This window comes from Stenotrophomonas oahuensis, assembly GCF_031834595.1.
Lineage (GTDB): Bacteria > Pseudomonadota > Gammaproteobacteria > Xanthomonadales > Xanthomonadaceae > Stenotrophomonas > Stenotrophomonas oahuensis.
Genome location: NZ_CP115541.1, coordinates 1318671 through 1548867 on the forward strand (window position 1 = coordinate 1318671; position 230197 = coordinate 1548867).

Genomic DNA, 230197 nt, shown 5'->3' on the forward strand with positions numbered 1-230197 from the left:
ACGGGACGATGGCATTGGTACGCAGCGCGTACTCGAGTGCATCGTCGGTGACTTCCGGAACAGTCGAGGCAGCTTCGACACGTGCATGCGGGGGTTCGGCAGCGGTCATGCGATGTGTCTGTGGCATTCCGGACTCGGCGGAAAAGGGGGCGGCAGCGGGAGCGGTGGAATGTTAGCGAACTGACGCTGCAAGCAATGTGCCGTGACAGTTCGCTCAACGCATGTGAGCAATCACGTGTAGACGTTTCGTGTGACGAATTGTCGCATTACGGGTGCGACGGCTTTTCACGCCCTGGAAGTGAAAGTGTGACGGCGTGTGGGACAGAAACCCAGACTCACGCGGATGGTTACCGCTTCCCGCTCAACGCGGCCGCACTAAATGTGATGCACGTCACAATGCAATTGGACAGAAGCGGTTTTTGGATCGTTCAACATTCGCCTGCGTACACTCGGAAACTGCGCAGGAACGCAGCCTCCCGCGGCGTCAGCCACGCAGCACGAACCGCTCCAGCGCCAACGCGACACCGTCCTCGGCGTTGGTCGCGGTCTCATGCAATGCAGTGGCTTTGACCACGTCCACCGCGTTGCCCATTGCCACGCTGGTCCCGGCGAACTGCAGCATGGTCAGGTCGTTCTCCTGGTCGCCGATGGCCATTACCTGGCTGCGGTCGAGGCCCAGGTGCTCGGCCAGCATCCGCAGCCCGGGCCCCTTGCCGGCGCGGTGGTCGAACACTTCCAGGAAGAACGACGCGCTTTTGAGCACGGCAAAGCGCTCGATCAGTTCCGCGGGCAAGCGCTCGATGGCGGCATCCAGCACCGTCGGTTCGTCCACCATCATCAGTTTGATGAAGGACATCGACGGGTCCATCTCATCCACGCTGCGATACGAAAGCGGGACATGCGAGAGGTGTGAATCCACCACCGTGTAATGGCTGATGTCACGATTGGTGGTGTACAGGCGCTTGCCATCCAGCGCCTGGAAGTGCACGCCAAGTTCGCGTGCAACGCGCTCCACATACACGAAGTCGTCGAAGGTCAGCGGGAACTCAGCCACGCGATGGCCATCCCCCAGCCGCTGCACCAGCCCGCCGTTGCAGGCGATGCAGTAGTCCTCCGCGCCGTCGATGCCCAACTCGTCCAGAAAGGGGGCGAGACCTGAAACCGGGCGACCACTGGCCAGCACTACTTTGACGCCCTGCGCTCGAGCGAGGGCGATGGCCTGCTTCACGCGGGGCGTGAGCTGATGGGCCGGATTCAGCAGGGTGCCATCCATGTCGATGGCCACCAGTTCGATTGCCGGCGTACGCAGGCCCATGTCCATCACTTCAACCCTTTCAATTGCAACAGATTCCGGCACTGAAGCCGGGCGCTATTGTAAGCGGTGAGTCGCTGCGCAGCGCTCACCGAACACCACCTCGCCCTGGCACAGCACTTCCATCAGCGGCGCAGGGGAGACGTTGCCGGCCCAGTAATCCGCGATCTGCAGGCGAGCCCTGGCGTAGTCCCACCCGCCATCGATGGCATCCAGCAGGGCGTAGTCCAGCCGGGCCTGGGTGGTGCAGCCGGACAGGTCGACCTTGCACAACACCTCGCCGATGCCGTACTCGCGCTTGAAGGTGGCGGCCTCTTCCAGTGCAGGCGTCGCAAAGAACGATTCCAGGCGGGACAGCTGTTCGGGGAAGTCCTCCGCGCGAACCTGCTCGAAGAGGCTTTCCCAGAACAGCAGCGACAACCGGGCCGATGGCACCCCGTGCAACTGCGGGTGGCGGCTCCCGGCACCGACCAGGGCCAGGCCCAGGGGCGCATCCGGTTGCCGGCGTGCGATATCCAAAGCGTGCTGCATGGCGTGATGCAGACCGTGACGTTGGGGGTCTGCCTTCAGGCCATAGTGGTACTCCGCAGTGGACACAATGCGGTAGTGCGCGTAATGCGCTTGCTCGACCGACTTGTAGCCGAGCTTGATCCGGTGCATCGCCAGCCTCCCTGCATGATGTTGATCCGTAGTCGGTATCGGCGGCCCGCAGGAAAACTTTCGGGGTGCTGGTTCATTATTTGAAGATAATGCTGTAAAACTCCATTTGACGCGGCGAGTTTATGTCCGCCGCGTTGCTTCTGGGGGAATTTTCGAAACATCGACATGCAACAGCCCGTGCCTTCAACGTGATGCACGCCGGGCGGTTTTCACCTGCACGTTCCGTAGACGCAATGTTCTTTCGACTTCCAATTACTCACAGGGGGTATGAGCAATGCTTTCCAGAATCGTGATCATCAGCATGCTGACTTCATTGTGTGGCACCGTCCACGCGCACAAGATCAACCCGCTGCAGGACAAGTACAAGCAAGATTCCAGAGCCATCACCCGGGGAATCTCCGAGCCGGTCCACGAAGAGATCACCCAGCTGGCCCGCGCCTGCCAGCAGGCCCACCCGGGCCCGGTCGCATCGCCCCTGGTGTGCACTGACCGAACAGTGCGCATCAAAACCCCGGAGGGCAACAAGTACGACTCACTGGTACGGGGGGTGTGGTGGAACGACGACCCCAACCAGCTGCTGTTTACCAAGCCATGGAAGTGGCTTGCGTGGATGGATGATGCCGAGAACATCGCACGCAGCAACAGAAACTGGAAAGGGCGCGCGGCCACGATTGATGCGTCCTACTACCTTACCTACCGCAGCCACTACGGCGACCTCCAGTTCATCCATTCGATGGCCTCGGCCAATGGCGAGCCGGCGCGCAGGACGCAACAGAACATCCTGGCCTGGGCCGAGTTCACCTACGCGGCGGCCACCGGCTCACTCGACATGGAAACCACCATCAACACCGCAGCACCACAGCAGCTGCAGCCCTACTTCAGCCAGCAGAGCGGCTGGACCACGAACTACCTGTTTGCGCCACGGTACCGGCTCAAGACGGCCGACCACAACAGGCTGATGGCGGCCGGCTCGCTGCTGCACATGGTTCAGGACTCCTACTCGGCTGCCCACACCCGGCGCGCTTACGACGCCAGCCCGTCCTGCCTCGCCGGGCGTGTGGTGCAGTTCCATTCGTACATCGACCAGGACCCGAAGAAGCATGCAACCGCCGATCGTCGTCAGGCATGGGCAGATCACACGTTCACAGCACAGCAGGACCCGGTGAACGTCAGCGCCACCCTGCTCGCGTACATCGCACAGCGCGCACCATGGGAGACGGTCGAGGCGTACTTGCGCGATACGGTGTTCTGTGTGGACGAGAGCGCCGAGGACGCGGGTGCGGGAGAGTACCTGGTGGTGAGCGCAGAAGGAGCGGTTCCGTGATCCGCGCGGCGGTGTGGCTGTTGGTGGCGCTTTGCCTGTGTGGTTGCGTGAACCGATACCATCGGATCACTGCCGCACCGGCACCGCCAAAAGATGCGCCCATAGGCTCGAATGCGTTCAATGGCATCCTGGATCACTTGGAAAGGGGCTCACTGCATGTGATGCAGATTCACGGCATGGGCAGCCACTCAGCGCAGGAAGACTGCGGTGAAGGATCCGAGAACCTGAACTTGCAGAATGAGATCGCGCTCAAGCTGAAGTACGGGCTGGCTGGCGGAAAGGACGCTGCGATAACGCGCTCCATCGTGAAGGATGGCATGGTGGCAGGAACCTATTCGGTACGCAGATTTGCCGACCCCGATTCTGATCGTAATCATGATCTGTTCTTTTCCTGCATCACATGGGGCGAGACCGGCAAGGTTGTGAAGCGCAAGCTGCTTGAGCTTGAAGACGACTTTACGGAGAAGGCGGAGAACGAGAAGCACCGGGTGTGGATCAACAGCCAAGCCAAGCGCTTCGTCAACGGCAGCTTCGCTGATCCGGTGATCTATCTGGGCGGCATGGGCCCCTACATCCGTGACGTGGTCTGGCAGGGCATTGTGGCGTCCACAAGTCACGTTGCAGCGATGAATGCGAAGAAGTCGCTCACTGCGCTTACTGCTGTAGAGAAGGCGGACGCAATGCGGTCGTTCGGGTCGCAAGGCTACGTGGCCATCATGAGCGACAGCTTGGGCAGTAGAATTGTGTTTGACCTGGTCTGTGAGCAATCAGAAGCACTCTGCCAAGGCACGCCGCTTGCAGCTGTAGGGCCGAAAGCGGAGATGGCCCCATACCAGAAACGGACATTGGCTGCTGGGTCGGCGGACGCATTAGTCCAGTATCAGCTGGAGCACCGGGTGGTCAGCATGTACATGCTGGCGAACCAGCTCCCGCTGCTGGAACTTGCTTACTACATACCGACCGACGATGGGGTACCACTGAACCTGGCGCTGGACCGACTGATGTCGGGAAACCATGGATGCTATCGCCCCCTGCCGGGCTTGCTCGCGCCGTCGGAGGATGCTGCATCCAGCGACACGGCATCCGTTGAGGTAGTGGCGTTCACCGACCCCAACGACGCGCTCAGCTACCACCTGACTGATGCATTCGCTCGACGCTGCGTACCCGTGTATCCGTCCGAGAGCCAGGCCCCACTCCGACTGATCAACGTCACCCTGCCCAACGCGAAGGCGCGGTATCTGTTTGTCTACAGCAACCTGGTCAAGGCGCATTCCAGTGGTTTCAAAGACAATCCCAGGGCCATTGACCTGATGACCTTCGGCCACCACTGACAAGGCAGTACGCAAAAGGGCCGGCCAGGTTTCCCTGGCCGGCCCCCAACACCACACTCTTGGCCCCGTAGGGGCCGGAACATCAGCGGCCCATCGCGACCTTCTGCTGTTCGTCCTGCACCTGGTTCTGCTGGGTGCTGTTGTTGTTGAGCAGCTGCGCGCTGGTCTGCTCCACCGACGGAGCCGGCTGGCCGAGATCCACCGCCGTGCGGAAGCCCGGCGTGGTGCCCATCACGAACGCCTTGCCGTCCTGCACGGTCACGCTGTGCAGCTTCTCCGGCGAATCAATGCCGGCCTGCTTGGCCTGCGCGGTGATGTGCGCTGCAGCTTCGTTGGAGATCGGGCTCGGCAGCTGGCCACGAATGGCGTTGTGCAGCGGCGTGTCCGGGTGACCCTTGTCGCCCAGCAGCGGGCCGGCCGGCTTGGCCTGATCCTGATGCTGTGCCTTCTCCAGTGCGGCGTGGGTCTGCCTGCCGACGATGCCATCGTCACCCAGGCCATGCTGGCGCTGGAAGGCAATGACCGCTTCGCGGGTGTTGTCGCCGAACTTGCCGTCCTCGGCCAGGCGCTTGCCATCGGCATCGCGCACACCCAAGCGGTTGAGTTCCTTCTGCAGTTCGGTGACTTCATCGCTGCGGTCACCCTTGCGCAGGGTACCGGCGGGGGCGTCATGGTCATGGTCGTGCGCATGGCCGTGCTTGCCGGCTGCCTGCACCACGCCCTTGTTCCAGTAGGCCTCCGGATTGATCAGGTTCCCCTTGGGATCTTTCATCTGGTAATGCACGTGCTGGGCATACTGGTTCGGGCCTTCCGGTCCACGACCGCCCATGGTGCCGATCGGGTCACCGGGCTGCACGTGCTGGCCCACTTTGGCGGTCAGCCCCTGCATGTGCAGGATCTGGTGCGAATTGCCGTCGGCATCCTGGATCATCACCGTGCCGTACTTGCCTCCCACCGAGGTGACCACGCCGGCCACCGGCGAATGCACGGTCGGGTGCTGCAGGTTGCGACCACTCTGCCCGCCCACGTAGTTGAAGTCGCTGCCACCATGGGCTTTCTCGCCGCGGTGTTCACCGAAGTGACCGGTGATGTGCGGCTTGACGCCATTTTGCGGCGGCAGCATCACATTCATGGTGTGCTCGTACGAGCGGGTCGGATCGGCCTTGGCCACGGCGGCGGCACCGGCGGCAGCACCAGCGGCGATCGCGGCACCGGCCTGTGCGGCCTGCTGCGGCGTGGCCTGGCTGTGGCCGTGGTTCTGCCCCTGGGTCTGGGCCAGGCGCTGGTTCACGAACTGCTCGTACTCATCCAGATGCGGCGCTACCTTGCGCTGGGAAAGCCCCAGGCCGCCGTAATCGGTGGTCGGGCCATCGTGGTGGTACTTGTAGATGTAGTCTTCGCCCTGGCCACGGCTGCGTGCCAGGTTGCGATTGTCGACGAAGTGGGCGACGAGTGCGTCTGACTGGGCGTCGACGTCAAAGCGGTTGGCGTTGTTCAAACCGTAGTGCTTGCCGGTTTTGTCGATGAACTGACCCAGGCCGGAGGCCGAGGTGGTGCCCGCGGCGGCATCAGGGTTGAAACCGGATTCAACGCGGGCAATCGCCAGCACGTAGGCGGTTTCGCGCGGGGTCAGCCCGGCGTCGCGTGAGGATTCGATCAGCGAGTCGATGACGCGCGACTGTACTTCGGGCGTTGCATCGCCCCATCGGCGCGATTCACCATGCAGGCGACCGTCGTTGTCGCTGATCGGCTCGCGGTAATGGCTCCACGGCTTGATCTGGCTGCTGCGATACTCCGCGCCCTTTGGCTGGATCATATCGGTGTAGATTTCGTTTGGCATGTCTGTGCTATCCATTCTGTGAGAAAGAGGCTTTCCTTAAGGGGTGTTGCTCCTTGTATCGACCAACGGTCGATACCTACCGCGTACTGAGCATCGGTCAGTACCTACCGCACATTTCATTCTTCGATGTAGTCCACCTCCTCCGGATGGGTGATGCCGAGCTTGGTCAGCAGGGCTGCGTACTCGTCGTTGTTCGGGGACTTCTCGTCGCCTTCGTCCTTCAGCGGCGGGTTGCTGTGGGTCAGCGCGGTTCCGTTGGTGTCATACAGATAGAACCACTCGCAGAACGCGCAGCCCTGCTCCACTTCGCCAAACTGCACGACGAAATAGGAAGTGCCCTTCTCATCCTTCACGCAGGCCAGGCCGACCGCGCTGTAGTCGCTCATTTCCGGCGGGTTCTCGAGGGTGCGGCGCTGGCCGTCCTTTTCGAAGTCCATGCGGGTACGGGACGTTTCGTCTTTGGCTGGCAGCACGGTCAGCGACAACCGGGCTCCGTTGCATTCCTTATGCATGCCTTTCTCTTCTTGCGGGGTGGATGAAACGGGGGCCGCAGGCGCGGCGGCGGCCGGTGCGGAAGGGGCTCCGGCCTCGCCACTCGGTGCGCTGCACGCTGCCAGCAGCACAGCCAGCACGGGCACAAGCAAGGTTTTCGACATCACAGGCTCCTTAAATGGATTCGTCCACCTTGCGCACCAACTGCCAGCAGGGCTTCTGTGCGAAGTAGTACGACTGCTGGTCGCTGGTGTTGGGCGTACGGAACTGCACCTTGATGCTGCCGTCAGGCTGCGTTGTGTGGGTGATCTCGCGCGCCTTGCTGCCCGCCGAAGCAGGGTTGGGCATGACCGGCCAGGTCACCTCGGCCAGCGGAATCTGCTGCACAACCTGCGCAGGCTCGGGATCGGCGGTGACATCCACGTACTCGCTGATCAGCGGGTCGGCGGTCGCCTTTTCCTGCAGTGCGATCTCCGCACCGAAATGCGGCAGGAAGGTGTCAAAGTCGGGATAGGGACAGCTGGCCTGGGCATCGGCCGCCACCGGTTCCGCGGGAGCTGCGTCAGCCGGTGCAGTGCCGGTCGTGGCCGCTGGCGCGACTGCTGTGGGTGAGGGGTGGGCAGGAGCTGCCGGCTCGGCGGCGTTGGGCTTGCATCCGGCGAGCAACAGACTCAGCGACAAGGCAACCAGCGTCATGGGACGTAGATGGGACAACGGATCCTCCTGATTCGTGTCGGGGGCACAAACAATCTCTGCGCCGGGGCGCGTAGCATAACGGTGCGCCAATACAATGGCGTTCACGGGCCTCTGACGGTGGCCAGGCAGCCTTCCAAAACGTGATAGACATCACACTTCATTGCAGGTCGAGCGATTCAGCCCCTGCGACACGCGTCGCGGCCTTCTTCAGATTGTCAGGGAATTGACATGCGTATTCTGCAAATTGCATTGCCCGTCTCCGATGTGGCCCAGGTCGGCGCGTACTTCAGCGACATGCTGCAGCTACCGGTCAACGGCGACAGCGTGCAGATCGGATGGACGCAGTTGCAGTTGCGGGCCGCGGGCAGCGACCCGGTGGGCGGCGTGCACCTGGCCTTCAACGTGCCGGCCAATCGTTTTGTCGTGGCGACCGAATGGTTGCTGGCACGCGCGCCCCTGCAGACCAACGCGAAAGGCGAGGCGCATTTCACCTTTGGCGATGCGTGGGCCTCGGAGTCGATCTATTTCGAAGGACCGGACGGGCTGATCCTGGAACTGATCGGCCGGCGAAGGTTGCCCGCGTCCGACCACACCGGCCCCTTCCATGGCAGCGAGCTGACCTGTATCAGCGAAGTCGGGCTGCCCGTTGCGGATGTGTCTGCGCCGCATGCCCTGGCCGCAGCAGCATTGGGGCTGAAGCCTCTCAGCCCACCGACACCGCACTTCGCTGCGCTGGGCGACGACGAGGGGCTGTTGATCGTGGTTGATGCCACACGTGCCTGGTTCCCGGAGCAGAAGGTGCTGCCGAATGCGCGGGGGATCGAGGTCAGGGTGGGTGAGGTATCGCCGGGCGAGCTTGAAGACCGATCGCACGGCTGGCGGGTGCTGTCGCGCTGACCTGCGCAGAGATTGAAAGGCCCCGCCGAAGCGGGGCCCTCACGTACCGCATCTACAGCCAGCAATCACTCTTCTTCGTCCTGCCAGCCCTGCTGCTGGTTCTGGTTGCGCTGCTGCTGTTCCTGCTGCTGTTGCTGCTGCTGGTCGCGACCTCCCTGCTGCTGACCCTTCTGGTTCTGCTGGGAAGTCTGATTACGCTGCTGGCCCATGTCGGTCTCCGGATGCCGCGTGCGGAATGCCGCGGTCGGGGTGACTGTGTGCAGACCGGGGTTAACGTTGTGTGGCAGTTTTCCAACGAATTCGTCAACGCACCGCCACGAGCGACGGCAAGTGCTTGTCGCACATGGCCATCACCCCGTAGTCAGGCGGCTTGTGCCGAAACGTAATGCACTGATGCAACGTCCAGCATGTGACGCGGTCATCTGGATGAACAGGGCGGCCGCGCGTCGCAAACGGACGGCGACTGCGCATCTCGCGGAAACTGGCTCTGGTGCGACTCTACCGCTGCAGCGGAACGCAGTTCTGATCACGCATTGAACGACACGAAATGCCGTTGTTGCGATGTTTCCAGCGCGAACGCAGGCACCATTCGAATGGTGCGTTTTTTCTCTATTGACGCGCTGACACCCGGCACGCATGTTCCGCCGCATGAACGCATTTACCAGCACCCTGCCTCTGGCCGATGTCGCCCACGTGCGCCAGGGCCACGCCTTCCGTGGCGCCATCCCGGCCGTTGTCGACGGGCCGGTCCGTGTCATCCAGCTCAAGAACCTCACCTCGCCAGAGACCCTGTCTGCCGAGGCGCTGCTTCGCACCCGGCTGCCTTCACGCAACCCGCCGCACTACGTGCAGCACCATGACATCCTGCTGGCCAATCGCGGCAGCCGCCCCATCGCCACGCTGCTTTCGCACCCTCCGGAGCAGACCGTCTGCAGCCCGCATCTGTACATCATCCAGGTCACCGCCACCGACCTGCTGTTGCCCGAGTTCCTGGCGTGGCAGCTCAATCATGTGGAGGTGCAGCGGCAGCTGCGCCGGCAATCCGCCGGGTCGCGACAGCACAGTGTGCGCAAATCCGCCATCGAACACCTCCGTCTGCGCATTCCACCGCGCGCGACACAGCAGCGCATCGTCTCCGTCACCCATGCCCTGGAGCGGACGCGCAGCAAGGTCGACGAACTGATGCAGGCCCGCGACGCGGAGATCGCGGCGCTGGCCGAGCGCATGATCCAGGGGCGTGCTGCATGAGCGACGTCATTCTTCGCAGTGCCCGCGCCACGCTGGCCGCCTTGAAGATGGCGCGTCGATGCATGCAGGACCAGGCCGACGAGGAGGCCGCCACCCACCTGCTGCTCCTGCTGGTGCTGCTCAAGGTGGCCAGCGACGCGCAGGCGGATCGTCGTGCCCCCGCCGCCAGGGGTCCGGATGCGCCCGACGTGCCACCTCCGGTGGGCGCACGGGCCCTGGAAGTCGTTCCATCCACGGACTTCGAGCGTCTGGGTCGCGCGCCGCTGGGCGGTCTGGCGATGCGCGTACGCGACGTATTGAATACGTTCTGCCTGGACAACAGGCAGATGCTTGGCGAGGTGGCGGACGTGCTGGATATTGCCTCCGGACTTCCCGGCGACGCGGCCATGTACCGCGTGCTCGAGCGGCTGCGGATACCCGCACTGGACTTCCGCGTGCGCAATGGCCACCAGCGCCCCGATCTTGCCGAGGCCACTGACCAGATCCTGGGGCAGGCACACGGACGTCGGAGCCGGGAAGACGGCCTGCACGTCCCGGACGCGCTGGCCAGCGTCATGGTGGCGCTGCTGGATCCGCGCGACGGTGACCAGGTGTACGACCCATCCTGCCATCATGGCTGCCTGCTTCTCGCCTGCGCACGCTGGGCACAACAGGTCCAATCATCGGCCCGGCTGAGGCTGCATGGCCAGGAGGCGGACCGGCGTCGTTGGGCCATCGCGCGCGTGCGCTTCCTGCTGCACGGCCAGAATGGGAGCGGCCTGGAAGCCACCGACCCACTCACCGATGTGGCGCACCTCTGCAGCGCCCCGCTGCGCAGACACGTGCAGGTCGCACTGTCGCGTCCGCCGCTGAGCCTGAGATGGGACAGTGCGTTGGGGTCCCTCGATATCCTCGGTCGCTTCCAGCACGGTATCGCGCCGCGACAATGGGCACACATGGCGCTGATCCAGCACGTGCATGCCCAGCTGGACCCTCGGGTGGGACGCATGGCCATGGTGGTTCCCAACGGGGTACTGTTCCGCGACGGCGAGGAGGCGAAGATACGTCGTGCCCTGCTCGACGCGAACGAAGTCGACCTCGTCGTCAGCCTGCCCGAGCGTCTGTTCAAAGGCACGGCGATGTCCACCTCGCTGCTGGTGCTGCGCAAGGCACGGCAAGACCCGTCGGTGCTGTTCATTGATACTCGGCCCCTGCTGCAGGCGGCAGGCAAAGGTGCGCGCATGGACGACAGCATCGCCCGCCAGGTCATCCAGCTGTGCCAGCAACGTTGCAACGTGCCCGGGATTGCCGAGGTCGTACCGGTGGCCGAGGTGCTGTCGTCCGGTGCCGTGTTGAACGTGGCCCGTCACGTGCAGGCCGATCCGGATGCGGACTGCATCGACCCGCGCACGCTGCGCGATACCCGCATGCGCCTGCACCTGGAAGCCGAGGCACTGCTGCGGGAACTGGATCGTGAGGTGGAGGCGATGGCACGCGGCATCGAGCTTTAGGGGGAAAGACGACAACCAGGCTCGATTGAAGCTGCATGATCCGGAATGATCCGCAGGGACGCTCACCGGACATCTGCATGAAGGGCCCACGCCACGAAGACGCTGTTCGCCGTTCCGCCCTGGCCTGGCTGAAACGCCTGGGCTGGAATCATCTCTCCTTTGAGCAGTACCGTGCACTCACCGGGCATCCGGACAATGTGCTGCTCGCTGATCGGGTGCGCGCCATTCTGCAGCGCTTCCGTTACGTCCACGAAGGCCGTCCGCTGCCGCTGCCGGAAGACAAGGTCGATGCGATTCTGCGCCAGCTGGCAGATACACATCCCGGCGCACCGTGGCCTGTGGCCAGCGCACGCGCATTGCATATGCTGCACACAGGCATCAGCGTCGAGCTGTCGCTGCCCGATGGCGGCCGTATCACCCACACCCTGCCCCTCATCGACTGGGCACATCCGAACCGCAACCACTGGGACGTAGCGGACGATCTGCGCGGTTGCGGATATTCGCGTGCGGACGGCATCCGCGACCTGGTCTGCTTCGTCAACGGCATTCCGCTGGTAGTGATTGCCTGCGTGGAGCGCGACTCGCACCGTCACTGGGGGCATATGCAACAGGGCGCGCACCATCTGCTGCAATGCCTTCAGCCCAGCGCCCTCGATCCGTTGCCGCGGCAGGCACAGCTGCTCATCAGCCTGGACCGTCGCGGCGGCGCTTACGCGGGTGCCGGCACTCCGGGCCACGCGTGGACCCGCTGGCGGGAGGACGGCTGGAGTGCGGCTGCGGTAGCGCAACGACGCAACCTGCCCGTCGTTCAATACGAGGGTCCGCCCGATGTTCCATTGGCTACGCATGCTGAGGTGATCTGCGGCGTGTTGAGCCACGCCAGACTGCTGCGCCTGCTCCACCGTTATATCCAGTCGTCACCACCCGTGCAACCGAAGTTGGCACGGGCAGCGCAGTTCTTCGCAGTGGAAGCGGCGCTGTGCCATCTGCGACGCGTCGTCCGCTATGGACGCAACAGTGATGCCCAGGTCTGTCTGGCCCCGGGCTGCGGGCTGCAGCGCGCGCGCGAATGGCTGGCTGCTGCGATGTTGGCCGACCTGGGCGATGGTGCCTTCCGCCTGCTGATGCCGGTGCAGCATCCGTCACGCACATTGCCCGCGTGGGTACGCGGCCAGCGCGTCCCCGACCCACCCGCCGGCGCGCGGCAGCTACGCGCCTTCTTCGAAGGACACCAACCCTCGCCGCTGCAGGTTTCCGTGCAGGTACTGCTGCGCTGGGCGGACAGCGCACATTCGGCGACGTCGTCCGGTCGTGGCGTGGTGCTGCTGCTGGACGCCGGGTTCTGGACGCAACCCGGCGCGTCACTGGCTCACCTTCGTGGACGCCTGCCGGAAGCGACATGGCTGACGTTTGCGCCGGTCCCGATCAAGGCCGGTGTGGGCTGTCCGCATCCGGGTACGATCATCTATCAGTATCGCGAACACCAGGCCATCGCTGATGGCGTCGTGGTTCCCGTACTGCAGGGGCGACGCGAGGACGCGGATCTGCTTCAGGATGCCGGCGCAGGCCCGATTGCCCGGCATTTCCAGAGCCGCACTATTGATCTGCAGCGTGACCTGCGTGGCACCGTGCTGGTGGACACGGTTGCACAGGCGGACCAGCTGCAACACGCGTTCATGGAAGATGGGCGACTGAACACACAGGTCAAACACCTGGACGCACGCGGTCACTGTCGTGAGCGTATGCCGGCCATGCCTCCGGCGGATGTGCAGCTCGAGATATGCAGCGGTTCACTGCCCGCTTTGCAGGAAGCCCGGCTCGGTATCGCGTATGTCGAACGCGCGCTTTCCGCCATTGAGCATGCGCGTCTGTTGGGGTTGATCAACCAGCCGCATCCGGACAAGCATGCGGCGCTGCTGGTGCTGGGCCACGCCGCAGCCGCCCATCTGCGCGCTGCCGACACGGCATCGCGGCTTCCGAAGTCCACTCGCCCAGATCCACTGGCGCGGCTCAGTGCGTTGGTACCTGATGCGTCAACTCAGGATTTCAGCGCCTGCGTGGAGCGCGTGATACCGCGCTGGGAAGTCACGTCAATGGGCGAGGACCGCGATGCGCATCGCCAACGCCGGCATCTGCTGCGTCGTCGCGTCACCGATCGGGGCCTGGCCTTGCAGCTCGCCGCGCCGGCAGGACAGGACCGCGACGACGCCGAGGTCGACCAGGCCCGTTGCGAGCTCCGGTTCTATGCACAGGTAGATGAGTTCGCTGCGGTTGTCGCCCTGGAAGACGCGGATTACAGCCGCGAAGACCGGCGCGTGCGGCACTGGTTGCGCGGCGGCGCGCTGGAGGTGCGTGAAGCTCCCGGTGCCTACGCCGCAGCAACCGAAGATGTCCACATCCTGCAGCGCGCCGGGCGCGCCTACGCGGAACTGCGCGCCCACCTTGAACACCCCGGCGAAGAGCCGGGGCGCGTGGAGCCTGCGCGGCGCGAGCTGCAGGGCGTTCTGCGCGACCATCCCGGGGCAGCCGGCCAGGTCACCGCACTGGAGCAGTTCCGCGCACGGCTGCCCGCACTGCTGGGTCATGCCGGGCCGCTGCGGCGCTCGCGCAGTCATCTGCTGCTGGAGGGCATGCTGGGCACCGGCATGGGCGTGGAGGGCCACGCCCCACTGGCCCGGTTGATCGAGGCGACGGTCCGTTCGGGGTTCCCGCTGCTTCCCGACGAACCGCTGCAGTTCCGCCAGCACCTCAGGGCCAGCCTGCGCGGCGTGCTGGAGCGCGAGTTCGGCGCGATGCGCGCCGAACTCATTCTGGATGCGCTGATCAGCCGCGCCCCGCACTGGATCGGCCCGGGTTACGGCATGACCGGTGGCACATAGGTCAGCGTCATGCCCAGCAGCCACAGCAATCCGAGCACCAGCGGGATATGCACCAGCAGCTGGATGAAGGTGAAGCCGACAATATCGCGTGCCTTCAGGCCCAACACGCCGAGCAGCGGCAGCATCCAGAACGGATTGATCAGATTCGGCAGGGCCTCGGCCGCGTTGTACACCTGCACCGCCCAGCCCAGATGGGCGTGCAGCTCATTGGCCGCCTGCATCACGTAGGGCGCTTCGATGATCCACTTGCCACCGCCGGAGGGAACAAAAAAGCCCAGCACCGCCGAGTACACGCCCATGACCAGGGCGAAGGTATCGGTGGTGGCGATGTGCACGAACACGCTGGACAGGCGATGCGCCAGCGTTTCGCCGCCGCTGCCGGCAGCGTGGGTCAGGATCATGGCGATGCCGCCATACAGCGGGAACTGGATCAACACGCCGGTGGTGCTGGGCACCGCCTTGGCCACCGCATTGAGGAAGCTGCGCGGTCGCCAGTGCAGCAGCAGGCCCAACGAAATGAACAGGAAGTTGTAGGTATTGAGGTTGGCAATGGCGGTCACCACCGGCTTGCTGGCGAACTCACTGAACAACCAGCCGAAGGCCAGCAACGACAGCAGCACGGTCAGCAGCGGGCTGTACTCCAGCCATTCGCCGGCACGGGTACGCGCAGGCAGCGGTTCCGGCTCGGCCTGGGCCGCGCCTTCAAAGTCGGCCGCGGTGCGGGCAGTAGCCGGTCCCGGCGCGGTCATCCAGGCAATGATCAGCGACACCACGATCAGCACGGCGGTGAGGGCAATGGACTGCCACAGGAAGATGGTTTCGGTGAAGGGCAGCACACCGGTGATCTCCACCAGCCCCGGCGGCATGCTGGCCGGATTGGCCTGCAGCTGCGCGGCCGAGGAGCTCAGGCCCATGGCCCAGACCGCACCCAGGCCGAGGTAGGCCGAAGCACCTGCTGCGCGGTAGTCCATGCGCAGGTCTTCGCGGCGTGCCAGCGCGCGAACCAGCAGGCCACCAAACACCAGCGAGAAGCCCCAGCTGAGCAGTGACGCCAACATGCTGACCAGGCCGACGTACACCACCGCGCCACGGCCAGTGCGCGGGACTCGCGCGAGCAGGTCGATGAAACGCGCCACCACCGGTGCGGTCGCCACCGCATAGCCACCAATGACCACGAAGGCCATCTGCATGGTGAACGGAATCAGGCTCCAGAAGCCGTCGCCGAACGCTTTGGCGGTGGCCTGCGGGGACGCCCCAAAGCCCAGTGCCGCCACCGCCACGATGACCACGCCCAGCACCGCGAACACGTACGCGTCGGGGAACCATTTCTCCGCCCAGGCCGCCGAACGCAGCGCCGCGCGCGCCATCCAGCCGTCCTGTACCGCTGCCGATGCCGTGTTGGCCATGCCCTACCCTCCCAGGTTTGATTCCCGCGCCAGCGCGACCGCAATGCCGGCAAACACCACCGCGCCCACCCAGTTGTTGTGCAGGAAGGCCTTGAAACAACGGTCGCGGTCGCGGTGCCAGCACAGATGGAACTGATAGACGATGAGCAGCGCGGCGACCGCCAGACCAGCCCAGTACGCCCAGCCGAGCCCACCGCGCAGGCCCACCAGCGCCAGGGTACCGAGGAACAGCGCATACAGAATGCCCTGGATCACCAGGTCCAGATCGCCGAACAGAATGGCGGTGGAATGCGACCCCATCTTCAGGTCGTCATCGCGGTCGACCATGGCGTACCAGGTGTCATACGCGGTGGACCACAGGATGTTGGCCCCGTACAGCAGCCAGCCGATCACCGGCACCTCGCCCTGCACGGCAGCGAACGCCATCGGAATGCCCCAGCCGAAGGCCAGGCCCAGGTAGACCTGCGGCAGGTGGGTGTAGCGCTTCAGGTAGGGGTAGCTGGCGGCCAGGAAAACGCCGATGAAGCTCATGCCGATGGTCAGCGCGTTCATGCTCAGCACCAGCGCGAACGCCACCAGCATCAGGCCGGCGAACAGCAGCAGCGCCTCGCGCCCGCTGACCCGACCACTGGCCAGCGGACGGTCCTTGGTGCGCTTCACGTGCGGGTCGAGCCAGCGGTCGGCGTAGTCGTTGATGACACAACCGGCCGATCGCGTCAGCCAGACCCCGGCGGTGAACACGAACAGGGTCCACAGCGAGGGCATCCCACCGGCGGCCAGCCACAGCGCCCACCAGGTGGGCCACAACAGCAGCAGGGTACCGATCGGGCGATCGGCGCGCATCAGTTTCCAGTACTGGCCCCAACGCGACGGCGGCGCGCCAGCGGGGGCATCAAATCGTTCGTAAGCCATGGTGGCAAGGATACGCCAGCCCACCCGCAGACGGGCTTGCACGGTCCGTTCGTTCAAGGGGGGGCAGACCTGCGCCGCGTTTACCGCTAGAATGCCCCTCCCGCACCGCCACTTGGCGCTGCGATGCCCGCCCCGGCCCTGTGCTGACGGCGTGGCGGTTCTACAACGCGCCCGTAGCTCAGCCGGATAGAGTAGTGGCTTCCGAAGCCATTGGTCGGGGGTTCGAATCCCTCCGGGCGCGCCATTTTTCCTTCGATTGTGACTGCCATCGCCTGCCTGCGAACTGTTTGTGCTGCGCGCGCTCCGCTTGTCGTAGAGCCGGGCTTGCCCAGCTGGCGGTGCACGATCACGACCCAGCCGGGCAGAGCCCGGCTACTGGGACCCGGCGACTGGGTAAACTGCGACGTGACCACATCTTCACGGAATGAATGATGCGCCGTGCAGTGGCCGGGCTTTCCCCCTCGCCATCCAATCTGCATCTGCAGTTTTCGCCCATGCTGCAAGGAGGAAGTAGGCGTGACCTCAGCAAACAGCTACCGCTGGCGGCAGCGCGGCACGATATCGCTGTGGCGCTACCTGGAGAACACACGCAATTATCCCGGTTGGCACTTCAGCGCCGACGATGCCGGGTGTGCGTCGATGCTGGCACTGCTTGATGCCCTTTTACTCGATCCTGCGGGCACCACCCGCACCCTCCAGTTGACGGCTCCGTCGGCGGAGGTGCTGAGCGTGCCCAACAACCGCAGGGCACCGGTAGAGGGTCCTGCTTCGCTCAAGCTGAGTCATGCATTTGATCCGGAGGCGCTTTCCTGGAACCAGGAAGGTGGTCAGCTGGTCCTTGAGATTGGCCAGCAGCGTGCACCGGTGCTCAGGAAGGGCGTTGCTGACGTGGCGGCAGGTAAAGGCGATTACTGCATCACGACGGCTCCGCTTCCGCTTTGGTTCTGGTGGTGGCCGAAGAAGAGGTCGTGAGTCTCCCTCAGCTCCTGAGCGAACGCGGCAGGGTCGGTCGACAGTCGACCGCCGATGGCGGCGATCGGCCGGATAACGCATGACCTGCAGCGAAGGAGCGTCTCCCCGTTCGAAGGTCATGCGTTCCAGCAGCGATGGGTGTTATCGGCAGTCGTCTGTCGAACGACTCTACCGGGCCTTTCGGACGGTCGGAGGCATGCACAGGTTCCCGGCCTTGCGCATGACGAGAGGCATGCGCAGGCCGTGGGGTTATCAATACCGGCCGTCGAAGGCGAAGATCGGCTTGCGTTGCTGCCAGGCCCCCTTGGTGAAGTCCGGGAACTCCAGAGTCTGGAAGCTGTTGGCGATCGACTGCTCCGACAACGGCGTGATCGCACTCCAGGTGACCGCGTCATAGATGTCGATCGGCATCGGCGCACGCGCCTTCAACGCCTCCACGAACGCGTGGATGACGAACCAGTCCATGCCACCGTGGCCCGCGCTCGCTGCCGTGGCGGCGTTCTGCTTCCACAGCGGGTGCTCGTACTTATCCTGGTAGACCTGGAAGTCCTCCCATTTGTGCGGCGGGCTGCGGCCTTCAATGTGGATGGACTGGTTGAGGTCCATCCACAAGCCCTTGGTGCCCTGCACACGGAAGCCCAGCGAGTACGGACGCGGCAGCGACGTGTCGTGCTGCAGCAGGATGGTCTCGCCATTGGCGCAGGCCAGCGTGGTGGTCACGATGTCACCCAGCTTGAACTTCACCTGGGTGCTGGGGTGGGTGGTGCCGCCACTCTTGGCCACGGTGTACTCGTGCAGCCCGCGCGCCTTGCTGGCGAACGCATTGATATGGGTGAAACGGTTGCCACGGTTGATGCCGGTATACATGGCGCACGGACCAATGCCATGGCTGGGATACAGCTCACCATTGCGATTCACCGAATGTGCGGTACGCCACCGTGCTTCCGACCAGCCCTTGGGCCCGAACTCCACGCCACTGTCGTACGGCTGGCTGGGGTCGCCGGAGTTGAACTTCACCCCGCGCAGGTCATGCTGATAGCCGCCCTGCAGGTGCACCAACTCGCCGAACAGGCCCTCGCGCACCATCTGCAGCGCGGCCATCACGTCGCGTCGGTAGCAGACGTTCTCCAGCAGCATGTAAGGCGTGCCGGTCTGCAGCTGGGTGTTCAATACATCCCAATGGTCCTGCAGGGTGATCCCGGCTACCACCTCGCAGCCCACCGCCACCTTGGCCTGCATCGCCGCGATGGCCATCGGCGCGTGATATTCCCACGGCGTGGCAATGATCACACCGTCCAGACCGCGCTGCTCCAGCAGGCGCTTCCAGGCATTGACGTCGCCGTCCTGGCCGTAGGCAGTGGGGGCCGGCTTGCCGGCCTTGGCCACCATGTCCATACCGCGCTTGAGCATGATCGGCTCGATGTCGCACAACGCCACCACCTGCACGTCGTCGCGCCGCACCAGTTCCTTCAGCAGCACCTGGCCGCGCATGCCCGTGCCGATCAGGCCGAGCTTCAATGTGCGTGCCTTCGCCCACGCGGGCGTCTCCGGCAACAGGCTGGTGGCCGCAAGTGCGGCACTGGCCGCGATGAATTCCCTACGCTTCATGAAACATTGCTCCGCTGGTAAGGGTCAGAACCGATAACCGAGCTGCAGACTGTAGCTGCGCCCGTAGATGCTGGCATAGTCACTGGAGTCCCCGGCAAAACCCTGGGGGTCATAGAACGGCAGGCGGTTGAACAGGTTCTTGACCGTGACGCCAAGGGTCCAGTGCTCATCTGGCCGCCAGCCCACGCTCAGGTTGGCGGTCCACCACGACGGCACGCCGCCGCACTGCGCCGGGTTCACCTTCAGCCGACTGGCGGTGCAGGTCTCCGGATTGTTGTCCTCGGCGTCGATCTGGTCATAGGCCCACTTGGTAGTGCCGACGTAGTTGACGAAGAAGCTGGTGGTGACCTGGCGATAGGTCCAGTCGGCATTCAAGGTCGCACGCAGGCGCGGGTTGCCGTAATAGCCGATGGTGTTGCCGTAGTACCAGCGCGAGGTGTCGTCGATGTAGTACTGCTTGCGCCGCGCAATGGTGGCGGCCACACCGATGTTCAGGCTGCCGAAGTCGCCCAGGCTGAAGCGGCTGCGTGCGTCGATGTCGAAACCATCGACCAGGGTGCGGCCCTGGTTCTTGTACTGGCCCACCACGCTGGACACATTGCCGACGCTGTAGCTGGGCAGCGTGCCCGGGCAGACCACGCCGCTGGCCGGATCGGCGCACATCGCGGCCACCGCCTCGACGTTGGCGCGGTCAGCGTCGCTGATCGGGTTGCGGGTCATCGACTGGATGTCTTCGGGCTTGCCGTAGTCCGGCGCGGCAATCTCGTTGCGCCGATAGATGAACCAGTAATCGGCCGACACGCTCAACCAGCTGGCGGGCTCATAGACCAGGCCCAGCGTCGAGATCTTCGCCTTCTCCGGCTTCAGGTCCTGGTTGGGCTGGGTCATGCGCGCCACGGTGCGGCTGCAATCACTGTTGAGCAGCGAATTGCCCAGGTCGACATCGCCGCTGCGTGCCGACTGCCGCAACAGGTTGGCGATGGCATTGGTCTCGTCGCAGCGGATGTCATCCTCGAACCCGCCGAGCTGGGCGAACACGCCGCCGGTGCCGGCCTCGGCCAGGCTTGGCGCGCGGAAGCCCTCCGAGTAGGTACCGCGCAGCAGCAGCTGCGGCAGCACCTGGTACTTCAGGCCGATCTTGGGCGCGAGATTGGCGCTGAAGTTGGGATACTTGTCCACGCGCAGCGCGGCGTCCAGCTCCAGCTTGTCGGTGATCGGGGCCACCGTCTCGGCGAACAGCGCATAGGTGTTGCGCTTGCCGTCAAACCAGGAGCCGCCCTGTTGGGTGATCAGGCCGTTGGCGGCGTCCTCGTTGCCGGGCGTGTAGAACGTCTCGCGGCTGGCGTTGAAACCAAATGCCGCGCGCATCTCGCCAGCGGGCAGCTGGAACAGCGGACCTTCAATCTTGCCGTCCAGGGTGTGCAGGCGCGTCCACGACTGGATGTCGAAGGTGGGGAAGGCCTCGCGGATCAGCGCGGCATTCGCGTCGTTGATCACTCCGAACTGGTAGGCCGGGTTGTCGGAGATGATCACCCGGCCGGTACCCGGCTCGATGCTGTACGGGCCGAAGGCGCGCTCGAAGCCGTCCAGGTTGACGTTGATGGTCTGGTAGGTCACCGAATGTGTGCCGGCGGTCGCAACGGCGGTTTCCCAGTTCCAGTCACCGATGTCGCCGCGCAGGCCGGCCAGCACGCGGTAACTCTGGTCGGTGTTGCGTTGGCCGAAGTGCCCGCTACCGACGTCCTGCAGCAGGTAATTGAGACCCACCACCCCACCCATCAGCGCCTTCAATTCCGGGCTGGCATTGTTGTACACGTTGTTGGGGCCGAGGAAGGGTGTGCGGAACTGATTGACGGTGGTGCCGGTGTTGCGCGAGAACCAGCTGGTGGGGTTGCCGGTTGTGGTGTTGTAGCCGTTCGGGGTACCGGCGTTGGCGCGCAGGTCGATGTCGGTATATGTCGCTTCGGCAAAAGCTTCGGTGCTGTCGCCGATCAGGAAGTGCGAGCTGATGTAGGCCGTGTTGCGCTTGGTTTCCGCGCCGGAATCGATCTCGCGGTTCATCCAGGTTTCCCAGACGCAACGCGTACCGGACGCCTCGGTGATGGCAGTGCTGCAACCCGGTGCGGCTTCCTGGCGGCGCGCGCCGGTCACCGGGTCGAAAGCGAAGTAGGTGCCCGGGTTGAACTCGCCCGGCCGGCTGCCGACGCCCAGGCGCAGGTTGTTGAGGTAGTTCGGGTTGTTGACGTAGTACTGGCTGGGCCGTTTGTCGTAGTAGTCGCTGAGCGGAATGGCGTCGCGGCGGTACAGGTTGACGCTGGCATAGACGTTGTAGCGGTCCGCATCCAGGTCGCCGAACCCGGCGGTGATGCTGGCCTGGTGCTCGCCATAGGAATCGATGCGTGAGGAGGTGTCCGTGGTTATGCTGACTTCCGCCCCCTGGTAGTCACGCTTGGTGATCACATTGATCACACCGGCCACCGCATCGGTGCCGTACACCGCAGACGCACCGTCGGTCAGCACCTCCATGCGCTCAATCGCGGCGGCGGGAATGGCGTCGATGTTGACGAACTGGGTCTGGAAGCCGGCCGGCGCGCCGTAATACGACAGGCGACGGCCATTGAGCAGCACCAGCGTGCCCTGCGCGCCAAGCCCGCGCAGGTTGGCCTGCGAGGCCCCGTCGGAACCGGTGAACAGCGAGCGCGAATCCTGCTGCGCCGGCCGCGCGGCCGGCAGGTTGTCCAGCACCTGCAGCAGCGTGCGCGCGCCCATGTTCTCGATGTCCTGCTTGCGGATCACCTGAACCGGCGAGCTGGTCTCCACATCCGAGCGGCGGATGTTGGAGCCGGTGACCTGGACGCGGCTCAGTTCGGTGGTGCGTTCGTCCGGGCCGCTGTCTGCGGCGTTGTCCTGGGCGAAGGCTGGCGCGGTTCCGATCAGGGCGACGACGAGCGCAAGCGATAAACGGGTGGCGGGGATGCGGCGTTGGCGGTGGCGTACGTTCAACATCTTGGCTCCTCGTGCGGTTTGTTCCGGCAACAGTTGCCCGCACCGCAGCCACGCGGGCTGCAGACGGAGAACGGTGAGGTGGATGAGAAAACGGGGAATGACTCCCTGCGGCCGACTCTAGGGCAGCGTCTCGAAAGATGTCAACAAAGTGAAAGCAAAAAGAAGGAGTTTTTTACGACAAACGAAAGTTGATGCAAAGCACCACTTTCTAAATCGCTTATGAATACGCAGTTTTTCTCTTTTCATACCAAGGCATACGCAAGGAGAAAGAGGCTGCGACCGACAATCGAATCGAAAACTGTGACCGGGCAAACTTATTTAAATCTTTCGATAATTGACATTTCGAAAGAAAACACAGATCGTGAGGTCGTCCAACAGGAAGTACGTATGGAACTGCCCCCACTTTTCGACCTTGCCGCCTGGCAGTCCCGTGGCGGTGCCCACACTGCCGGGGAAATCGTCCAGCAGCCTGCGCTGTGGGCCGCCGTGGCCGACCTGCTCGAAACCGCCCAGCCCTCGCTCGAGGCCTTTCTGGGTTCGGCCCTGTCGCAGCCCGAACAGCGGGTGATCTTCACCGGGGCCGGCAGTTCCGGCTTCATCGCGGAGATGGTCGCTGACGCGATCAACGCGCAATGGCCCGCCGACATCCGTGCCGTTCACACCACCAGCCTGCTGACCCACCCGCAGCTGTATCTGAAGGCCGACCGCCCGACCCTGCTGGTCAGCTTCGGCCGCAGCGGTTCCAGCCCGGAAAGCGTGGCCGTGGTCGAGCAGGTGCAGGCCAGCGTGCCGTCCGCGCGGTTCCTGCACATCACCTGCAATGCCCACGGTGCCTTGGCCCGGCATGGCAGCGGACGGCAGGACACCTGCTCGCTGCTGATGCCGCCGGACAGCTGCGACCAGGCGTTCGCCATGACCAGCAGCCTCAGCTGCATGCTGCTGGCGGCACTGACCGTGTTCGATAAAGCACCCTGGGCAGACCGCGTGGCGCGGCTGCGCACCCTGGCCGACCACGGTCGTGCCGCCCTGCACCAGTGGGATGCCGCCATCGCGGCGCTGGCGCAGTGGCCGTGCGCACGGGTCATCTACCTGGGCAGCGGACCGCTGGAAGCCAGCGCGCGCGAAGCCGCCCTGAAAGTGCTGGAACTGACTGCCGGGCGGGTACTGGCCCTGTCCAACACGCCGTTGGGCTTCCGACATGGGCCCAAGTCCACCCTGGATGGCGACACCCTGGTGGTGATGCTGCGCAGTGCACAACCGCTGGCGCGGCGTTACGAGCAGGATCTTCTGGACGAACTGCGCAGCGACGGCATTGCCGGAAGGGTCATTTCCGTCGGCCCATCCAGCGCAGAAGGTGCCGAAGGCGACTTCGTACTTGAAGCCCCTGATTTTTCCGATAGCTGGCTGGCTCCGCTGTGGCTGCTGATGGCACAGGGCTATGCGCTGCAGCGTTCGGCCGCGATGGGCTACACGCCCGACAACCCCTTCCCCGACGGCACGGTCAACCGCGTGGTACAGGGTGTGACCATTCATTCCCACGGTTGAGCGGACGCGGCGCATGCAGACCTGGTACGGCATCGACATCGGCGGCACCAAGATTGAACTGGCAGCCTGCGACGCGCACGGCGCGGTCCAACACCGCCAGCGCGTGGCCACGCCATGCCATGACTACGCGGCGTTCCTCGACAGCGTGGCCGCACTGGTCGGCCAGGCGGACGAAACGCTGGGCAACCCCTGCCAGGCCATTGGCATCGCCCTGCCCGGGGTGCGCGACGCTGACAGCGGACGCCAGCTCAGCGCCAACGTCCCGGCCCTGACCGGGCGCACGGTGGGCGCGGACCTGCAGGCGCGCCTGCAGCGGCCCCTGGCGCTGGGCAACGACCTGCAGTGCTTTGCGCTCTCCGAAGCGCAGGGCGGCGCGGCCGACGGCTACCCGAGCATGTTCGGGGTGATCCTCGGCACCGGTGCCGGCGGTGGCTATTGCAAGGACGGTCGGCTGGTGCCCGGCAACAACGGCATGGCCGGCGAGTGGGGCCACTGGAGCCTGCCCGCCACGCTACAGCTGCGCCACGACCTGCCGTTGCTGGACTGTGGCTGCGGCCTGCGCGGCTGCCTGGAGCGCTATGTGTCCGGCAGCGGCCTGGCGCTGATCCATGCCCGCCAGGGCGGCGATGCGCTGGACGCACAGCAGGTGGTGGAACGCGCCAACGGCGGCGATGCCGTCGCCCAGCGCGCGTTGGCCATTCACCGCGACCTGCTGGGTTACTGCTTTGCCAGCCTGATCCTGGCACTGGACCCGCACGTGATCGTGCTCGGCGGCGGCTTGTCCAAGCTCGAACCGCTGTATCGCGATCTGCCGGCCGCCATTGCCCCCTACCTGTTTGCGGGTGTGCGGGTGCCGCCGATTCTGCCGCCGGTGTTCGGCGATGCCGGTGGCGCGCGCGGCGCGGCGCTGCTGGCCTGCCAGCAGCATCCGGCGCGCTGATCCCCACACATTCTGATTCCACGACAACCGGAGCCTTGCCATGTCCGCCGTACACGCCTTGATCGCCGCCCATCGCCAGGGCCAGCCCGTCGGGCTGTACAGCGTGTGTTGCAGCAATGAGCAGGTGCTGCGGGCCGCCATGCAGGTGGCGCAGCACTACGGCACCCTGCTGTTGATCGAGGCCACCTCCAACCAGGTGGATCAGTTCGGCGGTTACACCGGCATGACCCCGGCGCAGTATCGCGACTACGTGCATGCACTGGCAGACGAACAGCAGTTCCCGCGGGACCGGCTGGTGCTGGGCGGCGACCACCTGGGCCCGAATGCCTGGCAGAAGGGTCCGGCAGACGTGGCCATGGCCCACGCGCGTGAGCTCATCGCCGCGTACGTGGCTGCCGGCTTCCACAAGATCCACCTGGACTGCAGCATGTCCTGCGCCGATGATCCGACGCCCTTGCCCGATGCGACGGTCGCGACGCGCTCGGCCGAACTGGCGCGGGTCGCCGAACGCACCGCCGCCGAACACGGACTGCCACCTCCGGTGTACGTGATCGGCACGGAAGTGCCCGTGCCGGGCGGGGAATCCTCGCTGGAAGGCGGCCTCGCCGTCACCACGCCGGAGGCGGCGGCCACCACACTGACCATCCATCGCGACGCCTTCGCCACGCCCGACCTGTTGCCGGCCTGGGAACGTGTGCTGGCGATGGTGGTGCAGCCCGGAGTGGATTTCGACCACAGCAGCGTGCATTACTACGACCCGCCGGCAGCGCAGGCGCTTTCGGCGTTCGTCGAGTCGCAGCCGCGCATCGTGTTCGAAGCCCACTCCACCGACTATCAGACCGAAGCGGGGCTGCATGCCCTGGTGCGCGACCACTTCGCCATTCTCAAGGTCGGGCCGGCGGCAACCTATGCGTTCCGCGAAGCGGTGTTCGCGCTGGCGATGATCGAGAACGCGCTGCTGCCAGCAGCGCAGTGCTCGCAGCTGATCGAGGTGCTGGACCGCGTCATGTGCGAGAAGCCGGGCTACTGGCGCAACTACTACACCGGCACCGACGCGGAACAGCAGCGTCTGCGTCGCTACTCACTGAGCGACCGCAGCCGCTACTACTGGGGGGAGCCGGCCGTGCAGGCCGCGCTGGCCACCTTGGTCGAAAACCTCACCCGGCAGCGGCCGCCGCTGATGCTGCTGAGCCAGTTCCTGCCGGAGCAGCGCGCCGCCGTTCAGGCCGGCACGCTCAGCGACGAACCGCTTGCGCTGATCCAGCACAAGGTGGCGCTGCGCCTGGCCGAGTATGCCCGCGCCTGCGGTAGCGAAGGCCCATTCGAAACCTTATCGGCAGCGGGGCTTTCGGAAGAGTAAGCTTCGGCTTTCCTTCTGAAAGGGACTTCACGACCATGCGAAACACACGGCAGCGGCGCCAGCAGATCATGCAGATGCTGGTGGAGCACGGCAGCGTGCAGGTCAGCGAACTGGTGGAGCGCTTCGGGGTGTCGGCGGTGACCATCCGCACCGACCTCACCCACGTGGAAGCGCAGGGATTGGCCACGCGTACCCACGGCGGTGCCACCCTGATGCGCACGCCGCCGCTGGAGCAGGACATCCATGAAAAGGACACGCTCAACCTGCCACTGAAGGACAGCATCGGCGCGCACGCCGCGCAGCAGGTGCGCCCTGGCGACAACATCATCATCGACTCCGGCTCCACCACCATGACCCTGGCGCGGCACTTACGTGCTCACCGCGATGTGACGGTGATGACCAATGGTCTGAACATCGCCTGGGAACTGGCCAACGCCCCCGGCGTGGAACTCATGCTCACCGGTGGCCTGCTGCGCAAGCAGTCGTTGTCGCTGCAGGGCAGCCAGGCCGAAGCCAGCCTCAATACCTACAGTTTTGACACCCTGTTCCTGGGCGTGGATGGCCTGGACCTGCAGTTTGGTCTGACCACCCATCATGAAGCCGAAGCCAGCCTCAACCACCGCATGGTGGAGCGGGCACGGCGGGTGGTGGTGCTGACCGACGCGTCCAAGTTTGGACGGGTCAGCCTGCATCGCATTGCCCGGCTGGAACAGGTCCATACCATCATCACCGACGCCAGCATTGACGCCGAGTATCTGGAAGGGCTGCAACGGCTGGGCATCGAAGTGATCATCGCCGAGACCCCTGCATGACATCAGCATCCGCCTCGCACGCCATCCCGAACTCCCGCGCAGAAGGCCCCCGTTGGCCGGTGCGCTACCTCTTGTTCATTGGCGGCATGGGCGGACTGCTGTACGGCATCGACATCGGCATCATCGCCGGCGCGCTGCCTTATCTGGAGGCCACTGCCACGGCCAGCTGGCACCTCACCAGCCAGCAGCTGGGCTTCGTGGTCGCGGCGGTGCTGCTGGGCAGCGTGCTGTCCTCATTGTTTGCAGGAGCCATCGCCGATCTGATCGGCCGGCGCAATACTCTGGTGCTGGCAGGCGCGCTGTTCACCCTGAGCATTCCGGTGATGGCGCTGTCGGAAGGGTATGCCGCACTGCTGCTGGGGCGGCTGCTGCAGGGCGTCAGTGGCGGTTTGATCGGCGTGGTGGTGCCGCTGTATCTGGCCGAGGTGCTCAGCCCGGAGCGCCGTGGTCGTGGTGCTGGCCTGTTCCAGCTGCTGCTGACCATCGGCCTGGTGCTGGCTGCGGTGATCGGTCTGTACCAGGCGCACGCGGTGGATGCCGCCGCCGAGAGTGTGCGCCATCTGCCCGCAGCCGAGCAGCAACGGCTGCTGTTCGAGGTCAAAGACCACGCGTGGCGCACCATCTTCTGGAGCTGTTTGTTGCCTGGGCTGGTGTTTACCTTCGGCGCACTGTTCATCAGTGAATCCCCACGCTGGCTGGCCCGGCGCGGCCAGCTCGACAAGGCCCGAGCCGCACTGCAGCGCACCGTCGCGCCCAGCGAGGTCGAACCCACGCTGCAGAGCATGCAGGCCCCGGAGCAGACCCAGGCACTGGCCCGTGGCGCGCAGGCGCGCGACCCGTTGCTTAGCCGGCGCTACGTGTGGCCCTTCGTGCTGGCCTGCCTGGTGCTGGCCTTTACCCAGGCCACCGGCATCAATTCGGTGCTGGCCTACGCGGTGAACATTCTCAACCAGGCCGGTCTGCCCGGTGCCGTCGCCAACTGGGCGGATGTGGCGATCAAGCTGCTCAACGCGATCATGACCGTGGTCGCGTTGGTGCTGGTGGACCGCAAGGGTCGCAAGTTCCTGCTGATGCTGGGCACCGGCGGCATCACGGTGGCCCTGCTGTGTGCGGCGCTGCTGTTCGTGCGCGGCGAACAGGGGCGGCTGGACGTACAACCGATCCTGCAGCAGCAGGTAAGCGGCGAAGCCCTGGACCTGACGATGGACGCAGCGCAGTGGGCGCAGCTGGATCGCCAGGCCGGCCCGCAACCGCAGCAGCTGACGGTGTCCTACGCCTACGGTGACTTCAGCAATGTGCGTTCGCTGCGCAGCGACAGCCTCACCGATGGCACGCTGCAGATCCGCCGCGATGATGCGGTGTCGGCCGACAGCGTGATCGGCCGCTTTTTCCGCAGCCTGCACCTGAATCCCTTCCCTGACCCCGCCACGGCCGCCACGGCACCGCTGGTGATCGAACGCGCCAGCATCGGCCCGGTGCCCTCACCCGCCCACGGCTGGCTGGTGGCCGGCTGCATCCTGCTGTTCGTCGCGTTCTTCGCGGTCGGCCCCGGCGTGTGCGTGTGGCTGGCGCTCTCCGAGCTGATGCCCACCCGCATTCGTTCCAACGGCATGAGCATCGCCCTGCTGATCAACCAGTTCGTGTCGACCGTGATCGCCGCGCTGTTCCTGCCCACGGTGGGGCATTACGGCTACGCCAGCATGTTCTTCTTCTGGGCCGGCTGCACGCTGCTGTATTTCCTGGTGGCGGCCTTCTGGCTGCCGGAAACCAAGGGCAAGACACTGGAAGAGATCGAAGCGCGGTTCCGGTAACGCGGGCACTGGCTGGGCACTGCCATGCCACTCCTCCTGGTACCCCGTAGAGCCGGGCTTGCCCGGCTGCTCTTCGCGCTGGCCCGGAACCCTGCGCAGACGCGCATGGCGCGTCTCTACGTGGCCTGGGTCAGCGCAATCGGCTTTTCAGTTCATTACATCAACGTGCAAGTTGCGTCGCGGCCGATCAATCATCGTCTGGATTCAACGGAGCATCTAGGTCAATGTCCACACCGGCTACCAGCTTCTGGAGCGACGCCACCCGTTTTGGATCTGCGCGGGTGACATTGCAGCCTGATTTCATGTCCGCTTCGAGGAAAGCCAGGAACGACGCCAACGCCGGATCATCGTGCTGCTCACCTTTGGTCAGGCGCACTTGGCCATTCGCCGGAACTTCGTGGATTCGATGCATGGACTCTCCTGACGTTTCATGGTGTTCTGGCACAGACCCACAGCGTAGCGCGGCGTAGGCCATGACTGTGTAGCGAGTGCACCGCCGCCTGCAGGGTCGCGCCGGTGGTCATGACGTCATCGACCAGCGTCAGCGCTTTGGGCGGCGCGGAGCGCACTGCGAACGCATCGCGCATGTTCCGCTGGCGGGCCTCCGCCCCCAACTCCGACTGTGCGGCCGTCGCCCGCTGACGCACCAGGCCCTGCCAGAGCGGCAGGCACATTTCCCTGGCCAGCGGCCGCGTCAGTTCCAGCGCCTGATCGTAACCGCGCTTGCGCAAGCGCTTACGGTGCAGCGGCATGGGCAACAGCGGTTCGGTGAGAAACGCCGGCACCCGTCGCAGCATCAACTGGGACAGCAGGCGGCCGGCGGCCAGATCCTGGTGAAACTTGAAGCGCAGGATCAGCTGGTCAACCGGCGGGGCATAGACGAAGGTGGCTGCGGCAGCCGCCTGCAGCGGGGGATCGATCAAGCACGCGCCGCAGCAGACTGCCGGTTCGTTCTCCGGCAACGGCAGCGCGCACACCGGGCAGGCATGATCATTCCACGGCAGCGCAGCGTGGCAGGCGCGGCACAGGTCCAGCCCATCCGCACCGGGCTCGGAGCACACCAGGCAATGCAGCGGCAGGGCCTGCAGCGCAAGCCAGGAAAGAGCACGGGCAAGTGCATGAAACACAGTGGAGTTCCGGGCAGGGAGTGAGACCCAGCGTGCCCACTCCCGCCCCACACCGGCATCAGAGGACGCCGGTTCCGCACGTCATCCGACTACGGATGCTGGCCGGTAATTTCTGCGTACATCTGCTGTGCGTCCTGCATATCCTCCAACCCGTTGACCTGCATCGCCTTGCCGAATGGCCCGCGAATGGTGGCCACGGTCAGCACCCGGTCGCCCACGGTGAAGGCAATGCGCTTGCCCACGCGTGCTTCGGTGGCCGCCAGCATGCGTGTCCCCGCCTCTTCGGTCAGCTCCAGGTTCAGTACCGGCGTTCCGGTGTGTGCATCGGTGTCCAAGGCCACGCTGTGCACATCCGCGGTCACCAGGAAGGGCGGTTCCAACAAGGCGAGCGGATGCCCTTCCGCATCAGTGAGGCGGGTGGATGTCGGCAGGCCCTGCTCGTCCACCTCCCGCATCAGCAGCGTGGCCTGCGGCAGCGGTGCAGCGCCCTGCCTCGCCTCAGGCGTCTGCGTCAATGCGGGAGGGGGGGTGCAGGCGGTGAGCCCACTGGCGGTCAGGAGGGTCGCCAGCATGTAGGTTCGAAGCAATCGCGCGTCCATGTTGAATTAATCCATCACTAAGTCCGTCAGTGATGACTTTATCCAACAAAGGGTTACGACATCACCCTTCCGTAAACCTTAATGACGAACTTAAAGTTGACAGGATTGAATCCACTCCCCACACTCCCGCCCTTTCACCGCAACCGGCAGGCCGCCCATGTCCACCGCCCTCCGCCACGACTGGCAGTCGCAGGAACTGCTGCAGCTGTTCGACCTGCCGTTCCCGGAGCTGCTGTTCCGTGCCGCAGCGGTGCACCGCGAGCACTTCGACCCGGCCCAGGTGCAGGTGTCCACGCTGCTGTCGGTGAAGACCGGCGGCTGCCCCGAGGACTGCGCCTACTGCCCGCAGGCGCAGCGCTACGACACCGGAGTGGCGGCGCAGAAGCTGATGGCCACAGAAGAAGTAGTTGCCCGCGCACGCCAGGCCAAAGCCGCCGGTGCCTCGCGGTTCTGCATGGGCGCGGCGTGGCGTTCGCCCAAGGACCGTGACATCCCGAAGGTGGCCGCGATGATCCGCGAGGTGAAAGCGCTGGGCCTGGAAACCTGCGCCACCCTGGGCATGCTCGACCGGCCCCAGGCCGATGCGCTGCGTGCGGCCGGTCTGGACTACTACAACCACAATCTGGACACCGCGCCGGATTACTACGACAGCATCATCCACACCCGCCAGTACCAGGACCGCCTGGACACGCTCGAACACGTGCGCGACGCGGGCCTGAAGACCTGCTGCGGCGGCATCGTAGGCATGGGCGAGACCCGCCAGCACCGTGCCGGCCTGCTGCTGGCGCTGGCCAACCTGCCCAGCCACCCTGATTCGGTGCCGATCAACCGGCTGGTGCAGGTCGCGGGCACCCCACTGCATGGCAGTGCGGAACTGGACCCGTTCGAGTTCGTGCGCATGATCGCGGTGGCGCGCATCGTGATGCCGCGCTCCATGGTGCGGCTGTCGGCCGGGCGCGAGGCGATGAGCGACGAGCTGCAGGCGCTGTGCTTCCTCGCCGGTGCCAATTCCATCTTCTACGGTGAAAAGCTGCTGACCACCGGCAACCCGGACACCGCCCGCGACCAGGCCCTGTTCGAGCGCCTGGGCCTGCAGCCGATGGGACAGGCGGCCTGAGCTTCCGACCGGGGGTGCGGCGCCCACGCCGCCAACCGGGTACGCTAGCTGCCCTCCCCGACCATGCTTATGACGACCATGGCCCGCCCTGACCTGCAGGAACGACTTCAGTCCCAGCGCAAGCTTCGCCAGGCGCAGGGCCGCATCCGTGTGCGCCGCACCGTGACCCGCCGCGATGGCGTGCGTCTGGAAGTGGACGGGCAGTGGCTGACCGGCTTCTGCAGCAACGACTACCTGGGTCTGTCCCAGCAGTTCGGCGTGGTCAGCGCGCTGCAGGATGCCGCCGCGCGCGAAGGTGCCGGAGCCACGGCTTCGCACCTGATCTGCGGCCACCACGCGCTGCACGAGGCGCTGGAACAGGAAATGGCCGACTGGCTGGGTTACCCGCGTGCCCTGCTGTTCGGCAGCGGCTTCGCCGCCAACCTGGCGGTGCAGCAGGCCCTGCTCAGCGAGGAAGACGACGTCTGTGTGCAGGACCGTCTGAACCACGCCAGCCTGCTTGATGCCACCCGGCTGGCGGGCTGCCGCTTGCGCCGCTACCCGCACCTGGACAGCGAAGGCGCGCTGCGCCAGCTCAAGCACGCGCCGGAAGGCGCGGCGATGCTGGTCACCGATGGTGTATTCAGCATGGACGGCGATATCGCCCCGCTGCGTTCGCTGTCGCTGGTGGCACGCATGCAGGAAGCGCTGCTGTACGTGGACGATGCGCATGGCATCGGCGTGGTCGGCGAACATGGCCGCGGCTGTGTGGCTGACGCTGGCCTGGGCGTGACCGACGTACCGCTGCAGCTGGCCACGCTGGGCAAGGCGTTGGGCAGCAGCGGCGCGGTGGTGCTGGGTGATGATGCGATGATCCAGCATCTGGCCGAGACCGCTCGCCCCTACATCTACACCACGGCGATTTCGCCGGCGCAGGCCGCCGCCTCGCTGGCGGCAGTGAAGCTGGCCCGTCGCGACGACTGGCGGCGCGAGAAGCTGACCGAACTGGTCGGCGTGTTCCGCGCTGGCGCACGTCAGCACGGGCTGGAACTGATGCCGTCGGACACCCCGATCCAGCCGCTGCTGTGCGGCTCGGAAGCCACCGTGGTGGCGCTCTCGGCGGCGCTGGAAACCGCCGGGTTCCTGGTCAGCGCGATCCGTCCACCGACCGTGCCGGAAGGCAAGGCGCGTCTGCGCGTGACGCTGTCGGCGCTGCACACGCCGGTGCAGGTGCGGGCGCTGACCGATGCGATTGCCGACGCGCGCGACAAGGTGCTGCGCCAGCAGTCGCTGGATGCGCTGAGCGCGTGACGCAGGCCGGCTGAGCATGCATATCGAGGTGGTAGGGCGCGGCCCGGCGCTGGTATTGATTCATGGCTGGGCACTGCATGGCGGGGTATTCGCCCCGCTGGTGGAGCGCCTGCAGGACCAGTTTGAACTGCACCTTGTGGACCTGCCCGGCCACGGCTACAGCCGCGAAGATCCCACCGCCCTGCGCCTGCCGCACGTGGTCAACGCCATTGCCGCCGCTACGCCACCCGCGGTGTGGTGCGGCTGGTCGCTGGGCGGGTTGTTCGCCCTGCACGGGGCCGCCGTGGTGCCGAAGGTGCGCGGACTGGTGATGATCGCCGCCACCCCGCGCTTCGTCCGGGGCGAGGACTGGCCGCACGCGGTGGAGCCGGCGGTCTTCGCGCAGTTCGGCCAGGATCTGGCCCAGGACTACCGGGGCACGCTGGAGCGCTTTCTGGCGCTGGACGCGATGGGTTCCGAACATGCCCGTCAGGAGCTGCGCACGCTGCGCGCGGCGCTGGTGGAGCGCGGCGAGCCGGCTCCACGGGCGCTGCAGGAAGGCCTGGCCCTGCTGGAGAACACCGACCTGCGTGGCGCGCTGCCGGCGCTGCGAAAACCCAGTTTGTGGCTGGCTGGCCAGCGTGACCGGCTGGTAAGCGCGCGCGGCATGCAGGCGGCGGCGGACCTGGCCCCGGATGCGCAGGCGCAGGTGATTGCGCATGGGGGACACGCACCGTTCCTCGGGCATGCCGATATCGTGGCCGCCCAGCTGCGACAATTCGTTGTTGAGAGCAGTCGACTGTCGGTCGACTCTACCGGGTAGGACGCTATGGATCTTGGAATTGCTGGCCGCTGGGCCTTGGTGTGTGCGGCCAGCAAGGGGCTGGGTCTGGGTTGCGCGCGCGCACTGGTGCGCGAAGGCGTGAACGTGGTGATTGCCGCACGTGGCGAGGAAGCGCTGGCCCGCGCTGCCGCCGAGCTGAGGGCATTGCCCGGTGCCGGCGAGGTCCGCGCCGTGGTCGCCGACGTCACCACCGAAGCCGGCCGTGCAGCGGCGTTGGCGGCCTGCCCGCAGGTGGACATTCTGGTCAACAACGCCGGTGGCCCGCCAGCCGGCGACTTCCGCCAGTTCGAACGGGCCGACTGGATTGCGGCGCTGGACGCCAACATGCTGAGCCCGATTGAACTGATCCGGGCGACGGTGGACGGGATGATCGAGCGCGGCTTCGGCCGCATCGTCAACATCACCTCATCCTCGGTCAAAGCCCCGATCGACATCCTGGGTCTGTCCAACGGTGCGCGGTCCGGCCTGACCGGCTTCGTCGCCGGCCTGGCGCGGCGCACGGTGGCGCACAACGTGACCATCAACAACCTGCTGCCGGGCCAGTTCGATACCGACCGCCTGCGCGGCAACTTCGCCTACGTCGCGCAGCACCAGGGCGTAGACGCGGGACAGATCGCCGAGCGCAAGCGCACCCATATTCCGGCGGGCCGCTTCGGTAATGCCGATGAATTTGGTGCGGCGTGTGCGTTCCTGTGCAGTGCACAGGCGGGCTATATCACCGGACAGAACCTGCTGATCGACGGCGGGGCGTATCGAGGAACGTTCTGATTGCCGCCGCACGACCAACGGTCGTGCGCTACCGATTCACCGGCACCTTTTTTCGTAGTGAGCTTTCCATGACGTCCAGTTTCGATCCGCATCACGTTCGTCGCGCGTTCTCGCGTGCTGCCCACAGCTATGACGCGGCCGCCGCGCTGCAGCGTGAAGTGGAGAAGCGCCTGCTGGAATCGCTGGACTATCTGGAAAGCCGGCAGCCACAGGTCGTGTTGGACGTGGGTAGCGGGACCGGCCACGCCAGCGCGGCGATGAAAAAGCGCTGGCCGAAAGCACAGGTGATCGCGCTGGACTTGGCCCCGCCGATGCTGGCCGAGGCGAAGAAGCAGGCGGGCTGGTGGAAGCCGTTCTCGCGCGTGTGCGGTGATGCGCAGGCATTGCCGCTGGCTGACCAGAGCGTGGATGTGATTTTCAGCAACCTGTGCCTGCAGTGGGTGGAGGATCTGCCAACGGTGTTTGCCGGTTTCCGCCGCGTGCTCAGGCCCGGTGGCCTGCTGGTGTGCTCGACCTTTGGTCCGGAAACGCTGATCGAGCTGCGCGATGCCTTTGCGGCCGCAGACAGCACGCCGCACGTCAGCCGCTTTGCACCGATCGCGCAGTTCGGCGATGCGTTGATGATGTCCGGTTTCCGCGACCCGGTGCTGGACCGTGATCTGTTCACGCTGACCTATGCGGACATGGATGCACTGATGCGCGAGCTGCGTGCCATTGGTGCAACCAATGCGCGCCAGGATCGACGCCACACGTTGACCGGGCGCGGGCGCTTTGCTGCGGCGCGGGCGGCGTATGAGCCCTTGCGGCGCGAAGATGGAAAGCTGCCCAGCAGCTGGGAAGTGATTTACGCGCATGCGTGGGCCCCGGAGCATGGCGCACCGATCCGCGAGCGTGGGCATGACGTGGCGAGTGTTCCGGTGTCGGCGATTCCGATCCGGCGTAGGACGGATTAACGCCTGGGCGCACGTTCGGACATCCCGATGACACGCATGGCGTGATGCAATTCGTAGGGACACGCCATGCGTGTCCAGACGGTGCCGATCAGGCCCCGGTCGTCACCAGGTCGCGATGGAAGAAGTAGATTTCCTGCACCAGGAACTTCCAGCTGGTATGGAAGCTGCGGAAGCGCGTGCTTGGCGTTGAGGACGCCAGCGCATCGATTCCCAGCTCATGCGCCAGGCGCAGCGCGCGGGCCATGTGCAGCGGGTCGCTGACGATGATCACGCGGTGCAGGCGGCGCTGTTCCATCAGCCGCTGCGCCTCGATCAGATTCTGCCGCGTGGTGCGCGACGCGGTCTCGATCAGGATCGCCTCATCCGGCACACCCTGCTTGATCGCATAGCGGCGCGCCACCTGCGATTCGGAAAAGCGCGCAGCCGTGCCGCCGTAGCCACCGGTGAAGATCAGCAACGGTGCATAGCCCTGGCGGTACAGATCCAGCCCATGGCGGATGCGTTCTTCGAACACCGGCGAAGGTTTTGCGTCATACGCTGCCGCCCCGAGCACGATGATGGCGTCGGCCTTCGCCGCTTGGTCACGCTCGCCCACCCACACGATCCACGCGGTCACGCACAGCAACCACGCCAGCAGTGCGACCAGCAGCCGCCACAACCAGCCCCACAGGCCAACCCGGGCCCGCCGGATCATGCACGCCCCCACGGCAGCGCGCCCAGATCCACATTGCCGCCGGAAAGCACCACGCCTACCCGTTGGCCGGCGAAACGCGCCGGTTCGGCCAGGATGGCCGCGAGCGCAATCGCCGAAGACGGTTCCACCACCTGCTTGAGCACCTGCCAGATCAGGCGCATGGCCTGCACGGTCGCCGCGTCGTCCACGGTAATGACCTCGGCCTGGCCGTGCAGAAGGGCGAAATTGGGGGTACCCAAGGTGCCGCGCAGCCCGTCGCAGATCGTGTCCGGGGTGAAATCCAGCTGCAGCGACCCCGCGGCCAGCGAGCGCGCGGTGTCGGCGGCCCCAGCCGGCTCTGCCAGGATCAGCCGTGCCTGTGGTGCAGCGGCCTGGATCGCCAGCTGGGTACCGGCAGCCAGCCCGCCACCGCCCACCGGCACCACCAGCAGGTCGAACGGTCCGTGGCTGTGCAGCAGCTCCAGCGCGGCGGTGCCCTGCCCGGCCATGACCTGGCGGTCGGCATACGGGTGCACCAGGGTCGCGCCGGTGTCAGCCTGCACCTGCGCGCATAGGGCCTCGCGCGCGGCGATGCTGGGGGCACAGCGCCACAGGGTGGCCCCGTGCCGCTCGATGTTGGCCAGCTTGGTCGCCACCGCGCCTTCGGGCACGACCACGTGGCAGGTGATGCCACGGGTGCGCGCGGCCAGTGCCAGTGCGGCCCCGTGGTTGCCGGAAGAATGGGTGACCACCCCGCGCGCAGCCACGTCTTCGGACAGCGCCCAGACCGCATTGCAGGCCCCACGGAACTTGAACGCCCCGCCCCGTTGCAGGTGCTCGGCCTTGAACGCCAGCCGCGCGCCGGTCATCTGGTCCAGCGCCTGCGACTGCAACACCGGTGTCACATGGGCATGCGGGGCAATGCGCGCAGCGGCGGCGAGCAGATCATCCACGCGGGGCAGGAGTGAATCGTTCATGACGCAAGATTAACGTAACGCCTCGCTGCGCACCGCCTGCGCGCGAGGTGCGACGATGGCCTGCATTCATCCAGAGCGGGCTGAGTTAAGGGCCTATTCAATGCCCCGGCCCGAAGCTGGACCCAGAACCCTTGGGGGGACCCGATCATGAAAATGCGCCTGATGTTCGCCGGTGGCCTGTTGTTGGCCCTGTCCGGCTGCGCCACCTACGACTATGTTGGTGGGGGCGGCGGCGGTGGCAGCGGTTACTACCACGGCGCACCGTCGGTGGAATACCGCTACCCGTACGGCTATCCCTATGGCTACGGCAGCGGCTATTACGGTGGTGGCTACTACAACTACGGCGGCGGCTATTACAACCGCCCGATCTATCGCCCGTACCCGAACTACCGCCCGCCGCACAATCACCGCCCGCCGCCGCGTCCGGACCATGGCAACGGCCCGCCGCCGCCGCGCCCGCCGGATCGTCCGCGTCCGAACTACAACGGCGGTTCGCCGTGGCGGAACATGGACTCGGTCGGCCGCCCGCCGCAATCGCGCCCGGCACCGGCTCCGCAGTCGCGACCGGCCCCGCCGCCGCGTCCCGCGCAGTCGCGCCCGAGCGGCTCGCCCTGGCGGAATATGAATAAGTTGAACCAGCGCACACAAGAGAACTGATTGCCGCTTGATTTTCACCCGCCCGCCAGTTCAATCTACGCAGGCAGTGACCGCCCCGGTCACAAAGTGACAAAAGCGACACGGGGCGTCACATCGAGCTCTACGTCGATATCCGACAGGAACATCTGGATCCCCCCTGTTCCGGCCCTGTCGGATGTCGGCACCTACAAAGCAGAAGGCCCCGCCAATGGCGGGGCCTTTTGTTTTGGTGCAGCTGGGGGAAGTTCCGCCTTAAAAACGGGGCCGACAGTCCCCCGACTGTCGGCCCCTTCGCTTCCCCGGGATGCGCAAGAACCGGCCCCTGTTCCAATTCCGGTTCGTAGCGCTTTTCAGCGCCTGCCACCCTGGGTGCTATTGGGTTATCTGCACTTTGCGTGCCAACTTGAGGGTGGATTTCAGATTTTTTTATGAATGGGGCCCTGCAACCTCCCGAAGCATTCCGCTGTAAAATCAACGCCCTCGCCCTGCTCCAGGGCTGACCTGGGCCGCCAAGGCCCCGTCCGAGCCTTACATGACCGATTCCTTCTACGACTACGACGTCATCGTCATCGGTGGCGGCCATGCCGGCACTGAAGCTGCGCTGGCCGCGGCCCGCACGGGCGTGCGCACGCTGCTGCTGACCCACAACGTGGAAACCATTGGCGCAATGAGCTGCAACCCGGCCATCGGTGGCATCGGCAAGGGCCATCTGGTCAAGGAGATCGACGCGCTGGGTGGAGCCATGGCCCACGCCGCTGACCGCGCGGGCATCCAGTGGCGCACGCTCAATGCCTCCAAGGGGCCGGCGGTGCGCGCCACCCGCTGCCAGGCCGACCGCAACCTGTACCGCATGGCCATCCGTGGCATCGTCGAGGCGCAGGCCAACCTGACCGTGTTCCAGGCGGCCGTGGATGACCTGATCATCGACGGCGACGCCGTGCGTGGCGTCATCACCCAGACCGGCCTGCAGTTCAATGCGCCGGCGGTGGTGCTGACCGCCGGCACCTTCCTGGCTGGCAAGATCCATGTCGGCCAGACCCAGTACGCGGCCGGGCGCATGGGCGACCCACCGGCGACCACGCTGGCCGCGCGCCTGCGCGAGCGCCCGTTCGCCATCGACCGGCTCAAGACCGGCACGCCGCCGCGCATCGACGGGCGCTCGCTGGACTACAGCGTGATGGAAGAGCAGCCCGGCGACGACCCGCGACCGGTGATGTCGTTCCTGGGCGATGTGTCCGAGCACCCGGCGCAGGTGAGCTGCTGGATCACCCATACCAGCGAGCACACCCACGAGATCATCCGCAGCGCCCTGCACCGCAGCCCGCTGTACAGCGGCCAGATCGAAGGCATCGGCCCGCGCTACTGCCCGTCCATTGAAGACAAGGTGGTGCGTTTCGCCGAAAAGGCCAGCCACCAGATATTTGTCGAGCCCGAGGGGCTGGACGTGGTGGAGATCTACCCCAACGGCATTTCCACCTCGCTGCCGTTCGACGTGCAGCTGGCGTTGGTGCGCAGCATCCGCGGTTTCGAGAACGCGCATATCACCCGCCCGGGCTATGCGATCGAGTACGACTTCTTCGACCCGCGCGGCCTGAACAACACGCTGGAAACCAAGGCGGTGTCCGGCCTGTTCTTCGCCGGCCAGATCAACGGCACCACCGGCTATGAGGAGGCCGCCGCACAGGGCCTGCTGGCCGGTCTCAATGCCGCGCGCCGGGTGCGCGATGAGGCCGGCTGGTGCCCGCGCCGCGACGAAGCCTATCTGGGTGTGCTGGTGGATGACCTGATCACCCACGGCACCACCGAGCCCTACCGCATGTTCACCAGCCGCGCCGAATACCGGCTGCAGCTGCGCGAGGACAACGCCGACGTGCGCCTGACCGGCATTGGCCGCGAACTCGGCGTGGTCGACGACCGCCGCTGGAACGCGTTCCAGGCCAAGCAGGACGCGGTGGCCACCGAGTCGGCCCGCCTGAAGGCGCTGTGGGCGACGCCGGGCAACGCACTGGGCCGCGAAGTGGAAGCCACGCTGGGCGTGGCGGTCAGCCGCGAGACCAACGTGCTGGACCTGATCAAGCGCCCGGAGCTGGACTACGCCAAGCTGATGCAGGTGCCGTCATTGGGCCCGGGCGTGGAAGATGCCAAGGTGGCCGAACAGGTGGAGATCGGGGTCAAGTACGCCGGTTATCTGGATCGCCAGCGCGAGGAAATCGAGCGCCAGCAGCGGCACGAGAACACCGCCATCGATGTCGCCTTCGATTACGCCAGCGTGCGTGGGCTGTCGGCCGAGGTGCAGCAGAAGCTGGAGCGCGTGCGTCCGCAGACCATCGGCCAGGCGCAGCGCATCCCCGGCATGACCCCGGCGGCGATCTCCCTGCTGCTGGTGCATCTGGAGCGCGCGCGGCGTTCGCGCGTCGCCTGACGACGCGCGATATATCATGGCAACCTGCCTTTACCGGAACCCGCCATGTCTCCCCTGCGCCCCTTCCTCGACACCTTCCCCACCGTCGGCGAGCGCTGCTACGTGGACCCGGCCTGCACCATCATCGGCGACGTGGTGCTGGGCGAGGATGTCTCGGTATGGCCAGGCTGCGTCGTCCGTGGTGATGTGAACCACGTGCGCATTGGCGCACGCAGCAACATCCAGGACGGCACCATCATCCATGTCAGCCACCACAGCCCGTACAACAAGGCCGGCCACCCGACGCTGATCGGCGAGGGCGTCACCGTGGGCCACGGCACCATCATCCATGCCTGCACCATTGGCGATTACAGCCTGATCGGCATGGGAGCCTGCATTCTGGACGGGGCCACCGTGGCGAAGCATGCCTTTGTCGGGGCTGGTGCAGTGGTCGGCCCGGGCAAGGTGGTGGGCGAAGGCGAGTTGTGGGTGGGCAACCCGGCGCGACCGGCGCGACGCTTGAGCGAGAAGGAAATCGAGTCGCTGCATTACTCGGCGGATCACTACGTGCGGTTGAAGGACAAGTACCTGGGGATGTGACCCGTTCGACGTAGAGCCGGGCTTGCCCGGCTCTACATGGCATGACGCGCGCGGCCAGACGGAGACCGGCGCGACCCGTGGTAAAGTCGGACTCCGACCAGGAAGCTGTCGAGACCCCCCATGCCGTTGGCCGCCGTCCGGAGAGGATTCCGGCACCCCAACTCCAACAGGTGCGCATGAGCGCACGAATGCTGGACACCTACCGTGAAGTGATCACGCCCGAAGGCGTGCCGCTGCACCTGCCGGCAGCCGGTCCGATTCCGCGCGCACTGGCCTGGGCCATCGACTTCGTGATCCGTGCGGCCGGCCTGCTGATGCTCAGCATTCCGCTGGCCTTCCTCGGCGAGTTCGGCCAAGGCATTTATGCCTGCCTGATGTTCCTGACCATGTGGGCCTACACCATCGTGCAGGAAGCCGTCTGGGGCCGAACCCTGGGCAAGCGCGTGCTCGGCCTGCGCGTGGTCGCGCAGGACGGTGCGCCGATCGGCTGGATGGCCTCGATCACCCGCAACCTGCTGCGCACCGTGGACATGCTGCCGTTTGGCTACGCGTTGGGCCTGCTCTCCAGCCTGTTCGACCCGCATGGCCGTCGCCTCGGCGACCTGGTCGCCGGCACCGTGGTGGTGCACGACGTGGTGCAGCCGTTCGCGGCCGCGCTGGCCATCGACACCGTTCTGGCTCCGCCGCAGCCGCTGCAGCCGGCCGAACAGGCCGCCGTGGTGGCCTTCGCCGAGCGTGCGCCGCGCCTGTCCGGTGCGCGCCAGCAGGAGCTGGCCGACATTGCCGGCGAGCTCAGTGGCGGGCACGGGCAGGTCGGCGTACTACGCCTCTACGCCATGGCCAACTGGCTGCTGGGGCGGCGATGAGACAGGAACAGTTCGTCGCGCGTTACCAGGAAGAATGGCAGGCGCTGGAGCGCTGGCTGGCGCTGCGTGGCAGTGCCGGGCCGCGTGCCCGGCGCACGCCCGACCCGGCCCTGTTGAACGATGAAGACATTCCGCAGCGCTACCGGCGGCTGTGCCAGCAGCTGGCGCTGGCCCGCAAGCGCGGCTACAGCCCGCAGCTGGTCGCACGCTTGCAGCAGCTGATGCAGCAGGGCCATGGCCTGCTCTATCGCACCCCGCCGGCACGCTGGCGACGGGCGCTGGAATTCCTGCTGGCCGATTTCCCGCTGCTGGTGCGCAGCCAGGCGCGCAGCATGTGGGTCGCCACGGCGCTGTTCGTGCTGCCGCTGGTTGGCAGCTTCGCGCTGATTCAATGGCACCCGGACGTGATCCACATGCTGATGGACCCGGCCCAGGTCGGCGAGATGGAGCGCATGTACGACCCCAGCGCACCACGCCTGGGCCGCGACAGCGGCACCGACTGGATGATGTTCGGCTACTACATCATGAACAACATCAGCATCGGCCTGCGCACCTTCGCCAGCGGCCTGCTGGCCGGCGTGGGCACGGTGCTGGTCCTGCTGTTCAACGGACTCACCATCGGCGCGGTGGCCGGCCACCTGCAGCACATCGGCCACGGCGACCCGTTCTGGCGCTTCGTCTGCGGGCACGGCTCGTTCGAGCTCACCGCCATTGTGATTGCCGGCGGTGCCGGCCTGCAGCTGGGCATGAAGCTGCTGGCCCCGGGCCGGCGTCGGCGCATCGATGCGCTGGTCGAAGGCGGCGTGATCGGCGCGAAGCTGTGCCTGGGCGTGGCCTTCATGCTGCTGGTGGCGGCCTTCATCGAGGCGTTCTGGTCCTCCATTGCCGAAGTACCGGCGTGGGGCAAGTACAGCGTGGCCGGCGTGTTGTGGACGCTGGTGTTCGTTTGGCTGTGGCGCGGTGGACGCGGGAGCGGCCATGCGCATTGACCAGCTCAACGTCAATCTGCGCGCCCGCTCGGAATGGGAAGCGATGGAGCTGGGCACCGCGCTGGTGCGCCGACATGCCCGCGCGATCTGGCTGCCGCTGCTGTATGTGGGCCTGCCGCTGTTCGCTGGGGTCAACGCGTTGGCCTGGTGGACCGACAGCTTCTTCCTCGCCTGGCTGCTGATGTGGTGGCTGAAGCCGGTATCCGACCGGCTGGCGCTGTATGTGATCTCGCGCGGCGTGTTTGGCGATGAGCCGACGCCTTGGCAGACCCTGCGCGCGCAGCGCCGCTGGGGCTGGAATGGTTTCTGGGGTTACCTGGGCTGGCGTCGTTTCAGCCCGTTCCGCTCGCTGCTGCTGCCGGTGAACCTGCTTGAGGGCAGCGACGCCACCCACCGCGGCCAGCGCCGCCGCGCCATTCTCAGCAGCGCCTTCAGCCATGCCACCCTGTTGACCACGGTCTGCATGGTGTTCGAACTGGTGATCGTGGCCGGGCTAATTGCCTGCATTTTCATGTTCGTCCCGTTCGACCTGCTGTCTGATTCCTGGCGGGCCGCATGGGCGATGGTCACCGAGCTGATGCCGCCGTGGGCCAAGCTGGGGGTGAACTTCTTCTTCTGGTTCGCGGCCACCCTGATCAGCCCGTTCTATGCCGGGGCGGGATTCGCGCTGTACCTCAACCGTCGCACCGAGATGGAAGCGTGGGACGTGGAGATCGCGTTCCGCCGGCTGCGTGATCGCCTGCAGCAGGCGGCCCCGTTGCTGGTGCTGGCACTGGTGCTGGTGTGGCCGCTGGGCGGGCTGCACGCGCAGGAGTCGCCGGAACGGGAACAGGCGCAGCAGTGCGCAGCGCCTGATTCGCACGGCGATGACGACGAAGCCTACGAGGACGAAGAAGAGGACGAAGACAGCGACACGGTTCCCGCGGATGACCCGTCCAACACCGCCGAGGTCATCTTCGGCGGCCCCAGGCCCGACACCGCCGGCTTCCGCCAGGCCGTGCAGCGCGCCTACGAAGATCCGCTGATCACGCCCACGCGCGAGGTCACCACCTGGGAGCCGACCCAGGAGAAAGACAAGGAAAAGAAGGAGAAGGACAAGAAGGACAGCGACGCCAACGCCAACCGCAAGGGCCCAAAGCTGCCGGCGCAGATTGCCGAATGGCTGCTGTGGGGCGTGGTCGGCGTGCTGGTGATCATTCTGCTGGCCACCTCGCCGTGGTGGATCCGCTGGCTGCGTGGCAGCGGCGCGCGCCGTGCGCAGGCCGCCTCCGCGGTACACGAGGAAGCGGTCAGCATTCCCGACGTGGTGCCGCCGGATCCGGCCGCGCGTGCGCGCGACCTGTGGCAGCAGGGACGGCCACGTGCCGCGCTGGCGCTGCTGTACCGCGCCAGCGTGGACAGCATGAGCGAGCGCGCCGACGTGGTGCTGCCCCCCGGTGCCACCGAATCGCAGTGCCTGCGCGCGTCGCGTCGCATGCCGGAAGAAGCCGACCGCACCCTGTTCGCGCGCATCGTGCGGGTGTGGCAGTACGCCGCCTACGCCGGCCGCCTGCCTGAGACCGACGAGTTCGATGAACTGGCCACCACCCTGCAGCAGCAGTTCCGGTGGCGCGCATGAGCAATCGTCTTCGTTGGGCACTGATCACCCTGGCCCTGCTGGTGCTGGGCGTTCCGCTGGCGATCCTGTTCCTGCGCAACCACGAGCGCATCACCCGCACCGAGCACCTGCCGCCGCAGGGCGAGGCTAGTTACAACCCGTTATATGCGCTGGGCAAGGCGCTGCAGGCCGATGGCATCCAGGCGCAGTCATTGGCGCGCGTGGACCTGGGCCGCATGGCGCTGCAACCCGGCGATACCGTGGTGCTGCTCAAGGACAGCGTCGATGTGCCGCCCAGTACGGCGCACGCCCTGCTGGACTGGGTGGGCCGTGGCGGCCATCTGCTGCTGCGCACGCCCCCGACCTTCAAGGACGAAGAAGCTCCCCAGGGCACGCTGCTGGACACGCTTGGGGTGTACAGCGAGTTCTACGAAAGCGCGTGCAAGGCGTTCCACGTGGCCGACGATCCGGGACACAGCGAGTTCTGCCGCGGCCGGCGCTTCGAGCTTGATGACGTGGACGGCGTGCGCGTGGAGCGGCGCTGGGGCGACGACGATGGCCTGGTGTTTGCACGCCTGCGCAAGGGCCAGGGCACGGTCGATGTGGTGTCGGACATGACCTTCATGGAAGGCACGCCGCGCCATTTCGATGCCGAAGACCCAAAGGGCAGCCTGGCCGACGGCCTGCACGACATCTCGCATCGCGACCTCACCCGTTACCTGCTGGCCCCGAACTACGGCAAGGGCACCATGTGGCTGGTATACGGTTCGCGTCCGCCCACGCTGTGGCACCGCATCTTCTACCAGGGCTGGCCGGTGTGGGTACCGCTGCTGCTGGCCCTGCTGGGCTGGCTGTGGCAGCGCGCGCAGCGCATGGGCAGCGTGCTGCCGGCACCGGCCGGCGACCGCCGTTCGTTGCTGGAGCACGTGCGCGCCAGCGGCGAGCACCTGCTGCGGCATGGCAAGACGCCCCTGCTGTACGACGCCGTGCGCCGCGCCTTCCTGGCCCGCCTGCGGCGTCGCGCGCCCACCGCCGCCGCACTCAGCGGCGACGCCCAGGCCCATGCCATCGCCACTTTGCTGCAGTGGCCCGTTTCCCGTGTACAGACCGCGTTGCAGTCGCCGGCGTCCCAGGACACCAAAGCGCTGCGTGAGCGCATCCGCCTGCTGATCCAGATGAGAAACCTGCTATGACCGAGCCGAACACTCCGCCGCCGCTGTCCCCGTCCGCGCCGTCCGGGCAGAACCTGGTCGAGCGCGTGGATGCCATCCGCGAAGCCGTAGGCCGTGCCTTCATTGGCCAGGCCGAAGTGCTGGACCAGATCCTGATCGCACTGCTGGCCGGTGGCCACGTGCTGATCGAGGGCGTGCCCGGGCTGGGCAAGACCCTGCTGGTGCGTGCCCTGGCGCAGGCCCTGGAGCTCGACTACGGCCGCGTGCAGTTCACCCCCGACCTGATGCCCAGCGACGTCAGCGGGCATGCGGTGTACGACCCGAAGTCGGAGAGCTTCAAGATCCGTCGCGGCCCGGTGTTCACCAACCTGCTGCTGGCCGACGAAATCAACCGCGCACCTGCCAAGACCCAGTCGGCGCTGCTGGAGGTGATGCAGGAAGGCCAGGTCACCATTGAAGGCAAGTCGTTCGCACTGACCCCGCCGTTCCTGGCGCTGGCCACGCAGAACCCGGTCGAGCAGGAAGGTACCTATCCGCTGCCGGAAGCCCAGCTGGATCGTTTCCTGTTGAAGGTGCTGATCGACTACCCGCAGCTGGAAGACGAAAAGCGCATGGTCGATGCGATCACCACCGGCCGCAGTGCGTCGGACTTCGACCTGTCGCAGGTGCCGCGCGTGCTCAACGCCGCCGAGGTGGTGGCGCTGCAGCAGGCCACCGCCGCGATCACGGTGGACCCGGAGGTGATCGACTACGCCGTGCGCATCGTCGCGGCCACCCGCCGTTTCCCGGGTATCGCACTCGGTGCCGGTCCGCGCGGCAGCATCGCGCTGGTGCGTGCAGCGCGCGCCCAGGCCGTGCTGTCCGGCCGCGACTTCGTTACCCCGGACGACGTGCGCGAAGTGGCCCGCCCGGCCCTGCGCCACCGCATCGCGCTGGCCCCGGAGCTGCAGATTGAAGGCCAGTCGGCCGACGATGCCTTGGCCGCGCTGCTGGCCAAGGTGGAAGCGCCGCGCAAGTGAGGCCCGCGCCGCTCCTGCTGGCGTTACTGACCCTCTGGGGGCTGTTCGGCCTGGCGGTGGCGTTCGGCTTTGCGCCGACCTGGTCCTGGTGGGCCAGCGCGGGTGGCATCGCGCTGCTGGCACTGGTCGATGCGTTGCGCCTGCGTGCGCAGCCTTCGCCGACAGTGCAACGTGAGCTGCCAGAAGCGCTGGCGTTGAACGTCGAGCGCAAGGTCACTGTGCGCTTGGAATCCAGCCTGCGCCAGCGCGTGGAGCTGTTCGACCTGGTCCCGGGCGAATGGTCGCTGCAGGGCCTGCCGCGCACGCTGGCATTGAAGCCGCTGGTGGCCAGCAGCGTCGAGTATCGATTGACACCCACCGCGCGCGGCCGCTTCACTTTTGAAGGCGTGCATCTGCGCCTGCATGCGCCGTGGCGGCTGTGGCGGCAGCGCCGAATGCTGCCACCGGCACTGACGGTGCGGGTGTATCCCAACTTCGCGCCGCTGACTCGTTTCGCCTTGTTCAGTGCCGAACAGGCCTCGCGGCTGGTCGGCGCGCACCTTAAGCGCCGGCGTGGCGAAGGTACCGACTTCCACCAGATGCGCGAATACCGGCTGGGCGACAGCCTGCGCCAGATCGACTGGAAGGCGACCTCACGCGCGCGCAAGCTGATCTCGCGTGAGTACCAGGATGAGAAAAACCAGCAGCTGGTGCTGATGATCGACACCGGCCGGCGCATGATGGCCAGCGAAGGCGGTCTTTCGCACTTCGACCACGTGCTCAACGCCTCGCTGGTGGTGTCGTACCTGGCGCTGCGCCAGGGCGACGGCGTCGGCCTGTTCGCCACCGGCGGCGACAGCCGCTGGGTGGCTCCGCAGCGTGGCATGGGCGCGATTGATTCACTGCTGCGCGCCAGCTATGACCTGCAGGCGCAGCCCGTGGCCACCGACTATCTGGCCGCCGCCACCGAACTGAGCCTGCGCCAGCGCCGGCGTTCGCTGGTGATGCTGGTCACCAACGTACGTGACGAGGACATCGAAGACCTGCTGGTGGCGGTGCGCCTGCTGCAGCGCCAGCACCTGGTGTGCGTGGCCAGCCTGCGCGAGCGCGAGCTGGACACCGCGCTGGAAGCCGAGGTGGAGACCCTGCAGGATGCCGCCCAGGCCGGTGCGATCGCGCGCTACCTGCAGCAGCGCAGCGATGCGCATGAGGCGCTGCGCAGCCACAAGGTGATGGTGCTGGATGTGACGGCTGATGCATTGCCGGGCGCGTTGGTGGAGCGGTATCTCGCGGTGAAGCGCGACGGGTTGTTGTAACGGCGTACCGACCAACGGTCGGTACCTACCGGTTTCGCGGACCCAAACCGCCCGACGCTCACACCTTGCTCAAATCCCGCACCGCGCCCTTGTCGGCACTGGTCGCCAACAATGCATACGCCTTCAACGCGCCGGTCACTTTGCGCGGCCGCGCCTCGCGCGGCTTCCACCCCAACGCATCCTGTTCAACGCGCCGCGCATCCAAGGTCGCCGCGTCCACCAGCAGATCAATCCGTCGCGCCGGAATATCAATGCGGATGCGGTCACCATCGCGTACCAGCCCGATCGCACCGCCTGCCGCCGCCTCCGGTGAGGCATGCCCGATCGACAACCCTGACGTGCCGCCCGAGAAGCGCCCATCGGTCAGCAACGCACACTGCTTGCCCAGCCCCTTCGACTTCAGGTAACTGGTCGGGTACAGCATCTCCTGCATGCCCGGTCCACCGCGCGGCCCTTCGTAGCGGATCACCACCACATCGCCAGCGACCACTTCGTCGGCCAGAATGCCCTGTACGGCGGCATCCTGGCTTTCAAACACGCGGGCGTTGCCTTCGAACACGTGAATGGATTCATCCACGCCGGCGGTCTTCACCACACAACCATCTTCGGCGAGATTGCCGCGCAGCACCGCCAGCCCGCCTTCGGCCGAGTAGGCATGCGCGACGTCGCGGATGCAGCCATCCACGCGATCCAGATCCAGCGAGGGCCAGCGTGTGGACTGGCTGAAAGCCACCTGGGTGGGAACGCCGGCCGGGCCGGCACTGAAGAATTCATGCACGCGCGCATCGTCGGTGGCGGTCACGTCCCAGCGCGCAATCGCGTCCGCCAAGGTGCGGCTGTGCACCGTAGGCACCTGGTCGTGCAGCAGCCCGCCGCGTGCCAGCGCGCCCAGAATGGCGAACACACCGCCGGCGCGGTGCACGTCTTCCATGTGGTACTTCGGCGTGTTCGGGGCCACCTTGCACAACTGTGGCACGCGGCGCGACAGCGCATCGATGGCATGCAGGTCGAAATTCACCTCGGCTTCCTGCGCCGCGGCCAGCAGGTGCAGGATGGTGTTGGTGGACCCGCCCATGGCGATATCCAGGGTCATCGCGTTCTCGAAGGCGGCATGGGTGGCGATGCCGCGTGGCAAGGCCGTCGGGTCTTCACCGCCGTACCAGCGGTGACACAGCTCCACCACCAGCCGTCCGGCGCGGCGGAACAACTGCTCGCGGTCGGCATGCGTGGCCAGGGTGGAACCGTTGCCCGGCAGCGACAGCCCCAGCGCTTCGGTCAGGCAGTTCATCGAGTTGGCGGTGAACATGCCCGAGCACGAGCCACAGGTCGGGCAGGCGCTGCGTTCGTATTCGGCCACTTTTTCGTCCGGGGCGCTGGCGTCGGCGGCGATCACCATCGCATCCACCAGGTCCAGCTTGTGCTCGGCCAGCTTGGTTTTGCCGGCTTCCATCGGTCCGCCGGACACGAACACCACCGGGATGTTCAGGCGCAGCGCCGCCATCAGCATGCCCGGGGTGATCTTGTCGCAGTTGGAAATGCACACCAGCGCGTCGGCGCAGTGCGCGTTGACCATGTACTCCACAGAGTCGGCGATGATCTCGCGGCTGGGCAGCGAATACAGCATGCCGTCGTGGCCCATGGCGATGCCGTCATCCACCGCGATGGTGTTGAACTCCTTGGCCACACCGCCAACCTGTTCGATCTCGCGCGCCACCAACTGGCCCAGGTCCTTGAGGTGCACGTGGCCGGGCACGAACTGGGTGAACGAGTTGGCGATGGCGATGATCGGCTTGTGGAAGTCGGCGTCGGTCATGCCGGTGGCGCGCCACAGGGCGCGGGCCCCGGCCATGTTGCGGCCGGCGGTGGAGGTGCGGGAGCGGTATTCAGGCATGGGGCTGGCAGCGATCTGGCGGGCCGTACGGCGGGGGTTTTTCCCGATTCTGCCCAAAAAAAAGGGTTGCGTTTGCAACTGCCGGCCCCGCGATTCCTGAAATGCCGTTCACTTTCCGCGCTTTGCTGATTTTGGTTGCAGCCCCTGATAAGGCATCATTGGGGGGTTAACCGAAAAGGGGGGCATGACGCCATGAAACGTTCCAGGACCACCGCGCTGCTGCTGATGAGCGCCGCACCGCTGCTGTTCACCGCCTGCTCCAAGGATGAAGGCGTGCAGGTGCAGGAAGGGCTGTACACCTCGGTGCAGGCCTGCTCCGACGCAACCGGCGACCCGTCGGCGTGCCGTACGGCCTTTGCTGAAGCGCAGAAGCAGTCGGCCGATGCGGCCCCCAAGTACGCCTCGCGTGCAGAATGCGAAGCCGAGTACAACGCAGAACAGTGCGTGGAACAGAAGACCAGCACCGGCCACTCGTTCATCGGGCCGATGATGATGGGCTTCTTCATGTCGCAGATGCTCAACAACCGCGGTGCCGGCCTGGCACAGGCCCCGGCGGCCAGCCCGGCCTACCAGGACAAGGCCAAGGGCTGGGCGCGTCCGGCTCCGGGCGGTACCGGCGGCCTGAACACCGCCAGCGGCATCGGCGCGGGCAAGGCCGGCCTGGCCCCGGTGACCAGCACCCCGAACCGCGCCGTGACCGCCAGCCGTGGCGGCTTTGGCAGCACCAGCAGCAGCCGCAGCAGCTTCGGCGGCTGATCGATGCAGCGCGTGCGTATTGCCGAGCGCAGCCAGTGGCGCGCTCGGGCCGAGGAATCCGGTTTTCGCTTCCACACCATTGATGGCCTGCCGTACTGGGATGAAACCGCGTACTACGCGTTCACCCTGCGCCAGATCGAACAGGACATCGAAGACCCCAGCGCCGAGCTGCATGCGATGGCGCTGGACCTGGTCGATGAGGTGGTGCGCAGCGAACAGCTGATGGACCAGCTGGCCATTCCGCCGGCGTTCCGCGACTGGATCGCCGGCAGCTGGCAGCGTCGCGAGCCGCATCTGTATGGGCGGCTGGACTTCGCCTATGACGGTTCCGGCCCGGCCAAGCTCTATGAGCTCAATTACGACACGCCGACCTCGCTGTTCGAGGCGTCGTTCTTCCAGTGGCAATGGCTGGAAGACCAGCGCAACCAGGGCCGCCTGCCGGCTCATGCCGACCAGTTCAATGCCATCCATGAGGCGCTGGTGGAGCGCTTCGGCGAGCTGTCCGCGCAGCTGCCGCCGCCGCTGTATTTCAGCGCCGTAGGCAGTTCCGAGGAAGACCAGGGCACCGTTTCCTATCTGCGTGACTGCGCGGCGCAGGCCGGGCTGCGTGGCGAGGCGATTTCGATTGAAGACATCGGCCTGTCGGAAGATGGCCGTTTCACCGCGCTGGATGACACCGTCATCGGCAGTCTGTTCAAGCTGTACCCGCTGGAAGACCTGATGAACGAATCGTTCGGTCAGGCGCTGCCGGCATCGGGCGTGCAGCTGCTGGAACCGGCGTGGAAGGCGGTGCTGAGCAACAAGGGCGTGCTGCCGCTGTTGTGGCAGCGCCATCGCGGTCATCCGAACCTGCTGGAAGCGCACTTCGACGATGGCAGCGCGCTGCCGGCCGGCTGGGTGCGCAAGCCGCTGTTCTCGCGTGAGGGGGCCAATATCGCCCTGCACCTGTCCGATGGCAGCTGGCAGGAGAGCGAAGGTCCGTACACCGGCCCGGCGATCCGCCAGGCCGCGCACCCGCTGACTGCATTTGAGGGCGGCTATCCGCTGATCGGCAGCTGGGTCGTGGGCGACCATGCCTGCGGCATGGGTATCCGCGAAGACAACAGCCGGATCACCCGCGACAGCGCCCGCTTCGTGCCGCACGCGATCATCGACGAAGCGCCCACCCGCATCTTCGTCTGAGATGGCGATACGCCGGAATCGCTCATTGCGTCCGGCCCCGGTGGCCGGGCGGCATCTGGACGACGGCCACCGGCTGACCCGCTATGCCGACCGCGTGGCGGTGCATTGCCACCGCTGCGATGCACCCGGCTGGGTGCTGGCGGACTGGCGTCCGTATCACTGGACGGCGCGCTTTCGCTGCGGCAGCTGTGGTGCTGCTCTCGATAGCGCGGCCGGCGATTGGGTGGGGCCCGTGCATTACGGCGGACGTCGTCCATGTGGCTACTGTGGCCATCAGTGGGTGTGTGCGTGTGTGGCGGGCAAGCCGGGTCAGCCTGCCCCCACTGTTGTGTCAGGGCTGTGCCCCCACTGCGGGCGAAGCAGCGAGGTCAGCGTCAGTGGCCAGCGCGTGCGAGAAGGCGAGGCCAACGATCCGCATTTCGGCCTGCCGCTGCTGCTGGTGGAACCTACCCGTGCCGGGGTGCTGTGGGCGTACAACGCCGCGCATCTGCAGGCGCTGCACGAGTACGTGGTCTCGCCGCTGCGCGAGCGCGCCGGGGTCAGCAATGGCTCGATGTTTTCGCGCCTGCCCGGGTGGATGAAGCTGGGACGGAATCGGGCGATGATGCGCAAGGCGATTGAGCGCATGCTGGTGAAGGCCCGTCACGACCAACGGTCGTGACCTACCGGCGACACGATCGTAGAGCCACGCCCTGCGTGGCTGCACCGTGCCGGATTACCCGATCACGCGCTTGAACGGCGGCAACGCATCGATGATGCGTTTGCCGTAACGCCGGCTCAGCAACCGCGAATCCAGAATGATCACGCGGCCGGTATCGGTCGAGGTACGAATCAGGCGCCCGGCGAACTGGGTCAGCGTGCGCAGCGCGTGCGGAATGGCGATCAGGTTGAACGCATTCAACCCCCGGCTTTCCATCCACTCACTCAACGTGGAGGTCTGCGGATCGGTCGGCACCGCGAACGGCACCTGGGTGATCACCACCGTGGTACAGGCTTCACCCGGCAGATCCAGACCTTCACCAAACGAGTTCAACCCGAACAGCACCGAGCCCTCGCCCGCCGCCGTGCGGCGCAGATGCTCATCAATCATCTTCTGCTTGGCGGTCTCGCCCTGCACCAGCACCTGCTTGCGCTGCGCCGCCGGCATCAGTTCGGCGACCTTCTCCATCTTCCAGCGCGACGTGAACAGCACGATGCTGCCCTTGCCCCAATCCAGCTCGCTGACCAGATATTTCGCCACTTCCTTGGGATGACGCTCGCGGTCATCCGGCGTCACCGGGAACGCGGGCACAATCAGCTCGGCCTGGTTGGGCAGGTCGAACGGCGAGGCCAGCGAGACCATTTCGGCCTCCTGCGGAATGCCGTTATCGATCGCCAGGGTCTGGAAATCACCCCCGCCGGTCAGTGTGGCTGAAGTCATCACCACCGAATCCACTTCGTCCCACAGAAGCTTGCGCAGGACATTGGCGGCCGACACCGGCGAGCCGTGCAGGATCAGATCACCATCGCGTGACAGGGTGATCCAACGCGCGGTGGGCGGCTGGCCGTCCTTGTCCTCGCGCCGCCAGGTGGTCCACAGGTTGTGCTGCTGCTCCACCATTTCCAGCGCCATGCCCAGGTTGCGCTGCAGGCGCTCACGCGCGGCGTCTTCCGGCTTGCCCTTGGCCACCTGCGCAGTGGCGGCGTGCGCCCAGTTGAACAACGAGCGGGTGTCGTCGGCCAGCGCTTCGATGTCGGCCATCCAGATGTCCGGCAGGCGGCCATTGGGGGCGCGCCACATCGGCTCCTGGGCGGTTGGATCCGGCTGCCAGCTGCGGTTGATGACATCGTGGAAGGCACGCAGCTGCTTGCTGACCTTGGCCGCGACCTCGATGGCCTCGTTCGGCAGCAGGTTGCCCAGCTTGTCCTTGTCCACCGCGCGATAGGCGGCGGCAATCAGCACCTGCAGGCGACCGGTGCGCTTGGCCATCTCGTCCAGCGCGAGGCTGGCTGCACCCTGGTCGATGGCCACATTGCCGATGTGGTGGCCTTCGTCCAGCACCAGCAGCATGTCCGAGGGCGGCGCGATCAACGGCTGGCCGTTGTCGCTCTCGCCAATGGACAGCGCCGACAGCAGCAGCGCGTGGTTGGTGACCACGATCTGCGCGTCGCGCACGGTGTTGCGCGCACGCAGCACCGCGCATTGCGAGGAATACGCGCACTTGCGCCCGGCGCAGCCGGAGGCGGGAGTGGTGATGCGCGAGCGCAGCGAAGGCGTGATGTTCTCGGGTGCGTTGTCGAGGTCGCCATTCCAGCGCCCTTCGACGAACTCCTTGCTCAGCTTCTGCGCCAGATCCATCTCGATGGGGGCCAGCGGGCGGTCAAACAGCGGCTGTTCGTCCTCGAACATGCCCTCCTGCGCGCCTTCACCGTGCGCTTCAGCCGCGTTACGGGTGCACAGGTAACGGGTGCGGCCTTTGGCCAGCGCCACGGTGGCATCCAGGCCGGTAGCCTTGAGGAAGTTGGGAATGTCCCGTTCCACCAGCTGCGACTGCAGCGCCACGGTGCCGGTGCTGATCACCAGCTTCTTCTTCGTGGCCAGGGCAATCGGCACGCCGGCGGTGAGGTAGCCCAGGCTTTTGCCGACGCCGGTGGGCGCTTCAACCACGCCCACGCCACCGCTTTGCGACAGTGCACGCGAGACCACGCCGATCATCTGGCTCTGCGAACGCCGGGTGCTGAAGCCGGGGGTATTGGCCTGCAGCTTGGCGTAAGCGTCACGGATGACGGTCTTGAGCTCGTCGTTCAGCGCGCGCGGGGCTTCAACTTTTTCGGTCACGCCGGCGGGGTCCTGCCATGATTCATGGCCGGTATTTTCTCACGACCCGACGGCCCGGGGCCGTCGGGATTTGCCGCGATGGTTCAGGTGCGTGACGGAGGCGCGGCCGGCGGCGTGCGGTCGCGCAGCGACCGGGTCATGGCCCAGACCACCAGCACCACCGACAGCGCCATGAGCAGGTTGAGTCCGAAATGGACGAACCCCATCACCATGCCGATCCCGCGCATGGCATCGAAGTTGCCCTGGTAGATCAGCACCTGCGGCACCGCGTTGGCCAGCATGCCGAGCAGGCTGGTGAACGCCATCAGCCCCAGGCCCCACAGCGCCACGGTGCGGATCTGACTGCGCGGGCTGCCCAGCACCCAGACCACCGAGACCGCGACCGCGATCAGGATCGGCAGCCGCATGGCGGCCGAGCTCAGCACCGACAGGAACAGGTCGGCGATGGAGCCGTTCACTCCTCACCCGCCAGCGCGTTCTTCGCCCGCAGCTCGGCGTACACCGGGTCGGTGTCCGGGCGCACTTCGTGCCACTGCTGGAAGCTGGAGGCAGCCTGCTCGACCAGCATGCCCAGGCCGTCAACCATGTTGCGGCAGCTGGCCGCGCGCGCCCAGGCCAGGAAGGCCACGGCGGCATCGCCGTAGTTCAGGTCCACGGCCGTGGTCATGGTGTTGACCAGCGACAACGGCAGTTCGAACTTCGCTTCGCGGTCGCGGCCGGCCGAGGTGGCATTGACGATCAGTTCGAAGTCGCCCAGATCGCGCAGGTCGTCCCAGTAGCGGCTGAGCGCGCGGCCCGGCTCGCCGATGGCGTCGACCAGCTCATCCGCGCGTTCCGGGGTGCGGTTGACCACCACCAGCTCACGGATGCCGGCATCCAGCAGGGCCGGGGCCACGCTGCGCGCCGAACCGCCTGCGCCCAGCAGCAGCACGCGGCGGCCGCGCAGATCCAGCTCGTGGCGGTCAGTCAGGTCGCGAACCAGGCCGACGCCGTCGGTGGTGTCGCCGTGCCAGTAGTCGCCCTTGCGCAGCAGCGTGTTGACCGAGCCGGCCAGCTTGGCGCGCGAGGTGAAGGTCTTGCACAGCGCGAACGCGGTTTCCTTCAGCGGCGCGGTGACATTGGCCCCTGCTCCGCCGCTGGCGGCAAAGCTTTCCAGCGCGGCGGCAAAGCCTTCCGGCGAGGATTCAATGGCGGTGTAGTCCAGCTCGATGCCTTCCTGGCGCGCGAACGCGGCATGGATGTGCGGCGACAGCGAATGGGCGATGGGCTGACCGAAGACGGCGTAACGGGGGCTCATGGGTGTTCTAGACTCCGGAACTGGATTGACTGCAAACCCGGATGGAAGACCGCATGCGACCTCCCACGACATGGCTCGCGCTGAGCCTGAGTTTACTCTTCACGCCCGCAGCGATGGCGCTTTCCGAGTTTGGCATCGAGGGCATGGGCGTGGTGTCGACGAAGGCCAACGAGAGCCAGGCCACGATCAGCCCGGACGGCCAGCGCATCGTCTGGGCCAGCGACCGCCCCGGCGGCAGCGGTGGCTGGGACCTGTGGCAGGCACGACTGGTCGAGGGGCGCTGGCAGGATCCACAGCCGCTGGGCATCAACAGCGCGCGCGATGAGCGCGATCCGGCCTACAGCCCGGACGGGCGCTGGCTGTACTTCGCTTCCGACCGCAGTGGTGGACGTGGTGGGTTTGACCTGTACCGGTCGGCGGTGGCTGCTGACGGCAGCGTGGGCAAGCCTGAGCCACTGGCCGGGCTCAATACCCGTGATGACGAGCGCAGCCCGGCAGTGCGGCCGGATGGGTTGATGCTGCTGTTCGCACGCAATGGGAAGCAGGGCCAGGGTGGGTTTGATCTGTACCGGGCTGATGTGCAGGCGAACGGGTTCGGGGCCGCGCAGGCGTTGCCGAAGCCGTTGAATTCGGCCGCTGACGAACTGGGGGCGACCTGGCTGGACAACCGGGGCGCGCTGGCATTTACCCGGGCGGCGGAGAGTACGTCGCAGGTGTGGGTGGTGGGGTGTGATTACGCGCAGGCCGCTGTGCCGTTGGGGCTGTCGTTCAATACGGCGGATGGGCAGACCGGTTCACCGGTGGTGGACTGGAACAAGCCGGGGGAGATGGTGGTCAGTGGGCAGGCGCGATCGCCGAGGGCGGGTGGGTTGGATCTGTACCGGTTGAAGAAGCCGGCACCCGCCTGCGGGGGTGAAATCACCGCCCGCGCAACAACTCCGCGCGCTGCTGCTCGTACTGTGCCTCGGTGATCTGGCCCTCATCCTTGCGGTGATTCAACGCCGCCAGCTCCGCCTGCACCTCCGGTGCCAGCTGCGCCTCACGCGCCAGCGCCGCCGCGGCCGACGGCTGCTCCGGCGCCCGCCGGGCCGCACGCAGCACGCTGCGGATGATCAGGCCGATCACCACCGCGAACACCGTCACACCGGTGCCCCAGGTCAGCCACTGCACCCATCCCATAGTCTGCTGCATCGTCGTGTTCCTTTCTCAGTTGCCGCGTATTGTCAGCGCTCGCGCAGCCAGCGCGCCACCTGCGGCGCGAAATAGGTCAGCACGCCATCGGCTCCGGCACGCTTGAAACACATCAGGGACTCCATCACGCAGGCACGTTCATCCAGCCAGCCGTTGCCCGCCGCGGCCTTCAGCATCGCGTACTCGCCGCTCACCTGATAGGCGAAGGTCGGCACGCCGAACTGCTGCTTCACCCGGCGCACCAGGTCCAGGTACGGCATGCCCGGCTTGACCATCACCATGTCCGCGCCCTCCTCCAGGTCCAGCGCGATCTCGCGCATGGCTTCGTCGCCGTTGGCCGGGTCCATCTGGTAGGTCTTCTTGTCGGCCTTGCCGAGGCTGGCCGAGCTGCCCACCGCGTCGCGGAACGGGCCGTAGAACGCCGAAGCGTACTTGGCCGAGTAAGCCATGATGCGCACGTTGATGTGGCTGTCGGCATCCAGCGCGCGGCGGATCGCGCCAATGCGGCCATCCATCATGTCCGACGGCGAGATGATGTCCACGCCGGCTTCCGCGTGCGAGATCGACTGCTTGATCAGCGCCTGCACGGTGATGTCATTGAGCACGTAGCCCTTGTCATCGATGATCCCGTCCTGGCCGTGGGTGGTGTACGGGTCGAGGGCCACGTCGGTCATCACCCCCAGTTCGGGGAAACGCGACTTCAGCGCGCGCACCGCACGCTGGGCCAGGCCGTTCTCGTCCCACGCGGCCGCGGCATCCAGCGACTTCCCAGCCGGGTCGATCACCGGGAACAGATCGATCACCGGAATCCCCAGTTCCAGCGCTTCCTCGGCCACCTTCAACAATTCGTCGATGGATAAACGCTCCACGCCCGGCATCGAGGCCACCGGCGCGCGGCCGGACAGCTCATGCACGAACACCGGGTAGATCAGATCGTCGGTGGTCAGCGTGTTTTCGCGCATCAGCCGGCGCGAGAACTCGTCGTGGCGCATGCGGCGGGGGCGGTAATCGGGGTGTGCCATCGGAAAACTCTCCGTAACGGAATACTGGGGTGCGCAGGATTACTGCAGCAGATAACGATGCGGCTGCAGCGGCGCGGGCAGCGGCTGCACGCCCAGGCTGCCGAGCAGGTCGATTTCAATGGTGCGGACCATCGCGTCCAGCGGCAGGTCGTTCGGTTCCAGCCCGAACGGCTCCTCCATTTCCTCGCCCAGCTGGTCCAGCCCGAAGAAGGCATACGCAAGCACCGCCGACACCACCGGGGTGGCCCAGCCCAGCGAACTGGCCAGGCCAAACGGCAGCAGCACGCAGAACATCCAGGCGCAGCGATGCAGCAGCAGGGTGTAGGCGAACGGCAGCGGCGTGGACAGAATGCGCTCGCAGCCGGCCTGGATGCTGGACAGCGCATGCACGCGGGTTTCGAACTGGGCGAACAGGATCGAATCCAGATCCCCCGCACGGTGCGCGACGGCGGCCTCGGCGGTGATCATCGCCAGCAGCTGGTCCGGGGTGTTCTGGCGTTGTGCGAGGCGGGCGTGGCCGGCCTCGTCCACCCACGGCAGCGCGGCCAGGGCGGCGTCGCGGCCACGCAGTTTGGCCGCCAGCGAATGCGCAAAGCCGATGCCCAGGCGCACCATGCGCGCGGCGCGGGCCGGGTCGGCTTCCAGCACGGTGCTGCAGAGGCGGGCCAGGCTGCGCGATTCGTACACCAGCTGACCCCACAGCTTGCGCCCTTCCCACCAGCGGTCGAAGCAGGCGCTGTTGCGGAAGCTGAGGAAGATCGACAGCACCAGGCCCAGCAGGGTGAACGGGGCGACCGAGACACGCTCGATCCCCGGCGGGTGCCAGAGTTCGGCGAAGGCGGCCACGGCGATGGCCAGCACCAGAATGGCCAGCACTTTGGGGGCCACGGCCGGAACAATGGAGCCGCGCAGGATGTACAGCAGCTGCCAGCCGTGGGGACGGGGGCGAATGATCATGGGCGGCCATTCTACGCCTGTGGCTGCGGCGCTTTGACGCCTGCGACGCAGGGTCGCATGTAGAGCCGGGCTTGCCCGGCTCCAGCGGGGCAAGCCCCGCTCTACGGGAGCGTCGCGACCGGTAGGTCACGACCGTTGGTCGTGACGGGCTTTCAGATGACCCCGCCGCCCAACGACAACCGCACGATGCCGACCACCACCACCACCACGTTGAGCAGCAGGCCGGTCCAGGCGCGGCCGCGCTTGCTCGGGTGGGTAAACAGGATGCCCAGCGCGCCGATTACCGCGCCCACCGCCGCGAACGGGATCAGGAACCAGTTGCCCCACCCCAGCAGCGGGATCAGCGCCAGGATCATCCACAACACCGCAAACACACCCCACAGCAGACTGATCAGGCCCATGACACGTTCTCTCCAGAAATGCTGCGCGCACCTTAATGCTTCAGCCGCCACGTGCGCGTGAGGGGCGGGTCGTCCGCCCGGGTTTCACCCGGCCGGTGGTAGGTTGTTGCCAGGTCGTTGGCCGTGATTCAGTGGCCGGCGCGGATGATCCAAGCGCGGGCCGTACCCGGCCCACCAACGGGGGTGAGCCCATGAACATTCGAACCTTGACCGTGCTGGGCGTGCTGCTGGCCGTGGCCGGCTGTGCCAGCACCTCGCGGGTGATGCTGGGCCAGACCCGGCCGCCGACCGACCCGGCACTGGTGCAGATCTATTCCACCCCGCCGCCGGGGTCGCAGGAAATCGCCCAGCTGGAGTCCTCCAGCGCCGTAGGCTTTGGCACCCAGGGCCAGACCGATGCGGCCGTGGCCCGGTTGAAGAAGGAAGCCGCCGCGTTGGGCGCGAACGGCGTGATCCTGATGGGCGTGGGTTCCAGCGGCTCGCCGGTGGGTATGTCGGTGGGTGCCGGCAGCTACGGCTCGCATGTGGGCGGTGGCGTGGGCATCGGTATTCCGACCACGCAGAAGCGCGCGGCCGGGGTGGCGATCTGGGTGCCGCCGGCAGAGCGGTTGCCGGTGCAGACCATTACCCCCGAACGGTGATGGCATGTCACGACCAACGGTCGTGACCCACCACGATTGGCCGGTAGGTCACGACCGTTGGTCGTGACCCACGCGCCCCGTCACCGCGCTTTGTGCTTCGGAATGAACACCTCATTCACCGCCTGCGCCAGCTGGTCCGGCGGCAGCAGGCCCTGATCCAGCAGGAAGTTGTTGAACGCCAGGCGGTCGAACTTCGGCCCCAACGCCAGCTCGGTCTGCATCCGCAGTTCCATGATCCGGGTGTAGCCGTAGAAGTAGCTACCGGCCTGGCCGGGCATGCGCACCATGTAGCGATCCAGTTCCTGCGTGGCCATCGCCTTGGACAGGCCGACTTCCTCGATCAGCATGCGCTCGGCATTGGCACGGTCGATCAAGCCCAGGTTGAGCATCGGGTCCAGCATCGCGCGGGCCGCACGCAGCAGGCGGAACTGCAGCGCGATCAGCTGCCCGTCCAGCGGTTCGTATGGCACCATTTCGGCTTCGGCATACAGCGCCCAGCCTTCCACGTTTACCGAATTGAACGCGAACATGGTGCGGGCCAGCGAGATGCCGCGCTCCACCATCGCAGTGAACTGCAGTTCGTGGCCCGGGCGGCCTTCATGCGCGCTCAGCGTCCACGCCGCCGAACCGAAGTTGAAGTCGTCGTATTGCGCGGAATCATCGCCAGCGGCCGGGTTGCCCAGCGGCAGCACGAAGGTGCCCTGCTGGCCGGTGTTGCCGACCAGCGGTGCCGGCAGGAAGTGCGGAGCCGGCGACGCCGCGCTTTCCGCTTCCGAACCCAGGCGCATCTGCATTGCACGCTGCGGCACATCCACGATCTTCTGTGCGCGGATGATCGGGTCGATCTGGTCGATCACCCCACGGTAGTGGTGTTCCAGCTGGTCGTTGGCGATCTTGTCGCTCTTCAGCGCGCGGATCACCGCGACCACGTCGGTCGGGTCGGCCACCTTCAGGCCCTTGGCCTGCACCACCAGCGGAGCCAGCTGGCGCATCGCCGAGCGGGTTTCCATGAATTCCAGCTGGGCGCGCTGCATCAGCAGCTTCGGATCGATATCGATGCCCACGCGCTTGAGCTGGAATGCGTACAGCGGTTCCGGCAGCTGTGCGTCGGCGCGCGCCTTCGGCAGCACTTCGGCGCGGGTCCAGTCGCGGTACTCGCGCAGCTGGGTGGCGATGGTCTTCAGCGCTTCGTCGGCACCGGCGATCTTGTACTTGCCGAACAGCTTCTCGATGCCGGTGATGTAGGTATCCACGTTCTCCAGCGACTGCTCGACTTCAATCTTCGTCGGCTGCAGCAGGCTCTTGTTGGCCAGCGCCTCTTCATAGCGCTGGCGCGACAGCGTGGTCACCGCGGTGCTGCCCGGAGCGAGCCCGGCGTAGGCCTTCAGACGGTCCAGCGCCTTGGCGCGGCGCGCTTCCGGCACCTGGTCGGAGAGCAGCAGGTTGATGCCGCTGAACACCAGCTGCGGGGTGTCGGTCCACGGCAGCAGGTACTTTTCATTGAGCTCGCTGCCTTCGATGTTCTGGGTGGCGGCGGCAATCATGATCGCCAGGTCCTGGCGCACGTTCGGGTCACGCTCGGTGGCCAGCTTGGCCTGCAGTTCGCTGCGCGCCTTGGCCATCGCGGCGCGGTAGCGCGCGGCGTTGTCCGGGCCGAAGTCAGCGACCTTGTCGTCGTAGCCCGGCACGCCGAAGAAGCCGGTTTCCTCCGGCTGGAACGGGCCCTGCGCGTCCAGCAGGATCTGCGCCAGCTGGTTGCTGCGGGTTACCCAGGCCGGGCTGGCCGGTGCCTTGCTGGCGGCCGGAGCAGCGGCCAGGGCAGCCGGCGGCGCGCTGAGCGCAGCAGGAACGGAAAGGACCAGCGCGACGGCAAGGGCGAGCGGCTTCATGCGGAACTCCGGGGTGGTGGGTGATTGCGAACGTACCGGCTGGGCGGGGGTACGGCAATCGGCCGGAGGTCATGGGGCGGTTCGGCACCGCGATGACGCGCATGGCGCGTCACTACGGAGGCAAGGATGACGTCGTTGCGGACCGGGTGCGCCGATCATGGCGTCGTTGCGGGACGCGCGCGGCGGTCATGTAGTGCCGGGCCATGCCCGGCAGCGCGCGGTCCCGCGCGCGCGCAATCAATCCAACGGCTGCGGCGGGGCCGGCAGGCAGTGATTCTGCTCGCGGCACTCCTGCAGCGCACACACCTTGGCCGCTTCGGCATCATCCAACGCAGTCAGATCAATCGCCTCGGATGTCTCGGTCAGCACATACATGCGCGGGTAATCCCAACGCCCCTCTTCCCGGCGCGCCTCCAGGAACAGCTGGCCCGTCCCCTTGGACCCCTTCAGATCCACCACGAATTCGCTGTACCCCGTGCCGTCAGCGCTGCGCTGCATGTTGCCGCTGGGCAGGTAGCCGTCCTGGATGGGTTCGCCCAGCACATGCCGCAGCTCGATGCTGCAGCGCGCGCGGCGCATCGCCTCCTGGTACGGCTCGCTGCTGCGGCTCCAATGCGACCACTGCGCCAGTGCCAGCCACACCACCCCCACCAGCGCGGCAACGCAGGCCAGCACGCCCAGCGGCATGGCCCAGCGCCAGTGGCGGCTCCACCAGCCGTTGGATGGGGCCTGGGGCAGCGCAGGGGGTGGGGTCATCGGCGTCCTCCTTGAGCCAGGTGAGTGGGCTTACGGGGTCAGGCAGCGACCCAGGAAGTCCTCGGCCAGACGATAACGGTGCAAGGCGTTGCTGCCGGACAAACCGTGCTTCGCCCCCGGGTAGGTCATCAGTTCGAACGGCTGGCCGCGCTTCTGCAACGCGCTCATCAGTTCGGTGGAGTTGGTGAACAGCACGTTGTCGTCAGCCATGCCGTGAATCAGCAGCAGGCGCGAGCGCAGGCCGTCCACATGCGCCAGCACGCGGGCTTCTTCATAGCCCTTCGGGTTGTTGGCCGGCAGGTCCATGTAGCGTTCGGTGTAGTGGGTGTCATACAGGCCCCAGTCGGTGACCGGCGCGCCGGCCACGCCGCAGGCGTACTGGTTCGACGCCTTGGCCAGCAGCATCAAGGTCATGTAGCCACCGTTGGACCAGCCCTGCACGCCAATGCGCGCCGGGTCCACCCACGGCTGCTGCTTCAGCCATTCCACGCCCTTGAGCTGGTCGGCCACTTCCACCGTGCCCTGCACGCCGTACAGCGCACCGCCGAAATCGCGACCGCGACGCGGGGTGCCGCGGTTGTCCAGCGAGAACACCACGTAGCCGCGCTGCGCCAGATACTGGTTGAACAGATGGTCGCCACGGCCGGGCCAGCTGTTGGTCACGGTCTGGCTGGCCGGGCCGCCATACACATACACCGCCACCGGGTAGCGCTTGGACGGGTCGAAGCCGGCCGGCTTGATCAGGCTGTAGTTCAGCTCGGTGCGGCCGTCGGCGGCGGTCAGCGTGCCAAACTCCACCGGGCGCTGCGCATCGAGGTAGCGCGCGTACGGGTGCTGCGGGTCCGCCAGATTGTTTTCCACCAGCGTGGCGATTTTCTCGCCACTGGCACGGTGCAGCGAAATCTGCGGCGGCGTGGTGGTGTTCGACCAGCTGTCCACATACACGCTGGCGTTGCGGGCGAAGCTGGCGGTGTGCATGCCATCAGCCTGCGACAGGCGCTTGATCGCGCCACCGGCCAGCGGCACCGAATAGATCTGGCTTTCGCGGGCCGAGTCCACGCCGGCGCGGAAGTACACGGTGCCGGCGTCTTCATCCACCGCCAGCAGTTCGTCTACCGGCCAGTTGCCGGCGGTCAGCGCGGTGACCGTCTTGCCGTCGGCGGCCACGCGGTACAGATGCTGGAAGCCGGTGCGCTCGGACGACCATACGAAGCCGCCGTCCTTCAGGAAGTGCAGGCTGTTGTGCAGCGGCACCCAGGTTTTGGAGGTTTCGGTGGCCACGGTCTGCTGCTTGCCGCTGGCCAGGTCGGCCTGGATCAGTTCCAGCTTCTTCTGATCGCGCGACTGGCGCTGGAAGGTGAGCTGCTGCGGGCTGCGCCAGTCCACACGTGCCAGGTAGATGTCCGGGTTGGTGCCCAGGTCGACCCAGTTCGGGGTGGCAGCGGCCTTCGGTGCCACCACGCCCAGCTTCACGGTGACGTTGTGGTCGCCGGCCGCCGGGTAGCGCTGCTCGATCATCTCCACGCGGTCGGCATACATTTCGTAGCGCTTCTGCACCGGCACCGGGGATTCGTCGATGCGGGCAAAGGCGATGGCCGAGTCATCGGGGGCCCACCAGTAACCGGTGTGGCGGTCCATTTCTTCGTCAGCGACGAATTCCGCCACGCCGTTGCCGATGGTGTCGCTGCCGTCGCTGGTGAGCTGGATCTGCTTACCGCTGGCCAGGTCGATCACCCACAGGTTGCGGGCACGCACGAAGCTGACGAAGCCGCCCTTCGGCGACAGCTTGGCGTCAGTGGCGAAGCCTTCGCCGTGGGTCAGCTGGCGCACGGCCACCTTGCCCTGCTTGGACAGGTCGTACAGGTACAGCTCGCCACCCAGCGGGAACAGCAGGGTGTGCGCGTCCGGCGACCACTGGTAGTCCACGATGCCGGTCATGGCCGCGATGCGCTGGCGCTCGCGGCGGGCCTTTTCGGCGTCGCTCAGGGTTTCCTCGCCCGGCAGCACCACCTTGGAATCGACCAGCATGCGGGTCTGGCCGCTGGCGATGTCGTAGGTCCACAGGTCCAGCTGGTTGCGGTCGGCCTCCTTGCCCCGCAGGAAGCTCACCTGCGAGCCGTCCGGAGCCACCTTGGGCTTCATCAGGGTCGGGCCCGACAGCGGCAGCGGGCCGGTAATGGCCTCAAGCGTGAGTTTTTCGGCGTGGGCCATCGTGGTGGAGGCAATCATCAGGGCAAGGCTGGCAACAAGGTGGCGCATGGAGGGTTCCGGCGACGTCAGACCCCAATCGTACCGTACCGCCGGGCCTTGCCCGGATATCCTTACCGCTGCCCGAACAGATGCTTGCGCTCTTCCTCGCTCAACGGCTTGCCCGCGTTCGGATTCACTTTCTCCTTCAGCGCATACGCCCGCTGGGTGGCCGGGCGCGCGGCAATTGCCTCATGCCAGCGCTTCAGGTTCGGGAACGCGGCGAAATCCGGCGGCAGCTTGTCGTACGCCCCGATCCACGGGTAGCTGGCCATGTCGGCAATGGTGTATTCATCGCCGGCCAGATACGCGCTCTGCGCCAGGCGCTTGTCCATCACCCCGTGCAGGCGGCGCACCTCGTTGCCGTAGCGCTCGATGGCATAGGGAATCTGCTCCGGCGCATACACGTTGAAATGCCCCATCTGCCCGCTCATCGGGCCCAGTCCCGCCATCTGCCAGAACAGCCACTCCAGCACCGCCACCCGGCCACGGGTGTCAGCCGGCAGGAACTTGCCGGTCTTCTCGGCCAGATACAGCAGGATCGCGCCGGATTCGAACACGCTCTGCGGCGCGCCGCCATCGGTCGGGGCGTGGTCGACCAGTGCCGGCATCTTGTTGTTCGGCGAGATGGCCAGGAATTCGGGCTTGAACTGGTCGCCCGACCCGATGTTCACCGGCTTGATCTGGTACGGCAGGCCCAGCTCTTCCAGCAGCAGGGTGACTTTGTGGCCGTTGGGAGTGGGCCAGTAATACAGGTCGAGCATGACGGCACCTTCGGGTTGGGAAAGGGTGAGTGTATGTCGCAAGCGTCACGGTGCTGTCAGCAGGTTGGGAACAGTTAGTCCTATGGGGTCCTACTCGGGCCTCAGCCGCTAAGGGGACTAAAGGCCACGCGCGTTGGTTTCGTCGGATTCCGATGCCCTGCTTGCGTCGCCGCACTATCTAATGTCGACCGCTGCAGTCTGCGACGCGCTCTCGCCCGAACGCGACACGGGCACCGGTTGAACAGGAGATGGGATGTGCTGATGGACCTCTTTGTGCGGTGGTGGAGAACAGGAACTCGCATTGGCATTCGCATTCACCCGTGCGGACTGCTTCTTGCCGCAGCCTTTGCCGTGACATGTTGGGCCACGCGCCAGGTATCTGTTGACCAGTTCTATCTGGTCGCCGGGCTTCGAGTGGGTGCGCTGCTACTTGTCCCGTCAAGGTATTGGGTGTTCCTCATCCTGGGCGACTATGCACATCTTGCGTACGTCGTTTTTCCGCAGTCGAACGAGCTAGGCCTTGCGTGGTCAATCCTGACACCCGCGTGCATCATGCCCACCATCGCCGTCATCGTGAAGCTGCACCAACCCCTTCTTCAGAACGGGCCGCCCGCTTGGCTGATCTCGCTGGCAGCCATTGCCGCGCTGGCCATCAGCTCAATCAACATCGCAATGGCAGAGCTTCTGTGGCCGGTACCACCTGACATCAGCATCCTGCAGCGCCTTATCCGCTACAGCGTGGGCGACTTTCTCGGCATCCTGACGCTAGCACCCCTCGCATTTGCGTGGAGGCTACGGCACAAACATGCAGCCGAGGTTGGCAGAGTCACGCTGATCAGCGCCGGAGCCGCGGTAGCTATTCCCGCGCTCGGGGTGGCATCAGTGCTTGTCCGTGCCGAACAGCCGTGGCTTTCAAGCAGCCTGCTGTTCGCCATGGGCATGCCGGCAGTACTTCTCACCTGCCTTCACGGCTGGCGGGGCGCTGCTACTGCTGTTTCGCTGCTGAACCTTGTCATCGGCATCAGCATGCCGTCCACAGGGCAGCCATGGTCGTATGACTCAACCACATTCGTAATCCAGCAGATCCTTGCGGTTGTTGGTATCACCCTGCTCTCACTTGGCTCCAGCATCAGCCATCACTTCAACCGGCTTCGCACAGAGGTGATCGCAAGCAGCGAGGTCATCTCGCAGACCAGGAAAGCACATACGGCATCCGAGTTGAGCCTGCGTGAACGAGCAGCAGACATGAACAGAATCGGGGAGGGAATTGATCTCCATCTCAGTGAGACCGCTGACTGGCTCATCCGTCAGGGGCATCCGCGCGTGGCCGAGAATCTGATCAGCACTTCCGCATTCTATTCAAGGAAGTTCCGAGCCCAAGCCAGTCTTGTCTACCCCACAGCATTGGAACATGTGGGCCTTTACCTTGCGCTACAGATCGGCGGCATAAGTGATATCTGGCAGAGTACAGAGCGAATCCTGCAGCCCAGGCTGTTCGGAGATCCGTGTCGTTTGCCTGTTTCGCTTCAGCTCGCCACATATCGTGCCCTGACCGAAGCGGTGTCACTGCTGCTTCAGTGTGAACAGGGTCAGATTCGTGTCAGCGCTCGGTGTGGGCGCACTCGTCTGGGTTCGGGCATTGTGGTTGTGGCTGCCGTCGTTGACCCGGGTCATCGTTTGAGCGACGCCACCATCAAAGCCGTTACGGATCGGCTCGCTGGCAGAGTTCTCAGTCATGGCGGCACCGTAGAGTGCCGCCAAAACCGTATTCGCTTGCTGCTGCGGGATACCTAGGACCCCATCACGGTGATGATGACGGTTCCACCGACCACAGGGAATCCTCTGCTCCCCGATGATGATTAAGCTTGAACTCCGGATTCTCGTAGACGAGGACCCGGCTTGCATCGGCTGGGGGCAGGATGACCCGGTGGGGCAGTGAGATGGGCACTTCGCTAGCGCCCGCTGGGAGTACCCAGAATTCGCCCGCCATTTTTCCGATGACCAGATGAACGCCTCCCGCCACATCGTTGATCTGGATGTACTCCGCTCCGTCACGCTCAAAGCCATAGACGTGCCATTCCGGACTCAAGCTCAGGTCAGGGGCGTCAGGGGAAGAGTTGCCAAGACCAATGCGAACAAACTGAGCCAAGTGATCTTTTCCTGGGCAACACGCAGTTGGAACAGGCATTGAATCTTGAGCAGTCGCGACTTCCGGAGAACTGAAGATCATCAGGACAGTCGCTGCGGACGAGAGAATCGCACCGCGCATGGGCACCTCCAATGAAGGGTTATGGGATATCCGTACAACTTTATGGAGACCCCATAAGAGTCGCTCTGAAGAATCTCTGAGAATCTGGCCAGCCCATACTGGTGATTGTTTCGATAGCTCACCTCCACTTCCAACGGCGAGCGATGGCCCGTCGCACTAATGGGTCGAGTCGACGCCCCAGATCTTCCCGTTCTCGGTCGCGTAGAGTCGCAAGTGGAAATCCGGATTCCGATATACCTCTGAGACTAGGACCGCATCCACTGGCAAAGCGGGGTCGCCGGGCAGAATGACGCGCGCATGCGGATCACCCGCTGGCAGCAGCCAGAACACCCCATCCGCATGGCCGATGATCAGCTGAATCTTCCCGGCGCGGTCGTTTACCTGGAAGTACTCCATCCCGTCACGACTGAAGCCATGCACGTCCCAGTCCGGATGTGCATTCAAAGGCGTAGCCTGCAGTCCGGGATCGCCCAGTCCATTCCGCTGCAGTTGAACGTTTCGATCACCGTCGTCGCCGCAACTGCATCTGGTCTCCATGTCGACGCCCAGGCCATCATTTGCGGCCGCAGTGAATGGCGCTCCGATAAGGAAAGCGGCGAAAACCACCGAAATTTGTCGCTTCAGGGACATATTTACCTCTTTTAGCGTGGTGTGACGGACGCGCATGGGGGAACCTCAGTCCCCCCATCGCGTGTGAAACTGTAGGTGCCGGCCAACACCGTTTCTTTCGTTCGCGTCTGAGATCGGGGGGATTTTGAATCGAGGTTCATGCTGTACCCCCTCCCCTGCCTTGGCACCGTCACCCGCTCCGGGTACCCTTCGGCAACCCCTGCAACCCTATTCAGCCCCATGAGCTCGTCCCCTGCCCGTATCAGCCCGCTTTCGTCCCTGATCTTCGCCTCGCGCTGGCTGCAGCTGCCGCTGTACCTGGGCCTGATCCTGGCGCAGTGCGTCTACGTGTTCCTGTTCGGCAAGGAGCTGTGGCACCTGGTCCACAAGGCCAACAGCATGGGCGAGCAGGAAATCATGCTGCTGGTGCTGGGCCTGATCGACGTGGTGATGATCTCCAACCTGCTGGTGATGGTGATCGTGGGCGGCTACGAGACCTTCGTCTCGCGCCTGCGCCTGGAAAACCACCCGGACCAGCCGGAATGGCTCAGCCACGTCAACGCCAGCGTGCTGAAGGTGAAGCTGGCCCTGTCGATCATCGGCATCTCCTCGATCCACCTGCTGAAGACCTTCATCGGCGCGGGCGCGCTGGATGGCCTGCCGCTGTGCGGCACCCAGGAGTTCTATCAAGCCGTCAGCGCCGTGACCGCCATGGCCGGTCCGGAGGCCGCCAATAGTCTGAAGTGCGCCACCATGACCACCAGCGGCGTGATCTGGCAGACCGTGATCCACGGTGCCTTCATTCTGTCGGCCATCGGTATTGCCTATACCGACAAGCTGATGTCGCACGCGCCGAGCAAGTCGCTGTCGCATTAAGCCCGGTCCGGGTCACGACCAACGGTCGTGACCTACCCGGCAGGTGGTAGGCGACGACCGTTGGTCGTGGCGCGCCGGAATTCCGGCGCAGGCACAGTCACCCACATCAACGCCATGTGATGGTAGATTGAGGCTTCTGGCCGCTGGGCACCGCCCGGTGGCACGGCCCGGCGCGTCGGGAAACGCACCGGGGTCCGGCCGGCCTGCCGTCTCAGGCCTTACGTATCGTCGTTCTTCAAAGGGGAGTTGGATGTCGCACGTCAACACTTTCGCCAAGGCGCGCCTGTGGGTGCCGCTGACCCTGGCGGTGGCTCTGGCCGCCTGCTCGGGCAAGGATGAACCGGCGGCTCCGGCTGCTGGCACCGCGACCGCCCCGGCGGCCGCCCCTGCCGCGGCTCCCGCGCCGGCACCGGCCGTTTCGGCCCAGGTGCAGTCGATGGGCACCGACGACCTGCGCGACTCGGCCAGCAAGGCGCTGCGCGAGAACCGCATGTACGCCCCGGCCGGCGACAACGCCATCGAGTACTACCTTGCGCTGCGTGACAAGACCCCGGACGACGCCTCGGTGAAGAGCGCGCTGACCGACCTGCTGCCCTACACCGTCATCGCCGCCGAGCAGAACCTGACCCGCGAGGACTTCACCGAAGCCCAGCGCCTGGTGGCCCTGGTGGAGAAGGTGGATCCGAACGCACCGGCGCTGGCCCGCCTGAAGCAGGGCGTCACCGGCGGCATGCAGACCGCCCTGAAGCGCACCCAGGAAGAGACCGACAAGGTCAAGAAGGACGCCGAAGCCCGCGCCAAGCAGTTGGCCGACCAGCAGCGCCAGCAGCAGGCGGCCGAAGCCGAAGCGGCCCGTAACATCGCCGCCCAGCAGGACGCTGCCCGCCGTGAAGGCGAGCGCCAGGAAGCCGACCGTGCAGCCGCCGCCCGTCGTGAAGCCGAACAGCGCCAGCAGGCCGCTGCCGCCGCCGCTGCTGCAGCGGCGTCCCGCGCCGCCGCCCCTGCCGCCGCTGCCAACAACCTGCGCCCGGTCAGCACCCCGGCCCCGCGTTACCCCCCGGAAGCCCTGCGCGCAGGTACCTCGGGTGACGTGCTGGTGGAAATCACCGTCGGCACTGACGGCTCGGTGACCAACGCCCGCGTGCTGCGCGCCACCCCGGCCCGCGTGTTCGACCGCGAAGCCCTGAACGCCGTGAAGCGCTGGAAGTTCGAGCCGGTGTCGGCCCCGGTCACCACCCGCCGCACCCTGGCGTTTGCTCCGGGCGGTTGATGGATGGGTCCCGACGGATGATCGGTTGACCCCGGTAGGTACCGACCGTTGGTCGGTACCCTCCAATGAAAAGGCCCGGAGATATCCGGGCCTTTTTTGTTGCGCATCTGGTTCTGATCGCGACACACTCGGTAGTGCCGGCCGCTGGCCGGAACAAGCAGTGCGTAGGCCGGCCAACGGCCGGCACTACCAAATGCAGCCACAGAATTCTGCCCTTATTTGGGCATATTCCACACCTCACTATGTGCCGCAGCACCGGAGGTGGAAAGTGAGCAGGATCATTGAATCACTACGAGAAGATCTGACGACGCTTCATCAAGCAGGTGCGATCAGCAAAGGCACCATGCACCAGTTTGAAACGCTGTTTCCGGCACCGGTCCGTGAGTTCAGTGCGGCTGATATCAAGCAGCTGCGTGAAGCGCTGAACTTCAGCCAGTCGGTGTTTGCGCATCATCTGCATACGACGGCGTCGACGGTTCGCAAGTGGGAACAAGGTGAGACACGGCCTACCGGGCATGCGCTGAAGCTGCTTAATGTCATTGCTGACGAAGGGCTGCAGGCGATTCTTTGAATCGGTAGCGCCGGCCGTTGGCCGGCGTTGCCAGATGCAGCCACGCAGGGCGTGGCTCTACGGGGCGGGTATCGACAGTATCAACGGTCGATACCCACCGCATGGGGGCCGTCAGCCGGAGATCGCCAACCGCTCCTGGTGGTAGCGGCGTACGGCGGCGTACCAGAGGATGGCGGCGAGGCCGAGGCTGGCGGCGAGGTATACGCCCCACATCTGCGGGCTGATCGCTTCGTGGCGGATGATCTTCAGCAGCATCTGGTTCTGCGCCAGGAACGGCACGCCGAACTGCCACAGCTCGCTCTTCAGTGGGTACACCATCAGCGCGTAGCCGGGCAGCATCGGCAGCAGCATCAGCCAGGTCATGTGGCTCTGCGCCTCCTTCATGCTCTTGGACGCGGCTGACAGGAAGGTCAGCAGCGAGGTGCCGATCAGCAGCATCGGCAGCATGATGAACAGCATCTGCAGCATCGGCACGAAGCCCATGTTGAGCTGCCGCGCGGCCGCGCCTGTTCCCAGCTGCGCGCTCAACTTGAATGCCAACAAGGTCAGCAGCAATGACGCCAACCCGACCACACACGCCGCCGCGATCTTGCCGCTCACAATCGCACTGCGCGGGGCCGGCGTGGCCAGCAGCGGCTCCAGCGACTGGCGCTCACGCTCGCCGGCGGTGGTGTCCATCACCAGATAGGCACCGCCCAGGAAGGAGGTGATGGTCAGCAGCACCGGCAGCAGGATGGACAACATCACCCCGCGCTTGGCCTCGGCGGTGGCCAGATCCTGCGTGGCCACATCCAGCGGTCGTGCGACCTGGGCATCCACGCCGCGAGCGAGCAGACGCAGCGCGCCTACCTGCTGGCCGTAGCCGGCCAGCGCGGCCTTCAGGCGTGCGGTCGGCACATCGGCGGCACGACGGGTGCTGTCCTGCACGATCTCCACCAGCGCCGGGCGGCCCTCTTCCCAGTTCTTGCGGAAGTCCGGGCTGATCCGCAGCGCCACATCGATATTCTGGTCGCGGATGGCCGCCGTGAGGTCCTTTGGTGCCTCCACTGCATTCAAACCCTGCGCGGCCAGGAACCGCACCAGGTTCGGCGCGTGCTCGGCCCCGATGGTGGGAATTTCCAGCGGCTTGTCGATCTGGGTCTTGACCCGGGTTTCAGCCAGCTTGCCCATGCCCAGAATCAGAATCGGATACAGCAGCGGCCCCAGCAGCAGGGTCAGTGCCAGCGTGCGGCGGTCGCGGGAAAGGTCGCGCAGTTCCTTGCGCATCACGGTCAACAACGTGGCAAACGCGCTCATGCGTGCAGTCCTTCTTCGCTACCGATGGCCTTGACGAAGGCATCTTCCAGATTCGATTCGCCGGTCTGCGCGCGCAGCTCATCCGCTGTGCCGGCCGCCATCACCGTCCCCTTGGCAATGATCACGATGCGATCGCACAGCGCCGCCACCTCCTGCATGATGTGGCTGGAGAAAATCACGCAGCGGCCCTCGTCGCGCAGCCCGCGCAGGAAGCCACGCAGTGCACGCGTGGTCATCACGTCCAGGCCGTTGGTGGGCTCGTCCAGAATCACGTTGCGCGGGTCGTGCACCAAAGCGCGTGCAATCGCGGTCTTGGTGCGCTGGCCCTGCGAGAAGCCGTCGGTCTGGCGGTCCAGAATGTCTTCCATGTCCAAGGCCTTGGACAGCACCTTGGTGCGCTCGCGGATATCGGCCGCACTCATGCCATGCAGCTGCCCGAAGTAGGCGATGTTCTCGCGCGCGGTGAGGCGCTTGTACACGCCACGCGCGTCCGGCAGCACGCCCAGTCGGCGGCGCACCGCAACCGCGTCTTTGGTGGCGTCCAGGCCGTCCACCAGCACGCGGCCCTGGTCCGGGCTCATCAGCGTGTACAGCATGCGCATGGTGGTGGTCTTGCCCGCACCATTGGGACCGAGCAGGCCGGTGATCTGGCCGTCTTCGGCGTGGAAGCCCACGTTCTGGACCGCCTGGATCAGGCCGGTCTTGGTCTGGAAGGCTTTATGCAGGTTCTCGGCGACGATCATGGTTCCCATCCATTGAACGAGGTGAAGGCCGGCACCGGACTCAGGGAATCCAGGCAGCTCACTTCCAGCGATTTGGCATCGGCGTTGTCCACGAACTGCGCCAGCACGCGCGGCATGCAGCCGGCGTTGAGGGTGCCGTGGCCCTGCCCCTTCGCCACCAGATGGCGGCCGTTGGGCAAGCCCTTCAGCACCTGCTCGGCGTAGCGCGGCGGCGTAACCGGGTCGAGTTCACCACTGAGCAGCAGCACCGGCAGTTCCGTGCGCAGCGGCTGGGTGAAGTCCTTCGGGCGGGTGCCCACGTTCCACGCCGGGCAGGCGGCGAAGAACATGCGCGCCACTTCCGGGCCAAGCAGGGTGTCGCCGGCCGGGGCCGGCTGGTAGCGGTCCGCATCTTCAGCGCAGATCACCGACCACTGCATGCCGCGATTCATCTGCCCGTCCATCGAACGGCCGGCCATGCGGTTGAGCGACATCAGCGGCGCGTAGCGGCCGTGCGCCGCTTCATCGAGCACCACCGGCAGCAGCGAGGACAGTTCCGGCATGTACGAGAACAGGAACGCCAGGCCGGTGACCGTATCGGCAGTGACCTTGTCGCGGTGGGCTTCGTTGGTGCCCGGGTCGCGGTAGTCCACTTCCACCGGCGCGGTGTTCAACGTGGTCATCACGTTGCGCAGCTGGGTGCGGGTGTCCACCGGGAAGCGCCTGGCGCAGGCGGCGTCCTTGCTGCACTGTGCGGATTGCAGCGCGATGGCGTTTTCGAAGGTGTTGGCGAAATCACCGCCCACCACCAGCTCGTTCGGCACCACGCCGTCGATCACCACCGTGCGGGTGTGCTGCGGGAAGCGCGCGGCGTACTGCTGTGCCACGCGGGTGCCGTAGGAACCGCCAATCAGGTTGATCTTGTCCACGCCCATCGCCGCACGCACCGCGTCCAGGTCACCAATCGCCTGGGTGGTGGTGTAGAAGCGGCTGTCAGCGCGCGAGGTCAGGGTGGCGGCGCAACGGCCGGCATACTCGGCCACCACTTCCGGGGTGGCGGAGGCGTTCTCGTCGAACGCCAGCTCCTTGCCGTCCGCATCCAGGCAGGTGAGCGGGTTGGATTTACCGGTACCGCGCTGGTCCACCAGGATGATGTCGCGCTTCTTGCGCACTTCGCGCAGCGCCTGGTTCACCACCGCGGCCACCTCGGTGGCGCTCTGGCCCGGGCCACCGGCCAGGAAGAACACCGGGTCCTGCTTGCCCTCGCCCTGGTTCTCGGTATCCAGCCAGGCGATGTTCAAGCCGATCTTGCGGCCGTTCGGCGCGTCCGGGTTCTCCGCCACCTGCAGGGTGGCGCATTCGGCTTCCACGTTGCTGCTGGCCTGGCTGCTAGTGAGCGTGCAGGGCTTGAAGGTGAGCTGGCCGTACTGGCGCTGGGCCGCCTCGGCGGCGGGCTCCGGCGTGGCCTGGCAGGCGGCCAGCAACAGCAGGGCTGCGCTGGCGGCCAGGGGTCGGGTGGCTGGGTGCATGCGGGTTCACGTCCTTGAGTGAAGTGGTTCAGCATGCCATGACGGAGGGGCGCGGCGGATGTGACAGAGGGCCTGCCCCACTGCTGCCCTGTGGGAAGGCGGCCCTCCCCCCAGAAGCGATTGACGGACGCGCCGCTTGACTTCACCTCACCATGCATCATAATTGCATCACCTACGCATCAGGAGAGCGTCATGGAAACCGCTCTGCGGGTCAATCCAGTCCAGTTCGCCGAGGGCTTTCGCGAGGATTCCATCATTTCGCCCAAGATCTACAGCGAGCGGCTCCATATCAGCGGTATACGCTTGGCGGAACTTGCAGGAGTGCACCGCACGACGGTTCTCCGCGCTCCCGCTTCTGAGAAGCTGCAGGACTTTCTGCGCGACTCGATCAGCGTGCTGACGATGCTCGTAGAGGCCAACGGTGGCGATATGGAACGGGCTATCTACTGGTTCCGCAACGTACCCCTGACCGAGCTGGGCGGAGAGACAGCCGAACGTTATGTATCCGAGGGCAAGGCGCAGGCCATCCGCCGCTACGTCTCGAATCTCTCGGCGGGTGCAACCGGTTGATCTTCACCGCAGTCAAGCTCAACGCCTATCGCGTCCTGACCCCCAAGTGGGCGTATCAGCCGTGTAGCGGCGCGGGCGCGGCAACTGCCGGTGGTCGTTTCAATCGCATAGAACAGTCCGCAGTCTATTTGGCGCTGGAGCCGGAAACCGCCTTGGCCGAATACAGCCAGTCGGAACCCCTGTTTGGACCGGGGACCATCGCATGCTTCCAGATTGAACTTGCACGAGTGGCTGACTTCAGTGCTGGGTATGATCCAGACTGGGACGCGCTGTGGATGGATTGGGATTGTGCCTGGAAGCGCTTGGCATTCATCGACGACATCGAGCCCCCAACGTGGGTCATGGCCGATGAAGTAGTTGCCGGTGAAGCGAGCGGTCTACTGTTCCCGTCAACTAAGCGCCCAGGCGGGACCAATCTGGTCATCTACCCCGATCAACTGCGCGAGGGGGACTCGTTGCAGGTGCACGATCCCGATGGCGCGCTTCCAAGGTCCCAGGACTCCTGGATCCCGGCTGAGTAATATCGTTAGTGCTGCTCGAGTCCCGCTGCGCAACCGCAGCGGGAAGGGCCCTGAGAAACAGTCAGTCGCGAATGCTTAGGTACCAGCGGCCGCCGCGCTTGGCGGTTCTGGCATAGCCTCCAGCGCCTGCACGAACTTGGCGATATTCTCCTGGGTCGCCTGATTCCACAGGTTGATCACCCGCACCTGGGCATTGAACGTCTTGCTTGCGGAGTTGGTCGCAGAAGTCACGATTTCCTTCTCGAACACGACGTCGCCCGACTTACGGTCCACAACGCTGTAAACAGCATCAACGTCGACGGTGTTTGAAAAGCCCGTCGGATTGAACTCAAAGCGCCTGATCTTCGCGTACACGGTCACATTGCGCGAACCGTCATCGCTGAACAAACCGGCTTGGTCCAAAGACGTCTGGATCGCATCGCGCCAGACTGGAGGGAAGGTGGCGTCGAGCATGACCTTGCCAGTCTGAGTAGCGGGATCGGCGATGATCACTGACACCAGCTTCACCTGCATGTCCATCGGCGGCCGGACCGTCCGAGTGATCCCGGTCGGAACCAGGTTGACCTGAGTGGGGGTAGAGACACAGCCCGCCAGAAGCAGACACAGCAAGGGTGCAACCAGATTCTTCATATGTTTCTCAAGATGAGTGATAGACACGGCGAAGCGCCAGCACACGAGGCCTGGAGCAGATTCTCAAGGCGCTGACCTGCCACCGACGCCAATCAACATCGGAGGAGCAGCGGTCCGGGAAACGTGAAACCTGGCGCGGAAAACACCGCTCGATCAGCCACTCCCCAGCGACTGAGTCCGCGCCCGCGACACCCCAGCGGAACGTTAGCCGATGGCCAAGGGGCTGACAAGCGTTGGGCATTCACGCAGAAGGCCCAATCGTTCACGCTGAAAATGGCCACCGCAGATCCAGCCCCTTCTCGTCCCGCACCGCATAGACGCGCTCGTACTCGAACGACAGCACGAAACGGTGCGGGTGCTGCTCTGCAAACAGTTCGATGAACGGGTAGATCTCCGCCATGCTGCTCATCTTGTTGCTGGCGCGGAAGTGGAAGGTCATCGTCAGGCCCACGGTCCAGTTGACCTTCATCCCCTTGGCCAGAACGCGCATTGGGTAGCGGTGCAGGGTCAGGCCGTAGCCGCACTTCGAGCCGGGTAGCAGCCCGCCGGCGATGAGCGGGATGTCCTTTACGCATGCGCCCAGGTCAGTCAGCGTCTGCGTTATCTCTTCCAGCGCTGCGCCCGACTCAATTTCCAAAGCCATCATCAGGCCCATGCCTGAACCTCCTGCTGCCTGTGTGGGTGCGGCCCTGACGGGCGCGGCGGTGCTTGCGCGGCCAGCGTGGGCCGCGCAACGGAATTCGCGATTGAGCATGTTTACGGCAAACCTGTTGGGATGCCGCGTCCTTGCGGGCGGTTGTGTTGGGCGTGCCGTTACCAGTACGCGCGCGGGCGGACCAGATCGACACTCGGGCCGTAGACGCGGTATGCCAGTTCTATGTCGTAGGCATTCTGCAGCTCAAACCAGTACAGCGGTGGGTGACGGAAATGGCGGCCCAACCGAAGCGACAGGTGTGGGTCGATGCCACTGCGGCCCCGCACCACGGCGTCCAGCCGACCCCGGCTTACGTTGAGGCAGCAGGCAAGGTGGCGCACCGAAAGCCGCAGCGGCTTCATATAGTTCGCAAGGAGCACCTTGCCCGGATGCTCGCGGGGCGTGGGGTAGATGATGGTCCTGGAGATGGAGCTCATGGCTGCGCTCCTGCGTTCGAACGCACCCGCCGACCGCGCCGGCGTGGCCGGCTGAAGGCCATCCACGGGGGTGATGCGGCGGCCAGCTCCGCCGCTGGCGAGGGGCGGCCGTCTTCCTTCAGCGCACAGGTGCGCAGCAACAGGTATGACTCCAACAGTTGATTGACCAGTTTGCTGAGGGAACGCCCCTCGTGTTGGGCCGCCGCCTTCAAGGCGGCATGCATCGGCCTGGCAATGCGTATCTGCAACAGAACAAGCTCGCACATGGAATCCTCCCACGATTGGGTAACAAGTGAGTTCAACGAATGGGCAGCGCATAGCGCAGCAACGGCGCGTGGCGGTGCCGATCAGGTGGCCGGGGTTGTGCCCGGCGCTATAAGTCGTGGATGCGCGCGGAGAATGGCAGCGCTAAGTGGCTGAGGGCGCGCGGAAGACGTAATCGAAGGCCTCGAGTGGGCAGCTCGAAGCGATGGGTGAAGGCCCAGAACGCGTACATCACAGACTCCCGGGAAGAGGCCTTTCCCACCATGGGAAAGGCGTCGGGAGGTTAGAGACCGTGTAGCGTGAAACGGCGTGGCTTATTTCCCCCAACATGGGGGGTGTTGTATTCGCCACCTTCCCGACAACGGGACAAACAAATTACACGCTACAGGAGTGCTCTAAGCTCCGGGGCCTACGGTGCCGGAAGTGGAATCGGATGGGAAGTAGGGGAATTCTGCTTTTTTGGCCGTGGCGCGGATGCGCGCCATTGGTGACGTAAGTGACACGAGAATTTGGCGAAATGCGGTGGATTGCGTCGCGGCTGGCTGGGGAATGGCGAAATTCTGGCGCGGTTTCGCGCAACGGCGTTTGGTGACCGTTGTGACAGCGTGGCGCTTTTGACTATCGGTGCGATGCCATGATGCTCAGACGCACGGCGGGCAAGGTCGTCGCGGACCGTGCGGCTGTTCCTTCGGAGTTGAAAGTACCCTCCGATGTGTACGCAAGCTGTGGCTGATCAATGCGCTTGAGGATCAAAGCTGTCTACGAGATCCTGGCCGTTGCATTCTGAGCTCCGCGCGTCTTTCGCCACTGGATCCACGCGATCGCGGCGACGAAGAAGACGCTGCACAGGTAACTGCCTTCCGGCCCCTCCGCGCCACCGGTCAGGGTGTCGGGGCCTTGCGGGCGCAGCGCCACCAGCAGCGCCGGCAAGTGCGCATCGATGCCGGTGACGGGCAGTTCGAAGCCGGTCGCGAGCAACCAGTTCCACCCCGCGTGCCAGCCCATTACGCCCCAGATGTTGCCGGTCCGCAGCGCCCAGGTGCAGGCGAACAGCGAGAAGAGGAACGTGCCGAGCATGACCAGGGGCGGCTGGTGCGGACTGAAATGCAGGAAGCAGAAGACGATCGACACCAGCAGCACTGCTACCGCGACATTGGTCTTGCGAGCCACCACCGACAGCATCCAGCCGCGGAAGATGACTTCCTCCACGCTCGCCTGGAACATGAAACTCAAAAGCAGCAGGCCGATGTGCAGCAGACTGACGGGCGATCGCCAGGCCTGCCCCAGGCCCGTCGCCTGCATGCCGCCAGCCATCCAGATCGCGACTGTGACCAGCGCGATCGTGCCGAATCCTACGGCCAGTCCGTGCAGGAAGGTTTTCAGCGGTGCCGGACCGGTCAGCCCGATACTTGCCAGTGAGCGCCTTTCGACGAAGCGTACCCAGGCAAGCACGGCCGCCAGCGTCGGCGCGAAGCCGATCCACAGCAGCGCATGCAAGCCAGCGAGGCCGATCGGATCGCCGCGCGGCGTCGACCAATGCTGCGACTGCATCCACCCGTCCAGCGCGATCACCGGTACCGCATTGAACAGGATCATCAGGATCGGCGTCAGCCAGGCCCAAGGCAGCCAGCCGCGGGCCGGATCGGGCGAATACAGGGCAACGGGGGTCATGCGGGGCTCGAGGTCGGCGTGATCGCCGCTGCACGTTGCCACCCGCGCGGGGATGTGGCAACCCGTTTGCGACCAAGCCACGGAAGCCGCCGATGAATCACCCGGCTCGCCGACCAAATGGCGCTGAATCGGCGCCGTGGTGTCCGCCAAGCCAAGCTCAACAGCGTGGCCAGGCAACTAAACGAGAGGCCACGCAAGAGCCTGGACTGCCAGACACCGATCGTTGCATTGACCAGTTGAAGCCGGCGTCGAAAGCGGCCATTACCAACGGTCGGCACCTCCGACCTCCCCGAACGTCCACTTTCGGCCAGGAGCGGACACTTGGCCCCAGCGCGCGGGACAGTTAAATAGCGCAGCAAGGCCGCTTGTGACTAGAGGCAGGCCCCAGCGTAATTACAGCCATTGAATAGTAGGATAAGAAGTGCAGCGGGGATGGAGAGGACGCCACCAGTCGCAGCAAGAGCTGCAGCGCGGCGGGCCCCACCAGGAACAACATAAGCAGCTGCCAAGGCTATGAGTACAGGTGTGGCGAGAACCAGCATCCCGCTTGGGTAAACAAGTCTCTCTCGTATCGTCCACGCAAAGGAGTCCGGCCAGTACTGCCCTGCCGGTCCTGGATAGGCAGACGATGCCGCCGCAGACGCGACGATGATGACCAAGGCTACCGCGAGAAGCAAGACAAACGGCCATCGTAGTCGAGGCCAGCGTTGACGCAGATGGAATGCACCTACCACTCCGACGAAGATACTTATGACGATGAGTAACGACACGGCAACGACCAGTTTTTGCATGCCGCTCATAGTTGCACCAACTCCTGATTGGGCGGGGATGCCGACTGGAGCATACCGTCGAATGGCTGCTCGGCGTCGATAGCGGTCTCTAGCACTCTTGGTCGCGTTGTCTGGCACTCGCATGTCTGCTTCCGGCCAGAAGGGGACATTCAAACTCTTGGAACTAAACTGAGCCGCGAAGCGACTTTGGATTGAATGAATTGCTAGGCGGAATCTTTGCCCGTGCCTGCCCTTTTTGCAGCACGCTGCTCGCCCTTTAACCTTCCATCTTGAACCACACGGATCTGATCGGAAACGACCGCGAACCAGTAAGATCCGATCCGAATTTCGGGCAATAGGCCGCTTTTCGCTGCTCTGCACAAATATTCTCTTGCTTCCTTGAAGCTTCGTCGCTGCGCATCACTGGTAGCTAAAGCATCAAGTTTCATTAACTCTGATAGCATAGTCTCTGCGCGTTGACGGACATCTTCTTCTGTCATTGGCTCACTCATTGCGTGATCTACCTGACTACCTAATAGACTGACCCGAGGGCGCGGCGATAAGACTCGCCCACAAAGTACCATTAAATTAGATTTCGCCTTGATGCAACTCGATCTAAGGGCGGCTGGGTCCGGCTAACAAGGCAGCGTACAAACGCCCCCAGTCGTAAGGATTGGTGGCGGCACCATTGGCCACTTTGGGTCGGGTGCTGCCATGCCGATCCCGCGATTGCTTCCGGCCAGTAGCATGCATCTAATCTCAGGAATGATCCTGGATGAGATCCAAGTGTGAGCCCACCTCGACCCGCCCGCCTGCCAACGGGACTGTGACCATTGCCGGTGCTGAAATTGGGATTAACCATCGCAATGCTGGCTGCAATCTCGAAGCACCTAGGTTGAGATACGCGCACCGCAACAGCTGCACCACGCTTAGACGCGCATTGCTGAAGCAGCACTAGCAGCCAGATGATCAACTACGCCACGTCCGTGATCACCTTAACTCCGTGATCAAGCATCGACTGCTTCGCGGCTGCATAATCAGAGCTATTCGATATCAGCAGGGCCATCTTGGTTGCCTGGTTGAAAATCAGATACTGCGGCTCCTGATCCCTGTCCTGCAAGTTCGTGTGCAGTAGTGCCCAGCCCTGGGCACTTCCGTCCCAGAGATACCTGTACTCGTTACTCATCCGACGGGGTTCCTGGTTGAGGCGTGTCCAGATGACTCAATCCAGCCAGTGAGGATCTCCCCTGCAAGATCCAGCCCTGAAAGGAAGTCTGCTTCATCAGCGTCATCACATGAGACAACGATTACCACCCCACCAGCATCCCCCTGGACAACCTCGTCGACTGGAATAGTCATGTCCATGCCCGCCGAGATCGGCAAACTGAGCACGCTACCTCTTTCAACACATGCACCATGAACCCTGCAGTACATGACGAACCGAGTCTCGCCCGCCTCCTGCAGGACCTGAGTCCCATCAACGTGTATCTGTGTCACACCCAGGTCCTCGGCGCTACCAAATGGAAGCTTCATGAACGTCCCCAACTCCACACCTGATGACCCTCATGCTTGTCGGCCAGAGGACGGCCCATTGCCCTCATCCGGCAACGCAAGAAGTTTGGCTCAGCCGAACATTACTTCCCCACGCTCTTCATGAATTCCTCCATGAATAGACGTTTCGGCCGCTTAGCACACGCATCCACTGTCTTCTGCGGCGCAGATGAGAGTTTGCCAATACTGGACATATCAACTCCGCCAACGGTCGTAATCACCGCCGTAGCCATGTTGAATATGTTCATTTCATCCGCAGGCTTGGCGGGAAAGTTGGTTGCGAAGTACGCGAGATCAGTATTGAACTGGGCGCAGGTCTTCAAATGAAGATTGTTCACGCTGTCTTTGTAGAATAGAACCGGCAAGAGAACGGCCTTGGCCACCTTCTGGGGATTTGCCTTAAGGCCTGCCACTACTTTTATCGCAGCCGCATCGAGTTCGGCGGAGCCAGATGGCTCAACGAGGACTGAAGGAGCGAAAGTTCCATCGACACGAACCTCGGTTGAGAATACCGCTTGACCTTGGACTCCCTTGTCTGCCAGCTCTAGTGGATAGTGAGCGGAGCCCGCGATAATCATTACGGGTCGCAAGCGCTCTGGTGCCTCGGCTGATTGCTGACCCGCGGCTACCAGAGGCACGGCCAGCAGAAAGGCAACTACATGCTTTACGTGCATCAACTCCCCCCGAGTTTAAATGCAGACAGGACGTGATCTGGACCTGACGAGGATATCGCGCCAAGGATGCGACCACAATCCATGAAGCCATTGGCCCCTAGTCCGTGCCGGGCCCGTTTCTGAGCTTCCTGTTTGGCAGGCGGTAGGTGATAAGGACGGAGTGATTCTTGATAGGAGCTCGACTGCTCGCCAGCGCCCAGCCGCAGTCACTGACTGGCTTCCTGTCGCGGTTGTGGGCGCGGCACCTAGGTAGGCACACGAAGCGCGGGCTACTTCTTGCGAACAAAAATGTGTTCCCGGTGATACGCCATGTACGTATCAATGCGCTCGTCGCAGATCCGCAACGCCATTTCGGGCCGGATGCCAAGTGCCTGCATCGACTCCACGCTCATTACCGGGGAGATCATGATTGAACCGTCCTTCGCGAACGACACATAGCCCCGATCAAATGCCCTGTCGAGGTTGGGCGTCAGCGGTAATCCGTTGAAACCGTCCAACCGCTCATTGGGGTTCGCACTTTTCCACGGCTTGATGTGGGAAGCGACCAGGAGGCAAGTATCCGGCAACCCGCTTACTGCGCAACTCCCACCCCAGAACCGCAACGTCGCGTTCCGGAAACGCCCTTGGCCACGGCGGCTGAGCATCATCTGCCTGATCTGCGTGTCATCCAGTCCGTAGTCCCGCGCGAGTCGCTGATCGTCAGGCGTTGGCGATTCCATGACTTCGCTGTCGGTCCCATCTCGGGCCTCAACCCATCTCATCTCAAGCATCGCCTGCGCAACTTCTTCCCGAAGCCGCCATTGGCTATTGTTCAGTGCGTCGCGTTCGGAGGTCTGCGCAAGCGCCTGCAGCCAGTCGACGTACTGTCCGTGCTCAAGATCATCCGGGGCGCGGGGCAGCTCGCCAGCAACTTCACGAGCCAACGCGCCATACGCGTCATCCGCAGCCCTGTGATCCGTGTAGCCCAAGGCGCTCGCCAGCTGCACTATCGAGGTCGTCGCGTCAGGCGAGTAGTAATGCGCAACGAGCCAGCGCCGATTGATGTCCGACATCTCGATTCGATAGAACGCATGCCGGTAGTCGTCCGCGGTCAACGGCAAAATTTCGAGCGGCCTGGCACCAATAGGCTTGCCCGTACCATCCACGGCCGCGTCCATAGCGCCTGCCGTGCCGTACAGGCCATAACGCTTGAGTCGATGAACCGGGTCATCCGGTGGGAGCGGCGTTTCCGCATCTAACATGCTTAGGTTGTCGAGGCGGTAGCGCAGATTGAGGATGTGCGGAGCGGGGCCCGTTTCGTCCAACGCCTCTGGACGTCCGCCTGCGGCTGCGACCTCGGCGCGCATGGTGTTGAGCCAGCCAAGCTTTTCATACGCGGCAACCGCCGCCTCTGCAGCCCGGTCATCCAGGCATTCCACATCTCGAATCTCGGCTACCGCGCGCCGATCGCTGGGCGCGGGCATAGTGAACAGTCGAAGGTTGAAAAGCTTACCCTCCCGCAGCAGCTTGGCGCGGCTGTTGTTCACGCCCTGCACGAAGGCATAGCGCCAGCCGTCAAACTGCCATTCGTCTCGGAACAGCCAGTCTTCGTGGCCAAAGCCATTCTCGTTGCGGTATGTATCGCCGGCTTCCTGCACTTCCCCAGCGGTGGCCGGTTTGCGCCAGTGATGGCTGTTATAAGCAAGCCTGGTGACGTAGGTCGTAGCGGCGGACGAGGGCGCGTTATCTGGGTTTGTCGATGCCCGATCCGTATCCTGTGATCCAGTCTTTCCCGTGAGGCCCCCTTCGTTCCGCATCAGCAGACAATCACCCGTTGACAAATCGTATTCCGCAACCGTCCACGCAGCGGGATCAAGCCTCCTGCGCTCTACCTTCGACGACTGCGCGTTCTGTGCCACCAGATCGGCTTGCTCGCCGTCCACCACGATGACCCTGATCGGCGACTGCTTGCGGAACGCCGTCTGCAAGGCCAAATCCAGGGCCCTGGCACGCTTGGCGACAGCCGATCGCCCTGGCAATGATTCGTGCTTCTTGGCGACCTGCCAAAGGTTCAGGCGCTGCCGCACCGACCCATCTGGCTCCATTCGCATATTGTCAAACCACAGGCATGCGACTGACGGCATCCCTTCTTGGTTGAACACCCATTCGTAGCAGTACTTCGGGTTGGATGCCGGATGCTTGCCCGCGTAATTGGCCCAGTCGCTAACATCCAGTCCAGCCTCTGCTACAAGGTCCATCACCAGAGAGCGCTGGGTTGGCCTCAACTCTTCTAGTATCACGATTTCGGGTCCCCTTCGATTCACATAGCTCCGTCCGGGAGATGGCGCGCCCGTCTGCAGACGGAAGCAGGGGGCTGAGGGAATTTCACGCTGATGTCTGGCAACCCGTCAACAAGACATTTCCAATTCAGCCCCTAAGTCATGTGCGGATTGGATGGTATCTCCCTGTAGGCCCAGTCATTGGCGGTAAATCCCCCCAAGTGTGAGCAGGGTCGTCCGTGCCCTTCCACAAGGTCAAAGAATAGAGTGGTAGTTCCCCAGTACCTTGGTGGTTTGAACCAAGCCTTGGCATAGCAGGGTGTCGAGGTAGCGGTCCACTTCCATCGGTGGATTCTTCAGCTGGGCTCGCTGACGCTGTGCCGCCGACACAACTGCTGCCGCATCCAAGTCCAGGAGATTGCCTACGAACTCGTCGGGATGTTGCGATTCAATGCCGTATGGGGCCAGCGCATCTTCCGGAAAATCCTTCTGATTGAACGTCACTATCACGCTTGCCCCGCAGCGAATCGCCGCTGCCAGCACATGCCTGTCGTCTGGGTCGGGCAAGGTTAGTCCGGCGATTAGCTCTGCATAGCCCTCCACCAAACCGTCAGGAATAGCGCGATCCATCAGATCGGACGTCCGGTTGACCTGGTCCTTGGTGAGATCGGGGCGGTTGATCAGCAGATTGCGCTTCCATTCCTCATGGATGTCCTGGCTCCAGCGCGCCCGAAATCTCCCTGACAGGCCAAGCCACATCAGGAAGTCACGCAACGGTGCGGGATAAAGAACGCACGCATCGTAGACAACGGTGAAGGAGGAATGCCTCACTCGTACCCCATTCCCAACTCCTGTGACTGTTGCGCGAGTTCAGCCATCGCCTGCTCGCTGGCTCGCTCGCGTGCTTCCTTGTATTGCATCAGGTCGGAAAACCTCACCCGACGGTGTTTGCCGGTCCGGTGAAATGCCAGCTCTCCCTCTTCAAGCAATTTGACGAAGTGGGGGCGGGATACGTTGAGCAGATCGGCCGCCTCTTGGGTGGTCAGTTCCGCGTGCACAGGCACAACCTTCACCGCGTTGCCATCGGCCAGTTCAGCCAGGATATCCACCAGTAAACGCAGCGCCGAGGTGGGAAGTTCCACTTGGTGCGGCCGCTTCTGGTCGTCAAAGATCTGGATGTGCTGCGTTTCGACCTGGGTGGCCAAGTAGGCTGCCAAGGCACGCCGACCCTGCACGGCCGCCCTCACCTCTCCCTCGGCGGGCAGGCTCAACAGCTTGGATTGGACGGTGGTGGTCATGGTGGCTCCGAGGGTTCGTACACGGCACTACTCTATTCGAAATATTCGCAATTCGCAATAATCGAAATGAGATTGCAGGGGCCGAGGCCAGATATCAGGGGAGCCGCCCGCCCCCGTCGGATTGGGAAAAAGTGTCGTGAGTGGCCTTCACCGCTGCGGCGCAAGACTTCCGAGTGTTACCGCTTGAGGCCCGGGAACGGATCGAATCCAGGAGTGTGGAGGCCGTCTGGAAAGGCCCTCAGGCAGTCCATGATTTCGTGGAAGCGGTCAGGGTTCAACACCACTACGTCGCCTTGCTTGAACCATTGCAGGACCTCGAAGGGCTTCGAGGTCTCCACCCGGCCACCCGCGTGCAGAAGACTGTTCCTCAATTCGCCGTATGTCGGTGAAGAGGCCACAGGTGGCCTCAACGTGGTCATGCAGGACGTCTATGGCCTGCTTCATCTGAGACACCTGCTCGCCGCATCGCTGCATCTGCTGCGGGGTAGGCCGTCCGTGCATTGGGCTTATCCGTAAGGGGGCTCAGGCGAACCCTACCCCCACTGCGGCACGAACTCAACGGAACTCAGGTGTCCTCGGTATCTTTTTCGGCTCTGGTTGAAGAAGTGTTGAAATCGACGCGTGGACGGCGAACGGATGGCCGCCCCATCTCAGCCCGATGTGAGTCCGAGTTCTTTGATTTTGCCCCAAGGCATGATCGTGACGCCGTCGCATTCGCCCGGGAGTACGCCGCTGTAGTCGGCCTTGGCGACAATGCCATGGCCGTTGCTCCCGCGAATTACAGCAGCTCCGCTGTCTCCCGGAGAGCACGCCAGTGATGGACCTTCAACACGTATCCAGGTGCTCGCACAGGGAAGGACTTGGCCGGGTCCGCATGAAACCCCCGGATTCCACTTGAGATCAACCACCTTGCCGCAGCTCCACCCGGATCGAACTCCTCGAAAGCAGAGTTCTTGCCCCTCTTCCGCACTATCCCACATGAGCATAATGCTCCGAGTGTTGTAGTCCGACTGAGAGGTCGCATATACATCTCTGAGTGGCGTATGGGTGCCGGCCGTATGCCATTGCACGTCATGACTTGCATCATCAATGCCGTCAACGTACGTCAACGGCGTGGAGAACTTGCTCGGCTGACCGTAGTTCCCGTAGATCAATGCGTCGGGGCAGTGAGCGGCCGTGGTTATGCCCTTGCGGCCGGTCGCGGTATGCTTCACCGGGAACCCCGTAGTGCAGTAAGAGTTGTTGTTCTGAAGAACGGCACCGCCCATGATGTAGGCTAGGTTCTTCGACTTTGACATGTTCGGCCTGAGAGTGACTGACATGCCCAACACCCGTTCAAGCTTCCTGACAGTCGGTCCCAGCGCCTCAACTTGCTCTTCGTTGCCCTCAATGTGGACGATAAGCAGGTCTTCACCAGGGCGGCCCATGTAGCCCGTGACACCGGGTATCGCGCTGAAGATTAGATCCCTGTGCTTATCGACGATCTCATAGAACTCTTCCTGGGTGCGCCTGTGCCCTGTCTCAATCACGACGCGAGTTGTTCCGCTTTGCGTTCTCAGCGTCCTTCCTTGAACGGGCTCTGAGCCCTTCAGCTGGACCAGGATGTGCTGATCCGGCGATTCTTGAATGGATATGGCGGTCAGTCGCCCTTCGAACTCTCGCCTGAGGTCGGCCATCGGCTGAAGTTTTCTGTCTGAACCGCCAGCCGGTTGATCGCGTCGTCAATGGAGACGTCCGGGTGCTCGGTGACGTAGCTCTTCACGAGCACCTGCATCTCCTCGCCCAGCTCGGAGTAGGCATCAGGCACCTGTGCCCATGCGTTTGTCGAAAAGAGAATGAAGAGTGAACTGCCGAGAAGCTTCCGTTTCATGAATGTATCCGCGTCCTTGTAGGTGGATTCCAGCGCGATTCAATGTCGCTGGAGGGACACGCTAGCAGCCATAGGCGGCCTATGCCGTGACCGCGCGCACAAACGAGGGGTTTTGGTTTTTGATCTTCGGATCCAGGCGCGGCAGCCCGAACCAAAGCAATCAGCTGTGGAAGCTCTTCGCTGGAGGACGACCGTGCTTGCGCTCCACAATGGAGCAATAGCCGCCGCAGAGTGCTCCTGCCAGTACGCCGGCCCCGGGGATGATCCAGTTCCACTTGGGTGCACCGGGGTTGATCAATGCGATCACCACCACGGCCATCGCGCTGGTGAGGAAGCTCGCGCCGGCACCTATAAGAACGCTCTGCAGGAGGTTCAACGTACGTCGAGAAGCCACGAAGGCGAAGAGCAGTCCGGAAGCGACCGCTGGTAGTGCCCCCACAACGTAGCCGCCGATGATGAAGAGAAGGACCATCAGGATCATGCCGGAGCTGAAGATCTCGGACAGCGCTTGTGGATAGTCCAATTCCGCCAAGAGCAGAATGAACATGCAAAGGCCGCCGTTCACCGGACCCAATGCGAAGAAGATGAGTGTGTTGCGCCTCATGGCGTTGGTTTGTCTCATGACCGCGGCTCGGGCTTCAGTTGTGCCGTAAGCCAAGCCCGGAACTCCTGCTCATTGACTGGATTGGAGTGATGCCCCCACTCGTTCCAGAATCGGTCAATCATTGTGGTCCAATCTCGAGCGATCTGGGCGATCGCCGAGTGGCCGCCTACGAACTTGGCGGCTGTGGCGAGTTCAGCGGCACTTCCATATAGCTCCTGGATGGAGCATGCACCATGAAGGTAGCGTTGCCCGCTTTCTAGCATTTCGCGGAACTCTCTGATTTCAGTGACCAAGCATGTCTCCTGCTATGGCTCAGCGCCGTGCTGATCATCATCGGCATCATAGGTGTCCAAGCCAAGGGTAATGCCGCGCTCACCAAGGGCAAGCAAAGCCTTCGCCGAAAGGTACATTCCGTCGTTGCTACTGCCCATGAAAAGGCCACAGAACAGATCAGGCTCGAAGCGTGACAACGAGGCCCATATGGAGAGATCCTGAGTGAGCTGCTCCAGAATTTCGAATATCTGACCTTCCAGGTCCTCGGGCTTTCGTTCGGCCGCCCTGAGCCGCCAGCTTCCGGTCTTGGCAATGCGCTTGATTCCGGAATGCCTCCCTACAAGCTCTTGCCCCCTGTAGTGCGATTCCGTTGGCTTGGCTCCGAGCAAGGCGCTGATTTCATCGGGCACAAGCTCATCGCCGAAGAACCGCAGTGCTGCCATGGAATGATCGAATGCTCCCATTGGACCCCTACCGCCTGTTTAAGGGGCTCCAAGCCCCCCTCCAGGCTAGGACGGTAGCAGAAACAACAAACCCCCTTGCGGGGGGGCGCGGATGCCCTTAGGGATTGCTCCCGTCAAACGACAAAGGCCAGTAACCAATGGTGGCATCTGAACACTTATCGCGCGGTGTCGGAAGCCGGGCAAGCCCGGCTCTACGAGCCATCGCACGGTCTTGGGAGGGTTCTGGGCCAGTTTTGCGGGCCGCTGCCACGTGCCGATTGGGTGCCGGCTCCCCTTACGCCATGATCTTGGGTCACCTAGTCGGACAATGTCCGCCCGGGCGAGGTCAGCTCAAGCAGAGGGCCGCACAGCCGCGGCCCTCTGCTTCATAGCCTGAATGACGCGTGGTGCGTGCCCGCAGTCATTCCAAGGGACGGCGCGACGTTTGCAGTCCGCCGGCGAAGGTGTTCAGCAGGCTGGCGGCGCGCTGGTCTGCAACCGCAAGCTCCGCTTGTGAGAGTTTCAGCGTGCCGATTTGGTCGCCCGCGCGCGAGTCTCCTAACAGGTAGGCCACGCGCAGGTAGGCCGCGCTGTCGACGAGATTGCGGTTGTCGTTGCTGTTCCAGTACGCCTCTGACAGGCCGTAGTAGGCATAGAGGTTGCCCGCAACGGCCTGGTCGTGCAGAAGTAGCGCGCCTGAATGGAACTTACCCGGCTCGAGAGACAGCTTGCTGGCGTAGACCACCTTGGCGCTTGGACTGCCGGCATCAGCCTCAGCCTTGACCTGGCTAAGGGTCAATGCCTTCAGTCGCTGTTGCTCATCTTTGGTGGGGTAGCCGTGCTCAACCAGCCAACGCGCTTCCTCCACAGATCTGGCGCGCAGTGGGTCGGCTCAAGCGCGGCAGCTTGGGTCCGCCGCATTGCATACATAGGCGCGCAGCTTGGCGTCTGAAACATTGGCGGCGTTGGAAACCGAAGTAGTTGCATCTTTAGCCACTACTGGCGCAGTGGGCTCGGAGTTCGATGCCGTCGAGGCTTCACCGGCAGCGACCGCTGGCTTTTCCTCGGATTTTTCGCCGCATGCAGAAAGCAGAAGAACGGAAGCGAGTAACGAGGAAGGCAGGTGGAGCTTCATAGGTCTGGATCCAAATTCTAGTGGGCGTCACACTGGTTCACTTCGTAAGCCTGCCACCAACGGGAGCACTTCGCATCCTCAGTGACGATCCGGATCTTGTTAGCTACTTTGATCCGGCGGGTCAGTCGGAGGTGCACAGCGTGCTCAGCTGGAGTTGCCTGTTAGGCTTTTACCATGTGCCAAAGTGCATGACACAGCTCCCATTGCTCACAAGCCGGATTGAGAATAGATCCGTCAGGCTGCAGTTCTGAGATATTGAATCCCTCTTCAACGTCCTCGTAGTACAGGGCGATGTTGCCTGTTCTGGCCACCACGAAGACGGTCTCGACGGTGCCCAAGCGCTCAATCTTGGCGAGGTAGGGTACGACCTTGCACTGCTCAAAGAATCGTTGCTGCTCGGTTGAGCATTCAGAGAGCTGGCTGACTACGAGTGCTTCCAGTTCTTCTGCTGAAATGGGTTGCCAAGTGTCCATATGGTCCAGTCGACGAAGGTAGCAGAGAAAACAAACCCCCTTGCGGGGGTTTCGCGGATGCCCTTAGGGATTGCTCCCATCAACTGACTAAGGCCTAGAACCAGTGGCGGCATCTGAACACCTGAGGTTGGGCCTCAAGCTCCGTATACATCCAGACGGGTTGATGGTACTTCATTGGCGTTCGCGTGATGGTGGTTGATCCGATTTGGGGTGGAGCGGGCTTGGTGATGCTCGCCCTACCCCGGTGGTTTCAGGGCCGTCGCGCGGGGTGGGAAGCCGGGCAAGCCCGGCTCTACGACGCACCGCGCGGTGTTGGAATACGCATCGCGCGGCGTTGGAAGACGCTTCGTGCGGTGTTGGGGCCGGGCTAGCCCGGCCTTACGAAAGACTGGTTTGCTCAATGTCGCGTTCGACGGGCCTCCGCTGCTTCAGCGATCTCAATGAAGTGCTCCATGAACTCGATGATGATTTCGTCGGGATGCACGTTCCACCTTCTCGCAAGCCGGCGCAGTGCGAACAGCTGCTCTTCTTCGATCAGGAAGTCCATATCCACCAGTTCGCTCACGCGTCGGCCCTCCGCTGTCGCTTGGCCTTGGATGGCAGCGTGTACGAGCCCACCTGGATGTACGGCACGCCGTCCTTGCTCATGCCGTCGGCATCGAGCTCGGGCACTTCGGATGCCTTCACTGGTACCAGCAGGAAGCTCTTCTCGCCCAGGTCCACACGCAGCCATGTGCCCGCGCCCATGCCGGCATCGGCAAGCCATTGGCCTTCCAGATGCATGCAGGGTTCGTCGTAACCCGGTGTGCCGGGGATGTCGGACACCCGCCCCATGGTGACGATGTAGCTGATCTCTCCGGTATCGGCATCGATCTTGATTTCCTGGCCGCCGCGGATGCCGTGGTTGGGGGTGTCGTCCCAGTTGATTGTCATGGTGATTCTCCCGTTGGATGTGTCTTCGCCCGGATGGCGAAGCGAGTGGGAGCGTTGGAGTTTTTGATACGAAGTTCCGACGCTCCGCCGGAACACCCTGCATCAATGCGACGACGTTGGGAATGCGATTTTTTTGCAGTGTGTGTACGGTGTTTCGGTACACCGAATGCGGGTTTGACGTTGTTGGCGCGTTATTTGTTGTATAGCGTGATGTGGGGCACGTTCTGGCGTGTCGTTGGCGTCAAAGTGGTGTCGTTTGCGACGGTTTTTTAATTTTGATGTTTGTTCGCGAATGGGCGAAATATTTTTTGTGCGGCCGGGATGAGTGGCCTATTGCGACAAAGGCTTTGGTGTTGAGCTGTGGTTGGCGGTTCGCCTGCTGGATTCCGAATCTGGGTTCATGAGGTTGCCGGGCATGGCCCGGCACTACAGGTCAGAGCTCGCGGGTGCGATACGTGCACGGCCGCGAGGGTCAGGCATGTCACCGCTTTAGCGGGTCAGCCATTTGCGCAGGCGTCCTCGCGCTTGGTCGGTGGTGTAGTGGCGGCCGGATTCGATGTCTGCGCGGCCGCGCTGGATCTTGGTCAGGACGTGGGCGCGGTAGGTGGCTTCGTTGGTTATCGCCACGCCGGCGTGTTGGTTGGGTGCTGCGGGTGCCGGCCAGCGGCCGGCACTACCGGGGTTGCTGTCGTTCATTTGGGTCCACGGGCGATGTTGGGGTTCATGGGGACCAGGCGAAGCCCGGTGCCAATATCCATGTTGTTCGCCGTTGTGGCCCCCCGGGCGGGGATCGCGAGCGGATTGGGTCCGCGAAGCCACGCAGGGCGTGGCTCTACGGGGTCCCCCGGGGTCACTTGCTGCTGACGTATTTCTCGCGGCGGACCTGGGGGTTGGGCAGGCCGGCTTCTTTCAGGGCCTCGAAGGTGGCGTCCACCATGTCGGGGTTGCCGCACAGGTACGCGATGTCGGTGGCCGGGTTCGGGGCGAATTCGGCCAAGTGCTGCTGGACGTAGCCGTGGCGGACGTCGGGGTGCGAGTTTTCCGGCAGTTCGCGGGATAAGCACGGCACATAGCGGAAATTGGCGTGCTGTTCGGCGAAATTATAGAAATCCTCGCTGTACAGCAGCTCACCGGGGGTGCGGGCGCCCTGCAGCAGCACCACTTCCACCCCGCGCTCGGCCATGGCTTTGGCCAGCAGCGGCAACATGGAGCGGTACGGGGTGACGCCGGTGCCGGTGGCAATCAGCAGGTAGCGGGCGTTGTGGTCGCCGGGCATGAGGCAGAACCGGCCGTACGGGCCGCTGGCCTGCACGTGGCCGCCGATGTCCAGGCCCTCGAACAGGGCCGTGGCGGCCCCGCCGGGTACGAAGCTCACCGCGATATCCACTGCCTCCCCGGCCCCGATGGCGTGGTCGTGGATGGTGGCCAGCGAGTAGCTGCGCTTGGTTTCGGTGCCGTCAGCGTAGTGAAAATGGACCTGGATGAACTGGCCGGGCTGGAAATCCAGCGGCTGGCCGTCATCACGCAGGAACTGGTAGTGGCCGACGGTCGGGGCCAGCATGTGGCGGCCGACCAGCTTGAGGGGGAATTGAACAGGCACGAATTTGGGAAACAGTGTGTAGCCGGGGCAAGCCCTCGGGGGCTTCTATAATAGCGGCTCACCCGCCCCACTCCAGCGCCGCCCTTGGGCGCGAAGGCAAGAGCTTGGCTTCCCAGACAAACAACGCCCCCGCCCTGCGGGTGCGCGACCTCCGCAAAACCTATGACAACGGCACCCAGGCCCTGAAGGGGGTCTCGCTGGACGTGGCCCCGGGCGACTTCTTCGCCCTGCTGGGCCCGAACGGGGCCGGCAAGTCCACCCTGATCGGCATCATCAGCTCGCTGGTGAACCTGAGCGAAGGCCAGGTGGAAGTGTTCGGCAGCGACCTGGTGCGCAACCGCAGCGCCACCATGCGCCTGATCGGGCTGGTGCCGCAGGAAATCAACTTCAACCTGTTCGAAAAGCCCTTCGACATCCTGGTGAACTACGCCGGCTTCTACGGCGTGCCGCGCGAGGAAGCCGAAAAGATGGCCGAGGTTGAACTCAAGCGCGCCCACCTGTGGGAAAAGGCCCAGGTGATGAGCCGCACGCTGTCGGGCGGCATGAAGCGCCGGTTGATGATCGCCCGCGCGATGATGACCCGCCCGCGCCTGCTGATTCTGGATGAGCCCACCGCAGGCGTGGACATCGAGATCCGCCGCGACATGTGGCGGGTGCTGAAGGAGATCAACGCCGCTGGCACGACGATCATCCTGACCACGCATTACCTGGAAGAAGCCGAGCACCTGTGCCGGCACCTGGCCATCATCAACCACGGCCAGATCGTCACCCAGGGCCCGATGCGGGCGCTGCTGGCCAAGCTGGACGTGGAAGGCTTCCTGTTTGACATCGATGGCGACCTGCCGGCGCAACTGCCGGTGATCGAGGGCACCACCATCACCGCCACCGACGCGCACACGCTGGACGTAGACATGCCGCGCGCGATGGATCTGAACCGGGTGTTCGAGGCGCTGAACGCGGCCGGCATCCGGGTGCGCTCGATGCGCACCAAGAGCAACCGTCTGGAGGAGCTGTTCGTGCGGCTTACCGGCAACCAGGAGAACGCGGCATGAGCACCACCCCAAGCCCGGTGATGACCGACGGGCAGCGCAACCGGATCGCGCTGATGACCATCGTGCGCCGCGAAGTGGCGCGCATCCTGCGTATCTGGGGCCAGACCCTGGTGCCGCCGGCGATCACCATGACCCTGTACTTCCTGATCTTCGGCGGGCTGATCGGCTCGCGCGTGGGTGAGATGGGCGGTTACAGCTACATGCAGTTCATCGTGCCGGGCCTGGTGATGATGAGCGTGATCCAGAACAGCTACGGCAACATCAGCTCGTCGTTCTTCGGCGCTAAGTTCGGTCGCCATGTGGAAGAACTGCTGGTGAGCCCGATGCCGAACTGGGTGATCCTGTGGGGTTACGTGGCGGGCGCGGTGCTGCGCGGGCTGATGGTGGGCGTGATCGTGCTGATCATTGCGATGTTCTTCACCCCGGTGCGCATCCCGCACCCGTTGGTGACGCTGACCACGGTGCTGCTGGGCGCAACGATCTTCTCGCTGGCGGGCTTCATCAACGCGGTGTACGCGAAGAAGTTCGACGACGTGGCGATTGTGCCGACCTTCATCCTGACCCCGCTGACCTACCTGGGCGGCGTGTTCTATTCGGTGAAGCTGCTGCCGACCTGGGCGGAAGCGGCAACGCACGCGAACCCGATCTTCTACATGGTGAACGCATTCCGCTACGGCCTGCTGGGCTCGAGCGACGTGCCGCTGTGGGTGGCCTACGCGCTGATGATCGGCTTCGTGGTGGTGCTGAGCGCACTGGCGCTGTGGCTGCTGAAGCGTGGTGTGGGGATGCGGAGCTGATCTGCACCACCTGTTGATGCTGGACATGAAAAAACCGCCTTTCGGCGGTTTTTTCGTCCTAAGCCGTTGGGCCAACTTAATGACGCGACAGAGGATGAGTCGTGGGGCCATGGTACAGCCGCTCAGTTCGATGTCCACCGCCGCCTATCTCGCCGCATGCATTTAGCCATCGAGATGGGCACGGAAAGCCTTTGTTCCCAGTACTTCAGCGCTGTTGGAAGAGGACGCACGGGCGTTTCTTCGCTATGACGCTTTCGGCATACATGCTGTAAACAAAAGGCCCCGACGAATCCGCCGAGGCCAAATGCCGACCAGGAATCCCCGATCCAGTGCTCGTTATAGCAAAATCGGAAGGCGGGGCTCAGCCCTAACGGTTTCGAACAGATTGGTTGACGAAGGAGCTTGCTCACATGCGCATTCTGGTTCTTGGTGCCGGCGGTACCGGCGGTTACTTCGGCGGGCGTTTGGCCCAGGCCGGGGTGGATGTCACCTTCCTGGTGCGGCCCGCCCGCGCGGCGCAGTTGGCCCAGGATGGGCTGGTGATCCGCAGTCCGCTGGGCGATGCGGCCTTTCCGGTGCAGCATGTGACTGCTGATGGATTGGCCGCGCTGGCGGCTGAGAAGCCGTTCGATCTGGTGATGCTGAGCTGCAAGGCATATGACCTGGAAAGCTCGATTGGAGCGATTGCGCCGGCGGTGTCCTCGCGCACCAATGTGCTGCCGATCCTCAACGGGCTGCGTCACTACACCGCGCTGGATGAACGCTTCGGCCGCAATGCGGTGCTGGGTGGGTTGTGCTTCATCAGTGCGACCAAGGCACCGGATGGCGCGGTGCTGCATCTGGCCCCTGCGGCCAAGCTGACGTTTGGCGAGCGCGACAACACCGGGGCGAGTGCGCGGGTGTTGGCGCTGGCGGCGGCCTGTGTGCAGGCCAATGTCGATCATCTGGCCAGCGATGCGATTGGGCAGGAGCAGTGGGTGAAATACAGCTTCCTGACCGCGCTGGCGGCGGGCACCTGTTTGATGCGCGCGGATGTGGGGAGGATTGTGGGCACCGATGAGGGTGAGGCGATCATGCGTGGGCTGTATGCGGAGTGCCTGGCGGTGGCCGAGGCGGCCGGAGAGCCGGTGCCGGAGAAGGCACAGGGGATTGCGCTGGGGGCGCTTACGCAGGCCGGGTCGGCGTTGAAGGCGTCGATGCTGCGCGATCTGGAGGCCGGGCAGCAGGTGGAGGCGATGCAGATTGTGGGGGATATGCGGCTGCGGGCGCGGGAGGCCGGGGTGCTGGCACCGTTGTTGGCGGTGGCGTATGCGCATTTGCAGGCGTATGAGGCGTCGCGCGCGGGGTGATGGGGTTCCCGGTCGAAAAGCGCGGCGCGGTGCGCCGTGTATCGACCAACGGTCGATACCTACCAGATCCCCGTCATGCCGGTAGGTCACGACCGTTGGTCGTGACCGCGTCGGACTAACCGACGTCGAATCAACCGGCGTCGGGCAGCCGGAAGAACGCACGCGTAGCGGCCGTAGCATTCGCCGCCGTCACCACCACATCCTCGCCACGATCGCGCGCCAGCTCTTCCACGATGTGCGACAGGAACATCGGCTCATTCCGCCGATCCTTCGGCATCGGCTTCAACGTACGCGGCAGCAGATACGGCGCGTCGGTTTCAATCATCAATCGATTGGCCGGCACGTGCTTCACCAGCTCGCGCAGGTGCGCGCCGCGGCGCTCGTCGCACAGCCAGCCGGTGATGCCGACGTACCAGTCCTGGTCCAGGTAATCGAACAGATCCTGGCGCTCGCCGGTGAAGCAATGCACCACCGCCGGGCCGAGGCGGCCTTCGAAGTTCTTCATCTGCGCCATGAAATCGGCATGCGCGTCGCGCTGGTGCAGGAACAGCGGTTTGCCGGTCTCGGCAGCCAGCTGCAACTGGCGCTCGAAGGCGCGGTGCTGCGCGGGGCGCGGCGAAAAATCGCGGAAATAGTCCAGCCCGCACTCGCCAACCGCCACTACTTCCGCATGTGCATGCAGCGCGCGCATCTCGGCGTCGCATTCGTCGGTGTATTCCACCGCGTGGTGCGGGTGCACGCCGGCGGTGGCGTACAGGAAACCCGGGTGCTGGCGGGCCAGTTCCAGCGCCATCGGCGAATGCTCGCGGCTGGCCCCGGTGATCACCATCTGCACCACACCGGCCGCGCGTGCGCGCTCCAGCACCGCGTCGCGGTCACGGTCGAAGGAGTCGTGGGTGAGGTTGGCACCGATATCGATCAGCTGCATGGGGCAATTCGCACACTCAGGTAAGCGGCGCATTGTAAAGCACCGCCCTGCCCGTATCCTTGCCGCATGCGTACGCCTGTTTTCCCCATTGCCGAGCAGCTGCCGGCCATTCTGAACGCCCTCGGCAGCCACACCCGCCTGGTGCTGGAAGCCCCGCCCGGCGCGGGCAAGACCACCCAGGTGCCGCTGGCGCTGCTGGACGCGTCGTGGCTGCAGGGGAAGAAGATCATCATGCTGGAGCCGCGCCGGGTGGCGGCGCGCAGTGCGGCGCAGTTCATGGCCCGCCAGCTGGGTGAGGACGTGGGCGAGACGGTGGGCTACCGCATCCGCTTCGAGAACAAGGTATCCGCACGCACCCGGGTGGAAGTGGTTACCGAAGGCATCCTGACCCGCATGCTGCAGGACGACCCACTGCTGGAAGGCGTGGGCGCGCTGCTGTTCGATGAATTCCATGAGCGCCATCTGGCAGCGGACCTTGGGTTGGCACTGTCATTGGACGTGCAGGCGCAGCTGCGGGACGACCTGCGCATTGTGGTGATGTCGGCCACGCTGGATGGCGAGCGGCTGGCGCAGTTTCTGGATGCGCCGCGCATCAGCAGTGCGGGCCGCAGCTATCCGGTGTCGATCAGCCATTTCCCGGCACGGCGCGAGGAGGCGCTGGAGGCGCAGGTGCGGCGCGCGGTGGAACAGGCGCTGCGCGAGCATCCGGGCGATGTGCTGGTGTTCCTGCCCGGGCAGCGTGAGATCAACCGCGCACTGGCGGCGCTGGATTCGGTGCTTCCGGCTGAGGTGCAGCTGCTGCCGCTGCACGGCGAACTGCCGGTAGACCAGCAGAGCCGCGTGCTGCAGCCCGACCCGATCGGGCAGCGCCGGGTGGTGCTGGCCACCAACGTGGCCGAGTCCTCGGTCACCCTGCCGGGGGTGCGGGTGGTGATTGATGCGGGGCTGGCGCGCGAGCCGCGCTATGACCCCAACAGCGGCTTCGCGCGGCTGGACGTGGTGCCGATCGCACAGGCTTCGGCCGACCAGCGCGCCGGCCGTGCCGGGCGCGTGGCCGAGGGCTGGGCGTGGCGGCTGTGGCCGCAGTCGCAGCGGCTGGAGGCACAGCGCCGGCCGGAGATGGCCCAGGTGGAACTGGCCTCGCTGGCGCTGGAGCTGGCCGCCTGGGGCAGCGATGACCTGCGCTTCGTCGACACGCCGCCGGTGGGCGCGCTGGCGGCGGCGCGGGAACTGCTGCAGCGGCTGGGCGCGCTGAGCGATGGCGGCGGCCTCACCGCACTGGGCCGGCGCATGCTGGCGCTGGGCACGCACCCGCGACTGGCGGCGATGCTGCTGTCGGCGGGGGCCGGCACTGAGCAGGCGCTCGCCTGCGACCTCGCTGCGCTGGTGGAAGCGCGCGACCCGCTGCGCCAGGGCGGTGATGCCTTGGCAGCGCGCTGGCGGGCGCTGGCAGCGTTCCGTCAGGGCCGGGCACCGCACGATGCCAATCGCGGTGCGCTGGCCGCCATTGATGCCGCCAGCAAGCAGTGGCGACGCCGGCTGCGCTGCGACACCGCCCCGCCCGGCTCGGTGGAGGCACACCAGCTCGGCGACCTGCTGGCGCATGCCTTCCCGGACCGGATTGCCGCCCGCCATCCCACCGATCCGCTGCGCTACCTGCTGGCCAACGGCCGCAGCGCGCGCCTGTTCGACCCCAGCGACCTGCGCGGCGAGCCGTGGCTGGTGGCGGTGGAACTGCGCTTCGAGGCACGCGATGCACTGCTGCTGCGCGCCGCCCCGGTGGACGAAACCCGCCTGCGCCGCGACTTCCCGCAGCGCTTCGTGCAGGAAGATGTGGTGCGCTGGGACGGCGACAAGCGGGCGCTGGTGGCGCTGCGCGAGACCCGCTTCGACCGCATCGTGCTGGACAGCCGTTCCGCCGGGCGGGTGGATCCGGCACAGGCCGCACAGGCGCTGACCGACGCGGTGCGCGAACTCGGCCTGCAGGCACTGCCGTGGACCGACGGGCTGCGCCAATGGCAAGCGCGAACCGTGGGGCTGCGCCACTGGATGCCGGAACTGGAGCTGCCCGATGTGTCCGACGCGGCGTTGCTGGCGGCGCTGTCCGAGTGGCTGACCCCGGCCTTCAACGGCAAAACCCGGCTGGATGCGCTGGATGAGAGCACGCTGGGCGAAGCGCTGAAGTCGCCGCTGCCGTGGGCACTGCGGCAACGCGTGGACCAGCTGGCTCCGGTACGGATGGCAGTGCCCTCGGGCATGGAGCGGGCCCTTCATTACGCACTGGAGGCAGATGGCGTCACCCCGCAGCCGCCGGTGCTGGCGGTGAAGCTGCAGGAGCTGTTCGGGCTGGCCGACACCCCGCGCATTGCCGACGGCCGCGTGCCGCTGACCCTGCACCTGCTGTCACCCGGCGGGCGGCCGCTGCAGGTGACCCAGGACCTGCGCAACTTCTGGGCCAACACTTATGCGGAAGTCAAAAAGGAAATGAAGGGGCGGTATCCCAAGCATCCGTGGCCGGATGACCCGTGGACCGCCACCGCCACGCATCGCGCCAAGCCGCGCGGGACGTAGATGGCGATTGCCGGGCATGGCCCGGCACTACAGTCAGCATTCAGTCACGATGCGGATAACACGCTCTACACGGCCATCGCGCCACACTGGATTTCGACCCGAGGCAAAGGACCCCACATGAGCAGACTGACCGTGATTACCGACCGCGCCCTGGAGCGCGCCCTGGATTTGGCCAGCAGCGCCGGCGACGGCCTGAAGCATGCAGGCAGCAGCCTGGGCAGCAACCTGCGTCACTTTGGCCCGCAGGCCACCGACTGGATCAAGACCGGTGCCGCGCTGGGTGCAGTGAAGACCGGCGGCAAGGCGGCAGCCAAGGTGGTGCGCCGTAACCCGGCCGCGACCATTGCTGTTGCAGCCGTGGGCGTGGGCCTGCTGGGCTACGCGCTGTACCGCAAGCAGCAGAAGAAGAAGGCTGCGCAGGGCGGTGTGGTCGATGGGCAGGCGCAGCGCATTGCCGCGCGCAATCGTCGCACCAGCACCGTGATTGACGAGCACAGCGATATTGGTAGCGATGCGTGATTGACTGAGCGCGACGACCAACGGTCGTCGCCCACCACGCCGCCGGCATTGCCCGGCGGCGTTTTTGTTTCAGTCGATCTGCCGCCATTGGCCGGGCTGCAGGTCATCCAGACGATGCGGGCCCATGGAAACGCGCACCAGGCGCAGGGTGGGCAGCCCGACGGCGGCGGTCATGCGCCGTACCTGGCGATTGCGCCCCTCGCGCAGGGTGATCGCCAGCCACGCATCGGGCACAGTCTTGCGGAAGCGAACCGGCGGGACGCGCTCCCACAGTGACGGGGCTTCCAGGATCTCCACGCCGGCCGGCAGGGTCGGGCCGTCGTTGAGCTGCACACCGCGGCGCAGGCTCTGCAGGGCCTCATCGGTCACCGTGCCTTCCACCTGCACCCAGTAGGTCTTGGCTTCCTTGTGCTTCGGGTCGGTCAGGCGGTTGGCCAGGCGGCCATCGTCGGTGAGCAGCAGCAGGCCTTCGCTGTCGTAGTCCAGCCGCCCTGCCGCATAGACGTCAGGCGGCAGGCCGAACCCGGCCAGGGTCGCGCGCGGCGGTTGGCTGCGGTCGGTGAACTGGCACAGCACGTTGAAGGGTTTGTTGAAGGCGATGAGCATGCGGCCATTGTCCCATCCCCGCGAGCGACGACCAACGGTCGTCGCCTACCGATGGTCGCCGCACCCGGTAGCGCCCGACCGTTGGTCGGGCGGCTCTACCTAACGCTTCACAAAGCGCAGGGTCATGCGGTCGCTCTCACCAATCGCCTTGTACTTGGCGGCATCGGCGGCGTCATGGTTGTTCGACGGCGGCAGGGTCCACACGCCGTTCGGGTAATCCTTGGTGTCGCGCGGATTGGTGTTGATCTCACTGCTGCCGGCCAGCTCGAAACCGGCGGCCTTGGCCAACGCGATCACCTGCGCCTGACCCACATAGCCACTCTTGTCATCGGCCGGCACATCGGCCTTGGCGCGGTGCTCCACCACGCCCAGCACGCCACCCGGCTTGAGCACGTTGTAGAAGCCCTTGAACATGCCCTCGGCCTGACCCGCGCTGCGCCAGTTGTGCACGTTGCGGAAGGTCAGCACCACATCGGCCGAGCCGGGTGCGCCGAACACCGGGGCCTTCGGGTCGTACTTCACCACCTGGGTCTTGTCGAACAGCGCCGGGGTGTCGGCAAACTTCTTGCTCAGGCTGTCCAGACCACGCTGCTGGTAGTCGCGGCCGCGGCCTTCGGCCACCGCCATCGGGTCGACCACGGCGGCCACGTAAGTGCCCTTGTCGCGCAGCAGCGGGGCCAGGATCTCGGAGTACCAGCCGCCGCCCGGGGTGATTTCGACCACGGTCTTGCCCGGCTCCACGCCGAAGAACGACAGCGTCTGCGCCGGGTGGCGATAGGCATCGCGCTGCACATTGGCCGGGGTGCGGCCCTTGCCGTCAACGGCGGCCTGCACGGCGGGGGTGATGGCCGGCTGCGCGTTGGCACCGGCCGGCTTGATTGCCATGGCAGGGGCGGCCAGCAGCAGCGTGGACACGGTGAACAGGCAGGCACAGCTGAGCGAACGGGCTTTCATCGGCACAACTCCAGTGACGGGATGCGGCGAGACTAGCAGCCCATTGCGTCAAGGTGTTCACAAATCGTTAGTACGGTGGCGTATTGCGGAACACTGTTTTGTGCGGCGTGCCTCGGCGATGTCATCACCTCGCCCGTATGCTGTTCCATTGATTCTCAATGGAGACCTGCCCATGACTGCAGCGCGCGAACTCGGCCGTTCCGGCCTGAAAGTGGCCCCCATCGCGTTCGGCGGCAACGTGTTTGGCTGGGGTGCGGACGAGAAGACCTCGTTCGATCTGCTGGATGCATTCGTTGACGCCGGCTTCAATCTGGTCGACACCGCTGATGCCTACTCGGCCTGGGTTCCGGGCAATCAGGGTGGTGAGTCGGAGACGATTCTAGGCCGCTGGTTCCAGCGCAGCGGCAAGCGCGACAAGGTGGTCCTGGCCACCAAGGTGGCCAAGTGGGCCGAACGCCCCGGGCTTTCCGCCGACAACATCGCGGCTGCGGTGGAGGATTCACTGCGCCGCCTGCAGACCGATGTGATCGACCTGTACCAGGCACACGAAGATGATGAGTCGGTTCCGCTGGAAACCACGTTGGCCGCGTTCGGCCGGTTGATCGAACAGGGCAAGGTGCGTGCGATTGGGGCTTCGAACTACAGTGCCACGCGCCTGCGTGATGCGCTGAAGGTATCAGCGGACTACAAGCTGCCGCGCTATGAAACCCTGCAGCCGGAGTACAACCTGTATGACCGCGCTGGCTATGAGGATGGCCTGGAAGCGGTCGCAAGCGAGCATGGACTCGGCGTGATCAGCTACTACTCGCTGGCCAGCGGCTTCCTTACCGGCAAGTACCGCAGCGCGGATGATGCCGGCAAGAGCGCGTCGCGCGGCAGCAGCGTGGTCGGCAAGTATGTGAACCCGCGCGGGCTGCGCATTCTGGAGGCGCTGGATGATGTGGCCGCTTCGCACAAGGCGACGGCGGCGCAGGTGGCGCTGGCGTGGTTGATTGCGCAACCGACCATCACCGCACCGATTGTGAGTGCTACCAGCGTGGGCCAGCTGCAGGATGTGCTGGCGGCGGCGAAGCTGACGCTGAGTGCGAATGAGTTGGCGCAGTTGGATGCTGCTTCGGCTTGACGTTGTAGGGACGCGCCATGCGCGTCCGCACGGATTCCGAACGATTCGGACGCGCATGGCGCGTCCCTACGGCATCCCCACGCATGAGTGGCACCCCGTGGCAATCGTCATCGGTTGCGTGTAAGGTACGCGCCCATCGCCGCCCTGTGCGGTTCCACCCTTCAACCTGAGGCCCCGATGCACCGCACTTCCTTCGCCATCGCATACCGACTGCCGCGCACGCTGGACGTGCTGCGTGCGCGCGATGCCGCAGGTGCGATGCACCCGGCCACATCCTGATCTTCCTGCGCGGAGATCGGGCTTCCGATCTCCGAGGCACGCCAACGCCCTCGGATGCTGTATCCGGGGGCGTTTTTGTTTGCGTTGGCGTCAAAGGAATGAATCCATGAACACGCAACACACATTTGAACTGCTGCACGCCGAAGGCCCCACGCCCATCAAGGGCTGGGTGCGTGGCGTGCCCGTTGACGAACTTGCCCAGCAGCAGCTGCGCAACATTGCCAACATGCCCTTTGTGGGCCCATGGGTCGCGGTCATGCCTGACGTCCACGTCGGCAAGGGCGCAACTGTGGGCTCGGTGATTCCCACCCGTGGCGCGATCATCCCGGCCGCGGTCGGGGTGGATATCGGCTGCGGCATGGCCGCGGTGCGCACCACGCTGCGCGCCGAAGACCTGCCCGACAATCTGGCCCAGCTGCGCAGCAGCATCGAACGCGCGGTGCCGGTCGGCAACGGCAAGGGTGGCGAGCACCGGCTGTTGCCGGACAGCATCCGCAGCCGGATCGAACGCTCCGTGCTGGTGCAGGGGCTGGATGCGATCAAGCAGCGGCACCGCAAGATCCGCACCGACAAGCTGGCCTGCCAGATCGGTACGCTGGGCGGCGGCAACCACTTCATCGAGATCTGCCTGGACGAAACCGGCGCGGTGTGGGTGATGCTGCACAGCGGTTCACGCGGCACCGGCAACCTGATCGGCACCTACTTCATCGAGCAGGCGCGCGAGCAGCTGGCACGGCGGGTGCTGGGTTTCCATCTGCCGGACAAGGACCTGGCGTTCTTCCTGCAGGGCGAGCCGCTGTTCGACGACTACGTGCAGGCGGTGGGCTGGGCGCAGGACTACGCGCGCGAGAACCGCGAGGCGATGATGGCGCGGGTGCTGGCCGAGATGCGGGTGCGGCTGCCGAAGTTCCAGCTGGAGAAGCTGGCCGTGAACTGCCACCACAACTACGTGCAGAGCGAGACCCACGGCGGCGAGGAACTGCTGGTGACCCGCAAAGGCGCGGTGAGTGCACGTGCCGGCGAGCTGGGGATCATTCCCGGCAGCATGGGCACGCGCAGCTACATCGTGCGGGGCAAGGGCAATGCCGAAAGCTTCCACAGCTGCAGCCACGGTGCCGGCCGGGTGCTCAGCCGCAGCGCGGCGCGGCAGCAGATCACCCTGGCCCAGCACCGCGAGGCCACCGCGCATGTGGAATGCCGAAAGGACGCGGCCGTGATCGACGAGTCGCCAGCGGCGTACAAGTCGATTGATGCGGTGATGGCGGCGCAGAGCGATCTGGTCGAGGTGGTGCACACCTTGCGGCAGGTGGTGTGCATCAAGGGGTGAAGCACCTTCACCCCATCCTGGGGCCACGGTCCTGCTGGTGTTGTTGCTCCAGGGCAACCTGCTGCTCACGCTGCTGGTTGCCCTCCTGCACCCGCGCCACCGTTTCCTGCAATGGTGGCGCTTCCTGCGCCACATCGGTCACCGAACGGAACCCCGGGACTGTCCCGGCAATAAAGATCCGGTCCCCAGCCATCATCACCTTGTCGATCCTGTCGACATCGGCAATCCTGGCCTGCTTGGCATCCAACAACGCCCGCATCACCTGATCGTCGCCGATATGTCCCGGCACATCCTGGCGGATACGCCTGAACATTCCTTGGTCGGCGACTGACAACCCGCTGATTCCGGGTTGCTGTTCCGCCGTGCGCTCCGCAACCGGACTCGATTGGGCCAGATGTGGCGACCGTGCGTCCGTCCATTCCCTGGAATGGGCTTCCAGCGTCATCTTCAATGCCGCTGTGGAATCCACACGCACTGCAGCGGCGTCGGAATATGGATTGGACGCCGCCATCCCCTCAATCTGCCCTCGATCCCCGATTCGTACACGGCTGATCTCCACGCCTTGGCGCTCGCCTTCGGCGAGAAGCGCCGCGGCAATCTTCTCGCTATGCGGACCGGACTTGATCCCTTGCCCCGCTTCTGCGTGATGGACCTGCTGCAGCACCCGCTGGAACTCAGCATTACCGGGATGCCGGGTGTCACTCAGGCCTTCTGGTTGCTTGGCCTCTTGAGGTTCAACAGCCGGACCATCCGCCTGGACTGAGGCCGCCTGCTCCGCCAGCTGCTCAGGCGAGGGCACCACCCGCACCGTCTCAAGCGTGGTCGGCTCGCGCAGCGGATTCCACCGCTCGTCCAGCACCTTCTGCACATGGTCGCGCTGCGCGTCAAAGGCAAGGTCGAGCTCGGCGCGCAGATCGCCCTTGGCATGCTTGTTCCTGAACCAGCTCTCGGATATCCACTCACCGCTTTCCTGCCGAGCGTATCTGCGGCCATCCGAGCCCACCACGCGCTCCGGGTGCCTGAGCGCATCGGCGACAGCTTCTGGCAGCTTGCCCTTGCTGTGTCGCTGCCAATCGTTCTGTTCGTACAGCACTTTGTAATTGGCTGCCAAGGCAGCAGGGCTACGGGCGGCGTTGTCAGCGGTAATCTCGCGCGACTGGGCGTCCAGCTCAATCGCCCGTTCCGGAGAGGCGAAGTCGATTCGTCCACGAAAGCTGCCGTCCGCGCTGATCTCCCGCCGCCAACGACCGGTCTCGGAGTCAGGCACCCAGTCGCCTCGGTACATGCCCCGCTTCTCGTCCGGTTGCGGCTCCACTTTGAAAGGGCTACGCGCATTAGCCACGCCCATAGCCAACTCGGTGACCTTGGTGACCGCCTTGTAGTTCAACTCATCGGCGAGAACCGGACTGGCCTTCATCGGCTCAATCCCTGGCAAGGGCGGCAGATCGCGGGTCCAGCCTTTCTCCGGGTGCTTAGGGTCGGCCGTCCAGTCATTTCCGTCGCTGCCCCGGTGGCTGTAGATGCGATTGCGCTCTATTTCATCGGCAATTTTGTCGCCGCCCACGCCGCCGATAGCTGCCCCCAACGCGCCCCCGCCCAATGCGCCCCAAGGACCGAGGGTGCCGCCAACCCGCGCACCCACCTGAAAGCCCGTCCAGGCCATGCCAGCCGTGGTGGTGGTACGGGTAATCGACGCCTGGGCTGCGGCCAGATTGCTTTCATTGCGCAACTGCGTGTAATCGCGGGCGGCGTCGGCCACCTCCAGGGTGGTCACCACAGCGGCGGCGGTGTTGCCGAGGACGCGAACGCGGCTGGTCTGCTCTGCCGTGGCAGCCCGAGCTTGTTCTGCTGCTTCGATACCGCGAAGTGTTGCCGCGCTCTCCTCCACCTTGAGGTTGGGATCGCCAATTAGGACGCCCGCGACGCGTGCGCTGACGTGCTCCGGACCCAGGGGCTTGGCTGCGTGCGGCAAGCCATCCGCCTGGACCAGATGGTCCGGCGCAAGCCGGGCATTCACGCCCCCCGGCGTAGAACGATCCACTTTTCTGTCCAACTTGTACAGCAGCAGCCCTTCTTCAGAACGGTGCACCACGTTGAGGCGTGGATCGGAAGGTTCGTATACCTTCTCCAGCAACGGCGCATCGGGACGCAAGGCGTTGCAGTAGTCCACCATAAGGTTGCAACTACGCCGGGCCAGCCCGTCGCGAATGTAGCTACCTCCGATGTCCGAATGGGCACCGGCGACCTGCACATTGAGGAAGCGCCCGTCCTCGGACAGGCCCGGCGCAATGATCTGATCACTGGGAAATTTTGCGCGGACTTCGTCCAGCGCGGTGATCTGGAAGCCCGACACCACCGAGGGAGCGAGACGGCGGTCGAATCGCTCAGGTACGCCCGTTGCCACGGGGTCGAAGAGACCGACTGCTTGAGGGGTGAGACCCGGCGGAACAAGGTGACGCGTATAGATCGACCGCCCGTCGGGCCCAATCGCTTCGCTGCTTGGATCAACTATTCCACGTTCGTGCAGAAGATTGGTGAATCCAGCGGCTTGGCTTGCCCCTCGACTGAATCCAATTCCAACTACCCGGATGCTTACCTCCGGATCTGCCTTCTGCCACTTTGCAGCTTTGTTCACCAGGTCGGTGTACATTTCCTCCAGCCGCTGCTGGTAGGTTTAGCCCAATGCGCCATCCGCAACACGCGACAGTGGATTGCTTTGCGTACCGGGACCGGCAAGATATCGAACATGTATCTGCCCATCGCGCTCCGACAGAGCCTTTAGCTGATCGTCGATCCTGGCAACATTGGTCGCATGAAGTGGGTCAAGATGCTTGTCGTTTCCAGTCCCGTCAAACGCCGCGATATAGATTCTCTCGTGCGGATTTGTGGGGTCCCCGAGCTGCGGCACCCTAAATTCTGCGAGCGCTTCTTGGGCCTTGTGATAGCTACGAAGGTGGGCATCATCGGCGGGATAGAACGATACATTGTCGTCTATGGCCGTAACACCCTGCAGGCTTTTGTCGTTCATTGTCGCGATCCTTGCGCTGGATTCAGTAGGTGTGCGTCCAGACCAGAATCAAGTCGTCCCGACTTCCGCTTGACGGGCATCCCGGAGCCTGCGGCTCGTCCGTAAATACCAACGCTCGCGTGTAAACGCTTATTGTTCTGTCATTTACTTCCATCAGCACATCTACGGATAGTGGATTGACAGCTTTGGCTGCAAGCCAGCTCTCCAGGACGGCGTTTCTTGGAACGTTATGGCGAACGAGGCGGTCTTTGAACAGTTCGCCAATGTCCACACTTGCCTGATGCTCGAATCCGTCCAGCGAAGTCCACTCGACCTCAGCCGGAGATGCGAACTCATATCCACCGTCGTGGCCGGCAGACCACGAATCTCTCCAGTCGTCACTTGGGGGAGCGCCAGATGGTGTCTCCAGATGCAAGCGGGTAAAGCAGTAGTTGTTGTAGATGACCTTGCATCGCAGCGTGTTGTAGCAACGCACGCCAAAGTCGTAGTGGCGGAACTTCAACGGCCACGGATCGGAAGGAGGCTTCGGCGAAGTCAGGCCAAACATGAGCAGATTTCCTCTTTCCTTGATGAGCGCGCTCGTCATCCTACTGGCGGGCCGGCCGCCTCGCTATCAGAAAAGTCCCAGATGCGGCCTTTGATCCGACCCAATAGGGACGCGCCATGCGCGTCCCAGCGCGGTGATTCACCCCGCCCTATCCTCGGAAATCAGGGCGTGGTGCAGGCCTACGCCGGCTCTGACACCCTCCGCCATCGCAAGCGTGATGTTGCCCATCGTGGTCGCATCACCGGCCGCATAGACCCCGGGCACGCTGGTCTGCTTCTGCGCGTCCACGGTCAGCAGCACGCCTACCGGGCTGTCTTCCAACGCACACCCCAACTGCTCGGCCAGCGGCGACGCCATGTGCTGGCGCGCAGTCAAGAACAGCGCGCGGATGTCGATGCGACGACCATCGGCCAGCACGGCGGCACTCAGTTGCGGGGCCTCACCCTCCAATGATGCGACGGGCGTGGTTTCCAGAGTGACACCGCGTCGCTGCAGGATCGCGAGCTCATCCACGTCGATCTCCGCCCCCTGGGTAAAGAACGTCACCTGCCCCCAATCGGCCAGCACGCTGGCCATCTTCGGCGACATCGCATGTCCACCCAGCAACCCGATGGAACCGCCACCAATCTCATAGCCATGGCAGTACGGGCAATGCACCACACTGCTACCCCAGCGCTCGGCCAAGCCGGGCAACTCGGGCAGCTCATCACGCACACCAGTCGCCAGCAGCACCTTGCGCGTCGCCCAGGTCTCACCACCTTCAGTACGTAGGGCAAAGCCATCCGGCGTGGCGTGCCCGTCCACGACGGTGTCGTTGCTCCAGCGCACAGTGGGGTAATCCAGCAGCTGCGCCTTGGCCTGCTTCAGCAGTTCGCTGCCGGCAATGCCGTCCAACCCGAGCACGCCGTGCGAATGCGCGGCGAAGCGGTTGCGCGGTAATCCGGCATCCACCACCAGCACATTGCGGCGGGCGCGGGCGAGGATCAGGCCGGCAGAAAGACCGGCAAAACTGCCGCCGACGATGATGGCATCAAAGGTCATGGGAACCTCCTGAGGTGTGTTTGGCGAGATGCACGGCGAAGTCCGCGCCGAGGGTGGCGAGCGTGGTCGCCTGCAGACGGGTTTCCAGCAGCGCCTGCGCCTGCCGGTAGCTGTCGTCGAGGGCGTCGTTGACCACCTGCATCACCGGGCAGCCCCGGCCGCCTTCGCGCACTTCGGTGTGCAGCAGCGTGGGCGAACCGAGCGCGCGGTACACGTCCAGCAGGGTGATCTGCGCGGGGGCGCGGGCGAGCTGGCTGCCGCCTCCGTGGCCGCGCACGGTCTGCACGATGCCGCCCTTGCCGAGCTGCGCCAGCAGGCGGCGGATCACCACCGGGTGGGTGGGCAGGCAGGTGGCCAGCTGCTCGGAGGTGCGCGGACCGGATTGGCCGACCAGGTGGGCGACGATGTGCAGGGCGTCGGAGAACTGGTTGTTGGATTTCATGTAACTACGATAGTTACATTTTGAGTGGGTGTCTAGGTCCGGGCTGCGTTTGGGTTATCCGTGGTTGCCGGCCAGCGTTATGCCCGCCGTCCTGGCGGGCACCCTTCGGGCCGTCGCTGCGCGACGTTGCGAACGGCTCCTGCCGTTCGCTTCGGCACTACCGTTCTACATTTATCTGTAATGGAAATGTAACTAGACGCTCACTCGCGTGAACGGGACAGGAAATGTGATTAATGTCTCACTTCAGGAGGGGCCGAAGCTGTCCGATATCGGGCCGCCCCTCTCCCATTTTGCAGTGCCGACATGTCAAAGCCCTCCCCTTCCGCGCCCACGCGCGCCTTCAGCCTGCAGTTCAAGCTGCTGGGTGCCCTCTCCGTTGGCCTGGCCGTGGTGGTGTTGTGCGCCGTGGCGGGTCTGGGCTCTGCCTGGTTGAACCTTTCGACCACCATTCCGCCGGAAGTGGCGCGTAATGCGCAGGCCGAAGCGCTGCAGCGCGAGTTCCGCATGCAGGTGCAGGAGTGGAAGAACGTGCTGCTGCGCGGCAGCGATGAGGCGCTGCGGACCAAGCACCTGAGCGCCTTTGATGCGCAGGGCGAAAAGGCCCGGGCGCTGGCACAGGGACTGGCCGAAGGCACCGACGCGGAAACCGTGCAGCTGGCGAAGGCCTTCATCGGCCAGCACACCACGCTGGAGAAGGACTACCACGGCGCACTGGAGGCCTTTGCCGCCAGCGGTTACAACCCACAGGAAGGCGACACCCTGGTGCGCGGCAAGGACCGGGCGTTGGGCACCACGCTGGATGCGCTGGGCGCGCGCACTGCGATCGTTTCCGAAACGGCAGTCAAGGCCCGCTCGGAGCAGGCGCGACGCATGCTGGTGATCTGCGCGGTGCTGACCGCCGCTGCTGCGGTGGTATTGATGGTGCTGCTGGGCGCGTGGCTGCGTCGTGCGGTTATCGCCCCCGTGGTGGCTGTGGAAGCGGCGGCGCGCGCGGTGGCCCGTGGCGAGCTGGATCACCACGTACAGGTGCGCAGCCGCGACGAGATCGGTCGCCTGGGCACAGCAATGATGGACGTGACCCGCACCCTGAAGGAGGTACTGGCTTCGCAGGCGCATATGGCGCAGCGCCATGAGGCCGGTGAGATCAGCTACCGCATGGACGCGAGCGCGTTCGCCGGTGGCTACGGGCAGATGGTGCGCGACACGAATGCCCTGGTGGATGCGCACGTGCAGGTGCAGTTGCAGGCGATCCAGATCATGGGCCGCTATGCGGTGGGCGACCTGGCGCAGGACATGCAGCGCCTGCCGGGCGAGCAGGCGGTGATCACCGAATCGCTGGATACGGTGAAGCGCAACCTCGGTGCGATCAATGCCGAGATCAAGCGGCTGGCCCAGGCGGCGTCGCTGGGCGACTTCAGTCTGCGCGGCGATGCGGCCGGGTTCCAGCACGACTTCCGCGACATGGTGGTGGGTCTGAACCAGTTGATGGACACTACCGAGCGCGACCTGGGCGAACTGTCAGGCGTGTTGCAGGCGATTGCGCGCGGCGATCTCAGCGCGCGAATGCAGGGCCAGTTCCACGGGGTGTTTGCGCGCATGCGCGACGATGTCACTGCCACCAGTGAACAGTTGACCGACATCGTCGGTGGTATCAAGCAGTCGGCACAGGCGATCCAGACTGCTGCCGGCGAGATTGCCGCCGGCAATGCCGATCTTTCGCAGCGTACCGAGCAGCAGGCGGCGAACCTCGAGGAAACCGCCGCGTCGATGGAAGAGCTCACCTCCACCGTGCGCCAGAACGCAGATCACGCGCGCCAGGCCAACCAGTTGGCGATTGGCGCGCACAGCGTGGCCAGCGAAGGCGGCGCGGTGGTGGGCAAGGTGGTGGACACCATGCGTGCGATCGAGTCGTCGTCGCAGCGCATCGCCGACATCATCAGTGTGATTGATGGCATTGCCTTCCAGACCAACATCCTGGCCTTGAACGCAGCGGTGGAAGCGGCACGCGCGGGTGAGCAGGGGCGCGGCTTTGCCGTGGTGGCCTCGGAAGTGCGCACCCTGGCGCAGCGTTCGGCGGCGGCGGCGAAGGAGATCAAGGGGCTGATCGATACCTCCGTGCAGGACGTGGCCGGTGGCGCGACGCTGGTGCAGCAGGCCGGTGAAACCATGCGCGAGATCGTGGACAGCGTGCAGCGGGTGACCGACATCATGGCCGAGATTTCGGCGGCGTCGCAGGAACAGTCGGCCGGCATCGAGCAGGTCAATCAGACTGTGGTGCACATGGATGAGGCGACGCAGCAGAATGCGGCGCTGGTGGAAGAGGCGTCGGCGGCCGCGCGCAGCATGGAGGAGCAGGCGCTGGCGTTGAATGACGCGGTGGATGTGTTTGTGTTGGCCGGTGCGCCGGGGTTGGCGCGCGCGGCGTAGGTTCCGAAGGCCGGCCGTTGGCCGGCCCAGGCGGTCCGTCAGCGGACGAATGCCGGGCCGGTCATGCCCGCTGCCAGGTGGTCGAGGAAGCTGGTGATCCGCGCACTCACCGCCGTGTTGCGGTAATACACCGCATGAATCGGCTGCCGCACTTCCACGGTCAACGCCGGCAGCACCTGCACAAGAGTGCCGGCGTCGCGGTCGCGCTGGGTCATGAAGTCACTCAGGCAGACGATGCCTGCCCCTGCCTGCGCCAGCCGCAGCAGGGTTTCGCCGCTGGATACCGAGACCTCCGGCTTGATGTGCAGCAAGGCATCGGTGCGCCCGGGTAGCGGCCAGTGGTTGAGTGAATCGGGCTCGCCGAAGCCCAGCAGTGCGTGCTGCTGCAGGTCCTCCACCCGTTTCGGGGTGCCGTTTGCCTTCAGATACGCCGGGCTGGCCAGCACCCGTAAACGGCTGTGGCCCAGCGGTCGGGCATGCAGAGTGGAATCGGCCAGCGGGCCGATACGGATGGCCACATCAGTGCGGCGCTCGAGCAGATCGATGTAGCGCTCGCTGCTGTTGATCTCCAGCGCGACGTCAGGGAAACGCTCGCGGTAGCTGGCCACCAGCGGGGCGATCACATGCAGTACGAACGGGGTGGCCGCATCCACGCGCAGGCGGCCGGCGGGACGCTCGCGACGGGCGGCGATCTGTTCTTCGGCGGCTTCAACCGAGGCGACGATGGCGCGGGCCTGCTCCAGGAAGGCGCTGCCCTCTTCGGTGAGTTGCAGGCGGCGGGTGGTGCGGGTAAGCAGCGTGGTGCCGAGCTTTTCTTCCAGCCGGGCAAGCGCGCGGCTGACGCCGGAGGTGGTCTGGCCCAGGGTCTCGGCGGCGGCGGTGATCGAGCCGCTGTCGATGACAGCGATGAAGGCCTGCATTTCGTCGAGGGTGGTTTTCACGGGGTGCATTATTGCGCGCAGATCAATAGTGATTGGCGTGAAGACCGCTTTTTCCGCAACAGTCGGGCGCGCAGACTGCGCAGCCTCATCCCTCACCGGTCCCTTCCCATGTCTCGTGGCATTCCCTTGGCCTTATTGGCGCTCACGCTGGGTGCGTACGCCATTGGCACCACCGAATTCGTCATTGTCGGGCTGATTCCCACCATCGCCGCCGACCTCGGCGTCACCTTGCCGTCAGCCGGACTGCTGGTCTCGCTGTATGCGCTGGGCGTGGCAGTCGGCGCGCCGGTGCTGACCGCGCTCACCGGCCGGGTGCCGCGTAAAACCCTGCTGGTGGCGCTGATGCTGCTGTTCACCGTGGGCAACCTGATTGCCTGGATGGCCCCCACCTACGGCTCGCTGATCGTGGCGCGGGTGCTGACCGGGCTGGCCCACGGCGTGTTCTTCTCGATTGGCTCGATCATCGCCACCTCGGTGGTGCCGAAGGAAAAAGCCGCCAGCGCAATCGCGATCATGTTCACCGGGCTGACCGTGGCGTTGGTCACCGGGGTGCCGCTGGGTACCTTCATCGGCCAGCACCTGGGCTGGCGTGCCACCTTCCTTGCGGTGGCGGCGCTGGGTGTGATCGCCCTGCTGGGCAGCCTGCTGTTCGTGCCGCGCAACCTGCAGCGCAGCGAGCCGGCCACCTTTGGCCAGCAGCTGGCGGTGCTGGCGCAGCCGCGCCTGCTGCTGGTGTATGCGATCACCGCGCTGGGCTATGGCGGCACCTTCCTGTCGTTTACTTACCTGGCCTCGATCCTGCAGGACGTGACCGGCTTCTCCGCCAATGCGGTGAGCGGGGTGCTGCTGGTGTATGGCGTGTCGGTAGCCATCGGCAACCTGTGGGGTGGTCGTCAGGCCGACCGCCGCGGTCCGATTCCGGCGCTGATGCTGATCTTCAGCCTGCTGGCACTGGTGCTGCTGGCGCTGACCTTCACCGCGCACTCCACGGTGCTGGTGCTGCTGACGGTGCTGGCGCTGGGCGCCGTGGCGTTCGGCAATGTGCCGGGGCTGCAGGTGTATGTGGTGAAGCAGGCGCAGCGCTTCGCGCCGCAGGCCGCGGATGTGGCTTCGGGGCTGAACATTGCGGCGTTCAACGTGGGTATTGCGATGGGCGCTTCGCTGGGCGGCCTGGTGGTGGACCACCTCGGCCTGATGCATACGCCGTGGCTGGGTGCGCTGGTGGTGCTGGGTGCGCTGGGCCTGACTGCGCTGAGTGGGCGGCTGGATCGCCGCGATGGCGTGGCGGATCGGGCTGAGGGCATTGCCGTAACGGCGCATTGAGTAGTGTTGGTTTTCACGGAGCGGGGCGAGCCCCGCTCTACGTTCCCCACGTTGGAGTTTTTTTATGAGTATTCCTGCATTTGGTCTGGGTACCTTCCGTTTGAAGGACCAGGTGGTTATTGATTCGGTCCGCAATGCGCTGGACGTGGGCTACCGCGCCATCGACACTGCGCAGATCTATGGCAATGAAGCCGAGGTAGGGCAGGCGCTGGCTGAGTCCGGCGTGTCGCGCCAGGACGTGTTCCTGACCACCAAGATCTGGATCAGCAACTTCCGTCGCGAAGCGCTGCGGGCCAGCCTGCAGGAGAGTCTGGCCAAGCTGCGCACCGACGTGGTCGACCTGACCCTGATCCATTGGCCGTCGCCGAAGGACGAGGTGCCGATGGTCGAGTATCTGGGTGCCCTGGCACAGGCGCAGGCCGATGGCCTGACCCGACAGATCGGCATCTCCAACTTCACCATCGACCTGACCCGTCAGGCGGTGGAGATTCTGGGGGCCGATGCCATCGCCACCAACCAGATCGAGGTGCACCCGTACCTGCAGAACCGGGCGCTGATCGCCTACCTGCGCGAACAGGGCATCCATGTCACCGCGTACATGAGCCTGGCCTACGGCGAAGTGCTGAAGGAGCCGGTGATGCAGGCCATCGCCGAGCGCCACGGCGCGACCCCGGCGCAGGTGGCGCTGGCCTGGGCGCTGCAGCAGGGCTATGCGGTGATTCCGTCTTCGACCAAGCGGGAAAACCTGGCGGCCAATCTGAAGGCCGCTGAGGTAAAGCTGGATGACGAGGACATGGCGCGGATTGCGACGCTGGATCGCGGGCACCGGCTGGCGAACCCGGAGGGGATCGCGCCGGCGTGGGATTGAGCTGAAATGTTCACTGTTCCGCACACAAACGCGTTTTGTGTGTGGAGTGGTGAACATTCGGTAGTGACGCGCCATGCGCGTCATCGCGGTGTCTGGTATGTCGTAGCCGGGCAAGCCCGGCTCTACGTGAGCCAGGTGCGCATGGCGGCGTTGACGGTTTCAGGCTGTTCCATCGGGGCCAGGTGGCCGCAGTCGGGAATGATCTGCAGCGTCGAATGTGGTGCCAGCGCATGCATCTCTTCGCTGATTGCCGGCGATGTGATGCGGTCGTTGGCACCGCAGAGGATCAGCAGCGGATCTCGATAGGTGGCCAGCACATCGTGCCCGTCCACCCGTTCCAGCGCGCTCTGGCGCAGGAATACCTCCGCGCCGAGCCGCGCGGTCATGTCGCGCACACGCTGCACCAGCACGTAGTCATCCAGCCGTGAGGCATCAATGTAACTGCGCATCAGCGTGTCGCCGAAGCCGTGGAACTTGCCTGGCAGGCGCACGCTGGCCTGCTGGCTGCGGCGCTGGGCAGCACGCTCGGGGGAATCAGCGTGGATCGAGGTGTCGATCAAGGCCAGGCGCAACACCCGTTCGGGCGCGGTGCGCAGGATCTGCTGGGCGACGAAGCCACCGAGTGAGAAGCCGGCGAGAGCGAACTGGGCCGGGGCCTGGGCCAGTACGTCATCAACCACGGCCTGCATGGTTTCACCGCGGGTCTGGTCGCCTACGGTGCAGCTGGCGATGTCGGAGAGTGCGGCGATCTGCTCGCGCCAGAGTTCGGCGTCGTTGAGCAGGCCCGGGAGCAGAAGCAGGGGGATTCTGTCAGTCATGCGACGTATTGTCGCGCCGTTTGACGGCCACCGGAATGTCGCTGATGGCTCTATGTGTTGCGTGGCGTACGCGCTACGGTCTGGTGATCCCCATTGGAGAGAGCTGACATGCGATTGCCTGACAACGCGTCTGCGCCGGTGAACGACAGCCCCTCAGGAAGTCGCAATCCGGTCCCCACGCCCGCGTTCGCACCCGCGCTGCCATTGAGCAGCATCGAGCAGAAGGAACTCAGCTACTTCAGGGACCTCGGCCGTCGTGACCAGGAGATCATCAGCCAGCGATTCCCCAGCTGTACCACCCGCCTTCGGGCGCTCGGTGCGCAGCTGGAGAGCATCCGCAATGCGGGGTTCGGTTCGCGTTGCCGGGTCGGTGGTGTTTCGCTGGACGCGCTGTTCGTGGAGGGTGCTGATGAGCTTGCGCGAGGGAGTGCGCTTGTGCAGGCGCTGCCCGAGGTTGCAAGCCCGATGGCGGGTTGGGCGTATGCGGTGCTGCTACGCAATGCCAGCGTGCCCGGGCATGAAGAAGAACGAGCGACGCTGGGTGCCGCTGCGGCGTGGATAACCCTGGTGACGGCACCGGAGGACGTTCAACGGTAGCGTCGGTCGATAGACGACGGCTGGTGATGGTGATCGGCACGGTGACGCATGACGTTGTTCGAGGTCATGCGTTACAGCTCACCGCCGATCACGCCTGCGGAATTGGGGCCTCGCCATCCACCTTCACCGACTGCACCGGCAACGTCACCACCATCACGGTGGCGTCGTCCGGGTCGAGCTTGGTGGTGAAGCCCAGGCTCTGGCACATCGCCAGCATGGTGCTGTTCTCGCGCAGCACCTGGCCTTCGACCACGTTCAAGCCCAGCCACTGCGCGTACTCGATCATGATGGTCATCAACCGCCAGCCGATGCCGTGGCCCTTCAAATCGGAACGGATCAGGATGCCGTACTCGCCCCGGTCATAGTCCGCATCGGCATGCAGGCGCACCGCGCCGAGCATGTCGCCCGTGCGCGGATCAATTGCCACCAGGGCGATGGAGCGCGCGTAGTCGAGCTGGGTCAGCCGTGCGATGAACTCATGGCTGAAGTGCTTCACCGACTGGAAGAAGCGCAGGCGCAGGTCTTCATCCGTTACGCGGGCGAAGAAGGCGCGGAACAAGGCATCGTCTTCCGGGCGCACCGGGCGCACAAACGCAGCGGCCCCATCCGACAGGGTGAGATGGCGCTCCCATTCCTTGGGATACGGGAACACCGCGAAACGGGGATGGCCACGGCCCTTGTGCATGCGCCGCGACGGCGCGATGGCAACGCGCGCATCCAGGGCCAGCACACCATCGCGGTCGGACAGCAGCGGGTTGATGTCCAGGGTGCGCACTTCGGGAATGTCTGCGGCCAGCTGCGCCAGTTTGACCAGGATCAGCGCGACCGCGCGCTCATCCGCAGCGGGTACGTCCCGGTAGGCCTTGAGGATGCGCGACACGCGGGTGCGCCCGATCAGCTCATGCGCCAGTCGCAGGTCCAGTGGCGGCAAGGCAAGCGCCTTGTCGTCGATGACTTCCACGGCGGTACCACCGCGCCCGAACACCACCACCGGACCAAAAGTAGGGTCGTCGGCGATACCGGCAATCAGCTCGCGTGCCTTCGGCCGCACTACGGTGGGCTGCACCAGCACGCCGTCGATGCGCGCGTTCGGGCGCAGGGTGCGTGCCCGTTCCAGAATGGAGGTAGCGGCGGCATGCACGGCCTGCAGCGTGCCCAGGTTCAAGCGCACACCATCCACATCGGACTTGTGCGGAATACCGGCCGACAGAATCTTCACTGCGACCGTCGCGCCCTGCTCCAGCAGCGGCTGGGCGAGGTCCATCGCTTCGTGTGGGTCGGCGGCCTGCATCACTGGCGCAGAGGGGATGCCGTAGGCGCTGAGCAGCTGATGGGTGGCAATCGGATCCAGCCACTGCTGCCCGGCCGCCAGGGCGTCCTCCACCAGCGCGCGCGCCGCGGCGGTATCCACCACGAAGTCTTCCGGCAGACTGGGCGGGGATTCCATCAACGCCGCCTGCGCGTCGCGGTAGCGCACCAGATGCTGGAAGCCGCGCACGGCCTCGGCTTCGGTGGGATACGTCGGCACGCGCGCCGCATTGAGCGTGGCGGTGGCGCGGTCGTCGTTGCCCAGCCACACCGCGAACACGGGCTTGTCGCGCTGGTGGCGCGGACGCAGGCCGAGTGTGCGGGTCAGCGCCTGCGCAGCGTCGGCCGACGAGGTGAACGCAGTGGGTACGTTGACCACCAGTACCGCGTCGTTCTCGCTGTCGTTCATCAGTGCTTCGATGGCGGCGGCATAGCGGTCACCGTCCGCGTCGACCACGATGTCGACCGGATTGGCGCGCGACCAGCCCTGCGGCAGCACGGTGTCGAGCTGGGTCACGGTGGACGGGGAGAGCTCGGCCAGCTGGCCACGCAGGGCGCGCAGCTGATCCACCGCCAGCCGCCCTACCCCGCCACCGTTGCTCAGAATGGCCAGGCGACGGCCGGGGAAGGTGCCGAGCCGGCCCAGGGTTTCAGCGGCGGTGAACAGTTCGTCCAGCGCGCTCACCCGCAGCAGGCCGGCGCGGTTGAACGCGGCCCCGTACACGTCATCGGAACTGGCCAGCGCCTGCACGTGGGTGTCGGCGTCGGGATTGATGCGGATATGGCGGCCGGATTTGACCACCACCACCGGCTTGGCGCGGGCGGCCGCACGCGCGGCCGACATGAACTTGCGCGCGTCGCGGATGTGTTCCACGTACAGCAGGATGGCGCGGGTGCGGTAGTCGGTGGCGAAGTAGTCCAGCAGGTCGCCGAAATCCACGTCCAGTGCATCGCCGAGTGAGACCACGGCGGAGAACCCAACCGAGCGATCCACGCCCCACTCCACCAGCGCGGCGGCAATCGCGCTGGATTCGGAGATCAGGGCCAGGTCGCCGGCCTGCGGGAAATGCGCGGCAATGCTGGCATTGAGCCGCGCGTGCGGGGCGATCACGCCCAGGCAGTGCGGGCCGAGAATGCGCAGCCCCTTGGCCCGGGCCGCAGTTTCCACCTGCTCGCCCAGCGAGCCGGGGCCGTGGCCGAGCTGGGCGGTCAGGATGATGGCCGCCGACACGCCCAGTTCGGCGGCGGTGGCCACTACCTGCGGGACGATCTGCGCGGGGGCGGTGATCACCACCAGCTCCGGCACCCAGTCCAGGTCTTTGAGCCGCTTGACCGTGCGGATGCCGTCAATCTCGCCGTAGCGCGGGTTGACCCAGGCGACCTTGCCGGGGAAGCCGGTGCCGCGCAGGTTGCGCATCACCGCGCGCCCGGCGGAGCGTTCGCGTGGGCTGCCGCCGATGACGGCGACCGATTGCGGGCGGAAGACCGATTGCAGGTGGTAGATGCTCATGGCCTTACGTTACACGGGTAGCCGTGACGTGAGGGATGATCTGGCGCAATCCGGACGATGTTGGACCGCGCGGACACGCATGGCGTGTCCCTACGGGTCGAGCGACCCCGGGTCGTAGTGACACGCCATGCGTGTCAACGCCATGATCCTGCGCACGTACATTCGCCATGCGTGCCCACGCGCACCATCACAACAACGTGCCGCTCAAAATCATCGCGGCAATGCTGAAATAGATGACCAACCCGGTCACATCCACCAATGTCGCCACGAACGGGGCCGACGCACTGGCCGGGTCGAACCCCAGCCGCTTCAGCACGAACGGCAGCATCGAACCGGACAACGACCCGAACGTCACAATCCCCACCAGCGCTGCACCAATGGTCAGGGCCAGCAGCTGCCAGTGCTCGCCGTAATCATGCAGGCCCAGCAGCTGCCAGGACACGATGCGGATCATCGCCAGCACGCCGAGGATGGCCCCCAGGGTCATGCCGGTCGGCAGTTCACGCAGCGCGACGCGCCACCAGTCGCGCAGGCGCAACTCGCGCAGCGCCAGGCTGCGGATCAGCAGCGAGGTGGCCTGCGAACCGGAATTGCCGCCCGAACTCATGATCAAGGGAATGAACAGGGTCAACACCACGGCGCGGGCCAGCTCTTCCTCGTAGTGCTGCATGGCGCTGGCGGTGAGCATTTCGCCGAGGAACAGCACGCTCAACCAGCCGGCGCGCTTGCGCAGCATCTCGAAGAAGCCGATCTGCATGTACGGCTTGTCCAGAGCCTCCATGCCACCGAACTTGTGCGCGTCCTCGGTGGACTCCTCGATCAGCGCGTCCAGCACGTCATCCACGGTGACGATGCCGAGCACATGCTGTGCGTCGTCCACCACCGGAATGGCCAGCAGGTCATGGCGGCGGATCAGCCGCGCCACTTCTTCCTGGTCCAGCAGTGGGTGAACCGACACCGGTGCGTTGACCTGCGCTACTTCCAGGATCGATTCCTCGGGCAGCCCAGTGATCAGCCGGCGCATGGTCACCACCTGCTGCAGGGCCTGGCTGTGCGGGTCGAGCACGTAGATGGCGTAGACGGTCTCGCGGGTGCGCTCCACTTCGCGGATGTGCTGCAGGGTGCGGCCGACGGTCCAGGTGGACGGCACGCTGACGAATTCGGTGGTCATCAGCGCGCCGGCGGTGTGCGCCGGGTAGCTGAGCAGCTGCTGGATCGCACGCCGGGCGTCGGCGCTGAGCAGCGGGATCAGGCGGGCGCGCTCGTCTTCGTCCAGCTCATGGACGATGTCGGTGGCGCGGTCGTCGGCCATCAGGCCCAGCAGGGCGGCGGCGCGGGCTTCGGGCAGGGCAGCGACCAGCTCGCCGCTGCGGGCCAGTTCGGGTTGTTCGAGCATCTTGACCGCGCGCGGCAACGGCAGCGCGGCCAGAGTGTCGGCGGCACGGGTCAGTTCAAGCGTGTTGAGGTATTCCACCGCGTCGGCGGTGTTGAAGTCCTGCAGGGGTGCGCTCAGGGCGGCATCGGCCACCGGACGCAGGAGGTCTTTCTGGTTCATGGGTTCGCCTTTGGATCGCGATGCGCGACGCCAACGCTGGCGAACCGTCCCGTGTCAGGCGGTCGCCATCGCTGGCGTCGAGCAAGGTCGAGGTCTACTGTCGCTGGACATGGGTTGGGTTTCCGGATGGGTTTATTCGCTGGAGGCGGCGCGTTGCGCCGTCACCCGACCAACGGTCGGGTGCTACCGGAACACGGCGAGCACCTGACATTGGGCGACGACAGTGCGGAGCATCGGTAGCAGCCGACCGTTGGTCGGCTGGCACCGCGCAGCGGTGTGCCTGCAGCGGCCGGCAGTCTGGACCTGTGCAGGACCCGGGTCAACCCCCAACCAGGCCCCTGTTGGGACACGGTTGAAGGTCGTTGACGCCCCCGGCCGCATAATGGGCGCGCGGCAACGGGCCGAGGTTCGGATCCACAGGTTTCCTCATGCATAGCGGTGCCCTCGAACTGGCCCTGGTCCTGCTGCTGGCGGCGGTGATCGCCGTGCCGGTGTTCAAGAAGTTCGGCCTGGGCGCGGTGCTGGGCTACCTTGCCGCCGGCGTGGTGCTGGGTCCTGACGGGCTGGGCTTCGTGCAGGACGCCGACCGCATTCTGGGCGCGGCCGAGATCGGCGTGGTGATGCTGCTGTTCGTGATCGGCCTGGAGCTTTCGCCGTCGCGCCTGAAGGTGATGCGGCGTTCGGTGTTCGGGGCCGGCGCGGCGCAGGTGGCGCTGTGCGCGGTGGTGCTGGGCAGCCTGCTGTTGCTGGACCACTTCCAGTGGAAGAGCGCGCTGATCGTCGGCATTGCATTGGCCCTTTCTTCAACGGCGGTCGGGCTGCAGCTGCTGTCCGAGCACAAGGCGCTGAACACCGATTACGGGCGACTGGGCTTTGCCATCCTGCTGTTCCAGGACCTGATCGCCATTCCGCTGCTGGCGGCCATTCCCCTGCTGGGCGGGGCGAAGAACCAGACCCTGCACTGGAGCGACGTGGCGGTGGCGCTGGGCGCACTGGCCGTGGTCATCCTGTGTGGGCGGCCGGTGTTGCGCCGGCTGTTCAACATCATTGCGCGCACCCGCAGCCCCGAAGTGTTCACCGCCATGGCCCTGCTGGTGGTTCTGGGCACCGCGTGGTTCATGCAGGAGGCCGGGCTGAGCCCCAGCCTGGGGGCGTTCCTGGCTGGGGTGCTGTTGTCTGATTCGGAGTTCCGGCACGAGCTGGAATCGCAGATTGAACCCTTCAAGGGTCTGCTGCTGGGTCTGTTCTTCATTGCCGTGGGCATGGGCATCGACCTGGACCGGGTGGTGGCCGAACCCGGGCTGGTGGCAATCGGCGTGGTCGCGCTGCTGGTGGTGAAGTTCGGCCTGCTGTTTGCCATCGGCAAAGTGGCGAAGCTGAGCACCCGGCATGCGGTGATGCTGGGCAGCGTGCTGTGGCTGGGCGGCGAGTTCGCTTTCGTAGTGTTCAACGAAGCGCAGCGCGTGCATCTGCTGGGCGCGGCCAACCATGACCGGCTGGTGGCGGTGGTGGGGCTTTCGATGGCGCTCACCCCGCTGCTGATGCTGGCGTTGCTGCGGCTGCTGGGCAGCGAGCACAAGGCCGGCGATGCGCGCCCGGCCGATGCGGTGGACACCGACGGCACCCAGCCGAAAGTGCTGATTGCCGGCATGGGCCGCTTCGGCCAGGTGGTGGCGCGCCTGCTGACCGCGCAGAAAATTCCGTTCGTGGCGCTGGAGTCCAACCCGGACACGGTGTCGGACCTGCGCCGCTTCGGCAACAAGCTGTACTACGGCGACCCGACCCGGCCGGAGATGCTGCGTGCCTCCGGCGGCGAGCATATCCGCGTGTTCGTGATCACCCTGGACGACCCGGATGCGAACATGCGGGCGACCCGACTGATCCGGCGCATGTACCCGCAAGCGGTGGTGCTGGCGCGCGCCCGCAACCGCCAGCATGCATGGCGGCTGATGGACATGTCCGCCGAGCCGTTCCGCGAAGTATTCGGCACCAGCCTGGAGCTGAGCGAGCGCCTGCTGGTGGCGCTGGGTCTTTCCGCCGACACCGCACGCAGCCACGTGCAGCGCTTCCGCGAGCATGACGAGAAACTGCTGCGCGACCAGTACCTGGTGTATGACGATGAAGCGGCGGTGATCCAGACCTCACGCGACGCGCGGGCCGATCTGATGCGCCTGTTCGAGGCGGATGCCGGTCGCGACGCGAACACGTCAGAAGACGACGACAGATCGCGGGGGTGAGACGCAGGTAATGCAGGGTCTGCAAGGTGACGTGCGTCACGTATGCAAGATTTCTGTAACTTGTTTTAGGAACATCGTCAGAGACTCGCGGGGCCACTCCCCCACCGTGAGCTCCCCCTGATGCCCATCCTGACCAGCGCCTCGCTGCCGCGGCCGTTGTCGCGCGCGTCCTCCACATCCCTGCCCGCGCCACCGCCTCGGCCGATGCGATCCGTGTCGCTGCCGGCCCCACAGTCGATCAGCAATCCGCCCACTTCGCGCGCGTCTGCGCCTGAGCCGGAATCACCTTACATAAAGGCGCATGCCCTGCTGAGCTCACCGCTGCAGGATGGCCCCCCTGTGCAGCAGGCCTTGGCCGGACTGATGCGCGGCGACCGGCCGGGCGACGATGTCGTGCGCCTGTTGGCCCTCGCCCACCTGCCATGGGGCCGGGCACACGCCGCGCTGTTTGGCGACGACTGCCCGTTGGCACCGCACACGCTGGTGCTGATGCTGCATGCGTTGTTCCCCATCAGCAACGAGCAAGGCCAGCGGCTGCTGCCGCTGCTGCGCGAGCACGCGCTGTCCCGCAGCCTGGCGCAATGGACCACGCTGTTGTGCAAACCCCGCCACGAGCACCAGGGCGCGCTGAAGCTGCGTGCAGTGGACGACGCCGGTGATCTGGATGCCATCACGTCGCAGCTGGACGAGATGCTGCCCGCGGCGAGAATGAACGAGGGGCAGGCCGCGCTGGCACTGCTGCACACCTTGCTGCCGAAGTGGTCCGGCAAGCAGCAGCGCGAAGTGTATGCGCTGTGGCGCGACGACCGCACGGGCTGGTCGCTGGCCGATGCTGCGCTACGTGCGCGCGATCTGCAGGAAAAGTTGCCTGCGCGCCCGGCTGCCGACGTACTGCAGGCACTGGAAGCCGAACGCAAGCGGGATCGGCCACCCGCAGCCGCGCCGGGCAGCGTGGCCGACGCCGTGGTCGGGTTGTTGAACCTGTTGCTCGGGGAAAATCCGCTGGCAGCCGCCGACCGCACTCTGTCATTCGGAGCGCGGCTGTCGGGGGGCACCTGGTTGCCGAACTTCGCACCTCACGGCCCCGTTGTGCAGCAGCGTACGGGGCTGCCGCTGGTATCAGCGGCAACCACGCCGCGCGGACTGGTCTCCATGCGCCTGAGGGACCTGGACCAGCGCCTGCAGGAGCAGGCGCTGCGCAAGGACTACTACACGGGCCAGATGCAGCAGATGGTGGCTTGGCAGCTTTCCAGGCCCACGGAGGTGTCTGCGCCGGCCTCCACCGCGCGGCGGCCCGCCTCCGCGCCACCGGTGCAACGCAACAGCACCGGTAACGCATCGAATGCCGATGCATCGGAGCTGTTCGCAGTGCCGGACGATCTGCACTCACCCGGGCGGCTGACCCCACTGGGCGCGCGCCCGTCGATGCAGGGGTTGTCCACGCCGCGTGCGTCGGGTGTGGACGCTGCGCCGCTGCAACCGCTGGCACCGGCGGTTAACAGCACCACGCCGCCGCCCAGCGCGGACGAGCAGATGATCAACAAGGAAATCGAAAGGATCGAAACCCAGCTTCCGCAGTGGCTGAAGGATGCACCGCTGGGCGAGCGCAACTACCTGCAGACGCTGAGCGATCTGCACGGTGCGTGGGAAGACGTATGGATTACGCTGATTTCCGGGGTGGACTCGCTGGAGACCTATACCCACGACGCGCTGGCCAAGGCTTTGAACGCCACCGGTTCCGGCCAGGGCTTCGACCCCGCTACCGTGAATGTGACGGTCACCGAACGCCGCTGGCCAGACCCGGAGTTTCCCGGTGCCTTCCTGGATGCCCCGGTGGTATGGCCAGTCCCGCCGGGCGGCATCGAGCCGGTGCTGACCGAGCGCACGGTGTCGCTGGTCGAGTTCGCGATCGGCAACATCGCACAGCGCTGGCTGCTGGGCCCGGACCACGACGTGTCGATGGAACGTCATATCAACGGCAGCACGCGAGCGCTGAGCGAGAAGGAGGTCACAGCTGTAGTTGACCTCGTTCGTAGGCTGGATGTGGGCAGCACCTACCCGGACTACCTGCGTGACATCCTGCTGTGGCCGCTGTCGCCGCTGGCAGGCCCGTTGCGCCAGGCCTGGGTGCACAGCAACGGGCTGCTGCTGGAAGCAGCCCTGCAGGCGGCGCGGCTGCAGGGCTCCACATTCCCAAAGGACTACTACACCTATCTTGACCCGATCAGCGGGCACGATCTGGCGTCGCGCATGCTCGAGCATGTGCTGCAACATCCGGACGAGCGCACGCGGCCGGAACTGGAGACGTACACGCCCTACGTGCACGCGCTCAAGATCGGCTACGCCGATTCAGCGTTGGGCACGCTGCTGGGCGGTACCGGTGCCTGCCGGGTCAATGGGGTGTGGGTGGTGGAGATGGATGCGCCGGATCGCGGGGTCACCTCCGTCGTGGTGGTCACGCCAGGCGCTCCGGACGGGAAGATCATCCGGGTGTACGACGACATGCAGGCCGCGAAGTCCGATCCGTACTGGCGCACCGATGCCGGCTATGGCTATCTGAAGGAACGCATGTCGCACGAAGACCAGGTGCGCGCGGACGGACTGGCCTTCGGCGACGACCCGGTAAAGAGCCGCATGCCACGACACCCCGGCCGCTTCACCGCAGAGAAGGTGCAGCTGGAGCGCATCCACGGCGACTTCCTGCACGAAGCGTTCGAGTACATGGCGCACACCATGATCCGTGACGGCGCGTCAGCGTCAACCACCACCGCCGAGGTCGACTGGTCGGCAGCACTGTCGTCCAGCTTCGATGTTGCGTTGACGCTTGACGATGTGACCAGCCCACTGCCACTGGGCAAGCTGCTGGGCAAGCTGAAGCTGCTGCTGAAGCCGGGGCGCTGGTTCGATGCAGGTACCTCCACGATCAAAGCGGGGCAGAGCCTGCAGCGCGGCAAGGACATCACCGGGCGCAAGTCGCCATTCTCGCGCATCGTGAAGTTGAACGACGGCCGCATTGGCGTGCTGGCCGGCCCACCCGGCCCCCCCGCCAGCGCTCCGAACTGGGCACAACTGGACCAACTGCAGGATCGCAGCCGCACGCTGGTGCACCCCCCGGCGCGGCAACTGAGTCTTCCCGACGAGCGCGAACTGCGACGCAGGGAAGTGCGCGAACTGGACCGCCTGAAGGAAGAGCTGACTGCGCTGAAGGGTGCCTACAGCGGCCCGTACGAGTTCGACATCAACAGCCACCGCGAAACCTGGTGGCCCTACATGGACCGCGTGCCGGAGCTGTCGGGTCTGAACGATGCCGAGCGCTCGCAGTACGTGGCGTATCTGCTCAGCCAGCGCGAAGCGAGCGCGGTCAGCAGCATGCTGCGCAGCTTGAGTACGGTAGGCGTTCAGAAGGCCAGCCTCCCCTTCCGCGCGATGCACGGGCGCGCGATTGCACTGGTGGAGGGCGGCCGGGCGGGGTCCTCAACGGCGGTGCAGCCTGCACCCGGACCGGCTCCGGGCAGCAGCCTCACCAGCCCGACCAAGAAGCTTTCAGACGGAACGGGGAGCGGATCACCGAAGAAGCCGCGTCTGTCGCAGCCACTGCAGGACGCCGGCGGCTCGGTGCCGCCTCCCTCCGATTTCCGGTTCGAAGTGGTGCCTCGCGACCAATGGCCACCGTCGCTTTTCCACTACACGACGCGGGCGAACTACAACAAGATCATGAGCGACGGCGGCATCAACCCCAGCGATGTGGATCCCATGGGGAAAGCCGGCAAGGGCCCGGCACCGCGGATCGTATACGTCACCCCACTGGTACCCGAACTGGGTCGCACGCAACTGGAGCCCCGGCTGTTCGGCAGGAGTTCGCATGGGTCCAGGAGCGACAAGCTCGAGTGTGCGATCGAGATGAAAACAGAGCACTTCTCGTTCGACACCGTGGTGACCCGATACACCGGTACGCACAGCGACGTCTGGACAGTGGGCCCGCCCGGAGGCGGCTATATCCCGCTACGCGTTGCGGAAGGCGAGTCGTCGGTTCTGGTGAAACCTGTGCCCGGAAGCGAAATCGTCCCGTGGTAACCCCACGCAACGCGGCGGTGGGCCGGTGCCGATGGCGCCGCTCCATCGGCCCTGCCGGCTTCGCCGGGGGTAGAGTCGGTCGCAAGACGACTGCAGACCTCAATGATCGCCCCTTTAACGCATTGACCCCACCAATCCCATGACCCATCCCCCGGAGACCCCCATACATGTTCCGTAGCGTCGGACCCAAACCAGCACCCGCAGTGCGCTCAACCACACCGTCGCCACAGAACGCGTCACACGACGAGAACAACAACCTCCGCCGCCGCGCACCAGATACGGTCGGTAACGGCGTTGTCAGAGACGACTTCCTCGAATCGTTTCCACCCAAACGCGCCAAGCGCGCCGCAGACTCCATCAAAAGCGCATGGAAGGACCACCTGAAGCACGTGGCCAACACCAACCAGGAGAGGCATTTCGAGGAGTACCGCAGCACCCACGAGGATTACCGGACACTGGCCTATGAACCCGAGAATACGGACGTCTATCCCCTCCGCAAGTTGGAACAGGACAAATGGGTGTTCTTCTGCTCGATCGCCAAGCGTCCGACCCTGCGCTACCCGATCGTTGAAATGCCTGTGGAGAGCGAGAAAGCCGTCACCGTGCAAGGTCGATTCAAGGACCTGCAGACCCTCGACGACAAATATGTCGCACTGCGCCCGGTGGCTGATGGCACCTTCATGCATCGCGACGAGAAGCGGCTTGATCCGTTGCGCGCCACCGCCTCGCTGGTGTTCAGCGCGGTCATCAATGAAAAGCTGATCATCGCGCGCAACGCCGGCACCACTCTGTTCGACTATCTTGCCAAAGGAGGCCAGCTGCCGATGATCGTGTTCCAGGCACTGGTGCAGGACGTGGATCGCCTGCATGCACTGGACGTGCGCGGCGGTGCATTCGTGCGCGATATCAAACTGGAGAACACCTGCATACGGCTGCCGGCCGGTGAGCCGTTGCCTTCAGGTCCGCTGCCGTCCGCGCGTCTGATCGACTTCGAGGACGACGTGCTGTTTGGTGATGAGCTGCTGCAACTGAGACCCGAGCACGCGCGCGGCACGCGCGAATGCCAGACCAATGCGTTGATGCAGGACCTGTACGCAGGCCCTGGCGCAGGGCGTAGCGCGGCGGCGAATGCGCTTGATCTGTATGCGCTGTTGCTGATGGTGGTGGCAGCCACCGCTCCGCCCGGTTCGGACCTGCAGCGCGCGGCGCTGTGCGAGCATCGTCAGATTCCGGCGCTGGATGTTCATCCGGGTGCGATGCATGACGGAAACGCGGACTTGTTCAGGCCGTGGCTTGAAGCAAATGTGCAAGCCAAGCATGCGGAGGATATTCTCCATCTGCTCACCAATCCGGCGGTGTTTGCACGCAAGCATCCAGAGCGCCTCACGCTGGCACCGATGCTGCGCTTCGCAGAATCAACAACGCCATCGTCCTGCGCACGTAGCAATTCGTAGTGACGCGCCATGCGCGTCAACCGCGCAAAGCGCGGCACAAGCATCCGAAGCCTGCATCCACGGTATTGCGAACCATTGACCAACGTTTGGAGTTGGCCGAAGACATGTATCAGGCGTTCATGCACACAGAACGAAGTGCGGACGGGCATGGCCCGTCCCTACGCGGTCATGTTCAATCAGCCGTTTACGCGGTCATGTTCAATCAACCGTTATCGCGCAGGAACCGGGCCATCGACGAAACGCCCGGGACGCGCGGTTCGAACTCACCGGCGACGTCGATGAAGCCACGCATCACCGCGATCTCGCGCGGGCTGCGGTTCAGCGCGTCGCGCACGTCCGGGTCAGCCCCGGCGCGCAGCAGACGCTGCACCAGCAGCGGCAGGCCGTGCAGCGCAGCCAGGTGCAGCGGCCCGAAACCGCGCGGGTCGCGCGCCTCCAGCGACACGTCTTCATCGAGAAGGCGCTCTACCGCCGCCAACACCACCTGCTCGTCGCATGCGGTACCGGGTTCGGCGCGTGCGCCGAGCAGCAACAGCAACGGCGTCACCGAACCCGCCGCCGGCTGGTCCGGCTCGGCACCAGACAGCAACAACGTGTCCAGCAGGGCGAGCAGGCGCGAACGGTCGCGGGCGCTGAAGCCGTACAGCGCGGCGCAGTGCAGCGGGCCGAGCTGCTGCGCGTCGCCGGCGTGCACGTTGGCACCGGCGGTGAGCAGGCGCGCGGCAATGTCCGGCAGCCCCAGCGCCGAGGCGAGCATCAGCACGGTGACACCGCCCGGCAGGCGATATTCCAGTTCGGCCCCGGCATCCAGCAGCGCCGAAACGATGTCGGTCTGGCGCATGCTGACCGCAGCAGACAGCGGCGTGGCCCCACTGGCAGCGGCATGCTGCGGATTCGCTCCGCGCGCCAGCAGCAGGTCGACCACGGCCAGGTGTCCACCGCCGGCCGCGCGCAGAAGCGCGGTGCAGCCTTGTGCGTCCACCACGTCCACGGCGAAACCGAGATCGATCAGGCGGCGTACGGCATCGGCATCTCCGACCATGGCCGCCGACGGCAGGTCGGCGTCGCGCAGCGCACGGCGTGGCAGCTGCCACACGCGCCAGTCCAGCCAATCGGCGAGGTCGCGGCGGCCGATCGACAGCGCCACGCCCAACGGAGTCTGGCCATCGGCAGCACGTGCTTCCGGCGAGGCACCGTGTTGCACTAGCAGCTTCAAGGAGCCTTCGCGGGCCAGTGCGGTGGCCAGGTGCAGCGCGGTCATGCCGTGGCTGTCGCGTGCCTCGCGATCCACGCCCAGCGTGAGCAGGGCCTGCTGCAGGCGCAGCCAGCCCAGCCGCACCGCCAGCGACAACGGCGGGTCACCGGCTGGCGACGGCGCGAACGGATCCGCCCCGCGTTCCAGCAGTTCCAGGGCCAGCTGTTCCAACCCGCGCGAGGCGTGGTCGTGCTGCGCGCAGGCGGCCAGCAGGCGTGACAGTCCACCGGCTCCCGCGGGCGACACACCGCGGCGCAACAGCGCCTGCAGCGACGGCACAGCGTCGGTGCCACGCGACAGCAGGGCGAACATCGGGGTGTCGCCGCAGGCGTCGAGCACATCCGGCGTAGCCCCTTGGGCCAGCAGCCATTCCACCGACTGCGGATCCAGCGCCAGCTCGGGCTCGTGCAGCAGTCCGCCGAGTTCATCGGCACTGCATAGCCGTGCCAGTGCGGTCATGCCGTCGTAGTTGCCAAAGCCCAGCGCTTCGCGCAGCAGGTCCAGCGGCGGGCGGTCGGGCAGCAGCGGCGCATCGGGGGTTTCGGCGTCAGCCGCAGCGGAGCCCAGGCCATCGCTCACCGCGGCCGGCAACGGATAGCTGCGGTCGAGCAGCGAGACGATCGCCCAGCGCCCGGCCGCCGCGGCAATGTCGACCGCGCGGCGACCCTGCGGGTCGGTGACGTCGGCGGCGATGCCCAGTTCCAGCAGGCGGCGCACCAGCAGCGGCGATGCGCCTTCGGCCATGCAGGCCAGCAGCACCGCATTGCGGCCTTCCACATCGACCGCATGCAGATCGGGTTTGTGCGGCAGCAGGTGCTCAATCACACCGGCGCGGCCAGCACGCGCGGCTTCCAGCCACGGGGTGCGCGACAGCGCGTCGCGCGCTTCCAGATTGGCGCCGGCGGTAAGCAGCACATCGATGATGTCGACGTGGCCAGCCAGTGCGGCCTCGTGCAGCGCACTGCGACGCTGGCGGTCGCGCGCGTCGGCGCGGGCCTTGTGCTTCAGCAGCAGCTGCACGCCGGCGGGGTCGTCTTCTTCGGTACCGGCGGCAGCCAGCAGCACCGGGGTGCCGTCTGCCGGTTCGGTGCGCGCCCCGCGTTCCAGCAGGAAACGAGCGAGTCGCCAGTTACCGACCTGGCAGGCCACCGCCAGCGGCGACCAGCCTTCCTGGTTCAGCGCATCCACTTCGGCGGCGGCGTCGCGCAGCAGCGCGGCCACGCCCGGGTCGGAACTGCGCGCGGCATGATGCAGCGGGGTGTTGCCTTCGGCATCGGCAGCGCGCGAATCGGCCCCGTTGGCGAGCAGGGTCATCACCGCTTCGGGGCGGCCGTGCCAGCTGTCACGGGTGGCGGCCAGCAGCGGGGTCATGCCCTTATGCGGCGTATTGAGGTCGGCACCGCGCGCGATCAACTCGCGCAGCAGGCGCAGGTCGGGTAACACAGCGGCCAGCACCACCAGGCTGCGCTGGTCGCGCCAGCTGGGATCGGGCAACGCGCGCGGGTCGGCCCCGGCGGCCAGCAGTTGCAGCGCGCGGTCAACACGGCCGCTGCGCGCGGCCTCGAACAGCGCCGGCAGAGTTTCGTGCTGGGCCATCGGTTCCAGCGGCTGGCTGTCCTGCACGGCCGCCGCTTCGAACAGGTCGCGGGCCGGCACCGGCGTGGCCACTGCGGACAGCGTTTCAGCCGGAGTCACCCGCTGCAGCGCGAAGTGCGCCAGCGGGGAGCCGACCAGCAGCAGCGCCACCAGTAGCCAGCGCAGGCCATCGGAAACCAGGCCCGGCCATGCCGGCAGCACGATCAGGGCGCACAGCGCCACCACCAGCCCGGCCACCAGCAGGCCACGCCATGCGCTGAGGTCGCGCCCGGCCAGGCTGCGCCAATGCCGCGACAGGCTGCCGTCGCTGCGCTCGATCTCGTTCCACAACGGCCAGGTGCGCCACACGCCCAGCAGTGCGGCGCTGACCGCCACGCTCAGGCCGAGCACCGCCGCCAGGCTGCCGCTGTCGTGCAGGGCACCCAACGGCCAGGCCACCAGCAGTGCCAGTGCCACGGCACCGACGCCCCACAGGGCGGCCAAGGCAGGCACGTCCTGCTTCCAGAGCACGGCAGGCTTGGGCAGGGTGCGGCTGCGTCGCCACCAGGAGATGCCCAGCGCAAACGCCGGCTGCGCCAGGGTGGCGGCAATCGCGGCGACAACGCCGCCAAAGACCGCGCCCAGCGACAGCACGCCACCTGCGGCAAAGGCGGCGGCAATGGCACGGCGGTAGCGCGGATCAGTCATCACGCCGCCGGGGAACCTTCACCGGCGCAACCGGCGGCGGTGGCATCTGCAGGTGGAAGCCGCGCTCGGCCAGATTGGCGCGCACGGCATCGACGTCGGCCAGGGCCAGACGGCGTTCGGGGGTCAAGGCGACTTCAAGCACGAATGACAGCGGGCCCAGCGTGGCCATCAGCGCGTCGGGAACGGCGCTGAAGTCATCGCGGACGGCGAGGTAGACGTACGTGTCCTGCTTGCGTTGGCTTTTGTAGACGTAGGCTTGCATGCCCGCGGGGCGTGGCCCTGGGAAATAGTTCGATGATTGTGGAGTAAAGCACGCAAGGGCGAAAGCCGGCCGCCGTGATTGCGTGCCGGAATTTCGCCCTGCGTCAGATTCAGGTTCATCAATGTCGCGGCGGTGTTCAGGTGCCGCGTAATGGAGCCGGGCGAGCCCGGCCCTACGTCAACGGGCGCGACGCTTGGGTTCGGCGGCCGGCTTGGCAGCTGCGCCCACCTTGGCGTAGGTGCCCTTCAGGGCAACACCGGCCAGAATGGCACCGGCGTAGCATTCGTAGTCGGTGGTGCTCTTGAATTCGTTCTTCTTGTAGTAGCTGACGATGTCGACCACGGCGTTGGCACCGCGCGACTTGGCACCATCCTGCAGAGCCTTCAGCGCCGACAGGGCAACCCAGCGGCAGGCTTCTTCGTCGCTCTTGTTGGCAGCGTTGGTCTTCTTGTTGGTGACATCTTCGCCCAGGCGCTGCAGGACGTTGACCTTCTGGCCGGCCAGGTAGAACTTCACGCTGCCGTCGATGCCGGCGTCGCGGGCAGTCTGGGAATCCACCAGCTCCTGCAGCGACTGGTGCACCGGGGTGTCACGGGCCTGTGCGGTGCTGGCAAGGGCGAACAGGGCAACACCGGCGATCAAAGCAAAACGACGCATACAACTTTCTCCTTGTTGTTGGGGGGAACGCTTCAGTTGGGCCAGCGACGGAAGATCAACGAGGTGTTGATGCCGCCGAAGGCGAAGTTGTTGCTCATCACGTACTCGGGGTGCAGCACGCGCCCTTCGCCACGGATGTAATCGAGCTCGCCGCAGCGCGGGTCGACCTGGTCCAGGTTGAGGGTCGGGGCAAACCAGCCTTCGCGCATCATCTCGATGGTGACCCAGGCTTCAAACGCACCGCAGGCCCCGAGCATGTGGCCGACGTAGCTCTTCAGCGAGCTGATCGGCATGTTCGGCCCGAACACCTGGGTGGTGGCCTGGGTTTCGGCGATGTCGCCGTGGTCGGTAGCGGTGCCGTGGGCATTCACGTAACCGATCTGTTCGGGCTGGAGGCCGGCATCTTCCAGCGCCAGGCGCATGGCCTGGGCCATGGTCTCGCTGGTTGGCTGGGTGACGTGCTGGCCGTCGCTGTTGGTGCCGTAGCCGACCAGTTCGGCGAGGATCGGCGCACCGCGCTCGAGCGCGTGCTCCAGGTCTTCCAGGATCAGCGTGCCGGCACCTTCGCCCAGCACCAGGCCATCGCGGTCAGCGGCGAACGGGCTGGGCGCGGTCTTGGGGGCGTCGTTCTTCACGCTGGTGGCGAACAAGGTGTCGAACACCGCCGCTGCGGTGGCGTCGAGCTGTTCGGCACCGCCGCTGACCATCACCGTCTGCTTGCCGCTGCGGATCGCCTCATAGCCGGCACCGACGCCCTGGCTGCCCGAGGTACAGGCGCTGGACGTGGTGTACACCCGCCCGGTGAGCCCGAAGAACACGCCGATGTTCACCGGCGAGGTGTGGCTCATCATCTTCAGGTAGGTGGTGGCGCTGATGCCTTCGGTGGTGTTCTCGTTGAGCATGCGCCCGAATTCGGCGGTGGCCTCGTGGCTACCCGAAGACGAGCCGTAGGCCACGCCGGTGCGCCCGCTGCGCAGGATCGGATGGCCGAGCAGGCCGGCCGCTTCCAGCGCCAGTTCGGTGGCACGCACCGACATCACCGCGACCTTGCCCATGCTGCGGGTGGTCTTGCGGTTGTAATGCGGCGGCAGCTCATAGTCTTCGGCCGGCGCGGCCAGGCGGGTGTTGAGGCCGTCGTAGACCTCCCAGCCGGGGATGTACTGCACCGCGTTCTCGCGGGCGTGCAGGCGGGCACGGATGCTGGGCCAGTCATGCCCCAGCGGGCTGATGGCGGCAGCACCGGTCACCACCACGCGGCGTTCAATCCGGCTCATCAGACCATGCCTCCGTTGACCGAAATGACCTGGCGGGTGATGTAACCGGCCGGTTCGGAGAGCAGGAAGGCCACGGTGGCCGCCACTTCCTCGGGCTGGCCGAGGCGGCCGGCGGGAATCAGCTTCAGCGCGTGGTCGACGATTTCCTCGTTGATCATGTCGGTCTCGATCAGGCCGGGGGCAACGCAGTTGACCGTGATGGCACGGCTGGCCAGTTCCAGCGCCAGCGCCTTGGTCGCGCCGATGATGCCGGCCTTGGCCGCGCTGTAGTTGGTCTGGCCGCGGTTGCCGACCAGACCGGACACCGACGACAGGGTGACAATGCGGCCGGGCTTGCGCCGGCGCACCATCGGCATCACCACCGGGTGCAGCACGTTGTAGAAGCTGTCCAGGTTGGTGTGCACCACCGCATCCCAGTCCTCGGCGGTCATCGCCGGGAACGCGCCATCGCGGGCGATGCCGGCATTGCAGACCACCCCGTAGTAAGCGCCATGCGCTTCGATGTCGGCTTCCAGCGTGGCGCGCGCGGTGTCGCGGTCGGCCACGTCGAAGGCCAGCACGCGGGCCTTCCGGCCCAGCGCCTGGATCTCAGCGGCCACGGCCTGCGCCTCTTCAATGCGGCTGCGGCAATGCACCACCACGTCGAAGCCGTCGCGCGCGATGCGCAGCGCCACGGCACGGCCGATACCCCGGCTGGCACCGGTGACCAGCACGGTCAAATTCCCTGTCATACCTCTCCACTCTCCAGATAGGCCATCGCATCGAGGGGTTCGTACACCGATACGTTGGCAACGGCCAATTCTTCATCGCCGGCCAGAATCCGGCAGGCGAACATTCCGAGCCCATTTTCGCCCATCAGCTCGCAATTTGCCTCTACCCGCAGGCAAACGCCGGCCGGGAAGGCCGGCCGATGCGCGGTGTAACGGCGGGTGCCGAGCAGAAAGCCGATGGACGGCTCCCGCCCTTCCTGGCGGGCACGGCACCCGGCCCAGGCGGCAATGGCCTGCGCCATGTATTCCACCCCCACCCAGGCCGGCACGCCGTCAGGCGTCGAGAACAGCCCACTGACCGGCACGTCCACTTCCACCGTGATCGATTCCGGTCCCCAGGCAACCACGCGGTCGATCAGGCGCATGCTGTCCTTGTGCGGCAGCACGCTGTCGATGTCGTCAGGCAGCCACATGCTCAACTCCGCGCCAGGGCCAGCACGGCATTGCTGCCGCCGAAGGCGAACGAATGGCTGAGCACGTGCTGCAGCGGGCGCTGCGCCCGCGAACCCGGGCTGACCAGGGCCAGCGGCGGCAGCGCCTCATCGGCCTGGCCGTCCCAGAAGTGCGCCGGCAGGCACTGTTCCGGGTTCTCCGCCAGGGTCAGCCAGCACAGCGCGGCCTCGATCGCCCCCGATGCGCCCAGCGTATGGCCGGTCAGCGGCTTGGTGGAACTGGCGGGCACCTGCCCGCCCAGCACGGTGGCCACGGCCAGGCTTTCCATGGCGTCGTTGTGACCGGTGGCGGTGCCGTGGAGGTTCACGTAGTCGATCTGTTCCGGGGCCAGCCCGGCACGCTGCAGCGCCTGCTGCATGGCGTCGATGGCCCCCTTGGCCTGCGGGTCGGGTGCCGACATGTGGTGCGCGTCGGAGGATTCACCCCAGCCGGACAGGCGCACCGGGCCGGGCTCGCGGGTCATCAGGAACAGGGCCGCGCCCTCGCCGATGTTGATGCCGTTGCGGTGGCGCGAGAACGGGTTGCAGCGCGCCGCCGAGACCGATTCCAGCGCACTGAACCCGGCCACGGTGAAACGGCACAGCGAATCGGCACCGCCGGCCACCACCGCATCCACCACCCCGGCGCGCAGCAGGCGCGCGGCCGACATCAGCGCCTTGGCGCTGGAGGAACACGCGGTGGAGATCGTCCAGGCCGGGCCACGGCTGTCGATCTGTTCACGCACGAAGCGGGCGCTGGTGCCCATTTCCTGCTGCGCGTAGTGGAAGTCATCCGGCCAGCGGCCTTCGTCGGCCTGCATGCGCAGGGCGTTTTCCGACTCGCCGATGCCCGAGGTGCTGGTGCCGACGATGACGGCCACGCGTTCGGCGCCGTAGCGCGCCACCGCGGCATCGACCGCCGGGCGGATCTGCTCCAGCGCGGCAGCGAGCAGCCCGTTGTTGCGTCCGCGCAGTTCCACCGGCAGCGCCGACAGGTCCGGCAACGGCGTGTGCACTTCGCCCAGCGCCAGCGTGCGGCCAGCGATCAGGGTGTCGTTCTCGTGCAGGCCGCCGGGCTGGTCGGCGAACAGGCCGGCGCGGGTCTGCGCATGGCCGGAGCCGAGCGCACTGACCACGCCGAGTTCATTCAGGAATACCGCGCTGCTCACAATGCTGCCTGCCCCATATCCAACGATTCGATCACCAGTTCATAGCCTTCGGCGAGGTTGCGCAGGCGTACCCGGCCATCCGGCAGGGTGTCGCGCTCCAGCCAGGTTTCGCCGTTCTGCTGCAGACGGCGGATGCCATCTGTCTCATCCAGCATCCACCCGGCCGGCAGTACTGCCCGGATGGCATCGGCCGGCCACAATGAAAACTGAAGGTCGTCCAGCACGCGCTCGCCGCGCACCAGTGGCGGCAGCCACGGCGCACGGGTCTGCTGCAGCTGCCTGCCATCCCAGACCATACGCACGCCGGTCTGACCCATGGCCTGCACCGCCAGACGGACTTCGTCGTGGTCGGCTTCAAGCAGTGCATCGAGGGTGCGCTCATGGCTGCCGAAGCGGAACTGCAGGCGCTGCTGCAGCTGCAGCGGTGCCGGCAGCGCCGACGGGGCCAGCTGCAGGGTGGGCAACTGCACCTTGGGCGCAGGCATGCGGGTGCTGGCACAGGCGGCCAGCCCCACGCACAGCAACAGGGCCAGGATCAGCCGGTGCACAGTTCCTCCAGCACACGCAGGCGGCGGCCGCTGTCATCGGCCACATACGGGTTCTTGGTATCCCAGGCGTAGCCGGCCAGGATCGAGGAGATCATGCGGCGTACGTCGGGCTGCTGTTCGGGGTGGTAGATGATCTTCTGGAAGCCACCGGCATACCAGGCTTCGACGAAGCGGCGGAAGGTCTTCACACCCGCGCGCAGCGGGATCGCGAAGTTGGCTTCCCAGTCCACCGTCTCACCGGCGTGTTCGCGCGCCAGGCAGTCGCTGGCCAGCTGCGCCGACTTGAACGCGATGGTGACGCCCGAGGAGAACACCGGGTCGAGGAATTCACCCGCGTTGCCGAGCAGCGCGTAGCCTTCGCCCCACAGCGAGCTGACATTGGCCGAATAGCCGGTAATGGTGCGCACCGGCAGCACCGCCCATTCGGCGTTCCTCAACAGGCGGGTGAGGTTGGGATCTTCGCCGACGATGGCCTGCAGCTTATACAGGTCGGTACCGGAATACTTTTCGAAGAAGCTCGGTTCGGCCACCACGCCCAGCGAGCAGCAGCCGTTGGAGAAGGGAATGGTCCAGTACCACACGTCCACGTGTTCGGGATGGGTGGTGATCAGGATCTTGTTACGGTCAAAGCCGGCATCGGCCGGAATGTGGTCGCGCACGTGGCAGAAGATCGCGCCACGCACCGGGAAGTTCGACGGCGATTCCAGGTTCAGCAGGCGCGGCAGCAGACGGGCGAAACCGCTGGCGTCGAGGATGAAGCCGGCTTCGATGGTGTATTCGCTGCCATCCGGGCGGCGCACCTGCACGCGCGCCGGGCGACCGGGCTGCACGGACAGCACTTCATCGCCGAAGCGCAGTGTCGTGCCCATGCGCTCGGCACCGCGCGCCAGCACGTTGTCGAAGTCGGCACGCTGCACCTGGTAGGTGGTGCCCCAGCCGGGCGAGAACTTCTCGCGGAAGTCGAACTCGGTGCTGCGCTCGCCGCGCACGAAGGCCGCGCCGTTCTTGTACTGGAAGCCAGCCTGGACCACGTCCTGCAGCAGCCCGGCCTGCTCGATGTATTCCATGCTCTGCGGCAGCAGGCTTTCGCCGATGGAGAAGCGCGGGAACTGCTGACGCTCGAGCATCAGCACCTGGCGGCCCTGCTTGCGCAGCATCGCGGCGGCGACCGAACCGGCCGGACCGGCCCCGATGATCAGGATTTCAGTACGTTCCACCGTATCGGTGGATTCAACAGGTGCGTCATTCACAGCAGCGTTCATCGATACATCCTTGGATCAGCAGCGTGGAGGAGAGGGTGTGTGCTTAGTGTGGAGCGTCATGCGGCGGCGGTCTGAACAGCGGTGAGATCAGCCAGACCAGGCCGATGCCGAACAGCAGGGTGAGCCCGAACGCGCGCAGCGCCGGCGTCGCCGACAGGCCGAGCAGGCCGAACGACAGCCAAGTGCTGGCCGCGCCGACACACACCGCCAGCCAGGCACTGGCATCGCCGCGGTGTTCGATCAGGAAGATGCCGTAGTCAATCCCCATGCCCAGCAGCAGCATCAAGGCCAGCACGTTGAACAACTGCAGCGGCTGCCCGAACAGGCCAAGCAGGCCCAGCGTCAGCGCGCCGGCGACCAGGGTCGGGGCGAACACCCGCCAGGCCTGCGCGCGGTAGCGCCAGTACAGCACCGCGAACACCAGCACGATGCCGACCAGCAGCAGCACGCTCATCAGCTTGCGGTAGTGCTTGAGCAGCTTGGAGAAATCGGCGGTGCGGTCGACCCAGCGCACGCCGTCGATGCCCTGGGTCTGCGCTTCCAGCAGGGTCAGCGCATCGGCACGCGACAGGTCATCCACCATCACCACCGAGGCCATGCCCTGCCCCACCGTGCCCAGCCACAGATGGCGGAACGGCATTGCCACCGGCGAGTCGAGGAAGGCTTGGGCCTGCAGGTCCTGCGCGGCGTAATCCGGACGCGGCAGGGTTTCGCCGACCGCGTCGCCGACCTGGGCCAGCACCCGTGGCTCGATCGCGCCGGTGAGCGCGGCATCGGCCTGCTGACGCTGCACCGACGGCAGCCACTCGCTGATCGCGCGGTAGCCGCCGATCTGCTTGTTCGCGGCCAGCACGCGCAGGCGATCCACCAGGGCTTCTTCGCGTTGCAGCACCTGTTCGGCGCTGTCGCCCTGCACCAGGTAGAACTGCGCCGGGCTGGGCAGCCCGAGCATCTGGCTGATGCGGATCTGCTGGTTGATCAGGTCCATCGGCGAGGACTGCAGGCTGCGCAGGTCGTCGTTGGGCTGCAGGCGCAGCATGCCGACCGCGGCGATGAACGCCACCGCACCCAGGAACAGGCCGACCGGGCGGCGGCCCTGCAGGCGCGGCCAACGCTCCAGGGTGGACCCCAGCCAACGGGCAAAGCGCGTGGTGCGGATCTCGCCGCCGTCCAGCCACGGGAACCAGAAGATGACGGTCAGGAAGGCCGCGGCCAGCCCGACCACCGAGAACAGCGCCATCTGGCGCAGCCCCGGGAACGGAGCGAGGCCCAGTGCGAGATAGGCCAGCGCACTGGTCAGCAGCGCCAGCCACAGGCCGGGCAGCAGGTGGCGCAGCAGCTTCCAGCGCCGGTCAGCCGGTTCGGCCTGGCGCGAGGCGAACCAGTGGATGCCGTAGTCCTCGGCCACGCCGACCAGCGAGGCACCGAACACCAGGGTAAGCACGTGCACCTTGCCGAACACCAGCACGGTGACCGCCAGCGCCACGCCACAGCCGATCAGCAGCGATGCGCCGACCAGCAGGATCGGGCGCAGCGAGCGGAACGCCAGCCACACCAGCAGCAGCACCGCGGCCAGCGAGCCCCAGCCGATGGTGTTGATTTCCCAGTTGGCCTGTACCGCAGCGGCTTCGGCATGCAGCGGCACGCCGGCGCGCAGCACCTCCAGGCCGGGGGCCTTCTGGGTCGCTGCGGCGGCGGCCTGGTCCAGCAGCAGGTCGATATGACGTTCGCCGTCGAGCTGGAACGCCGAGCCGGTGGTTTCGAACTGCAGGATGGCCCAGTGCTTGCCGTCGGCCTCGAGCAGGCCGTCGTCGCCCATTTGCAGGCCGGCCCCCTGTGCACGTTCCTGCCACCACTGCGGCCACAGCGACAGCGGGTCCTGGCCCCAGTCGGTGAGACGCGGTGCGCCCATCGGACCGTACAGCGCGGCCAGTGCGGACTGCGCCAGGGTGTCGGCGGGTTCGGACTGCAGGCGCTGGCGCTGTTCAGTGGTGAGCAGACGGTCGCGGTACGGGGCGTAGAACGCGCGGGCCTGGTCGAACCAGCCTTCGATGGTGCCGGCTTCCTTCAGCGGGGCAGAGCCCCGCTCTACGTTGGCCGCGTCACCATCCGGCGTGATGGTGCTGCGGAACGCGGCCTCGGCGGCCTTGGTCTGCGCCGCATCGCTGCTGCCCAGCAGCACCACGATCTGGCGCGCGTTGACGTCGGCGATACGCCGGGTGACATCGGACAGCAGACGGTCGTGCGCGTCCTGCGGCAACAGCGCGAGGATGTCGGTATCAATCCGCGATTCGCTCTTCCACAGCTGCCACTGCTGCACGGCCAGCCCGACCAGCACCAGCAGCCAGGCAATCGCCAGCCAGCGCCACAGGCGCTGCAGGCGGCCACCGGCGTGGAACGCGTCCTTCAACGACTCATTCAAACTTGCCGCCCTCTTCCGCGCTCAACGCCGCAGGGGTTTCGCTCATGCTGGCGAAGTGGATGCGGGTGACGTCCTGGTTGGCTTCGGTGATCTCCACCTCGCGCACGTAGCGGTCGCCACTGAGCTTCAGGCCGGTGAACACCTTGCCCAGCATCGCCGAGCGCGGGCTCAGCTGCATTTTCCAGCCGTTGTTGGGCAGTGCGTCCACTTTCACCGTGAACTGGGCCGACAGTGCCTGCGCGTCACCGCTCATCAGCGCGAACATGATCGCGTTGACCGATCGCATCGCCGGCTGCTGCTTGGCGTCGAGTTCGACACGGGTGCTGCCGTCGCTCTGGCGGCTCAGGATGCGATCACGGGTGACCACCACTTCCGACGGGAACGGCTTGAGCGTGGTCCAGATCACACCGTGGTCCTGGGCCAGCACGAAACGACCCTGCGAACGCAGCGGGTTCTTGAAACCGGTGACCTGCTTTTCCTGGGTGAAGTCACCGCGCAGCACGCCGACCTTGGCCACGCGCTGCTTGACCAGATCGACATCGGCCGCAGCCGCCACGGGTGCGAACACGGACAGCAGGATCAGCACGCCCAGCGTGCGCCACAGACGGCTCATTGCACTTCCACTCCCAGACGGTCCCACAGCACGGACGGGCACAGGTACAGCATTTCGTTGGTGGCCGCGTCGACCGCGACCTGGATGGTGTGGGCGCGGGTCAGCACCTGGTCGCTGCCGGCGTCGCGGATCTCATAGACGATCTTCAGCCGGTTTTCCCATTCGGTGATGGTGGCGCGCACCACCAGCTGCTGGCCGTACAGCAGCGGCCGGATGTACTTCACCCGCGCATCGACCACCGGCCACAGGTAGCCGGACTCACGCATCTGCGGGTAGTCGTAGTCGTAGCGCTGCAGCAGGGCGCAGCGCGCGACTTCGAAATACTTGAAGTAGTTGCCGTGCCACACCACGTGCATGGGATCGCAGTCGTGGAAGGTGGGTGACAGGGCGACGTCAAAGCTCAGATCAGGCAGGGTCATACAGGCTCCAGCGTTGGCCGCGGATGTCCTCCAGCAGGCCACGCAGTTCTCCATCCAGCGCACGGTCTTCCTCGACCAGCGCGATACGTGCGGCAAGATCCTGATACATCGTTTCCAGCTCGCCATGCAGCGTGGCGTTCATGCCCTTGCGCTGGCGCAGGGCGATGCCCTGGCGGGCGGCAATCAGCATGCCGGCCACAACCTGTTCGGTCAGCTCGATCACGCGCAGGCAGTCGCGCGCGGCGATGGTGCCCATGCTGACCTTGTCCTGGTTGTGGCATTCGGTGGAACGCGAGAACACCGAGGCCGGCATGGTCTGCTTGAGCGCTTCGGCGGTCCACGCCGAGACGCTGATCTGCAGGGCCTTCAGGCCATGGTTGATCGGCGCGCGCTCACCGGTGCTGCCGGACAGGTTGGCCGGCAGGCCGTGGTTGTAACGGGCATCCACCACCAGCGCCAGCTGACGGTCGAGCAGGTCGGCCAGGTTGGCGATGGTGTTCTTCAGCGCGTCCATCGCAAAGGCGATGTGGCCGCCGTAGAAGTGGCCGCCATGCAGGATGCGCTCGCCGTCGGCATCGATCAGCGGGTTGTCGTTGGCGCTGTTGAGTTCGGTTTCGATCAGCTGGCGCAGGAACGGCAGCGCGTCCTGGACCACGCCGATGACGTGCGGCGCGCAGCGCAGCGAGTAACGGTCCTGCAGGCGCTGCTCGTTGCGCGGCGGACGGTCGCTGTGCAGGTCCTGGCGCAAGCGCGCGGCGATCTGCATCTGGCCCGGGTGCGGTTTGGCGGCGAACAGCATTTCATCGAAGTGGTGCGCGTTGCCGTCGCTGGCCAGCACGTTGAACGCGGTCAGGCGCGTGGCCAGCCTGGTCAGGTAGTCGGCGCGGTCGTACGCCAGGCAGGCGAGCGCGGTCATCACCGCGGTGCCGTTCATGATTGCCAGTCCTTCCTTGGGACGCAGCCGCAGCGGCGTCATGCCGATCTCGGCCAGTACCTCGGCCGCCGGTCGGCGCGCCCCCTGGTACATCACCTCGCGCTCGCCGCACAGCACGGCGGCCACGTAGGACAGCGGCGTGAGGTCACCGCTGGCCCCGACCGAGCCTTCGGCCGGAATCAGCGGCAGCACGTCATGGCGCAGCAGCGTGGCCAACCCCTGCAGCAGCGGATGGCTGACGCCCGACATGCCACGCACCAGCGAGGCCAGGCGTGCCGCAACCACGGCGCGGGTTTCGGTTTCGTCCAGATACCGGCCCAGGCCACAGCCATGGTAGGTGAACAGGTGGTGCGGCAGCTCGGCCACCAGCGCCGGCGGAATGTTCACCGTGCACGAGTCGCCGTAGCCGGTGGTGACGCCGTAGATGACGCCGTCCTCGCGCAGCAGGCGGTCGAGGAAATCCGCGCCGCGCTGGATGCGGTCCACGAACTCGGGCGTGTCGCTGACCATCGCATCGGCCTGGCGGCGCGACAGCGCCACCACGTCTTCAATGCACAGCGGCGCATCGCCGAAGCGCAGGGTCGGGCGGTCCGCGCTGCGGCGGGAATGGTCGAGCTGGGCGTTACTTTCCATGCGATGCCTGATCCCAGAAGGGGAAGAAGTTGAACCAATCAAGAGGAGCCTGGATGACCTGGGTCTCCAGCCATGCGGCGAACTGTTCGGCCTGGGCGGTCAGTGCGGCATCGCGCGAACCGCGCGGCAGCACGATACGGTCACTGAAGTGCTCGAAGCGCACCCGGTAGCCTTCGCCTTCGTGCAGGCAGGCCATGGTGTACACCGGGCAGGCCAGCGCGGCGGCCAGCACGTAGGCCCCGATCGGGAACTGCGCGGTATGGCCGAGGAACGACGCCGGCACGGTGCGGCCGCCACGCAGGGGCACACGGTCGCCGACGATGGCCACGAAGCCGCCGGCTTCCACGCGGCGCTGCAGCTCCACTGCGGTGGCCGGACCCATGTCGGTGACCTGCATCAGCTCGACCTGGGCCAGCGGGTCCAGGCGCTGCATCAGGCGATTGAAACGCTGCGCGTGCGCGGTGTGCACCAGCACGGTGATGTGGAAGCCCGGCACCTGCTCGGCCAGGACCTGGCACAGTTCGAGGCAGCCGATATGCGCGGTGAGAATCAGCCCCCCTTCGCGGCGCGCGATCTTCTCCAGCATCAGGTCGCGTTGCAGGTGGATGCGCTCGGGCGGGTAACGGCCACCAAGGCCCAGCAGCTTGTCCAGCAGGGTGTCGGCGAAGCTGGCGAAGTGCTTCAGGCTGTGCCAGCGGCCGGGCGCACGGCCGAGCACGCCGGCGTGCGCCTGCAGGCGCTGCAAGTACTGCAGCGAGGAACGCCGCGCCACCGCATTGGACAACCAGTGGCACAGCACCACCGGGTACACGCACAGCCGGAACGGCCAGCGCCCGAACCAGCGGTGCACGCCGCACAGGAACAGCACGCCAGCAGCCGAGGTGGTTTCACCCAGCTCGGCCCAGTGCGGCGCAGCGCGGTCGGCGGGCGCGTTCATGCCGGGCGTCCGGCCAACCGCCGCCACAGCAGGCGCGGCGCGCGCGGCAGCATGCCGAAGAACAGGCGGGTGTGCATGCAGCTGATGCGGACGTTGTCACGCCACACATCGAAGTGGGACACGCCGTCGCTGGGATAGGTGACGCGGGTGGGTTGGCTGATCACCTGCACGCCGCGCCAGAACAGCCGGACCAGGACTTCGGTATCGAAATCCATGCGCCGGCCGATGGTTTCCTCCGCGGCCAGCCGGTTGACCGGTGCCAACGGATAGACCCGGAACCCGCACATGGAATCCCGGATCTGCAGTGACAGGGTGTTGATCCAGACCCAGATATGGGTGGCGTAACGGCCATACAGGCGCGCCCTCGGCACGCTGGCGTCATAGGCGGGAATGCCGCAGATGACCGCGTCTGGATGCGCCTGGGCCAAGGCCACGAATACCGGAATGTCGCCGGTGGTGTGCTGGCCGTCGGCATCGATCTGCAGGACGTGCGAGTAACCGCGTTGGGCGGCCTGTGCAAAGCCGGCCAGCATTGCCCCGCCTTTGCCCTGGTTGATCTCCAGCCGGTGCAACGCGACCTGGCCTGGATGTTGCGCGGCCAGCGCACGAAGCGCCTGCGCGCAGCCGTCGTGCGACCCGTCATCGACCAGCAGACACGGCAGGCCGCTGGCCAACACGCCCTGCACCACCGCGCCGATGGCGTGCTCGTGGTCGTACACCGGAATCACCACCACCGGCGAAAATGCGACCTCACGCATCCGCGAACACCACCCGACCGCTGGCATGCACGCCATGATCGGAGACATAACGGAAGCTCATCACCGACTTCTCGGCATCCCAGCCCAGGGTGAGCTGCAGCACATCGCCGGGGCGGGCCACATGCTGGAACTTCAGCGCGTCCATGCGCGCGAAGCGCGGCGGCATGGCAAATACTTCACGCCCGTAATGGATGGCCCAGTCCAGCTGAACCACGCCGGGCAGAATCTTCGCCTGCGGGAAATGTCCATCGAAGGCGATCAGATCGGCGTCCAGCGGCAGGTGCAGCGTTGCCGCCTGCGCATCACGCTGCTGCCACTGCGCCACCGGCATCAGCGGGCGGAACAACGCGGCCAGCGCGGCGGCGGTGGTCTTGCCCTGTGCGTTGAACGGCAGTTCGTCGACGAACCGCCAACGGCGCGGACGGGTTACCGCATCATGGCTGCTCGCCAGATGGATACTGAGCCGCTGTGCCTGCTGACGCCGCTGGGTGTCGGTCCAGTGCGCGGCACCGGGCGGATTAGGCACCACCACGGCAGCGAGCTGCTCGCGTGCACCCGGCAGCACCAGCACGCGCACGTCCTGCACGTCGGGGTGGGCACGCAGCTGTTGTTCCAGCGCGTCCAGAGACACCCGGCGCTCTTCGATCTTGACGATGCGGTCGGCGCGTCCCTGCAGGCGGAAGCTGTTGCCGGTGTCGGCCTGGACCCGGTCCTGGGTCTGCCACCAGTCGCTATCGGCCAGATGCGGCGAACGCACGGCCAGCGCGCCGTCCTGGATCTGCCATTCCACGCCCGGCAGCGGATGCCATTGCGGCTGCTCGGCGCTCCACTGGCGCCAGGCAATGCCGCCGGTCTCGCTGCTGCCGAACACCTCGGTCGGGGCCACGCCGAGCAGCGCGCGCACCTGCAGGGCAGCATCGCTGGGCAGCGGACCGCCGGACGAAAACACCGCGCGCAGGCGACCACCCAGGGCCTGCCAGTCCAGCTGTTCCGGCAGGCGCTTGAGGTGCGCCGGCGTCGCCACCAGCAGCGCGTCGTGCTGCGCCAGCGCGGTGACCAGGTCTTCATGGAAGAAGCGGCGCGGCTGGATCACGCGGCCTGCCGACAGCGGCCACAGCACGCGGAACAGCAGGCCATAGATGTGCTGGTGCGAGACCGTGCCATGCACCTGCGCGCCGTCCAGCCGTGCGCCAAAGGCGGCCTGCAGCGCGTCGACTTCAGCGGTAAGCTGCTGCAGGCGCTTGTGGATCGCGGTGGGTGCGCCGGTGCTGCCGGAGGTGAACACCACCAGCTCCAGCTCAGCGACATCCAGAGGCTGCAGCGTGAGGTCGGCCGCGATCTCGGCGTCGGCCTGCAACGGGGCTTCGCCGGCGGGCAGGTCACCGGCGAAGCCCTGCACCTGCGGGCGCAGCGCGTCGAGCGTGGCAGGCAGGTTGTCGCCGCCCAGGACCACCCGCTTGCCGGCGTGCCAGGCCCCGAGCAGCGCCGCGGCAAAGGCCAGGGTGTCATCGAAATACAGCGCCCAGTCCTGGCCGGGGGCACGCGCGAACGCCTGCTGCCAGCGCAGCACCTGCTGGCGGAACTGCGGGTGGGTCACCGGCGTGCCATCGGCGGCAATACCGACGATGCGCTCCGGGCGCGGCTGCAGCACCAGCTGCGACAAAGCGATCCACTCAGCCATGCGCGTGCGCCGCCTTCACCCGCCGCCGCACCAGCCACTCACTGCCAAACAGGACACCCATCATCACGTACGCCAACAATCCGTTGTAGAGCGCCCAGACCTGGTTGGAGGCCCAGAACGCGGTCATCAGGGCCAGCGCCCCGTTCAAGACAAAAAAGCCGCACCACACCTGGGTGACGCGGCGGGTATAGACCACGGCGAACGGCGGCAGTTCCGGCTCGGTGAGCCGTGCCAGCCGTTCCACGGCGGTAGGGGGGAAACGCAGGCTGGTGGCGAAGATCACCAGCATCACGGCATTGACCAGCGCCGGGTACAGCTTCAGCGGCAGGGCCTGGTTGAAGGCAGTGGCCAGCAGGGCCAGCAGCCCCGCGCCAGCGGCGGCCACCCACCACACCGGCTGGCGGGTGGTCAGCGCGCGCAGCGCGGCCAGCGCGAACAGCAGTAACGCCATCCAGCGTGGCTCGAAGCGGCCCAGCGCGAAGTACACCACCAGCGGGTACGCCAGCGACAGCACTGCAAACGCTGCAACACGCAGCCGAACCATGGCCGGACCTCTGCGACGACCGTCAGGCGGCCGCTTGTCCGGGCATCAGCCCGTGCACCACATCAACGATGTCCTGCACGGTACGCACCGACTTGAAGGCTTCCGGCTGCAGGTTACGGCCGAGCAGCGGCTTGAGCTGCACGATCAGGTCCACGGCATCGATGCTGTCGATGTCGAGGTCGTCGTACAGGCGGGCTTCGGGCGTGATGCGCACCGGTTCGATCTCAAAGCTGTCCTTGAGGATCTTGACGATACGGTCGAAAAGTTCGTTCTTGGTCATGGCAAATCCTGACGCACCATTACGACGGCTGGCGTGCGGCGACAAACTCGCTCAACGCGCGCACGCTGGAAAAATGACGACGGGTTTCTTCCGAATCCGCAGACAGGCTGACGCCATACTTCTTCTGCAGGGCAAGACCCAGTTCAAGCGCATCGATGGAGTCCAACCCCAGCCCTTCCACAAACAGGGGGGCCTGGGAATCGATGTCTTCCGGAGCGATGTCTTCCAATGAAAGCGATGAAATGATCAATTCCTTGATCTCGTGCTCAAGTGCCTGCACGGCTTGTTTCTCCAGCGAAGTCAAAGTAATGGGCAAGGTGATCGGTCACGCGCCGGGCCGCCAAGGCATCCCCCCTGGACGAATCGCCGGCCTCGGTCAGGAAGGGAGCGATCGAAATATCTTCCCCGACTTCCAGCTGAACGTGAAAACGACGTGATGGCACACGATACCATTTCTGGCCCTTGGTCAGTGTAGGCGGGGTACAGGTAATCCGCACCGGGGTGATGTCCAGCTGACCCCGCACGGCGATGTTGGCCGCCCCCCTCTGCAGCTTCAGCGGCTGGCCCGGCACGGTCCGGGTGCCCTCCGGGAAGATCACCAGGTTGCCGCCCCGGCGCACCGCCGCGATGCAGTCATCGACCAGCCCCGCCCCGTCGCTGTTGGCCACATAGCCGGCGGCACGGACCGGGCCGCGCATGAACGGGTTGCAGGCGACCGCGTGTTTGACCACGCAGTCAGCATTGGGCAGCTGCGAGATCAGCAGCACCACATCAATCAGCGTGGGGTGGTTGGCCAGGATCAGCAGGCCGTCACGCTTAAGACGTTCATGTCCGTGAATTTCATAGGTCATCACGCCCAGCCAGCGCATCAGGTTGACGTGACTGGCAAAGCTGAACTGCACCAGCCGTCGGGCCAGGGCGCGCCGGCGCTGGTGGTGGCGGATCAGGAACAGCAGCGGGAACAGCAGGCCGCCCAGCAGCAGCCCGCCGATCCCGAAGGCGGCGAAGCTGATACCGGTGCCGACCACGCGCCAGGCGTGGTTGAGGCGGGCAGCCAACGGCTCAGCCATGGCGCTGCCAGATCCACGGCTGGCCATCGGCCTGGAACACCAGCGCCGGGTCGCCGGCCAGCAGGAAGCGCATCAGCTCCAGGCTGTGCGGCAACGCGCCGGCCGGGGAGTCGGGAACCGCACCGGCACCGCTCCAGCCCAGCGACAGCCGGGTCCCCGGGCGATCGGCACGGGCCAGCCGCCAGCACCAGGCGAAGTACGGGTCGGGTTCGTCGGCGAAGCTGGCATATACCGCCGGCAGCGGCGACTCATAGGTCACCACGCGCACTTCCTCGGCTCCGTCGGCGAGCAGCCCGAAGGCCTCCACGCAGGCAGCCTCGACCGTCGCGCGACCACCGGCCAGGGCCAGGTAGTTGCCGCGCTGGCCACGGGCGATGGAGTACAGCGCGGCCACCGCGTTGTGCACCGACAGGCCAAACGCCGTGGGCGACATCGCCGCGTCCTGGCGCAGGGTGTCGAGCAGTTCCATGGAACGGGCCACGTCGCCATGGCGCGAGGCGAACACCAGCGGCACCTGGCCGCCGTCGTCGGGCTGCTCGCACCAGCAGGCGGCCTGGATCGCCATGCGCCCCAGCCGTTCGATACGGCGGCGCTGCATGGGCGGCACTTCCGGCAGCGCCGGGGTGTCGTCACCGACCGGCAGGTGCGGCGCGGCGGCCCACTGCTGCCAGTCCGATTTCGTGGTCAGGCCCGGTGCCCAGGCCGACCAATCCACAACAGAAAACTCAATCATTCACAGCAACACTCGTGATGGGCACCTGGAAGCACGAGCCACACGGGCGATACGGGTCGGCTCCCCCATTCCAGCCGATCCGTACCTGTCATCCGACATCGTGCGGCGCGCAACGCACGCCGCCAAAGGAGCGCACGCTATCATGACACCTTCAGCACTGGCAGCTTTCACAATCTGAAATGAGCAGCACGATCCACAGCGCAGCGGCCGCACCGGCCTTGATCTCATCGCCGGCCCCCGCGTCGTTCCGTGCCCGCTATGCCCCTGCCCATGAACGCGATGCCGCGTTTGCCGACCCGCAGACGCTGGCGGTGTTTGGCTTCGGCACCGCTCACACCACCTGCGCTGACCCGCGCTGGCTGCAGGTGCCGCTGGACGAGCACGGCCCCGCGCAGATCGAGATCTGGCAGGGGGCGGCCCCGGTTCAAACCGGGGTGGACGGCACGGTGCGCTGGTCGCATGACGGCAGTGTGCTGTTTGGTGCGATCGAAATAGAAGAACCCGGTTCCGATATTGAAGCGGCCGCGGCAGATGCCTACGCCACGTTGAGTACATTCCTTACAAAGTGCGGCTTCCCGCACCTGCTGCGGATGTGGAACTACCTGGATGCGGTGACCGAGGGCGAGGGCGATGCCGAGCGCTACCGGCGCTTCTGCGTGGGCCGCGTGCGCGGGCTGCAGTCGCTGGACGAAGCCGCGTTGCCGGCGGCGACCTGCATTGGCCGTTTCGACGGCGTGCGCCGCCTGCAGGTGTACTGGCTGAGCGCGCGCGAGGCCGGCACCCCGCTGGAGAACCCGCGCCAGGTCAGCGCCTTCCGTTACCCGCGCCAGTACGGCCCGCAGTCGCCCAGCTTCTCGCGGGCGCTGCTGCCGCCGGCCGCGACCGGCCTGCCGCTGCTGCAGTCGGGCACCGCGGCGATTGTCGGGCATGTCTCGCAGCACACCGGGTCCTGGCAGGAACAGCTGGAAGAGACGCTGACCAACCTGCAGAGCCTGGTGGACACCGCGCGGGTGCAGCGTCCGGACCTGCCGGCGCAGCTGGGTGCGGGATCGGTGCTCAAGGTCTATGTGCGCGACGCGGTCAACCTGGCGGCAGTGGCCGCGCGGATGGCGCAGCTGCCGGGATCACCGCCGCATGTGGTGCTGCACGCCGAGGTCTGCCGGGCCGAGCTGCTGGTCGAGATCGAAGGCATGCACGGCTGACACCGTGTGACGACCAACGGTCGTCACCTACCGGATTCCCGATGACATCGCGCGACCGACGACGGTAGATGACGACCGTTGGTCGTCATCAATGATATCCAGTACCGGCGGTGACTTTTCCCCGGAACACCCGGTACGACCACGCCGTATAGCCCAGGATCACCGGCAGCAGCACCACCAGCCCGACCAGGCTGAAGCCCAGTGAGGACGCCGGCGCGGCGGCCTGCCACAGGGTCAGGCTGGGTGGCAGCAGGTACGGCCACATGCCCAGCACCAGGCCGACGAAGCCCAGCACGAACAAGGCCAGTGTCAGCAGGAACGGCGGCAGGTCACGACGCGGATGGACCGCGCTGCGCCACAGTGCCACCGCGACCGCCAGGGTCAGCAGCGGCACCGGTGACAACCACCAGAAATTGCCGTCGGCAAACCAGCGCTCCATCACCCGCGACTGCAGGAACGGCAGCCAGGTGCTGACCAGCCCCATGAACGCGACCACCGCCACCACCAGCGGGCGGGTCAGCGTGCGCGCCACTGCCTGCTCGCGCCCCTCGGTCTTCAGAATCAACCAGGTGCTGCCCAGCAGCGCATAGCCGAATACCACCGCCACGCCGGTCAGCATCGAGAACGGGCTGAACCAGCCGAACGCCCCGCCCACATAGCGACCGTCGACCAGGTCCAACCCCTGCACCAGCGCGCCCAGGATCACGCCCTGCGCAAACGCCGCCAGCAGCGAACCCAGCCCGAACGCCACGCTCCACAGCCGCCGCGAACGGTGCGCCTTGAAGCGGAATTCAAATGCCACTCCACGGAACACCAGCGCCACCACCAGCAGCAGCACCGGCAGATACAGCGCCGACAGCAGCGCCGCGTACGCCTTCGGGAATGCGGCCATCAGCCCGGCTCCGCCGAGCACCAGCCAGGTTTCATTGCCGTCCCAGATAGGTGCGGCGGTGTTCATCATCACATCCAGCTGTTCCTCGCTTTCGGCCATCGGCGCAAGGATGCCGATGCCCAGCACGAAGCCGTCCAGCACCACGTACATCAGCACACCAAAGCCGATCACCGCGAACCACGCCACCGGCAGCCAGGTTGTCATCTCCATCTCAGCGACCCTCCAGCGGTTCATCGGTGCCCGACAGCGGACGCGCCGGGGTGTGGCTGCCGTCCTCGATGGGCGGCTGGTGGTCGTGCGGCTTCGGTCCGGTGCGGATGATCTTGACCAGGTACCAGATGCCCCAGCCGAACACGAAGGCGTAGCCGACAATGTAGATGCCCAGCGACAACGCGGTCATCCACGCGCTCTGCGGCCCGACCGCGTCGGCGGTGCGCAGCACCCCGTACACCACCCAGGGCTGGCGGCCCATCTCGGTGACGAACCAGCCGGACACGAGGGCGATGAAGCCGCCGGGCAGCATCCAGTTCCAGCCACGCAGCAGCCACGGTGACGTCAGCAGCCTGCCGCGCCACCACTGGAAGGCCGAAACCCAGGCCAGCAGCAGCATCAGCGTGCCCAGCCCGACCATGATGCGGAACGCGAAGAACACCGGCAGCACCGGCGGCCGCTCGCTAACCGGGACCGAGGTCAGCGGATCAAACGTGCCGTCCAGCGAGTGGGTCAGGATCAGGCTGCCCAGGCGCGGAATGGCGATCTCGAAGTCGTTGCGCTCTTCCTTCTGGTTGGGCACCGCGAACACCACCAGCGGCACGCCCTCGCCTTCGCCTTCTGCATGCCAGTGCGCTTCCACCGCCGCGATCTTCATCGGCTGATGCTTGAGCGTGTTCAGGCCATGCATGTCGCCGACGAAGATCTGCACCGGCACGGTCAGCGCGGCAAACGCCACCGCCGCCAGCAGCATGGTGCGCCCGGCTTCCACATGGGTGCCGCGGCGCAGGTACCACGCGCCGATGCCGCCGATCACGAAGCAGGTGGTGATGAACGAGCCCAGCGCCATGTGCGCCAGGCGGTACGGGAAGGACGGGTTGAATACCACCTGCCACCAGTTCAGCGGGTGCACGATGCCGTCCACAAGCTCGAAACCGGACGGGGTCTGCAGCCAGCTGTTGGACGACAGGATCCAGAAGGTGGAGAACAGCGTGCCCAGCGCCACCATGCAGGTGGAGAAGAAATGCAGCCTGGGCGAGACCTTGCCCCAGCCGAACATCATCACGCCAAGGAAGCTGGCTTCCAGGAAGAACGCGGTCAGCACCTCGTAGGTGAGCAGTGGGCCGATCACGCTGCCGGCCACTTCGCTGAGGCGCGGCCAGTTGGTGCCGAACTGGAAGGCCATGACGATGCCGCTGACCACGCCCATGCCGAACGACACCGCGAAGATCTTCTGCCAGAAGAAGTACAGCTCGCGCCAGACCGGCTTGCCGGTGCGCAGCCATTGGCCCTCGACGAACGCCAGCCAGCTGGCGGTGCCGATGGTGAAGGCGGGGAACAGCACATGGAAACTGATGACGAATCCGAACTGGATCCGCGACAACAACAACGCGTCCACGGGACGCCTCCGGCGGGGGTGGTGGGGAATCCAGACCAGTTTGGGTGGAGTTCCGTGAAAGCGACATGCGACCCGGTGACGCGCTGCATCAAACGGTCGCAGGCGGGTATCGACCAACGGTCGATACCTACCGGGTTCGCTGCAATGGGTAGGTATCGACCGTTGGTCGATACCCGCCGTGGCCATGACCTTTGCCCCCCGCTCGCAGCCCTTGTGGCTGCTACCCTTGGCGGGTTTTTTTCCTTCACGGTGCTGCCCGCAATGCCCAGAACGCTGCCCTTGTCCCTGCTGCTGCTCGCCGCCCTTGGCGGTACGGCCCACGCGGCACCGACGCCGATCACCATTGAACAGGCCATGGCCGACCCGGACTGGATCGGTCCGCCGGTGGACAGCGCCTGGTGGTCGTGGAACAGCCAGCAGGTGGAGTACACCCTGAAGCGCAATGGCAGCCCGGTGCGCGATACCTTCCGCCAGCCGGTGGCCGGCGGCGCGGCGGTGCAGGTGGCCGACGACCAGCGCGGCACCCTGGACGTAGACACCCCGGTCTATGACAGCAGCCGCCAGCGCAGTGCCTTCGTGCGCAATGGCGACGTGTTCCTGCGCGACCTGCGCAGTGGCGCGCTGACCCAGCTCACCCGCAGCACCGAAAAGTCGAGCAACGTCGGCTTCGCCCGCGACGGCGGAGTGATCTGGCGCACCGGCCAGAACTGGTTCCACTGGACCGCCGCCGCCGGCGTGCAGCAGGTAGCCAGCCTGAAGGCCGACAAGAACCCCGACGACGCACCCAAGGCCGACGTGCTGCGCGAGCAGCAGCTGCGCACCCTGGCCACGCTGCGCAACGACCGCGCCCAGCGCGACGCGCTGAAGGCCCAGGAAGCCAGCTGGCGCAAGGCCGACAACACCCGCGCGCCGGGCCCGGTGTATCTGGGCGCGGACGTGGAGATCGTCGACAGCGCACTGTCGCCGGACCTGCGCAGCCTGGTGGTGGTGACCAAGCCGAAGAGCTTCGACGAAGGCCGCGGCGGCAAGATGCCCAAGTACGTGACCGAATCGGGCTACGAGGAGTTCGAGGACACCCGCACCCGGGTGGGCCGCAACGATCCCGAGCCGAACAGCCTGTGGCTGGTCGACACCGTGGCCGGCACGGTCAAGCCGCTCTCGCTGGACGGCCTGCCGGGCATCGGCACCGACCCGCTGGCCGCGCTGCGCAAGGCCGCCGGCAAGGACGCACTGAAGGGCAACCGTTCGCTGCAGGTGCTGGGTGGCCCCGGCGCGCCGGGCGTGCGCTGGAGCGCCGACGGCCAGCAGGCCGCGATCATGCTGCGTGCCAATGACAACAAGGACCGCTGGATTGCCAGCCTGAACCCGGCCAGCGGCAAGCTGGAGAACCGCCACCGCCTGACCGACGCGGCCTGGATCAACTGGGGCTTCAACGACTTCGGCTGGACCAGCGACAACAAGACCCTGTGGCTGCTGTCGGAAGAGTCCGGCTATTCGCACCTGTACACCCAGCAGGGCACGGCCAAGCCGCAGGCGCTGACCAGCGGCAAGTGGGAGACCTCGATGCCGGTGCCCAGCGCCGACGGCCGTGGCTTCTACGTGCTGTGCAACCAGCAGAGCCCGGGTGATTACGAGGTGTGCGCGGTGGACACCGCCAGCCGCCAGGTGCGCGAGCTGACCAGCCTCAACGGCGTGGAAGACTTCTCGCTGTCGCCGGACGGCAGCCAGCTGCTGGTCCGCTACTCCGGTGCCTACCTGCCGGCGCAGCTGGCGGTGGTGCCGACCGCCGGTGGCCAGGCCAAGGTGCTGACCGACACCCGCAGCGCCGAGTTCAAGGCGCGTGAGTGGATCCAGCCCAAGCTGGTGCAGGTACCGTCGAAGCACGGTGCTGGCGTGGTCTGGGCCAAGTACTACGGCCCGGAGAAGCTGGAGCCGGGCAAGAAGTACCCGATCGCCATGTTCGTGCACGGTGCCGGCTACCTGCAGAACGTGCACCAGCGTTACCCGGCCTACTTCCGCGAGCAGATGTTCCACAACCTGCTGGTGCAGAAGGGCTACGTGGTGCTGGACATGGACTACCGCGGCAGCGAGGGCTATGGCCGCGACTGGCGTACCGCGATCTACCGCAACATGGGCCACCCGGAGCTGGAGGATTACCAGGACGGCCTGGAATGGCTGGTGGCCAACCAGCAGGGCGACCGTGACCATGCCGGCATCTACGGCGGCTCGTACGGCGGCTTCATGACCTTCATGGCGCTGTTCCGTGCCCCGGGCACGTTCAAGGCCGGTGCCGCGCTGCGCCCGGTGGTGGACTGGCACCAGTACAACCACGGCTACACGTCCAACATCCTCAACACCCCGGACATCGACCCGGAGGCGTACCGCAAGTCGTCGCCGATTGAGTACGCCGAGGGCCTGCAGGACAACCTGCTGATCGCCCACGGGATGATGGATGACAACGTGTTCTTCCAGGACTCGGTGAACCTGACCCAGAAGCTGATCGAGCTGCACAAGGACAACTGGAGCATCGCGCCGTACCCGCTGGAACGTCACGGCTACGTGCGTGCCGATTCCTGGCTGGACCAGTACAAGCGCATTCTGAAGCTGTTCGAGACCACGCTGAAATAATTGCGGGCGCAGGATCATGGCTTTGACACGCATGGCGTGTCACTACGATCCTGGGTCGATTGCCCCTATGCTGTCTGCGGCCGCCTTGTGCGGCCGCAGGCTTTTTGGGCCTGCCCTTCCCCGCTCACCCCAGGACACCGGATGTCGACTGTTCCGCCCCCGCTGCAGCCCAAGGTGGCCCCGCGCGCCACGCATACCCCCGATGGGGCTCCCAAATTCCTTTCGCCGCTGGCCAAGTCGATCCTGGTGGTGTGCATCATCTCGGCGGTCTGCTGGGCCGGCGGCGCACTGGTGGCCCTGTTCCTGCATCAGTGGGACGACCTGCAGAGGTTCGTCGCCGAAACAGACCTGTCATGGATGCCACCATCCCTGCGCTGGTTCGGGCGGCACGCGGTGGCCATCAACCTGGCCATGCTGGCGGTCTGCGTGGCCGGTGCGGTCGCCTGCTGGGGCATGCTGCGCCGGTTGAAATGGGCGCTGCAGCTGTTCATCGTGCTGCTGGTGCTGACCGCGCTGCTGAACTTCTACGGTGCCTGGGTGGTGGATGACATCTTCCGCCAGCTGGTCCTGCACCTGCCGGCGGCGGTGGACGACATGGACCAGGGCGAGCTGCGCCGGGAACTGCAGGTGCAGCGTTTCCTGTACACCGGCATGGCACTGGCAACCGCGCTGGCGTTCGCGGTGCTGCACGGCTGGCTGCTGGTGCGGCTGGGCCGGCCGGATGTGAAGCGCTGGTTCGCGAAGGCGTGACGCAGCCGGGCAGCGCCCGGCTCTACTAGAATGTCGGCATGAACGAATTCGAGCGCGTCCGTCAGTACCTCACCGACCTGCAGGACCGTATCTGTGCGGCCATCGAGGCCGCCGACGGCCAGGCCCGGTTCGCCGAAGACCTGTGGCAGCGCGCCGAGGGCGGCGGTGGCCGGACCCGCATCCTGCGCGATGGCGCGGTGTTCGAGCAAGCCGGGATCGGCTTCTCCGACGTCTGCGGCACCCGCCTGCCGCCTTCGGCCTCGGCCAACCGGCCGGAATTGGCTGGCGCGTCCTGGCGCGCCACCGGGGTATCGCTGGTGTTCCACCCGCGCAACCCCTACCTGCCCACCACCCATGCCAACGTGCGCTACTTTCGCGCCGAGCGCGATGGCGTGGAAGTGGCCTCGTGGTTTGGTGGCGGTTTCGACCTGACCCCGTTCTACCCCTTCGACGAAGACGTGCAGCACTGGCACCAGACCGCCTTTGACCTGTGCGCGCCGTTCGGCCCGGAGCGCTACCCGGCGCACAAGCGCTGGTGCGACGAGTACTTCTTCCTGCGCCACCGCAATGAAACCCGCGGCGTGGGCGGGTTGTTCTTCGATGACCTGCACGGCGACTTCGAGCGCGACTTCGCTTACCTGCGCGCGGTGGGCGACGGCTTCCTGGACGCCTATCTGCCCATCGTGGAGCGGCGCAAGGATGCGGCATTCGGCGAGCGCGAGCGCGAATTCCAGCTGTACCGCCGCGGCCGCTATGTGGAATTCAACCTGGTGTACGACCGCGGCACGTTGTTCGGCCTGCAGAGCGGCGGCCGCAGCGAGAGCATCCTGATGAGCCTGCCCCCGCGCGTGCGCTGGGAGTATGGCTTCACCCCGGAACCGGGCAGCGCCGAAGCGGCGCTGGCCGATTACCTGGTGCCACGGGAGTGGCTAGGCAGCGCTGGTTAATGCCGGGATGAGACAGCGCTGATGCCCTGCGAGGACGTCAGCTGCTGCAGTTTGCCTTCCAGCTTGCGCATGCGCTTGAGATGCGCGTTGATCAACTGCTCCCGTTCCTTCAACAGTGCGGCTTTCTGCTTCTGGAGCTTGGCGAGTGCCTTCTCGGCACGGCGAACCTTCAGGGTCGCTTCCGGCACAGGATTGTCGTCGACATGAAGCCCACCGCTGATTGAGAACAAGGTCGGTGCAGAGGCATGGTCCTGTTGCACGGCCTGCAGTTCTCGCTGGCCGTGCAGGGTCTGCTCAGCCACTTCCAGCTCGGCCTCCATGCGCGCACCCTCTTCGGCAAGCATCGCCAGCTTCCGGTTCAACTCCTGCATGGTCGCGTGCGGCAGCGTGCCGGTAGCGCCGTGCTGTGGGCGCAGGTCGCCGTGGCTGAGCGTTCCTTGGGGTCGCTCCGGGTAGATCGTGCCCGATGGCGGGAGAGGTGACGCGTAGTTGTTCAACTGCGCGATTCTCAGCCCCAGACGTGGCGGAGACGTCGCAAGAGACGACGAACCGGAGGTCGAAGGCGAACTGGACAATGATGAAGGGGACGAGCCTGACGGAGAGCAGGCGATGGCCTCCCAGTATGGGGGAGGCAAGTCAATCGGGGCAGCAATGGGAGCGACGGGCATGAGCAAAGACATCCTGTTCGGCGCAGGGCCTGGAACAGGCACCCGCAGATACCTCATTGCAGCCACCCTCTGTGTTCAGCGCTTGCAGATTTCGATCACGTCTTCGCCGCATCGCCCGCAGACTTCGGCACGATGGTGATATGCCCGTTGATCTCCAGCAGGGCCAACGCGACGTCCTCGATTCGCAAGCAGCCTTGTTGGCGCATGGCCGCCTCCAGATCCGCCTGGGTGACCAGTTCGCGTTTGAGCACGGAAGGCAGCAACTGGCCATCGCGGGCGATCAGCACCGGCTCGCCTTCCACCAGGGTTTCGATCCGCCGGCTGCGCGTGGTCAACCAGCCGACGCCGTAGTTGAGCAGGATCAGCGTGGCTGCCAGCAGCAGGCCGCCGCCCAACGAGGTGTCCTGGCCCAGCAGGGCGTTCTGCACCGCGTTGCCGAGCAGGACGATCAGCAGCACGTCGAACGGGGTGATCTGGCCCAGCGCGCGCTTGCCGGACAGGCGCACCATGCCCAGCACCACGGTGTACACCACTACCGCGCGCAGGATGAATTCCCACCACGGCATGGCCAGGTTGAACAGGTCGGTCATGGGGGCCTCCGCCAGATACGAGTGGCGGGAGGATGAGGGGGAGCGGGGTGACGGGGGGATGAGGGCGGATCCGTAGGTACCACGCCCTGCGTGGTACGACCGCACGTAGCGCGTCATCGGTATCCGGACGCCCAAAATAAAAAGCCCCGCCGACCAGGGGGAGGTCAGCGGGGCCGGGGAACGGGCGCTTGGGGAGGAGCCCCCGTTCCGAGATCTGCTCCAGGGGATGGGAGAGATCCACAACAGGCGTTGCGCCTGTCGAGGTCTATAAAAGCACCTCGAACATTGATAGTTCGTGAAGGAAGCCCATTAATTCTTGGGAAAATTCAGAAAGATTCATCATCGAGTCAGATTCTGGCCTTCCACTGAACCAATTCAGCCATTTTCACGTCAAATGCGTCTCAATGCGCCTCGTCCCAGTTATCGCCGACCCCCGCATCCACCACCAGAGGCACCCGCAACTGCGCCGCAGACGACATCAGTTCCACCACCTGCGAACGCAAGGTTTCCAGAAACTCGCTTTCGGTTTCGAATACCAGTTCGTCGTGCACCTGCAGAATCATCCGCGCACGCCCGCCCTGCCCGGCCAGCCAGTCGTCCACCTTCACCATGGCCCGCTTGATGATGTCCGCGGCAGTGCCCTGCATCGGCGCGTTGATCGCGGCGCGCTCGGCCCCGGCCCGCAGGCCCTGGTTGCGGGCGTGAATGTCGTTCAGATACAGCCGGCGCCCTTCCAGAGTTTCCACATAGCCCTGGTCGCGGGCCTGCTGGCGCATGCGCTCCATGAAGTCACGCACGCCCGGATAGCGTCTGAAGTACAGCGCCACATAATCCTGGGCCTGGCCGCGGTCGATGCCGAGGTTCTTGGCCAGGCCGAACGCGCTCATGCCGTACATCAGGCCGAAGTTGATCGCCTTGGCGGCGCGGCGCTCGTTCGGGGTGACCTCGTCCAGCGCGCGGCTGAACACCTCGGCCGCGGTGGCCCGGTGCACGTCCACGCCCTGCTCGAAGGCCCGCACCAGGCCGGGGTCTTCAGACAGGTGGGCCATGATCCGCAGCTCGATCTGCGAATAGTCGCAGGCCAGCAGCTTGTGCCCCGGCGGGGCCACGAAGGCGCGGCGGATGCGACGGCCGTCGTCGGTGCGGATCGGGATGTTCTGCAGGTTCGGGTCGGACGAGGACAGCCGGCCGGTGGCCGCGCCGGCCTGGTGGTAGCTGGTATGGACCCGGCCGGTGACCGGATTGACCATCTCCGGCAACTTGTCGGTGTAGGTGCTGCGCAGCTTGGCCAGGCCCCGGTACTCCAGGATCACCCGCGGCAGCTCGTGCTGGTCGGCAATCGCCTCCAGCGCTTCTTCATTGGTGCTGGGCTGGCCCTTGGGGGTCTTCACCAGCGCCGGCAGCTTCAGCTCGTCGAACAGCACCGCCTGCAGCTGCTTGGGCGAGTCCAGGCTGAAGGTGTGCCCGGCCAGCTCGGTGGCCTTCTGCTGGGCAGCCAGCATGCGCGCGCCCAGGTCCTGGCTCTGCCGGCGCAGCTCGGCTGCGTCGATGTACACGCCGTTGGCCTCGATCCGGGCCAGCACCGGCACCAGCGGCATCTCGATGTTGCGGTACACGTTGTCCAGCGCCGGCACGGCCAGCAGCTGCGGGCCCAGCACGCGGTGCAGACGCAGGGTGATGTCGGCGTCTTCGGCGGCGTAGCGGGCGGCTTCGTCCAGCCCGACCTGCGAGAACGGAATCTGCTTGGCTCCCTTGCCGGCCACGTCCTCGAACTTGATTGTGTTGTAGCCGAGGTAGCGCATCGCCAGCGAGTCCATGTCGTGGCGGGTGGCGGTGGAGTTGAGCACGAAGCTCTCAAGCATGGTGTCGTCGTGGTACCCCTGCACGTTCACGCCGTGCCGGCGAAGCACATGCAGGTCGTACTTGCCGTGCTGGCCGAGCTTCTTCTTCGCCGGGTTCTCCAGCACCGGGCGGAGTGCGTCCAGCACCTGCTGCATGGGCAGCTGGGACGGCGCGCCGGGGTAGTTGTGGCCGACCGGAATATAGGCCGCCTTGCCCGGCTCCACGGCGACGCTGATGCCGACCAGGTTGGCCTGCATCGCGTCCAGGGCGTCAGTCTCGGTATCGAAGGCAATCAGCTCGGCGGCGTCCAGCCGGGCCACCCAGGCCTGCAGCTGTTCGGTGGTCAGCACGGTCTCGTACTCGCCCGGCGCGGCCAGTGACGGGTCCAACGCGGCCGGGGCGCTGTCATCGCTGCTGCGGGCAAAGCCGGCGGCGGTGCCGCGCAGGCTCACCGGGGCGTCGCTGGCAGCGGCCGGAGCCGGTGCGGCTCCGCCCAGCTCCTTCAGCGCCTGGGTAAAGCCATAGCGCAGGTACAGCTCGCTCAACACCGGCACATCCGGCTCGCGCAGGCCCAGCTGCTGCGGGCCGGCATCCAGCTCCACGTTGGTGCGGATGGTGACCAGCTCGCGATTGAGCGGCAGGCGCTCCAGCGCGGCGCGCAGGTTCTCGCCGATCTTGCCCTTCATGGTCGGCGCGGCAGCCATCACCCCATCCAGGGTCTGGTACTCGGCCAGCCACTTGGCGGCGGTCTTGGGCCCGCACTTCTCAACCCCGGGCACGTTGTCCACGGTGTCGCCCATCAGCGCCAGCAGGTCGACGATCTGGTCGGCGCGCACGCCGAACTTGTCCATCACTGTCGCATCCGAGTCCATCCGGCTGCCGGTCATGGTGTTGACCAGCTCGATGCCGGGACGGACCAGCTGGGCGAAGTCCTTGTCACCGGTGGAGATGGTCACCTGCAGGCCCTGCTGCTGGCCCTGCAGGGCCAGGGTGCCGATGACATCGTCGGCTTCCACGCCGGGCACGCGCAGGATGGTCAGGCCCAGCGCCTCGACGATGCGGCACATCGGCTCGACCTGCGGGCGCAGGTCGTCGGGCATCGGCGGGCGGTTGGCCTTGTAGTCGGCATACAGGTCGTCGCGGAAGGTCTTGCCGGGCGCATCGACCACGAACGCCACGTATTCAGGGCGTTCCTTCAGGGTGGCACGCAGCATGTTGACCACGCCGAACAGAGCGCCGGTGGGCTCACCGGCAGCATTGGACAGCGGCGGAAGCGCATGGAACGCGCGATACAGGTAACTGGACCCGTCAATCAGGACTAATCTGCTCATGCGACGATTCTACGCACCCGGCCGGTGACATTCGCGGCACCGGCGTCACAAGGCATGGGGCATAATCAGGACTCCCCGCCTCTGGAGCCTGTGCCGATGAAGATCCTGCTGCTGGCCGCCGTGCTTGCGCTGGCTGGATGTGCCTCCACCGGCGGTGCCGGAATGCCCCCGGTTGATGTCAGTGGCGCGGATGTCTCCAAGCGCAGCCTGGACAACGGTGACACCATCGAAGAGTACCGGGTCAGCGGCCAGCTGCGCATGGTCAAGGTCACCCCCGCGCGCGGCGCACCGTATTACATGTACGACGGCAATGGCGACGGCAAGCTGGACAGCAACCGCGACGGCGTATCGCCGGTGTACTGGAAGCTCTACAGCTGGTAAGGCGGCGCGCAGTACGTAATGACTACCTCTGAACGACGCAAGCCGCTTGACCCTGCCCTTCTGCGCGAAGGCCTGACCCCGGAACAGCTCAAGTCAGTGGAAACACTGGAGCATTTCGGCTGGTCGCTGCGCTTCGTGCGCCGGCCGCTGTTCCGCGACCCGATTCCGGTGCTGTATGACAGCACCGGCAGCAAGTACGTGGTGTTGAACGCCGACGGCACGCTGGACGAGTCGCAGACGTTGAAGATCCGACCGTAACGCGGTTACCGGATCACCAACACCGGAATCGTGCTGCGCGCCAGCACCTCGGCGGTCTGGCTGCCCAGCAGCACCCGGGTCACGCCGCGGCGGCCGTGCGAGGTCATCACGATCAGGTCGCTGCTGCGCTCGGTGGCGGTATCAATGATGCCGTCGGCCGCATACTTGTCGAGTACGTGCACGGTGTTGACGGCCAGCCCCTGCGCGGTGGCGGTCGCCTTGGCGGGGTCCAGGATCTCCTGCGCGCTCTTTTCACGGTCGGCCTTGTACTCCGGGCTGTTCATGTAGCCCACGCTCCAGCCCATGGCGTCGTACATGCCCACCGCCCACGGCTCGGATACGGTCACGATATCCACTTCGGCACCCAGGTCCTTGGCCAGTTCCAGGCCCTTGTCCAGGCCTTTGGCCGCCAGTTCCGAACCGTCGGTGGCAATAAGAATGCGCTTGTACATGGCGGGCTCCGTGCAATGAGGTGGGGACCACCATTGCACACCCGGTGTGCAGGGACCGCCTTGAGCCGGATCAATTGGCTGGCCCGGACCCTCAACGCCGGTGCAGGCCGCGTCGGTTTGTGACCGCCATCACCACCAGGGTGGTGGCGGCCGACGTGGCCCAGAACGACCAGCCCAGCGCCATCGGTGCGCCGGGCACGCAGCGCAGACCCACCAGGTCCACGCTGCCGCCGCTGCCCAGGCAGCTGGCCACGTGTTCGAACAGGGCCAGTACCGGTGCTGCCCAGCCCGCCGACAGCGTCAGCGCGACCAGCACAGCCAGCAGATACGGAATTCCCTTGTTCATATGCACGCTCCCAGCGGACAGCGTCCGACTCTGGGCGCGCGGCCAGGGGGGTTCAAGCGGGATGCGACGAAGCGGGGGTTTTAGGGGATGAGTTCAGGGAACCGCGTGCCGGGCGGTTTCCCGCCCGGCTACCCGTGGACCTCGACGCGCCAACCGGCGTCGGCCTGTTCCCATTCAAATTCCACCGGCAGGAATTTTTCGATCAAGCGGGCGTTGCTGGTCAGATGGTCGCTGATGACATGCGTGGTGAAGGCACCACCGCCGGCCAGCGCCATCGGCAGCAACAGCTGGTCGCTCAGGTGCTCGCCCACGCAGGCACCGCCGTCCAGGTACTGCTGCACCTCATCGGCCAGGCGTGCTCCGACCTGCTCGGCACTGATGCCGCGCTCGCCATGGCCGGTGAACACTTCCACCTGCGCGCCATGACGCACGCGCACCTGCGCCACATTGCCCGGGCCGATGGCCGGGCGCAGCGACTGCACGTGGCGCGGGTGCGCATCCACGCCCAGGCGGTCGGCCAGTACCTGCAGCTCGCGCAGGCCGATGCTGCCGGACAGGCCCGACATCAGCACGCCCGCCTCCACGCTCAACGGCATGCCACGGGTTTCCAGCGCGCACGGCTGCAGCGCAGCACAGGGCTTCACCTGCACCTCGAAGCGGCCACCGCCGGCCGGGTAGAACCCATGCTGCTGCAGCGCGAACGTGGTCTGCACGCCCATCTGCGCCAGCGCCGGCAGGTAGCTTTCGGCAATGAAGTCCGCGCTGGGGGCCAGCGGGTTGTGGGTGCCCCCTTCCAGTTGCAGCGTGGACGGCAGCGTCGCCTGCCACAACGCCGGCAGCACGGTCTGCAGCACAAGCGTCGCCGAACCGGCACTGCCGGTGGCGAAGTGGTAGTCGCCGCCACGCACTGTGCCGGGCTCGAAGCGCAGTCCGGTCGCCCCGAGCGCGGCACCGTGCACCTGTGCCTGGCCGACGCTGGCTGCCGCATTCACTGCGGTCAGATGCTGGCGCATCAGCCCCGGGCGACGACGGCGGCCGCGGATGTTGCTCATGCTGAAGCCAATGCCAGTGCACAGACTCAAGGTCAGCGCCGAGCGCAACAGCTGGCCGCCGCCCTCGGTGCCGTCCAGTTCAATCATCTCCATGTCGTTGTTCCTCCTGCCTGTTGCCGTGCGCGGCGCAGTTTACGCAGCGCACGTGTTGCTTCATCCCTTCACACACACCACCTGACGCAGCGTGTGCACGATTTCCACCAGGTCGCGCTGGGCCTCCATCACCGCTTCAATCGGCTTATAGGCGGCCGGCGACTCGTCCACCACCTCCGCGTCCTTGCGGCATTCCACGTGCGCGGTGGCCTTGGCGTGCTCGTCGACCGTGATCAACTTGCGCGCCTGGGTTCGACTCATCACACGCCCTGCGCCGTGGCTGCAGCTGTTGAAGCTGTCGGCATTGCCTAGGCCTCGCACGATGAAGCTCTTGGCCCCCATGCTGCCCGGAATGATGCCCAGCTCGCCCTTGCGTGCGCTCACCGCGCCCTTTCGGGTCACGAACACGTCCTTGCCGAAGTGGTGCTCACGGCTGACGTAGTTGTGGTGGCAGTTCACCGCCTCGGCCGCGGCCTCGAACGGCTTGCTGATCACCTTGCGTGCAGCCTCGACCACGTGGCGCATCATGATCTCGCGGTTGAGGCGGGCGTAGCGCTGTGCCCAGTCCACCGCGAACACATAGTCGCCGTAGTGCTCGCTGCCTTCCGGCAGGTAGGCAAGATCCTGGTCCGGCAGGTTGATCATCCAGCGACGCATGTCCTGCTTGGCCAGCTCGATGAAGTGGTTGCCGATGGCGTTACCCACCCCGCGCGAGCCGGAGTGCAGCATGAACCACACGCGGTCCTCCTGGTCCAGGCACACTTCGACGAAGTGGTTGCCGGTACCCAGGGTGCCCAGGTGCTTGAGGTTGTTGGTGTTCTTCAGGCGCGGGTGACGCTGGCAGATCAGCTCGAAGTCGGCCACCAGCTGCGACCAGCCTTCAATTGCCAGCTCCGGCGGGGCGTTCCACGCGCCCTTGTCACGCGGTCCGACGGTACGGCCATGCGGCACCGCGCGCTCGATCGCGCTGCGCAGCTCGGCCAGGTTGTCGGGCAGGTCGCTGGCGACCAGGGTGGTGCGCGCGGCGATCATGCCGCAGCCGATATCCACGCCCACTGCCGCCGGCACGATCGCGCCGATGGTCGGCACCACCGAGCCCACCGTGGCCCCCTTGCCCAGGTGCACGTCGGGCATCACCGCGATCCAGCGATGGATGAAGGGCAGCTTGGCAATGTTCTGCAGCTGTTCGCGCACGGCGTCTTCCAGCGGCACGCCGCGGGTCCAGAGCTTGATCGGCGCAGCGCCCGGCTGCTGGATGACGTCGTAGTTGTTGGTGTGGGTGTTGCACATGGCGTGTTTCCTTCTGCCAGAAATCAAAAAAGGTGCGGTGACAAGGGAGGTGGAACGTACGTCCGCTCATGCCGACGCAGACAACCGGGATTTGAACCCGACCCCGAAGGGCTCTACGAAAGATGTAGTTCCACCGGCATTCGCCGCAAAACAAAAAAGGTGCCGGAGATGCGACAAGGGTGAGGGAACATTCCTGCTCTAACCACTGAGCTACCGTCGTGCTGCCACGACGAGCGGGAGTCGAACCCGCGACACGGAGCGTAATAGGCTGTAGTTCCCCCGGCATTCGCACTGCCGACGTTGAAGCTGAAATTTCTGGGCCTTGCCCGGCTGGCCCCATTGCCAGCCGGGCGTTCCCGTGGCGACGTCCTGTCGCCTTACAAAGCCAGGTCCTGGATGCGCTGCACCCAGCCTGCCCCGTCATCCGATCCGCTGGCGACCTGCCCGAGCAGGTCGAACACCGCATCGCTGAAGCCGCCGATGTGCAGCACGTCCTCGCGCTGCACGGTCTGGCTGCTGGTGTACGGCTGCAGGTCGATACACACCAGCCGTGCCTGCGGGCAACGCTGCTTCAGCGTCTCCCACTCGCGCATCGTGGCGGTACCGTTACCACCGCAGGTGTCGCGCCAGCTCTCGTTGTCCGACACCAGCACCAGCAGGTCCACCTGCGCGCGCTTGGCGTTGAGGTACTTCAGCGGCGAACTCACCGCCGTGCCACCGCCGTTGATCGCCAGCTGGCGCGCCAGGGTCATCACGCTGTCGCGCGGGTTGACCCGGATGGGCCGGACCTCGGTGTCGAACGGCAACACCTGGGCCTGCGGCTGGCCGCGCAGTACGCAGGCGGCGATCAGCGCGGCCACGTCCACGCAGCGGGCTGCGGTGGTGGCACCCTTGCGGTAGCCGGTCACCGGCGATTGCATCGAGCCCGACACGTCCACCGCCACCACCACCCGGCCCTGCAGCACCGGTACCGACGCGGTCGCCACTTCCATGGCATCCTGCAACGCCTCCAGAATCGGCAGCGGCAGCTCGCTGGCGGCGTAGTACGCCGTCATCAGCTGGTACGGCAGCACCCGCGCCCGGCGGATCTGGGCCGGATCCCGCAGTTTGGCGGCGACCGCCTGCACCATCGCCTCGTCACCGAACACGCCGTGGCGTGCGAAGGTGTTGAGGTTCATGCGCAGCTGCTGCCACGATGCATTGCGGGCCAGCGCCGACCACTGCGCCACATCCAGCGACAACGTGCTGAAGTACTGGAACGGCAGGTCGGGCGGCGTGCCCACCGGTGCCTGCTTGAAGGCTTCATACGCCTGCAGCAGGGCCGGCAGCTTGGCGGCCTCATACGGACGGCCGACGATCCACGCATACAGCGCCTCGCGTCCGGCATCGGCCGGCTTCGGGTGCACCATGCGGATCACGTCCGCCAGCGACGGCTGCTGGCCGATGGCCGCACGCACCAGCGTTTCCGCTGAAGCCTGCTGCACCCACTGCCGCACCAGCCGCTTCGGCAGCGAGCCCAGCGAGCGCCGACCGACCTGGCCGCTGCGCATGATCTGCACGAACGTGCGCAGCTGGCGGCCGTTGTCGACCACCTTCGGAAAGGCCCGGGAGAAGGCGTCCAGATCCCGCAGACTGAGCAGCGCCAGCAGCAGCACCGGCATGTCCTTCATATGCGCCTTCTGGCGTGCATACACCGCAACCCGTGCCACAAAACCCGGCTCGACCTGCTCACTCAGCGCCAGCACCTGCTCAAGCTGACTGGTGGCGTCACTGTAGAAGGTGCTGTTGAGGCAGCCGGTGCCAGCAAACAGCGCCAGCGCAGCACGCGGGTCGCGGCGATAGGCCAGGCCACCGGCTTCATTGACGGTGGTCGCCGGCGGCAGCACTGCGCTGCGCATCCGTGAGAAGAGGGAAAGGTTGGCCATGTGCTTCGTCCTTGGCGGGAACAGCCCGCGTCGTGTCTTGCTGGGAATAGAGCAATGGCCGTGCCAACTTTCGCGAATTCAATCTATCTCTATGATTTTATAGAATTTCCACAGATGTACTGGCCAGAAGCGGGTCTTCTAGACTTGCTTTTGTATATAGTGTTCGCGCCTGATTTATATGGATGTATACATGGACAAGCGGCAAGTGGTGTTCGGCATGCTCGGTACCCAACTCGATACCGGCTCGGGTCCCAAACGCTGGGAAAAGTGGCGCCCCACGGTCGCCCTGGGCATGCACGAGGACTTCGTGCCGGACCGGGTGGAGCTGCTGCTGGACGAGCGCCGCTTCGGCAAGCTGGCTACGCAGGTCTGCGAGGACCTGGTGCAGATGGCACCGGACACCGTGGTGCACCGCCACGACGTGTACATGGCGGATCCCTGGGAGTTCGAGGGGGTCTATGCCTGCCTGCATGACTTCCTGGCCGCGTACCCGTTCGCGCCGGACGAGGAGGATTACTACATCCACATCACCACCGGCACGCACGTGAGCCAGATCTGCTGGTTCCTGCTGACCGAAAGCCGCCACTTCCCCGGCCGCCTGCTGCAGACCTCGCCGCCGCGCAAGCAGGACAGCGACCAGGCCGGCACCTATGCACTGATCGACCTGGACCTTTCGCGCTACGACCGCATAGCACAGCGCTTCGCCCAGCAGCAGCTGCAGGACCGCGACCTGCTCAAGAGCGGCATTGCCACCCGCAACGCGGCATTCAACCGGATGATCGAGCAGATCGAGATCGTCGCCACGCGGTCACGCGCGCCGATGCTGTTGACCGGCCCCACCGGTGCCGGCAAGAGCCATCTGGCCCGGCGCGTGTTCGACCTGAAGAAGCTCAAGCACCAGCTGCCGGGTCGCTTCGTGGAGGTGAACTGCGCCACCCTGCGTGGCGATGGTGCGATGAGCACGCTGTTCGGGCACACCAAGGGCGCGTATACCGGGGCTGCCAGCGACCGTGCCGGCCTGCTGCGGTCGGCGCATCAGGGGCTGCTGTTCCTGGACGAGATTGGCGAGCTGGGCCTGGACGAACAGGCGATGCTGCTGCGGGCACTGGAGGACAAGCGGTTCCTTCCGGTGGGCAGTGACCGCGAGGTGGAGAGCGACTTCCAACTGATAGCCGGCACCAACCGCGACCTGCAGGAGGCGGTGCGTGCCGGGCGGTTCCGCGAGGATCTGCTGGCGCGCTTGAACCTGTGGACCTACCAGCTGCCTGGGCTGGCGCAACGGCGCGAGGATATCGAGCCGAACCTGGCGTTTGAGCTGGAGCGCTTCTCGCGTGAACAGCACCAGCAGGTGCGGTTCAATGCGGAAGCGCGGGCCCGTTACCTTTCATTCGCGACCGGCGCAGACGCAGCGTGGGCCGGCAACTTCCGCGACCTGGGGGCGTCAGTGATGCGGCTGGCGACGCTGGCCAATGCAGGACGTATCCAGACCGAAGGCGTGGAGGAAGAGATCGGGCGGCTGCGGCAGCAGTGGGCGGGTGGTGTGATGCCCTCGCCGCTGGATGCATTGCTGGGCGATGCTGTGCAGGAGCTCGACCGGTTTGATCGGGTGCAGCTGGAAGAAGTGGTGCGGGTGTGCGCGCAGGCGAAGTCGTTGTCGGCGGCCGGGCGTGAGCTGTTTGCGGTGTCACGGACCCAGCGCGCCAGCACCAATGATGCGGACCGGTTGCGCAAATATCTGGCACGGTTCGGATTGGATTGGGAGCAGGTGCGCGGCGCACGGAGTTGACGGTGCACGTGGGGACGCGCATGGCGCGTCTCTACACGATACGGTGATCGGCACGGTAACGCATGACCTGCAACGGAGAACCGCCTCTCCGTTCAAAGGTCCGTCGTTAAAGCAGCGATCGCTACTATCGGCGGTCGTCTATCGACCGACCCTACCCGGCCGCAGTTCGCGTTCCAGTGACGTGGGCGTTCCCGGCGGGATGCGCTCCGTGTTGCCCTGCGCGGTCAGAATGATGCGATGCCCTTGGTACTCGATATCCATCGGCGTGCCTTCGCTGAAGCCAACATCGCGCAGCCAGGTGCCACGCAGGATCAGGCATGAGGCCGCGCTCTTTTTCCTTCCGGCTTTTGGCTTGCGCTTCTTTCGCTTCGACATGGCAGCCCCTTCGGTTGAAGGGGCAAAGCCTGTAACGCTCGCCGTGGGAAACACATAGGCCAAAACGACAGTTACCGCGACGAATTTTGATTGTGTGACCGCTGCACGGTCAGCGCGCGGACAAATCGTGCCGCGCGCGACAACTCAGGCCGTACGCACCACGCGTGCACCCTGGCACAGCGGGTAGGTCGCGACCAGCTCGGCGATGCGTTCGTTCAACACATCGAAGCTGCTGCCGTACAGGTACAGCGCCGTTTCGGTCGGACCCTGCCACCAGCTGCACACTTCGCCCACGCCTTCGATGCTGGCCACGATCTTCTCGAACAGCTCGTTGGAGTCGTACTGTTCGTACACCTCGTCCGGCAGGTCGGTGCCGTTGAGGTACAGGCCCAGGCCTTCGGTGACGCCGAACGCTTCGTCGGGCGCGCCAGCACGCTGCACCACCGAGCCCTTCGGTGCGCCCAGCTGGTCCATGAGCGCCAGGACCTTGGGCAGGTCGTCGGCGCTGTTCAGGGCGACTTCGATGTCACCGTATTCGACTTCGCCGTCATCCGTGAGTGCGGTGCCGCCGCCGGTGATCTCGCCCAGCGATGCGCCTTCCAGCAGGCCCTCAAGCGGGTCCTCGAACAGCACGTGGCGGTGCTCGGGCTGCAGGCGGGCGTTGAGTTTCAGGGTGATCAAGAGCAGGGTGTCGGTCACGGGGGCGGTCCGGTGGTGGTCGGCGGTCATTGTACGTCGGGGGAGTTTGCGGATCGTGTGGCTACGCGGAGCGTGGGGCGTGGCGGCTCGGGGCACTCGGGGCACTCGGGGCACTCGGGGCACTCGGGGCACTCGGGGCACATGGTAGGGTCGCACGACAGTCGACCGCCGATGGCGATGATGATTGCTGGAAGGCATGACCTTTGAACGCGAGCGCGCTTCTGCGTTTTGGGGTCATGCGTTACCGTGCCGATCACCGTTATCGGCCGTCGTCTGTCGACCGACGCTACCAACAGCAACATCGCGGTTGTTCATCGCGGCGTCCGATGTACCAATAGCAGCATCCCGATTGCCCGACGCGGTATACCGGACTTCTATGCCGCGCGGGTCAGCGCAGGTACGGCGTCACCCTGCGCTTCAACAGCTCCACCAGAACCGGGTCCATGAAGTCGTAATCGTCCGGGATGTCCAGGCAGATGACGCGCTTGCCGTTCAACCACTGCCGGTACCGGCTGGACAGCCGGTTGCGGTGGGCGCGCTCCATCACGAAGATCAGGTCCGCCCACTGCAGCAGCTCCGGGCTGACCGGCACGTCGGCGTCGGCCAGCAGGCCGGCCGAGGCGGTTTCAATGCCCGGCCAGTCGGCGAACACCTGCTCAGCCGTGGGGCTGCGCAGGCGGTTCTGGCTGCAGAGGAACAGGACGTTACGGGTCACAGGACCGTCAGATTGGCGTAGGCCATCACCAGCCACTTGCTACCAGCTTCGGCGAACTCCACCTGCACGCGCGCGTGCGCGCCGCTGCCTTCGTAGTCGGTGACCATGCCTTCGCCGAAGCGGGCGTGGGTGACCATGGCCCCCAGCTTCAACGGCGGCGCTTCGATGGCGGCATGGCCCATTACCCGGTTGGCCCCCAGCGAAGCCGGACGGGCCACCTGCACCTTCGGCCTCACTTCGTTGAGCAGCTCGCGCGGGATCTCGCGCAGGAAGCGCGAGGGCACGTTGTAGTTGTCCTGGCCGTGGATGCGGCGCGACTCGGCGTAACTGAGCACCAGCTTCTGCCGCGCGCGGGTGATGCCCACGTAGGCCAGGCGGCGCTCCTCCTCCAGCCGCCCGCTCTCCTCCAGCGAACGAGCGCTGGGGAATAGTCCGTCTTCCATGCCGGCCAGGAACACCAGCGGGAACTCCAGGCCCTTGGCCGAATGCAGGGTCATCAGCTGCACGCCCTCCTCGCCCGCCTGGGCCTGGCCGTCGCCCGCCTCCAACGACGCGTAGGACAGGAACGCGACCAGCTCGCTCATGGTCTCGCCGGATTCCTCGATGTCGTCCTCGCGGCGAACAAAGCGCGACGCCACCGAGATCAGTTCGTCCAGGTTGTCCGAACGCGATTCGGAATCCAGAGAATTGCGACTTTCCTTGGCCCAGTGATCACGCAGGCCCGAACGCAGCAGTACATGGTCGATGCGCTCGGCCAGGGTCATCTCACCGGCTTCGTGCTGCAGCTGGTTGACCAGGGTGAGGAACCCAGCCAGCGCGTTGCGGGCGCGGGCGGCCAGCTCGTTGCCCTGCGCGGTGAGCATGGTGGCTTCCCACAGCGAGATCGCCTGGCTGCGGGCCAGCCGGCGCACTTCGTCCAGGGTGCGGTCGCCAATGCCGCGCGTCGGCGTGTTCACCGCGCGCTCGAAGGCGGCGTCGTCATCGCGGTTGGTCATCAAGCGCAGGTAAGCCAGCGCGTCCTTGATTTCGGCGCGCTCGAAGAAGCGCATGCCGCCATACACACGGTACGGCACCTGCTCGGAGATCAGCGCTTCTTCAAACGCGCGCGACTGCGCGTTGCTGCGGTACAGAACGGCGGCGTCGGCATAGCTGCCGCCGTCTCGCACCCACTGGCGCGCTCGCTCGACCACGTAACGCGCTTCGTCCATTTCGTTGTACGCCGCGTACAGGTCGATCGGCTCGCCGTCGCCGCTGTCGGTCCACAGTTCCTTGCCGATGCGGTCGGGGTTGTGTGCGATCACCGCATTGGCCGCGCCGAGGATGTTGGCGGTGGAACGGTAGTTCTGCTCCAGGCGCACGGTCTGCGCGCCGGGGAAGTCTTTCAGGAAGCGCTGGACGTTCTCCACCTTGGCACCACGCCAGCCGTAGATGGCCTGGTCGTCGTCGCCGACCACGAAGACGTGGCCGCTGTCGCCGGCCAGCACGCGCACGAAGGCGTACTGGATGGCATTGGTGTCCTGGAACTCGTCCACCAGAATCTCGCGGAAGCGTGAACGGTAGTGCGCCAGCAACGCCGGGTTGTCGCGCAGCAGCTCATGCGCGCGGAGCAGCAGCTCGGCGAAATCCACCAGCCCGGCGCGGTCGCAGCGCTCCTGGTAGGCCGCGTAGGCCTGGCGCATGGTCTCCAGCCAGTGGTCGCTGGGCTCGGGCTGGATGTGCTGCGGGCGGCGGCCTTCGTCTTTCTGCTCGTTGATCCACCAGGCAATCTGCTTGGGCGGGTACTTGCCGTCGTCGATTTCCAGCTGCTGCACCACGCGCTTGACCAGTCGCAGCTGGTCGTCCGAATCCAGCACCTGGAAGCTGTCGGGCAGCTTGGCTTCAGCGAAATGCAGGCGCAGCAGGCGGTGGGCCAGGCCGTGGAAGGTGCCGATCCACATGCCGCGGCTGCCGTGCGGCAGCTGCGCGTCGATGCGGTGGCGCATTTCACCGGCGGCCTTGTTGGTGAAGGTGACCGCGAAAATGCCATGGGTAGGCACGCCGAAGACTTCATGCAGCCAGGCGATGCGGTGGGTCAGTACGCGGGTCTTGCCGGAACCGGCACCGGCCAACACCAGATGGTGGCCGGGCGGGGCGGACACGGCCTCGCGCTGGGCGGGGTTGAGCCCGTCGAGCAGGTGGGAGACATCCATGCGGCCATTTTACCCCGGCCGGTGGCGCACCGGGGCAGCGCACGCAACGGGTTCAGGCAATTGCGGCACGCGCGGCCTGTTGCGCCTGCACCCGCAGCTCCGGAATCGCCAGGCTTTCCCACAGGGTACCGATGCGCAGGCTGCCGACCAACCACAGCCCCGGCTGCGGCGCACCGTGAGCATCGTGCAGCTGGCCGCTGTCAGGATCGGCATCCAGCCCCAGCCCATGCGGACCTGGGCGCGCATGGCCTTCGGCCAGCAACTGCTGCAGCAGCGGGTTGCGCAGGCCGAGCGCGCGGGTTTCCACCCCGGTGGCGTTGATCAACGCACCGACGTTGAAGGGCGGCGTACCGCGCCCGTGCACCTGAAGATTGGCGTCCTGGACCAGCACGGCATCCAGCCGCGCGCGATGGCGCTGCAGCTGGCCACTGCGCTCCACCGCCATCAGCTGGTCGTGCACGGACTCGGCGATGCGATGCCGGTGTACGTCCCAGTAGCGCACCACGTGGCGCAGGAAACGACGCTGGTCGGCCTCCTCCAGGCTGCGCCACAGCGCCTGCCCCAGCGGACGGATACGGTCCATCACGGCCTGCCACGGCAGGCCTTGCGCCTGCGCGATGCGCACGTGCTCGCGCAGCTGGCGCATGCGTGCGCGCAGCGGCAGCTGCAGCAGGGGCTGTGGGTCGAAGTCGGCAGTGCCGCCGTGCGCGTGCGGCAAGGGCAGCAGTGCATGACGTGACAACACATGAATGCGGCCGCGATGGCCCGCCGCCAGCAGCGAGACCACGCAGTCGGCCATGCTCAGGCCGGTGCCGATGATGGCGAGGTCCTGGTCGCCGGCGAGCATCCGCACACCGTCATAGTCCCAGGCGTCCACCACCTTGCCGGGGGGCAAGGCGTTGCCTGCGGGCAATGGCAGCGGGCGCATGCTGTTGCCGCAGGCCAGTACCACCTGTGTGGCCTGCCAGTTTGCGCCTTCCGCCTGTTGGAACCGATGCCCGCCGGACTGCGGCTGCAACGACACAACGGCATCGTGGACGACCTGCAGGGTGCCGGCGCTGGCGGCGGCCGCTTCGGCCAGGCGTTGCTGCAGGTAATCGGCGTAATCCAGGCGTGGCACGTACTGCTCGGCCAGCGTGGCCTCGGGTGCTTCACGGCGCGCGAGGAGGTGGTCGAGGAAATCACCGGGCTGCTCGGGAAACCCGCTCATCTTGCCGGCGGGCACATTCAGCAGGTGCTCGGGCCATGGCGTGGCATACGCGATGCCCTGGGCCACGGCGGATGCAGGCTCGAACAAGGCGATGCGCTGGCCGGGTGCTGCGGCGCGCAGCGCGTTGATCGCGGTGAGCACGCCGGCCGCACCGCCGCCGATGATGGCCAGGTCCACCTGGCGGGAAGGCTGGATTTCCGTCATGCCGGCATTGTAGGCCATGCGCGGCAGCGCTCCCTGACTGCCACCTGCGCTACATCAGCGCATCGGCGAGGCGTGCGATGCCTTCGCGCGAACGCTTCCATGCGGGGCGCTCGCGCCAGGTGCGCAGGTCCAGCTGGATGGCGTGCTTGAGGTAATCGTCTTCGATATGGACGAGCTGGCGCACCATCCGTGCGTCATAGCAGAGCAGGCCGATTTCGGCATTCAGCGCGAACGAACGGATGTCGAGGTTGATGGAGCCGAGCAGCGCGATGTCGTCATCCACAGTGAGGTGCTTGGCATGCAGGAAATGCGGCTTGTACAGCGCGATGCGCACGCCACAGCGCAGCAGTTCGTCGTAATACGCTTCCTGGGCCCAGGCGGTCAGCCGCTGGTTGTTGCTGGCCGACAGAATCAACTGCACGTTGACGCCGGAGAGCGCAGCAATGCGCAGGGCGCTGAGGGTGGCTTCGTCGGGCACGAAATACGGGGTGACCAGCACGATGCGGCGGCGGGCCAGGTGAATGAGTGCGTTCACCGCGTCGCGAGCATTGCTATAGGGATACGCCGGGCCACTGGGCAGCAGCTGGGTGGGCATGTCGGCGGCGCACACCGGCACGCTGGCCATCACGTCGAGGCGCTGTCCGGTTTCGATGTACCAGTCGCTGGCGAACACGGCTTCGAGGTGGGCCACCGCGGGACCCCGCACACGGGCAACCAGTTCACGGTTGGAGAAGCCGGGCACGAAGCCGGCCTGAGCCAGGTTCTGCGAGCCGACATAGGCCACCTTGTTGTCGATGACGGCGATCTTGCGATGATTGCGCAGGTCCATCCGGCCACTGCGCCGCCAGCGCAGGCCGCCGGGCAGCATGGCGCGCACGTCCACACCGACGGCCTGCAGCCGATGACGGTAGCGGCGCAGACCGCGCTTGGCCCCGACCGCGTCCAGCAGCAGGCGGCAATGCACGCCGCGCGCCGCGGCACGCTGCAGGGCATCGGCGACGGCTTCGCCGACGGCGTCGTCGAACATCAGGTAATACAGCAGGTGCACGCGTTCGCGGGCCTGGTCGATATCGGCAAGCAGGGCCTGCAGGGAGTGGTCGTAGTCGGTGTGCAGCTCAACGGCGTTGCCGTGCACGGGCATGAAGTCGCCCTGGCGCTCGACCAGCGGGACCACTTCAGCAATGGCGGTGTCTTTGGGCGGGTTCCAGCGCAGCAGGCGCTGCAGGCCCTGTTCCTCGCGGATGACCTGGGAGGCCTCGGCCTGGCGCTGCACGCGCTGGCGCGACAGCCAGGGGTGGCCGAACAACAGGTAGGCGGGCAAGCCGAGCAGCGGCACGAAGCCGACCAGCAGCAACCAGCTGCGGGCAGCCCCGGGCGTGGTGCGGGTCGGAATCCAGAACAGCGCGGCCAGCCGGATCAGCCAGTCGAGCAGCAGCAGCCATGAGCCCAGCACCCATTCGAACAGCATTGTGTCGCCCGCCTGGAGGTGGAGCCAGTGTGCCATGGACGATGTGATGGAAAACCGCCCAACAAAAAACCCGCCTTGCGGCGGGTTTTTCGCGGGGATCGGGTAATCCGGGTGGATTACTTGATCTTGCCTTCCTTGTACGGGACGTGCTTACGCACGACCGGATCGTACTTGGAGAATTCCATCTTCCCCGGGGTGTTCTTCTTGTTCTTGTCGGTGGTGTAGAAGTGACCGGTACCGGCGGTCGAAATCATACGGACCTTATCGCGCTTGCCTGCCATGATCGTTTACTCCTCAGACCTTTTCGCCGCGCGAACGCAGCTCAGCCAGAACGGAATCAATGCCGTTCTTGTCGATGGTGCGCAGTGCATGCGCGGAAACACGAAGCTTCACCCAGCGGTTTTCGCTGGCAACCCAGAAGCGACGCTCGTGCAGGTTCGGCAGGAAACGACGACGAGTCTTGTTGTTGGCGTGCGAGACGTTGTTACCCGTCTGCACTCCCTTGCCGGACACCTGGCATTTACGGGACATTGCGCACCTCGATAGTAGTCATTGTCAGCCCATAGCCCGGGCGACGGCGGCCTCGGCGGTGACCCGCCACACGTCAAGAGAATCAAAGGGTTACGCTGTCGAAGGCGAGCCGGAGGACGTGTTCCCGGCCGCCAGCCAGGTCGAAACCGGGCACAGCGAGCCGCGCATTATGCACGGCAACGCCGGGCAGCGCAAGGGGTTATCCACAGGGGAAGGCTGAATGTGGATACTCGAACTTCCCCACATCGGAGCCGCCAATGCGATTGCTGTTCGTGACCTACGGGACCGAAGGCGACACCCGGCCGCTGGTGATGTTGTGCCACGGGCTGATGCAGGCGGGGCACGCGGTGATGCTGCTGGCCGAGGGCGGCACGCTGGAATCGGCGCGGGTGCTGGGGGTTCCGCATGCGGCGCTGGAGGGCGACATCCATGACGAGGTGGTGGCGCTGGTGTCACGTGGGAATGATCTGGGTGCAGCGGCGCGTGGGTTGGCGCGGATGGCGGCGCGCCATGTGCCGGCGTGGATGCGGCAGGCGGATGCGGCGGCGTTGGGGTGCGACGCGGTGCTGACCGGCGGGCTGGCTGCGTTTGTGGGCATGAGCGTGGCGGAGCGACATGGCATTCCGGTGATCGGGCTGGGGATGATTCCGCTGACCCCTACCCGGCTGTTTCCCACGCCGTTTCTGCCGCGCCTGCGCTTGCCCGGCCTGTTGAACCGGTGGAGCTACAGCGCGGTGAACCATGCGGTGTGGCGGACCTTCAAACGGCCGATCAATGAAGCGCGCCAGGCGATGGGCATGACGGCGCGACGTTCGCTGTGGGGGGATGTGCCGATGTTGTATGGCATCTCGCCCAGCCTGTTGCCGCAGCCGGCGGACTGGCCGGCCGATCATCATGTGTGTGGGCAGTGGCGTGCGCCGGATATGGGGTGGCAGCCAGATGCGGCGCTGCAGGCGTTTCTGGATGCGGGCCCTGCCCCGGTCTATCTGGGCTTCGGCAGCATGACCGGGTTTGATCGGGAGCAGGTGCTGCCTGCGTTGCTGCGTGCATTGGAGCCGCGTCGGGTGTTGTTGTCGCCGGGATGGGCGGGTTTGCCTGACATGCCTTTGCCGCCTTCGGTGTTCGTGGTGGGGTCGGTGCCGCATGAGGCGTTGTTTCCGCGTTGTGCTTTTGTCATCCATCACGGAGGGAGTGGGACGACGCACTCGGCGTGTCGTGCTGGGGTGCCGTCGTTGGTGATGCCGTTTGCGGCGGATCAGTTTTTCTGGGCTGGGCGGTTGCGGGATGTGGGCGTGGCACCGGAGGCGTTGTCGGTGAAGCGATTGGAAGTGGCTTCGCTTGCGCGCGCAATCAGGTCTGTGGAGTTGGCGCAGACGCGGGAGCGGGCGGTGGTGCTGGGGCGGGCGATGGCGGGGGAGGATGGGGTGGCGACGGCGGTGGAACACGTTGAACGGTTGATTCGTTGACGTGTTTCGCACCTCGAGGGTCACGACCAACGGTCGTGACCTACCGTGTTGACCCGAATTCAAGGTTGGCGGTGGAGCCAGCGGTAGAGGACCGGCAGTACCAGCAGGGTGAGCAGCGTGGAGGACACGATGCCACCGATGACGACTGTGGCCAACGGGCGCTGTACCTCGGAACCGGCACCGACGTTGAAGGCCATCGGCACGAAGCCGAGTGAGGCGACCAGCGCGGTCATCAGCACCGGGCGCAGGCGGCCGAGTGCGCCTTCGCGTACGGCGTCGTTCAGGGCAAGGCCGTTGTCACGCAGGCTGCGTACGAAGCTGATCATCACCAGGCCATTGAGCACCGCCACGCCGGACAGCGCGATGAAGCCTACCCCGGCGGAGATCGACAACGGAATGCCGCGTGCGGCCAACGCGAGCACACCACCGGTGAGCGCCAGTGGCACGCCGCTGAACACGATGGCGGCGTCCTTGACCGAGCCGAACGCCCAGAACAGCAGCGCGAAGATCAGCAGCAACGTCACCGGCACCACGACAGCCAGGCGCTGGCTGGCGGAGATCAGCTGTTCGAAGCTGCCGCCGTACTCCAGCCAGTAGCCGTTGGGCACCTGCACGTTCTGGTTGATGGCCTGCTGCAACTCGCTGACGAAACTGCCCAGGTCGCGGTCGCGCACGTTGGCGGTGACCACGATGCGGCGCTTGCCGTTCTCGCGGTTGATCTGGTTCGGGCCTTCGCTGTTGGTCAGGGCAGCCAGCTCACGCAGCGGAACGGTGCGGGCACTGCCGCTGGTCCAGTTGTCGGCGCGGCTGGATTCATCCGCATCGCCACCGGCCAGCGCCGCATCCAGCGACACCGGCAGATCAGCCAGCGCGGCCGGGTCCTGCCGCAGGGCTTCGGGCAGGCGCACCACAATGTCGAAGCGGCGGTCGCCCTCGAACAGCTGCCCGGCGACCTGTCCGCCCACTGCCGTGGCGACGGTGGACTGCACCTGCCCGGGATTCAACCCATAGCCCGCCAGCGCAGCACGGTTGGGGGTGACCGTCAGCAGCGGCAGCCCACTGGTTTCCTCCACGCGCACGTCCGCCGCGCCGGGCACCTGACTGGCCACGCTGGCAATGCGCCTACCCACCGACAACAGGGTGTCGAGGTCATCGCCGAACACCATCACCGCCACGTCAGCGCGCACGCCGGAGATGAGTTCATTGGTGCGCATCTGGATCGGCTGGGTGAACTCGTAGTTGTTGCCGGGCAGCTGCTCGACGGCATTTTCGAGTTCAGCCAGCAGCACCGCGCGCGGTTTGCGCGGATCGGGCCAGTCCTTGCGGGGTTTCATCATGATGAAGGTGTCGGCCACCGAGGGCGGCATCGGATCGGAGGCGACTTCCGGCGTGCCAATCTTGGAGAACACCTTGCTCACTTCCGGAAACTGCACCAGCCGGTTCTCGATCAGCGTCTGCATCTGCACCGACTGGGTCAGGCTGGTGCCGGGAATACGCATGGCATGCATGGCGACATCGCCCTCGTCCAGGTTCGGCACGAACTCGCTGCCAAGGCGGGCGGCGAGCAGGCCGCAGGCCACCACCAGCACCGCTGCGCCACCGACCATCCAGCGTCCACGCCGCAGCGAGAAGTCCAGCGCGGGCGCGTAGCGGGTCCGCACCCACGCCATCAGCCGGTTCTCCTTCTCCTGCACGCGGCCGCCGAGGAACAGCGCGATCGCGGCCGGCACGAAGGTCAAGGCCAGCACCATCGCACCGGTGAGCGCCAGCACCACGGTAATGGCCATGGGGTGGAACATTTTTCCTTCCACGCCACTGAGCGCGAAGATCGGCAGGTACACCGCGGTGATGATGCCCAGCCCGAACAGACTGGGGCGGATCACCTCGGCGGTGGCACTGGCGGTCTCAGCGAAGCGTTCGGCCACGGTCATGTCGCGCCCGAGCGCGTGCTGGCGCTCACCGAAGCGACGCAGGCAGTTCTCGATGATGATCACCGCACCATCGACGATCAGCCCGAAGTCCAACGCGCCCAAGCTCATCAGGTTGGCGGATACCCCGCCTCGGGCCATGCCGGTGAGGGTGAACAGCATCGCCAGCGGAATCACTGCCGCGGTAATCAATGCCGCGCGGAAATTCCCCAGCAGCAGGAACAGCACCACGATCACCAGCAGCGCACCTTCGACCAGGTTCTTCGCCACGGTCTGGACGGTGCGGTCGACCAGCGCGGTGCGATCGTAGCTGGCGGTGACGGTCACCCCTTCAGGCAGGCTGCGTTGGGCCTGCTGCAGCCGCGCGGCGGCGGCCTGGGCGACCTCGCGGCTGTTGGCCCCGATCAGCATCACCACGGTGCCCATCACCACTTCATGCCCGTTCTGGGTGGCCGCGCCACTGCGCAGTTCAGGACCGTCCTTGACCTCGGCCACGTCGTGCACGTGAATCGGCACGCCTTCGCGACGGGCCAGCACGATGTTGCCGATCTCCTCCAGGTTGGCTACCTGGCCGGGGATGCGCACCAGGAACTGCTGGCCGTTGCGCTCGATGTAACCGGCACCGACATTCTGGTTGTTGGTTTCAACCGCCTGCGCAACATCCTCCAGCGTGAAACCCAGCGCGCGCAGACGGGCCGGATCCGGCGTGATGTGGACCTGACGCTGGAAGCCGCCGATGGTGTTGACCCCGGTTACCCCGGGCACATTGCGCAGCTGCGGACGAATCACCCAATCCTGCAGGGTGCGCAGGTCGGTGGCGGTGTAGGGGGTGCCATCGGGTTTGCGCGCCTTGGGATCGGCGTCGATGGTGTACATGAAGATCTCACCGAGGCCGGTGGCAATCGGCCCCAGCTGCGGATCCAGACCCACCGGAATCTGCGATTTCACCTGCTGCAGGCGTTCGGCCACCTGCTGCCGGGCAAAGTAGATATCGGTGCCGTCCTCGAACACCACGGTGACCTGGGACAGGCCGTAGCGCGACAACGAGCGCACCTGCTCCATCCGCGGCAGGCCGGCCATCACCGTTTCCACCGCATAGGTGATGCGCTGCTCGGCCTCCAGTGGCGAGTAACCCGGCGCAGCAGTGTTGATCTGCACCTGCACGTTGGTGATGTCAGGGGTGGCGTCGATCGGCAGCCGGGTGAAGCTCCAGATGCCCACCGCGATCAACGCCAGGGTGAGCGTCATCATCAACCAGCGGTGCGCGATGGACGCGCCGATGATGCGTTCCAGCAACGGCAGGCGGTCAGTGCTCATGCGCGGCCCCCGCCTTGCCAATGTCGGCCTTGATCACGTAGCTCTGTTCGACCACGACCTCTTCGCCGACGCTGAGACCTTCCAGCACCTCGGCCTTCTGCGCGTCGCGAGCACCCAGCTTCACCGGGCGCGAGGTATAGGTGTCGCCAGTGCGCACGAACACGACGTACTGGCCGTCCAGGGTCTGCACGGCAGTGAGCGGCACCACCTTGGCGGCGGCGGTGGTCGCCACCACGATGCGCGCCTTCACCGCCGCACCGGGGCGCCACAGGCCGTCGTCATTGCGCAGCGATGCGCGGGCAACGGTGCTCTGGCTGGCGGTGGCGGTACCGGGCAACACCCGCTCCAGCGTGGTGGCCTGGGCGACGTCGTCGGTCATGCGCGACACGGTCACCGGCACGCCCGCGGTGATGTGCTGGGTGTCATTGCCGAAGATATGCAGGTCCACCCACAGCGTGGACAGGTCACCAATCTCGAACAGCGGCGTGCCCTCGCCTGCCACACCGCCGACCTGCGCCTGCCGTGCCAGCACCACGCCGCTGATCGGCGCGCTTACGGTGTACGTGGACAGGCTCAGGTTGCTGTCGATGCTGGCCAGCACCTGCCCAGCCCTGACGCTGTCGCCGACGTTGGCGCGCAGCGTGCGGATCGGGCCGGGGAAGCGCGCCATTACCTGGGCGACGCGGCCGTCGACCGGGGTCAGCAGGCCCTGTACGTCGTGTTCGTCAGCGATGGTGCCGGCGGTCACCGCAGCGACGCGGATGCCGGCCTGCTCGGCCATGGCGGCAGAAATGGTCGTGCGCTGCGGTCCTTCATCGTCGTGGGTGTCGCCGTGTCCGTCGGACCCCGCTGCTTCGCCCGGCGCATGGTCATGATCGGCTTCGGTGTCGGTCGTGGCTGCGGACGATGCGTCGTTGCCGCATCCACTGAGGGCGAGCACGGCCAGCAGCACGGCGGCGGCCAGAACGGTGCGGAAGGTGAAAGCAATCATGGGCGGTCCTCCGTGGACACTGCAGCCGGTATGGGGGTGGTGTCGCTGACAAGCAGGCTCTGCCCGGTCAGGCGCTGGATCTCGATCAGGCCGGTCTGCGCAGCAATCGCGGCGTCCAGCTGGCGTTGCCGCGCTTCGATGCGCAGCGCCTGCAGTTGCGCCCACTCCATGTAGCTCACCGCGCCTGCCCGCCATGCGGTTTCGGCGGCTTTTTCGGCGCGTTGCAGTTGCGGCAGCACGTCGCGCGCCAGTCGCGTGACTTCCAGCCGCGCGGTCTGGTAGCGCCCATGGGCTTCGGCCAGAGTGGCGTACAACTGCATTTCGCGCGCCTGGCGTTCAATGCCGGTCAGCGCGCGCTCGGCTTCGGCCGCACGGATCTCCGGCTCGGCGCGACGCACACCACCCAGCGGCAGGCTGAAGCCGGCGACCAGCGAGGTGTCACGGCTTTCGCGGTTGTTGCGCACACCCACCTGCCAGTTGAAGTCCGGCCTGGCCTGGGTCCGCGCCAACTGCAGTTGCGCGTCACGGATGCGGCCTTCCCCGGCGAGAACGGCCAGCTCCGGCGTACCCTGCAGCAGGTCAGTCAATACGGTCAGATCCTGCAAGGCGGGCAGCTGAAGCGGGTTGCCACTGACAGTATCGAAGTCGGCTTGGCGTTGCTGCCACAGCGCGGCCAGTGCGACCTTGGCGGACTGCGCCATCTGCAGCGCGCGGTCGCGGTCCAGTTCGGCCTGGGCCAGTTGTGCCTGTGCGGTCAGCAGCACCGATTCGGGCGAAGCACCCGCCTGCAGACGCAGGCGCGCAGCGGCCACAGCACGTCGTCGCTGCTCGATGTCGGTGCGGGCGATCTCCAACTGCTGCCCGGCCTGGGTCACCGCCAGATAGCGGCGGGCGACCTCGGCCATCAGGTCCAGCCGGGCGATTTCGCGCTGCGGGGCCAGCGCATCCAGATTGGCCTGGGCCAGGGTGCGACGAGCATCCAGCTTGCCCCCGCGCTCCAGCACCCCGGCCAGGCTGACCGTGAGTTCGGCAGCATCGAGGCCGCGCGCGGCCCCGGTGCCCAGCGCGTTCTCCAGCTCAACGCCGAAGGTGAGCGGTGGCCGCAGCGTGGCCGCGTCGCGTCGGGCTTCCAGTACCGGGCGCTGTGCGTCGACCAGGCGCAGGTCGGGGTGCTGGCGGGCGACGCGGGCGATGGCGTCGTCGAGGGTCAGCGCGGGCGCGGGTGCACCGGGAACAGTGCGTTCGGCGCTGTGCTCAACAGAAATGGCGGGCGGCGTGCCCTGCGCATAGGCGCACGGCACGAACGCCAAGGCCGCAAAGGCGGCCACGTGCGTCCACATGGGGTTCTCCAGATAGCAGAAAGGTTCAGCGAACGCGGCACTGAGCCGCGTGGCGTCAACCGGCTATCGGGGGGCGCAGCAGATTTTCCGGCGGCTGCGAACGCAGCGCATCGTCCAGACCCGCCGGAACCGCATGCGCGGGAGCCGGCGGCAGCTGCCAGTTGGGCGCGGCAAAGGCGAGCATGCCGCCCTGCCCGTGGCAATGACCACAGTGCACCAGCGCATGCAGCAGCCGGCCACCGGTATCGTCGTCGCCATGCCCGTCATCGTGGTCCGGTTCCGACGCGGGATGCGACACCGGGGGGTGATCTGCATGCGACAGCGCATGCAGATCACCCAGTGCCGACGCCAGCGCGCCACCGGCGGTACCCAGCAGCATCACCGCCAGCAGAAACAGGCGGAGCGGCAACGGGCAGCGGTGGCGCAGGCGGGACAGCATGGCCGGCAGGGTAGCGGCCGCCGTGGTCGTTACACAATCGCAGGGGCGGGCGCGCTTCATACGGGGGTGCCGCGCGGGACCTCTTCCAGGCGGCTGGCCAGGGCCTGACGCAGATGATCGAGATCGCGGAACTCATGCGGCGCAGCTGAGCGGCTGTCGGAACCGGCCTCCTCGGTGGATTGCAGACGGATGCCACCCGCCTCCGTCGGCACAATGCGGTGAGCGACGAGGCCGCGTCCGGCGGACCGGCGCACCAGCAGCTGCTCACCGCTGTCGAGTTCCACCAGTCGGTAGGTACCCACGCGCGACAGCGCGGCCCTGCAGCCGGCAATGGCGGCGCGCAGCTGACGCGCCGCCTGTGCCTGCTCGGCGCTGCAGGGTTCGGGTGTGCTGAGCAGGCCGCCCCTGCCCTGCGTGGGGACCTTGAGCAGGTAGTCACACTGCATTTCGCCGCTGTGGGTCAATGGCCCAGGTGGAATCGAGCGGCCCGGATCGAAGCCGGCTCGCAGCTGGGTGCTTTCGCCGGGATCGGCATCTTCCACACGCAGAGCGGGAATGCCCAGCCTCGGCCCCACCCCGGCAATGCCGTTGGTGCTGCCGGCATAGCCGTTGCTGAGCAATGCGACCCAGCGGCGCACGCCCTGCAGATGCTCCCGCTGGCGCTGGTCATGGATGATGCGCTGCGCCGCCACATGACTGATCACCCGCACACGCAGGTCGGCGGCGGATTCATGTGGACTGTCCAGCTCGTCGGCAGCGCCTTTCAGGTGGTAGCTGGTCATCTGGTCCAACGCCACCACGCGCACCCCCGCACGGCTGGCCGCATCCAGCACGGCCGCATAGGTGCTGCCCCCCTGCGTGTCGGTCATGTGGCCACTGTCGATCTGGCGCATGAAGTGCTGCAGGGGCTCCGGTGGGTGACCCGTGCGGTGCAGTGTGTCCAGATGCTTCTGATGAAGGTCGTACTGCAGCTGGTCCAGGTACAGCGTATCGACGCCGAGCGAACGCAGCACCGCCATGTTCTGGATCAGTAGCTGCTTGCTGGCACGACCGGCATTGGCTTCCGCCACGATCAGCCCCGGACGGGTGGTGAGCAGGCGGCAAAGTACGTCGGCCGGGTGCTGACAGCCCTCCAGGGTCGGCGCGGTCATGCCGTGCGCGGGTGCGGCCACCGGCATGGCGCGCACATCGGCCAGCAGGGCCGTGCGCATGCGGTAGAACAGCGCCTGTGCGTGCTGCTCTGAAGAACCGGCACGGAGCAGGTAATCGGGGTCAAGCGCGCGCCGCGAGTCGCGCAGCAGACCCAGGAGGACGCGCGCCTCTTTGGGCGGTATGAGAAAGCGAGCGGTGGGGTCTGGCGTGGGCGTGACCGCAGCGGCGGCAGGCATTTCCCCGTTGCGGACCGATTGCAGCTGCGGCTGGCCTTCAGCCGTCGGTAGTCCAGGCAGGGCTTCGCGCGGCGCGCTGACCCATATGCGCTGTCGCAGCGCGCTCAGGGCATCCAGCATGTTCACTACTCCTTGGGATGACGCGCGCCCAGCGTGGCGCGCGTCCCCAACCATAGTGATCCGCATCCATCAGAGTGCGAACTGGCTTCCAGTATCGACAGAATCAATCGATTCCGATGCCAAAGCCGACATCACGGCGCGCGTCGTTCGGCAATGAACGCCTGGATCTGCTGTTCCAGCACCGGCAGCGGCACCGAACCCTGCTTCAACACGGCGTCGTGGAAGGCCTTGACGTCGAAGCGGTCGCCCAGATCCTTTTCGGCCTGCGCGCGCAGCCGCACAATGGCGATCTCGCCCAGCTTGTAGCTCAACGCCTGGCCCGGCCAGGAAATGTAGCGGTCCACTTCGGTGGTGACTTCATGCTCGCTCAGCGCGGTGTGGTCGCGCAGGTAGGCCAGGGCCTGCTCACGCGTCCAGCCCTTGTGGTGCACACCGGTGTCGATCACCAGGCGCGCGGCGCGCCACATCTCATAGGTGAGCCGGCCGAAATCTTCATAGGGCGTTTCATAGATACCCATTTCCACGCCGAGCTTCTCGCTGTACAGGCCCCAGCCTTCGCCATAGGCGGAAATGTAGGCGTTGCGGCGGAACTCGGGTTGTTCGCCCTGCTCGGCGGCCAGCGCACCCTGCAGTGCATGGCCCGGGTCGGACTCGTGCAGGGTCAATGCGGGCAGGTTGTACAGCGGACGGGCCGGCAGGTTGTAGGTGTTCAGCCAGTAGGTGCCCATGCCGCCGCGCCCCGCAGTCCAGAACGGGGCGATGTCCGGCGGCACCGGCACGATGGTGAAACGGGCGCGCGGCAGCGTCATGTACTTGCCGATCTGTCCATCAATGCGCTTGGAAATCCACGCCGCGCGGTACAGCAGCTCGTTGGGCGTCTTGGCATAGAACTGCGGATCGGTACGCAGGAAGGTCAGGAACTCGGCGAAGCTGCCCTTGAAGCCCACCTGCTGGATGATGGTGTTCATCTCGGCCTGGATGCGCGCCACTTCCTTCAGGCCGATCTCGTGGATCTGCTGCGGGGTGAGATCAAGCGTGGTGTATTCGTGGATCTGCTGCTGGTAGTAGGCCTTGCCATCCGGCAGCGCTTCGGCGGCCAAGGTGGTACGGGCCTGCGGCACGTATTCGTTGAGGAAGAAGGTGCGCAGCTTGCCGAAGGCGGGCACCACGCTGCTGCTGATGGCCTGGCGCGCCTGCGCCTGCAGCTGCGCCTGTTCGGCAGCGGGAATGCTGGCCGGCAGTTTCTTGAAGGGTGCGTATAGCGGCGATTCGGTCGGATCCTTCAGGTCGGCGACCATGCTGATCGCCACTTCGCGACCATCCAGCACGGCGCGCGGCACGCTGAAGCCACGCTTCAAGCCGGCCCGCATGTTGTCGGTCTGCTGGCCGAAATAGCGCGGCACATCATTCAGGCGCGCGATGTAGTTTTGATAGTCCTTGGCGGACTTCATTTCGCGGCGCGCCATGAACGACAGGTTGGACCAGAACGACGAGTCCGAGTTGAACGGCATCTCGTAGCCACGCAGGCGTACTTCGGCGGCCAGGTTGAAGACCTGGTCGCGGTAGATCGCGTAGTTGACCTGGTTGGTCGGCGACAGCGCCTTGACGTCCACCTTGTCCAGCTGGGCCAGCACGTCGTCCCAGACCTTCAAGCGCGCCTGCTGGGCGGCGGCACCGACGTCGGGCATGCGGGTGGCCTGGGCCGGGCCGTCGCCATCCTCGCTGGCTTCGCCGCCACCGGCCTGGCGCCAGGCCCATTCCTTCTCGTAGATGGCACGGAACGCGGCGTCAGCCGGTGATTCGGTGGCCACGCTGGCCGGCGCGGAAGGCGTGGCGGGCGGTGCGGCGTAGGCGGCGGCCGGCAGGGACAGGGCGAGCAGCAGGGCAACAGACAGACGGGTATTCACGCAGACGGGTTCCCGGGGAAGGCGAACTCCGATCATGGCACCCCGGGTTCAGCGTGGCATGTATCGAACGTTGGGGGTCAATGTTCGGCGCGATCGCGCTTCCAGCCGCGATGCTTGATGTCCAGGTGCAGGCTGTACAAGGCGGTGAAGGCCGGGAACAGGTTCTGCAGCACGCCCACCGAGTCCTGCTTGGCCGAGAACAGGAAGTAGCTCAGGGTCATCAGGCTGCCGACCACGCTCATGTACCAGAACAGCCGCGGGATGACCGGCTTGCCGGCACGGCGCGAGGCAATGAACTGCACCAGCCAGCGCCCGCCGAACATCAGCGCGCCGGTGTAGCCGATCAGCTTCCAGCCGGTGACATGCAGGCCGGTCCAGAACAGCCAGGTGATCGGTTGGTCCAGCCAATGCAGTTCCATCAGCGTTCTTCCACGGCGGTACGACGGCTGCGGGTGATCAGCCAGGCCACCCCGCGCAGGTCACGGATGCCGACCAGGGCGCGGCCGAGGTTGTTGTACTTGGAGACACCGGCGGTGCGATGGCGGTGATTGACCGGCACGCTCACGGTCTGCCAGCCGGCACGTTGCATCAGCGCGGGCAGGTAGCGGTGCATGTGGTCGAAGTACGGCAGGTCGAGGAAGGCAGCGCGCTCGAACAGCTTGATGCCGCAGCCGGTATCGGGTGTGTCGTCGCGCAGCATGCGGGCACGGATGGCGTTGGCCCATTTGCTGGCCCAGCGTTTGCTGCCGCTGTCCTGGCGGTTGACCCGCCAGCCGGCGAACAGCTTGACCGCCGGCTGCGCGGCATCGCGCGCAACCAGCAGGCGCGGAATGTCGGCCGGGTCGTTCTGCCCGTCGCCGTCGAGGGTGGCAATCCACGGCGCACGCGCGGCCTTGACCCCGGTGCGCACCGCGGTGCTCTGCCCGCTCTGGGTGACATGATGCAGAACCCGCAGTTCGGGGGTGGTCGCCTTGAGCGCGGTGAGCACGGCCAGGGTGTCATCGCGGGAGTGGTCGTCGACGTAGACGATCTCGTACGCCACGCGGCCGCGCAGGGCGGCGGTGATCTCTTCGATCAGAGGCTGGACGTTGTCGCGTTCGTTGAAGACCGGGACGACGACCGACAGCTGGGGTTCGCTCATGATCGTGTCCTGGAGATGGGTTCGCGGCCGTTGAAGGTCCGCGCATTCTCCGTAGGCAACGTTATCCGAAGATGAATACCCGAGCGGGAATCAGGCGCGGTCGCCGAAATAATCGCGGCACCAGTCGACCACGGGCGGCAATCCGCGCTCGATGGGCGTGGCCGGTTCATAGCCAAAAGCGTCATGCGCACGACGCGTGTCGGCCATGGTGCGGACCATGTCGCCGGGCTGCATCGGCTTGTAGACCTTGTGCGCCGGGCGTCCGGCGGCGGCCTCGATGATGCCGATGAACTGCTCCAGCTCGATCGGAGTGTGGTTGCCGAGATTGAAGACACGGTGCGGAACGTCCTCGCTGGACGGATGCGCCAGCGCGCCGAGGATACCGCTCACGATGTCGGAAACGTGTGTGAAATCGCGCTGCATCTTCCCGTCGTTGAAGACCTCGATCGGCCGGCCGGCCAGCACCGCGCGCGAGAACAGCAACGGGGCCATGTCCGGGCGACCCCAGGGCCCGTACACGGTGAAGAAGCGCAGGCCGGTGGCACGCAGCCCATACAGCTGGGCATAGGTGTAGGCCATCAGTTCGTTGGCGGCCTTGGTCGCCGCGTACAGCGAGCGCGGGCGGTCAATGCGCTGGTCTTCGGAGAACGGCGGGGTGGCCGAGTCGCCATACACGGAGCTGCTGGAGGCATACACCAGGTGCTGCACGCCACGGTGGCGGCACAGCTCGAGCATGTTGACGAACCCGGCCAGGTTGCTGTCCACGTAGGCGTGCGGGTTCTGCAGGGAGTAGCGCACACCGGCCTGGGCGGCCAGGTGGATCACCGCGGTGGGCTGCACCTCTTCAAACAGCGCGGCCAGCCCCTCACGGTCGGTCAGGTCCAGCGCGCGGATATCCACATCCGGGCACAGCGCGGCCACGCGGTCGCGCTTGATCTGCGGGTCGTAGTAATCGTTGTAGTTGTCCAGCCCGACTACGGGCTGGCCCCGCTCGACCAGCGCCCGGCAGGTGTTGGCACCAATGAAGCCGGCAGCACCGGTAACGAGGATGGTCATGGGGTGGTGTCCTACGTCGGGTGGTAGGTCACGACCGTTGGTCGTGACACCGGGAGGGGTCAGCCCTTCCGCGCGCGCAGCTTTTCCAGCACGCCGTCCAGGGTATCCAGGTCGGTGTAGTGGATGATCAGCTTGCCCTTGCCACCACGGCCGTGGTTGATCGCCACGCGTGCGCCGAGCGATTCTGACAGTTCGGTTTCCAGCGAGGCGATGTCGGCCTGCGGGGCACCCGGGCTGGGCTTCTTGCGCAGGTTGCCGGGCACCTTGCCGGCGGCAAACTGCTGGGCGCGGTGTTCAACCTCACGCACCGACCAGCCCTGGTCAGCCGCCTCCTGGGCAAGCTTGCTGGCCAGTTCCGGAGCCAGGGTCAGTAATGCGCGGGCGTGACCCATTTCCAGGCGGCGGCTTTCCAGCAGCACCCGGATGGCGACCGGCAGTTCCAGCAGGCGCAGCAGGTTGGACACCGCCGCGCGCGAACGGCCGACGGCCTGTGCAGCTTCGGCATGGGTCAGGGTGAATTCGGAGATCAGACGCTGCAGCGCTTCGGCCTCTTCCAGCGGGTTGAGGTCTTCGCGCTGGATGTTCTCGATCAGCGCCATCGCAATGACGGTGCGGTCTTCCAGCTCGCGCACCACCACCGGCACTTCGTCCAGCCCGGCCAGCTGCGAGGCGCGCCAGCGGCGTTCACCGGCGACGATCTCGTAGCTGTCAGCCGCCAGCTGGCGCACCAGTATCGGCTGGATCACGCCCTGTGCCTTGATCGACTCGGCCAGCTCGTCGAGCTTGGTCGGGTCCATCTCGCGGCGCGGCTGGTACTTGCCGGGCTGCAGCTGCTTCACCGGCAGCTTGCGCAGCACCTCACCCGGAAGCGGTTCGACCACGGCCGTGGCCTGCTGCACCTGGGTCACCGCGCCCTTGGGCCCGAGCAGGGCGTCGAGGCCACGGCCGAGGCCGCGTTTCTTGCCGAGGGCGGGCTTGCTGGTCATCAGGCGGTCTCCATGGCCGTGCCGGCCGTGTTGCGTTGGTGGTTGCGGCGGATGATCTCGCCGGCCAACCCGAGGTAGGCGACGCCGCCGCGCGAGGCGCGGTCGTAGCCGACGATGCTCTGCCCATGGCTGGGCGCTTCGGCCAGGCGCACGTTGCGCGGCACGATGGTGCGGAACACGCGATCACCGAAGTGGTCGGTGAGCTCGGCCGAGACGGCATTGGCCAGGTTGTTGCGCACGTCGAACATGGTGCGCAGCACGCCTTCGATTTCCAGCGTGGGATTGAGACTGGCACGCAGCGCTTCGATGGTTTCCACCAGCGCGCTCAGGCCTTCCAGCGCGTAGTACTCGCACTGCATCGGCACGATCACCGAATCGGCAGCGGCCAGGGCATTCAGGGTCAGCAGCGACAGTGCCGGCGGGCAGTCGATCAGGATGAAGTCGTACTGGTCGCGGATTGGAGCCAAGGCACGCTTGAGGCGCTGCTCGCGCTCGCCCTGGTCCATCAGCTGGATCTCGGCGGCGGTCAGGTCGATGTTGCCCGGCAGCAGGTCGTAGCCTTCCGGCGCAGTGACCCGCACCTGTTCGGCGGTGACTTCACCCAGCAGCAGGTCGCAGGTGGACGCGACCACTTCGCGCTTGTCCACGCCACTGCCCATGGTTGCGTTGCCCTGCGAATCGAGGTCGACCAGCAGCACGCGCTTGGGCGCAGCAGCCAGGGCAGCGGCCAGATTGACGGCGGTCGTGGTCTTGCCGACGCCACCTTTCTGGTTGGCGATGGCGATGATGCGGGCCATGCGGGTGAGCCTCATCGGCAGGGAGTGGGACTGGTCATTATGCGTATAAGGGGCGTGTCATGCACTGTGAGATGCGCCGGAAGGGCTTTGCGACCCGCCCGACGGCGGCTCACGGACCGGCCACCACGACCAGGTGACGCTCGCCGGTCAGGCCCGGCACATGCAGCGGCAGCACGGTTTCCACGGTCCAGCCGGCCGGCAGCTGGGCGATCTCATCGTGGGGGTAAACGCCTTTCATGGCCAGCAGCCGGCCACCGGGGCGCAGCAGGTGCCCTCCGACCTCGATGATGCCGGCCAGGGTGTCCATGGCGCGCGCGGTCAGGTTGTCATATGCGCCCGGTTCGTCCAGCGCCTCGGCGCGCGATTCGGCCACGCGGGCATTGGTCAGCCCGAGCTGGCGCACGGCCTCGCGCATGAAGCGCGCCTTCTTGCCGTTGCTTTCCACCAGGGTGACCTGCAGCTGCGGGCGGGCGATGGCCAGTGGAATGCCGGGCAGCCCGGGACCGGTGCCGAGGTCGGCCAGGGTGCCGCGCTCCAGGTGCGGCTGCATCGCCAGCGAGTCGAGCAGGTGGCGGGTGACCATCTCCAGCGGGTCGCGGATGGCGGTCAGGTTGTAGGTCTTGTTCCAGCGGTTGAGCAGGGTCAGGTACTGCAGCAACGGCGCGGCCAGGGCGGCGTCAAGCTGCATCGCGGCCAGGCCACGCGCAAGCGCGTCGGCCACGCCGGGGGAAAGAATGTGTGCGGTCATGCCGGCATTATCGCAGGGATTGCCCGGATGCCGGCCGCGCTCAGCGCGCGTACCAGGCCAGCGCGGCGCGGAAGTCCGGAGCAGCCTGCCACTCGTGCAGGTGCCAGCGGCTGGCCGGGCCCAGTTCCGGGTCGCACCAGGCCAGATGCAGGGTTCCATCGGCCGCCGCTGCCAACTGCAGCCGGTGCAGGCCGAACGAGATGCCCTGCCCCTGCGCCTTGAGCAGGGCTTCCTTGGCGCACCAGACCCGGAAGAACCAGTGGTTCAGGCCGGCGTCGTCCAGACCGAGCAGCCATTCGACCTCGGCCGGATGGAAGAAGCGTTCGGTGATTTCGCGCATGCGCGGGCGGGGTCGCAGCGGCTCCAGGTCCACGCCCAGCCTGACCCCTTCGCCCAGCGCCACCAGCAGCAGGCCGTGGCTGTGGCTCCAGCCGGTGCCGAGGTGGGCCAGACGGCCGTCCAGTTCCGGCCGGCCGCGCTCGTCGCGCAGCAGCGGCAGGTCTTCCGGCTGGCCGCCCAGCTGTTCGGCCAGCAGGACGCGCGCCTGCGGCTCGCCGCGGGTGCCGTGTACGTGCGGCAGCTTCCAGACCGTGACCGGGCCGAAGCGCCACGGCCCTTCGAGAGTGGCCGGCAAGCTCATGCGAATGCGTTGTGGGTGCGATTGCACGGCAACTTCACGGCATCTGCCGTCAACTTGCGCCGTCGCACCGACAAACCGGGAGTCAAGATCATGGGCATCATCATCTGGCTGATCGTGGGTGGCGTGGTGGGCTGGCTGGCCAGCATCATCATGCGCCGCGATGCACAGCAGGGCATCATCCTCAACATCGTGGTCGGCATTGTCGGCGCATTGCTCGCCGGCTGGCTGTTCGGCGGTGGCATCAACGAAGCGATCACCATCCGCACGTTCCTGTTCTCATTGATCGGCGCGGTGATCCTGCTGGCCATAGTGAATCTCTTCACCAGAAAGAGCATCCGGTAGGTAACGACCGTTGGTCGTTACGCCGATCACGCACCTCTTGGACCCGGCTCACCGCCGGGTCTTTTCATTTCAACCCAACTGCACCCATGCCGGCGCATGATCGCTCGGCCGGTCCCAGGTACGCGGCTCGCGATCGATCCCGGCCGCCACCGCACGCGCCTTGAGCGCGTCGGACACCAGGGTCAGATCAATGCGCAGACCCAGATTGCGGCGGAAACCCGCAGCCCGGTAATCCCACCAGCTGAACACCCCGTCCTCATCGTTGTGCAGACGGAAGGCATCATGCAGACCCAGCTGCTGCAGCTTGTGCAGCGCACCGCGCTCGGCGGTGGAAGTGAGAATGTGGTTCTCGTTCCACACCAGCGGGTCGTGGGTATCGCGGCCTTCCGGGGCAATGTTGAAGTCGCCCATCACGATCAGCTCCGGGTACTTCTTCAGTTCGTCGGCCACCCAGGCATGCACGGCTTCCAGCCAGCGCAGCTTGTACTCGTACTTGTCGGTGCCGACGTCCTGGCCGTTGACCACGTACAGGTTGATGATGCGTACGCCGTTGACGGTGCCGGCAATGGCGCGCTTCTGCTCATCTTCGAAGCCGGGAATACCGATCTGCACATCCTGCGCCGGCTCGCGCGACAGCAGCGCCACCCCGTTGTAGGTCTTCTGCCCGGCAAACACGCTGCGGTAGCCGAGCCCGGCCAGTACGGCGTCGGGGAACTTGTGGTCTTCCATCTTCGTTTCCTGGATGCCGACGACATCCGGGGCGAAGGTGGTAAGCCACTGTTCCAGGTGCGGCAGGCGCACGTTGAGCGAATTGACGTTCCAGGAGGCGATTTTCATGGGGGCATTCTACCGGTAGTGCCGGCCGCTGGCCGGCATCCGCATGGTGCCGGCAATGCAAGGAGCCGGCCAGCGGCCCGCACTACCACTCAGCTTTTAGTGCGCCGCTTCCTGTCGATCATCGCCTGCGCGTCGTCCACTACCTGCTGGTGCGGCAGAGTCGGTTGGCCATCGGCCAGGGCTTCCTGCACTTTGGCGCGGAACCACTTGTCATGGGCTTCCGGGTCCGCCGTGAGTCCTGCCGGCAGCCCGCCTTCCTTGATGATGCGGGTGAGTAAAATCCGCACCGCATCGGAAACGGTCAGGCCGACGTTGGCCAGCATTTCGGTGGCGTCAGCCTTCAGCTTCTCATCCACTCGGATATGCAGCATGGAGGTCTGGGCGGCCATCGTGGTTTTCCGGTGCAGGTATTGGGTCAGACTGTATCTCATTTGAGATACAGTCAAGTCCCGACTTGTTCCGATGAGCGGATTACCGCACCAGCAGCTTCAGCAGCCCGGCGATCTTCGAATACGGCGGCTTCAGCCGGTCGCTGGCGGCCCAGCGCGACTGGTACAGGATCGGCAGCAGCTTGCTCATGGCGTCGAAGCCCGCCCGGCCGTGGTACGCGCCCATTCCACTGGGCCCGACCCCGCCGAACGGCAGGCCGTTGATGGCGAAGTGCAGCAGCGTGTCGTTGACGGTGACGCCACCGGCCACCACCTGCCCCAAGACTTGCTCGACCGGTTCGCGGCGTTCGCTGAACACGTACAAGGCCAGCGGGCGGTCGCGGGTCTGGATGTCGGAAATGGCTGCCTCCAGGTCCGGGTAGGCGCAGACCGGCAGGATCGGCCCGAAGATTTCCTCACGCATCAGATCCAGGTCGGCGGGCGGGTCCAGCACCACGGTGGGGGCGATCAGTCGTTCGCGATCTGCGCGGTCGCGATCAATGTGGGCCAGCTCCAGCACGGGCACGCCGCGTTCGCGCGCTTGAGCAAGGTATCCCTGCAGGCGCTGGTACTGGCCTTCATTGATGATGCGGGTGTAGTCGGAGGGATCGCGGAAGTCGCCGTAACGCGCCTGCACCTGAGTTTGCAGCTGCTGCACCAGCTGACGCTGGCGGCGGCTGTCGATCAGCACGTAATCCGGCGCGATGCAGGTCTGGCCGGCGTTGAACCACTTGCCGGTCGCCAGCCGCGAAGCGGCCTTGTCCAGCGGGTAGTCGCTGCAGACGATGGCCGGGGATTTGCCGCCCAGCTCCAGGGTCAGCGGAGTGAGGTTCGGCGCGGCGGCCGCCATCACCTTGCGACCGACCGCCGTGGAGCCGGTGAACACCAGATGGTCGAGCGTTGCGCCAGCAACCGCGGCGGCGAGTGCGGCGTCGCCCTGCACCACCGCCACGCGTTCGGGCGGGAACACGTCGGCCAGCAGTGACTGCAGGAAGGCGCTGGTGCGTGGGGTGTGTTCGGAAGGTTTGAGCAGCACGTGGTTGCCGGCGGCGATGGCGGTGGCCAGCGGTATCAGGGCGAGGTTCACCGGGTAGTTCCAGGGCGAGATCACCCCGATTACGCCCAGTGGGACCGGACGCAGCTGCGCCTTGGCCGGCCAGAACCGCCAGCCGACCCCGACTCGCCGCGGCTTTGCGTAGCTGCGCAGAAGCTGGAGCAGGTGGTCGATCTCGCCCAGCACGGTCATGCCGTCGGCGATCAGCGATTCGTGGTGGGAGCGATGGCCGAAGTCGGCGGCGATGGCTTCGGCCATTTCCGGAAGGCGCGCTTTGAGTGCGGTGCGCAGTGTCAGCAGGTCGGTGCGGCGCTGGTCGAGTGACGGGCGATTGGCCTGCCACGCCTGGCGCAGGGTGGCGACGAGGGCGGGAAGCGCGTCAGGAGGGGTGGTGGCGTCGGTCATGGGCGGAATATAGCAATGCGCGTGTCAGGGTCCGCGAAGCCACGCAGGGCGTGGCTCTACGGTCAGGAGCCAGCGTAGAGCCACGCCCTGCGTGGCTTCGGGAAACCCGAACGAGGAAGGGCCGTGGTTCGCACCACGGCCCTTCGTTCTTCCATCACCGATCGTTCTTACTTGGTGATATCCACATCCTTGGTTTCCTTCAGGAACAGGCCACCCACCACCACCGTCATCAGCGCGATGATGATCGGGTACCACAGGCCGTAGTACAGGTTGCCGGTGCCGGCCACCAGCGCGAACGAGATCGCCGGCAGGAAGCCACCGAACCAGCCGTTACCGATATGGTACGGCAGCGACATCGAGGTGTAGCGAATGCGGGTCGGGAACAGTTCGACCAGGTAGGCGGCAATCGGGCCGTACACCATGGTCACGTACAGCACCAGGATCCACAGCATCAGAATCGTGCCGGGGATGTTGATACGGGCACCATCCGCCTTGGACGGATAGCCGGCACTGGTCAGCGCGGTCTTCAGCTCGGCACCGAACGCATCGGCCTTGGCCTTGCCTTCTTCCTTGGTCAGGCCGGCGGCCTCGTACGAGGTGACGCTGGCGCTGCCCACATTCACCATCGCCAGCGAACCGGCGGCGGCAGGCTGCACGTCATACGGCACACCGGCCTTGGTCAGCGCGGCGGTGGCCACGTCGCAGGAGCTGGTGAACTTGCGCAGGCCGACCGGATCGAACTGGAACGAACAGGTGGACGGATCAGCGACGACCAGCGCCGGCGAAGACGAACGCGCTTCTTCGATGGCCGGGTTGGCGAAGTGGGTCAGGCCCTTGAAGATCGGAATGTAGGTGACGGCCGCCAGCAGACAGCCGGCCAGGATGATCTTCTTGCGACCGATGCGGTCGGACAGCCAGCCGAAGAAGATGAAGAACGGCACGCCCAGCGCGAGTGCAGCGGCAATCAGCAGGTACGACGTGGTGGCTTCCACCTTCAGCATGCTGCTCAGGAAGAACAGCGCGTAGAACTGACCGCCGTACCACACCACCGCCTGACCAGCGGCCGCACCCAGCAGCACCAGCAGCATCAGCTTCAGGTTGCCGCCCTTGAGGCTGTCACGGAACGGGGTCTTGGAGCCCTTGCCTTCGGCCTTCATCTGCTGGAACAGCGGCGATTCGCTCAGCTGCAGACGGATCCACACCGAGATGCCCAGCAGCACGATCGAGACCAGGAACGGAATGCGCCAGCCCCAGGCTTCGAAAGCTTCGTTGCCCAGGAAGTAACGGCAGGCCAGGATGATCAGCAGCGACATGAACAGGCCGAGCGTGGCCGTGCACTGGATGAAGCTGGTGTACAGGCCGCGCTTGTCGTCCGGCGCATGCTCGGCCACGTAGGTGGCGGCACCGCCGTATTCACCGCCCATGGCCAGGCCCTGGGCCAGACGCAGGATGATCAGGATCACCGGTGCGGCGAAGCCGATCGAGGCGTAGTTGGGCAGCACACCGACCAGGAAGGTCGAGATGCCCATGATCAGGATGGTGACCAGGAAGGTGTACTTGCGGCCGATGCGGTCGCCGAGGCTGCCGAAGAAGGCCGCGCCGAACGGACGCACGAAGAAGCCGGCGGCGAAGGCCAGCAGGGCGAAGATCATGCCCGTGGTTTCGTTGACGCCACTGAAGAACTGCTTGGCGATGATCGCGGCAAGCGAGCCGTAAAGGAAGAAGTCATACCACTCGAACACCGTGCCGAGGCTCGATGCAAAAATGACTTTCTTGTGGCCCTTGGTCAGGGACCCCGCGGAATCGTGCGCGGTTGTAGGTGTGCTGGTCATGAGACGCTTCCCCTCCGAAGCATGGTGGTGTGCCGGCGTTACGCCGGCATTTTTTTGTAATGCCGGGTCTTGCCCGGCAAACACTTAGAAACTGTATTTCGTAGTGAACTGCACGCGGTTGATGTCGCCCTTGCGGCCGTCCTCAATCTCGCGCACGCCATACATGTACTCCGCACCGATATCGACCTTGGGCATCGGCGTGTAGAAGATGTTGCCGCGGATGCTCTGCACGCTCTTGGTCACCAGCGGGCCGAGGGTTCCGTCGTTGTCGTAGTCACTGCGGGCGTAGATCAGATTGGTACGCAGCTTCGGGGTGAAGGCGTGCCGCCAACCGACATAACCGGCCAGCACACCCGTGGGGTTGAGTTCGTCGCTCGCCACCTCGTAGGCGGTATCCGCGGTGACGCCCAGACCGACATAGCGGGCGATGCCTTCGCCGCCGCTGATCTGGTAATGCAGCGTGTCACTGTCGGCCATCACCCACTTGCCGCCCAGAGTCAGGCCGCCGCCGATCTTGTCGGCGTCCGCGCCAGTGGCTTGGTTGTCCACTTTCAGCTGGCGCACGATGGCACCGACACCGAAGGTGCCCCAGTCGCCCTTCCAGCCATAACGCGCGGTCAGGTCCGGCAGGCTGCCGCGGTCGGAGTTGCTGGACGCATTGGTCCATGCCCCGGTGACGGGATTGCGGGTGCCGGTCAACACCGTGGTTTCCGGGTTTTCCAGCGCGATGCTGAAGCCGCCGTTGGTGTAGCGGATCTGGGTCTGGCGCACGAACAGCACGCCGTCGGTGGGACCGACGAAGTCGGCTGCTTCCGGCAGCGACGCCGCGTCCATGAAGTTCGACCAGGTTTGACCGGCCAGCCACTTGTTCCAGTACATGTAGGCGTGGCGCAGGGTCACACCGTAGGTATTGGTGGCGGTCTGGTTGCCCAGCGAGTTGCCAAAGAAGTCCATCTCGAAGAACGCACCGGCCTTGTTGCCCGATTCGCTCACGTTGTCGATGCCCAGGTTGAAGCGCGAGAACTTGGCGTGGGCGTTGAAGTCCACGTCCGACTTCTCGCCACTGCCGCCAGCACCGGCGACCGGGGTCTGACCGGGCAGGTACAGCGCGCGACCGGTGGCGTCGTCGGCCAGCTGACCGTCGCCGGTCTGGGTGGCGAGGAAATCGGCCTTGATGAAGCCGCCAATTTTGACCGTGGTGCCCGGCGCTGCGCCCGGCGTAATGGTGGTGACCTGGATCGGCTGCTTGCCGGCCGGTACTGCCGGCTTCTGCTCGGCCTGGACCGTGCGCACGGCGGTGACGTCCTGCTGGGTCTGGGTGATCTGGGTCTGCTGCTGTTGCTGCGAAGACAGCAGCAGCTGCACCTGGCGCTCCAGTTCAGCAACGCGTGCCTCCAGTGCCTGCTCTTTGGCGGTCTGTGCGAACGCCATGCCGGGCGCAACCAGAGCGACCAGCAAGCAGGTCGCCAGGGGTTTGCGCACGGTCTTCAACATACGGGTACTCATGTTGCCCTCTCTCCCGGGTGGCAAAGTGATCGCCGCGTGTGGGGTCACGGTCGAGCCGAGCGTGCGGCCGGCTGACGCACCCTGGCTATTCGCCATTGGTCGAAGGCAGGAGGTCGCCAGGAGCCTTGCCCCGCCTGGCATGTGGTGTTTTACGACCAAGGTCTAAGCGCCGGGGTAACGCGGGGTGCGGTGGATGCGGCAAACTGAGAGGGAACATTCGCGGGTTATGCTGCAAACGCACAACCCAAGTCCACGTGCAAGTGAGGGTGCCATGGCTGATCTTTACCCCGTCAAGGCGGACGTTGCCGCCAAGGCGCGCATTGACAAGAACACCTACCAGCAGCTCTACAAAGAGTCGGTGGAGAACCCGGACGCGTTCTGGGGCAAGGCCGCGCAGCGGCTGGACTGGTACACCGCGCCGAAGACGATCAAGAACGTCAGCTACCAGCTGGACGATTTCCGCATCAAGTGGTTCGAAGATGGCGAGCTCAACGCCAGCGTGAACTGCCTCGACCGGCATCTGGACGCGCGCGGCGACAAGATCGCGCTGCTGTTCGAACCGGACAGCCCGGACGCACCGGCCAAGGGCGTGACCTACCGCGAGCTGTACGAGCGCACCTGCCGCCTGGCCAACGCGCTGCGCAGCCTCGGCGTGAAGAAGGGCGACCGGGTCACCATCTACCTGCCGATGATCGTCGACGCCGCCGTCGCCATGCTGGCCTGCGCGCGCATCGGCGCGATCCACTCGGTGGTGTTTGGCGGCTTTGCGCCGAACTCGATTGCCGACCGCGTGATCGACTGCGGCAGCAAGCTGATCATCACCGCCGACGAAGGTCTGCGCGGCGGCCGCAAGATTCCGCTGAAGGCCAACGTCGATGCAGCGCTGAAGATTCCGGGCACCACCACCGTGGAAACGGTGCTGGTGGTGCGCCATACCGGCGGCGCGGTGGACATGCAGGCTCCGCGCGACCGCTGGTTCCACGATGTGGTCGACCCGCAGCCGGCACAGTGCGAGCCGGAACGCATGAACGCGGAAGATCCGCTGTTCATCCTGTACACCTCCGGTTCGACCGGCAAGCCGAAGGGCGTGCTGCACACCACCGGCGGCTACCTGCTGTATGCGGCCTACACGCACGAGTCGGTGTTCGACCTGCGCGAGGACGACATTTACTGGTGCACTGCCGACGTGGGCTGGGTTACCGGCCACAGCTACATCGTGTACGGTCCGCTGGCCAACGGCGCGACCTCGCTGATGTTCGAAGGCGTGCCGAACTATCCGGATACGTCGCGCTTCTGGCAGGTGATCGACAAGCACCAGGTCACCATTTTCTACACCGCCCCGACCGCGATCCGCGCGTTGATGCGCGAAGGCGAAGCCCCGGTGAAGCGCACCTCGCGCAGCTCGCTGCGCCTGCTCGGCAGCGTTGGCGAGCCGATCAATCCGGAAGCCTGGCGCTGGTACTACGAGGTGGTCGGCGACAGCCGCTGCCCGATCGTGGACACCTGGTGGCAGACCGAAACCGGCGGCATCCTGATTTCGCCGCTGCCGGGCGCAATCGACCTCAAGCCGGGTTCGGCCACGCTGCCGTTCTTTGGCGTGCAGCCGGCGCTGGTGAACGCCGAGGGTGAGATCCAGGAAGGGGCCACCGAAGGCAACCTGATCATCCGCGACTCCTGGCCGGGCCAGATGCGCAGCGTGTACGGTGACCACCAGCGTTTCATCGACACCTACTTCCGCACCTACCCGGGCAGCTACTTCACCGGTGACGGCTGCCGTCGCGATGAGGATGGCTATTACTGGATCACTGGTCGCGTCGACGACGTGATCAACGTCTCCGGCCACCGCATCGGCACCGCCGAAGTGGAAAGCGCGCTGGTCTCGCACCCGAAGGTCGCCGAAGCGGCCGTGGTCGGCTTCCCGCACGACATCAAGGGCCAGGGCATCTATGCCTATGTGACCCTGGTGGCCGATGAAGCCCCGAGCGACGAGCTGCACAAGGAGCTGGTGGCGTGGGTGCGCAAGGAGATCGGGCCGATTGCCGCGCCCGATCACCTGCAGTGGGCCCCCGGCCTGCCGAAGACGCGCTCGGGCAAGATCATGCGCCGCATTCTGCGCAAGATCGCCGAGAACGCTCCGGACCAGCTCGGCGACACCTCGACCCTGGCCGATCCGTCGGTGGTGGCGTCGCTGGTGGAAGAACGCAAGGTCAAGTGAGACAGGCTCCCCCACATGCCTACCTTGTTGATTGCCGATGACCACCCGCTGTTCCGCGAAGCCTTGCGCGGCGCGGTGCAGCGGGTGATTCCCGGCGTTGAACTGTACGAAGCCGACAGCGTGGAAGCGCTGTACCACCTGGCTGACGAACACAACGACGCCGACCTGGTCCTGATGGATCTGAACATGCCCGGCGCGCAGGGCTTCAACGCGCTGGTGCACATGCGCGCCCTGCATCCGCACCTGCCGGTGGTGGTGGTGTCCGCACGCGAGGAGCCTACCGTCATGCGGCGGGCGCTCGACCACGGCGCGTTCGGCTTCATTCCGAAGTCGGCCGATTCGGACACGATCGGCCACGCGCTGGGGACCATCCTGGATGGCGAAACCTGGGCTCCGCCGGAAGCGCACAGCGTGCCGGAGACCGGGCACGAGGAGCGCCTAGTCGGGCAGCGTCTGCGCGAACTCACCCCGCAGCAGTTCCGGGTGCTGCAGATGCTCGGCGCGGGGCGGTTGAACAAACAGATTGCGTACGACCTCAACGTCTCCGAAGCCACGATCAAGGCGCATGTGACCGCGATTCTGCGCAAGCTGGGGGTGACCAACCGCACCCAGGCGGTGCTGATGGCCGGCAAGCTGACGCTGGATGATGAGCCGCTGGTGCTGCCGCCCGAAGAGGACTGACGTAGAGCGGGGCTTGCCCCGCTGCTTTTTCGCGCGGTGTTGGGTGTGCGTGGTTGCCGGGCATGGCCCGGCACTACGTCGGGCGATGATGCATTTGCGTGGTTGCCGGCCAGCGGCCGGCAGTACCGATATAGCCGACGCTATACATTGCAGCATGCCCTGCGCAATTCACCCGTTACGGCCGTGAGCGCCGTTCGCGGTGCTAAGCTTCGCGTCCCCTTGGGGAGTAGCCTGTTTCCTGCGAAGGAAACGCCCGTATCAACATACTCGGCCAATGCGCCGTGGTGCGGGCAGCCTGTGATGGTTGGCGAGACCAGCGGTCCGCGTGCGCAACGTCAGGTTGGGCGCGAACGTGGATCGTTGTCCGTCTCATGCCCGACCTGCCACGTGACCCGATGTCCCCCGTTTCGATGTTGTTGATCGGCTTTGCCATGTCCACCGATGCCTTCGCTGCGGCGATCGGCAAAGGCGCGGCCATGCGCAGGCCGCGGTTCGTCGACGCCCTGCGCGCCGGCCTGATCTTTGGCGTGATCGAGGCGGTCACCCCGGTGATCGGCTGGTTGCTGGGCCGTGCGGCGTCGTCCTACGTGGAAGCGTTCGACCACTGGATTGCCTTCGTGCTGCTGGGTGCGCTGGGTGTCCACATGATCATCAACGGGGTGAAACCCGAGGGAGACGACGCCGACGAAGACCCGGACAAGCACCACGGCTTCTGGCACCTGGCGATGACCGGCTTCGCCACCAGCATCGACGCAATGGCGGTCGGCGTGGGCCTGGCCTTCCTGAACGTGCATATCGGGGTGATGGCGGCGGTGATCGGGCTGTGCACGCTGGTCATGGTCACCACCGGGATCATGCTCGGCCGGGCGCTGGGCCAGCTGGTCGGCAAGCGCGCCGAGATCGTCGGTGGCGTGATTCTGATCCTCGTCGGATCAACCATTCTGTATGAACATCTGAGCGCCGCAGGCGGCTAACGACGCGGACCGTGCGGGTCGACGATGTCGACCAGTTCGTGTCCACCCGGAATGCGTCGGTGCAGCAGCCGCCACGCATTACGCCCCGGGCAGCGACGCCCGCCCATATGCAGGTCGCTGGCCAGGTATTCCTCGCCCTGGTAGGTGATCAGGTGGCCGCAGGGTCGGTGGGCGGCCAGATCCTGCTCAATCCGCTCCAGTTCCCGCCAGGTGCGACATTCGGACGGTAACGCCGCCAACTTGGCACGCAGCAGCGGCCCTCGCTGTATGACCAGCGCATCGCCCGACGACGGCACCGCAGCTTCCGGTAACGAAGCCGGTCGCCCGGCGCGCGCGCAGGACGCACGTGGACAGCGACGACGGACCGCGTGCACAAGGGGTCCTGGTGCAAACGTCTGGGTTGTCTGGCCGGGTGGAAGCTCCGCCGGCAGCACCTGCCATTCGCCGTCGCGCACTTCAGTGGTGAAGGCACGTGCGTCGGACAGCCGCTCATTGGCCAGATCCACGCGCAGATAGGGGCAGCGCATCTGGCGTAAAGCGGTCCCGGCACCCACGCCCTCCTGGTTCATGGCCTGGGCAATGTCACCTTGATGGCGCGTGTTTGTGGCCACCAGATAGCAGGCATGGGCGTTGCGTTTGCTGAGCAGCACGATGCCGCGATCCGCGCAGTGGGTCAGATAGAAATGACGAATGACCTCGCCGATCAGTCGATTGGGAGCCAGATCGCGCAGCACGCAGTATTCGTTGAAGCGTTCGGTCATCCGTGCGAAGTCAGCCTCCAGCTTGCCGGACAGCCGCTGCAGCGCCAGCTCATCGTCGACGCTGGTTCCCGCCCGGCGCAGCAGCGCCTGCACCGCAGGGTAATCGGCAAATGCGCGAACCTGCGCGTGATGCGCGCGCAGACGTGCCTCCTGTTCGTCCATGCCCTGCAGCACGCTGGCCCAGCCCACCCCGAGCATGCTGCCGAAGGTGGCACCCGGCAGCATGTTGGACATCCCTTGCAGCGCCGCCGCCATGCCGCCTCCGACCGCCGCGCCCAGCGCGGCGGCGGTCGGCAGCGCCCAGTCGGACTGCAACGGCATGTTGAGGACGGCGCGATACGGAATGGAAAGCACGCGGGCTCCAGGCGACGGGGTCTGGTCGCGGAGCATAGGCAGAGTGCTGCCGGATTGAACTGAGACGACTCCGAATCAGCCGGCCAGTCGCGAATGGGCGGTGAGGAACGCCCGCAGCGACGCGGGCTTGATCGGCTTGGTCAGCAGCCGGTAGCCGCGCTCGCGGGCCATCCGCTTGAGTTCATCGCGACCGTCGGCGGTGAGCAACGCGCCAGGAATGTCGCGCCCGGCCTTCTCACGCAACGCCACCAGTGCGTCCAGGCCGTCCAGACGATCATGCAGGTGATAGTCCACCAGCATCACGTCCGGCGAGGACGTCACCTGATCGAGCGCCTGGTCAACGGTGCTGGCGGTAATCACGTCAACCTGCCAGCGCCCGAGCAGCGCGCGCATGCCGTCCAGAATTTCCTGGTCGTTGTCGACGCACAACACGCGCATGCCGGCCAGCGAATCGGTACGCTGCGGGCGCTCTGCGGCGGCCGGCGCTGGGGCCGGCAACTGCGGGGTGGGTGCACGTGGCAGCAGGATCGAGAACATGCTGCCACTGCCGACCCGGCTGCGGGCGTTGAGCTGGTGATCGAGCAGACGCGAGATGCGCTGGCAGATCGACAACCCCAGCCCCAACCCCTGTTCGCCCCAGTCGAAGGGCTGCTGGTAGCGATGGAACTCGTCGAAAATCTGCTGCATGTGGTGTTCGGGGATGCCCGGGCCGGTGTCCCAGACCTGCAGCTCGATGCTGTCACCGCGGTGCCGCACGGCCATGACGATGCGGCCCTGGCGGGTATAGCGTAGCGCATTGGCGAGGAAATTCTGCAGCACACGGCGCAGCAGGCGGCGATCACTGCGTACCCAGGCCGGGCGCGCGAACAGGTCCAGGCGCAGGCCACGTCCGGCGGCGACCGGCGAATACTGCGCCGCCAATTCGCGCATCAGCAGGCTGACATCAAACTCCCCCACCACCGGATGCAGGCCACCGGCTTCCAGGCGCGACACGTCCAGCAGCCCGTCCAGCAGTTCCTCGGCTGCGCGCAGTGACGCGTCCACGCGCTCGGCCAGGTGGCGCTGCTCGTCGTTGTTGTGGTGGCTGTCGCGCAATGCCGAGGCAAACAGTCGCGCCGCGTTGAGTGGCTGCAGCACGTCATGGCTGATCGCCGCAAGGAACCGGGTCTTGGACTGCTGGGCGACTTCGGCTTCATGCGAGCGTTCGGCGACACGCTGTTCCAACGTCTCGTTGGCTTCCAGCAGGGCTTTTTCGGCGTGCTTGTAGTCGGTGATGTCGTTGTAGCTGGTCACATAGCCACCGCCCGGCAGCGCCTGGCCGCGCATTTCGATGACCTTGCCGTCGCTGCGGGTGCGCTCGAAGATGTGCGGCGAACCGGCCCGCATGTAGCCGATGCGGCGGTTGATCTGCAGTTCGATGTCGCCCTCGCCCAGCTCGCCACGCTCGGCGTTGTAGCGGATCAGGTCGGCCACCGGCCGGCCCACGTACAGCATGCCGTCGGGGTAGCCGAACATCTGCTGGTAGCGCCGGTTCCAGGCCGTCAGCCGCATTTCCGGGTCAACCACGCTGACCCCGGCGCTGATGTTCTCCAGCGTGGTGGAGAGAATCTCGCGATTGAAGCGCAGCTCCTGTCCGGCTTCGTCCAGCACCGCGACCACTTCGCCCAGGTCCATGCCCGAGCCGCGCAACAGGCTGGTCAGCAGCAGACGTGCCGATGCTGCGCCAATCGATGCGGCCAGCAGGCGTTCGGTGAACTGCACCCAGGCGCGGTCTGCTGGTGCCGAGGCCTGCAGGTCGCGGTCCATCGACTGCGCCTGTTCGAAGAAGGCGCGCCGGGCGTGGCGCTCGCCCACCACCCGCGAGGCCAGCGCCAGCAGGTCCCCCACGTGCACATGGCCAGGCCAGGCACCGGCCACCGACGGACGTTCGGCATAGGGGTCGAGGAACGGCGCGGCGCGCAGGCGTTCATCGACACCCGGGCGCCAGCGCACCGAACCCAGCACCATCGCCGCGACGTTGATCAGCAATGACCAGAACGTACCGTGGGTCAGCGGGTCCCAGCCGCTCATGCCGAACAGGCGCTGCGGCTGCAGCCAGGTCAGGCCGAAGGGACCGGCGGTGAGCCAGGCCGGGTCGGTCCAGCCGGCATGGGTCAGCGCCGGCAGCAGCAGGGTATAGATCCAGGTGCCGAAGCCCAGCACGATGCCGGCTTCCACACCGCGACGGCTGGCCCCGCGCCAGTACAGCCCGCCGATCAGGCCCGGCGCGAACTGCGCCACGGCGGCAAAGGCCATCAGCCCATAGGAGGCCAGGGTGCTGTCATTGCTGCTGCCGCGGTAGTAGCTGTAGGCCGCGAAGGCCAGCATCAGAATCGCCAGGCGGCGGATCCACAACACCCGCGAGGCGACCTCCGCCGCTTCGCGGTGGTCGCCACTGCGGCGCAGCAGCACCGGCATCACCAGGTCGTTGCTGACCATGGTGGCCAGGGCGATGGAAGTGACGATGACCATGCCGGTCGCCGCCGAGAAACCGCCCACATAGGCCACCAGCGCCAGCAGGCGGCGGCCTTCGGCCAAGGGCAGGGCCAGCACCATGCTGTCGTCGGCGACCGTACCACCGTTGCCAAACAGCGAGACGCCGGCGGTGGCGATGGGAATCACCATCGCGGAGATGATGATCAGGTAGCCGCCGAACATCCAACGCGCACGCCGCACATCGCCGACATCGGCGCACTCCACCACCGCCACGTGAAACTGGCGTGGCAGGCAGATGATGGCCAGAAAGCCCAGCAGAGTCTGCGAGATAAAGCCGACCGGGGGCAGGCCGGTGAACAGCGTATGCGCGCCGCGCACCACTGCTTCGCCACGGTCATTGAGCCAGAGGAAGGCAAACAGTCCCACCGCCACCATCGCGATCAGCTTGATCATCGACTCGAAGGCAATGGCCAGCATCATGCCGTGGTGGTGCTCGGTGGCATCGATCTGGCGGGTGCCGAACAAAGTAGCGAACAGCGCCATCAGCAGCGCCACATACAACGCCGGGTCTTCGAAATAGCCGGTGGGACCGTGGTGCCCGGTCAGCACTTCCAGGCTCATCGCCACCGCTTTGTACTGCAGCGCCAGGTACGGCACGATGCCGATCAGCGCGATGCCGGCGACCAGCGCGGCCAGCCGCCGCGAACGGCCGAAGCGCGAGGAGATGAAGTCGGCGATGGAGACCACGTTCTGGCTGCGCGCGATCAGCGCCAGGCGCTCGATGATGCGCCAGCCGAACAGCAGCATCAGCAGCGGGCCGAGGTAGATCGGCAGGTAGCCAATGCCGTTGCGCACCGCCGTGCCGACCGCACCGTAGAAGGTCCACGACGAGCAGTACACCGCCAACGCCAGGCTGTAGACCACCGGGCGCAGCCACGGGCGATCCGGGTACATCGGCCGCCGGTCGCCCCACCACGCCACGCCGAACAACAGCGCGGCGTAGGCCACCGAGACCAGCAGCAGAATCCAGCTTGAGACCAAGGGCCGTGTTCCCGGAGCAGACGTGGCCCCAGTGTAGTGGGTTATGTCGCAACTGGCTCTTGTAGAGGTTCCACGCTTGGCCGAGCGTGTGGGGCCACCCTCGCAGAAGGACGTACGACATGGATCCGGCTACCGCTGCAGACCCTTCCACGTGGATTCCGCTCACCGTGCCTCAGGGCACCTCCACGCCCGCGGCCAGCCTGCGGCAGGCCGCGCGTCAGCTCAGCACGATTGAAAACGCGACGTTGTACGTGGGCGGCAATGTCACCCTGACCCGCACGCGGGTATCCCGGCAGCGGGAGGAACGCGTGGACGAGCACAAGCATCTTCGACGTGAGGTGCGGCGCGAACTGGGCTTGTTGAAGCCCTCCCAGACCTACCCGCGCCCTGATCGCGAGCGGATCGCCACGCTGATCGCCGACAAGGTCATGCAGCGGGTCCCGCTGGGTACGCGCGCGCCGACGGAACTTCGGCTGATGTACCTGGAACCGACCATCGGCACGCTGTCCGGCCGCCTGGTGGATGGCATCGCCTTCAAGGTCGCCGCCTGGTGGCTGGACGCGCTGCCGCCCTTGCGCCCGCTCACGCCCGAACCCGGTCCAGGCTGGTATCCGCACAATCCACTGGGCGACACCCGTCCGGAACTGGACCTGGAACGCGCGCCGCTCCACGTCAGTGGCAGGCGGCTGCTGGACGACCTGCGCGGACTCAGCGTTACGCCGCTGCCGGCCCGATCGATCGCGACGGCAACCGCAGGTGCACCTGGGTGCCCTGCCCCGCCTGGCTGTGCACCTGCACCGAGCCGCCGGCAGCGTTGATCAGGCGCACGGTTACCGCCAGCCCCAGGCCGGTGCCCTGCCCGATCGGCTTGGTGGTGAAGAACGGCTCCAGGCAACGCGCTCGCACCTCTTCGCTCATGCCCACGCCGGTGTCTTCCACCCGCAGCAGCAACTGGTCCCCTTCGGCCGGTTGCAGCGCCAAGGTGAAGCGGCCACCTTCGGGCATGGCCTGCTGGGCGTTGACGGCGAGGCTGAGCAGAATCGATTCCAGCTGCGCCGGGTCGAAATGGATCAGGCGCTGCACGCCGCCGGTGTCCACCTGCACGTCCACGCCGCGCGGAAACATCTGCTCCAGCAGCGGAGTGAGGCCGTTGACGGTGGCGGCCGCATCCAGCAGTTGCGGCCGCGCGGCCTCCAGGCGGCTGAAGTCCATCAGCCGGCGGCTGACCGCGCTGGCCCGGCGCACCGCCGCATCCGCTCCGTTCAACGCGGCTTGCTGCGGTTCGCCCTGGCTGCGCCCGGCCTTGGCCACATACATCTGGATCAGCCCCAGCAGATGGTTGAAGTCGTGCGCGATGCCACTGGCGAGGCGGCCCACGTTCTCCATCTTCATCGCGTGCACCAGCTGGTCGCGGGCGCGCTCGCGCTCCTGGATCTCCACCTGCAGCTCGTCGCGCTTGCGCGCCAGCTCCTGGCTGCGCTGCTGTGCCATCTGCAGACTTTCACGCAGCCCGGTCACGCTGTGATGCAGCAGCCAGGCGGTGAGCAGCACGCCGAACAGGCCCACGCCGAGGTCGGTGCCCACCAGCTGCAGGCGGTCACCGCGGAACATCGCCCCGGACGCATCCACCCAGGCTCCCAGCAGCTGCAGGCCACACAGCGCTGCCGCCGCCCAGCTCAGGGTGCGGTGGCCCAGCACGGCGGCGACCAGCAGCATCGGCACGATCTGTCCCAGCTGCAGCCGCATCAGCGCCGCCAGACCCCAGTAGCCATAGGCCAGCATCAGCAGCGGCAGTTGCGCCAGCACGAAGGTGGTAGCCGCGCGCACGCTGCGCCCGGCATGGTGTTCCACCAGGCAGAGCGCACACAGCAGCACCTGCAGCACCGCCATGGCCGGCACCATCCGGTCCAACCCTGGCCCGGTGCGGTATGCCAGCCAGCCAGCGAACACCACGTGGTACAGCGCCACCAGCAGCAACAGCCCACGCAGCAGGGTGTCGGTGCGGCGGCCGAGCCCCGTGGGAGCAGGCGCAGCGGGATCGTGATGCGGCGGTACAGGCATGCGGTTCAGCAAGTCCCCGCCGGGAGGGCCGGCGGCTGGGGGTAACGCAGGTATAGTAGCCATCGACCCGGGGAAGTCGCAGTTTTCATGTTCATCAAGCCGTTCATCCGGCGCGTGTCACCCGCGCTGGTCTGTCTGTTGGCGCTCAGCGCCGCACCGGTGCACGCGCAACGCGCGGGCGAAGGCACGCCATTGGCCGCGCAGGTGGAGCAGTGCCAGGCCACCCTCAGCAGCGCGCCGCAGACCTCGCTGCAGCTGGCGCAGACGCTGTTGGCCCAGCCCAATCTGCCGACCTCGGTGGAGATCAGCGCGGTGGGCTGCCTCGGCTTCGCGCTGCGCCAGCAGGGCCAGCTGGACCAGACCACCGACCTGCCCGCACGCCTGCTGGCGGCCGCACAGCGCGCCGACGCCAGCACCGATGACCGCATGCGTGCGCAGTCGCTGGCCGCGCACCTGCTGCTGTGGCAGGGCAAGCAGGCAGAGGCGCTCACCCTGGTCAGCGAATTTCTGGACGAAGCCGTGCAGCAACGCGACGTGCAGGGCCAGATTGCGTCACTGATGATGATCTCGATGATCCGCGGTGAGGCCATGGGCGACGCGGCCGGCGCACTGACCTACCTGCGCAAGGCCACCGAGCTGACCGACCATCTGCGCCGGCCGCCTACACCGGGCGATCTGGTCGTCTACTACAACTACGGCTACGCCCTGCTGCTGCTGCAGCGCTACGACGAGGCGGCGGCGGCCTTCAAGCGCGCCGAAGCGGTCGGGGTGCGCCTGAGCGGGCAGGACCTGATGATGCAACGCATGGCAAGCCACCGCGCCGAGATCGCGCGGGTGCGTGGAGAACTCGATGCGGCCGAATTCGGCCTGCGCGGGGCGTTGGCCTGGCAGGCCGCGCAGGACCCACAGGGGCAGGTAGTCACCCTGCAGCGCCTGGCGCTGGTGAAGCTGGACCAGGAAGATGCGCGGGCCGCCAAGCCACTGGCGGAGCAGGCGCTGGCACTGGCCAAGCGTGGACACTTCGACGAAGAGGTACGCCAGGGGCTGGAGCTGCTGGGCGACATCCATCTGCTGCTGGGCGAGCGCGCCAAGGCTGTGGCGCTGTCGCGCGAAGCGCGGCAGCTGGACCAGCGCCGGGCCCAGGACAAGGCACTGGCGCAGTTGGCGCAGCTGCAAGCCACCGCCGAACGCAGCATCAACCCGACCCAGGTCAACGCCGTGCAGGATCTGGAGCGGTTGCGGGTGATCCGCAACGCCACGGTGGTGGCGCTGGCCCTGGTGCTGGGCATCGCCCTGGTGATGGTGGGCCGTCTGCGCCGGCAGCGGCAGCAGCTGACCACTCTGATCAGTACCGACAGCCTGACCGGCCTGCCCAACCGGCGCGAAGCCGAGCGACTGCTGGAGAGCGAGATGCCCACCTTTGCCAGCACGCGCCGCACGGCCATGCTGCTGGTGGAAATTGACGACTTCAAATCACTCAATGACCAGCACGGCCAGGCCGCCGGCGACACCGTCCTGCGCGCGGCGGCGAGCTGCCTGCGCGCCGCCTGCGACCGCCACGACGTGGTGGCACGCTGGGGTGGTGCCGGTTTCCTGGTGGCTCGCCACGATACCCAGGCACAGGCCGCGCAAGCCCTTGCCAGCCACCTGTGCCTGCAGATCGAACGGATGGTGGTCGAGCTGGCACCCGGCCAGCACATCACGGTAACGGCCAGCATCGGGCTGGCGCCGCTGCCGCTGTTTGCGGATACATCGGCGGTGCTGGAGGACAGCCTGCGCGCGTCTGACCGCGCCCTGCAGAGCGCGCGCCGCAGTGGCCAGAACGCCTGGGCCAGCCTGTGGGGCGAACGCGCAGGGCAGGACGTGGACCTGTATGCCCTGCTGCACGACCCGGCCGATGCGATGGCGCGCGGCTGGCTGTCGTTGTCCGGCAGCCGACCGATGTCGTGGACGCCGGCCCGCTACTAGCGGGCCACCTCGAAGCGCACTTCCACCCGGCGGTTGGGCAACAGGCATTCCAGCAGCGCCGCACGCGGCGCAATACCCGCACACTGCTGCACCTGCTGGGTGTCGCCGCGATACTCGTAACGCACCTTGGCCGGGTCGATGCCGCGACCGATCAGCAGCTCGCGCACCGTCTTCGCGCGCCGTTCGGACAGCGCCTGGTTGGCATCGAAGCCGCGACCCTGCATGCGGTCGGCATGGCCGACCAGCGCCACCGACTGCAGCTGCAGATTTTCACTGGCAATGCTGGCCAAGGCGCGGTCAATGCTTTCCAGCGAATAGGTGCGGATGTCGCGGTAGCCGTCGCGGTCAAATTCGAACAGCACGTTGGCGACCAGCGGGCCCGGCGCGGCGCTGACCGCTGCCGGTGCTGCGGCGCACTGGCGTGCTGCTGCCTCGGCATCGTTGACCAGTTCTTCGGCAATCTGGATGTACGGCTTGGAATGCCGCCACTGCTGCTGGTTGAATTCGTTGCCGGCATGCACCAGTTCCACTTCACCGCAGGCCACCTGCTGCTGCGCACACATGAAGCCGGGGCTGCCGTGTACAACGCGCAGGCGCTGCCACAGGTCATCGCGCAGGTATTTGGCGTTGTTCACCAGCGGGGTGTCGGTGGGCATCGGCTGCACGCCCTGCTCCATGCCGTTGATCAGCTTTTCCGATTCGGTCAGCGCAAGCTGCGGGAAATCGCTGCGGTCATTGCGGCTGTACTCGTGGAACGACACATCCAGCCAGCACTGGGCCTTGGCCAGGTGGTAGTCGCGGATCGGGCGGCCGCCGTCGTTCAGCGCCTGGATGCGGCCCTGGGTGGCCTCATACGCGCTGTGGTCGGCATGGATCGCCTGGTCGCTGATGCGCTGCTGCTGGGGAGCCAGCTGGGTCTGCTGGGCAGACGCAGTGGCGGCCACGCCGGCAAACAGGGCCACGCTCAAGGTGGTGCGGGCATAACGGGTCATGCGGTTGAAGTCATTCATCAGGGCATCCTCAGCGGGCCGGGTCGCGGTAGCGGACGGGGTCCGGCCGGAACAGGTCTTCGTCGAACTTGAAGCGCAGGCGCAGGAACACGCCCTGCTGGGTGTATTCGTAACCGTTGAGGTCACGGTCGCCGGCAAAGCCGGTCCAGTTGTAGCCGGCCGACAGCCACAGGTTCTGGCGCAGCAGGCGGCCGATCTCCAGGCCGTAGGCGTACTGGTTGGCACCGGACTGGCCACGGAAGGTGGAACCGAGCACGCCGATGTCCCAGTTCTCGGTGATGTCGTACACCACGCGCGCGGAGAACAGCATGGCGCGGAAGCGGCTGTTGACGCGTGCACCGTCGCTGTAGGCGAACTGGTCCTGCTGCCACTTGCCGGCCACGCGCCCGGTCATCCACCACGCCCGCGAGGGATGCCAGTCGGCATGGGTGGAGACGATGTGCGCGCGGGTGCGCACGTCCTGGCTGCTGCCATCGACAATGCCACCATCGACCAGGGTCAGGCCGCTCTCGTCGCGCTCCAGCTTGTACTCATAGCGGGCCAGCGCGTTGATCCGGTTGCGGTCGGTGTCGCGGTACGCCACGCCCAGCTGGAAGCGGTTCTGCAGCACGTCGCCGCGCGCGTCATAGCGCGTGCTCAGCAGGTAGTTGCGGCCCAGCAGGGTCCAGTCGCGACTGAGCTTGCGCGCCAGCATGAACTGCACCAGCGTGGTGTCGAACGCTTCGTTGGTCTCGGTGTCCGGCACGTCGTCGGAGATCCGGTGCTCGACACGGAACGCTCCCCGCCACAACGGGTTGGCGCTGTAGTCCAGGCCCAGCGCCAGACCGGTGCTGTCACCGGTGCTGCCGTCAATCACCTTGACGTGCTCGGCCGAGCTGCTCAGGCGCAGGCCCTGGGCGATGTCCCAGGTATTGCGGATGCCCGATGCGGTCTGTACGTCACGGCCGCTGATCGCATCGCGCAGGCGGTACTCGCTGAAGGTCTGGGTGTCGCGCAGGTAGCTGCTGTCGATACCGAACACCAGTGCGTCGGCCTCGCGGTCGGTGGTGGTGATGCCATAGGCGCTGGTCAGGCCGGTCTGCTTCTCATAACGGCCATACAGGCGGCTGCGTTCGAATACCTGGTAGTCCAGGCCGGCCGCCAGGCGGCGACGGTCCTCGCCGCTGACGCTGTTCTCCACTTCAGCGCCGGCGCTGAAGCGGTCGGTCAGGCGATAGCCCAGGCCGATGCGGGCACTGTCCGATTCCAGCTCGGTGCCCACCGGCAGGTCACTGGTGAGCGGGCTGCCACTGCTGCTGCCGTTGATCACCATCAGCCCGGTGGCCGGGTCCAGCGCCTGCTGGCCGTAACCGAGTGCGCCGCCGCCGGAGCCGGTGGCGAAACCACCGGTCAGCCCGCCGGCATTGCCGAACGGCACACCGGACGACCACGGCGAGGTGACGCCGATGGTTTCGCGGATGCTGCGTACGCCCAGGTCCACGGTCAGGCGCTCGGTGGCGGCCACGCGCACGCCGGCACCGCCAGCATCACGCTCGCCGCCGTCCGGGTTGCGGTCTTCGCTGCGCAGGCCTTCCAGGTACAGTTCCAGACGCGGGCCGACGCGATAGCTCAGTTGCGCGTTGTACTCGCCGCGGCCACCGTACAACGGTGCCGCCGGGTTGTTGAAGGCCGGGTCGGTGCGGGCGGCGAACAGGCGTGCGTCGAACTGCTTGGCACTGTGCGCGAATTCCACCCGCCACGCGTCGCCTTCCACTTCACCGCTGATGTCCTTCAGCCCTTCCGAGGTCACCTGATTGATCGTGTTGGTGTTCACTTCGCTGCGGGTGCGCGCGAACTCGGCCACCAGCAGCGTGTTGTCACCAAAGCGATAGCTGGCGTTGGCGCTGCCCATGCGGAAGGCCGCATACGGGTTGCGGTCTTCCACCGCCGCCGCGCCGACTTCCATGCGTTCGGTCAGCTTGACCTGCGCATCAGCCCCGCCGACCCAGAACTTCTCGGTGTCCTGGTCCAGTTCATAGGTGATGCGCAGCGATACCGGGTTGAGGTCGCTGTCGAACGCCGGCAGGAATTGATTGAGCAGGATGCGCCCGGAGAACGGTTCGAAGCTGTAATCCACCAGCCGTGCCAGCGCGCGCACCGACACGATGCGGGTCGGCTGGTTGCGGTCGCGGGTGATCACTTCCACGCGCTCGCTGCCTTCCAGCACCGCGTTGTTGCGCAGCGCGTACGGGCCGCTGCCCTGGCTGCGGAATTCCTCGATCACCTGGCGCAGCGAATCCTGCATCGCAAACACATTGCTGCGCACGCGCTCGCTTTCGAAGTGCCAGCCCAGGCCGGTCGCGGTGCGGTTGTAAGTGCCCAGGCTGCGCTGCGGAATCGCGCCGCTGCCACCGATACCGGTCGCCGTCGCCAGCGTGTCGCCGGTCTGGAAGTCGCCGTACAGCAGGTAGCTGCGCTTGTTGTCGATGCGCACGTACAGGCGTTCGGCCGAGCGCGCATCAAAGCCGCGCAGCGAGCTGTCGCCGTACACCGGGTAGAACTCCTCGGGCTGGATGTCGCGCAGCAGACGGCCACGCGTGTCCTTGTCCGAATCGTAGGCAGCGGTGAGCAGGTACTCACCCTTGATCCGGCCCTTGACGAAGAACGCAGTGCGCGCGGCGGCATTGGCCTTGCCGTTGTTGAACTGACGTTCCCAGCGGCGGATGTCACGGTCGAAGGCATCGTGGTTTTCCACCGGCGCAATCGCGCTGGCATTGCCGCGACGACGGAAGTTGATGATGCCTTCGACCAGACCCGTGGCCAGCAGCTCGCGCATTTCCGGCAGGAAGCCGATGCTGCCCTGTGCGGTCTGGTCGCCGGCGGTCACCCGCAGCAGCACGTCCTGCGGATCATGCGGCGCAATCAGTTCGAACTCGGCGCTGCCATCGACCACCTGCAGCTGCACACCCGGGGTGACCTTGTCGGCATCCAGTGCACCGGGGCCGAACTCATCGGTGCGCGAGCCCGGCAGACGGATGCGGCCGCCGCTGTTCTCGATGGTGATCCAGGTGGTGCCGGTCAACGGGCGTTCGTTGCCATCCAGCAGCTGCACGCGCACGTGCACGGCGCTCTGGCCGTCGGCCGGCACGCCGTCGCGGTCGAGTTCGACCACGATGCGGTCAAGCACGTCGCTGCGTGCGGCCAGCGCGCGCGGCGCGGCGTCCACGCTGACCGGGCTGCGCGGATACAAAGTGCTGGCATCACCCAGCACCGGGGTAAAGCGACCGGGGGTGCCGGTGCTCTGGGCGAGCGCGGGTACGGCAGCCAGCGCGCAGGCGAGCAGGCTCAGGCGCGGCAGGCCGCGCATCAGGGCAGCACGGTTCATGGCTGGCCCTCCGTCGCCGCATCCTGGGCAGGCGGAAGTTCTCTGGGTTGCACGATCGGTCTCTGGTTGGCCGTGTCGGTGGCCTGCTGCGGGGCACGCGCCGGCTTGCTTTCAAAGCGCAGCGCGCCCTGGCCCGGTTCGGTCTCCGGCGCGCTGACTTCACCCTGGGTGCGGCGGGCCTTGACCTGCTCCAGCACCGGGTTGGCACAGCTGCCTTCAATGAAGTCGGCACGATGCAGCTCACCGTTCTTCAGGTCGAGGAACAGGCTGTCGGCATCGCCGAGGTTGCGGTTGCTGCTGGTGGTCAGGCGCGCACCACGCGGCAGCGTGCTGGCGTCGACCTTCAGGGTGTGGCTCTGCGGCGGCAGGCCGCAGAAGCTGTACTTGCCTTCCGAGTCGCTGATCACCCAGGTGCCGTCCGAGAAGTACATGCGCACGCCCGGAATGCCCAGCTCTTCGCGGTCCTGCACGTGGTTGTTGTTGCAGTCCACGAACACCTTGCCGAGCACGCAGGCCTGTTCGGTGAACACGCCACCGGTGACGCGCACGCGGTACTCGGCGCGGTTGGAGGCCAGCGCGCCGGGCAGCGGGGTGATCCCGACCGGGTCGATACAGCCACCGGCAATGGAACAGCCGTGGGCCTGCGCGCGGTTGACGCCGTCACCCTGCTGCGCACCCACGCCGACACGCACGCGGTAGGTCAGCACGATCTGTCCACCGACGCTGATCGGACCGACGCCGAAGCCGAGCAGCGGACCTGGCTTGCCGGACGGATCCGTCACCGCACGACCATCGGCACGCGCGGTGCCGTCGATGTAGGTGAAGCCACGCGGCAGCCGGTCGATCACATTCACCGACTGCAGCGCACTGCCGGCGGTCTGGCGGATGGTGATGGTGTACTGCACGGTGTCACCGATTTCCGCGGTCTGGCGGTCGCCGGTCTTGCTGATCATCAGCCCGGTGGCCACCGCCGTATCCAGCGGCAGGTGGTTGTGCACGATGGCGGCCGTGGCCGAACCGGCGAACAGGTTCAGGTAGTACTGGGTCGCAGTACCGACTGCACCGGTCGGCGCTTCGCTGTTGGGCTGCACGACGTGGTTGGCCCCGGCCGAACCGGCCGGCGACAGCGCACCGCTCTGCGGCGGGATCATCGTCGACACGAACTGGTAGCCACCTGGCGGGGTCACCACCAGCTGGAACTCGCAACGGGCCGGCGCAGCCGGGCCAAAGGCGAACTGATAGAAGCCTTCGTTGCCCACGGTCATGGCGATGCTGCTGCCTTCAATGCGATAGCCACCGCCGCTGCCGTTGAGGATGCTGGTGGCGGGGTCGAAGCCGCTGCACATCCCCACCGGGCTCAGGGTCACCACCGCGCCTGGCACCACGTCACGGGTGGTGGCGTCGTACACCACGCCCGATGGGTCCACCGGCAGGCTCTGCTGGGCCAGGTGCTGGCCGGCGGCCAACACCACTTCCAGCTGGCTCACACCGTTGTCGCTGGTGCGGCAGGCACTGACGCCGCCGCGCGCGATCGCGCCATCGGCATCGCAGGCGGTCTGCACGCCGTTGGCGGTTTCACGGGTGACCGGGAACGGCCACAGCACGTTCGAGCGCGGGTCGCGGAAGCGGATGTTCCACTTCACGCCCGGCAGCACGTCACCGAAGCGATAGCTGCCGTCGGCGGCGGTGACCGTGCTGGCCACGATCTCGCCGCTGGCGGCGTCGACCAGTTCGACGATCCACGACGACAGGCGCTGGTCGGCACCGTCGAGCAGTTGGTCATCGTTGCCGACGTCGTACCACACGGTGCCACCGACCGAGGCGGCCAGCTGCACCTGGTTGGGCACGCGGCAGGCGTTCTGGGTGATCGCCGGGTCGCACGCCGGCAACTGGCTGACGTCGCCTTCGAACGCACCGCGCTCGGTGCTGCTGGGGCTGTGCGGGCCGTCTTCGCCGCCGCCTTCAACCAGCACAGCGTTGTTGACGGTGCCGGCATTGGCGGCTTCCGCGCTGACCATCACGCGCACGCTGAGCTCGTCAGTGGAGATGCTGTTGGCGGCGATGACACGGCTGCTGCGGCAGCTGAAGCGGGTTGCGCCGACAGCGCCTTGGCACTGCCAGCCATTGCCGGCCGGGGTTTCCAGCAGGGTCAGGCCGGCCGGCAGGCGGTCGTGCACGTCATAGGCCGCCAGGGTTTCGCGCGGACCGATGTTGCGCACCTGGATCACGTACGTGGCCGGGTGGTTGACGGTGAAGAGCGTGCCGGTGGCGCGCTTGCTGACCACCAGGTCCGGGGTATCGGCCACTTCGCCGAAGTTGTTGTGCACGGACTGCATGCCGGCCGCGAGCACGATCTGGCTGATCGTGGAGGGCACGGTGGCGCGGTCGCTGGCCACGCCCAGCGGCGTGCCCTGCACGCTGCCAGCGGTGGTGACGCCGTTGGTGGTGTAGGCCGGCTGGTCCGGCTCGGTCAGCACGTAGGTGCCCGGGCGCAGATCCGCAAAGCGGTATTCGCCCTGGGCATCGGTACGCACGCTCAGCGACACCGGGGTGCCGGCGTCGTCGGTGCCGGTCAGGACCACGGCGACATCGGCGATGCCGGTCTCGTCGCTGTCGATCAGGCCGTTTTCGTTGTTGTCGTAGTACACGCGGCCGCTGATCAGCGCGATCGGCAGTTCGCCGAAGTTGTAGCCGGTGGCGGCTTCATTGGCGGCCAGCACCACGGCGGTGATCGCCGACGGGGTGGTCACCGCACCGGTGGCGGTGCCGCCGCGATTGCCGGCGACGGTCTGCCCGTTGAGGGTGTCGGTCGGCTGGGTCGGCTCGGTCACCGCATAGGTGCCCGGCAGCAGGCCCGTGAAGGCGTAGGTGCCATCAGCGTCGGTGGTGGTGGTGCGGTTGACTGCCAGCCCGTTGCGGTCGGTACCGCTGAGCACGAGCTCCACGCCCGCCAGACCGGTTTCGGTCGGGTCGATGACGCCGTCGTTGTCCAGGTCCAGCCAGACCCGTCCGGCCAGCGAGCTGCCATTCGGGTTTTCGCCGAAGTTGAAGGCCACGCCATCCACACCGGCCCCGAGGTCGATGTGCGAGATGCGGTCGGTGGTCTCCGCATCCGGGCCGCCGGGTGCGGCCGCAGCGGTGCCGACCACGCACTGGCCGGTCACGCAAGCAGTGCCGCCGATGGTGCCCGGGTTCACCGCCGTCGGGCGGTTGGTGTAGGCACCGGTCGGCAGCGGCTGACGCAGCGTGTACACCATGTGCGGGTCCAGGTCGCTGAAGCGGTACTGGCCGTTGGCATCGGTCTGGGTGGTGGCCACCACGGCACCGGTGACGGCATCCAGCAGGTCCACCGTGGCCGACGCAATGGCGCTGTCGGTCCCCGGCGTGCGTGCGTTGTTGAAGTCCAGGTCCAGGTAGACGTAGCCGCTGAGGTTGGGGCGACGGACTTCTGGGAAGTTGTAGTTGTTGGCAATCGCGCCCTGACTGCCCAGGGTGCCGCCCGGCACCGCGCGGTCGGGCGTCAGCACCGCCACATAGCGGCTGTTCGGGGTGCCGGCTTCGTAGCTGGCCGGATCGAAGCTGGCCGCATCGGTGCCGCTGGTCGGCGGTGCAATCAGGCCATTGGCGTAACCGGCCGGCTGGATTTCCAGCACGGTGTAGCCGGCCGCGTCCGACGGGCCCAGGTTGCTGAAGCGATAGCCGCCGTCTGCCGCGGTGGTGGTGGTCAGGTTGACCGCCAGGCCGTAGGCGTCGGTACCGCTGAGCTGGATCGTGACCCCGGCAATGCCGGCTTCACCGGCCTGCGGAATGCCGCCGTTGCTGCCGCTCTGGTCCGAGTCGACGAACACCTTGCCGCCCAGCGACAGGTTGGTCACCGCCAGCGGCACGGTCACGCTGTCGTTGTCCGGGTTTTCGTCCACCTGTTCGGTGACGATGCGCACCTGGTTGTTGGACGTCCCGCGCGGCGCGGTGCTGCCCGCCGGCAGCTGCGGCCACTGCGCCGGCACCAGGATGCGGACGCGGCCCGGGTTGCCGGTTGCGTGGGTCACGTCACCCACTTCACAGGTGATGGTGCGGTCGTTCACCGCACAGGTGCCGGTGCCGTCCGGGGTGGCTCCGGCGTAGACCGGACCCGCCTTCTGCCAGGTCACCGTACCGGTCACCTGCACGCCCGCGGGCAGCGTGTCGGTCAGCACCGTACCGGTGCCGCGAAGCTGCGAGGTGGCGCTGCGGTCACGCGACAGGCTCTGGCCCGGACCATTGTTGGTGCCGGTGAGCACGTACCAGAACGGCTGGCGCACGCTGACCGTGTCGACGCTGGCCGGCAGCGCGGTGGTGGGATCAGCAGCCGGCAGCTGGGTGACCATGGTCTTGGCCACGCCCATGTCCGAGCGCATGAAGATGCTGGTGGTTTCGGTGGTGCTGTTGTCGAGCTGGTTGCCGTCAGCGGCGATCAGATCGGTGCCCACGCGGGTTTCCGCCGAGTGCGCCAGCGCGGTGTTGCGCACTGTGTCGCCACCGCCGCCCGGCGCGCTGTCGTAGCGGTAGCGCAGGAACAGCTCACTGGTGGCACCGGCGGCGACCGTGCCGCTTTCATCGGTGCCACTGAAGCCGGTACCCGGCATCGGGCAGTCCAGCACCAGCGGTGTACTGCCGTCGCCGGTGATCGGATTGCCGCCGCTGACCACGGTGCACGCGGCCACATTGAAGGCACCGGTCGCCGTCGGCGATGCGCCGAGGAAGCTGACCGTGCGGCCCGCCGGCACCACGAAGCTGTCGCGGATGCGGGTGTCGCTGGACAGCGACGGCCCCTGGTTGGTGACGCTGACCTTGTAGGTGATGTGGTTGTTGGCCGGGACGTTCGGGTCGTAACCCAGCGGATCGATGCCACCGGTAAAGCCCTGGTCGTTCTTCTGCACCAGAAGGTCGACACGGCCTTCGCTGAAGGTCAGCGTGGCGCTCCTGGTGTCATCAGCGGTGGTGGCGACCTGGTTGTAGTTCCAGCTGCCGTTGGCGTCGCTGCCGGTGGCCCCGTTCGGGAAGCGGAAGCCGGCCACGTTCTCGAACACGCGCCCGGTGTTGGTCGCGTTGACGTTGGGACGGATGCTCAGGTTGACGGTATCCACACCGCCATTGGAGGCCAGCACCACCGCCGGACAGACCAGGGTCAGCGTGCGCGGGTTGTTCGTATCGGTGTTGCGGAACGAGGTGCCGCCCGCCGTGCCCACCGAGGCGATACCGGATTCGGCTTCGGTGAAGCTGCAGGCCTGGTTGTTGGACGCCAGCCGTGCACTGACCAGCACGAAGCCGCTGTCGCCAGCCGGCAGGGTGAAGGTGTCGGTGAACACCACCTGCGGCACCTGCGACGGACCCGTGTTGCGGTACTGGATGCGGTACTCGGAGACCACGCCGGCACGGCCGTCGCTGGCACCGGTGGTGATCACCTTTTCCACCGTCTGCAGGTTGCCCACGCGCTCGACGCTGAGCCAGTCGGTGGCCGAATTGTCGTTCCAGTCGACTTCGCCGACCGAACCGGCAATGGCCCCGTTGATGGCGACGCCGACGCGGTTGCAGTGGAAGTGACCACTGCCCGGCACGGTGTTGTTGGCCACACACGCGCTGTTGGCCGCGGTACCGGTGGTCTTGCCGGCGCTGTCCGCCAGGAAGCCGGGCGTGTTGGTGCTGTTGCGCAGGCGCACGCGGATCTGCGCGCTGCCGTTGCGGGCCAGCACGGCCGTGCCGGATTCACAGATCACTGTGGTGTTTGCCAGACGGCAGCTGTTGGCTGCCCAGCCGGCCGGCGGGGTGATCTCGGCCTGGGTGATGCCGGTGACGAAGCCGGGAATCGGATCATTGACCACCACGCCGGTGGTGTCGGCACCCGCGTTGCTGACTGTGATCAGGTACTCGGCCCAGGTTTCGGCCACGCCGACCACCTTGTCCGCACCGCTCTGGGTGCTGGCGACCTTGGTCACCGACAGGTTGGCCGCTTCGGTGGTGGCGCGCAGACCGGTGCCCACGCAGTCGTTGGTGGTGATCTTGTCCTGGTTGATGCCGCCTTCGGTCTGCGGTTCCAGCGAGGCCGGGCCGCCGGCCGGGGTCGAACCGCCGGTGCAGGCGTTGTTGGTCAGCATGCCGGCCGCGCGGGCGCGGGTGGTCAGCACCAGGGTGGCGAAGGCGTTGCTGTTGTTGGTACCGGTGGCCACCGCGACCGGATAGGTGCCGGTGTAATCGCAGGTCACCACCTGGCGGGTGCCGGGGGTGTAGGCCGCAGGCGCGGCCACGCAACTGAACGGACCGCTCACCCGGCCGATGTATTCCTCGCCGTCGGCGAGCACGTCGACGATCTGCACGCTGCCGGTGATGCGCGCCGGACCGTTGTTCCACAGCCGCAGCGTGGAGGTCATGTTGCTGGCGGCGGTGTTGCCGATGGTGACGACTTCGCTGCCTTCGTTGCTGCCGATCTTGGTCTTGCTCAGACGCAGGTCGGCACCGTCGGCGAGCACGCTCAGCGTGGCGTTTGCGGTGTTGTTGTTGGTGCCGTTGCTGGCGTCGTTCGGGTCCGGCGTCTGCGACGAGGCGATGGTCGCGGTGGAGGTCGCCGTACCCGGGGTGGAAGCAGCGGTGGCGCGGATCTGCAGGACTTCAGTGGCACCGCTGTTCATCGTGCCGGTGCGGGCGCAGCTGTAGGTGGTGGCGGTGCTGCTGGTGCAGCTCCAGCCGGCCGCCAGCGACTGCGTGCCCAGCCAGGTGAAGCCGGTGGGCAGCGCGCCGGTCAGGGCCACGCCGGTCGACGGCTCCGGGCCCAGGTTGTTGGCGGTCAGAGTGAAGGTGACCACGCCATCGGTCGGGGCCGGGGCCGGCGATGCGGACATCGCCAGGGTCAGGTCGGCACCGGTGGTGACCAGGGTGTCGACGGTGGCGGTGTCGTTGTCTGGACGCGGATCGGGCGTACCGGTGGCGGCGACGCGGGCGGAATTGGTCACCGCACCGCTGGACACATTGGCCTTGGCGTTGAAGCGGAAGGTGACCGCACCGTTGTTGGCCAGCGATCCGGCATAGGTCGCCGTGGCCGTGCCGTAGTTGAAGGTCCAGCCCGTGCCAGCGAAGCTGCCGGCCACCGCGGTGAAGCCGTTGGGCAGGGTGTCGATCACCCGGAAGTTGGTGGAAGTGCTGGGGCCGAGGTTGCGCACCGACACGGTGTAGGTGACCACGCCACCGCCGATCACGGTACCGGGGCTGCCGGTCATGCCGATCTGCAGGTCGGCCGCGGCGGTCAGCGTGGTGCGTTGTTCCAGGCGGTTGTTGCTGGGGTTGCTGTCGCCGGCGAAGAACGGATCGGCATCGGTCAGGCTGGCCACCGGCGTGGACGACGCCGGCAGACCGGCCTGGCTTCCCACCGCAGCGCGCGTTTCCACCGTGCCCGGGTTGACGCCCTGGGTATCGACCTTGAGCTGGAAGCTGCGCGCGCCATTGGCCGGGAAGCTGGCGAAGCGGCAGACGATGCGGGTGGTGGTCTCGGCCGTGCACTCGGCCGGCAGCTGGGTGCTGCGGGTGCCGGTGGGCAGGTCGAAGATCGCGGCCACGTTGCTGGCCGCCACGGTGTCGCTGTTGGACAGGGTGACGTCGTAGACCACGATCGCCCCGACCGGGGCCGGGTCGCTACTGGTATTGCCCGAGGCGGTGCCATCGCTGCGCAGCCAGCCGCTGGTGGAGTCGGAGAGCTGGCTGACGCTCAGGTTGGCGGCAAGCGCACCCGGGGCAAGCCCCGCGCACAGCAACAGCACCAGCGCCTTTGCCTGCCTGCGCGCAGCACCCGGCCACGACGTCCATGACGATGCGATGCCGGCCACGGCATCGACCCGATCCTGCTGCTTGTCCACGCGTTTTCCCCTGTAGCGACAAAGCCTCGGCACCGCACGGGCAAAGCCGGCGGACGGTGCGAGGCGTCATGCGTGGTCGTCGGCGACGGCCACGCGGCCACGACCGGACGGTCGCAGGCGCCGGGGATTTTGGTTAGGGTTTCGTGAAAACGCACTGCCAGCGGCTCACGCAGCCTCACTGTGGCTCACCGCGTCGCCGCGAAGAGCAGCCGGGCAAGCCCGGCTCTACGTGCTTGCGTCGATGATCCGGCGTGCGGCGTTACGTCGGCAATGCTGCATGCCGCGTAGAGCCGGGCTTGCCCGGCTGCCGTTGGCGGCAATCAGGCCGCGCCGTCCGTCCACAAATAGCCGGCACCGCGCAGCGCGCGCACCGGCAGAACCAGTCCTGTCGCGCTCTGCACGCGGCTACGCAGTCGGTGCACCAGCACGTCCAGACGGTGCGGGTCGAAATCCCACGGGGTATCGGTAACCGCCGCAATCAGCGTTTCGCGCTCGACCGGCGCACTGGACGCCACCATCAGCGCGCGCAGGAAGCCGCGCTCGGCCCCGGTCAAGGCCAGCTGCTTGCCGTTCGGAGCCTGCAGATTCCAGCCGTCGCTCTGAAGCTGCCAGCTGGGCGCGGACGGCGCAGTGCCACCGGTTGCCGAAGGTGCGCCCCGATGCAGCCGGCGGCGCAGGCTGACCAGCGCCGCCGCCAGCAGGTCGCCGGCGACCGGCTTGACCAGATAGACGTCTGCGCCCAGTGCCAGCCCGTGCGTCATGTCGTGGGTACTGCCGCGGCCGGTGAGCATGACGATGCCGATGTCCGCCATGCCGCGCAGATGACGCGCGACCGCATAGCCGTCTTCGCCGGGCAGGCCGATGTCGAGCACCACGATATCGCAGCGCTCCACGGCCAGATGCCGGTACAGCGCCTCGGCACTCTCCAGTCCGCGCACCTGCGCGCCGCGCCAGCGCAGCTCGTCCACGCTCAAAGCCAGCAGTTCCGGGTCGTCCTCGACCACCCAGACGTGCAGGCCCTCCAATGTCGTCTGCGGGGCCGCGGGATCGCCGCGACCGTCTTCCTTCACTGCCACCCGGTACCCGTCACATCTTCTTGATTCCGGAGCCAGTCTGCCCCGGTTTCGCGTCAAATGCACCCCGGGGGGTCCCCGACCATGGTCGGGGGCGTATCAAACGCCCGGCGCGATGTGCCGCCACCCGACCAACGGTCGGGTGCTACCGGGACCGGTAGCGCGCGACCGTTGGTCGTGCGATGGCCGCAGGCCAGGCCGTTATTCGGCCGGAACGCCCATTTCCTTAAGCAGCTCGGGGGCCGGGTAGACCTTGGCCAGCAGCCAGCGCAGGTAGCGCATGTCCACGTGCACGGCGCGCTTGAAGCGCGGGTCGAACCACCAGCTGGCGCTGACCGACTCCCAGTTGCTGTCGAAGTTGAGCCCGATCAGCTCACCCCGCGCATTCAGCACCGGCGAACCGGAATTGCCGCCGGTGGTGTCCAGGTTGGTCAGGAAGTTGACCGTCTGGGTCTTCAGCACCGGGTCGGCGGTGCTGCCGAAGTCACCCTTGGCAATCGCCGCCAGCAGCGGCTTGGGCGCGTCGAACGGGTAGGCGTTGGTGTTCTTCTCGACAATGCCGGCGACGGTGGTGACCGGGTCGAAATGCACCGCATCGCGCGGCGACAGGGCTTCCACCTTGCCGTAGCTGATGCGCAGGGTGCGGTTCGCATCCGGGTACACCGCGCGGCCCTGCTTGGCCCGCCAGGCAAACAGCGCCTGCATGTAGGCCGGGCGCAGGCGCAGCTGCTCGCCCTCGCGCTGCTTGCGCTGGTCTTCCAGGCGCAGCTGCGCGGCCACCAGCGGGCCGGCCAGGTCGATCAGCGGATCCGCAGCGAGGGCCTTGCCTTCCTTCGCCGCCGCGAAGCGGCTCAGGCGCTGCGCTTCATCGCCCAGCGCGGTGCCGGCGTACAGCGTGTCCAGCGCCTTGGCCAGCGCCGCCGGAGTGCGGCCGAAGGATGCGTCGAACTCGGGCACGCGCTGCGCATCGGGCAGCTGCTGGTAGCGGGTCAGCAGGTTGGTCAGCAGCGCCTTCTCCACCGCTGGCGCGTAGCGGCGCTGGACCTGCTTGAGGGTGCCCTCGATCAGCGCCTGGTCGCGCTGCTGGTAGCCGGTTTCGCGTTCGGCGTCGGGCTTGGCCGACTCGATGCGCAGGCGCTCCAGCATCAGCGCCGAACGCAGCAGCTGGCTCTGGCTGGCGGCCAGGTCCAGCAGCAGGTCGCGCTCGCCGACCGAGGCACCCTGCGACAGCGACGCGAACAGGGCCTGGATGTCGCTCTGGTACTGCGCGTCGGTGGCCTGCAGCATGGCCGCTTCATCGCTGGCGCGCTGGGCCTTGGCATCGCTGCGCAGCAGGCCTTCCAGCTCACCGGCGGCGCGCTTGCGGTTGTTCTTCAGCGACTGCAGCTGCGAGGCATAGCGGGTGCGCGCCTGCGCATCCTTGGCGGTGGCCGTCTCGATGGTGTCGATCATCTGCTGGAACACGTCGACCCGGCGCGGCAGTACCGCGTCGATCTGGCCGGCGAATTCGGCGGCGGTGCGGTGGCGGTAGGTGATGCCGGGGTAGCCGGCCAGCATGGCGTAATCGCCGGTCTTCGGGCCATCCAGGGCCATCTTCAGGTGCGCCGGCGGCTGGTACGGCACATTGTCCGGGCTGTAGGCGGCGGGCTTGCCGTCCTTGCCGACGTAGGCGCGCAGCAGGGTGAAGTCGCCGGTGTGGCGCGGCCACATGAAGTTGTCGATCTCATCGCCGTAGTTGCCGATCGCGCGCGGCGGTGCATACACCAGGCGCACATCGCTCAGTTCCAGCTGGCGGATGCGGTAGAAGTCGGTGCCGTAGTACATGTCGGCGATGCTGCAACGCACGTGGCCGGCGCTTTCGCACTCGGCCACCAGGCGCTTGCTGGCCTTGTCCACCGCGTCGAAATAGGCACGGCCGGTCTTGCCACGTGCCTCGCCCAGCACCTCGTCGGTGACCTTGTCGAAGCCGGTGGTGACCAGCACGCGGAAATCCGGATTGGCCGGGCGTTCGTCGCTGCGGCCGCTGGCGATGAAGCCGTTGTCGATCAGGTTGTGCTCGGGCGAGCTGTTGTACTGGATCACGCCCATCGCCACATGGTGATTGGTCAGCAGCAGGCCATCGGCGGACACAAACGAGCCGGTGCCGCCGCCGGCACGGACCACCGCGCTCAGCGGCGGTGCGGTCACGTTGGCCAGGTCGGCCGGGTTGCCCTTGAAACCCGCCGCCTTCAGCGGCTTGGCCAGCTCGGGCAGCTGGGTCGGCATCCACATGCCTTCGTCGGCGTGGGCGCTGGCGGCCAGGGTCAGGCCCAGGGCCAGGGCGGTGGAGAGGGCAGTGCGTGCGGACATCGGCATTTCCGGCAGTACGAAACAGCCCGGGACCATAGCCGCTGGGGGGTGTGGGGGCAACGGCCAATGGTCAGGGGCGTCAGGGGCTGGCTAGAATCACCCTTCGAGCAAGGGGGATTGCAGATGATCGTAGGGATAGATCTCGGTACCACGCATTCGTTGATCGGCGTGCACCGGGCCCAGGGAGGGGAGCTGTTCCCCAATGCACATGGCGACCTGCTGACCCCGTCGGTGGTCAGCCTGGACGGCGATACCGTGCTGGTCGGCAAGGCCGCGCAGGAGCGGCTGGTCAGCCACCCGCAGCACACCGTGGCGCACTTCAAGCGCTGGATGGGCAGCGACCGCGAGGTCCGCCTGGGCGGCCGCGCGTTCCGCGCCGAGGAGCTGTCCGCACTGGTGCTGCGCTCGCTGCTGGCCGATGCCGAAGCCGCGCTGGGGCAGAAGATCGAGGAAGCGGTGATCAGCGTGCCGGCGTACTTCTCCGACGCGCAGCGCAAGGCCACCCGCGCCGCCGGCGAGCTGGCCGGCATCCGGGTCGAGCGCCTGATCAACGAACCCACCGCCGCCGCGCTCGCCTACGGGCTGCAGCAGCGCGACGAGGAGGGCCGGGTGCTGGTGCTGGACCTGGGCGGCGGTACCTTCGACGTGTCGATCCTGGAATTGTTCGAGGGCGTGATCGAAGTGCACGCCAGTGCCGGCGACAACTTCCTCGGCGGCGAGGACTTCCTGCAGGTGCTGGTGGATGCCTTCCACACCGACCAGGGCCTGGACAGCAAGGCACTGGCGGCACCGGAACAGGCCCAGCTGCTGCGCCGCCTGGAGCAGTTCAAGCGCGAGCTTAGTTCGCAGGGCGACTGCACGCTGCAGATGACCCTGGCCAACCGCGAGTTCAACTGGACGCTGGACGAAGCGCGTTACGCACAACTGTGCGAGCCGCTGCTGCAGCGCATGCGCGGCCCGATTGAACGCGCCATCCGTGACGCGCGGATCAAGCCGGAAGCACTGGATGACATCGTGCTGGTGGGTGGCGCGGTGCGCATGCCGATGATCAGCCGCCTGGTCACGCGCATGTTCGGCCGCCTGCCGTTACGCCACATCCACCCCGACCAGGCGATCGCGCTGGGCGCGACCGTGGCCGCCGGCCTGAAGAGCCGCGACCAGACCCTGGAAGAGATCGTGCTGACCGACGTGTGCCCGTACACGCTGGGCACCCAGGTCTCGCGGCGCGGCCCGGATGGCGGCGAGCGCGCCGGCTATTTCCACCCGATCATCCAGCGCAACAGCGTGGTGCCGGTAAGCCGTGAGGATCGGTTCTTCCCGGTCCGCGACGACCAGCGCGAAGTGGTCATCGACGTCTACCAGGGCGAGAGCCCGACCGTGGACAAGAACATCAAGCTGGGTGAACTGCGTATTCCGCTGGCACGTGGCAAGGCCTCCGAGAAGGGCCTGACCACGCGCTTCACCTACGACGTGAACGGTCTGCTGCAGGTGGAAGTCACCGAGGATGCCAGCGGCAAGCGCTATGAGCTGGTGCTGGAACAGAACCCGGGGCTGCTGTCGCCGGAGGAAATCCAGTCGCGCCTGCAGGCGCTGCAGGGGTTGAAGATCCACCCCCGCGACGTGCAGCAGAACGTGGCCGTGCTGGCGCGTGCCGAGCGGCTGTATGAAGAGTTCATTGATCAGCGCGAACTGGTCCAGCACTGGCTGCAGCAGTTCCGCCATGTACTGGACAGCCAGGACCTGGCACGCATCGAGAAGCACCGCGGCGAGCTGCTGGAGGCGATGGACGCGCTGGAACGCGACGCGTGAGCTGGGGCCACGCCGAACTGGAGCTGGACGAGGACGCCGACGAACGCGCGGTAAAGCGCGCGTATGCCAAGCGGCTGCGTACCACGCGGCCGGATGAGGATCCGGCAGGGTTCCAGCAGCTGCATGAGGCGTATCAGGCGGCGCTGGCCTACGCGAAGTATCGGGGGCAGTGGGACGAGGACGACGGCGAGCAGGACGACAGCGAGAACGCTGATGACGCTGCGCCTGCCCCGCCGGCCATGGACGTACTCCCAGTTGAGTTGCCTGAGCCACAGGCACCGGCAGCAGAACGTGTGGCTTCGGCCCCGTTCGTCGCCGGGCTGCGTCCGCTCGAACCGGAGTCCGACGAACTGAGGCAGCACGACCCGGTACTACCGGTCGGTACTGATCCCGTGCCCACCG

Annotated in this window: 198 protein-coding genes, 1 tRNA gene, 2 pseudogenes and 1 riboswitch (2 of these 202 only partly in view); of the genes and pseudogenes, 68 read left to right on the top strand and 133 right to left on the bottom strand. The window is 66.1% G+C overall.

Annotated features, from left to right (window positions below; translation table 11 throughout):
- The 3 genes from PDM29_RS05770 to PDM29_RS05780 all read right to left on the bottom strand — a co-directional run.
- Window positions 1–109 carry the 5' end (the start) of a sensor domain-containing phosphodiesterase gene (locus tag PDM29_RS05770; protein ID WP_311192917.1) on the bottom strand. It extends 1487 nt beyond the left edge of the window, so only the first 109 of its 1596 coding nucleotides appear in the window; it begins with the start codon at window positions 107–109; its stop codon lies off the left edge, out of view.
- Window positions 110–484: 375 nt separating this feature from the next.
- Window positions 485–1321: a sugar-phosphatase gene (gene yidA, locus PDM29_RS05775; RefSeq protein ID WP_311192918.1), complete on the bottom strand. Its 837-nt coding sequence runs from the start codon at window positions 1319–1321 to the stop codon at window positions 485–487.
- A gap of 48 nt (window positions 1322–1369) precedes the next feature.
- Window positions 1370–1972 (bottom strand): hypothetical protein, encoded by a 603-nt coding sequence (locus PDM29_RS05780; protein WP_311192919.1) that lies wholly within the window; start codon window positions 1970–1972, stop codon window positions 1370–1372.
- Window positions 1973–2273: 301 nt separating this feature from the next.
- Between PDM29_RS05780 and PDM29_RS05785 the strand changes: the two genes are divergently transcribed.
- Together PDM29_RS05785 and PDM29_RS05790 are read left to right on the top strand one after the other, a co-directional pair.
- Complete coding sequence (locus PDM29_RS05785) at window positions 2274–3296, top strand: hypothetical protein (protein WP_311192920.1); 1023 nt, start codon at window positions 2274–2276, stop codon at window positions 3294–3296.
- Complete coding sequence (locus PDM29_RS05790) at window positions 3293–4627, top strand: hypothetical protein (RefSeq protein ID WP_311192921.1); 1335 nt, start codon at window positions 3293–3295, stop codon at window positions 4625–4627. The genes PDM29_RS05785 and PDM29_RS05790 overlap by 4 nt, the downstream gene beginning before the upstream one ends.
- A gap of 82 nt (window positions 4628–4709) precedes the next feature.
- Here PDM29_RS05790 and PDM29_RS05795 read toward each other — a convergent pair whose 3' ends face one another.
- From PDM29_RS05795 to PDM29_RS05805, 3 genes are all read right to left on the bottom strand, one after another.
- On the bottom strand, window positions 4710–6467 hold the full coding sequence (locus PDM29_RS05795) for a peptidoglycan-binding protein (RefSeq protein WP_311192922.1): 1758 nt from the start codon (window positions 6465–6467) through the stop codon (window positions 4710–4712).
- Between the two features lie 116 nt (window positions 6468–6583).
- The gene (locus PDM29_RS05800) at window positions 6584–7123 is read right to left on the bottom strand and encodes a hypothetical protein (RefSeq protein WP_311192923.1); all 540 of its coding nucleotides are present in this window, start codon (window positions 7121–7123) and stop codon (window positions 6584–6586) included.
- A gap of 10 nt (window positions 7124–7133) precedes the next feature.
- Window positions 7134–7655, bottom strand: coding sequence for a hypothetical protein (locus tag PDM29_RS05805; protein ID WP_311192924.1), 522 nt, complete (start codon window positions 7653–7655; stop codon window positions 7134–7136).
- Between the two features lie 228 nt (window positions 7656–7883).
- Here PDM29_RS05805 and PDM29_RS05810 point away from each other — a divergent pair, with 228 nt between their 5' ends.
- Window positions 7884–8552: a VOC family protein gene (locus tag PDM29_RS05810; protein WP_311192925.1), complete on the top strand. Its 669-nt coding sequence runs from the start codon at window positions 7884–7886 to the stop codon at window positions 8550–8552.
- Window positions 8553–8617: 65 nt separating this feature from the next.
- Here the strand turns inward: PDM29_RS05810 and PDM29_RS05815 are convergent, their stop codons facing one another.
- Window positions 8618–8761 carry a hypothetical protein gene (locus PDM29_RS05815; RefSeq protein ID WP_311192926.1) on the bottom strand — a complete coding sequence of 48 codons (144 nt, stop codon included), beginning with the start codon at window positions 8759–8761 and terminating at the stop codon, window positions 8618–8620.
- Between the two features lie 439 nt (window positions 8762–9200).
- Between PDM29_RS05815 and PDM29_RS05820 the strand changes: the two genes are divergently transcribed.
- The 3 genes from PDM29_RS05820 to PDM29_RS05830 all read left to right on the top strand — a co-directional run bounded on the left by PDM29_RS05820 (window position 9201) and on the right by PDM29_RS05830 (window position 14169).
- On the top strand, window positions 9201–9800 hold the full coding sequence (locus PDM29_RS05820) for a restriction endonuclease subunit S (RefSeq protein WP_311192927.1): 600 nt from the start codon (window positions 9201–9203) through the stop codon (window positions 9798–9800).
- Window positions 9797–11290, top strand: a complete 1494-nt coding sequence (locus tag PDM29_RS05825) for an HsdM family class I SAM-dependent methyltransferase (RefSeq protein WP_311192928.1) — start codon at window positions 9797–9799, stop codon at window positions 11288–11290. The genes PDM29_RS05820 and PDM29_RS05825 overlap by 4 nt, the downstream gene beginning before the upstream one ends.
- Window positions 11291–11367: 77 nt before the next feature.
- Window positions 11368–14169, top strand: a complete 2802-nt coding sequence (locus PDM29_RS05830) for a type I restriction endonuclease (protein ID WP_311192929.1) — start codon at window positions 11368–11370, stop codon at window positions 14167–14169.
- Here PDM29_RS05830 and PDM29_RS05835 read toward each other — a convergent pair.
- A complete protein-coding gene (locus PDM29_RS05835) occupies window positions 14145–15536 on the bottom strand; it encodes a short-chain fatty acid transporter (protein WP_425508746.1) in 1392 nt (463 codons plus the stop codon). The genes PDM29_RS05830 and PDM29_RS05835 overlap by 25 nt on opposite strands.
- 42 nt (window positions 15537–15578) lie before the next feature.
- Window positions 15579–16529 carry a 4-hydroxybenzoate octaprenyltransferase gene (ubiA, locus tag PDM29_RS05840; protein ID WP_311192931.1) on the bottom strand — a complete coding sequence of 317 codons (951 nt, stop codon included), beginning with the start codon at window positions 16527–16529 and terminating at the stop codon, window positions 15579–15581.
- A gap of 125 nt (window positions 16530–16654) precedes the next feature.
- On the opposite strand from ubiA, the gene PDM29_RS05845 reads away from it, so the two are divergent.
- Together PDM29_RS05845 and PDM29_RS05850 are read left to right on the top strand one after the other, a co-directional pair.
- Window positions 16655–16731 (top strand) — tRNA-Arg (locus PDM29_RS05845).
- A gap of 272 nt (window positions 16732–17003) precedes the next feature.
- The gene (locus PDM29_RS05850; RefSeq protein WP_311192932.1) at window positions 17004–17459 is read left to right on the top strand and encodes a hypothetical protein; all 456 of its coding nucleotides are present in this window, start codon (window positions 17004–17006) and stop codon (window positions 17457–17459) included.
- 252 nt (window positions 17460–17711) lie between these two features.
- Here PDM29_RS05850 and PDM29_RS05855 read toward each other — a convergent pair whose 3' ends face one another.
- Entirely contained in the window at window positions 17712–19067 is a 1356-nt protein-coding gene (locus PDM29_RS05855) for a Gfo/Idh/MocA family protein (protein WP_311192933.1), read from the bottom strand.
- Window positions 19068–19091: 24 nt separating this feature from the next.
- Window positions 19092–22073, bottom strand: coding sequence for a TonB-dependent receptor domain-containing protein (locus PDM29_RS05860; protein ID WP_311192934.1), 2982 nt, complete (start codon window positions 22071–22073; stop codon window positions 19092–19094).
- A gap of 387 nt (window positions 22074–22460) precedes the next feature.
- Here PDM29_RS05860 and PDM29_RS05865 point away from each other — a divergent pair, with 387 nt between their 5' ends.
- From PDM29_RS05865 to PDM29_RS05885, 5 genes are read left to right on the top strand one after another with little or no spacing between them, the layout of a single operon-like run.
- Window positions 22461–23618 (top strand): SIS domain-containing protein, encoded by a 1158-nt coding sequence (locus PDM29_RS05865; RefSeq protein ID WP_311192935.1) that lies wholly within the window; start codon window positions 22461–22463, stop codon window positions 23616–23618.
- A 13-nt stretch (window positions 23619–23631) separates the two neighbouring features.
- A complete protein-coding gene (locus PDM29_RS05870) occupies window positions 23632–24558 on the top strand; it encodes an ROK family protein (RefSeq protein ID WP_311192936.1) in 927 nt (308 codons plus the stop codon).
- Window positions 24559–24598: 40 nt separating this feature from the next.
- Complete coding sequence (locus PDM29_RS05875; protein ID WP_311192937.1) at window positions 24599–25918, top strand: D-tagatose-bisphosphate aldolase, class II, non-catalytic subunit; 1320 nt, start codon at window positions 24599–24601, stop codon at window positions 25916–25918.
- A 35-nt stretch (window positions 25919–25953) separates the two neighbouring features.
- The gene (locus tag PDM29_RS05880) at window positions 25954–26730 is read left to right on the top strand and encodes a DeoR family transcriptional regulator (protein ID WP_311192938.1); all 777 of its coding nucleotides are present in this window, start codon (window positions 25954–25956) and stop codon (window positions 26728–26730) included.
- A complete protein-coding gene (locus PDM29_RS05885) occupies window positions 26727–28541 on the top strand; it encodes an MFS transporter (RefSeq protein ID WP_311192939.1) in 1815 nt (604 codons plus the stop codon). Before PDM29_RS05880 ends, PDM29_RS05885 begins: the two co-directional genes overlap by 4 nt.
- Before the next feature lie 187 nt (window positions 28542–28728).
- Here PDM29_RS05885 and PDM29_RS05890 read toward each other — a convergent pair whose 3' ends face one another.
- The 3 genes from PDM29_RS05890 to PDM29_RS05900 form a co-directional block, all read right to left on the bottom strand.
- Entirely contained in the window at window positions 28729–28953 is a 225-nt protein-coding gene (locus PDM29_RS05890) for a type II toxin-antitoxin system PrlF family antitoxin (RefSeq protein ID WP_311192940.1), read from the bottom strand.
- 16 nt (window positions 28954–28969) lie between these two features.
- The gene (locus PDM29_RS05895) at window positions 28970–29668 is read right to left on the bottom strand and encodes a ComFC family protein (RefSeq protein ID WP_311192941.1); all 699 of its coding nucleotides are present in this window, start codon (window positions 29666–29668) and stop codon (window positions 28970–28972) included.
- A gap of 89 nt (window positions 29669–29757) precedes the next feature.
- The gene (locus PDM29_RS05900; protein WP_311192942.1) at window positions 29758–30267 is read right to left on the bottom strand and encodes a SecDF P1 head subdomain-containing protein; all 510 of its coding nucleotides are present in this window, start codon (window positions 30265–30267) and stop codon (window positions 29758–29760) included.
- 157 nt (window positions 30268–30424) lie between these two features.
- Between PDM29_RS05900 and bioB the strand changes: the two are divergent.
- From bioB to bioC, 5 genes and pseudogenes are all read left to right on the top strand, one after another.
- Window positions 30425–31369: pseudogene (gene bioB / locus PDM29_RS05905) on the top strand (biotin synthase BioB); the annotation flags it as partial.
- A gap of 93 nt (window positions 31370–31462) precedes the next feature.
- Window positions 31463–32674, top strand: coding sequence for an 8-amino-7-oxononanoate synthase (gene bioF / locus PDM29_RS05910; RefSeq protein WP_311192943.1), 1212 nt, complete (start codon window positions 31463–31465; stop codon window positions 32672–32674).
- A gap of 16 nt (window positions 32675–32690) precedes the next feature.
- A complete protein-coding gene (bioH, locus tag PDM29_RS05915; protein WP_311192944.1) occupies window positions 32691–33476 on the top strand; it encodes a pimeloyl-ACP methyl ester esterase BioH in 786 nt (261 codons plus the stop codon).
- Window positions 33477–33482: 6 nt separating this feature from the next.
- Window positions 33483–34265 carry an SDR family oxidoreductase gene (locus tag PDM29_RS05920; RefSeq protein WP_311192945.1) on the top strand — a complete coding sequence of 261 codons (783 nt, stop codon included), beginning with the start codon at window positions 33483–33485 and terminating at the stop codon, window positions 34263–34265.
- 68 nt (window positions 34266–34333) lie between these two features.
- Window positions 34334–35218 (top strand): malonyl-ACP O-methyltransferase BioC, encoded by an 885-nt coding sequence (gene bioC / locus PDM29_RS05925; protein ID WP_311192946.1) that lies wholly within the window; start codon window positions 34334–34336, stop codon window positions 35216–35218.
- An 88-nt stretch (window positions 35219–35306) separates the two neighbouring features.
- Here bioC and PDM29_RS05930 read toward each other — a convergent pair whose 3' ends face one another.
- Entirely contained in the window at window positions 35307–35912 is a 606-nt protein-coding gene (locus PDM29_RS05930; protein ID WP_425508721.1) for a YdcF family protein, read from the bottom strand.
- Window positions 35909–36868 carry a pyridoxal-phosphate dependent enzyme gene (locus PDM29_RS05935; protein WP_311192948.1) on the bottom strand — a complete coding sequence of 320 codons (960 nt, stop codon included), beginning with the start codon at window positions 36866–36868 and terminating at the stop codon, window positions 35909–35911. Before PDM29_RS05935 ends, PDM29_RS05930 begins: the two co-directional genes overlap by 4 nt.
- Before the next feature lie 147 nt (window positions 36869–37015).
- Between PDM29_RS05935 and PDM29_RS05940 the strand changes: the two genes are divergently transcribed.
- The 9 genes from PDM29_RS05940 (at window position 37016) to PDM29_RS05980 (ending at window position 47443) form a co-directional block, all read left to right on the top strand.
- Window positions 37016–37525 (top strand): hypothetical protein, encoded by a 510-nt coding sequence (locus PDM29_RS05940; protein ID WP_311192949.1) that lies wholly within the window; start codon window positions 37016–37018, stop codon window positions 37523–37525.
- 511 nt (window positions 37526–38036) lie between these two features.
- Window positions 38037–39926, top strand: a complete 1890-nt coding sequence (gene mnmG / locus PDM29_RS05945; protein WP_311192950.1) for a tRNA uridine-5-carboxymethylaminomethyl(34) synthesis enzyme MnmG — start codon at window positions 38037–38039, stop codon at window positions 39924–39926.
- A gap of 45 nt (window positions 39927–39971) precedes the next feature.
- On the top strand, window positions 39972–40505 hold the full coding sequence (locus tag PDM29_RS05950; protein WP_311192951.1) for a gamma carbonic anhydrase family protein: 534 nt from the start codon (window positions 39972–39974) through the stop codon (window positions 40503–40505).
- Between the two features lie 176 nt (window positions 40506–40681).
- Window positions 40682–41371, top strand: coding sequence for an RDD family protein (locus tag PDM29_RS05955; protein ID WP_311192952.1), 690 nt, complete (start codon window positions 40682–40684; stop codon window positions 41369–41371).
- Window positions 41368–42360 carry a stage II sporulation protein M gene (locus PDM29_RS05960; RefSeq protein WP_311192953.1) on the top strand — a complete coding sequence of 331 codons (993 nt, stop codon included), beginning with the start codon at window positions 41368–41370 and terminating at the stop codon, window positions 42358–42360. The genes PDM29_RS05955 and PDM29_RS05960 overlap by 4 nt, the downstream gene beginning before the upstream one ends.
- The gene (locus tag PDM29_RS05965; protein WP_311192954.1) at window positions 42350–43978 is read left to right on the top strand and encodes a DUF4129 domain-containing protein; all 1629 of its coding nucleotides are present in this window, start codon (window positions 42350–42352) and stop codon (window positions 43976–43978) included. The genes PDM29_RS05960 and PDM29_RS05965 overlap by 11 nt, the downstream gene beginning before the upstream one ends.
- Window positions 43975–45150, top strand: a complete 1176-nt coding sequence (locus PDM29_RS05970) for a DUF4350 domain-containing protein (RefSeq protein ID WP_311192955.1) — start codon at window positions 43975–43977, stop codon at window positions 45148–45150. The genes PDM29_RS05965 and PDM29_RS05970 overlap by 4 nt, the downstream gene beginning before the upstream one ends.
- Window positions 45147–46148: an AAA family ATPase gene (locus PDM29_RS05975; protein ID WP_311192956.1), complete on the top strand. Its 1002-nt coding sequence runs from the start codon at window positions 45147–45149 to the stop codon at window positions 46146–46148. Before PDM29_RS05970 ends, PDM29_RS05975 begins: the two co-directional genes overlap by 4 nt.
- On the top strand, window positions 46145–47443 hold the full coding sequence (locus PDM29_RS05980) for a DUF58 domain-containing protein (RefSeq protein ID WP_311192957.1): 1299 nt from the start codon (window positions 46145–46147) through the stop codon (window positions 47441–47443). The genes PDM29_RS05975 and PDM29_RS05980 overlap by 4 nt, the downstream gene beginning before the upstream one ends.
- A gap of 58 nt (window positions 47444–47501) precedes the next feature.
- Here the strand turns inward: PDM29_RS05980 and ilvD are convergent, their stop codons facing one another.
- A complete protein-coding gene (gene ilvD, locus PDM29_RS05985; RefSeq protein WP_311192958.1) occupies window positions 47502–49334 on the bottom strand; it encodes a dihydroxy-acid dehydratase in 1833 nt (610 codons plus the stop codon).
- A gap of 192 nt (window positions 49335–49526) precedes the next feature.
- Here ilvD and PDM29_RS05990 point away from each other — a divergent pair, with 192 nt between their 5' ends.
- The 3 genes from PDM29_RS05990 to PDM29_RS06000 are packed head-to-tail and all read left to right on the top strand — an operon-like array spanning window position 49527 to window position 51933.
- A complete protein-coding gene (locus PDM29_RS05990) occupies window positions 49527–50090 on the top strand; it encodes a DUF1190 domain-containing protein (RefSeq protein ID WP_311192959.1) in 564 nt (187 codons plus the stop codon).
- A gap of 3 nt (window positions 50091–50093) precedes the next feature.
- Window positions 50094–51272 carry a glutathionylspermidine synthase family protein gene (locus PDM29_RS05995; RefSeq protein ID WP_311192960.1) on the top strand — a complete coding sequence of 393 codons (1179 nt, stop codon included), beginning with the start codon at window positions 50094–50096 and terminating at the stop codon, window positions 51270–51272.
- 25 nt (window positions 51273–51297) lie between these two features.
- A complete protein-coding gene (locus tag PDM29_RS06000) occupies window positions 51298–51933 on the top strand; it encodes a hypothetical protein (RefSeq protein WP_311192961.1) in 636 nt (211 codons plus the stop codon).
- Window positions 51934–51987: 54 nt separating this feature from the next.
- On the opposite strand, the gene dinG is transcribed toward PDM29_RS06000, so the two are convergent.
- From dinG to aroE, 3 genes are all read right to left on the bottom strand, one after another.
- A complete protein-coding gene (gene dinG / locus PDM29_RS06005; protein WP_311192962.1) occupies window positions 51988–54090 on the bottom strand; it encodes an ATP-dependent DNA helicase DinG in 2103 nt (700 codons plus the stop codon).
- A gap of 83 nt (window positions 54091–54173) precedes the next feature.
- Window positions 54174–54548, bottom strand: a complete 375-nt coding sequence (locus PDM29_RS06010; RefSeq protein WP_311192963.1) for a hypothetical protein — start codon at window positions 54546–54548, stop codon at window positions 54174–54176.
- Entirely contained in the window at window positions 54545–55387 is an 843-nt protein-coding gene (aroE, locus tag PDM29_RS06015; protein ID WP_311192964.1) for a shikimate dehydrogenase, read from the bottom strand. Before aroE ends, PDM29_RS06010 begins: the two co-directional genes overlap by 4 nt.
- Window positions 55388–55440: 53 nt before the next feature.
- Between aroE and PDM29_RS06020 the strand changes: the two genes are divergently transcribed.
- Window positions 55441–56358: a TolB family protein gene (locus PDM29_RS06020; protein WP_311193728.1), complete on the top strand. Its 918-nt coding sequence runs from the start codon at window positions 55441–55443 to the stop codon at window positions 56356–56358.
- On the opposite strand, the gene PDM29_RS06025 is transcribed toward PDM29_RS06020, so the two are convergent.
- The 4 genes from PDM29_RS06025 to PDM29_RS06040 form a co-directional block, all read right to left on the bottom strand.
- The gene (locus PDM29_RS06025; RefSeq protein WP_311192965.1) at window positions 56306–56578 is read right to left on the bottom strand and encodes an SHOCT domain-containing protein; all 273 of its coding nucleotides are present in this window, start codon (window positions 56576–56578) and stop codon (window positions 56306–56308) included. The two genes, PDM29_RS06020 and PDM29_RS06025, sit on opposite strands and share 53 nt — an antisense overlap.
- Before the next feature lie 32 nt (window positions 56579–56610).
- The gene (gene hemB, locus PDM29_RS06030; RefSeq protein WP_311192966.1) at window positions 56611–57600 is read right to left on the bottom strand and encodes a porphobilinogen synthase; all 990 of its coding nucleotides are present in this window, start codon (window positions 57598–57600) and stop codon (window positions 56611–56613) included.
- Window positions 57601–57639: 39 nt separating this feature from the next.
- The gene (locus PDM29_RS06035) at window positions 57640–58557 is read right to left on the bottom strand and encodes a bestrophin family protein (protein WP_311192967.1); all 918 of its coding nucleotides are present in this window, start codon (window positions 58555–58557) and stop codon (window positions 57640–57642) included.
- Between the two features lie 152 nt (window positions 58558–58709).
- Complete coding sequence (locus tag PDM29_RS06040) at window positions 58710–58958, bottom strand: hypothetical protein (RefSeq protein WP_311192968.1); 249 nt, start codon at window positions 58956–58958, stop codon at window positions 58710–58712.
- Window positions 58959–59149: 191 nt separating this feature from the next.
- On the opposite strand from PDM29_RS06040, the gene PDM29_RS06045 reads away from it, so the two are divergent.
- Entirely contained in the window at window positions 59150–59599 is a 450-nt protein-coding gene (locus PDM29_RS06045; RefSeq protein ID WP_311192969.1) for a hypothetical protein, read from the top strand.
- A gap of 80 nt (window positions 59600–59679) precedes the next feature.
- Here the strand turns inward: PDM29_RS06045 and PDM29_RS06050 are convergent, their stop codons facing one another.
- The 4 genes from PDM29_RS06050 to PDM29_RS06065 all read right to left on the bottom strand — a co-directional run bounded on the left by PDM29_RS06050 (window position 59680) and on the right by PDM29_RS06065 (window position 65255).
- On the bottom strand, window positions 59680–61488 hold the full coding sequence (locus PDM29_RS06050; RefSeq protein ID WP_311192970.1) for a DUF885 domain-containing protein: 1809 nt from the start codon (window positions 61486–61488) through the stop codon (window positions 59680–59682).
- Between the two features lie 237 nt (window positions 61489–61725).
- Window positions 61726–62244 (bottom strand): cytochrome c oxidase assembly factor Coa1 family protein, encoded by a 519-nt coding sequence (locus tag PDM29_RS06055; RefSeq protein WP_311192971.1) that lies wholly within the window; start codon window positions 62242–62244, stop codon window positions 61726–61728.
- 30 nt (window positions 62245–62274) lie between these two features.
- Window positions 62275–64503, bottom strand: coding sequence for a S9 family peptidase (locus PDM29_RS06060; RefSeq protein ID WP_311192972.1), 2229 nt, complete (start codon window positions 64501–64503; stop codon window positions 62275–62277).
- Between the two features lie 62 nt (window positions 64504–64565).
- Window positions 64566–65255 carry a glutathione binding-like protein gene (locus PDM29_RS06065; RefSeq protein ID WP_311192973.1) on the bottom strand — a complete coding sequence of 230 codons (690 nt, stop codon included), beginning with the start codon at window positions 65253–65255 and terminating at the stop codon, window positions 64566–64568.
- A gap of 261 nt (window positions 65256–65516) precedes the next feature.
- Between PDM29_RS06065 and PDM29_RS06070 the strand changes: the two genes are divergently transcribed.
- Window positions 65517–67049, top strand: a complete 1533-nt coding sequence (locus PDM29_RS06070; protein ID WP_311193729.1) for an MASE1 domain-containing protein — start codon at window positions 65517–65519, stop codon at window positions 67047–67049.
- 7 nt (window positions 67050–67056) lie between these two features.
- Here the strand turns inward: PDM29_RS06070 and PDM29_RS06075 are convergent, their stop codons facing one another.
- Together PDM29_RS06075 and PDM29_RS06080 are read right to left on the bottom strand one after the other, a co-directional pair.
- Window positions 67057–67524 (bottom strand): hypothetical protein, encoded by a 468-nt coding sequence (locus PDM29_RS06075; RefSeq protein WP_311192974.1) that lies wholly within the window; start codon window positions 67522–67524, stop codon window positions 67057–67059.
- Window positions 67525–67680: 156 nt separating this feature from the next.
- A complete protein-coding gene (locus PDM29_RS06080) occupies window positions 67681–68190 on the bottom strand; it encodes a hypothetical protein (RefSeq protein ID WP_311192975.1) in 510 nt (169 codons plus the stop codon).
- A 183-nt stretch (window positions 68191–68373) separates the two neighbouring features.
- On the opposite strand from PDM29_RS06080, the gene PDM29_RS06085 reads away from it, so the two are divergent.
- The 3 genes from PDM29_RS06085 to PDM29_RS06095 all read left to right on the top strand — a co-directional run bounded on the left by PDM29_RS06085 (window position 68374) and on the right by PDM29_RS06095 (window position 70850).
- Complete coding sequence (locus tag PDM29_RS06085) at window positions 68374–69009, top strand: TIGR00645 family protein (protein ID WP_311192976.1); 636 nt, start codon at window positions 68374–68376, stop codon at window positions 69007–69009.
- A gap of 250 nt (window positions 69010–69259) precedes the next feature.
- Window positions 69260–70279 carry an energy transducer TonB gene (locus tag PDM29_RS06090; protein WP_311192977.1) on the top strand — a complete coding sequence of 340 codons (1020 nt, stop codon included), beginning with the start codon at window positions 69260–69262 and terminating at the stop codon, window positions 70277–70279.
- Window positions 70280–70547: 268 nt separating this feature from the next.
- Window positions 70548–70850, top strand: coding sequence for a helix-turn-helix domain-containing protein (locus tag PDM29_RS06095; protein WP_311192978.1), 303 nt, complete (start codon window positions 70548–70550; stop codon window positions 70848–70850).
- 111 nt (window positions 70851–70961) lie between these two features.
- Here PDM29_RS06095 and PDM29_RS06100 read toward each other — a convergent pair whose 3' ends face one another.
- Genes PDM29_RS06100 through PDM29_RS06110 form a run of 3 tightly spaced genes read right to left on the bottom strand, consistent with a single transcriptional unit; the run spans window position 70962 to window position 74397 of the window.
- Window positions 70962–72146, bottom strand: coding sequence for an ABC transporter permease (locus PDM29_RS06100; protein WP_311192979.1), 1185 nt, complete (start codon window positions 72144–72146; stop codon window positions 70962–70964).
- Window positions 72143–72889, bottom strand: a complete 747-nt coding sequence (locus PDM29_RS06105; RefSeq protein ID WP_311192980.1) for an ABC transporter ATP-binding protein — start codon at window positions 72887–72889, stop codon at window positions 72143–72145. Before PDM29_RS06105 ends, PDM29_RS06100 begins: the two co-directional genes overlap by 4 nt.
- Window positions 72886–74397, bottom strand: a complete 1512-nt coding sequence (locus PDM29_RS06110; RefSeq protein WP_311192981.1) for an alpha/beta hydrolase — start codon at window positions 74395–74397, stop codon at window positions 72886–72888. Before PDM29_RS06110 ends, PDM29_RS06105 begins: the two co-directional genes overlap by 4 nt.
- A gap of 192 nt (window positions 74398–74589) precedes the next feature.
- Between PDM29_RS06110 and PDM29_RS06115 the strand changes: the two genes are divergently transcribed.
- Together PDM29_RS06115 and PDM29_RS06120 are read left to right on the top strand one after the other, a co-directional pair.
- Window positions 74590–74967, top strand: coding sequence for an antitoxin Xre/MbcA/ParS toxin-binding domain-containing protein (locus PDM29_RS06115; RefSeq protein WP_311192982.1), 378 nt, complete (start codon window positions 74590–74592; stop codon window positions 74965–74967).
- Window positions 74964–75488, top strand: a complete 525-nt coding sequence (locus PDM29_RS06120) for an RES family NAD+ phosphorylase (RefSeq protein WP_311192983.1) — start codon at window positions 74964–74966, stop codon at window positions 75486–75488. The genes PDM29_RS06115 and PDM29_RS06120 overlap by 4 nt, the downstream gene beginning before the upstream one ends.
- A 75-nt stretch (window positions 75489–75563) precedes the next feature.
- Here PDM29_RS06120 and PDM29_RS06125 read toward each other — a convergent pair whose 3' ends face one another.
- The 23 genes from PDM29_RS06125 to PDM29_RS06235 form a co-directional block, all read right to left on the bottom strand.
- Window positions 75564–76118 carry a hypothetical protein gene (locus tag PDM29_RS06125; protein ID WP_311192984.1) on the bottom strand — a complete coding sequence of 185 codons (555 nt, stop codon included), beginning with the start codon at window positions 76116–76118 and terminating at the stop codon, window positions 75564–75566.
- A gap of 262 nt (window positions 76119–76380) precedes the next feature.
- Entirely contained in the window at window positions 76381–76773 is a 393-nt protein-coding gene (locus tag PDM29_RS06130) for a hypothetical protein (RefSeq protein WP_311192985.1), read from the bottom strand.
- A gap of 158 nt (window positions 76774–76931) precedes the next feature.
- A complete protein-coding gene (locus PDM29_RS06135; RefSeq protein ID WP_311192986.1) occupies window positions 76932–77249 on the bottom strand; it encodes a HigA family addiction module antitoxin in 318 nt (105 codons plus the stop codon).
- A gap of 1023 nt (window positions 77250–78272) precedes the next feature.
- On the bottom strand, window positions 78273–79184 hold the full coding sequence (locus tag PDM29_RS06140) for a CPBP family intramembrane glutamic endopeptidase (RefSeq protein ID WP_311192987.1): 912 nt from the start codon (window positions 79182–79184) through the stop codon (window positions 78273–78275).
- 994 nt (window positions 79185–80178) lie between these two features.
- Window positions 80179–80454 carry a hypothetical protein gene (locus tag PDM29_RS06145; protein WP_311192988.1) on the bottom strand — a complete coding sequence of 92 codons (276 nt, stop codon included), beginning with the start codon at window positions 80452–80454 and terminating at the stop codon, window positions 80179–80181.
- Window positions 80455–80927: 473 nt separating this feature from the next.
- On the bottom strand, window positions 80928–81140 hold the full coding sequence (locus PDM29_RS06150) for a hypothetical protein (protein ID WP_311192989.1): 213 nt from the start codon (window positions 81138–81140) through the stop codon (window positions 80928–80930).
- Window positions 81137–81487, bottom strand: coding sequence for a hypothetical protein (locus PDM29_RS06155; protein ID WP_311192990.1), 351 nt, complete (start codon window positions 81485–81487; stop codon window positions 81137–81139). The genes PDM29_RS06150 and PDM29_RS06155 overlap by 4 nt, the downstream gene beginning before the upstream one ends.
- 101 nt (window positions 81488–81588) lie before the next feature.
- Window positions 81589–82179, bottom strand: a complete 591-nt coding sequence (locus PDM29_RS06160; protein ID WP_311192991.1) for a TonB family protein — start codon at window positions 82177–82179, stop codon at window positions 81589–81591.
- A gap of 269 nt (window positions 82180–82448) precedes the next feature.
- Entirely contained in the window at window positions 82449–84416 is a 1968-nt protein-coding gene (locus PDM29_RS06165) for an HNH endonuclease (protein ID WP_311192992.1), read from the bottom strand.
- A gap of 276 nt (window positions 84417–84692) precedes the next feature.
- Entirely contained in the window at window positions 84693–85268 is a 576-nt protein-coding gene (locus PDM29_RS06170; RefSeq protein ID WP_311192993.1) for a PIN domain-containing protein, read from the bottom strand.
- The gene (locus PDM29_RS06175; RefSeq protein ID WP_311192994.1) at window positions 85265–85735 is read right to left on the bottom strand and encodes a helix-turn-helix domain-containing protein; all 471 of its coding nucleotides are present in this window, start codon (window positions 85733–85735) and stop codon (window positions 85265–85267) included. The genes PDM29_RS06170 and PDM29_RS06175 overlap by 4 nt, the downstream gene beginning before the upstream one ends.
- Window positions 85736–86385: 650 nt before the next feature.
- Complete coding sequence (locus tag PDM29_RS06180; RefSeq protein WP_311192995.1) at window positions 86386–87411, bottom strand: chymotrypsin family serine protease; 1026 nt, start codon at window positions 87409–87411, stop codon at window positions 86386–86388.
- The gene (locus PDM29_RS06185; RefSeq protein ID WP_311192996.1) at window positions 87375–87605 is read right to left on the bottom strand and encodes a hypothetical protein; all 231 of its coding nucleotides are present in this window, start codon (window positions 87603–87605) and stop codon (window positions 87375–87377) included. The genes PDM29_RS06180 and PDM29_RS06185 overlap by 37 nt, the downstream gene beginning before the upstream one ends.
- A gap of 160 nt (window positions 87606–87765) precedes the next feature.
- Window positions 87766–88227, bottom strand: coding sequence for a hypothetical protein (locus tag PDM29_RS06190; RefSeq protein ID WP_311192997.1), 462 nt, complete (start codon window positions 88225–88227; stop codon window positions 87766–87768).
- Complete coding sequence (locus PDM29_RS06195) at window positions 88224–88502, bottom strand: hypothetical protein (protein WP_311192998.1); 279 nt, start codon at window positions 88500–88502, stop codon at window positions 88224–88226. The genes PDM29_RS06190 and PDM29_RS06195 overlap by 4 nt, the downstream gene beginning before the upstream one ends.
- A gap of 12 nt (window positions 88503–88514) precedes the next feature.
- Entirely contained in the window at window positions 88515–88946 is a 432-nt protein-coding gene (locus tag PDM29_RS06200) for a DUF4279 domain-containing protein (RefSeq protein WP_311192999.1), read from the bottom strand.
- A 400-nt stretch (window positions 88947–89346) separates the two neighbouring features.
- The gene (locus PDM29_RS06205; protein WP_311193000.1) at window positions 89347–89793 is read right to left on the bottom strand and encodes a hypothetical protein; all 447 of its coding nucleotides are present in this window, start codon (window positions 89791–89793) and stop codon (window positions 89347–89349) included.
- A 24-nt stretch (window positions 89794–89817) separates the two neighbouring features.
- Window positions 89818–90060 (bottom strand): hypothetical protein, encoded by a 243-nt coding sequence (locus PDM29_RS06210; protein WP_311193001.1) that lies wholly within the window; start codon window positions 90058–90060, stop codon window positions 89818–89820.
- Window positions 90061–90221: 161 nt separating this feature from the next.
- On the bottom strand, window positions 90222–90533 hold the full coding sequence (locus tag PDM29_RS06215; RefSeq protein ID WP_311193002.1) for a hypothetical protein: 312 nt from the start codon (window positions 90531–90533) through the stop codon (window positions 90222–90224).
- Window positions 90534–90930: 397 nt separating this feature from the next.
- Window positions 90931–91098: a hypothetical protein gene (locus PDM29_RS06220; protein WP_311193003.1), complete on the bottom strand. Its 168-nt coding sequence runs from the start codon at window positions 91096–91098 to the stop codon at window positions 90931–90933.
- A complete protein-coding gene (locus PDM29_RS06225) occupies window positions 91095–91466 on the bottom strand; it encodes a hypothetical protein (protein WP_260341558.1) in 372 nt (123 codons plus the stop codon). The genes PDM29_RS06220 and PDM29_RS06225 overlap by 4 nt, the downstream gene beginning before the upstream one ends.
- Before the next feature lie 489 nt (window positions 91467–91955).
- A complete protein-coding gene (locus tag PDM29_RS06230) occupies window positions 91956–92162 on the bottom strand; it encodes a hypothetical protein (protein ID WP_311193004.1) in 207 nt (68 codons plus the stop codon).
- Window positions 92163–92316: 154 nt separating this feature from the next.
- Window positions 92317–93066, bottom strand: coding sequence for a ferredoxin--NADP reductase (locus PDM29_RS06235; protein WP_311193005.1), 750 nt, complete (start codon window positions 93064–93066; stop codon window positions 92317–92319).
- Window positions 93067–93170: 104 nt separating this feature from the next.
- Here PDM29_RS06235 and PDM29_RS06240 point away from each other — a divergent pair, with 104 nt between their 5' ends.
- The 3 genes from PDM29_RS06240 (at window position 93171) to panE (ending at window position 96264) form a co-directional block, all read left to right on the top strand.
- Complete coding sequence (locus tag PDM29_RS06240; RefSeq protein WP_311193006.1) at window positions 93171–94118, top strand: ABC transporter ATP-binding protein; 948 nt, start codon at window positions 93171–93173, stop codon at window positions 94116–94118.
- The gene (locus PDM29_RS06245) at window positions 94115–94915 is read left to right on the top strand and encodes an ABC transporter permease (protein WP_282298163.1); all 801 of its coding nucleotides are present in this window, start codon (window positions 94115–94117) and stop codon (window positions 94913–94915) included. Before PDM29_RS06240 ends, PDM29_RS06245 begins: the two co-directional genes overlap by 4 nt.
- 410 nt (window positions 94916–95325) lie before the next feature.
- Complete coding sequence (gene panE / locus PDM29_RS06250; RefSeq protein ID WP_311193007.1) at window positions 95326–96264, top strand: 2-dehydropantoate 2-reductase; 939 nt, start codon at window positions 95326–95328, stop codon at window positions 96262–96264.
- 130 nt (window positions 96265–96394) lie between these two features.
- Here the strand turns inward: panE and PDM29_RS06255 are convergent, their stop codons facing one another.
- Window positions 96395–97192, bottom strand: a complete 798-nt coding sequence (locus PDM29_RS06255) for a TatD family hydrolase (protein ID WP_311193008.1) — start codon at window positions 97190–97192, stop codon at window positions 96395–96397.
- Between the two features lie 66 nt (window positions 97193–97258).
- On the opposite strand from PDM29_RS06255, the gene hrpB reads away from it, so the two are divergent.
- Window positions 97259–99763: an ATP-dependent helicase HrpB gene (gene hrpB / locus PDM29_RS06260; protein ID WP_311193009.1), complete on the top strand. Its 2505-nt coding sequence runs from the start codon at window positions 97259–97261 to the stop codon at window positions 99761–99763.
- A 117-nt stretch (window positions 99764–99880) separates the two neighbouring features.
- Complete coding sequence (locus PDM29_RS06265) at window positions 99881–100282, top strand: hypothetical protein (protein ID WP_282298437.1); 402 nt, start codon at window positions 99881–99883, stop codon at window positions 100280–100282.
- 69 nt (window positions 100283–100351) lie between these two features.
- On the opposite strand, the gene PDM29_RS06270 is transcribed toward PDM29_RS06265, so the two are convergent.
- Window positions 100352–100888 (bottom strand): pseudouridine synthase, encoded by a 537-nt coding sequence (locus tag PDM29_RS06270; protein WP_311193010.1) that lies wholly within the window; start codon window positions 100886–100888, stop codon window positions 100352–100354.
- Window positions 100889–100987: 99 nt separating this feature from the next.
- Window positions 100988–101842, bottom strand: coding sequence for a class I SAM-dependent methyltransferase (locus PDM29_RS06275; RefSeq protein WP_311193011.1), 855 nt, complete (start codon window positions 101840–101842; stop codon window positions 100988–100990).
- Window positions 101843–102014: 172 nt separating this feature from the next.
- Here PDM29_RS06275 and PDM29_RS06280 point away from each other — a divergent pair, with 172 nt between their 5' ends.
- Together PDM29_RS06280 and PDM29_RS06285 are read left to right on the top strand one after the other, a co-directional pair.
- Entirely contained in the window at window positions 102015–102965 is a 951-nt protein-coding gene (locus PDM29_RS06280; RefSeq protein WP_311193012.1) for an aldo/keto reductase, read from the top strand.
- A gap of 385 nt (window positions 102966–103350) precedes the next feature.
- A complete protein-coding gene (locus PDM29_RS06285; RefSeq protein WP_311193013.1) occupies window positions 103351–104571 on the top strand; it encodes an RtcB family protein in 1221 nt (406 codons plus the stop codon).
- Window positions 104572–104578: 7 nt separating this feature from the next.
- On the opposite strand, the gene PDM29_RS06290 is transcribed toward PDM29_RS06285, so the two are convergent.
- From PDM29_RS06290 to PDM29_RS06310, 5 genes are all read right to left on the bottom strand, one after another.
- Window positions 104579–107221: an XVIPCD domain-containing protein gene (locus PDM29_RS06290; protein ID WP_343237513.1), complete on the bottom strand. Its 2643-nt coding sequence runs from the start codon at window positions 107219–107221 to the stop codon at window positions 104579–104581.
- A gap of 24 nt (window positions 107222–107245) precedes the next feature.
- Complete coding sequence (locus PDM29_RS06295; protein ID WP_311193014.1) at window positions 107246–107599, bottom strand: DUF2235 domain-containing protein; 354 nt, start codon at window positions 107597–107599, stop codon at window positions 107246–107248.
- A gap of 22 nt (window positions 107600–107621) precedes the next feature.
- A complete protein-coding gene (locus tag PDM29_RS06300; RefSeq protein WP_311193015.1) occupies window positions 107622–108146 on the bottom strand; it encodes a hypothetical protein in 525 nt (174 codons plus the stop codon).
- A 138-nt stretch (window positions 108147–108284) separates the two neighbouring features.
- Entirely contained in the window at window positions 108285–109187 is a 903-nt protein-coding gene (locus PDM29_RS06305; protein WP_311193016.1) for an NAD(P)/FAD-dependent oxidoreductase, read from the bottom strand.
- Window positions 109177–109629 carry an Rrf2 family transcriptional regulator gene (locus tag PDM29_RS06310; protein WP_311193017.1) on the bottom strand — a complete coding sequence of 151 codons (453 nt, stop codon included), beginning with the start codon at window positions 109627–109629 and terminating at the stop codon, window positions 109177–109179. The genes PDM29_RS06305 and PDM29_RS06310 overlap by 11 nt, the downstream gene beginning before the upstream one ends.
- Window positions 109630–109932: 303 nt before the next feature.
- Here PDM29_RS06310 and PDM29_RS06315 point away from each other — a divergent pair, with 303 nt between their 5' ends.
- Window positions 109933–112056, top strand: a complete 2124-nt coding sequence (locus PDM29_RS06315) for a methyl-accepting chemotaxis protein (RefSeq protein WP_311193018.1) — start codon at window positions 109933–109935, stop codon at window positions 112054–112056.
- 38 nt (window positions 112057–112094) lie between these two features.
- On the opposite strand, the gene PDM29_RS06320 is transcribed toward PDM29_RS06315, so the two are convergent.
- Window positions 112095–112997: a LysR substrate-binding domain-containing protein gene (locus PDM29_RS06320; RefSeq protein WP_311193019.1), complete on the bottom strand. Its 903-nt coding sequence runs from the start codon at window positions 112995–112997 to the stop codon at window positions 112095–112097.
- A 108-nt stretch (window positions 112998–113105) separates the two neighbouring features.
- Between PDM29_RS06320 and PDM29_RS06325 the strand changes: the two genes are divergently transcribed.
- Both PDM29_RS06325 and dkgB read left to right on the top strand, forming a co-directional pair.
- Window positions 113106–114320 carry an MFS transporter gene (locus tag PDM29_RS06325; RefSeq protein WP_311193020.1) on the top strand — a complete coding sequence of 405 codons (1215 nt, stop codon included), beginning with the start codon at window positions 113106–113108 and terminating at the stop codon, window positions 114318–114320.
- A 64-nt stretch (window positions 114321–114384) separates the two neighbouring features.
- Window positions 114385–115188 carry a 2,5-didehydrogluconate reductase DkgB gene (dkgB, locus tag PDM29_RS06330; protein WP_311193021.1) on the top strand — a complete coding sequence of 268 codons (804 nt, stop codon included), beginning with the start codon at window positions 114385–114387 and terminating at the stop codon, window positions 115186–115188.
- 122 nt (window positions 115189–115310) lie between these two features.
- Here the strand turns inward: dkgB and PDM29_RS06335 are convergent, their stop codons facing one another.
- Window positions 115311–116006 carry an alpha/beta fold hydrolase gene (locus PDM29_RS06335; protein ID WP_311193022.1) on the bottom strand — a complete coding sequence of 232 codons (696 nt, stop codon included), beginning with the start codon at window positions 116004–116006 and terminating at the stop codon, window positions 115311–115313.
- Between the two features lie 108 nt (window positions 116007–116114).
- On the opposite strand from PDM29_RS06335, the gene PDM29_RS06340 reads away from it, so the two are divergent.
- Window positions 116115–116603, top strand: coding sequence for a hypothetical protein (locus PDM29_RS06340; protein WP_311193023.1), 489 nt, complete (start codon window positions 116115–116117; stop codon window positions 116601–116603).
- Between the two features lie 88 nt (window positions 116604–116691).
- On the opposite strand, the gene PDM29_RS06345 is transcribed toward PDM29_RS06340, so the two are convergent.
- Complete coding sequence (locus tag PDM29_RS06345) at window positions 116692–119421, bottom strand: bifunctional acetate--CoA ligase family protein/GNAT family N-acetyltransferase (RefSeq protein ID WP_311193024.1); 2730 nt, start codon at window positions 119419–119421, stop codon at window positions 116692–116694.
- Window positions 119422–119608: 187 nt separating this feature from the next.
- Complete coding sequence (gene mgtE, locus PDM29_RS06350) at window positions 119609–120976, bottom strand: magnesium transporter (RefSeq protein WP_311193025.1); 1368 nt, start codon at window positions 120974–120976, stop codon at window positions 119609–119611.
- Between the two features lie 428 nt (window positions 120977–121404).
- On the opposite strand from mgtE, the gene PDM29_RS06355 reads away from it, so the two are divergent.
- The 3 genes from PDM29_RS06355 (at window position 121405) to PDM29_RS06365 (ending at window position 128741) form a co-directional block, all read left to right on the top strand.
- Entirely contained in the window at window positions 121405–123213 is a 1809-nt protein-coding gene (locus PDM29_RS06355; RefSeq protein ID WP_311193026.1) for a monovalent cation:proton antiporter-2 (CPA2) family protein, read from the top strand.
- Between the two features lie 120 nt (window positions 123214–123333).
- A complete protein-coding gene (locus PDM29_RS06360) occupies window positions 123334–127287 on the top strand; it encodes a dermonecrotic toxin domain-containing protein (RefSeq protein ID WP_311193027.1) in 3954 nt (1317 codons plus the stop codon).
- 167 nt (window positions 127288–127454) lie between these two features.
- Complete coding sequence (locus PDM29_RS06365) at window positions 127455–128741, top strand: protein kinase family protein (RefSeq protein ID WP_311193028.1); 1287 nt, start codon at window positions 127455–127457, stop codon at window positions 128739–128741.
- Between the two features lie 202 nt (window positions 128742–128943).
- Here the strand turns inward: PDM29_RS06365 and PDM29_RS06370 are convergent, their stop codons facing one another.
- The 21 genes from PDM29_RS06370 to PDM29_RS06470 all read right to left on the bottom strand — a co-directional run bounded on the left by PDM29_RS06370 (window position 128944) and on the right by PDM29_RS06470 (window position 149676).
- On the bottom strand, window positions 128944–132279 hold the full coding sequence (locus PDM29_RS06370; RefSeq protein ID WP_311193029.1) for an ankyrin repeat domain-containing protein: 3336 nt from the start codon (window positions 132277–132279) through the stop codon (window positions 128944–128946).
- On the bottom strand, window positions 132272–132541 hold the full coding sequence (locus tag PDM29_RS06375) for a YcgL domain-containing protein (protein WP_260341531.1): 270 nt from the start codon (window positions 132539–132541) through the stop codon (window positions 132272–132274). Before PDM29_RS06375 ends, PDM29_RS06370 begins: the two co-directional genes overlap by 8 nt.
- 177 nt (window positions 132542–132718) lie before the next feature.
- Window positions 132719–133198: an excinuclease gene (locus tag PDM29_RS06380; protein WP_260341530.1), complete on the bottom strand. Its 480-nt coding sequence runs from the start codon at window positions 133196–133198 to the stop codon at window positions 132719–132721.
- Between the two features lie 32 nt (window positions 133199–133230).
- Window positions 133231–134472, bottom strand: coding sequence for a beta-ketoacyl-ACP synthase (locus PDM29_RS06385; RefSeq protein ID WP_311193030.1), 1242 nt, complete (start codon window positions 134470–134472; stop codon window positions 133231–133233).
- Window positions 134472–135203: a 3-oxoacyl-ACP reductase FabG gene (gene fabG, locus PDM29_RS06390; RefSeq protein ID WP_311193031.1), complete on the bottom strand. Its 732-nt coding sequence runs from the start codon at window positions 135201–135203 to the stop codon at window positions 134472–134474. The genes PDM29_RS06385 and fabG overlap by 1 nt, the downstream gene beginning before the upstream one ends.
- Entirely contained in the window at window positions 135200–135655 is a 456-nt protein-coding gene (locus PDM29_RS06395) for a hotdog family protein (protein ID WP_311193032.1), read from the bottom strand. Before PDM29_RS06395 ends, fabG begins: the two co-directional genes overlap by 4 nt.
- 2 nt (window positions 135656–135657) lie before the next feature.
- Window positions 135658–136845: a beta-ketoacyl-[acyl-carrier-protein] synthase family protein gene (locus PDM29_RS06400; protein WP_425508747.1), complete on the bottom strand. Its 1188-nt coding sequence runs from the start codon at window positions 136843–136845 to the stop codon at window positions 135658–135660.
- Entirely contained in the window at window positions 136839–137390 is a 552-nt protein-coding gene (locus PDM29_RS06405) for a DUF3261 domain-containing protein (RefSeq protein ID WP_311193034.1), read from the bottom strand. The genes PDM29_RS06400 and PDM29_RS06405 overlap by 7 nt, the downstream gene beginning before the upstream one ends.
- A complete protein-coding gene (locus PDM29_RS06410) occupies window positions 137378–138652 on the bottom strand; it encodes an NAD(P)/FAD-dependent oxidoreductase (protein ID WP_311193035.1) in 1275 nt (424 codons plus the stop codon). Before PDM29_RS06410 ends, PDM29_RS06405 begins: the two co-directional genes overlap by 13 nt.
- Window positions 138653–138695: 43 nt before the next feature.
- A complete protein-coding gene (locus PDM29_RS06415) occupies window positions 138696–141074 on the bottom strand; it encodes an MMPL family transporter (protein ID WP_311193036.1) in 2379 nt (792 codons plus the stop codon).
- The gene (locus tag PDM29_RS06420; RefSeq protein WP_311193037.1) at window positions 141067–141687 is read right to left on the bottom strand and encodes an outer membrane lipoprotein carrier protein LolA; all 621 of its coding nucleotides are present in this window, start codon (window positions 141685–141687) and stop codon (window positions 141067–141069) included. Before PDM29_RS06420 ends, PDM29_RS06415 begins: the two co-directional genes overlap by 8 nt.
- A complete protein-coding gene (locus PDM29_RS06425) occupies window positions 141684–142106 on the bottom strand; it encodes an acyl-CoA thioesterase (protein WP_311193038.1) in 423 nt (140 codons plus the stop codon). Before PDM29_RS06425 ends, PDM29_RS06420 begins: the two co-directional genes overlap by 4 nt.
- Entirely contained in the window at window positions 142093–143673 is a 1581-nt protein-coding gene (locus PDM29_RS06430) for an HAL/PAL/TAL family ammonia-lyase (RefSeq protein WP_311193039.1), read from the bottom strand. The genes PDM29_RS06425 and PDM29_RS06430 overlap by 14 nt, the downstream gene beginning before the upstream one ends.
- Entirely contained in the window at window positions 143663–144610 is a 948-nt protein-coding gene (locus PDM29_RS06435; RefSeq protein ID WP_311193040.1) for a lysophospholipid acyltransferase family protein, read from the bottom strand. Before PDM29_RS06435 ends, PDM29_RS06430 begins: the two co-directional genes overlap by 11 nt.
- Complete coding sequence (locus PDM29_RS06440; RefSeq protein WP_311193041.1) at window positions 144607–145368, bottom strand: glycosyltransferase family 2 protein; 762 nt, start codon at window positions 145366–145368, stop codon at window positions 144607–144609. The genes PDM29_RS06435 and PDM29_RS06440 overlap by 4 nt, the downstream gene beginning before the upstream one ends.
- Window positions 145361–147049, bottom strand: coding sequence for an ApeI family dehydratase (locus tag PDM29_RS06445; protein ID WP_311193042.1), 1689 nt, complete (start codon window positions 147047–147049; stop codon window positions 145361–145363). Before PDM29_RS06445 ends, PDM29_RS06440 begins: the two co-directional genes overlap by 8 nt.
- Window positions 147042–147593 (bottom strand): COG4648 family protein, encoded by a 552-nt coding sequence (locus PDM29_RS06450; protein WP_311193043.1) that lies wholly within the window; start codon window positions 147591–147593, stop codon window positions 147042–147044. Before PDM29_RS06450 ends, PDM29_RS06445 begins: the two co-directional genes overlap by 8 nt.
- Window positions 147594–147615: 22 nt before the next feature.
- The gene (locus tag PDM29_RS06455) at window positions 147616–147873 is read right to left on the bottom strand and encodes an acyl carrier protein (RefSeq protein ID WP_125360898.1); all 258 of its coding nucleotides are present in this window, start codon (window positions 147871–147873) and stop codon (window positions 147616–147618) included.
- A 19-nt stretch (window positions 147874–147892) separates the two neighbouring features.
- The gene (locus PDM29_RS06460; RefSeq protein ID WP_311193044.1) at window positions 147893–148153 is read right to left on the bottom strand and encodes a phosphopantetheine-binding protein; all 261 of its coding nucleotides are present in this window, start codon (window positions 148151–148153) and stop codon (window positions 147893–147895) included.
- Complete coding sequence (locus tag PDM29_RS06465) at window positions 148140–148943, bottom strand: lysophospholipid acyltransferase family protein (RefSeq protein ID WP_311193045.1); 804 nt, start codon at window positions 148941–148943, stop codon at window positions 148140–148142. The genes PDM29_RS06460 and PDM29_RS06465 overlap by 14 nt, the downstream gene beginning before the upstream one ends.
- Entirely contained in the window at window positions 148936–149676 is a 741-nt protein-coding gene (locus PDM29_RS06470) for a beta-ketoacyl synthase chain length factor (protein ID WP_311193046.1), read from the bottom strand. Before PDM29_RS06470 ends, PDM29_RS06465 begins: the two co-directional genes overlap by 8 nt.
- Before the next feature lie 179 nt (window positions 149677–149855).
- On the opposite strand from PDM29_RS06470, the gene PDM29_RS06475 reads away from it, so the two are divergent.
- Window positions 149856–150878: a chorismate transformation FkbO/Hyg5 family protein gene (locus PDM29_RS06475; protein WP_311193047.1), complete on the top strand. Its 1023-nt coding sequence runs from the start codon at window positions 149856–149858 to the stop codon at window positions 150876–150878.
- A gap of 88 nt (window positions 150879–150966) precedes the next feature.
- Here PDM29_RS06475 and cydB read toward each other — a convergent pair whose 3' ends face one another.
- Both cydB and PDM29_RS06485 read right to left on the bottom strand, forming a co-directional pair.
- A complete protein-coding gene (gene cydB, locus PDM29_RS06480) occupies window positions 150967–151980 on the bottom strand; it encodes a cytochrome d ubiquinol oxidase subunit II (protein WP_311193048.1) in 1014 nt (337 codons plus the stop codon).
- Window position 151981: 1 nt separating this feature from the next.
- The gene (locus PDM29_RS06485; RefSeq protein ID WP_311193049.1) at window positions 151982–153379 is read right to left on the bottom strand and encodes a cytochrome ubiquinol oxidase subunit I; all 1398 of its coding nucleotides are present in this window, start codon (window positions 153377–153379) and stop codon (window positions 151982–151984) included.
- Between the two features lie 261 nt (window positions 153380–153640).
- On the opposite strand from PDM29_RS06485, the gene PDM29_RS06490 reads away from it, so the two are divergent.
- From PDM29_RS06490 to hemF, 3 genes are all read left to right on the top strand, one after another.
- Window positions 153641–156007: a S9 family peptidase gene (locus tag PDM29_RS06490; RefSeq protein WP_311193050.1), complete on the top strand. Its 2367-nt coding sequence runs from the start codon at window positions 153641–153643 to the stop codon at window positions 156005–156007.
- Between the two features lie 141 nt (window positions 156008–156148).
- Window positions 156149–156757 (top strand): hypothetical protein, encoded by a 609-nt coding sequence (locus tag PDM29_RS06495; protein ID WP_311193051.1) that lies wholly within the window; start codon window positions 156149–156151, stop codon window positions 156755–156757.
- A 38-nt stretch (window positions 156758–156795) separates the two neighbouring features.
- The gene (gene hemF / locus PDM29_RS06500) at window positions 156796–157704 is read left to right on the top strand and encodes an oxygen-dependent coproporphyrinogen oxidase (protein WP_311193052.1); all 909 of its coding nucleotides are present in this window, start codon (window positions 156796–156798) and stop codon (window positions 157702–157704) included.
- Here the strand turns inward: hemF and PDM29_RS06505 are convergent.
- The 3 genes from PDM29_RS06505 to polA form a co-directional block, all read right to left on the bottom strand.
- A complete protein-coding gene (locus PDM29_RS06505; protein WP_311193053.1) occupies window positions 157701–158201 on the bottom strand; it encodes a hypothetical protein in 501 nt (166 codons plus the stop codon). The two genes, hemF and PDM29_RS06505, sit on opposite strands and share 4 nt — an antisense overlap.
- A 266-nt stretch (window positions 158202–158467) precedes the next feature.
- Complete coding sequence (locus PDM29_RS06510) at window positions 158468–158962, bottom strand: DUF421 domain-containing protein (RefSeq protein ID WP_311193054.1); 495 nt, start codon at window positions 158960–158962, stop codon at window positions 158468–158470.
- Between the two features lie 401 nt (window positions 158963–159363).
- Complete coding sequence (polA, locus tag PDM29_RS06515; protein WP_311193055.1) at window positions 159364–162135, bottom strand: DNA polymerase I; 2772 nt, start codon at window positions 162133–162135, stop codon at window positions 159364–159366.
- A gap of 96 nt (window positions 162136–162231) precedes the next feature.
- Here polA and PDM29_RS06520 point away from each other — a divergent pair, with 96 nt between their 5' ends.
- Together PDM29_RS06520 and PDM29_RS06525 are read left to right on the top strand one after the other, a co-directional pair.
- Entirely contained in the window at window positions 162232–162516 is a 285-nt protein-coding gene (locus tag PDM29_RS06520) for a DUF2782 domain-containing protein (RefSeq protein ID WP_311193056.1), read from the top strand.
- Between the two features lie 18 nt (window positions 162517–162534).
- Window positions 162535–162774: a hypothetical protein gene (locus PDM29_RS06525; RefSeq protein WP_311193057.1), complete on the top strand. Its 240-nt coding sequence runs from the start codon at window positions 162535–162537 to the stop codon at window positions 162772–162774.
- Window positions 162775–162779: 5 nt separating this feature from the next.
- On the opposite strand, the gene PDM29_RS06530 is transcribed toward PDM29_RS06525, so the two are convergent.
- From PDM29_RS06530 to PDM29_RS06550, 5 genes are all read right to left on the bottom strand, one after another.
- Window positions 162780–163226, bottom strand: coding sequence for a universal stress protein (locus PDM29_RS06530; protein ID WP_311193058.1), 447 nt, complete (start codon window positions 163224–163226; stop codon window positions 162780–162782).
- A gap of 91 nt (window positions 163227–163317) precedes the next feature.
- Window positions 163318–163572: a hypothetical protein gene (locus PDM29_RS06535; RefSeq protein ID WP_311193059.1), complete on the bottom strand. Its 255-nt coding sequence runs from the start codon at window positions 163570–163572 to the stop codon at window positions 163318–163320.
- A gap of 128 nt (window positions 163573–163700) precedes the next feature.
- Window positions 163701–164717 (bottom strand): RNA 3'-terminal phosphate cyclase, encoded by a 1017-nt coding sequence (rtcA, locus tag PDM29_RS06540; protein ID WP_311193060.1) that lies wholly within the window; start codon window positions 164715–164717, stop codon window positions 163701–163703.
- 60 nt (window positions 164718–164777) lie between these two features.
- Entirely contained in the window at window positions 164778–166007 is a 1230-nt protein-coding gene (locus PDM29_RS06545; protein WP_311193061.1) for an RtcB family protein, read from the bottom strand.
- A gap of 377 nt (window positions 166008–166384) precedes the next feature.
- Window positions 166385–167932, bottom strand: a complete 1548-nt coding sequence (locus PDM29_RS06550; protein WP_311193062.1) for a vWA domain-containing protein — start codon at window positions 167930–167932, stop codon at window positions 166385–166387.
- Window positions 167933–168122: 190 nt separating this feature from the next.
- Between PDM29_RS06550 and rtcR the strand changes: the two are divergent.
- A pseudogene (rtcR, locus tag PDM29_RS06555) lies at window positions 168123–169643 on the top strand (RNA repair transcriptional activator RtcR); the annotation flags it as partial.
- Window positions 169644–169856: 213 nt separating this feature from the next.
- On the opposite strand, the gene PDM29_RS06560 reads toward rtcR, so the two are convergent.
- From PDM29_RS06560 to rpmB, 8 genes are all read right to left on the bottom strand, one after another.
- Window positions 169857–170093, bottom strand: a complete 237-nt coding sequence (locus PDM29_RS06560) for a SymE family type I addiction module toxin (protein ID WP_311193064.1) — start codon at window positions 170091–170093, stop codon at window positions 169857–169859.
- Between the two features lie 144 nt (window positions 170094–170237).
- Entirely contained in the window at window positions 170238–170792 is a 555-nt protein-coding gene (locus PDM29_RS06565; RefSeq protein ID WP_311193065.1) for a hypothetical protein, read from the bottom strand.
- A gap of 388 nt (window positions 170793–171180) precedes the next feature.
- Complete coding sequence (locus PDM29_RS06570; protein WP_311193066.1) at window positions 171181–171507, bottom strand: low molecular weight protein tyrosine phosphatase family protein; 327 nt, start codon at window positions 171505–171507, stop codon at window positions 171181–171183.
- Window positions 171504–173696, bottom strand: coding sequence for a DNA helicase II (uvrD, locus tag PDM29_RS06575; protein ID WP_311193067.1), 2193 nt, complete (start codon window positions 173694–173696; stop codon window positions 171504–171506). Before uvrD ends, PDM29_RS06570 begins: the two co-directional genes overlap by 4 nt.
- Window positions 173697–173748: 52 nt before the next feature.
- Complete coding sequence (locus PDM29_RS06580; RefSeq protein WP_311193068.1) at window positions 173749–175128, bottom strand: FAD/NAD(P)-binding protein; 1380 nt, start codon at window positions 175126–175128, stop codon at window positions 173749–173751.
- Between the two features lie 31 nt (window positions 175129–175159).
- Window positions 175160–176578 (bottom strand): cardiolipin synthase, encoded by a 1419-nt coding sequence (gene cls / locus PDM29_RS06585; RefSeq protein ID WP_311193069.1) that lies wholly within the window; start codon window positions 176576–176578, stop codon window positions 175160–175162.
- 116 nt (window positions 176579–176694) lie between these two features.
- Window positions 176695–176862 carry a 50S ribosomal protein L33 gene (rpmG, locus tag PDM29_RS06590; protein ID WP_170272460.1) on the bottom strand — a complete coding sequence of 56 codons (168 nt, stop codon included), beginning with the start codon at window positions 176860–176862 and terminating at the stop codon, window positions 176695–176697.
- A gap of 10 nt (window positions 176863–176872) precedes the next feature.
- Window positions 176873–177109: a 50S ribosomal protein L28 gene (gene rpmB / locus PDM29_RS06595; protein ID WP_125362384.1), complete on the bottom strand. Its 237-nt coding sequence runs from the start codon at window positions 177107–177109 to the stop codon at window positions 176873–176875.
- Between the two features lie 257 nt (window positions 177110–177366).
- On the opposite strand from rpmB, the gene PDM29_RS06600 reads away from it, so the two are divergent.
- Complete coding sequence (locus PDM29_RS06600) at window positions 177367–178575, top strand: glycosyltransferase (protein WP_311193070.1); 1209 nt, start codon at window positions 177367–177369, stop codon at window positions 178573–178575.
- Window positions 178576–178634: 59 nt separating this feature from the next.
- Here PDM29_RS06600 and PDM29_RS06605 read toward each other — a convergent pair whose 3' ends face one another.
- From PDM29_RS06605 to PDM29_RS06665, 13 genes are all read right to left on the bottom strand, one after another.
- Entirely contained in the window at window positions 178635–181820 is a 3186-nt protein-coding gene (locus PDM29_RS06605; protein ID WP_425508722.1) for an efflux RND transporter permease subunit, read from the bottom strand.
- Window positions 181810–182811 carry an efflux RND transporter periplasmic adaptor subunit gene (locus tag PDM29_RS06610; protein WP_311193071.1) on the bottom strand — a complete coding sequence of 334 codons (1002 nt, stop codon included), beginning with the start codon at window positions 182809–182811 and terminating at the stop codon, window positions 181810–181812. The genes PDM29_RS06605 and PDM29_RS06610 overlap by 11 nt, the downstream gene beginning before the upstream one ends.
- A complete protein-coding gene (locus tag PDM29_RS06615) occupies window positions 182808–184151 on the bottom strand; it encodes a TolC family protein (protein ID WP_311193072.1) in 1344 nt (447 codons plus the stop codon). Before PDM29_RS06615 ends, PDM29_RS06610 begins: the two co-directional genes overlap by 4 nt.
- Before the next feature lie 55 nt (window positions 184152–184206).
- Window positions 184207–184650: a hypothetical protein gene (locus PDM29_RS06620; RefSeq protein WP_311193073.1), complete on the bottom strand. Its 444-nt coding sequence runs from the start codon at window positions 184648–184650 to the stop codon at window positions 184207–184209.
- Window positions 184647–186098, bottom strand: a complete 1452-nt coding sequence (locus PDM29_RS06625; protein ID WP_311193074.1) for a membrane-targeted effector domain-containing toxin — start codon at window positions 186096–186098, stop codon at window positions 184647–184649. The genes PDM29_RS06620 and PDM29_RS06625 overlap by 4 nt, the downstream gene beginning before the upstream one ends.
- A gap of 131 nt (window positions 186099–186229) precedes the next feature.
- Complete coding sequence (locus PDM29_RS06630; protein WP_311193075.1) at window positions 186230–188041, bottom strand: DUF885 domain-containing protein; 1812 nt, start codon at window positions 188039–188041, stop codon at window positions 186230–186232.
- A gap of 41 nt (window positions 188042–188082) precedes the next feature.
- On the bottom strand, window positions 188083–188424 hold the full coding sequence (locus PDM29_RS06635) for a lipid-A-disaccharide synthase N-terminal domain-containing protein (RefSeq protein WP_282297052.1): 342 nt from the start codon (window positions 188422–188424) through the stop codon (window positions 188083–188085).
- Entirely contained in the window at window positions 188424–189146 is a 723-nt protein-coding gene (locus PDM29_RS06640) for a glycosyltransferase family 2 protein (RefSeq protein ID WP_311193076.1), read from the bottom strand. Before PDM29_RS06640 ends, PDM29_RS06635 begins: the two co-directional genes overlap by 1 nt.
- A gap of 90 nt (window positions 189147–189236) precedes the next feature.
- Entirely contained in the window at window positions 189237–190202 is a 966-nt protein-coding gene (locus tag PDM29_RS06645; protein ID WP_311193077.1) for an NAD-dependent epimerase/dehydratase family protein, read from the bottom strand.
- A 59-nt stretch (window positions 190203–190261) separates the two neighbouring features.
- Window positions 190262–191188: a ParB/RepB/Spo0J family partition protein gene (locus PDM29_RS06650; RefSeq protein WP_311193078.1), complete on the bottom strand. Its 927-nt coding sequence runs from the start codon at window positions 191186–191188 to the stop codon at window positions 190262–190264.
- A complete protein-coding gene (locus PDM29_RS06655; protein ID WP_311193079.1) occupies window positions 191188–191985 on the bottom strand; it encodes a ParA family protein in 798 nt (265 codons plus the stop codon). Before PDM29_RS06655 ends, PDM29_RS06650 begins: the two co-directional genes overlap by 1 nt.
- Before the next feature lie 109 nt (window positions 191986–192094).
- The gene (gene rsmG / locus PDM29_RS06660; protein WP_311193080.1) at window positions 192095–192733 is read right to left on the bottom strand and encodes a 16S rRNA (guanine(527)-N(7))-methyltransferase RsmG; all 639 of its coding nucleotides are present in this window, start codon (window positions 192731–192733) and stop codon (window positions 192095–192097) included.
- A gap of 40 nt (window positions 192734–192773) precedes the next feature.
- A complete protein-coding gene (locus PDM29_RS06665) occupies window positions 192774–193373 on the bottom strand; it encodes a 4'-phosphopantetheinyl transferase family protein (protein ID WP_311193081.1) in 600 nt (199 codons plus the stop codon).
- A gap of 90 nt (window positions 193374–193463) precedes the next feature.
- Between PDM29_RS06665 and PDM29_RS06670 the strand changes: the two genes are divergently transcribed.
- Window positions 193464–193715, top strand: coding sequence for a GlsB/YeaQ/YmgE family stress response membrane protein (locus PDM29_RS06670; RefSeq protein WP_311193732.1), 252 nt, complete (start codon window positions 193464–193466; stop codon window positions 193713–193715).
- Between the two features lie 69 nt (window positions 193716–193784).
- Here PDM29_RS06670 and xth read toward each other — a convergent pair whose 3' ends face one another.
- The 5 genes from xth to PDM29_RS06695 all read right to left on the bottom strand — a co-directional run bounded on the left by xth (window position 193785) and on the right by PDM29_RS06695 (window position 199777).
- The gene (xth, locus tag PDM29_RS06675) at window positions 193785–194552 is read right to left on the bottom strand and encodes an exodeoxyribonuclease III (protein WP_311193082.1); all 768 of its coding nucleotides are present in this window, start codon (window positions 194550–194552) and stop codon (window positions 193785–193787) included.
- 89 nt (window positions 194553–194641) lie between these two features.
- Window positions 194642–194941: a type II toxin-antitoxin system RelB/DinJ family antitoxin gene (locus tag PDM29_RS06680; RefSeq protein WP_311193083.1), complete on the bottom strand. Its 300-nt coding sequence runs from the start codon at window positions 194939–194941 to the stop codon at window positions 194642–194644.
- 82 nt (window positions 194942–195023) lie between these two features.
- A complete protein-coding gene (locus PDM29_RS06685; RefSeq protein WP_311193084.1) occupies window positions 195024–196439 on the bottom strand; it encodes a coniferyl aldehyde dehydrogenase in 1416 nt (471 codons plus the stop codon).
- Window positions 196440–196606: 167 nt separating this feature from the next.
- Window positions 196607–198271 (bottom strand): MFS transporter, encoded by a 1665-nt coding sequence (locus PDM29_RS06690; RefSeq protein WP_311193085.1) that lies wholly within the window; start codon window positions 198269–198271, stop codon window positions 196607–196609.
- An 84-nt stretch (window positions 198272–198355) separates the two neighbouring features.
- Entirely contained in the window at window positions 198356–199777 is a 1422-nt protein-coding gene (locus PDM29_RS06695; RefSeq protein ID WP_311193086.1) for a DcaP family trimeric outer membrane transporter, read from the bottom strand.
- Between the two features lie 271 nt (window positions 199778–200048).
- Between PDM29_RS06695 and acs the strand changes: the two genes are divergently transcribed.
- The 3 genes from acs (at window position 200049) to mntP (ending at window position 203647) form a co-directional block, all read left to right on the top strand.
- The gene (gene acs, locus PDM29_RS06700) at window positions 200049–201992 is read left to right on the top strand and encodes an acetate--CoA ligase (protein WP_311193087.1); all 1944 of its coding nucleotides are present in this window, start codon (window positions 200049–200051) and stop codon (window positions 201990–201992) included.
- A 15-nt stretch (window positions 201993–202007) separates the two neighbouring features.
- Window positions 202008–202673 carry a response regulator transcription factor gene (locus tag PDM29_RS06705; protein ID WP_311193088.1) on the top strand — a complete coding sequence of 222 codons (666 nt, stop codon included), beginning with the start codon at window positions 202008–202010 and terminating at the stop codon, window positions 202671–202673.
- A gap of 215 nt (window positions 202674–202888) precedes the next feature.
- Window positions 202889–203058, top strand: a riboswitch (yybP-ykoY riboswitch).
- A 10-nt stretch (window positions 203059–203068) separates the two neighbouring features.
- Window positions 203069–203647 (top strand): manganese efflux pump MntP, encoded by a 579-nt coding sequence (gene mntP / locus PDM29_RS06710; RefSeq protein WP_311193089.1) that lies wholly within the window; start codon window positions 203069–203071, stop codon window positions 203645–203647.
- Here the strand turns inward: mntP and PDM29_RS06715 are convergent.
- Window positions 203644–204762 (bottom strand): hypothetical protein, encoded by a 1119-nt coding sequence (locus PDM29_RS06715; RefSeq protein ID WP_311193090.1) that lies wholly within the window; start codon window positions 204760–204762, stop codon window positions 203644–203646. The genes mntP and PDM29_RS06715 overlap by 4 nt on opposite strands.
- Before the next feature lie 75 nt (window positions 204763–204837).
- Complete coding sequence (locus tag PDM29_RS06720; protein WP_311193091.1) at window positions 204838–208278, bottom strand: hybrid sensor histidine kinase/response regulator; 3441 nt, start codon at window positions 208276–208278, stop codon at window positions 204838–204840.
- Window positions 208279–208397: 119 nt separating this feature from the next.
- On the opposite strand from PDM29_RS06720, the gene PDM29_RS06725 reads away from it, so the two are divergent.
- Window positions 208398–209096 carry a hypothetical protein gene (locus PDM29_RS06725; RefSeq protein ID WP_311193092.1) on the top strand — a complete coding sequence of 233 codons (699 nt, stop codon included), beginning with the start codon at window positions 208398–208400 and terminating at the stop codon, window positions 209094–209096.
- On the opposite strand, the gene PDM29_RS06730 is transcribed toward PDM29_RS06725, so the two are convergent.
- Window positions 208993–210339 (bottom strand): sensor histidine kinase, encoded by a 1347-nt coding sequence (locus PDM29_RS06730; protein WP_311193093.1) that lies wholly within the window; start codon window positions 210337–210339, stop codon window positions 208993–208995. The genes PDM29_RS06725 and PDM29_RS06730 overlap by 104 nt on opposite strands.
- Window positions 210340–210426: 87 nt before the next feature.
- Between PDM29_RS06730 and PDM29_RS06735 the strand changes: the two genes are divergently transcribed.
- Complete coding sequence (locus PDM29_RS06735) at window positions 210427–212307, top strand: diguanylate cyclase (RefSeq protein ID WP_311193094.1); 1881 nt, start codon at window positions 210427–210429, stop codon at window positions 212305–212307.
- Here the strand turns inward: PDM29_RS06735 and PDM29_RS06740 are convergent.
- From PDM29_RS06740 to PDM29_RS06760, 5 genes are all read right to left on the bottom strand, one after another.
- Window positions 212304–213317: an OmpA family protein gene (locus PDM29_RS06740; protein ID WP_311193095.1), complete on the bottom strand. Its 1014-nt coding sequence runs from the start codon at window positions 213315–213317 to the stop codon at window positions 212304–212306. The two genes, PDM29_RS06735 and PDM29_RS06740, sit on opposite strands and share 4 nt — an antisense overlap.
- 10 nt (window positions 213318–213327) lie before the next feature.
- Window positions 213328–216681, bottom strand: a complete 3354-nt coding sequence (locus tag PDM29_RS06745; RefSeq protein ID WP_311193096.1) for a hypothetical protein — start codon at window positions 216679–216681, stop codon at window positions 213328–213330.
- Entirely contained in the window at window positions 216678–224564 is a 7887-nt protein-coding gene (locus PDM29_RS06750; RefSeq protein ID WP_311193097.1) for an SdrD B-like domain-containing protein, read from the bottom strand. The genes PDM29_RS06745 and PDM29_RS06750 overlap by 4 nt, the downstream gene beginning before the upstream one ends.
- Window positions 224565–224884: 320 nt before the next feature.
- Window positions 224885–225634, bottom strand: coding sequence for a response regulator transcription factor (locus tag PDM29_RS06755; protein WP_311193098.1), 750 nt, complete (start codon window positions 225632–225634; stop codon window positions 224885–224887).
- 204 nt (window positions 225635–225838) lie between these two features.
- A complete protein-coding gene (locus PDM29_RS06760) occupies window positions 225839–227986 on the bottom strand; it encodes a S46 family peptidase (RefSeq protein ID WP_311193099.1) in 2148 nt (715 codons plus the stop codon).
- 123 nt (window positions 227987–228109) lie between these two features.
- Here PDM29_RS06760 and PDM29_RS06765 point away from each other — a divergent pair, with 123 nt between their 5' ends.
- Both PDM29_RS06765 and PDM29_RS06770 read left to right on the top strand, forming a co-directional pair.
- Entirely contained in the window at window positions 228110–229795 is a 1686-nt protein-coding gene (locus PDM29_RS06765) for an Hsp70 family protein (RefSeq protein ID WP_311193100.1), read from the top strand.
- Window positions 229792–230197: the 5' portion of a hypothetical protein gene (locus tag PDM29_RS06770; RefSeq protein WP_311193101.1), read on the top strand. Its footprint extends 1133 nt past the window's final position; only the first 406 of its 1539 coding nucleotides appear in the window; its start codon is at window positions 229792–229794; its stop codon lies off the right edge, out of view. Before PDM29_RS06765 ends, PDM29_RS06770 begins: the two co-directional genes overlap by 4 nt.

Bases quoted from the DNA above. Each gene is read 5' to 3' on its own strand.
- yidA (WP_311192918.1), bottom strand. From the start codon at position 1,321: ATGGACATGGGCCTGCGTACGCCGGCAATCGAACTGGTGGCCATCGAC.
- PDM29_RS05780 (WP_311192919.1), bottom strand. From the start codon at position 1,972: ATGCACCGGATCAAGCTCGGCTACAAGTCGGTCGAGCAAGCGCATTAC.
- PDM29_RS05785 (WP_311192920.1), top strand. From the start codon at position 2,274: ATGCTGACTTCATTGTGTGGCACCGTCCACGCGCACAAGATCAACCCG.
- PDM29_RS05795 (WP_311192922.1), bottom strand. From the start codon at position 6,467: ATGCCAAACGAAATCTACACCGATATGATCCAGCCAAAGGGCGCGGAG.
- PDM29_RS05800 (WP_311192923.1), bottom strand. From the start codon at position 7,123: ATGTCGAAAACCTTGCTTGTGCCCGTGCTGGCTGTGCTGCTGGCAGCG.
- PDM29_RS05805 (WP_311192924.1), bottom strand. From the start codon at position 7,655: ATGACGCTGGTTGCCTTGTCGCTGAGTCTGTTGCTCGCCGGATGCAAG.
- PDM29_RS05810 (WP_311192925.1), top strand. From the start codon at position 7,884: ATGCGTATTCTGCAAATTGCATTGCCCGTCTCCGATGTGGCCCAGGTC.
- PDM29_RS05815 (WP_311192926.1), bottom strand. From the start codon at position 8,761: ATGGGCCAGCAGCGTAATCAGACTTCCCAGCAGAACCAGAAGGGTCAG.
- PDM29_RS05820 (WP_311192927.1), top strand. From the start codon at position 9,201: ATGAACGCATTTACCAGCACCCTGCCTCTGGCCGATGTCGCCCACGTG.
- PDM29_RS05825 (WP_311192928.1), top strand. From the start codon at position 9,797: ATGAGCGACGTCATTCTTCGCAGTGCCCGCGCCACGCTGGCCGCCTTG.
- PDM29_RS05830 (WP_311192929.1), top strand. From the start codon at position 11,368: ATGAAGGGCCCACGCCACGAAGACGCTGTTCGCCGTTCCGCCCTGGCC.
- PDM29_RS05835 (WP_425508746.1), bottom strand. From the start codon at position 15,536: ATGGCGCGCGCGGCGCTGCGTTCGGCGGCCTGGGCGGAGAAATGGTTC.
- PDM29_RS05855 (WP_311192933.1), bottom strand. From the start codon at position 19,067: ATGAAGCGTAGGGAATTCATCGCGGCCAGTGCCGCACTTGCGGCCACC.
- PDM29_RS05860 (WP_311192934.1), bottom strand. From the start codon at position 22,073: ATGTTGAACGTACGCCACCGCCAACGCCGCATCCCCGCCACCCGTTTA.
- PDM29_RS05865 (WP_311192935.1), top strand. From the start codon at position 22,461: ATGGAACTGCCCCCACTTTTCGACCTTGCCGCCTGGCAGTCCCGTGGC.
- PDM29_RS05870 (WP_311192936.1), top strand. From the start codon at position 23,632: ATGCAGACCTGGTACGGCATCGACATCGGCGGCACCAAGATTGAACTG.
- PDM29_RS05875 (WP_311192937.1), top strand. From the start codon at position 24,599: ATGTCCGCCGTACACGCCTTGATCGCCGCCCATCGCCAGGGCCAGCCC.
- PDM29_RS05880 (WP_311192938.1), top strand. From the start codon at position 25,954: ATGCGAAACACACGGCAGCGGCGCCAGCAGATCATGCAGATGCTGGTG.
- PDM29_RS05885 (WP_311192939.1), top strand. From the start codon at position 26,727: ATGACATCAGCATCCGCCTCGCACGCCATCCCGAACTCCCGCGCAGAA.
- PDM29_RS05890 (WP_311192940.1), bottom strand. From the start codon at position 28,953: ATGCATCGAATCCACGAAGTTCCGGCGAATGGCCAAGTGCGCCTGACC.
- PDM29_RS05900 (WP_311192942.1), bottom strand. From the start codon at position 30,267: ATGGACGCGCGATTGCTTCGAACCTACATGCTGGCGACCCTCCTGACC.
- bioF (WP_311192943.1), top strand. From the start codon at position 31,463: ATGGCCCGCCCTGACCTGCAGGAACGACTTCAGTCCCAGCGCAAGCTT.
- bioH (WP_311192944.1), top strand. From the start codon at position 32,691: ATGCATATCGAGGTGGTAGGGCGCGGCCCGGCGCTGGTATTGATTCAT.
- PDM29_RS05920 (WP_311192945.1), top strand. From the start codon at position 33,483: ATGGATCTTGGAATTGCTGGCCGCTGGGCCTTGGTGTGTGCGGCCAGC.
- bioC (WP_311192946.1), top strand. From the start codon at position 34,334: ATGACGTCCAGTTTCGATCCGCATCACGTTCGTCGCGCGTTCTCGCGT.
- PDM29_RS05930 (WP_425508721.1), bottom strand. From the start codon at position 35,912: ATGATCCGGCGGGCCCGGGTTGGCCTGTGGGGCTGGTTGTGGCGGCTG.
- PDM29_RS05935 (WP_311192948.1), bottom strand. From the start codon at position 36,868: ATGAACGATTCACTCCTGCCCCGCGTGGATGATCTGCTCGCCGCCGCT.
- PDM29_RS05940 (WP_311192949.1), top strand. From the start codon at position 37,016: ATGAAAATGCGCCTGATGTTCGCCGGTGGCCTGTTGTTGGCCCTGTCC.
- mnmG (WP_311192950.1), top strand. From the start codon at position 38,037: ATGACCGATTCCTTCTACGACTACGACGTCATCGTCATCGGTGGCGGC.
- PDM29_RS05950 (WP_311192951.1), top strand. From the start codon at position 39,972: ATGTCTCCCCTGCGCCCCTTCCTCGACACCTTCCCCACCGTCGGCGAG.
- PDM29_RS05955 (WP_311192952.1), top strand. From the start codon at position 40,682: ATGAGCGCACGAATGCTGGACACCTACCGTGAAGTGATCACGCCCGAA.
- PDM29_RS05960 (WP_311192953.1), top strand. From the start codon at position 41,368: ATGAGACAGGAACAGTTCGTCGCGCGTTACCAGGAAGAATGGCAGGCG.
- PDM29_RS05965 (WP_311192954.1), top strand. From the start codon at position 42,350: ATGCGCATTGACCAGCTCAACGTCAATCTGCGCGCCCGCTCGGAATGG.
- PDM29_RS05970 (WP_311192955.1), top strand. From the start codon at position 43,975: ATGAGCAATCGTCTTCGTTGGGCACTGATCACCCTGGCCCTGCTGGTG.
- PDM29_RS05975 (WP_311192956.1), top strand. From the start codon at position 45,147: ATGACCGAGCCGAACACTCCGCCGCCGCTGTCCCCGTCCGCGCCGTCC.
- ilvD (WP_311192958.1), bottom strand. From the start codon at position 49,334: ATGCCTGAATACCGCTCCCGCACCTCCACCGCCGGCCGCAACATGGCC.
- PDM29_RS05990 (WP_311192959.1), top strand. From the start codon at position 49,527: ATGAAACGTTCCAGGACCACCGCGCTGCTGCTGATGAGCGCCGCACCG.
- PDM29_RS05995 (WP_311192960.1), top strand. From the start codon at position 50,094: ATGCAGCGCGTGCGTATTGCCGAGCGCAGCCAGTGGCGCGCTCGGGCC.
- aroE (WP_311192964.1), bottom strand. From the start codon at position 55,387: ATGAGCCCCCGTTACGCCGTCTTCGGTCAGCCCATCGCCCATTCGCTG.
- PDM29_RS06020 (WP_311193728.1), top strand. From the start codon at position 55,441: ATGCGACCTCCCACGACATGGCTCGCGCTGAGCCTGAGTTTACTCTTC.
- PDM29_RS06025 (WP_311192965.1), bottom strand. From the start codon at position 56,578: ATGCAGCAGACTATGGGATGGGTGCAGTGGCTGACCTGGGGCACCGGT.
- hemB (WP_311192966.1), bottom strand. From the start codon at position 57,600: ATGGCACACCCCGATTACCGCCCCCGCCGCATGCGCCACGACGAGTTC.
- PDM29_RS06035 (WP_311192967.1), bottom strand. From the start codon at position 58,557: ATGATCATTCGCCCCCGTCCCCACGGCTGGCAGCTGCTGTACATCCTG.
- PDM29_RS06040 (WP_311192968.1), bottom strand. From the start codon at position 58,958: ATGGGCCTGATCAGTCTGCTGTGGGGTGTGTTTGCGGTGTTGTGGATG.
- PDM29_RS06045 (WP_311192969.1), top strand. From the start codon at position 59,150: ATGAACATTCGAACCTTGACCGTGCTGGGCGTGCTGCTGGCCGTGGCC.
- PDM29_RS06050 (WP_311192970.1), bottom strand. From the start codon at position 61,488: ATGAAGCCGCTCGCCCTTGCCGTCGCGCTGGTCCTTTCCGTTCCTGCT.
- PDM29_RS06055 (WP_311192971.1), bottom strand. From the start codon at position 62,244: ATGACCCCACCCCCTGCGCTGCCCCAGGCCCCATCCAACGGCTGGTGG.
- PDM29_RS06060 (WP_311192972.1), bottom strand. From the start codon at position 64,503: ATGCGCCACCTTGTTGCCAGCCTTGCCCTGATGATTGCCTCCACCACG.
- PDM29_RS06065 (WP_311192973.1), bottom strand. From the start codon at position 65,255: ATGCTCGACCTGTATTACTGGCCCACTCCCAACGGCCACAAAGTCACC.
- PDM29_RS06070 (WP_311193729.1), top strand. From the start codon at position 65,517: ATGGACCTCTTTGTGCGGTGGTGGAGAACAGGAACTCGCATTGGCATT.
- PDM29_RS06075 (WP_311192974.1), bottom strand. From the start codon at position 67,524: ATGCGCGGTGCGATTCTCTCGTCCGCAGCGACTGTCCTGATGATCTTC.
- PDM29_RS06080 (WP_311192975.1), bottom strand. From the start codon at position 68,190: ATGCGCGTCCGTCACACCACGCTAAAAGAGGTAAATATGTCCCTGAAG.
- PDM29_RS06085 (WP_311192976.1), top strand. From the start codon at position 68,374: ATGAGCTCGTCCCCTGCCCGTATCAGCCCGCTTTCGTCCCTGATCTTC.
- PDM29_RS06090 (WP_311192977.1), top strand. From the start codon at position 69,260: ATGTCGCACGTCAACACTTTCGCCAAGGCGCGCCTGTGGGTGCCGCTG.
- PDM29_RS06100 (WP_311192979.1), bottom strand. From the start codon at position 72,146: ATGAGCGCGTTTGCCACGTTGTTGACCGTGATGCGCAAGGAACTGCGC.
- PDM29_RS06105 (WP_311192980.1), bottom strand. From the start codon at position 72,889: ATGATCGTCGCCGAGAACCTGCATAAAGCCTTCCAGACCAAGACCGGC.
- PDM29_RS06110 (WP_311192981.1), bottom strand. From the start codon at position 74,397: ATGCACCCAGCCACCCGACCCCTGGCCGCCAGCGCAGCCCTGCTGTTG.
- PDM29_RS06115 (WP_311192982.1), top strand. From the start codon at position 74,590: ATGGAAACCGCTCTGCGGGTCAATCCAGTCCAGTTCGCCGAGGGCTTT.
- PDM29_RS06125 (WP_311192984.1), bottom strand. From the start codon at position 76,118: ATGAAGAATCTGGTTGCACCCTTGCTGTGTCTGCTTCTGGCGGGCTGT.
- PDM29_RS06130 (WP_311192985.1), bottom strand. From the start codon at position 76,773: ATGGGCCTGATGATGGCTTTGGAAATTGAGTCGGGCGCAGCGCTGGAA.
- PDM29_RS06135 (WP_311192986.1), bottom strand. From the start codon at position 77,249: ATGAGCTCCATCTCCAGGACCATCATCTACCCCACGCCCCGCGAGCAT.
- PDM29_RS06140 (WP_311192987.1), bottom strand. From the start codon at position 79,184: ATGACCCCCGTTGCCCTGTATTCGCCCGATCCGGCCCGCGGCTGGCTG.
- PDM29_RS06145 (WP_311192988.1), bottom strand. From the start codon at position 80,454: ATGACAGAAGAAGATGTCCGTCAACGCGCAGAGACTATGCTATCAGAG.
- PDM29_RS06150 (WP_311192989.1), bottom strand. From the start codon at position 81,140: ATGAGTAACGAGTACAGGTATCTCTGGGACGGAAGTGCCCAGGGCTGG.
- PDM29_RS06155 (WP_311192990.1), bottom strand. From the start codon at position 81,487: ATGAAGCTTCCATTTGGTAGCGCCGAGGACCTGGGTGTGACACAGATA.
- PDM29_RS06160 (WP_311192991.1), bottom strand. From the start codon at position 82,179: ATGCACGTAAAGCATGTAGTTGCCTTTCTGCTGGCCGTGCCTCTGGTA.
- PDM29_RS06165 (WP_311192992.1), bottom strand. From the start codon at position 84,416: ATGGACCTTGTAGCAGAGGCTGGACTGGATGTTAGCGACTGGGCCAAT.
- PDM29_RS06175 (WP_311192994.1), bottom strand. From the start codon at position 85,735: ATGACCACCACCGTCCAATCCAAGCTGTTGAGCCTGCCCGCCGAGGGA.
- PDM29_RS06180 (WP_311192995.1), bottom strand. From the start codon at position 87,411: ATGGCCGACCTCAGGCGAGAGTTCGAAGGGCGACTGACCGCCATATCC.
- PDM29_RS06185 (WP_311192996.1), bottom strand. From the start codon at position 87,605: ATGAAACGGAAGCTTCTCGGCAGTTCACTCTTCATTCTCTTTTCGACA.
- PDM29_RS06190 (WP_311192997.1), bottom strand. From the start codon at position 88,227: ATGAGACAAACCAACGCCATGAGGCGCAACACACTCATCTTCTTCGCA.
- PDM29_RS06200 (WP_311192999.1), bottom strand. From the start codon at position 88,946: ATGGGAGCATTCGATCATTCCATGGCAGCACTGCGGTTCTTCGGCGAT.
- PDM29_RS06210 (WP_311193001.1), bottom strand. From the start codon at position 90,060: ATGAAGCTCCACCTGCCTTCCTCGTTACTCGCTTCCGTTCTTCTGCTT.
- PDM29_RS06215 (WP_311193002.1), bottom strand. From the start codon at position 90,533: ATGGACACTTGGCAACCCATTTCAGCAGAAGAACTGGAAGCACTCGTA.
- PDM29_RS06225 (WP_260341558.1), bottom strand. From the start codon at position 91,466: ATGACAATCAACTGGGACGACACCCCCAACCACGGCATCCGCGGCGGC.
- PDM29_RS06230 (WP_311193004.1), bottom strand. From the start codon at position 92,162: ATGAACGACAGCAACCCCGGTAGTGCCGGCCGCTGGCCGGCACCCGCA.
- PDM29_RS06245 (WP_282298163.1), top strand. From the start codon at position 94,115: ATGAGCACCACCCCAAGCCCGGTGATGACCGACGGGCAGCGCAACCGG.
- panE (WP_311193007.1), top strand. From the start codon at position 95,326: ATGCGCATTCTGGTTCTTGGTGCCGGCGGTACCGGCGGTTACTTCGGC.
- PDM29_RS06255 (WP_311193008.1), bottom strand. From the start codon at position 97,192: ATGCAGCTGATCGATATCGGTGCCAACCTCACCCACGACTCCTTCGAC.
- hrpB (WP_311193009.1), top strand. From the start codon at position 97,259: ATGCGTACGCCTGTTTTCCCCATTGCCGAGCAGCTGCCGGCCATTCTG.
- PDM29_RS06265 (WP_282298437.1), top strand. From the start codon at position 99,881: ATGAGCAGACTGACCGTGATTACCGACCGCGCCCTGGAGCGCGCCCTG.
- PDM29_RS06270 (WP_311193010.1), bottom strand. From the start codon at position 100,888: ATGCTCATCGCCTTCAACAAACCCTTCAACGTGCTGTGCCAGTTCACC.
- PDM29_RS06275 (WP_311193011.1), bottom strand. From the start codon at position 101,842: ATGAAAGCCCGTTCGCTCAGCTGTGCCTGCCTGTTCACCGTGTCCACG.
- PDM29_RS06280 (WP_311193012.1), top strand. From the start codon at position 102,015: ATGACTGCAGCGCGCGAACTCGGCCGTTCCGGCCTGAAAGTGGCCCCC.
- PDM29_RS06285 (WP_311193013.1), top strand. From the start codon at position 103,351: ATGAACACGCAACACACATTTGAACTGCTGCACGCCGAAGGCCCCACG.
- PDM29_RS06290 (WP_343237513.1), bottom strand. From the start codon at position 107,221: ATGTACACCGACCTGGTGAACAAAGCTGCAAAGTGGCAGAAGGCAGAT.
- PDM29_RS06295 (WP_311193014.1), bottom strand. From the start codon at position 107,599: ATGAACGACAAAAGCCTGCAGGGTGTTACGGCCATAGACGACAATGTA.
- PDM29_RS06300 (WP_311193015.1), bottom strand. From the start codon at position 108,146: ATGTTTGGCCTGACTTCGCCGAAGCCTCCTTCCGATCCGTGGCCGTTG.
- PDM29_RS06305 (WP_311193016.1), bottom strand. From the start codon at position 109,187: ATGACCTTTGATGCCATCATCGTCGGCGGCAGTTTTGCCGGTCTTTCT.
- PDM29_RS06310 (WP_311193017.1), bottom strand. From the start codon at position 109,629: ATGAAATCCAACAACCAGTTCTCCGACGCCCTGCACATCGTCGCCCAC.
- PDM29_RS06315 (WP_311193018.1), top strand. From the start codon at position 109,933: ATGTCAAAGCCCTCCCCTTCCGCGCCCACGCGCGCCTTCAGCCTGCAG.
- PDM29_RS06325 (WP_311193020.1), top strand. From the start codon at position 113,106: ATGTCTCGTGGCATTCCCTTGGCCTTATTGGCGCTCACGCTGGGTGCG.
- dkgB (WP_311193021.1), top strand. From the start codon at position 114,385: ATGAGTATTCCTGCATTTGGTCTGGGTACCTTCCGTTTGAAGGACCAG.
- PDM29_RS06335 (WP_311193022.1), bottom strand. From the start codon at position 116,006: ATGACTGACAGAATCCCCCTGCTTCTGCTCCCGGGCCTGCTCAACGAC.
- PDM29_RS06340 (WP_311193023.1), top strand. From the start codon at position 116,115: ATGCGATTGCCTGACAACGCGTCTGCGCCGGTGAACGACAGCCCCTCA.
- PDM29_RS06345 (WP_311193024.1), bottom strand. From the start codon at position 119,421: ATGAGCATCTACCACCTGCAATCGGTCTTCCGCCCGCAATCGGTCGCC.
- mgtE (WP_311193025.1), bottom strand. From the start codon at position 120,976: ATGAACCAGAAAGACCTCCTGCGTCCGGTGGCCGATGCCGCCCTGAGC.
- PDM29_RS06355 (WP_311193026.1), top strand. From the start codon at position 121,405: ATGCATAGCGGTGCCCTCGAACTGGCCCTGGTCCTGCTGCTGGCGGCG.
- PDM29_RS06360 (WP_311193027.1), top strand. From the start codon at position 123,334: ATGCCCATCCTGACCAGCGCCTCGCTGCCGCGGCCGTTGTCGCGCGCG.
- PDM29_RS06365 (WP_311193028.1), top strand. From the start codon at position 127,455: ATGTTCCGTAGCGTCGGACCCAAACCAGCACCCGCAGTGCGCTCAACC.
- PDM29_RS06370 (WP_311193029.1), bottom strand. From the start codon at position 132,279: ATGACTGATCCGCGCTACCGCCGTGCCATTGCCGCCGCCTTTGCCGCA.
- PDM29_RS06375 (WP_260341531.1), bottom strand. From the start codon at position 132,541: ATGCAAGCCTACGTCTACAAAAGCCAACGCAAGCAGGACACGTACGTC.
- PDM29_RS06380 (WP_260341530.1), bottom strand. From the start codon at position 133,198: ATGCGTCGTTTTGCTTTGATCGCCGGTGTTGCCCTGTTCGCCCTTGCC.
- PDM29_RS06385 (WP_311193030.1), bottom strand. From the start codon at position 134,472: ATGAGCCGGATTGAACGCCGCGTGGTGGTGACCGGTGCTGCCGCCATC.
- fabG (WP_311193031.1), bottom strand. From the start codon at position 135,203: ATGACAGGGAATTTGACCGTGCTGGTCACCGGTGCCAGCCGGGGTATC.
- PDM29_RS06395 (WP_311193032.1), bottom strand. From the start codon at position 135,655: ATGTGGCTGCCTGACGACATCGACAGCGTGCTGCCGCACAAGGACAGC.
- PDM29_RS06410 (WP_311193035.1), bottom strand. From the start codon at position 138,652: ATGAACGCTGCTGTGAATGACGCACCTGTTGAATCCACCGATACGGTG.
- PDM29_RS06420 (WP_311193037.1), bottom strand. From the start codon at position 141,687: ATGAGCCGTCTGTGGCGCACGCTGGGCGTGCTGATCCTGCTGTCCGTG.
- PDM29_RS06425 (WP_311193038.1), bottom strand. From the start codon at position 142,106: ATGACCCTGCCTGATCTGAGCTTTGACGTCGCCCTGTCACCCACCTTC.
- PDM29_RS06430 (WP_311193039.1), bottom strand. From the start codon at position 143,673: ATGGAAAGTAACGCCCAGCTCGACCATTCCCGCCGCAGCGCGGACCGC.
- PDM29_RS06435 (WP_311193040.1), bottom strand. From the start codon at position 144,610: ATGAACGCGCCCGCCGACCGCGCTGCGCCGCACTGGGCCGAGCTGGGT.
- PDM29_RS06440 (WP_311193041.1), bottom strand. From the start codon at position 145,368: ATGCGTGAGGTCGCATTTTCGCCGGTGGTGGTGATTCCGGTGTACGAC.
- PDM29_RS06445 (WP_311193042.1), bottom strand. From the start codon at position 147,049: ATGGCTGAGTGGATCGCTTTGTCGCAGCTGGTGCTGCAGCCGCGCCCG.
- PDM29_RS06450 (WP_311193043.1), bottom strand. From the start codon at position 147,593: ATGGTTCGGCTGCGTGTTGCAGCGTTTGCAGTGCTGTCGCTGGCGTAC.
- PDM29_RS06455 (WP_125360898.1), bottom strand. From the start codon at position 147,873: ATGACCAAGAACGAACTTTTCGACCGTATCGTCAAGATCCTCAAGGAC.
- PDM29_RS06465 (WP_311193045.1), bottom strand. From the start codon at position 148,943: ATGGCTGAGCCGTTGGCTGCCCGCCTCAACCACGCCTGGCGCGTGGTC.
- PDM29_RS06470 (WP_311193046.1), bottom strand. From the start codon at position 149,676: ATGATTGAGTTTTCTGTTGTGGATTGGTCGGCCTGGGCACCGGGCCTG.
- PDM29_RS06475 (WP_311193047.1), top strand. From the start codon at position 149,856: ATGAGCAGCACGATCCACAGCGCAGCGGCCGCACCGGCCTTGATCTCA.
- cydB (WP_311193048.1), bottom strand. From the start codon at position 151,980: ATGGAGATGACAACCTGGCTGCCGGTGGCGTGGTTCGCGGTGATCGGC.
- PDM29_RS06490 (WP_311193050.1), top strand. From the start codon at position 153,641: ATGCCCAGAACGCTGCCCTTGTCCCTGCTGCTGCTCGCCGCCCTTGGC.
- PDM29_RS06495 (WP_311193051.1), top strand. From the start codon at position 156,149: ATGTCGACTGTTCCGCCCCCGCTGCAGCCCAAGGTGGCCCCGCGCGCC.
- hemF (WP_311193052.1), top strand. From the start codon at position 156,796: ATGAACGAATTCGAGCGCGTCCGTCAGTACCTCACCGACCTGCAGGAC.
- PDM29_RS06510 (WP_311193054.1), bottom strand. From the start codon at position 158,962: ATGACCGACCTGTTCAACCTGGCCATGCCGTGGTGGGAATTCATCCTG.
- polA (WP_311193055.1), bottom strand. From the start codon at position 162,135: ATGAGCAGATTAGTCCTGATTGACGGGTCCAGTTACCTGTATCGCGCG.
- PDM29_RS06520 (WP_311193056.1), top strand. From the start codon at position 162,232: ATGAAGATCCTGCTGCTGGCCGCCGTGCTTGCGCTGGCTGGATGTGCC.
- PDM29_RS06525 (WP_311193057.1), top strand. From the start codon at position 162,535: ATGACTACCTCTGAACGACGCAAGCCGCTTGACCCTGCCCTTCTGCGC.
- PDM29_RS06530 (WP_311193058.1), bottom strand. From the start codon at position 163,226: ATGTACAAGCGCATTCTTATTGCCACCGACGGTTCGGAACTGGCGGCC.
- PDM29_RS06535 (WP_311193059.1), bottom strand. From the start codon at position 163,572: ATGAACAAGGGAATTCCGTATCTGCTGGCTGTGCTGGTCGCGCTGACG.
- rtcA (WP_311193060.1), bottom strand. From the start codon at position 164,717: ATGGAGATGATTGAACTGGACGGCACCGAGGGCGGCGGCCAGCTGTTG.
- PDM29_RS06545 (WP_311193061.1), bottom strand. From the start codon at position 166,007: ATGTGCAACACCCACACCAACAACTACGACGTCATCCAGCAGCCGGGC.
- PDM29_RS06550 (WP_311193062.1), bottom strand. From the start codon at position 167,932: ATGGCCAACCTTTCCCTCTTCTCACGGATGCGCAGCGCAGTGCTGCCG.
- PDM29_RS06560 (WP_311193064.1), bottom strand. From the start codon at position 170,093: ATGTCGAAGCGAAAGAAGCGCAAGCCAAAAGCCGGAAGGAAAAAGAGC.
- uvrD (WP_311193067.1), bottom strand. From the start codon at position 173,696: ATGGATGTCTCCCACCTGCTCGACGGGCTCAACCCCGCCCAGCGCGAG.
- PDM29_RS06580 (WP_311193068.1), bottom strand. From the start codon at position 175,128: ATGGCCTACAATGCCGGCATGACGGAAATCCAGCCTTCCCGCCAGGTG.
- cls (WP_311193069.1), bottom strand. From the start codon at position 176,578: ATGCTGTTCGAATGGGTGCTGGGCTCATGGCTGCTGCTGCTCGACTGG.
- rpmB (WP_125362384.1), bottom strand. From the start codon at position 177,109: ATGTCCCGTAAATGCCAGGTGTCCGGCAAGGGAGTGCAGACGGGTAAC.
- PDM29_RS06600 (WP_311193070.1), top strand. From the start codon at position 177,367: ATGCGATTGCTGTTCGTGACCTACGGGACCGAAGGCGACACCCGGCCG.
- PDM29_RS06605 (WP_425508722.1), bottom strand. From the start codon at position 181,820: ATGAGCACTGACCGCCTGCCGTTGCTGGAACGCATCATCGGCGCGTCC.
- PDM29_RS06610 (WP_311193071.1), bottom strand. From the start codon at position 182,811: ATGATTGCTTTCACCTTCCGCACCGTTCTGGCCGCCGCCGTGCTGCTG.
- PDM29_RS06615 (WP_311193072.1), bottom strand. From the start codon at position 184,151: ATGTGGACGCACGTGGCCGCCTTTGCGGCCTTGGCGTTCGTGCCGTGC.
- PDM29_RS06620 (WP_311193073.1), bottom strand. From the start codon at position 184,650: ATGAAGCGCGCCCGCCCCTGCGATTGTGTAACGACCACGGCGGCCGCT.
- PDM29_RS06625 (WP_311193074.1), bottom strand. From the start codon at position 186,098: ATGCTGGATGCCCTGAGCGCGCTGCGACAGCGCATATGGGTCAGCGCG.
- PDM29_RS06630 (WP_311193075.1), bottom strand. From the start codon at position 188,041: ATGATCGGAGTTCGCCTTCCCCGGGAACCCGTCTGCGTGAATACCCGT.
- PDM29_RS06635 (WP_282297052.1), bottom strand. From the start codon at position 188,424: ATGGAACTGCATTGGCTGGACCAACCGATCACCTGGCTGTTCTGGACC.
- PDM29_RS06640 (WP_311193076.1), bottom strand. From the start codon at position 189,146: ATGAGCGAACCCCAGCTGTCGGTCGTCGTCCCGGTCTTCAACGAACGC.
- PDM29_RS06645 (WP_311193077.1), bottom strand. From the start codon at position 190,202: ATGACCATCCTCGTTACCGGTGCTGCCGGCTTCATTGGTGCCAACACC.
- PDM29_RS06650 (WP_311193078.1), bottom strand. From the start codon at position 191,188: ATGACCAGCAAGCCCGCCCTCGGCAAGAAACGCGGCCTCGGCCGTGGC.
- PDM29_RS06655 (WP_311193079.1), bottom strand. From the start codon at position 191,985: ATGGCCCGCATCATCGCCATCGCCAACCAGAAAGGTGGCGTCGGCAAG.
- rsmG (WP_311193080.1), bottom strand. From the start codon at position 192,733: ATGACCGCACACATTCTTTCCCCCGGCGTGGCCGACGCGCTTGCGCGT.
- PDM29_RS06665 (WP_311193081.1), bottom strand. From the start codon at position 193,373: ATGAGCTTGCCGGCCACTCTCGAAGGGCCGTGGCGCTTCGGCCCGGTC.
- PDM29_RS06670 (WP_311193732.1), top strand. From the start codon at position 193,464: ATGGGCATCATCATCTGGCTGATCGTGGGTGGCGTGGTGGGCTGGCTG.
- xth (WP_311193082.1), bottom strand. From the start codon at position 194,552: ATGAAAATCGCCTCCTGGAACGTCAATTCGCTCAACGTGCGCCTGCCG.
- PDM29_RS06680 (WP_311193083.1), bottom strand. From the start codon at position 194,941: ATGGCCGCCCAGACCTCCATGCTGCATATCCGAGTGGATGAGAAGCTG.
- PDM29_RS06685 (WP_311193084.1), bottom strand. From the start codon at position 196,439: ATGACCGACGCCACCACCCCTCCTGACGCGCTTCCCGCCCTCGTCGCC.
- PDM29_RS06690 (WP_311193085.1), bottom strand. From the start codon at position 198,271: ATGACCAGCACACCTACAACCGCGCACGATTCCGCGGGGTCCCTGACC.
- PDM29_RS06695 (WP_311193086.1), bottom strand. From the start codon at position 199,777: ATGAGTACCCGTATGTTGAAGACCGTGCGCAAACCCCTGGCGACCTGC.
- acs (WP_311193087.1), top strand. From the start codon at position 200,049: ATGGCTGATCTTTACCCCGTCAAGGCGGACGTTGCCGCCAAGGCGCGC.
- PDM29_RS06705 (WP_311193088.1), top strand. From the start codon at position 202,008: ATGCCTACCTTGTTGATTGCCGATGACCACCCGCTGTTCCGCGAAGCC.
- mntP (WP_311193089.1), top strand. From the start codon at position 203,069: ATGTCCCCCGTTTCGATGTTGTTGATCGGCTTTGCCATGTCCACCGAT.
- PDM29_RS06725 (WP_311193092.1), top strand. From the start codon at position 208,398: ATGGATCCGGCTACCGCTGCAGACCCTTCCACGTGGATTCCGCTCACC.
- PDM29_RS06730 (WP_311193093.1), bottom strand. From the start codon at position 210,339: ATGCCTGTACCGCCGCATCACGATCCCGCTGCGCCTGCTCCCACGGGG.
- PDM29_RS06735 (WP_311193094.1), top strand. From the start codon at position 210,427: ATGTTCATCAAGCCGTTCATCCGGCGCGTGTCACCCGCGCTGGTCTGT.
- PDM29_RS06740 (WP_311193095.1), bottom strand. From the start codon at position 213,317: ATGAATGACTTCAACCGCATGACCCGTTATGCCCGCACCACCTTGAGC.
- PDM29_RS06745 (WP_311193096.1), bottom strand. From the start codon at position 216,681: ATGAACCGTGCTGCCCTGATGCGCGGCCTGCCGCGCCTGAGCCTGCTC.
- PDM29_RS06760 (WP_311193099.1), bottom strand. From the start codon at position 227,986: ATGTCCGCACGCACTGCCCTCTCCACCGCCCTGGCCCTGGGCCTGACC.
- PDM29_RS06765 (WP_311193100.1), top strand. From the start codon at position 228,110: ATGATCGTAGGGATAGATCTCGGTACCACGCATTCGTTGATCGGCGTG.